General features: G+C 64.9%; 200 protein-coding genes, 4 tRNA genes and 25 pseudogenes (2 of these 229 running past the window's edge). 82 read left to right on the plus strand and 147 right to left on the minus strand.

The features are described from left to right. Window positions 1–354, plus strand: the 3' portion of a protein-coding gene (locus G4G31_RS20525; protein WP_182989165.1) for a DUF3619 family protein. It extends 51 nt beyond the left edge of the window; the window shows 354 of its 405 coding nt (coding positions 52–405); the start codon falls outside the window, past its left edge; the stop codon is at window positions 352–354. Beyond that, on the plus strand, window positions 351–1655 hold the full coding sequence (locus G4G31_RS20530) for a DUF3106 domain-containing protein (protein WP_182989166.1): 1305 nt from the start codon (window positions 351–353) through the stop codon (window positions 1653–1655). Before G4G31_RS20525 ends, G4G31_RS20530 begins: the two co-directional genes overlap by 4 nt. 197 nt (window positions 1656–1852) lie before the next feature. Here G4G31_RS20530 and G4G31_RS20535 read toward each other — a convergent pair whose 3' ends face one another. The 11 genes and pseudogenes from G4G31_RS20535 to G4G31_RS20585 all read right to left on the minus strand — a co-directional run bounded on the left by G4G31_RS20535 (window position 1853) and on the right by G4G31_RS20585 (window position 11407). Then, window positions 1853–2584 (minus strand): rRNA pseudouridine synthase, encoded by a 732-nt coding sequence (locus G4G31_RS20535; RefSeq protein WP_182989167.1) that lies wholly within the window; start codon window positions 2582–2584, stop codon window positions 1853–1855. Further along, window positions 2584–3614, minus strand: a pseudogene (gene ltaE, locus G4G31_RS20540) (low-specificity L-threonine aldolase). The gene G4G31_RS20535 and the pseudogene ltaE overlap by 1 nt, the downstream one beginning before the upstream one ends. A 5-nt stretch (window positions 3615–3619) precedes the next feature. After that, window positions 3620–4540, minus strand: a complete 921-nt coding sequence (locus G4G31_RS20545; protein WP_182989168.1) for an SAM-dependent methyltransferase — start codon at window positions 4538–4540, stop codon at window positions 3620–3622. Between the two features lie 13 nt (window positions 4541–4553). After that, entirely contained in the window at window positions 4554–4895 is a 342-nt protein-coding gene (fdx, locus tag G4G31_RS20550; RefSeq protein ID WP_182989169.1) for an ISC system 2Fe-2S type ferredoxin, read from the minus strand. 175 nt (window positions 4896–5070) lie between these two features. Continuing rightward, window positions 5071–6960, minus strand: coding sequence for a Fe-S protein assembly chaperone HscA (hscA, locus tag G4G31_RS20555; RefSeq protein ID WP_182989170.1), 1890 nt, complete (start codon window positions 6958–6960; stop codon window positions 5071–5073). A 163-nt stretch (window positions 6961–7123) separates the two neighbouring features. Further along, window positions 7124–7639, minus strand: coding sequence for a Fe-S protein assembly co-chaperone HscB (gene hscB, locus G4G31_RS20560; protein ID WP_182991863.1), 516 nt, complete (start codon window positions 7637–7639; stop codon window positions 7124–7126). Between the two features lie 21 nt (window positions 7640–7660). After that, complete coding sequence (gene iscA / locus G4G31_RS20565) at window positions 7661–7984, minus strand: iron-sulfur cluster assembly protein IscA (RefSeq protein ID WP_182989171.1); 324 nt, start codon at window positions 7982–7984, stop codon at window positions 7661–7663. Window positions 7985–8012: 28 nt separating this feature from the next. After that, complete coding sequence (iscU, locus tag G4G31_RS20570) at window positions 8013–8399, minus strand: Fe-S cluster assembly scaffold IscU (protein ID WP_182989172.1); 387 nt, start codon at window positions 8397–8399, stop codon at window positions 8013–8015. A gap of 148 nt (window positions 8400–8547) precedes the next feature. Beyond that, window positions 8548–9804 (minus strand): IscS subfamily cysteine desulfurase, encoded by a 1257-nt coding sequence (locus tag G4G31_RS20575; RefSeq protein WP_182989173.1) that lies wholly within the window; start codon window positions 9802–9804, stop codon window positions 8548–8550. A gap of 50 nt (window positions 9805–9854) precedes the next feature. Then, window positions 9855–10334: a Fe-S cluster assembly transcriptional regulator IscR gene (gene iscR, locus G4G31_RS20580; protein ID WP_182989174.1), complete on the minus strand. Its 480-nt coding sequence runs from the start codon at window positions 10332–10334 to the stop codon at window positions 9855–9857. A 290-nt stretch (window positions 10335–10624) separates the two neighbouring features. After that, on the minus strand, window positions 10625–11407 hold the full coding sequence (locus G4G31_RS20585) for a uracil-DNA glycosylase (protein WP_182991864.1): 783 nt from the start codon (window positions 11405–11407) through the stop codon (window positions 10625–10627). Window positions 11408–11600: 193 nt separating this feature from the next. On the opposite strand from G4G31_RS20585, the gene G4G31_RS20590 reads away from it, so the two are divergent. Then, window positions 11601–12044 (plus strand): CBS domain-containing protein, encoded by a 444-nt coding sequence (locus G4G31_RS20590; RefSeq protein ID WP_182989175.1) that lies wholly within the window; start codon window positions 11601–11603, stop codon window positions 12042–12044. A 39-nt stretch (window positions 12045–12083) separates the two neighbouring features. Here the strand turns inward: G4G31_RS20590 and maiA are convergent, their stop codons facing one another. Together maiA and G4G31_RS20600 are read right to left on the minus strand one after the other, a co-directional pair. Beyond that, window positions 12084–12728 (minus strand): maleylacetoacetate isomerase, encoded by a 645-nt coding sequence (gene maiA, locus G4G31_RS20595; protein ID WP_182989176.1) that lies wholly within the window; start codon window positions 12726–12728, stop codon window positions 12084–12086. Further along, entirely contained in the window at window positions 12725–13750 is a 1026-nt protein-coding gene (locus G4G31_RS20600) for a fumarylacetoacetate hydrolase family protein (RefSeq protein WP_182989177.1), read from the minus strand. Before G4G31_RS20600 ends, maiA begins: the two co-directional genes overlap by 4 nt. A 238-nt stretch (window positions 13751–13988) precedes the next feature. On the opposite strand from G4G31_RS20600, the gene G4G31_RS20605 reads away from it, so the two are divergent. The 3 genes from G4G31_RS20605 to G4G31_RS20615 all read left to right on the plus strand — a co-directional run bounded on the left by G4G31_RS20605 (window position 13989) and on the right by G4G31_RS20615 (window position 16175). Continuing rightward, window positions 13989–14906 (plus strand): LysR family transcriptional regulator, encoded by a 918-nt coding sequence (locus G4G31_RS20605; protein WP_182989178.1) that lies wholly within the window; start codon window positions 13989–13991, stop codon window positions 14904–14906. Between the two features lie 69 nt (window positions 14907–14975). Further along, window positions 14976–15563, plus strand: a complete 588-nt coding sequence (locus G4G31_RS20610) for a gamma-glutamylcyclotransferase (RefSeq protein ID WP_182989179.1) — start codon at window positions 14976–14978, stop codon at window positions 15561–15563. A 99-nt stretch (window positions 15564–15662) separates the two neighbouring features. Beyond that, window positions 15663–16175 (plus strand): hypothetical protein, encoded by a 513-nt coding sequence (locus G4G31_RS20615; RefSeq protein ID WP_182989180.1) that lies wholly within the window; start codon window positions 15663–15665, stop codon window positions 16173–16175. A 651-nt stretch (window positions 16176–16826) separates the two neighbouring features. Here G4G31_RS20615 and G4G31_RS20620 read toward each other — a convergent pair. The 6 genes and pseudogenes from G4G31_RS20620 to G4G31_RS20645 form a co-directional block, all read right to left on the minus strand. Then, window positions 16827–18005: a PA0069 family radical SAM protein gene (locus G4G31_RS20620; protein ID WP_182989181.1), complete on the minus strand. Its 1179-nt coding sequence runs from the start codon at window positions 18003–18005 to the stop codon at window positions 16827–16829. A 56-nt stretch (window positions 18006–18061) separates the two neighbouring features. Beyond that, a pseudogene (locus G4G31_RS20625) lies at window positions 18062–18654 on the minus strand (tRNA-uridine aminocarboxypropyltransferase). Between the two features lie 108 nt (window positions 18655–18762). Beyond that, on the minus strand, window positions 18763–19260 hold the full coding sequence (locus G4G31_RS20630; RefSeq protein WP_182989182.1) for a response regulator: 498 nt from the start codon (window positions 19258–19260) through the stop codon (window positions 18763–18765). Then, window positions 19232–19351 (minus strand): annotated as a pseudogene (locus G4G31_RS29470) (hypothetical protein); the annotation flags it as partial. The gene G4G31_RS20630 and the pseudogene G4G31_RS29470, both read right to left, overlap by 29 nt. 23 nt (window positions 19352–19374) lie before the next feature. Beyond that, window positions 19375–19761, minus strand: a complete 387-nt coding sequence (locus G4G31_RS20640; protein ID WP_182989183.1) for a hypothetical protein — start codon at window positions 19759–19761, stop codon at window positions 19375–19377. Between the two features lie 23 nt (window positions 19762–19784). Beyond that, on the minus strand, window positions 19785–20969 hold the full coding sequence (locus tag G4G31_RS20645) for a cache domain-containing protein (protein WP_182989184.1): 1185 nt from the start codon (window positions 20967–20969) through the stop codon (window positions 19785–19787). A gap of 330 nt (window positions 20970–21299) precedes the next feature. Between G4G31_RS20645 and G4G31_RS20650 the strand changes: the two genes are divergently transcribed. From G4G31_RS20650 to G4G31_RS20655, 3 genes are all read left to right on the plus strand, one after another. Continuing rightward, entirely contained in the window at window positions 21300–22169 is an 870-nt protein-coding gene (locus G4G31_RS20650; protein WP_229425153.1) for a dienelactone hydrolase family protein, read from the plus strand. Then, complete coding sequence (locus tag G4G31_RS27000; RefSeq protein WP_229425154.1) at window positions 22123–22473, plus strand: hypothetical protein; 351 nt, start codon at window positions 22123–22125, stop codon at window positions 22471–22473. Before G4G31_RS20650 ends, G4G31_RS27000 begins: the two co-directional genes overlap by 47 nt. A gap of 294 nt (window positions 22474–22767) precedes the next feature. Continuing rightward, window positions 22768–23955: a triacylglycerol lipase gene (locus G4G31_RS20655; RefSeq protein WP_182989185.1), complete on the plus strand. Its 1188-nt coding sequence runs from the start codon at window positions 22768–22770 to the stop codon at window positions 23953–23955. A 14-nt stretch (window positions 23956–23969) separates the two neighbouring features. Here the strand turns inward: G4G31_RS20655 and G4G31_RS20660 are convergent, their stop codons facing one another. Then, complete coding sequence (locus tag G4G31_RS20660) at window positions 23970–25877, minus strand: PAS domain-containing sensor histidine kinase (protein WP_182989186.1); 1908 nt, start codon at window positions 25875–25877, stop codon at window positions 23970–23972. Between the two features lie 249 nt (window positions 25878–26126). On the opposite strand from G4G31_RS20660, the gene G4G31_RS20665 reads away from it, so the two are divergent. Beyond that, window positions 26127–28379: an ATP-binding protein gene (locus G4G31_RS20665; RefSeq protein ID WP_182989187.1), complete on the plus strand. Its 2253-nt coding sequence runs from the start codon at window positions 26127–26129 to the stop codon at window positions 28377–28379. A gap of 18 nt (window positions 28380–28397) precedes the next feature. Beyond that, entirely contained in the window at window positions 28398–28853 is a 456-nt protein-coding gene (locus G4G31_RS20670) for a response regulator (RefSeq protein WP_182989188.1), read from the plus strand. Here G4G31_RS20670 and G4G31_RS20675 read toward each other — a convergent pair. Then, window positions 28835–30514 (minus strand): response regulator, encoded by a 1680-nt coding sequence (locus G4G31_RS20675; RefSeq protein WP_229425155.1) that lies wholly within the window; start codon window positions 30512–30514, stop codon window positions 28835–28837. The two genes, G4G31_RS20670 and G4G31_RS20675, sit on opposite strands and share 19 nt — an antisense overlap. A 180-nt stretch (window positions 30515–30694) precedes the next feature. On the opposite strand from G4G31_RS20675, the gene G4G31_RS20680 reads away from it, so the two are divergent. From G4G31_RS20680 to G4G31_RS27760, 3 genes and pseudogenes are all read left to right on the plus strand, one after another. Continuing rightward, the gene (locus G4G31_RS20680) at window positions 30695–30988 is read left to right on the plus strand and encodes a hypothetical protein (protein ID WP_182989189.1); all 294 of its coding nucleotides are present in this window, start codon (window positions 30695–30697) and stop codon (window positions 30986–30988) included. A gap of 72 nt (window positions 30989–31060) precedes the next feature. Further along, a pseudogene (locus G4G31_RS27005) lies at window positions 31061–32182 on the plus strand (amidase); the annotation flags it as partial. A gap of 175 nt (window positions 32183–32357) precedes the next feature. Then, window positions 32358–32588: an amidase family protein gene (locus G4G31_RS27760; RefSeq protein ID WP_267873679.1), complete on the plus strand. Its 231-nt coding sequence runs from the start codon at window positions 32358–32360 to the stop codon at window positions 32586–32588. 231 nt (window positions 32589–32819) lie between these two features. Here G4G31_RS27760 and G4G31_RS20690 read toward each other — a convergent pair. Continuing rightward, window positions 32820–32895: transfer RNA gene (locus tag G4G31_RS20690), tRNA-Asn, on the minus strand. A gap of 376 nt (window positions 32896–33271) precedes the next feature. Here G4G31_RS20690 and G4G31_RS29475 point away from each other — a divergent pair. Together G4G31_RS29475 and G4G31_RS27010 are read left to right on the plus strand one after the other, a co-directional pair. Next, a pseudogene (locus G4G31_RS29475) lies at window positions 33272–33583 on the plus strand (hypothetical protein); the annotation flags it as partial. Window positions 33584–33746: 163 nt separating this feature from the next. Beyond that, a complete protein-coding gene (locus G4G31_RS27010; RefSeq protein ID WP_229425156.1) occupies window positions 33747–34442 on the plus strand; it encodes a hypothetical protein in 696 nt (231 codons plus the stop codon). Between the two features lie 77 nt (window positions 34443–34519). Here G4G31_RS27010 and G4G31_RS20705 read toward each other — a convergent pair. From G4G31_RS20705 to G4G31_RS20715, 3 genes are all read right to left on the minus strand, one after another. Continuing rightward, window positions 34520–34595: transfer RNA gene (locus G4G31_RS20705), tRNA-Asn, on the minus strand. A gap of 146 nt (window positions 34596–34741) precedes the next feature. Next, window positions 34742–34817: transfer RNA gene (locus G4G31_RS20710), tRNA-Asn, on the minus strand. Between the two features lie 51 nt (window positions 34818–34868). Beyond that, window positions 34869–36080: an amino acid aminotransferase gene (locus G4G31_RS20715; RefSeq protein ID WP_182989192.1), complete on the minus strand. Its 1212-nt coding sequence runs from the start codon at window positions 36078–36080 to the stop codon at window positions 34869–34871. A 105-nt stretch (window positions 36081–36185) separates the two neighbouring features. On the opposite strand from G4G31_RS20715, the gene uvrB reads away from it, so the two are divergent. From uvrB to G4G31_RS20730, 3 genes are all read left to right on the plus strand, one after another. Further along, window positions 36186–38291, plus strand: coding sequence for an excinuclease ABC subunit UvrB (gene uvrB / locus G4G31_RS20720; protein WP_229425157.1), 2106 nt, complete (start codon window positions 36186–36188; stop codon window positions 38289–38291). A gap of 169 nt (window positions 38292–38460) precedes the next feature. Continuing rightward, window positions 38461–38751: a hypothetical protein gene (locus G4G31_RS20725; RefSeq protein ID WP_182989193.1), complete on the plus strand. Its 291-nt coding sequence runs from the start codon at window positions 38461–38463 to the stop codon at window positions 38749–38751. Between the two features lie 173 nt (window positions 38752–38924). Next, window positions 38925–40013: a DUF4268 domain-containing protein gene (locus tag G4G31_RS20730; RefSeq protein WP_182989194.1), complete on the plus strand. Its 1089-nt coding sequence runs from the start codon at window positions 38925–38927 to the stop codon at window positions 40011–40013. A gap of 45 nt (window positions 40014–40058) precedes the next feature. Here the strand turns inward: G4G31_RS20730 and G4G31_RS20735 are convergent, their stop codons facing one another. The 21 genes and pseudogenes from G4G31_RS20735 to ndk form a co-directional block, all read right to left on the minus strand. After that, window positions 40059–40520 carry an RES family NAD+ phosphorylase gene (locus tag G4G31_RS20735; RefSeq protein ID WP_182989195.1) on the minus strand — a complete coding sequence of 154 codons (462 nt, stop codon included), beginning with the start codon at window positions 40518–40520 and terminating at the stop codon, window positions 40059–40061. Window positions 40521–40715: 195 nt separating this feature from the next. Next, window positions 40716–41795 carry a serine protease gene (locus G4G31_RS20740; RefSeq protein WP_182989196.1) on the minus strand — a complete coding sequence of 360 codons (1080 nt, stop codon included), beginning with the start codon at window positions 41793–41795 and terminating at the stop codon, window positions 40716–40718. A 227-nt stretch (window positions 41796–42022) separates the two neighbouring features. Continuing rightward, window positions 42023–42478: an FKBP-type peptidyl-prolyl cis-trans isomerase gene (locus tag G4G31_RS20745; protein ID WP_182989197.1), complete on the minus strand. Its 456-nt coding sequence runs from the start codon at window positions 42476–42478 to the stop codon at window positions 42023–42025. Window positions 42479–42580: 102 nt separating this feature from the next. After that, window positions 42581–44632, minus strand: a complete 2052-nt coding sequence (locus tag G4G31_RS20750; protein WP_182989198.1) for an ATP-binding protein — start codon at window positions 44630–44632, stop codon at window positions 42581–42583. A gap of 1 nt (window position 44633) precedes the next feature. Beyond that, on the minus strand, window positions 44634–45230 hold the full coding sequence (locus tag G4G31_RS20755) for a MarC family protein (protein ID WP_182989199.1): 597 nt from the start codon (window positions 45228–45230) through the stop codon (window positions 44634–44636). Between the two features lie 293 nt (window positions 45231–45523). Continuing rightward, window positions 45524–46063 carry a phosphoribosyltransferase gene (locus G4G31_RS20760; protein ID WP_182989200.1) on the minus strand — a complete coding sequence of 180 codons (540 nt, stop codon included), beginning with the start codon at window positions 46061–46063 and terminating at the stop codon, window positions 45524–45526. 67 nt (window positions 46064–46130) lie between these two features. Continuing rightward, window positions 46131–47446: pseudogene (locus G4G31_RS20765) on the minus strand (adenylosuccinate synthase). A 3-nt stretch (window positions 47447–47449) separates the two neighbouring features. Next, window positions 47450–48604 carry an ATP phosphoribosyltransferase regulatory subunit gene (locus G4G31_RS20770; RefSeq protein WP_182989201.1) on the minus strand — a complete coding sequence of 385 codons (1155 nt, stop codon included), beginning with the start codon at window positions 48602–48604 and terminating at the stop codon, window positions 47450–47452. A gap of 922 nt (window positions 48605–49526) precedes the next feature. After that, entirely contained in the window at window positions 49527–50399 is an 873-nt protein-coding gene (gene hflC / locus G4G31_RS20775; RefSeq protein ID WP_182989202.1) for a protease modulator HflC, read from the minus strand. Continuing rightward, window positions 50399–51709, minus strand: a complete 1311-nt coding sequence (gene hflK, locus G4G31_RS20780) for an FtsH protease activity modulator HflK (RefSeq protein ID WP_182989203.1) — start codon at window positions 51707–51709, stop codon at window positions 50399–50401. The genes hflC and hflK overlap by 1 nt, the downstream gene beginning before the upstream one ends. 6 nt (window positions 51710–51715) lie before the next feature. Beyond that, on the minus strand, window positions 51716–52930 hold the full coding sequence (gene hflX, locus G4G31_RS20785) for a GTPase HflX (RefSeq protein ID WP_182989204.1): 1215 nt from the start codon (window positions 52928–52930) through the stop codon (window positions 51716–51718). Window positions 52931–52935: 5 nt separating this feature from the next. Next, entirely contained in the window at window positions 52936–53172 is a 237-nt protein-coding gene (gene hfq / locus G4G31_RS20790) for an RNA chaperone Hfq (RefSeq protein ID WP_026354376.1), read from the minus strand. Between the two features lie 214 nt (window positions 53173–53386). Then, on the minus strand, window positions 53387–54730 hold the full coding sequence (gene der, locus G4G31_RS20795; protein ID WP_182989205.1) for a ribosome biogenesis GTPase Der: 1344 nt from the start codon (window positions 54728–54730) through the stop codon (window positions 53387–53389). Window positions 54731–54738: 8 nt separating this feature from the next. Then, window positions 54739–55896: an outer membrane protein assembly factor BamB gene (gene bamB, locus G4G31_RS20800; RefSeq protein WP_182989206.1), complete on the minus strand. Its 1158-nt coding sequence runs from the start codon at window positions 55894–55896 to the stop codon at window positions 54739–54741. 128 nt (window positions 55897–56024) lie between these two features. Further along, a complete protein-coding gene (locus tag G4G31_RS20805) occupies window positions 56025–56690 on the minus strand; it encodes a tetratricopeptide repeat protein (protein ID WP_182989207.1) in 666 nt (221 codons plus the stop codon). A gap of 65 nt (window positions 56691–56755) precedes the next feature. After that, complete coding sequence (gene hisS / locus G4G31_RS20810; RefSeq protein WP_182989208.1) at window positions 56756–58093, minus strand: histidine--tRNA ligase; 1338 nt, start codon at window positions 58091–58093, stop codon at window positions 56756–56758. A gap of 152 nt (window positions 58094–58245) precedes the next feature. After that, window positions 58246–59520, minus strand: a complete 1275-nt coding sequence (ispG, locus tag G4G31_RS20815) for a flavodoxin-dependent (E)-4-hydroxy-3-methylbut-2-enyl-diphosphate synthase (RefSeq protein ID WP_374011266.1) — start codon at window positions 59518–59520, stop codon at window positions 58246–58248. Between the two features lie 73 nt (window positions 59521–59593). Continuing rightward, complete coding sequence (locus G4G31_RS20820) at window positions 59594–60619, minus strand: RodZ domain-containing protein (RefSeq protein ID WP_182989210.1); 1026 nt, start codon at window positions 60617–60619, stop codon at window positions 59594–59596. 7 nt (window positions 60620–60626) lie between these two features. After that, a complete protein-coding gene (gene pilW / locus G4G31_RS20825; RefSeq protein WP_229425158.1) occupies window positions 60627–61466 on the minus strand; it encodes a type IV pilus biogenesis/stability protein PilW in 840 nt (279 codons plus the stop codon). Further along, window positions 61463–62632: a 23S rRNA (adenine(2503)-C(2))-methyltransferase RlmN gene (gene rlmN, locus G4G31_RS20830; protein WP_182989212.1), complete on the minus strand. Its 1170-nt coding sequence runs from the start codon at window positions 62630–62632 to the stop codon at window positions 61463–61465. The genes pilW and rlmN overlap by 4 nt, the downstream gene beginning before the upstream one ends. Window positions 62633–62762: 130 nt before the next feature. After that, window positions 62763–63176: a nucleoside-diphosphate kinase gene (gene ndk, locus G4G31_RS20835; protein ID WP_182989213.1), complete on the minus strand. Its 414-nt coding sequence runs from the start codon at window positions 63174–63176 to the stop codon at window positions 62763–62765. Between the two features lie 439 nt (window positions 63177–63615). On the opposite strand from ndk, the gene G4G31_RS20840 reads away from it, so the two are divergent. Beyond that, the gene (locus G4G31_RS20840) at window positions 63616–64302 is read left to right on the plus strand and encodes a Bax inhibitor-1/YccA family protein (protein ID WP_182989214.1); all 687 of its coding nucleotides are present in this window, start codon (window positions 63616–63618) and stop codon (window positions 64300–64302) included. 208 nt (window positions 64303–64510) lie between these two features. Here the strand turns inward: G4G31_RS20840 and rlmD are convergent, their stop codons facing one another. From rlmD to G4G31_RS20875, 9 genes and pseudogenes are all read right to left on the minus strand, one after another. Further along, on the minus strand, window positions 64511–65869 hold the full coding sequence (gene rlmD / locus G4G31_RS20845; RefSeq protein ID WP_182989215.1) for a 23S rRNA (uracil(1939)-C(5))-methyltransferase RlmD: 1359 nt from the start codon (window positions 65867–65869) through the stop codon (window positions 64511–64513). 181 nt (window positions 65870–66050) lie between these two features. Continuing rightward, window positions 66051–67079, minus strand: a complete 1029-nt coding sequence (gene rpoS, locus G4G31_RS20850) for an RNA polymerase sigma factor RpoS (protein WP_182989216.1) — start codon at window positions 67077–67079, stop codon at window positions 66051–66053. A 9-nt stretch (window positions 67080–67088) separates the two neighbouring features. Further along, the gene (locus G4G31_RS28690) at window positions 67089–67352 is read right to left on the minus strand and encodes a peptidoglycan DD-metalloendopeptidase family protein (RefSeq protein ID WP_308600895.1); all 264 of its coding nucleotides are present in this window, start codon (window positions 67350–67352) and stop codon (window positions 67089–67091) included. Further along, window positions 67315–68004 carry a LysM peptidoglycan-binding domain-containing protein gene (locus G4G31_RS20855; RefSeq protein WP_308621810.1) on the minus strand — a complete coding sequence of 230 codons (690 nt, stop codon included), beginning with the start codon at window positions 68002–68004 and terminating at the stop codon, window positions 67315–67317. Before G4G31_RS20855 ends, G4G31_RS28690 begins: the two co-directional genes overlap by 38 nt. Window positions 68005–68038: 34 nt before the next feature. Further along, window positions 68039–68915: pseudogene (locus G4G31_RS20860) on the minus strand (protein-L-isoaspartate(D-aspartate) O-methyltransferase). Further along, a complete protein-coding gene (surE, locus tag G4G31_RS20865; RefSeq protein ID WP_182989217.1) occupies window positions 68912–69649 on the minus strand; it encodes a 5'/3'-nucleotidase SurE in 738 nt (245 codons plus the stop codon). Before surE ends, G4G31_RS20860 begins: the two are co-directional and overlap by 4 nt. A 345-nt stretch (window positions 69650–69994) precedes the next feature. Then, window positions 69995–71404, minus strand: a complete 1410-nt coding sequence (locus tag G4G31_RS20870; RefSeq protein WP_229425651.1) for a tetratricopeptide repeat protein — start codon at window positions 71402–71404, stop codon at window positions 69995–69997. Between the two features lie 56 nt (window positions 71405–71460). After that, window positions 71461–72675, minus strand: coding sequence for a hypothetical protein (locus tag G4G31_RS27015; RefSeq protein ID WP_229425159.1), 1215 nt, complete (start codon window positions 72673–72675; stop codon window positions 71461–71463). An 8-nt stretch (window positions 72676–72683) separates the two neighbouring features. After that, entirely contained in the window at window positions 72684–73292 is a 609-nt protein-coding gene (locus G4G31_RS20875) for a toll/interleukin-1 receptor domain-containing protein (RefSeq protein WP_182989219.1), read from the minus strand. 266 nt (window positions 73293–73558) lie between these two features. Here G4G31_RS20875 and G4G31_RS20880 point away from each other — a divergent pair. Next, window positions 73559–74534, plus strand: a pseudogene (locus tag G4G31_RS20880) (NADPH:quinone oxidoreductase family protein). Window positions 74535–74763: 229 nt separating this feature from the next. Here G4G31_RS20880 and G4G31_RS20885 read toward each other — a convergent pair. Continuing rightward, window positions 74764–76860, minus strand: a complete 2097-nt coding sequence (locus tag G4G31_RS20885; RefSeq protein ID WP_182989220.1) for an ATP-dependent DNA helicase — start codon at window positions 76858–76860, stop codon at window positions 74764–74766. Continuing rightward, window positions 76847–77047, minus strand: coding sequence for a YdcH family protein (locus G4G31_RS20890; RefSeq protein ID WP_182989221.1), 201 nt, complete (start codon window positions 77045–77047; stop codon window positions 76847–76849). Before G4G31_RS20890 ends, G4G31_RS20885 begins: the two co-directional genes overlap by 14 nt. A gap of 166 nt (window positions 77048–77213) precedes the next feature. On the opposite strand from G4G31_RS20890, the gene G4G31_RS20895 reads away from it, so the two are divergent. After that, the gene (locus tag G4G31_RS20895) at window positions 77214–77990 is read left to right on the plus strand and encodes a PP2C family serine/threonine-protein phosphatase (RefSeq protein WP_182989222.1); all 777 of its coding nucleotides are present in this window, start codon (window positions 77214–77216) and stop codon (window positions 77988–77990) included. A 58-nt stretch (window positions 77991–78048) separates the two neighbouring features. Here G4G31_RS20895 and G4G31_RS27020 read toward each other — a convergent pair whose 3' ends face one another. The 7 genes and pseudogenes from G4G31_RS27020 to G4G31_RS20925 all read right to left on the minus strand — a co-directional run bounded on the left by G4G31_RS27020 (window position 78049) and on the right by G4G31_RS20925 (window position 86197). Continuing rightward, window positions 78049–78396: a hypothetical protein gene (locus G4G31_RS27020; protein WP_229425160.1), complete on the minus strand. Its 348-nt coding sequence runs from the start codon at window positions 78394–78396 to the stop codon at window positions 78049–78051. Beyond that, complete coding sequence (locus G4G31_RS27025) at window positions 78365–78748, minus strand: hypothetical protein (protein WP_229425161.1); 384 nt, start codon at window positions 78746–78748, stop codon at window positions 78365–78367. Before G4G31_RS27025 ends, G4G31_RS27020 begins: the two co-directional genes overlap by 32 nt. 53 nt (window positions 78749–78801) lie before the next feature. Further along, the gene (gene zapE / locus G4G31_RS20905; RefSeq protein ID WP_182989223.1) at window positions 78802–79899 is read right to left on the minus strand and encodes a cell division protein ZapE; all 1098 of its coding nucleotides are present in this window, start codon (window positions 79897–79899) and stop codon (window positions 78802–78804) included. A gap of 168 nt (window positions 79900–80067) precedes the next feature. After that, window positions 80068–81501 carry a dihydrolipoyl dehydrogenase gene (gene lpdA, locus G4G31_RS20910; protein WP_182989224.1) on the minus strand — a complete coding sequence of 478 codons (1434 nt, stop codon included), beginning with the start codon at window positions 81499–81501 and terminating at the stop codon, window positions 80068–80070. A gap of 14 nt (window positions 81502–81515) precedes the next feature. Then, window positions 81516–81893 (minus strand): PspC domain-containing protein, encoded by a 378-nt coding sequence (locus G4G31_RS20915; protein WP_182989225.1) that lies wholly within the window; start codon window positions 81891–81893, stop codon window positions 81516–81518. Window positions 81894–81982: 89 nt separating this feature from the next. Beyond that, window positions 81983–83249 (minus strand): annotated as a pseudogene (odhB, locus tag G4G31_RS20920) (2-oxoglutarate dehydrogenase complex dihydrolipoyllysine-residue succinyltransferase). 86 nt (window positions 83250–83335) lie between these two features. Further along, on the minus strand, window positions 83336–86197 hold the full coding sequence (locus tag G4G31_RS20925; protein ID WP_182989226.1) for a 2-oxoglutarate dehydrogenase E1 component: 2862 nt from the start codon (window positions 86195–86197) through the stop codon (window positions 83336–83338). A 391-nt stretch (window positions 86198–86588) separates the two neighbouring features. On the opposite strand from G4G31_RS20925, the gene G4G31_RS20930 reads away from it, so the two are divergent. From G4G31_RS20930 to G4G31_RS20985, 14 genes and pseudogenes are all read left to right on the plus strand, one after another. Further along, complete coding sequence (locus G4G31_RS20930) at window positions 86589–87269, plus strand: PepSY-associated TM helix domain-containing protein (protein WP_182989227.1); 681 nt, start codon at window positions 86589–86591, stop codon at window positions 87267–87269. 24 nt (window positions 87270–87293) lie between these two features. Then, entirely contained in the window at window positions 87294–87809 is a 516-nt protein-coding gene (locus G4G31_RS20935; protein WP_182989228.1) for a DUF2271 domain-containing protein, read from the plus strand. 14 nt (window positions 87810–87823) lie between these two features. Beyond that, window positions 87824–88654, plus strand: coding sequence for a DUF4198 domain-containing protein (locus G4G31_RS20940; RefSeq protein WP_182989229.1), 831 nt, complete (start codon window positions 87824–87826; stop codon window positions 88652–88654). Between the two features lie 172 nt (window positions 88655–88826). Beyond that, window positions 88827–89468, plus strand: a pseudogene (locus G4G31_RS29480) (FAD:protein FMN transferase); the annotation flags it as partial. Between the two features lie 88 nt (window positions 89469–89556). Then, window positions 89557–89715 (plus strand): hypothetical protein, encoded by a 159-nt coding sequence (locus tag G4G31_RS29485; protein WP_374011328.1) that lies wholly within the window; start codon window positions 89557–89559, stop codon window positions 89713–89715. Window positions 89716–89805: 90 nt separating this feature from the next. After that, window positions 89806–90660, plus strand: a complete 855-nt coding sequence (locus G4G31_RS20950; RefSeq protein ID WP_229425162.1) for a flavodoxin domain-containing protein — start codon at window positions 89806–89808, stop codon at window positions 90658–90660. 56 nt (window positions 90661–90716) lie between these two features. Next, the gene (locus tag G4G31_RS27030; RefSeq protein WP_229425652.1) at window positions 90717–91061 is read left to right on the plus strand and encodes a hypothetical protein; all 345 of its coding nucleotides are present in this window, start codon (window positions 90717–90719) and stop codon (window positions 91059–91061) included. Window positions 91062–91217: 156 nt separating this feature from the next. After that, window positions 91218–91322: pseudogene (locus G4G31_RS20955) on the plus strand (IS3 family transposase); the annotation flags it as partial. Between the two features lie 67 nt (window positions 91323–91389). Next, window positions 91390–92151: a DUF6445 family protein gene (locus G4G31_RS20960; protein ID WP_182989230.1), complete on the plus strand. Its 762-nt coding sequence runs from the start codon at window positions 91390–91392 to the stop codon at window positions 92149–92151. 149 nt (window positions 92152–92300) lie between these two features. Then, window positions 92301–92921, plus strand: coding sequence for a dephospho-CoA kinase (gene coaE / locus G4G31_RS20965; RefSeq protein ID WP_182989231.1), 621 nt, complete (start codon window positions 92301–92303; stop codon window positions 92919–92921). Window position 92922: 1 nt separating this feature from the next. Continuing rightward, window positions 92923–94032 (plus strand): pantetheine-phosphate adenylyltransferase, encoded by a 1110-nt coding sequence (gene coaD / locus G4G31_RS20970; RefSeq protein WP_182989232.1) that lies wholly within the window; start codon window positions 92923–92925, stop codon window positions 94030–94032. 525 nt (window positions 94033–94557) lie between these two features. Continuing rightward, window positions 94558–95088, plus strand: a complete 531-nt coding sequence (locus G4G31_RS20975; RefSeq protein ID WP_182989233.1) for a hypothetical protein — start codon at window positions 94558–94560, stop codon at window positions 95086–95088. 232 nt (window positions 95089–95320) lie between these two features. Continuing rightward, window positions 95321–95695: a hypothetical protein gene (locus G4G31_RS20980; RefSeq protein ID WP_182989234.1), complete on the plus strand. Its 375-nt coding sequence runs from the start codon at window positions 95321–95323 to the stop codon at window positions 95693–95695. 1077 nt (window positions 95696–96772) lie between these two features. After that, on the plus strand, window positions 96773–97144 hold the full coding sequence (locus G4G31_RS20985; protein ID WP_182989235.1) for a DUF6404 family protein: 372 nt from the start codon (window positions 96773–96775) through the stop codon (window positions 97142–97144). 97 nt (window positions 97145–97241) lie between these two features. Here the strand turns inward: G4G31_RS20985 and G4G31_RS20990 are convergent, their stop codons facing one another. Next, entirely contained in the window at window positions 97242–98378 is a 1137-nt protein-coding gene (locus tag G4G31_RS20990) for a glycerophosphodiester phosphodiesterase (RefSeq protein ID WP_229425163.1), read from the minus strand. 469 nt (window positions 98379–98847) lie between these two features. Between G4G31_RS20990 and G4G31_RS20995 the strand changes: the two genes are divergently transcribed. The 4 genes from G4G31_RS20995 to G4G31_RS21010 all read left to right on the plus strand — a co-directional run bounded on the left by G4G31_RS20995 (window position 98848) and on the right by G4G31_RS21010 (window position 103486). After that, on the plus strand, window positions 98848–101118 hold the full coding sequence (locus G4G31_RS20995) for a catecholate siderophore receptor Fiu (RefSeq protein WP_182989237.1): 2271 nt from the start codon (window positions 98848–98850) through the stop codon (window positions 101116–101118). 134 nt (window positions 101119–101252) lie between these two features. Further along, window positions 101253–101636, plus strand: a complete 384-nt coding sequence (locus tag G4G31_RS21000) for a hypothetical protein (RefSeq protein ID WP_182989238.1) — start codon at window positions 101253–101255, stop codon at window positions 101634–101636. A 78-nt stretch (window positions 101637–101714) separates the two neighbouring features. Continuing rightward, complete coding sequence (locus G4G31_RS21005; RefSeq protein WP_182989239.1) at window positions 101715–102827, plus strand: ATP-binding protein; 1113 nt, start codon at window positions 101715–101717, stop codon at window positions 102825–102827. Continuing rightward, window positions 102824–103486, plus strand: coding sequence for a response regulator (locus G4G31_RS21010; RefSeq protein WP_182989240.1), 663 nt, complete (start codon window positions 102824–102826; stop codon window positions 103484–103486). Before G4G31_RS21005 ends, G4G31_RS21010 begins: the two co-directional genes overlap by 4 nt. A 284-nt stretch (window positions 103487–103770) precedes the next feature. Here G4G31_RS21010 and G4G31_RS21015 read toward each other — a convergent pair whose 3' ends face one another. Beyond that, on the minus strand, window positions 103771–104277 hold the full coding sequence (locus G4G31_RS21015) for a porin family protein (protein WP_182989241.1): 507 nt from the start codon (window positions 104275–104277) through the stop codon (window positions 103771–103773). A 252-nt stretch (window positions 104278–104529) separates the two neighbouring features. Between G4G31_RS21015 and G4G31_RS21020 the strand changes: the two genes are divergently transcribed. The 3 genes from G4G31_RS21020 (at window position 104530) to G4G31_RS21030 (ending at window position 106348) form a co-directional block, all read left to right on the plus strand. Next, window positions 104530–104961 carry a hypothetical protein gene (locus G4G31_RS21020; RefSeq protein ID WP_182989242.1) on the plus strand — a complete coding sequence of 144 codons (432 nt, stop codon included), beginning with the start codon at window positions 104530–104532 and terminating at the stop codon, window positions 104959–104961. A gap of 73 nt (window positions 104962–105034) precedes the next feature. After that, complete coding sequence (locus G4G31_RS21025; RefSeq protein WP_182989243.1) at window positions 105035–105496, plus strand: DUF421 domain-containing protein; 462 nt, start codon at window positions 105035–105037, stop codon at window positions 105494–105496. Window positions 105497–105769: 273 nt separating this feature from the next. Beyond that, on the plus strand, window positions 105770–106348 hold the full coding sequence (locus tag G4G31_RS21030; protein ID WP_182989244.1) for a CHRD domain-containing protein: 579 nt from the start codon (window positions 105770–105772) through the stop codon (window positions 106346–106348). Here the strand turns inward: G4G31_RS21030 and gluQRS are convergent. Both gluQRS and G4G31_RS21040 read right to left on the minus strand, forming a co-directional pair. Continuing rightward, window positions 106345–107332, minus strand: a pseudogene (gene gluQRS / locus G4G31_RS21035) (tRNA glutamyl-Q(34) synthetase GluQRS). The gene G4G31_RS21030 and the pseudogene gluQRS sit on opposite strands and share 4 nt — an antisense overlap. Window positions 107333–107539: 207 nt before the next feature. Then, the gene (locus tag G4G31_RS21040; protein WP_182989245.1) at window positions 107540–108034 is read right to left on the minus strand and encodes a nuclear transport factor 2 family protein; all 495 of its coding nucleotides are present in this window, start codon (window positions 108032–108034) and stop codon (window positions 107540–107542) included. 133 nt (window positions 108035–108167) lie between these two features. Between G4G31_RS21040 and G4G31_RS21045 the strand changes: the two genes are divergently transcribed. Continuing rightward, window positions 108168–108599, plus strand: a complete 432-nt coding sequence (locus G4G31_RS21045) for a hypothetical protein (protein ID WP_182989246.1) — start codon at window positions 108168–108170, stop codon at window positions 108597–108599. Between the two features lie 25 nt (window positions 108600–108624). After that, on the plus strand, window positions 108625–109035 hold the full coding sequence (locus G4G31_RS21050) for a hypothetical protein (protein ID WP_182989247.1): 411 nt from the start codon (window positions 108625–108627) through the stop codon (window positions 109033–109035). A 162-nt stretch (window positions 109036–109197) separates the two neighbouring features. Here the strand turns inward: G4G31_RS21050 and gltA are convergent, their stop codons facing one another. The 8 genes from gltA to G4G31_RS21085 form a co-directional block, all read right to left on the minus strand. Further along, window positions 109198–110499, minus strand: a complete 1302-nt coding sequence (gene gltA / locus G4G31_RS21055; protein WP_182989248.1) for a citrate synthase — start codon at window positions 110497–110499, stop codon at window positions 109198–109200. 86 nt (window positions 110500–110585) lie between these two features. Then, a complete protein-coding gene (locus tag G4G31_RS21060) occupies window positions 110586–110888 on the minus strand; it encodes a succinate dehydrogenase assembly factor 2 (protein WP_182989249.1) in 303 nt (100 codons plus the stop codon). 443 nt (window positions 110889–111331) lie between these two features. Then, complete coding sequence (locus G4G31_RS21065; RefSeq protein WP_182989250.1) at window positions 111332–112042, minus strand: succinate dehydrogenase iron-sulfur subunit; 711 nt, start codon at window positions 112040–112042, stop codon at window positions 111332–111334. Window positions 112043–112104: 62 nt separating this feature from the next. After that, window positions 112105–113883 carry a succinate dehydrogenase flavoprotein subunit gene (gene sdhA, locus G4G31_RS21070; RefSeq protein WP_182989251.1) on the minus strand — a complete coding sequence of 593 codons (1779 nt, stop codon included), beginning with the start codon at window positions 113881–113883 and terminating at the stop codon, window positions 112105–112107. A gap of 2 nt (window positions 113884–113885) precedes the next feature. Then, complete coding sequence (gene sdhD / locus G4G31_RS21075; protein WP_182989252.1) at window positions 113886–114254, minus strand: succinate dehydrogenase, hydrophobic membrane anchor protein; 369 nt, start codon at window positions 114252–114254, stop codon at window positions 113886–113888. 3 nt (window positions 114255–114257) lie between these two features. After that, window positions 114258–114680 (minus strand): succinate dehydrogenase, cytochrome b556 subunit, encoded by a 423-nt coding sequence (gene sdhC / locus G4G31_RS21080; protein ID WP_182989253.1) that lies wholly within the window; start codon window positions 114678–114680, stop codon window positions 114258–114260. A 37-nt stretch (window positions 114681–114717) separates the two neighbouring features. After that, complete coding sequence (locus G4G31_RS24720) at window positions 114718–114942, minus strand: hypothetical protein (RefSeq protein WP_183107647.1); 225 nt, start codon at window positions 114940–114942, stop codon at window positions 114718–114720. Window positions 114943–115032: 90 nt separating this feature from the next. After that, window positions 115033–115800, minus strand: a complete 768-nt coding sequence (locus G4G31_RS21085) for a GntR family transcriptional regulator (RefSeq protein WP_182989254.1) — start codon at window positions 115798–115800, stop codon at window positions 115033–115035. A gap of 284 nt (window positions 115801–116084) precedes the next feature. Here G4G31_RS21085 and G4G31_RS21090 point away from each other — a divergent pair, with 284 nt between their 5' ends. From G4G31_RS21090 to acnA, 4 genes are all read left to right on the plus strand, one after another. After that, entirely contained in the window at window positions 116085–117074 is a 990-nt protein-coding gene (locus G4G31_RS21090) for a malate dehydrogenase (protein WP_182989255.1), read from the plus strand. Between the two features lie 134 nt (window positions 117075–117208). After that, window positions 117209–118198 carry a CoA ester lyase gene (locus G4G31_RS21095; RefSeq protein WP_182989256.1) on the plus strand — a complete coding sequence of 330 codons (990 nt, stop codon included), beginning with the start codon at window positions 117209–117211 and terminating at the stop codon, window positions 118196–118198. Then, complete coding sequence (locus G4G31_RS21100; RefSeq protein ID WP_182989257.1) at window positions 118198–118737, plus strand: hypothetical protein; 540 nt, start codon at window positions 118198–118200, stop codon at window positions 118735–118737. The genes G4G31_RS21095 and G4G31_RS21100 overlap by 1 nt, the downstream gene beginning before the upstream one ends. Window positions 118738–118895: 158 nt before the next feature. Then, window positions 118896–121604, plus strand: coding sequence for an aconitate hydratase AcnA (gene acnA, locus G4G31_RS21105; RefSeq protein ID WP_182989258.1), 2709 nt, complete (start codon window positions 118896–118898; stop codon window positions 121602–121604). 90 nt (window positions 121605–121694) lie between these two features. Here acnA and G4G31_RS21110 read toward each other — a convergent pair whose 3' ends face one another. Continuing rightward, complete coding sequence (locus tag G4G31_RS21110; RefSeq protein WP_182989259.1) at window positions 121695–122741, minus strand: hypothetical protein; 1047 nt, start codon at window positions 122739–122741, stop codon at window positions 121695–121697. A 112-nt stretch (window positions 122742–122853) separates the two neighbouring features. Next, window positions 122854–123408, minus strand: coding sequence for a GNAT family N-acetyltransferase (locus tag G4G31_RS21115; protein ID WP_182989260.1), 555 nt, complete (start codon window positions 123406–123408; stop codon window positions 122854–122856). Window positions 123409–123612: 204 nt separating this feature from the next. Here G4G31_RS21115 and G4G31_RS21120 point away from each other — a divergent pair, with 204 nt between their 5' ends. Beyond that, window positions 123613–126063, plus strand: coding sequence for a TonB-dependent siderophore receptor (locus tag G4G31_RS21120; RefSeq protein ID WP_182989261.1), 2451 nt, complete (start codon window positions 123613–123615; stop codon window positions 126061–126063). 586 nt (window positions 126064–126649) lie between these two features. Here G4G31_RS21120 and G4G31_RS21125 read toward each other — a convergent pair. Both G4G31_RS21125 and G4G31_RS21130 read right to left on the minus strand, forming a co-directional pair. Beyond that, window positions 126650–127332 (minus strand): annotated as a pseudogene (locus tag G4G31_RS21125) (Fe2+-dependent dioxygenase). 74 nt (window positions 127333–127406) lie between these two features. Further along, the gene (locus G4G31_RS21130) at window positions 127407–129737 is read right to left on the minus strand and encodes a TonB-dependent siderophore receptor (protein ID WP_182989262.1); all 2331 of its coding nucleotides are present in this window, start codon (window positions 129735–129737) and stop codon (window positions 127407–127409) included. Window positions 129738–130044: 307 nt separating this feature from the next. Here G4G31_RS21130 and G4G31_RS21135 point away from each other — a divergent pair, with 307 nt between their 5' ends. The 3 genes from G4G31_RS21135 to G4G31_RS21145 all read left to right on the plus strand — a co-directional run bounded on the left by G4G31_RS21135 (window position 130045) and on the right by G4G31_RS21145 (window position 132453). Beyond that, window positions 130045–131301: a DUF2863 family protein gene (locus tag G4G31_RS21135; RefSeq protein ID WP_182989263.1), complete on the plus strand. Its 1257-nt coding sequence runs from the start codon at window positions 130045–130047 to the stop codon at window positions 131299–131301. Between the two features lie 95 nt (window positions 131302–131396). Beyond that, window positions 131397–131630 (plus strand): hypothetical protein, encoded by a 234-nt coding sequence (locus G4G31_RS21140; RefSeq protein WP_182989264.1) that lies wholly within the window; start codon window positions 131397–131399, stop codon window positions 131628–131630. A gap of 154 nt (window positions 131631–131784) precedes the next feature. Continuing rightward, window positions 131785–132453: a hypothetical protein gene (locus G4G31_RS21145; RefSeq protein ID WP_182989265.1), complete on the plus strand. Its 669-nt coding sequence runs from the start codon at window positions 131785–131787 to the stop codon at window positions 132451–132453. Here G4G31_RS21145 and G4G31_RS21150 read toward each other — a convergent pair. Next, window positions 132443–133285: a serine hydrolase gene (locus G4G31_RS21150; protein WP_229425164.1), complete on the minus strand. Its 843-nt coding sequence runs from the start codon at window positions 133283–133285 to the stop codon at window positions 132443–132445. The two genes, G4G31_RS21145 and G4G31_RS21150, sit on opposite strands and share 11 nt — an antisense overlap. 118 nt (window positions 133286–133403) lie before the next feature. Here G4G31_RS21150 and G4G31_RS27035 point away from each other — a divergent pair, with 118 nt between their 5' ends. Further along, window positions 133404–133607, plus strand: coding sequence for a hypothetical protein (locus G4G31_RS27035; RefSeq protein WP_229425165.1), 204 nt, complete (start codon window positions 133404–133406; stop codon window positions 133605–133607). A gap of 8 nt (window positions 133608–133615) precedes the next feature. Here the strand turns inward: G4G31_RS27035 and G4G31_RS21155 are convergent, their stop codons facing one another. From G4G31_RS21155 to G4G31_RS21170, 4 genes are all read right to left on the minus strand, one after another. Next, entirely contained in the window at window positions 133616–134092 is a 477-nt protein-coding gene (locus tag G4G31_RS21155; RefSeq protein ID WP_182989266.1) for a CYTH domain-containing protein, read from the minus strand. Continuing rightward, on the minus strand, window positions 134093–135217 hold the full coding sequence (locus tag G4G31_RS21160; RefSeq protein WP_182989267.1) for a carboxypeptidase family protein: 1125 nt from the start codon (window positions 135215–135217) through the stop codon (window positions 134093–134095). 123 nt (window positions 135218–135340) lie between these two features. Further along, entirely contained in the window at window positions 135341–135742 is a 402-nt protein-coding gene (locus G4G31_RS21165; protein ID WP_229425166.1) for a hypothetical protein, read from the minus strand. A 155-nt stretch (window positions 135743–135897) separates the two neighbouring features. After that, window positions 135898–136191, minus strand: a complete 294-nt coding sequence (locus tag G4G31_RS21170) for a KGG domain-containing protein (RefSeq protein ID WP_182989268.1) — start codon at window positions 136189–136191, stop codon at window positions 135898–135900. A gap of 353 nt (window positions 136192–136544) precedes the next feature. Here G4G31_RS21170 and G4G31_RS21175 point away from each other — a divergent pair, with 353 nt between their 5' ends. From G4G31_RS21175 to G4G31_RS29495, 13 genes and pseudogenes are all read left to right on the plus strand, one after another. Further along, a complete protein-coding gene (locus G4G31_RS21175) occupies window positions 136545–137603 on the plus strand; it encodes a hypothetical protein (RefSeq protein ID WP_182989269.1) in 1059 nt (352 codons plus the stop codon). A 300-nt stretch (window positions 137604–137903) separates the two neighbouring features. Further along, window positions 137904–138941 carry an ABC transporter transmembrane domain-containing protein gene (locus G4G31_RS27040; RefSeq protein WP_229425167.1) on the plus strand — a complete coding sequence of 346 codons (1038 nt, stop codon included), beginning with the start codon at window positions 137904–137906 and terminating at the stop codon, window positions 138939–138941. Beyond that, window positions 138901–139686 (plus strand): ATP-binding cassette domain-containing protein, encoded by a 786-nt coding sequence (locus G4G31_RS27045; protein ID WP_229425168.1) that lies wholly within the window; start codon window positions 138901–138903, stop codon window positions 139684–139686. Before G4G31_RS27040 ends, G4G31_RS27045 begins: the two co-directional genes overlap by 41 nt. A 191-nt stretch (window positions 139687–139877) precedes the next feature. Further along, window positions 139878–140015, plus strand: a pseudogene (locus G4G31_RS29490) (glycosyltransferase); the annotation flags it as partial. A 648-nt stretch (window positions 140016–140663) separates the two neighbouring features. Further along, window positions 140664–140816, plus strand: coding sequence for a hypothetical protein (locus tag G4G31_RS27050; protein ID WP_229425170.1), 153 nt, complete (start codon window positions 140664–140666; stop codon window positions 140814–140816). Window positions 140817–140823: 7 nt separating this feature from the next. Further along, window positions 140824–141807, plus strand: coding sequence for a glycosyltransferase family 4 protein (locus tag G4G31_RS21190; RefSeq protein ID WP_182989271.1), 984 nt, complete (start codon window positions 140824–140826; stop codon window positions 141805–141807). Continuing rightward, window positions 141804–142385: pseudogene (locus tag G4G31_RS27055) on the plus strand (glycosyltransferase); the annotation flags it as partial. The gene G4G31_RS21190 and the pseudogene G4G31_RS27055, both read left to right, overlap by 4 nt. Before the next feature lie 190 nt (window positions 142386–142575). Then, complete coding sequence (locus tag G4G31_RS27060) at window positions 142576–143115, plus strand: glycosyltransferase (protein WP_229425653.1); 540 nt, start codon at window positions 142576–142578, stop codon at window positions 143113–143115. Between the two features lie 8 nt (window positions 143116–143123). Continuing rightward, window positions 143124–143915, plus strand: coding sequence for an SDR family oxidoreductase (locus tag G4G31_RS21200; RefSeq protein ID WP_182989272.1), 792 nt, complete (start codon window positions 143124–143126; stop codon window positions 143913–143915). Window position 143916: 1 nt separating this feature from the next. Next, window positions 143917–144477, plus strand: a complete 561-nt coding sequence (locus G4G31_RS21205) for an HAD-IIIA family hydrolase (protein ID WP_182989273.1) — start codon at window positions 143917–143919, stop codon at window positions 144475–144477. A gap of 3 nt (window positions 144478–144480) precedes the next feature. Next, a complete protein-coding gene (locus G4G31_RS21210) occupies window positions 144481–144642 on the plus strand; it encodes a hypothetical protein (protein ID WP_182989274.1) in 162 nt (53 codons plus the stop codon). Then, the gene (locus G4G31_RS21215) at window positions 144639–145466 is read left to right on the plus strand and encodes a glycosyltransferase family 9 protein (protein WP_202033665.1); all 828 of its coding nucleotides are present in this window, start codon (window positions 144639–144641) and stop codon (window positions 145464–145466) included. Before G4G31_RS21210 ends, G4G31_RS21215 begins: the two co-directional genes overlap by 4 nt. Beyond that, entirely contained in the window at window positions 145421–145813 is a 393-nt protein-coding gene (locus G4G31_RS29495) for a glycosyltransferase family 9 protein (protein ID WP_374011329.1), read from the plus strand. The genes G4G31_RS21215 and G4G31_RS29495 overlap by 46 nt, the downstream gene beginning before the upstream one ends. 36 nt (window positions 145814–145849) lie before the next feature. On the opposite strand, the gene G4G31_RS24655 is transcribed toward G4G31_RS29495, so the two are convergent. From G4G31_RS24655 to G4G31_RS21230, 3 genes are all read right to left on the minus strand, one after another. After that, window positions 145850–146470: an SGNH/GDSL hydrolase family protein gene (locus tag G4G31_RS24655; RefSeq protein WP_202033666.1), complete on the minus strand. Its 621-nt coding sequence runs from the start codon at window positions 146468–146470 to the stop codon at window positions 145850–145852. Between the two features lie 1072 nt (window positions 146471–147542). Further along, window positions 147543–147619: transfer RNA gene (locus tag G4G31_RS21225), tRNA-Pro, on the minus strand. Window positions 147620–147772: 153 nt separating this feature from the next. Beyond that, window positions 147773–149659: an MFS transporter gene (locus G4G31_RS21230; RefSeq protein ID WP_182989275.1), complete on the minus strand. Its 1887-nt coding sequence runs from the start codon at window positions 149657–149659 to the stop codon at window positions 147773–147775. A 265-nt stretch (window positions 149660–149924) separates the two neighbouring features. Here G4G31_RS21230 and G4G31_RS21235 point away from each other — a divergent pair, with 265 nt between their 5' ends. Further along, window positions 149925–150119: a hypothetical protein gene (locus G4G31_RS21235; RefSeq protein ID WP_182989276.1), complete on the plus strand. Its 195-nt coding sequence runs from the start codon at window positions 149925–149927 to the stop codon at window positions 150117–150119. A 10-nt stretch (window positions 150120–150129) separates the two neighbouring features. Here G4G31_RS21235 and G4G31_RS21240 read toward each other — a convergent pair whose 3' ends face one another. Further along, entirely contained in the window at window positions 150130–151449 is a 1320-nt protein-coding gene (locus G4G31_RS21240; RefSeq protein WP_182989277.1) for a homoserine dehydrogenase, read from the minus strand. 17 nt (window positions 151450–151466) lie between these two features. Next, the gene (locus G4G31_RS21245; protein WP_182989278.1) at window positions 151467–152693 is read right to left on the minus strand and encodes a pyridoxal phosphate-dependent aminotransferase; all 1227 of its coding nucleotides are present in this window, start codon (window positions 152691–152693) and stop codon (window positions 151467–151469) included. A 202-nt stretch (window positions 152694–152895) separates the two neighbouring features. On the opposite strand from G4G31_RS21245, the gene G4G31_RS21250 reads away from it, so the two are divergent. From G4G31_RS21250 to G4G31_RS21265, 4 genes are all read left to right on the plus strand, one after another. Next, window positions 152896–153282: an Mth938-like domain-containing protein gene (locus G4G31_RS21250; RefSeq protein WP_182989279.1), complete on the plus strand. Its 387-nt coding sequence runs from the start codon at window positions 152896–152898 to the stop codon at window positions 153280–153282. A 252-nt stretch (window positions 153283–153534) separates the two neighbouring features. Continuing rightward, window positions 153535–153957, plus strand: coding sequence for a peroxiredoxin (locus tag G4G31_RS21255; RefSeq protein WP_229425654.1), 423 nt, complete (start codon window positions 153535–153537; stop codon window positions 153955–153957). Between the two features lie 217 nt (window positions 153958–154174). After that, a complete protein-coding gene (locus G4G31_RS21260; RefSeq protein WP_182989280.1) occupies window positions 154175–155968 on the plus strand; it encodes a PhoH family protein in 1794 nt (597 codons plus the stop codon). A gap of 595 nt (window positions 155969–156563) precedes the next feature. Next, window positions 156564–156719, plus strand: a complete 156-nt coding sequence (locus tag G4G31_RS21265; protein ID WP_182989281.1) for a hypothetical protein — start codon at window positions 156564–156566, stop codon at window positions 156717–156719. A 106-nt stretch (window positions 156720–156825) separates the two neighbouring features. On the opposite strand, the gene G4G31_RS21270 is transcribed toward G4G31_RS21265, so the two are convergent. The 7 genes from G4G31_RS21270 to rpsF all read right to left on the minus strand — a co-directional run bounded on the left by G4G31_RS21270 (window position 156826) and on the right by rpsF (window position 161619). Next, on the minus strand, window positions 156826–157836 hold the full coding sequence (locus G4G31_RS21270; RefSeq protein ID WP_182989282.1) for an inorganic phosphate transporter: 1011 nt from the start codon (window positions 157834–157836) through the stop codon (window positions 156826–156828). A 23-nt stretch (window positions 157837–157859) separates the two neighbouring features. Continuing rightward, the gene (locus G4G31_RS21275; protein WP_182989283.1) at window positions 157860–158486 is read right to left on the minus strand and encodes a DUF47 domain-containing protein; all 627 of its coding nucleotides are present in this window, start codon (window positions 158484–158486) and stop codon (window positions 157860–157862) included. Window positions 158487–158559: 73 nt separating this feature from the next. Next, window positions 158560–159945: a replicative DNA helicase gene (locus G4G31_RS21280; RefSeq protein WP_182989284.1), complete on the minus strand. Its 1386-nt coding sequence runs from the start codon at window positions 159943–159945 to the stop codon at window positions 158560–158562. A gap of 119 nt (window positions 159946–160064) precedes the next feature. Next, window positions 160065–160517 carry a 50S ribosomal protein L9 gene (rplI, locus tag G4G31_RS21285; RefSeq protein WP_182989285.1) on the minus strand — a complete coding sequence of 151 codons (453 nt, stop codon included), beginning with the start codon at window positions 160515–160517 and terminating at the stop codon, window positions 160065–160067. A 37-nt stretch (window positions 160518–160554) separates the two neighbouring features. Then, window positions 160555–160845 (minus strand): 30S ribosomal protein S18, encoded by a 291-nt coding sequence (rpsR, locus tag G4G31_RS21290; RefSeq protein ID WP_091874943.1) that lies wholly within the window; start codon window positions 160843–160845, stop codon window positions 160555–160557. 41 nt (window positions 160846–160886) lie between these two features. Next, window positions 160887–161180: a primosomal replication protein N gene (gene priB / locus G4G31_RS21295; protein ID WP_182989286.1), complete on the minus strand. Its 294-nt coding sequence runs from the start codon at window positions 161178–161180 to the stop codon at window positions 160887–160889. 46 nt (window positions 161181–161226) lie between these two features. After that, window positions 161227–161619: a 30S ribosomal protein S6 gene (gene rpsF, locus G4G31_RS21300; RefSeq protein WP_182989287.1), complete on the minus strand. Its 393-nt coding sequence runs from the start codon at window positions 161617–161619 to the stop codon at window positions 161227–161229. A gap of 231 nt (window positions 161620–161850) precedes the next feature. Here rpsF and lexA point away from each other — a divergent pair. Next, window positions 161851–162487: pseudogene (gene lexA, locus G4G31_RS21305) on the plus strand (transcriptional repressor LexA). Window positions 162488–162726: 239 nt separating this feature from the next. Here the strand turns inward: lexA and G4G31_RS21310 are convergent. The 5 genes and pseudogenes from G4G31_RS21310 to G4G31_RS27065 form a co-directional block, all read right to left on the minus strand. Continuing rightward, window positions 162727–163452 (minus strand): tetratricopeptide repeat protein, encoded by a 726-nt coding sequence (locus G4G31_RS21310; RefSeq protein ID WP_182989288.1) that lies wholly within the window; start codon window positions 163450–163452, stop codon window positions 162727–162729. A gap of 52 nt (window positions 163453–163504) precedes the next feature. Continuing rightward, window positions 163505–164745: pseudogene (locus G4G31_RS21315) on the minus strand (cystathionine gamma-synthase family protein). 8 nt (window positions 164746–164753) lie between these two features. Further along, window positions 164754–166277: an amidophosphoribosyltransferase gene (purF, locus tag G4G31_RS21320; RefSeq protein WP_182989289.1), complete on the minus strand. Its 1524-nt coding sequence runs from the start codon at window positions 166275–166277 to the stop codon at window positions 164754–164756. A gap of 65 nt (window positions 166278–166342) precedes the next feature. Further along, window positions 166343–166831: a CvpA family protein gene (locus G4G31_RS21325; protein ID WP_182989290.1), complete on the minus strand. Its 489-nt coding sequence runs from the start codon at window positions 166829–166831 to the stop codon at window positions 166343–166345. A gap of 16 nt (window positions 166832–166847) precedes the next feature. Beyond that, the gene (locus G4G31_RS27065; protein WP_308622181.1) at window positions 166848–167009 is read right to left on the minus strand and encodes an SPOR domain-containing protein; all 162 of its coding nucleotides are present in this window, start codon (window positions 167007–167009) and stop codon (window positions 166848–166850) included. Between the two features lie 65 nt (window positions 167010–167074). Between G4G31_RS27065 and G4G31_RS27070 the strand changes: the two genes are divergently transcribed. Then, entirely contained in the window at window positions 167075–167854 is a 780-nt protein-coding gene (locus tag G4G31_RS27070) for a hypothetical protein (RefSeq protein ID WP_229425171.1), read from the plus strand. Here the strand turns inward: G4G31_RS27070 and folC are convergent. After that, window positions 167848–169147: pseudogene (gene folC / locus G4G31_RS21335) on the minus strand (bifunctional tetrahydrofolate synthase/dihydrofolate synthase). The gene G4G31_RS27070 and the pseudogene folC overlap by 7 nt on opposite strands. A 100-nt stretch (window positions 169148–169247) precedes the next feature. Beyond that, window positions 169248–170120: an acetyl-CoA carboxylase, carboxyltransferase subunit beta gene (accD, locus tag G4G31_RS21340; protein ID WP_182989291.1), complete on the minus strand. Its 873-nt coding sequence runs from the start codon at window positions 170118–170120 to the stop codon at window positions 169248–169250. A 346-nt stretch (window positions 170121–170466) separates the two neighbouring features. On the opposite strand from accD, the gene G4G31_RS21345 reads away from it, so the two are divergent. Together G4G31_RS21345 and G4G31_RS21350 are read left to right on the plus strand one after the other, a co-directional pair. Further along, the gene (locus tag G4G31_RS21345; RefSeq protein ID WP_182989292.1) at window positions 170467–171414 is read left to right on the plus strand and encodes a hypothetical protein; all 948 of its coding nucleotides are present in this window, start codon (window positions 170467–170469) and stop codon (window positions 171412–171414) included. 25 nt (window positions 171415–171439) lie between these two features. Further along, a complete protein-coding gene (locus G4G31_RS21350) occupies window positions 171440–171727 on the plus strand; it encodes a hypothetical protein (protein WP_182989293.1) in 288 nt (95 codons plus the stop codon). A 163-nt stretch (window positions 171728–171890) separates the two neighbouring features. On the opposite strand, the pseudogene trpA reads toward G4G31_RS21350, so the two are convergent. The 15 genes and pseudogenes from trpA to G4G31_RS21415 form a co-directional block, all read right to left on the minus strand. Beyond that, window positions 171891–172690, minus strand: a pseudogene (trpA, locus tag G4G31_RS21355) (tryptophan synthase subunit alpha). Window positions 172691–172757: 67 nt separating this feature from the next. Then, the gene (trpB, locus tag G4G31_RS21360) at window positions 172758–174023 is read right to left on the minus strand and encodes a tryptophan synthase subunit beta (RefSeq protein ID WP_182989295.1); all 1266 of its coding nucleotides are present in this window, start codon (window positions 174021–174023) and stop codon (window positions 172758–172760) included. After that, the gene (locus G4G31_RS21365; RefSeq protein ID WP_182989296.1) at window positions 173983–174702 is read right to left on the minus strand and encodes a phosphoribosylanthranilate isomerase; all 720 of its coding nucleotides are present in this window, start codon (window positions 174700–174702) and stop codon (window positions 173983–173985) included. Before G4G31_RS21365 ends, trpB begins: the two co-directional genes overlap by 41 nt. 2 nt (window positions 174703–174704) lie before the next feature. Next, the gene (gene truA, locus G4G31_RS21370) at window positions 174705–175505 is read right to left on the minus strand and encodes a tRNA pseudouridine(38-40) synthase TruA (RefSeq protein ID WP_182989297.1); all 801 of its coding nucleotides are present in this window, start codon (window positions 175503–175505) and stop codon (window positions 174705–174707) included. 13 nt (window positions 175506–175518) lie between these two features. Beyond that, the gene (locus G4G31_RS28695; RefSeq protein ID WP_229425172.1) at window positions 175519–176664 is read right to left on the minus strand and encodes a FimV/HubP family polar landmark protein; all 1146 of its coding nucleotides are present in this window, start codon (window positions 176662–176664) and stop codon (window positions 175519–175521) included. Continuing rightward, complete coding sequence (locus G4G31_RS29500; RefSeq protein ID WP_374011267.1) at window positions 176630–177277, minus strand: FimV family protein; 648 nt, start codon at window positions 177275–177277, stop codon at window positions 176630–176632. Before G4G31_RS29500 ends, G4G31_RS28695 begins: the two co-directional genes overlap by 35 nt. After that, window positions 177264–177944, minus strand: coding sequence for a FimV/HubP family polar landmark protein (locus G4G31_RS27075; RefSeq protein ID WP_374011268.1), 681 nt, complete (start codon window positions 177942–177944; stop codon window positions 177264–177266). Before G4G31_RS27075 ends, G4G31_RS29500 begins: the two co-directional genes overlap by 14 nt. A 23-nt stretch (window positions 177945–177967) precedes the next feature. Further along, window positions 177968–178591: a FimV family protein gene (locus G4G31_RS27080; protein WP_229425173.1), complete on the minus strand. Its 624-nt coding sequence runs from the start codon at window positions 178589–178591 to the stop codon at window positions 177968–177970. A gap of 312 nt (window positions 178592–178903) precedes the next feature. Beyond that, entirely contained in the window at window positions 178904–180031 is a 1128-nt protein-coding gene (gene asd / locus G4G31_RS21385; protein WP_182989298.1) for an aspartate-semialdehyde dehydrogenase, read from the minus strand. A gap of 111 nt (window positions 180032–180142) precedes the next feature. Next, window positions 180143–181216 (minus strand): 3-isopropylmalate dehydrogenase, encoded by a 1074-nt coding sequence (leuB, locus tag G4G31_RS21390; protein WP_182989299.1) that lies wholly within the window; start codon window positions 181214–181216, stop codon window positions 180143–180145. 12 nt (window positions 181217–181228) lie between these two features. Continuing rightward, window positions 181229–181876, minus strand: coding sequence for a 3-isopropylmalate dehydratase small subunit (gene leuD / locus G4G31_RS21395; protein ID WP_182989300.1), 648 nt, complete (start codon window positions 181874–181876; stop codon window positions 181229–181231). Window positions 181877–181918: 42 nt separating this feature from the next. Beyond that, entirely contained in the window at window positions 181919–182041 is a 123-nt protein-coding gene (locus G4G31_RS21400) for an entericidin A/B family lipoprotein (RefSeq protein ID WP_182989301.1), read from the minus strand. Window positions 182042–182085: 44 nt separating this feature from the next. Further along, window positions 182086–183482: pseudogene (leuC, locus tag G4G31_RS21405) on the minus strand (3-isopropylmalate dehydratase large subunit). A gap of 231 nt (window positions 183483–183713) precedes the next feature. Continuing rightward, window positions 183714–185620: pseudogene (locus G4G31_RS21410) on the minus strand (chemotaxis protein CheA). After that, window positions 185620–186447, minus strand: a complete 828-nt coding sequence (locus tag G4G31_RS21415; RefSeq protein WP_182989302.1) for a protein phosphatase CheZ — start codon at window positions 186445–186447, stop codon at window positions 185620–185622. The pseudogene G4G31_RS21410 and the gene G4G31_RS21415 overlap by 1 nt, the downstream one beginning before the upstream one ends. A gap of 386 nt (window positions 186448–186833) precedes the next feature. On the opposite strand from G4G31_RS21415, the gene G4G31_RS21420 reads away from it, so the two are divergent. The 3 genes from G4G31_RS21420 (at window position 186834) to G4G31_RS21430 (ending at window position 189490) form a co-directional block, all read left to right on the plus strand. Further along, window positions 186834–187301: a universal stress protein gene (locus G4G31_RS21420; protein WP_182989303.1), complete on the plus strand. Its 468-nt coding sequence runs from the start codon at window positions 186834–186836 to the stop codon at window positions 187299–187301. An 84-nt stretch (window positions 187302–187385) separates the two neighbouring features. Beyond that, on the plus strand, window positions 187386–188030 hold the full coding sequence (locus G4G31_RS21425; RefSeq protein ID WP_182989304.1) for a response regulator transcription factor: 645 nt from the start codon (window positions 187386–187388) through the stop codon (window positions 188028–188030). A gap of 665 nt (window positions 188031–188695) precedes the next feature. After that, a complete protein-coding gene (locus G4G31_RS21430) occupies window positions 188696–189490 on the plus strand; it encodes a Crp/Fnr family transcriptional regulator (RefSeq protein ID WP_182991869.1) in 795 nt (264 codons plus the stop codon). 112 nt (window positions 189491–189602) lie between these two features. Here G4G31_RS21430 and G4G31_RS21435 read toward each other — a convergent pair whose 3' ends face one another. Together G4G31_RS21435 and G4G31_RS29505 are read right to left on the minus strand one after the other, a co-directional pair. After that, window positions 189603–190595, minus strand: a complete 993-nt coding sequence (locus G4G31_RS21435; protein WP_182989305.1) for a hypothetical protein — start codon at window positions 190593–190595, stop codon at window positions 189603–189605. 398 nt (window positions 190596–190993) lie between these two features. Continuing rightward, window positions 190994–191194, minus strand: a complete 201-nt coding sequence (locus tag G4G31_RS29505; RefSeq protein WP_374011330.1) for a glycine zipper 2TM domain-containing protein — start codon at window positions 191192–191194, stop codon at window positions 190994–190996. A gap of 291 nt (window positions 191195–191485) precedes the next feature. Between G4G31_RS29505 and G4G31_RS21445 the strand changes: the two genes are divergently transcribed. Next, entirely contained in the window at window positions 191486–191785 is a 300-nt protein-coding gene (locus tag G4G31_RS21445) for a hypothetical protein (protein ID WP_182989307.1), read from the plus strand. 78 nt (window positions 191786–191863) lie between these two features. On the opposite strand, the pseudogene G4G31_RS21450 reads toward G4G31_RS21445, so the two are convergent. From G4G31_RS21450 to G4G31_RS21465, 4 genes and pseudogenes are all read right to left on the minus strand, one after another. Further along, a pseudogene (locus tag G4G31_RS21450) lies at window positions 191864–192669 on the minus strand (LytR/AlgR family response regulator transcription factor). Then, complete coding sequence (locus tag G4G31_RS21455) at window positions 192651–193769, minus strand: sensor histidine kinase (protein ID WP_210283918.1); 1119 nt, start codon at window positions 193767–193769, stop codon at window positions 192651–192653. The pseudogene G4G31_RS21450 and the gene G4G31_RS21455 overlap by 19 nt, the downstream one beginning before the upstream one ends. Before the next feature lie 213 nt (window positions 193770–193982). Next, a complete protein-coding gene (pdeM, locus tag G4G31_RS21460; RefSeq protein ID WP_229425174.1) occupies window positions 193983–194600 on the minus strand; it encodes a ligase-associated DNA damage response endonuclease PdeM in 618 nt (205 codons plus the stop codon). Further along, window positions 194597–197095 carry a ligase-associated DNA damage response DEXH box helicase gene (locus G4G31_RS21465; protein WP_182989309.1) on the minus strand — a complete coding sequence of 833 codons (2499 nt, stop codon included), beginning with the start codon at window positions 197093–197095 and terminating at the stop codon, window positions 194597–194599. Before G4G31_RS21465 ends, pdeM begins: the two co-directional genes overlap by 4 nt. A 476-nt stretch (window positions 197096–197571) precedes the next feature. On the opposite strand from G4G31_RS21465, the gene G4G31_RS21470 reads away from it, so the two are divergent. After that, on the plus strand, window positions 197572–198639 hold the full coding sequence (locus tag G4G31_RS21470) for a GGDEF domain-containing protein (protein WP_182989310.1): 1068 nt from the start codon (window positions 197572–197574) through the stop codon (window positions 198637–198639). Window positions 198640–199149: 510 nt separating this feature from the next. Here the strand turns inward: G4G31_RS21470 and G4G31_RS21475 are convergent. The 22 genes and pseudogenes from G4G31_RS21475 to G4G31_RS21575 form a co-directional block, all read right to left on the minus strand. Beyond that, a complete protein-coding gene (locus G4G31_RS21475) occupies window positions 199150–199410 on the minus strand; it encodes a hypothetical protein (RefSeq protein WP_182989311.1) in 261 nt (86 codons plus the stop codon). A 188-nt stretch (window positions 199411–199598) separates the two neighbouring features. After that, on the minus strand, window positions 199599–201236 hold the full coding sequence (locus G4G31_RS21480; protein ID WP_182989312.1) for an ATP-dependent DNA ligase: 1638 nt from the start codon (window positions 201234–201236) through the stop codon (window positions 199599–199601). Further along, window positions 201229–202314 (minus strand): ligase-associated DNA damage response exonuclease, encoded by a 1086-nt coding sequence (locus G4G31_RS21485; protein WP_182989313.1) that lies wholly within the window; start codon window positions 202312–202314, stop codon window positions 201229–201231. Before G4G31_RS21485 ends, G4G31_RS21480 begins: the two co-directional genes overlap by 8 nt. A 16-nt stretch (window positions 202315–202330) precedes the next feature. Then, complete coding sequence (locus G4G31_RS21490; RefSeq protein WP_182989314.1) at window positions 202331–204037, minus strand: ATP-dependent DNA helicase RecQ; 1707 nt, start codon at window positions 204035–204037, stop codon at window positions 202331–202333. Between the two features lie 861 nt (window positions 204038–204898). Beyond that, entirely contained in the window at window positions 204899–206497 is a 1599-nt protein-coding gene (ahpF, locus tag G4G31_RS21495; RefSeq protein WP_182989315.1) for an alkyl hydroperoxide reductase subunit F, read from the minus strand. An 82-nt stretch (window positions 206498–206579) separates the two neighbouring features. Next, window positions 206580–207143, minus strand: a complete 564-nt coding sequence (gene ahpC, locus G4G31_RS21500; RefSeq protein ID WP_182989316.1) for an alkyl hydroperoxide reductase subunit C — start codon at window positions 207141–207143, stop codon at window positions 206580–206582. Window positions 207144–207531: 388 nt separating this feature from the next. Beyond that, window positions 207532–208746, minus strand: a complete 1215-nt coding sequence (locus G4G31_RS21505) for a hybrid sensor histidine kinase/response regulator (RefSeq protein ID WP_182989317.1) — start codon at window positions 208744–208746, stop codon at window positions 207532–207534. Further along, window positions 208743–209378: a chemotaxis protein CheB gene (locus G4G31_RS21510; protein WP_182989318.1), complete on the minus strand. Its 636-nt coding sequence runs from the start codon at window positions 209376–209378 to the stop codon at window positions 208743–208745. Before G4G31_RS21510 ends, G4G31_RS21505 begins: the two co-directional genes overlap by 4 nt. Then, complete coding sequence (locus G4G31_RS21515) at window positions 209375–210217, minus strand: protein-glutamate O-methyltransferase CheR (protein WP_229425175.1); 843 nt, start codon at window positions 210215–210217, stop codon at window positions 209375–209377. Before G4G31_RS21515 ends, G4G31_RS21510 begins: the two co-directional genes overlap by 4 nt. 8 nt (window positions 210218–210225) lie before the next feature. Further along, a complete protein-coding gene (locus tag G4G31_RS28700; RefSeq protein WP_308600949.1) occupies window positions 210226–211461 on the minus strand; it encodes a response regulator in 1236 nt (411 codons plus the stop codon). Then, a complete protein-coding gene (locus G4G31_RS27095; protein WP_229425176.1) occupies window positions 211392–213725 on the minus strand; it encodes a CHASE3 domain-containing protein in 2334 nt (777 codons plus the stop codon). Before G4G31_RS27095 ends, G4G31_RS28700 begins: the two co-directional genes overlap by 70 nt. A gap of 143 nt (window positions 213726–213868) precedes the next feature. Next, window positions 213869–216431: pseudogene (uvrA, locus tag G4G31_RS21525) on the minus strand (excinuclease ABC subunit UvrA). A 506-nt stretch (window positions 216432–216937) separates the two neighbouring features. Next, on the minus strand, window positions 216938–218215 hold the full coding sequence (locus tag G4G31_RS21530; RefSeq protein WP_182991870.1) for a glycosyltransferase: 1278 nt from the start codon (window positions 218213–218215) through the stop codon (window positions 216938–216940). A 21-nt stretch (window positions 218216–218236) separates the two neighbouring features. Next, window positions 218237–219300, minus strand: a pseudogene (locus G4G31_RS21535) (SDR family oxidoreductase); the annotation flags it as partial. 83 nt (window positions 219301–219383) lie between these two features. Then, on the minus strand, window positions 219384–219920 hold the full coding sequence (locus G4G31_RS21540; protein ID WP_182989320.1) for a pyridoxamine 5'-phosphate oxidase family protein: 537 nt from the start codon (window positions 219918–219920) through the stop codon (window positions 219384–219386). A gap of 155 nt (window positions 219921–220075) precedes the next feature. Next, a complete protein-coding gene (locus tag G4G31_RS21545; RefSeq protein ID WP_182989321.1) occupies window positions 220076–220411 on the minus strand; it encodes a DUF805 domain-containing protein in 336 nt (111 codons plus the stop codon). Between the two features lie 92 nt (window positions 220412–220503). Next, complete coding sequence (locus tag G4G31_RS21550; protein ID WP_182989322.1) at window positions 220504–220899, minus strand: VOC family protein; 396 nt, start codon at window positions 220897–220899, stop codon at window positions 220504–220506. A gap of 4 nt (window positions 220900–220903) precedes the next feature. Continuing rightward, window positions 220904–221329: a GFA family protein gene (locus tag G4G31_RS21555; protein WP_182989323.1), complete on the minus strand. Its 426-nt coding sequence runs from the start codon at window positions 221327–221329 to the stop codon at window positions 220904–220906. A 103-nt stretch (window positions 221330–221432) separates the two neighbouring features. Beyond that, window positions 221433–221882 carry a MarR family winged helix-turn-helix transcriptional regulator gene (locus tag G4G31_RS21560; RefSeq protein WP_182989324.1) on the minus strand — a complete coding sequence of 150 codons (450 nt, stop codon included), beginning with the start codon at window positions 221880–221882 and terminating at the stop codon, window positions 221433–221435. Between the two features lie 78 nt (window positions 221883–221960). After that, on the minus strand, window positions 221961–222779 hold the full coding sequence (locus tag G4G31_RS21565) for an alpha/beta fold hydrolase (protein ID WP_229425177.1): 819 nt from the start codon (window positions 222777–222779) through the stop codon (window positions 221961–221963). A gap of 275 nt (window positions 222780–223054) precedes the next feature. After that, entirely contained in the window at window positions 223055–223522 is a 468-nt protein-coding gene (locus G4G31_RS21570; RefSeq protein ID WP_182989325.1) for a DUF1854 domain-containing protein, read from the minus strand. A gap of 1 nt (window position 223523) precedes the next feature. Beyond that, window positions 223524–225812, minus strand: coding sequence for an ABC transporter ATP-binding protein (locus tag G4G31_RS21575; protein WP_182989326.1), 2289 nt, complete (start codon window positions 225810–225812; stop codon window positions 223524–223526). 349 nt (window positions 225813–226161) lie between these two features. On the opposite strand from G4G31_RS21575, the pseudogene cphA reads away from it, so the two are divergent. After that, window positions 226162–227632, plus strand: a pseudogene (cphA, locus tag G4G31_RS21580) (cyanophycin synthetase); it runs 705 nt beyond the window's last position.

A 227632-nucleotide genomic window follows, 5' to 3' on the forward strand; every position in this document is an offset into this window, starting at 1 on the left:
GAGAACCTCGAGGCGCTGCCGGCTTCCACGGCCGAGCGCCTGGCAAGCGCGCGCGCGCAGGCATTGGCACGCAAGAAAGCCGATGCGCCTGCCGCTGCCCGCAAGGAAACGCGCCGCCGCTGGTTCGATGTCGACTTCCATTTTTCAAACGGCGGCCTCGGCCGCCTGGGCGTGGCCATCCCGCTGCTGGCGCTGGCCGTCGGCCTTGGCGGGCTGTACCAGTATGAACAGCAGGAGCGTATCGCCGAGCTGGCCGAACTCGACGCGGCCGTGCTGGCCGACGAACTGCCGCTGACGGCTTACCTCGACCATGGCTTCAATGCCTATCTGGAGTCGCAACAGCGCCGCCAATGACGAGACCTCCTTCCAAGCCCCGCCGCTACGGCTGGTTGGCCGTAGCGGCGGTGGTGGCCGCCATCCTGGCCTGGGCGATCTTCTCGCGCGTACGCACCGACGACCCCGATGCCGCGGTCCCGCGCACGGCCAGCGTGGCCGGTACAAGCAAGGACATCGCCGGCAAACCGGGCGCACAGTTGCTCGATAAACCCCTGTGGCGCGAACTGACGCGCGCACAGCAACTCGCCCTTGAACCCCTGCACCCCGAATGGGACGCGATGGATGGCACGCGCAAGAAAAAATGGCTGGAAATGTCGCGCCGCTTCGCCTCGATGAACCCGGCAGAGCAGGCACGCGTGCACGAACGCATGCGCCAGTGGATCCGCCTGACGCCCGAGCAGCGCAACCTGGCGCGCGAGAACTACAACAAGGCGCGCAAACTCGCCCCCGGCGAAAAGGCCGCCACCTGGGAAAGCTACAAGCAGTTGACGCCGGGCGAAAGGCAGCGCCTGGCGCAGACGGCCGCGCGCAGGAACGCGGCCGGCGCCAAGACCCCGGCGACCGGCGGCATCGTCGCGCCCACCAGCTGCCCGGCCGGCACCACGCGCCGCGGCGCCTCCTGCATCGCGCTGCAGGCGCCGAACGCCATGCCGCCGGCACCGGCGCTCAGTCAGCCCGGCCTTCAGCCCGGCCTTCAGCCCGCCCCTCAGTCCGCCCCGCGGCACCCTCCTCGCCCGCCGCCCCGGCGGCACCGAACCTGTCCACGCCCGCTACTCCTGCCACCGCCGCTCCCGGCGCATCGAATGCAAACGGCTAATCCTCCCGTCGTCGCCACCCCGACCGTCAAGCGCCGCGTCATCGCGATGGTCTACGAAGCGTTCCTGCTGATCGCGGTCGAAGCGCTGGCCGTCTTCCTCTACCTGATCGCCACCGGCAACCGCCAGGGGCCTGCCTACCAGGCGGGTCTCAGCGCTTTCATGTTCCTGGTAGCGGCGGCGTATTTCGTGCATGCCTGGAGCGGCAGCGGCTTCACGCTGGCCATGAAAACCTGGCGCATCAAGCTCGTCAAAGTGGGGCATGCGAAGGTGCCCTTCAAGAACGCGGCGATCCGCTACCTGCTGGCCTGGGGCTGGTTCGCGCCGGCGCTGCTGGTTGGCGGCCTGCTCGACCTGCACCACGTGAAGGAGTGGAGCATTGCCTTCACGCTGGGGCTGGTGGCCTGGGGGCTGACGGCCTTCCTCGACAAGGACCGGCAGTTCCTGCATGACCGGATTGCAGGGACGCGGCTGATCGCCCTGCCCAAGCCTGCCAAGAAATAGACCTTACCGGTTCACCTGTCGGTCGCGGCTGCGTTCGCCGTCGCCGCTGCGCGGGTGCGCCAACGCGTGGAATCGGGACTCCACCCTACGAACGACCAGGGCCGGAGACCATTCGTGGCCACACGTAGGGTGGAGTCCTGACTCCACGGGGTACAAGGCATGCGAGCCCGGATCGCCAACCCTGCGCGGCCGTCATTTCAGAAGCGCTCGTACTCCGCCAGGTAGCGCCACTGCCCCTCGGGCAGCCCGGCCAGCGGGATGCGGCCGACGCGCAGGCGCTTGATGTCGCTGACGGACAAGCCCACCGCGGCGCACATGTGCTCGAGCTGGCCGGGACGCACGCCCTTGGCGGCGAAGCGCAGGCGCCCTTCGCTCTGCCAGCTGACCTTCATCGGGTTGATCGGCTTGCCGTTGAAGGTCAAGCCATGGTTCAGCAGCGCCAAGCCGCCTTCCTTGATGCCGCCCGAGACCTCGACCACATACTCGTGCTCGACGCGCTCGCCGTCGTCGACGAGCTTCCTCACGATGCGAAAGTCCTGGGTGAACACGAGCAGGCCGCTGGCATCGGTTTCCAGCGGCGTGCACAGGGTCAGGCGCGCCAGATGGCGTTTGAGGAAATGCGGGGCGCCGTGGGTCACGAACAAGCTTTCGGGCACCAGGCAGTCCAGCGCAGGACTGCCGCGCATGCCGACGCCGGCATTGCTGCCGGAGGGCTTGTGCAGCAGGATCGTCACCGGCGGCGCCTCCCGGGCGCTGGCGCCCGGCAGCAGCGTCACGGCCTGGCTTGGGGTCACGCGGCTGGCCGGGTCCTCGACCACCGCGCCATCGACGCTCACGCCGCCGTTGGCGATGTAGCGTTCGGCTTCGGCACGCGAACAGCCTGCCAGTTCGGCCACGCGTTTGGCCAGGCGAATTGCGTTGTCGCTCATCAGGCGCGCCAGTCTTTGAAGAATGCCTTGAAGGCGGCGACGACTTTGGCCACATCGTCCCTGGAGACGTCGAGGTGGGTCACCAGGCGCATGCGCGGGCCGACCGTGGCGCGGATGCCCGGCTGGCCAGCGCTGCGCGCAGCGGCTCGCAGGCCGCGACCGGGACGTCCAGCCAGAAGATGTTGGTCTGCGGCGTAGTCACGCGCAGCACTTCGATCTCCGCCAGCCCTTTTGCCAGCGCGAAGGCGTTGTCATGGTCTTCCGCGAGGCGCTCGACATTGTGCTGCAGCGCGTGCTGCGCGGCCGCGGCGATGACGCCGGCCTGGCGCATACCGCCACCCAGCATCTTGCGCCAGCGCTTGCCCTGCTCGATAAAGGCCTTCGGACCCAGCAGCACCGAGCCGACCGGCGCGCCCAGGCCCTTCGACAGGCAGACCGAAACGGTGTCAAAACCCTTTACGGCTTCGCGCAGGCTGATGCCCTGCTTCACGGCCGCATTGCAGACACGGGCGCCGTCCAGGTGCGTCGCCAGGCCTTTCGCATGCGCCAGCGTGGTGGCAGCGGCAATGTAATCCTGCCCCAGCACGCGGCCGCCGATCGTGTTTTCCAGCGCCAGCAGGCGGGTGCGGGCGAAGTGCATGTCGTCGGGCTTGATGTAGGCTTCGATGTCAGCAAGCGCAATCGAGCCGTCCGCCTGGTTGGCGATCGGCTGCGGCTGGATGGAACCCAGCACCGCGGCGCCGCCGCCTTCGTATTTGTAGGTGTGCGCTTCCTGGCCGACCAGGTACTCGTCGCCGCGCGCGCAGTGCGTCATCAGGGCGATCAGGTTGGTTTGCGTGCCGCTGGCGGCGAACATGCCGGCTTCATGACCGAACAGGTCGGCCGCGAAGTCCTGCAGGCGGTTCACGTCGGGGTCGTCGCCGTAGACGTCGTCGCCGACTTCGGCAGCGGCCATTGCCGCGCGCATGGCTTGCGATGGCTGGGTTACGGTGTCGCTGCGCAGGTCAATCCAGGTGGTGGTATCGCTCATGGTATTCAATCGTCGGTTGAAACGGTGTCGGCCCGGGCCGCGGCGTTTGCTTCCGCTTGCGAGGTATAGAAACGCTGGCCCATCTCTTCCAGTCCCAGCGTGGACAGCACTTCCTGCAGCCGCTCGCTCGGGCGGCGGCGCGGCAGGTTCTTGTAGGTCGCCACGATCAGTTCGTTCTTCATCGAGTGCTCCCAGCCGACCAGTTCCGTCACGGTGACCTGGTAGCCGTGGGCTTCGAGCTGCAGGCAGCGCAGCACATTGGTTACCTGGCTGCCGAATTCGCGCGTATGGATCGGGTGCCGCCAGATCTCGGTCAGCGCGCTCTTGCCCAGGTCCTTGCCCTTGTTCTTGCGCAGGAAGGACGCCACTTCCGCCTGGCAGCACGGCACCAGCACCATGTGCTTCGCCTTCTTCTTCAGCGCGAAGTCGATGGCGTCGTCGGTGGCCGTGTTACAGGCGTGCAGCGCGGTGACGATGTCGATCGATTCGGGCAGCAGGTTCGAGGTCGTCGATTCGGCCACCGACAGCGGCAGGAAGGACATGTGGTCAAAGCCCAGGCGTGCCGCCAGCTCGGTCGATTTGCTGACCAGTTCTTCGCGCGTTTCGATGCCGTAGATGTGGGAGGCGTCGCCCAGGCTTTTCACGAACAGGTCGTACAGGATGAAGCCGAGATAGGACTTGCCGGCGCCGTGGTCGACCAGCGACACGGCACCCTTCTCCGCACGGACGTCATTGAACAGCGGCTCGATGAAGTTGACCAGGTGGTAGACCTGCTTGAGCTTGCGCCGGCTGTCCTGGTTCAGCTTGCCGTCGCGCGTGAGGATGTGCAGCTCTTTCAGCAGCTCGATCGACTGGCCGGGACGGACTTCTGGTGGCAGTTCAAGGCTTGCCACCGGCTTCTTGACGGTGTTCTCGGCGCGCTTCATGGCAATCCTGGTTTCAGTGGTTCTTTTCAGCCGCGTGGTTGATCGTGTACTTCGGGATCTCGACCACGAGGTCTTCGGTGGCGACGATCGCCTGGCAGGACAGGCGCGAATGCGGCTCCAGGCCCCAGGCCTTGTCCAGCATGTCTTCTTCTTTTTCTTCCAGCTCGTTCAAGGATTCGAAGCCTTCGCGCACGATCACGTGGCAGGTGGTGCAGGCGCAGACACGGTCGCAGGCGTGTTCGATCTCGATGTCGTTTTCCAGCATGACGTCGCAGACCGACTTGCCGGCCGGGGCTTCGAGCACGGCGCCTTCGGGGCAGAAGAGCGGGTGGGGCAGGATGACGATTTGTGGCACGTTGTTTACCTCTTAATGATGATCTTGGCCGTAGGGTAGGCGGGTCTCCCGCCTACGCGTCCAACGATCGTATGATCGGTCGGGGCGGCGCTTGTTGTCGAGCGGTGGTACTGATCGCGTTATGTTGACGCTGGCACGGTTTGAACGCGTAGGCGGGAAACCCGCCTACCCTACGTCAAACCTCGTCGAGCGACTTGCCCGCCAGCGCGCTGCGCACGCTCTTGTCCATGCGGCGCGCGGCGAATTCCTCGGTGCCATGGGCCAGCGCCTGCACCGCGTCGTGCAGCGCGTTCTGGCGCGTGTCCGGCTCGAGCGACGTGTCGTTCGAATGGTGGATCGCATCGCGCACGCCGTGCACCAGCTTCGCCAGTGCGTCCTGTTCCTCACCGTTGAGCAGATCGGCATCGCTATCGAGCGCCGACTGCGTCGCCAGCAGGATGCGCTCGGCCTCGACCTGCTCTTCGCGCAGCGCACGCATCTGCATGTCGACCTGCGCGGCGCCATACGAATCCTGCAGCATGCGCGCGACCTCGTCGTCGCCCAGGCCGTAGGACGGCTTGACGGTGATCGAGGCTTCCACGCCCGAACGCGTCTCGCGCGCCGACACCGACAGCAGCCCGTCGGCGTCGACCTGGTAAGTCACGCGGATGCGCGCCGCGCCCGCGGCCATCGGCGGAATGCCGCGCAATTCAAAACGTGCCAGCGAACGGCAATCGGAAACCAGTTCGCGCTCGCCCTGCACCACGTGCACCGCCAGCGCGGTCTGGCCATCTTTAAACGTGGTGAACTCCTGCGCCCGTGCACATGGAATCGTGGAATTGCGCGGGATGATTTTTTCCACCAGCCCGCCCATCGTTTCGATACCGAGCGACAGCGGCGTCACGTCCAGCAGCAGCCAGTCGTCGCCGGCCGCGCGGTTACCGGCCAGCAGGTTCGCCTGGATGGCGGCGCCCAGCGCCACGACCTTGTCCGGGTCGATATTCGCGTGCGGGATGGTGTGGAAGAACTCCGACACGGCACGGCGCACGTGCGGCATGCGCGTCGCGCCGCCGACCATCACCACGCCATCGACGTCTTCCACCGACACGCTCGCGTCGCGCATGGCCTTGCGGATGGCGTTCATGGTCTTGCCGACCAGGTGCTTCGTGATCTCGGCGAACGTCGCGGCAGTGATTTTCACCTGGACGATCTCGCCGGACTTCAGGATGGCGTCGATCGTCGTTTCATCGTTGCTCGACAGCAGTTCCTTGGCCTGACGCGCCTTGACCATCAGCGTGGCCGTGTCTTCTTCCGACAGCGGCGACAGCCTGGCCTGCTCCGTGATCCAGCAGAACAGGCGGTGATCGAAGTCGTCGCCTCCCAGGGCGGAATCGCCGCCGGTGGACAGGACTTCGAACACGCCTTTCGAAAGCTTCAGGATCGAGATGTCGAAGGTGCCGCCGCCCAGGTCGTAGACGGCGTAGACGCCTTCGGAGCCATGATCGAGCCCGTAGGCGATCGCGGCGGCGGTGGGTTCGGACAGCAGGCGCAGCACGTTCAGGCCGGCCAGCTGGGCCGCGTCCTTGGTGGCCTGGCGCTGGGCATCGTCGAAGTATGCGGGAACGGTGATCACGGCGCCGACCAGTTCGTCGCCCAGCGAATCTTCCGCCAACTGGCGCAGCGTGGCCAGGATCTGGGCCGAGGTCTCGACCGGGCTTTTCACGCCGGCGACGGTCCTGATCTGCACCATGCCGGGCGAATCGACGAAGTCGTACGGGAGGTTCTCGGCGTGGGCGATGTCAGCCAAAGCCCGGCCCATGAAGCGCTTGACCGAGACGATCGTGTTCTTCGGGTCGGTGGTGCGGTGGGCCTGCGCCTTGTGGCCGATGTTGGCATTGCCGTTCGCGAGGTAACGCACGACCGATGGCAGCAGCGCGCGGCCGTCCTCGTCGCTCAGCACTTCTGGGATACCGCTGCGCACCGTGGCGACGAGCGAATTGGTGGTACCCAGGTCGATGCCCACCGCCAGCCGGTGCTGGTGCGGTGCGGTCGACATGCCGGGTTCGGAAATCTGCAAAAGTGCCATGTTCGTGTTACCTGGTTGTTATTGTGCTGTAGGGTGGGCGCCCTGTGCCCACGCGGAACGATGCGCCACGTTGACGCCTATATCCGCGTGGGCTCGGGGCGCCCACCCTACATATTCATCCGTCGGTTGAACGCGCGGACGGGAGACCCGTCCCCCCTACGATTTACCCCTCGACCGCCTCGTACGCGTACTGCACTTCGTCCCCGAATTTGTCGAGGAACATCAGCGCGCGCACGCCTTCGGCCGCTTTCTGGAAGTCGCCCGCATCCAACTGCTTGCCGACTTGCGCCAGCAGCGCCTTGCGTTCCATGCGCACCTGCTTGTCCAGCGCGTCGAGCGCGTCGGCATCCTTCGCCGCGCGCGCGTCACCGAGTTCTTCGCGCCACTCCATCTGCTGCATCAGGAAGGCCATCGGCATCGCCGTGTTCGACTCGGTCTGCAGGTCGACGCCGTTCAACTCGCACAGGTACTGCGCGCGTTTTTGCGGGTGCTTGAGGGTTTGATAGGCTTCGTTGGCGCGGGTCGCCCACTGCATCGCGACGCGCTTTTCGGCGTCGGTGGCGTTCACGAAACGGTCCGGGTGCACGCGGCCCTGGACCTCGCGGAAGGCCCTGTCCAGCGCGGCCATGTCGACATCAAACCGGGCCGGCAGGCCGAACAACTCGAAGTGGTTTTGCATCAAGGCTCAGCTCTACATGCGTCAGATACGGAAGCTCTCGCCGCAACCGCAATTGTCCTTGACGTTCGGGTTGTTGAAGCGGAAGCCTTCGTTGAGTCCCTCGCGGGCGAAATCGAGTTCGGTACCGTCGATGTAGGGCAGGCTTTTCGGGTCGACGAAGACCTTCACGCCGTGCGACTCGAAGACATTGTCCTCGCTTGCCGCCTCGTCGACGTACTCCAGCTTGTAGGCCAGGCCGGAGCAGCCGGTGGTGCGCACACCGAAGCGCAGACCGAGGCCCTTGCCGCGACGCTCGATGTAGCGGTTGATGTGCTTCGCCGCTTTTTCGGTCAGTGTGATTGCCATGCGTTCTTCTCCAGCTTGAGTCTAAAACTTACGCGGTTGCGTGCTTCGTCTTGTAGTCGGCGACAGCGGCCTTGATCGCGTCTTCGGCCAGGATCGAGCAGTGGATCTTCACTGGCGGCAGCGCCAGTTCTTCGGCGATCTGCGTGTTCTTGATGGCCAGCGCCTGGTCCAGGGTTTTACCCTTGACCCACTCGGTCACGAGCGAGCTCGAAGCGATGGCCGAACCGCAGCCATAGGTCTTGAACTTCGCGTCTTCGATCAGGCCCTGCTCGTTGACCTTGATCTGCAGCTTCATCACGTCGCCGCAGGCCGGCGCGCCGACCATGCCGGTGCCGACCGACTCGTCGCCCTTTTCAAAGGCGCCGACGTTGCGTGGGTTCTCGTAATGGTCGAGTACTTTGTCCGAATATGCCATGGTAGTGCTCCTTGAATTCTTTAGTTAAGTGAATCGCGAGAAACCGTAGCGAGCGGCAGCAATGTTGGCCGAGAAGCGCAGCTGTACGAGTAGTACAGCGAGCATCGCAGGCCGACAGTGCAACGCGCAGTAGGTTTATCGCGGTTCATTAATGGGCTGCCCACTGGATCGAATTGAGGTCAATCCCTTCCTTGAACATGTCCCAGAGCGGCGACAGTTCGCGCAGCTTGCCGACCTTCGACTTCAGCAGTTCGATCGTGAAGTCGATGTCTTCCTCGGTCGTGAAGCGGCCGATGGTGAAACGGATCGAGCTGTGCGCCAGTTCGTCGCTGCGGCCCAGGGCGCGCAGCACGTAGGACGGCTCCAGCGAGGCCGAGGTGCAGGCCGAGCCGGACGACACGGCGATGTCCTTGATCGCCATGATCAGCGACTCGCCCTCGACATAGTTGAACGAGACGTTCAGGTTGTGCGGCACGCGGTGTTCCATGTCGCCGTTGATGTAGACCTCTTCGATCTCCAGCAAGCCCTTGGCCAGGCGGTCGCGCAGCGCCTTGACTTTCACCAGCTCGGACTCCATCTCTTCCCTGGCGATGCGGAAGGCTTCGCCCATGCCGGCGATCTGGTGGGTCGGCAGCGTGCCCGAACGCAGGCCGCGCTCGTGGCCACCGCCGTGCATCTGCGCTTCCAGGCGGATACGCGGCTTGCGGCGCACGTACAGGGCGCCGACGCCTTTCGGGCCGTAGGTCTTGTGCGCGGTGAAGGTCATCAGGTCGCACTTGGTGGTCGACAGGTCGATATGCACCTTGCCCGTCGCCTGGGCGGCGTCGCAGTGGAAGACGATGCCTTTCGCGCGGCACAGTTCGCCGATCGCGTCGATCGGCTGGATCACGCCGATCTCGTTATTGACCAGCATGACCGAGACCAGGATGGTGTCCGGGCGGATCGCCGCTTCCAGCTGCGCGATCGTGATCAGGCCATTGTCCTGCGGCTCGAGATAGGTGGCCTCGAAGCCCTGGCGTTCCAGTTCGCGCACGGTGTCCAGTACCGCCTTGTGTTCGGTCTTGACCGTGATGATGTGCTTGCCCTTCGTTTTATAGAAGTGGGCGGCACCCTTGATGGCCAGGTTGTTCGATTCGGTCGCGCCCGAGGTCCAGATGATCTCGCGCGGATCGGCGCCGACGAGGGCGGCAACGTGGCCGCGCGCCTCTTCGATGGCGGCCTCGGCCGACCAGCCGTACATGTGCGAGCGCGAAGCCGGATTGCCGAACTGCTCGCGCAGGAACGGAATCATCTTGTCGGCCACGCGCGGATCGACCGGCGTCGTTGCCGAATAGTCCATGTAGATCGGAAAATGCGGCGCGGTCACGAAGCTCTGCTCGATTTGTTTGTCCAAAGGCGCGTTCATCAGTTCACTCCAGTTCTGCTTCAGTTGTGCTCGGTATTGTTCGGTGCGGCTCAGTTCTGTACCGCGACGGCGGCGGGCGTGCGGTGCACCACCACGACGCTCTGTTCCTTCTGCTTTTGCTGGTCGACCAGGTCTTGCAGCGAGACGGAATCGAGGTAATCGACCATCTTGGCGTTGAGCGTGGTCCACAGCTCGTGCGTCATGCAGCGGGTGCCGCTGGCGGCGTCGGCCCCGTGGCAGTTTTCCTTGCCGCCGCACTGGGTCGCGTCGAGCGGCTCGTCGACGGCAATGATGATGTCGGCCACGGTGACTTTTTCCGCCGGGCGGGCCAGGCTGTAGCCCCCGCCCGGGCCGCGCACGGAGTCGACGATGGCGTGGCGGCGCAGCTTGCCGAACAGCTGCTCCAGGTAGGACAGCGAAATGGCCTGGCGCTGGCTGATGCCCGACAGCGTGACCGGACCCGTGCCCTGGCGCAGGGCAAGATCGATCATCGCAGTAACAGCAAAACGGCCTTTGGTGGTCAGACGCATCACAACCCCGGTAATGTTAAAATATTGCTCTTGCTCACTTTTCCCGGTTGTTCTTGCGCTTTCGCAAGCATTTGCATGAAAACCGGATTAGTTGAACGAATTAGTCAAGTATAGCAAATTCCGGGATGCTTGTCTCGGGCGCCCCAAAAACGGCGGGAGCGTCTGCGCCAGGTTTCGTAGGGTGGACAGCTCCACCTCTACCGCGTGATCAATCGATACGCATGCGCTGCCCACGCGGTGATACGCGACCTCCGAAACACCGCGCCCGCGCCTCCACCCGTCTGCAACAATCACCCCGCTCGCAACAGCCGCATCGGCCCGAACAGCGCCTGCATCTGCGCATTGCCAATAAAGCTCAGGTTATACGGATGCTCCGCCGCCACCTGCGGCAACTTCTCCGTCTCCGGCAGCTTCCTCAATTCCTCGGCAATCTTTCCCCACAGCACCAGGGTCGGCGGCGCCGCACGCCCGGCCAGGGTCGCCAGCACCACCTGCAGGAAAGGCAGCCAGGCACGCGCATCGATGACCGGCTTGACGTGGGAACGGAATACGAGCGAGGCGTTCAGCAGCAGGAAGCCCTGCCCGGTCAGCCGCTCCTGCAACTGCGCCAGCGTCCGGATCGCCGCGCCATCCCGCGCCGCCGCCGCGACCGGTGCCAGCGCAGCGCCGCCGGTGTCGCCCGCCTGCAGCTGCCCATCGGCTACCAGCAGCATCTTCATGAAGTTGCGCAGCGAGGTGGCGCGGTTGACGGGTTTTGACAGCCCGGCCTCGCTCCAGAGTTCGCCCACGGCACCGTCCATGAAGCAGACGCCGGTTGCGCTTTCCGCGCGCGGATACGGCCCCTCCCCCACCAGCACGTAACGCACCCGGTCCAGGGGCTGGGCGAAGGCGGCGAACAAGCGGCCCTGGGTGGGCAGGTAATCGTCGTCGACAAGCGTCGGCAGGTAGCCAGGGTTGGCGCGGCTAACCGCTTCCAGCCCGCGCAGCAGGTGGGGACGCCATGAGAGGTCGGCAAGATCCAGCATGGACAGGATGGCGGCGGGGATGGCAACTGATGAAACGGTCTCGGTCATGGCGCGCAAGCTGGCGATAGGGGCAAAAGGAAGCGGATTGTACCCGCCCGGGGCCAGGACGAGCGCAACCGTTCCAGCAGTCAATCTGGCGAGCCCGATCGCGGAAACGCGGCATGATTCGGGCATCCGGAGGCGGCGCCAGGCATGTGCTGCCGGCCTCCACTTGCGCCAACCACACCACAAGGAGAATGCCATGCAAACGATCCAGGACGTGATGACCCGCGACGTACAAACCATTTCGCCGCAGGAAACCGTGCAGCGCGCCGCCCAGCTGATGGATGAACTGAACGTCGGCGCCATTCCCGTCACCGACGGCGACAAGCTGGTCGGCATGATCACCGACCGCGACATCACGGTGCGTTCGGTGGCGGCCGGCCAGAACCCCGTGTCGACCATGGTCACGGATGTGATGAGCACCGACGTGCGCACCTGCACCGCGCGCCAGACGATCGACGAGGTGCTGGGCCAGATGGGCGACGTGCAGATCCGGCGCGTGCCGGTGATCGACGAGGAGTCGCAGCAGATCGTCGGCATCGTGTCGCTGGGCGACATCGCGACCAAGCATGCGGGCGAGGTCGAGAGCACCCTGGACGAGATCTCGACGCCGTCGGAGCCGGACCGGTCGACCCAGCATTGAGGAGCGAGGGGCGGATGGCTTCCCATCCGCCCCGGCGGTTCATTCCGCGTCGGGCTGCTGCGACGGATGCGCTGCCGCGAAGGCGGGCAGCTCGGTGCACATCGCATTGATGCGGGCGATGTTCGGGTAGGCCGGGATGTCGATGTCGAAGCGCTGGGCGTTGAAGACCTGCGGCACCAGGAAGCAGTCGGCCATGGTCGGCGAATTGCCGTGGCAGAACGGGCCGGCGGCCGGGTCGCGCGCCAGGTGGGCTTCGAGCGAGGCCAGACCTTCGCGGATCCAGTGGCGGGTCCAGTCCATCTTGGCGTCTTCGCTCAGCTCCAGCGGGCCGACCAGGTATTTCAGCACGCGCAGGTTGTTGAGCGGATGGATGTCGCAGGCGACGATCTGCGCCAGTTCGCGCACGCGCGCGCGCCCCGCGCAGTCATGCGGCATCAGCGGCACGGCCGGGAACAGCTCATCGAGGTATTCGATGATCGCCATCGACTGCGTCAGCGTGATGCGGTCGTCCTGGAAGGCCGGCACCAGGCCGCTCGGATTGATCTTGCGGTACTCTTCCTGGCGCTGCTGGCCGCCATCCTTGAGCAGGTGCACGGGCACCGCGTCGTAGGTCAAGCCTTTCAGGTTCAGGGCGATCCGCACGCGGTAGGCGGCGGAGCTGCGGAAATAGGTATAGAGCTTCATTCCTTCCTCCCGTGGTAATGCGCGACCTCGTGGTCGATGGCGCCGAAGATGCTGGCGCCGGACGCGTCAAGCATCTCGATGCGCACGCTGTCGCCGAAGCGCAGGAACGGCGTTTTCGGGGCGCCGTGTTCGATGGTTTCGTACATGCGCAGCTCGGCCAGGCAGCAATAGCCGACGCCGCCGTTGGCGATGCTCGAGCCGTGCAGGCTGCCCTGCTTGTTCGACACCGTGCCCGAGCCGATGATGGTGCCGGCGCCCAGTTCGCGCGTCTTTGCCGCGTGCGCAACCAGTTGCGCAAAACTGAAGGTCATGTCGTCGCCCGCGTTCGGCTTGCCGAAGGCCTCGTCGTTGAGCGTCACCAGCAGCGGCAGGCGCAGCTTGCTGTCCTGCCAGGCGTCGCCGAGTTCGTCCGGCGTGACCGCCACCGGCGAAAAGGCGCTGGCCGGTTTCGACTGGAAGAAGCCGAAGCCCTTGGCCAGTTCGTTCGGAATCAGGTTGCGCAGGGAAACGTCATTGACCAGCATCACCAGGCGAATCGCCGCCGCGGCCTGTTCGACGCTGGCACCCATCGGCACGTCGCCGGTGACGACCGCCACTTCCGCTTCCAGGTCGACGCCCCAGTCCTCGCTCATCACGGCGATCGGGTCGCAGGGGCCGATGAAGCGGTCGGAGCCGCCCTGGTACATCAGCGGGTCGGTATAGAACGAGGCCGGCACCTCGGCGTTGCGCGCCTTGCGCACCAGCTCGACGTGGTTGATGTAGGCCGAGCCGTCGGCCCACTGGTAGGCGCGCGGCAGCGGCGAATGGCATTCCATCTCGATGAAGGACTCGGCCTTGTCGGCGGTGCCGGCGTTGAGTTTCTCGTAGACGGCCTGCAGGCGCGGCGCGACCGCATCCCAGTCGTCGAGGGCGCACTGCAGCGTACGCGCGATTTTCGGGACGGCCTGGCAGGTGACGAGGTCGCGGCTGACGACGACCAGGGTGCCGTCGCGGCCGCCGGTCTTGAGGGTGGCGAGTTTCATGGCGTACTCCTTCCGATGTTTTGATTGTTTTAGAACGCCTGACAAAATCGGCATAGCGGCGTTACAGCTCCTGGCCGTACAGTCGTACTGTCTTCGCGGTCCGCCGATGCGGCGCTGCGTCGGTCGGCCGCATCCCTTGCCCTGCCGTTTTTGTCAGACGTTCCTGGTTGCCGCCATTACAAATGAATTCGGACTATCATACAAACAATATTTTCCGCCTGATTTATCAGACTATCTTATGAATCCCACCCTGCGCCAGATGCGCGCCTTCGTGGCATTGGCCAAGACCGGCAACTTCACCTCGGCCGCCCAGGTCATGCACGTGACGCAATCGGCACTGTCCGGGCTGATCAAGGAACTCGAGCAGACGCTGGGCGCGCGCGTCGTCGACCGCTCGACAAGGCGCATCACGCTCACCGACATCGGGCGCGAGCTGTACCCGCTATTTAGCCAGATGATCGATGATCTGGACGGTGCGCTGGCGAACGTGGCGGACCATACGCAGTTGCGCAAGGGCGTGGTGCGCATCGCCGCGCCGCAACTGATGTGCTGCACCCTGGTGCCCGAGGCCATGGCGGCCTACCGCGCGCAGCAGCCCGACATCGATGTGCGCGTGGCCGACAGCGCCGTCGAAAACGTGATCGCGCGCGTGCTCTCGGGCGAGTCCGACATCGGCATCGGTCCCGAGCGCGAGCCGACGCCGCAACTGCAGGCCCAGGAACTGTTCGAACTACCCTTCGCGCTGGTGTTCCCGGAAGGCCATCCGCTCGAGCTGCTGCCGCGCGTCACCTGGCAAGACCTGGCGCGCTATCCCTTCATCGCGCTGCAGGGACAATTCACCGAGCGCCTGCTGGCCGACATGCATGCACTGCCGCGCGCGTTCCCGGTCGAGGTGCCCCTGAAACCGGCCAATGAGGTGACTTTCATGACCACCGCGCTGGCCATGGTCAGTGCCGGCCTGGGCGTGACGGTCTGCCTGCCGTATGCGGAGCCGCTGGTCAGCCTGTACAAGCTGCGCATGCGTCCGCTCGAGGAACCCGTATTGACGCGGCGCTTTTTCGTCTACACACGCGCCGGCCGCTCGCTGTCGCCGGCGGCCGAGAGCTTCATCGACTTCCTGTTTCCGTATGTGGCCGGCAAGCGCGGGCAAGGCTGACCTGCGCCCGCCACGCCACACGGAAGGGCTGCGCTACAATCGGCCATCGTCTTTCTTGATCGCCGCGCCATGTCTCTCAATACCATCGCCATCAACCAGCGCATGGACAAATTCGCCGGCCAGGACCGGGTCTGGCTGTTCGGCTACGGCTCGCTGATCTACAAGGCCGACTTCCCCTACCTGGAACGGCGCCCGGCCCACATTCGCGGCTGGACGCGGCGCTTCTGGCAGGGTTCGCACGACCACCGGGGCACGGAAACGGCGCCCGGCCGGGTGGTGACCCTGGTGCCCGACGAAGGCGCGCTCTGCCATGGCATGGCCTACCTCGTCACGCCCGAGGAATTCGCCCACCTCGACCACCGCGAAAAGAACGGCTACCTGCGCCTGGCGACCACCATCGTGTTCGAGGACGGCAGCGGCGTCGAGGGCCTGGTCTACATCGCCACGCAGGAGAACGCGGCTTTCCTGGGACCGGCCAGCGAGCACGACATTGCATTGCAGATCGCCCGCTCCTGCGGGCCAAGCGGACCGAACAGCGAATACCTGCTGGAACTGGCGCAGGCGCTACGGGAACTGGGCAAGAACGACCCGCATGTGTTCGAGATCGAGCGGCATTTGATGGCCATTGCTGCCGCTGGCGGGCGCCAGGACTCCTGACGTTCCTGGCAAGGAGACCCGCGCAGGTTTGCGCTATCTCATCGCTCCTCTAACGGCCGCGTTCGTACCCTGAGGTCAGCAATTCGGGGGAAACGCACGATGCTGTCCGCCTGGCTCCATTTCTTCGATTCCGTGCCCGCGGCGACGCGCGAGCGCATTGCGCAGGCGCTGGCAGGGGCGCGCGTCGCCACCGTGAGCGTCGCCGACCGTTCGGCGCCCTACGGCCTGGCGGTACTGACCGAGGTCGACGGCGCCGCGCTGGCGCAACTACGGCTGCTGTCGGCGCAGTCCACCGTGCTCGCCATTGCCGCCGGGCCTGACGCGCCGGCCACCAGCGACAGCTGGGCCCTGCTCGGGGCCGGCGCCGCCGACGTGCTTTGCTGGCCGGATGGCGCGATGCAGGTGGAGCAAGTCACGGCCCGGCTGACGCGTTGGGCGGCGGTGCGCAAGCTGGTCGACACGCCGCCGTGCGTTCCACCCTGGTCGGCACCAGCCCGGCATGGCGCACGCTGGTGCGCAATGTGGTCGAGATCGCCGCCTTCACCGATTCGCCGGTACTCATCACCGCTGATGATGGTGAACGACGTGCACAACAAAATCCAGAAGAATTAAACGGGCTGAGCGTGGCTCCGGCCACGCCAGGACAGCTTGCCGATCGCTGGCTGAAGGTCGCTGCGTATCCCCGATGCCACCGCCTCTCATTCTTTCCTTCGCCGTCACCAAATCTGTGAATACCATCCTGCAATTCTTGAGTCCTTACCTGCAGCTATGCTATCTGGCTGCATGGGCATCGCCCAAAATCTCGAAGGGCTAAGAGCCTATCCCGGTAGTCCGGAGTCGCTGCTGGCGCGCCTGACAAACGCGTGCTGCGTTGCTCGTCGTTGCATGGCCAGCCATGCGGCCTCCTCGCGCCTTGCCCGCGCTTGCCATGCATCGCCACCAGCTTTCCCCGGACTACCGGGATAGGCTCTAAGTACTCGACCGAAAATAAATGGGAATTTTGGCAAACAGAACCGGACGTGCCGGTTCGGATGCGGTGCAAGACGGCGAGAGCGCCACAGTGCGAGCACTGCCCCGCAAGCGGACGCGAGCCGACGCAGCAACGCGCCGGTTCTGGAAGCCGAAAACACATTTATTTTGGGGTGAGTACTTAGGTCGATTCGCCATGTCGATACAGCTGTCCAAACGAAAGGCCAAGTACCCGGATCAGGACAATCGTTCCGGCTCGTACGACTGAAAGCCAGCCGACCTAATGCGCTGCTGCTAGAACAGATCGAGCTGCGCGGTCGCCTTTGCCGTCGCCTTGCCCGTCCCCGCCGGCACCACCAGCGGACGCCGGAACTGCGAGGTGTCGAGCCCGGCGAAGCGGCCGCCGAAGCCGCCCAGGCCGAGCCGGTCGACCGTCTTGTTGAAACGCTGGCGGATCAGGTCTGCCCAGACGCCTTCGCCGTGCATGCGCTTGGAGAAGTCGCTGTCGTAGTCTTTTCCGCCGCGCATTTCGCGCACGCGGTTCATGACGCGCGCCGCGCGCTCGGGGAAATGCGCTTCGAGCCACTCACGGAACAGCGGGTTGACCTCGAAAGGCAGGCGCAGCACCACGTAATGGGCGCCGACGGCGCCGGCGTCGCGCGCGGCCTCGAGGATGCGTTCGATCTCGGGCTCGGTCACGAACGGAATGATGGGCGCGACGCTGACGCTGACCGGGATGCCGGCGTCGGTCAGCGTGCGAATGGTGCGTAGCCGGCGCGCGGGTGCGGCGGCGCGCGGTTCGAGCGTGCGCGAGATTTCCGAGTCGAGCGTGGTGAGCGTGATGGCCGCGCAGGCATGGCCAGCCGCCGCCATCGGGGCGATCAGGTCGATGTCGCGCTCGATCAGCGCCGACTTGGTGATCAGGCCGACCGGATGCCGGCACTCGCTCAATACTTCAAGCACCTCGCGCGTGAGGCGTTTCTCGCGCTCGCAGGGCTGGTAGGCGTCGGTATTGACACCGATGGCGATGTGCTCGGGCTTGTAGCCGGGCCGCGCCAGCTCGCGCCGCAACAGCTCGGCCGCGTTCACCTTGGCGAACAGGCGGCTCTCGAAATCGAGGCCGGGCGACAGGCCGAGGTAGCTGTGAGTGGGCCGCGCGAAGCAATAGATGCAGCCGTGCTCGCAGCCGCGGTAGGGGTTCAGCGAAACGTTGAAAGGCACGTCGGGCGAGGCATTGCGCGACAGGATGCTCTTGGCGATTTCGTCGGTCACCTGGGTCTTGAAGGGCGCGGCGCCGAATGCGGCCCCGGCCTCGGCCTCCCAGCCATCGTGGAAGGCCTCGCGGCCGTTCACTTCATAGCGGCCCTGCAGGTTGGTGACGGCGCCGCGGCCCTTCAGGGCGGCGAGCGGACGCACCTGTACCGGATGCTCGGCACTGTATTCGCGGTCGATAGTTCGTTGGCGCTGTTCCATGGCTCGGCCTTATACTGTATGTTTATACAGTATGGTACGCCGCTATGGTCGAGAATTCAAGCGCGCGGTACGTAGTCGAGTTGTTGTTGTACGAATCCATCGAAGGCGTCGAACAACGCAGCGAAACGCGCCGGGTCACCTTCCACTTGACCCAGCGCATGGGCACCCGCTTCCAGCGTCGACAGCTGGCCGGGAGCGTGCGCCTTGCGAATGCGGTAGCGTGTATCCACATCCTGCAAGCCCAGGCGCGGCAACGCCTGCAGGGCGGGATTGAGGTAAAGCATCTTGCGGCTCTTGCGCCAGGTGGCGTCGAGCAGCACCAGACGCAGATCGCGCGGCGGCGGCAAGGCGGGTCCCGGCGCGGCACCTCGCGCGTCCGGATACAGCAGCAGCGGCTGGCGGCCGCCGGCATGCAGCAGGGCGTGCAGTGCGGCGGCATCGAAGGCCTCCCCACCGCCAGCACGCTGTTCCCCACGCACAGGTGCAGCAGGCGCGCGCTGTTCTTCGCATTCGCCACCTCCAGCGGATGTTGCAGGATCAGCAGTGCGGCCTGTGCCTCCACGGGACACACCCAGCGGCAGATGCAGGCCGACTGCGCGCGCAGGCAGGTGGCGCAGCTGGGGCGACGGGAGGGAGAGGATTCAGGCATCGGGATTGGTAGCAGAGCCAAAGCCGGGAAACGCAAGCGGGCAATTTCCGCCGATTCTAGCAGCCCGGCGCTGCGGCCCGGCGGCAGCGCGGTGAATGCCCGGCCTGGCTAGCGCTCCCCGGCAAGACCGGCCAGCACGCGTACCAGCTGCTCGATGTCGTAGGGTTTGGCGAGGATCTGCACGCCGGGCAGCGCCACTTGCCGCTCGGTATAGCCCGTCGCCAGCAGCACCGGCAGGCCGGACCAGCGCCGCCTGACGATGCCGGCCAGGTCGATGCCGCTGACCTTGCCGGGCATGACGACGTCGGAAAAGACGATGTCGAACGTGGCCCCTCCTTCCAGCCGCGCCAGCGCTTCTTCGCCATTGACGGCGATCTGCACGTCGAACCCGGCCTGGCGCAGCCCCTCGGCTACCGCCTCGCGTACCGGGGCATCGTCCTCCACGAACAGCAGCCTGCCGCAGGCCTGCCCCAGCCCGGTGCCGGCTGCCGGCAGCTGGACAGGCGCGGCCGCCGCGGCGGCGCGGCAGGTAGATATGCACGCGCGTGCCCGCGCCGGGCGCGCTGTCGAGCAGCAGCAGGCCGCGCGCCTGGGCGGCAAAAGCATAGGCTTGCGGCAGGCCCAGGCCGGTCCCCTCGCCCGGCGCCTTGGTGGTGAAGAAGGGGTCGAGCGCGTGTGCCAGCACCTGCGCGTCCATGCCCCGCCCTTCGTCGCCCACCGTCAGGTGCAGGTAATCGCCGGGGCCAGGCCCTGCAGCGGCGCGTCCAGCCTGAGCTTGCGCGCCTCGATGCGCAGCACGCCACCGGCCGGCATGGCGTCGCGCGCATTGATGGCCAGGTTCAGCAGCGCCAGGTCGAACTGCAGCGGCTCCACCGTCACCGGCCACAGGTCCGGGTCGAAGGCGGTGTCGATGCGGACCGTTTCGCCCACGCCGCCCCGGATCAGCTGCAGCGCGCTTTCCAGTTGCGCCTGCGCATCCACCGTCACCAGGCGGCCTTCCTGCACCCGCCCGAAGGAGCCGAGCTGGCCGGTGAGCGTGGTGGCGCGGGCGACGGTGCGCTTGCAGGTGTCGATCAGCCCTTGCAGCTTCGTTTCCTTTGCCGTCATGCCGGCCAGCTGCAGCGCCGTGGTCAGGGGTTTGCAGCAGGTTGTTGAATTCGTGGGCGATGCCCGCCGTCAGGGCCCCAGCGATTCGAGCCGCTGGCTGCGCAGCAGCGCTCCCTGCGCCTGCTCGGTGGCATGGATCGCCTCGCGCACGCGCAGCTCGAGTTCGCGCTTCGACCGGCGGATCTGCTTGCTCGCCTCGGCCATGCGCCAGGCCACGTTGTCGACCTCGGACAAGCCGTGGGCGCGGTAGCTGATCTCTTCGCCATTGCCGAGGCGGTCGGCGCAGCGTCCCGGTATTCGATCGGCGCCACCGCGCGCCGGGCGAACCAGCTGCCGGCCGCCACCGCCATCACCAGCAGTACCGTCATGATGGCGGCCAGCAGCGCGGCCGCCTCCAGCGGCACGCGCCGGATCTCGGCTGTCGGCAGGCTGATCAGGACCTTCCAGCCGATGTCCGGCACGCTGTTGACGATCGCCCGCACCGGGATGCCCTCGAGCGTGCGGCTGGTGAAGACCAGTTCGCCATCAAGCTTGCCGATGCGCTCCCGGGTCTCCGCGCGCAGCAGGGTTCCGATGAACCTGTCCGCTTCGCGCGAGCGGGCCGCGACGCGGCCATTGCGGTCGACCACCGAAGCGATCCAGATCGACGGGAATTTCTGGCGCGCGAGCAGCTCCTGGAGGATGCCCACATGCAGGCCCAGCACCAGGTGATAGCGCAGTACGCCGTCCTGGCGCACGGGAACCTGCATGGTGAAATCGTAGCGCTTGAGCGGCGGCGCATAAAAGATATCGGATACCAGCGTGCGCTCGGCGCCGTAGCGCTGCATCAGCGCGGGCAGGTTCGACGGATCGCGTCCGGCCAGGGGCGCGCCGGGCGGGCGCAGGGTGTGCAGCATGAGCTTGCCCGTGCTGTCGTACAGGGCCACGACCGCATGCATGTTGTCGGCGGCGCGGCGGGCATGGTCGTAGAACTCGTCCAGGTCGCCCTCGGCCAGCGCCGGTGAGGCGGCAAGGGTGCGCAGGATGCCCTCCTGGTGCCGCATCTCGTTATCGACGAGTAAGGCAAAGGCCCGGCCTGTCTCGGCGATACCACGCTCCTGGTCCTTTTGTTGTTCAGTGTAGACATAGGCCACCGCCAGCGCGGCACCGATGAAAGACGGTACCAGGATGGCAAGGACCAGGATCAGCAGCCGGTTACGGAATCGCATCGCAGGTTATTCCCTCCAGTAACAAATCTTTTGCGAACAGCTGTCTCGCCCCATGCGCCCGGGCGGTGTCGAGCGCCACTGCACAGCCCAGCCACCCACGCCTTCCGACGGTCTCGCCAGGGCAATCTTGATGCCTTTGCCACGCTTGTTGTGTCTGTCGCACGACGCTTACCCGATCCGTTATTGATGTAGATAAGCATCTTCACCACACACAAAAATTTAGCTCTGGAATTGCCGATTCGGATATTGCCCTGAGCCATTGAGCTGCCTAGAATCAACTTATTCCTTCAAGCAATTCTGTCGCACCGGCAGGCACTTCCAGAGTCTCCCATGTTTAGAGTTCGCGTATCTGTTCGCAAGTTCACCACCGCCCTCCTCGCCAGCCTGGCGCTGCTGCCGGCGCTCGCCATCGAGCAGGAGCTGCAGCTCGACCACCGCATGAACGAGCACATCGTCCAGGTCCCGGCCGGCGACGACGGCCGTGCCATGCTCGAGACAACGGTGTTCCAGCCGAACGGCCCCGGCCCCTTCCCGCTGCTGATCATCAACCACGGCAAGGACCCGGGCCGCCCGAATGCCCAGCCGCGCGACCGCTTCTATTACATGGCGGCCGCCTTCGTGAAGCGCGGCTACGCCGTGATGGTGCCGATGCGCCAGGGCTTCGCCAACTCGACCGGCTATTACCGCGACCGCGGCTGCGACATGACCGCCAACGGCTACCTGCAGGCCGAGGACATCCGCTCGACGGTGGACTACGCGCGCGGCCAGCGCTGGATCGATGCCGGGCACATCGTCGTCGCCGGCCAGTCCTACGGCGGCCTGGCGACGATGGCTCTGGGTACCGAGGAGCTGCCGGGCGTGCGCGGCCTGATCAACTTCGCCGGCGGCCTGCGCGACGACAGCGACCGCTGCGCCTGGCGCTCGGCGCTGGTGGCGGCCTTCGGCGAATACGGCGCCAAGAGCAAGGTGCCGAGCCTGTGGATGTACGGCGAGAACGATTCGCTGTTCGGCCCGGACCTGGCGAACCGCCTGCACGCCGCCTATGAGGGGCGCCGGCGGCCGCGCGCGCCTGGTCGAATTCCCGTCGTTCAAGCGCGATGCCCACGGCATGCTGGCCAGCCGCGACGGCGAGAAGATCTGGCTGAACGACACCATGCGCTTCCTGAAGGGCGTCGGCATGCCGACCGAAGTGCTCTATAACGTGCCGCCGCCACCGCTGCCTGCGCGTACCGATTTCGCCCGCGTCGACGATGTCGAGGCCGTGCCCTTCCTGTCGGAAAACGGCCGCCGCGCCTATGCCGACTACCTGACCAAGATGACCCCGCGCGCTTTCGCCGTGTCCCCGAGCGGCGCCTGGACTGGGCCGAGGAGGGCGAGTCGCCGGAAGCGCGCGCGCTGGCCACCTGCTCGGCGAAAAGCACCGAGGCGTGCAAGCTGTATTCGGTCGACGATTATGTGGTGTGGAATGGCAACCGTGTCGATGCTGCGGAGAAGGCCTCGATGACGGCCTCGATCGCGCCGCCGCCGGACGCGAATGCGCCGGGTGCCGTGGGTAGCACGGTACCGGCGCCGGCGGCCAGGCCGACGGCGCCCTGAGCGCCACGCGCAGACCAGCCGCGGCCGGAGCACCATGGCGGTGCGCCCGCCGCGGCCTTTTTTTTAGCGATTCGTTTTGAAAAGCCGCGTCGAACGCCGCCGCTGTTGCTTTCCTCCCGCCTGTCCCATACGCTCGACATTGCGCAAACCGGGCAGGCGCACCCGCTCCGACAATGAGGCAGTCGACCTCCCGGAGCCCGCGATGCCGCCCCTGATTTGCCCCGTTTTCCGCGTTTTCCTTGCTGCGCTGGCATTCATCCTGGCACTGCCGCCGGCCGCGCACGCCGCCAATAACGATCCCATCGTGCTCGTGCATGGCTTCCTCGGCTTCGGCCCCGACCAGTTTCCGGCCAGCGGCTTCCTGTACTGGGGCGGCTATGGCGACATCGCCGACCACCTGCGCCTTTACAAGGGACCGCATACGGTGCTCACCGCCACCGTCGGCGCGATCGCCTCGAACCGCGACCGCGCGGCCGAACTCTATGCCCAGATCAAGGGCGGCTGCGTCGACTATGGCCGCCGCCATGTGCTGGCGGACGAGGCGGCAAAGCCGGGCGCCGCCTGCTGGGCCGCCGACCCGGCCGACAACCCGCTCGGGCTGCCGCTGGCGCTGTATCCTGCCTGGGACGCGCGCCACCCGCTGCACATGATCGGCCATAGCCAGGGCGGCACGACCATCCGCGCGTTGGTGGAACTCACGGAACATGGGGATGCCGAAGCGGGCGATGGCGAGCTCTATCGTGGCGGCAAGACCGGCTGGATTCGCAGCGTGACCACGCTGTCGGCGCCGCACAATGGCACCACGCTGCGCGACGCCGTGCTCGACATCCTGCCCGAGCTGCGCACGCCGCTGCGCGCCTTGTTCGAAGCCGACATGGCGAACTGGGAGCTGGCGCCGGACGGCGCCCGCAGCTTCAACGCCTGGGCGCGCACCTCGCCGCACGTGGTTTACTTTTCAGTGGGAACGCTGGCGACCGAAGCTGGCGCCTGGTGCTGCAACGGCACCGACCGCGCCATCGCGCCGGTCCAGACCTCGAACTACCAATATGCGCGCGCCGACATGATCCCCTACTTCAAGACCTATGCCGGCGAATGGATCGTGCCCTCGATGCGCCAGCACGGCATGGGAGGCTATACCCAGGGCGCGCCGGGCCGGGTACGGGTCGACAGCAGCTGGTTCGCCAACGACGGCGTCGTCAACACGGCAAGCATGCGCGCGCCGAACGGCCACCCGGTGCGCGACTACGACGGCACGGCCATCAAGGGCAGCTGGAATTTCCTCGGCAACTACCCCGGCTACGACCACTTCGACATCCTGAACTGGCCGAACAAGGGGCCGTCGGCCGATCCGGTCTACGAGCGCATCAGCGACATCCTGTTCGCGCTGTAGCCGGTGCCGGACAATCAGTTGGCGGTACGCAGCGCCCGTGCCAGGTCGGCCAGGCGGTAAGGCTTGCTGACGAAGACGTAATCTTTCAGGCAATCCTTGTCGAGCGCCAGTGCCGGCAGGGGATAGCCGGAAGCGAGAATGATCTTCACCTTCGGATAATGTTCGCGCGTGAAGCCCGCCAGCTCGATCCCATTCATACCGTTCGGCATGATGATGTCGGTGAACAGGATGTCGACGTCGCGGCTGGCCAGCAGGTCCATCGCCTCGGCGCCGTTCGACGCGGTGAGCACCTCGTAGCCCATGCTGATGTAGAGGGCGGCGGCCACGTCCATGAGGTCAGCCTCGTCCTCGACGATCAGTACCCGTTCGCTGCCATTGCGCTGCTCTTCCTCGTGGGAACTGGAGGGGGCGGGCAGGAAGATGCGCATCGTCGTGCCTTCGCCGGGCGCCGTGCCGATCACGATCTCGCCGCCCGACTGCTTGATGAAGCCGTAGACCTGGGACAGGCCCAGGCCCGTGCCCTTGCCTACTTCCTTCGTCGTGTAGAAAGGCTCGAAGGCACGCGCCGCCGTCTCAGCCGACATGCCGGTGCCGGTGTCGCTGACGATCACGCGTACATAGGCGCCCGGCGCCAGGCCGCGGACCTCGTTCTCCGCCAGCTCGACGTCGGCCGTTTCGATGCGCAGGTAGCCGCCTTCAGGCATGGCGTCGCGCGCGTTCACCACCAGGTTGAGCAGGGCCGACTCGAAGCGGGCGCTGTCGATGACTGTGGAGCGCACGTCGGGGTCGAGGCGCACCTCGAAGTCGATGTCGGCGTTGACGGCGCGCCGCAGCACCGATTCGAAGCCCGAGATCAGGCGGTTGACGTTGCGCGTTTCGGGCTGCAGCGGCTGCTGGCGCGCGAAGGCCAGCAGTTGCTGGGTAAGCGTGGCGCCGCGGTCGATCGCGCGGCGCATGCTGTCGAAGGTCTTGGCGTCGGCGCCCTGGCCGCGCCCGAGCGCCAGCACCTCGAGGCCGCTCGCCAGTACCGACAGCAGGTTGTTGAAGTCGTGCGCGATGCCGCCGGTGAGCTGGCCGATCGATTCCATCTTCTGCGCACGGAACAGGGCCGCGTTGGCCTCGGCCAGGGCATCGGCGGCGGCCTTTTTCTCGGTCAGGTCGCGCGTGATCTTGGCAAAGCCGATCAGTTCGCCCATGTCGTCGCGGATGGCGTCGATGATCACGTGGGCCCAGAAGCGCGTGCCGTCCTTGCGCAGGCGCCAGCCTTCGGCCTCGTAGCGGCCTTCGCGCTCGGCCGTGGCCAGGGCGTGGCCGGGCATGTTGATCTCGCGCTCTTCGGGCGTGTAGAACTGCGAAAAATGCGTGCCGACGATTTCCTGCTCGCGGTAGCCCTTGATCCGCTCGGCGCCCACGTTCCAGTTGCTCACCTCGCCCGTCGGCGAGAGCATGTAGATGGCGTAGTCGGTCACGCCTTGCACCAGCAGGCGGAAGCGCTCCTCGCTGGCGCGCAGTTCCTGCTCGGCGCGGCGCTTGTCGGTGATGTCGCGCGTGATCTTGGCGTAGCCGAGCAGCGTGCCCTCTTCGTCGTAGATCGGGTCGATGACGACACTGGCCCAGAAGCGCGTTCCGTCCTGGCGCATGCGCCAGCCTTCGGCTTCGTACTTGCCGTCCTTGAGCGCGGTGGACAGCGCGCGTGCCGGCAGGCCGGTTGCCTGGTCCTCGGGCGTGTAGAAGCGCGAGAAATGCTTGCCGAGGATTTCCGGCGCGAGGTAACCCTTGAATCGCTGCGCGCCAGTGTTCCAGCTGCTGACGTTCCCTTCCGGGTCGAGCATGTAGATCGCGTAATCGCTGATACCCGCGATCAGGTACTGGAAGCGCTGTGATTCGGTTAGTTTTTGCCTCCTGGCAATTTGCTTGGTCATGGGCGGCGAGCGCTATCGTCCGTGTCGTGAAGCGCACCATCATACCTCCATTTCGTTTCCTGCTGCCACGCACAGTTCACAATGTAGATAAAGTGTTTACACACTCGTCAAGCACCGATCCGCCCAAAAAATTAACGATTCGTCACATGGTGCTGTTGCCCCTGCCTGGCCTTGTCTCTTCGCCGCAAGCGCATGTCTTTCAGGCTAGAATAGCGGCTTTGTCACCCCCGCCGTGCCTGCTTGCGCCTCATGACCCCAGCCCCTCTCGCACCGCTCGACCTGTCCGCTTGCGGCAGTGAACCCATCCGCATTCCCGGCAGCATCCAGCCACATGGTTTCCTGCTGGCCTTATCCAGCGACTTGCGCATCGTGCAGGCCAGCGCCAACCTGGCGCACTGGACGGGTGTCGAAGCCGAAGCGGCGCTTGGCCGCGGCCTGGACAGCGCCATCGGCGCCACGGCAAGCGAGCGCCTGGCGAGCGAACTGGGCAAGGAACTGGGCAACCGCCCGCTCTACCTTGGTACGGTCACGGTATCGAACGGCAAGCACTTCGACGTGCTGGGCCATGCCTGGGACCGCCTGCTGCTCATCGAATTCGAAGCGGTCGACCGCGCCGGCCCGGCCGACTTCCGCCACCTGTATCCGCTGCTGGGCGACTTCCTGCTCAGGGTCAACGAGGCGCCGTCGGTCGAGTTGATGGCGGAACTCGCGGCGCAGCAGGTGCGCGCCGTGACCGGCTTCGGCCGTGTCATGGTCTACCAGTTCGACCGCGACGGCCATGGCCACGTGATGGCCGAATCGAAGCAGGACGACTACCACTCCTATCTTGGCCAACGCTTTCCGGGTTCCGACATCCCCGCCCAGGCACGCGAGCTGTATGCGCTGTCGCGCATCCGCCTGATCCAGGACGCCCACTACGTGCCGGCGCCGCTGCTGCCGGAACTGAACCCGCTGACGGGCGGGCGCACCGACCTGTCGTTCGCGGCGCTGCGCAGCGTCTCGCCGGTACACCTGCAGTACATGCGCAACATGGGCACCCTGGCCTCGATGTCGGTCTCGCTGATGGTCAAGGGCAAGCTGTGGGGACTGATTTCCTGCCATAACGAGGAGCCCTGCCCGCTGTCGTTCGAAAAGCGCACCGCCTGTGAACAGCTGGGCCAGGTGCTGGCGCTGTGCATCGAGTCGCGCGAGGATGCGAGCGAATTGCAGTTCCGCCTCGAGGTGCGGCGCATGATGGTGACCATGCTGGGCAACCTGACCAAGGGCGCCGACGTCGTCGAGAACATGAGCGGCGTCTTTCCCGAGCTGCTGCGCTTTGCGCGTGCGGGCGGCGTCGCCATCGTCGCCGACGAGCGCGTGCTGACCTATGGCGACACGCCCGAACCGCACGCGATCGACGCCCTGGTCGGCTGGCTCGAACAGCAGGGCCATGGCGACGAAGTCTTTCATACCGACCAGCTCTCAAGCCTGTATCCGGGCGCGGATGACATCAAGCGCAACGCCAGTGGCCTCCTGGCCATGCCGATCTCGCGCGTGCACAAGCACTATCTGCTGTGGTTCCGGCCGGAGCTGGTGCACACCATCGAATGGGCCGGCAATCCGCATGAGAAGGCCTCGCGCGGGGAAGCCGTCCGGGGCGCGCCAACGCAACTGAGCCCGCGTACCAGCTTCGCTACCTGGCGCGAGGAAATCCATGGCGTCAGCCTGCCCTGGCACGTTGGCGAAATCGAGCTGACCGCCGAATTTCGCAGCGCCCTGCTCGGCATCGCCCTCGAGCGCGCCGAGCAGATGGCGGAACTGGCCGAGGAACTCGGCCGCGCCAACAAGGAACTCGAGGCGTTTTCGTATTCCGTATCGCACGACCTGCGCGCGCCCCTGCGCCACATCGTCGGATTTTCCGACCTGCTGCTCGAGTCCGCGGGCAGCGAGGACAGCGCGATGCGCCAGCGCTTCCTCACCAACATCAAGGAATCGGCGCGCCTGGCCGGCAAGCTGGTGGACGACCTGCTGAGCTTTTCGCAGATGGGCCGCGCGGCCCTGCGTCCGGTCGACGTCGACATGAGCAGGCTGGTCGCGTCCTGCGTCGACAAGCTGGGCATGGATGTCCAGGGCCGCAACATCGAGTGGGAGCTCCCAAGCCTGCCGCGCGTCACCGCCGACCCGACCTTCCTGCACCTGGCCGTGTTCAACCTGTTGTCGAACGCGGTGAAGTTCACCGGCGGACGCGACCCGGCGCGCATCCGCGTCTGGGCCGAACAGGACGAACGCGAAACCGTGTTCCACGTGGCCGACAACGGCGCCGGCTTCAACATGGACTATGTGCACAAGCTGTTCGGCGTGTTCCAGCGCCTGCATCGCATGGAAGACTTCCAGGGCACGGGCATCGGCCTGGCCAACGTGCGCCGCATCATCGAACGCCATGGCGGTCGTGCGTGGGCCGAATCCACGCTCGGCCAGGGCGCCGTTTTTTCCTTCAGTATCCCGCGAAAACTCGCACTTTAACGGACAGCGAGACCAACCATGCTAAAACCCATCCTGCTCGTCGAGGACAATCCGCACGACCTCGAACTGACCCTGGTGGCCCTGGCCAGGAGCCAGCTCGCCAACGAAGTCGTGGTGGTGCGCGACGGTGCCGAGGCGCTCGATTACCTGCTGCGACGCGGCGAATTCGCCGGGCGCCCGGAAGGCAATCCGGCCGTCACCCTGCTCGACCTGAAACTGCCGAAAGTCGACGGCCTGGAAGTGCTGGCGAAGATCCGCGAGACGGCCAGCATGAAGAGCATGCCGGTAGTGATGCTGACTTCGTCGAAAGAGGAACAGGACCTGATCCGCAGCTACGAACTGGGCGTGAATGCCTATGTCGTCAAGCCGGTGGATTTCAAGGAGTTCGTACGCGCGATCGCCGATCTCGGCATCTTCTGGGCGGTGCTCAACGAACCGCCACCGGGTTCGCACCGCTACGTACCGCCGGCCTGAGCCGGCCGGCGATCACGACGTCTGCGCGGGCTGGGCTGTAGCGCCGCCCGCATCGACCTTGCGGTTGCGGCGCAGCAGGTGGCGGATGCGCGCGCTGAGCGCGTCCGGATGATGGGGCTTCTGCAGCAGGTGCACCGAGGCGTCGAGCTTGCCCTCGTGCGCCAGCACCCCTTCCGCGTAGCCCGAGGTACTCCCAGGATCTGCGCTGCCGGCAAATGCCGATGCAGCACGTCCGCCAGTTCAGTACTGCTCATCGGTCCGGGCATGATCACGTCGGTGAACACCAGGTCGATATGGCGCCCGCTCTCGATGATCGCCGCGGCGGCGGCGGCGTCGCCCGCCTGCAGCACGTCGTAGCCGAGCGCGGACAGGATCGCGCAGGTCGCGTTGCGCACGTCTTCCTCGTCTTCCACCACCGGGATCGTCTCCAGCCCGCCGTAGAGCGGCAGGTCGGCATGCACCTCGGGCTCGGCGGCCTCGGTTGCGCTGCGCGGCAGGTAGATGCGCACGCTGGTGCCGCGCCCGACCTCGCTGTCGAGCACGATCTCGCCCCCTGACTGCTTGACGAAACCATAGGCCATCGACAGGCCCAGGCCCGTGCCCTGTCCCACCGGCTTGGTGGTGAAAAAAGGTTCGAAGGCGCGCTGCAGCACTTCCGGCGCCATGCCGCGGCCGGTATCGGCCACTTCCAGCATGACATAGTCGCCCACTGGCAGTGTCCCGTGGCGGTCGGCGCAATGGGCGTCGACATTGCGGGCGCGGATCGTGAGGGTGCCTACGCCCGCCATGGCGTCGCGCGCGTTGATGGCCAGGTTCAGCAGCACGTTGTTGAGCTGGTTGGGGTCGGCCGTGGTGCTCCACAGGCTCGGGTCGATGTCGGTGAGGACGCGCGCGCTCGGGCCGATGACGCGGCGCATCATGTCGTCCATCTCGCGCAACAGGTGTCCCGGGTTGAGCACGATCGCCTGCAGCGGCTGGCGCCGCGCGAAGGCCAGCAGGTGCGAGGACAACTTGGCACCGCGCTCGACACCAGCGAGCGCCATCTCGACGCGGGTGCGCGCGGCATCGTTCAGGTTGCCGACCAGTTTCAGCAGTTGCAGGTTGCCGCCGATGATTTGCAGGACGTTGTTGAAATCGTGGGCGACGCCGCCGGTCAGCTGGCCGATCGCTTCCATCTTCTGGGCCTGGTGCAGCGCCGATTCGCTGGCGGCCAGCTGCTGCTGGCTCACGCGCAGCGAGGCAAACGCCGTGTCGCGCTCGCGCCGGGCCACGCAGGCATCGCTGTGGTACTGCACCCGGGCGACGAGTTCGCGCGGATCGGGCCACTTGACCATGTAGTCGTTGACGCCGGCCGCAAAGGCCATCGCCTTGATCTCCGGATCGTCTTCGGAGGACAGCATGATGACGGGGATGTGTTCGGTCTCGCGTACGGCGCGCAGGCGCCGCGTGAACTCGAAGCCGTCGAGGTCGGGCATGCGCAGGTCGACCAGCACCACCGTGACGTTGAGCTCGCGCGCCAGGTCGACCGCGCGTGCCGGGCTCGACTCGTAGCGCAAGACATGCTTCACGCAGGTCTTCAGCCCGTGCTCGATGATCTGCTGGGCAAACGGCTCGTCATCGATCAGCAGGATCGAACAGGGATGGGAAGCGTTTTCGATCATGGAAGTGGGAGTCTCATCCGTCGTTGCCGACGGCGCCTGCTTGCATTTTGTAAAAAATTTATTCTACACCAATGTTAACGGCTATTTCATCAATTTCACGATTTCGCTTGATAGTCCGGCCCGCGCCTCCATCTACGGCCCATCCGTATTGACAGGCCATCCGGCGAAGCGAGGCATTCCGTGCAGGATCCATTGTGCCCCTTGTGCGGGCGTGAACTGGGGAAGGTCAACATCGACCGCCACCACCTGGTTCCCAAGACCTTCAAGGGCAAGGAACAGTTCCCGATCCATAAGATCTGCCACCGCAAGATCCACTCGGCCTTCACCGAGCGCGAACTGCTGCGCACCTACCATACCTGGGAGGCGCTGCGCGGCCACGAGGACATCCGCGCCTTCATCGCCTGGGTGGCAAAGAAGCCGCCCGACTTCTATGCGCGTACCTGCACTTCCAACAGCAAGAAGAGCCGGAAATGACAGATTTGATTCCAGCTTGACAAGCCCGTACCGCAGTGCGCATGCTGGGCGCTTCGCCTTCCTGGACTGCGCATGAACTTTTCCGATTACCTGCAACACGACGCCACCGCCCTCGCCCAGCTGGTGGCGCGCGGCGAGACCAGCGCTACCGAACTGCTGGACCTGGCACTGGCGCAGCACGCGCGGGTGCACGGGCGCGTCAATGCCCTCGTACGCTCGCTCGAACCGCAGGCGCGCGCGCAGCTTGCCCGTCCTCTCTCCGGGCGTCTAGCCGGGGTCCCCTTCCTGATCAAGGATGGCGTCCAGGATTACGCGGGCGTGCCGACCAGTTTCGGCAGCCGCTCGATGCAGGGCTATGTGCCGGCCGAGCATGCCGCCGTCGTACGGCGCTACCTGGAGGCCGGCCTCGTCATCTTCGGCAAGACCAACCTGCCCGAATTCGCCCTGAAAGCCGTTACCGATCCGGCGCTGTACGGCCGCGCCAGCAATCCCCGGCACCTCGGCCATACGCCGGGCGGCTCCAGCGGCGGCGCGACCGCGGCGGTGGCGGCGGGCATCGTGCCCATGGCGGCCGGCAACGACGGCGGCGGCTCGATCCGCATCCCGGCGGCCTGCTGCGGCCTGTTTGGCCTGCGCCCTTCGCGTGGACGGGTGTCCTCCGGGCCTGCCATCGGCGAAGTCTGGTTCGGCGCGTCCAGCGAAGGCGTGTTGTCGCGCAGCGTGCGCGATTCGGCGCTGGCGCTGGACATCCTGGCAGGCCGCGAGCCGGGTGACCCTTTCGATATCGCCGCACCCTCTGCGCCGTATCGCGAGCTGATGTTGCGCGCCCCCGGCAAGCTGCGCATCGGCTTTTCCACCGTCTCGCCGATCGGCACCGAGGTCCATCCGGAGGCAGTCGCCGCGGTCGAGCGCACCGTGCTGCTGCTGCGCGGACTGGGCCATGAGGTCGAGGAGGCGGCGCCCGACGTCGACGGCGCGGCGCTGGCGCAGAGTTTCCTGCACGTGTATTTCGGCCAGGTGCCGGCGATGGTCGCGCGCGGCCGTGCACTGGGCGCGCGGCCGCGCGATATTGAACTGATGAGCCGGCTGCTGGCGACGCTCGGCGGCAGCGTCTCGGCGGGGCGGCTGACGATGGAGATGGCGCACTGGAACGGTTTTGCGCGGGCGCTGGCGCGCTTCCACGCGCGCTACGACCTGCTGCTCACGCCCACGCTGGCGCATCCGCCGATCCGCCACGGCCAGGGCGACCCGGGCAGGGCGAACAGTTCGTGCTCGACCTGCTCGAGCGCAGCGGCCTGTTCGGCATCCTGGCGCGCCGGGCCTGCTCGAAGGCACGGTCGACAAGATCGCGCGCGACAGCTTGCGCTATGTGCCCTTCACCCAGCTGGCGAACCTGACCGGCACGCCGGCGATGTCGGTGCCGCTGCATTGGACGGCCGACGGGCTGCCGCTGGGCGTGCAGTTCGTCGGGCGTTTCGGCAGCGAAGACACCCTCTTGCAGCTGGCGCACCAGCTGGAAGGCGCGGCGCCATGGTTCGACAGGCTGTCGCCGCTGGCGAGGGAAGGCGTGGAGGCTGCAAGCGGGTTGATGCCGGCTTGACGGCAACCGTAGGGTGGACTCCTGAGTCCACGCCGTTTCGCCGGGTAATCAGTGTTGGCTGAGGCAAAGAAGCAGCCCGCTCGACCAGTGCGACGGGGCGTAGGCCTGGCCCGAAACGCAACCGTACAAGCGCGTGGACTCAGGAGTCCACCCTACGTCAACCACGGTCTTGCTGGCGCTGAAAAAACAAAAGGCCACGTTTTCACGTGGCCTTCTGCTTACTACATATTCTGGCTCCCCGACCTGGACTCGAACCAGGGACCTGCGGATTAACAGTCCGTCGCTCTACCGACTGAGCTATCAGGGAATTGAGGCAACATTATAGCGGGTGGCGTGGCGTTTGGCGAGTCCTGTACGAAAATTCAACTTTTGCCCGTCATGCGGGGCTTTGTTAGAGTCGCAGTACGCGCAAGGCCGATAGAGCGCCGGGCTTCCTGACCGAGGAGACGACCATGAACGTTCACCCAGCGTCAAGCAGTGTCCTTGCCCTGTTGCCCCTGTTGTGTTGCCCGGGCCTTGCCAGCGCCGCGCCACCCGACGTCGACAATCCCGCCTGGGGTTGTTATGACGCCATGCCGAAGCACCCCAGCATGGGCGAGAAAGACGCATTCATTGCCGAGCTCGCTCCTGCCGCAGTCGCCGCCGAGGCAAAGGGCGGCCCACCGGCGGCCGGGCTGCTGGCGATGAGCGCGCTCGAGTCCGGCTTTGGCTGGACGCGGACAGCCGTCTTTGCCAATAACCTGTTCGGCTGGAAGTTCGTGTCCCCGGCTGCGGCCGGTGGCCGTGCCAGCTGGACACTGCAGTGTCAGCCGGCCTTCGACAAGAACAAGCGCTACATCGTCTTTCGCGACCGTACCGACGCACTGTCCTTCGTGGCGGAGCGCTTGAGGACGAACGACAGGTACCGCGGCATTACCGCCCGCTACCACGCCGACAAGGCGGCAGGCGTGGATGCGCCCGATGCCGTGGGCACGTGGGTGAAGGGCATCGCGGCGGCCGGCTACAACCCCTTTCCCGACTACCCCGCCAAGGTGCTGCGCCTGGCAGGCAATTACCGGCACCCCGGCTCGGCGCCCTCCCCGGACAGTTCCCTGCTGCGCTATTCCAGTGCCCGCGGCGAAGCCGCCGCAGCCGCGCCGCCGCCATCCTCCAGCGCACATGACGCGGCCCCTGGCCGTGCTGGCGAAACGGCTGCCCGCGGCGCGCTACCTGTCGGCCGCATGCGATCCGCGCCCGCTGAGGGATTGGCCCGGTTACGAAGGCCGCAATGTGACGCGCTGCCGGTACGGTGTCACGAGCGGCGGCAAGACGCTGGGGGCCCTCGTCTACCTGCTCAATCCTTCGGCGGACAATATCGCCTTGCGGGTGCGGGACGCGTGCAGCCACGTCAAGCTGGCGGGCCATGCCGGTTGTGGCCGCTACCTGGCGTCCATGATCGTCAAGCAGAATGGCGGCCAGTTTCCGGTCGCCGGTTTTGTCATCGAGCGCAAGCGCGACGCCGGCGGCACCGGCGAAGATCCGGTGTATCTCGAGTTTCGCGACGGCACCACGATCCAGAGCACGGACCGGCTCAACTTTACCGATCGGCAGCTGACCGTGGAAGCGATGGAACACGCGGCGCGCGCCCCGGTACGCGATAGCCGCCGGATCGCGCGGATTGCCAACGCGACCCGTGCCGACTACCGCAGCGCAGGAGGAACCGAGCCCGTTGGCAGCACTCCGGACGACGACCGGCTCAAGCGCTGGCCGGCGGCAATCCGGGCGAACGAACTGCATGCCCAGGACACCGGCGAGGACCTGCTCTTGCGCGGCGTTGCCGTGCGACTGCGGGCAAGCCTGGAAGGAGCGAAATGAGAAACCCTGCCCTGCGTGAAGCTCAACGAAAAAAGGGCCGCGTGATGAACGCGGCCCTTTTTTTCGACTTCGTATTCTGGCTCCCCGACCTGGACTCGAACCAGGGACCTGCGGATTAACAGTCCGTCGCTCTACCGACTGAGCTATCAGGGAATTGAGGTAGGCATTATAGCTGCTCAGCCGTATTGCGCAAGGGCTGCACGAAACTTTGTCGTGAAAGCAAGGGCAGCCCGATGAAACATGCACGCTGCACGGGGACGAAAAAAAAGCGCCGATTGCTCGACGCTTTTTTCGTATTCTGGCTCCCCGACCTGGACTCGAACCAGGGACCTGCGGATTAACAGTCCGTCGCTCTACCGACTGAGCTATCAGGGAATTGCTTGCTCTTCGATTCAAACTTGCGTTCAAGTTCGAAGAGCCAAGATTTTAGAGGACTTTGGCGATGGCGTCAACGACGAGATCGATGTTTTTCGAATTCAGCGCGGCCACGCAGATGCGGCCCGTGTCCACCGCATAGATCGACTCCTCGCGGAGTTGTCCGACCTGCTCTTTCGTCAGGCCCGAATACGAAAACATGCCGACCTGCTCGCGCACGAAGGCGAAGTCGCGGCCAGGGGCTTTCTCTGCCAGCTTCTGCACCAGCGCCTCGCGCATTTCCTTGATGCGCACGCGCATGCCGGCCAGTTCGTCTTCCCACAGCTGGCGCAGTTCCGGCGTTGACAGGACCGTTGCCACGACCTTGCCGCCGTGGATAGGCGGGTTCGAGTAATTGGTGCGCACCACGCGCTTCAGCTGCGACAGCAGGCGCCCCGCTTCTTCGCTGCTGGCCGCGACCACCGACAGCGCGCCGACGCGCTCGCCGTACAGCGAAAACGATTTCGAGAACGAGTTCGATACCAGCAGCGGCCCGCCCGCGTCGACGAAACGGCGCACGACGGCGCCGTCCTGCGCGATGCCGGCGCCGAAGCCCTGGTAAGCCATGTCGAGGAAGGGAACCAGGCCGCCCTGCTTGACCGCCTCGATTACCTGGCCCCACTGCTCTTGCGTGAGGTCGGCGCCGGTCGGGTTATGGCAGCAGGCGTGGAGAACGACGATGGAACCCGCATCCATCTTGCGCAGGGAGGCCAGCATGCCCTCGAAATCCACACCGTGGGTAGCCGGGTCGTAATAGGTATAGTTGTTGACGATGAAACCTGCCGACTCGAACAGCGCGCGGTGGTTTTCCCAGCTCGGGTCGCTGATGAACACTTCGGCGTCCGGCGCGAAACGCTTGAGGAAATCGGCGCCGATTTTCAGGGCGCCGGTGCCGCCGATGGCCTGCACGGTAATCGCACGCTTCTCTTGAATTACGGCGCTGTCGGCCCCAAATACGAGTTCTTGCACAGCCTTGTCATACGCAGCCAGGCCGTCGATCGGCAGATAGGTGCGCGGCGACAGCTGCTCCATCAATTTCGCTTCCGCCTTCTGCACGCACTGCAGCAGAGGCACCTTGCCATTATCGTCGTAGTACACGCCGACACCCAGGTTGATCTTGGCCGGATTGGTATCGGCGTTGAATGCTTCGGTGATGCCCAGGATCGGGTCGCGCGGGGCCATGTCGATGGCGCTGAAGAGGCTGGCGGAGGCTGTGGAAGTCATCGTGATAAACTGAATTGTCGGTGGGTTCGCAGCAGTTGTATAGAACAGCAGCAGAGATGTTGCAGTGCCGCAGGCGGACTCCCATTCTAGCAAAGGTCTGACAACATGGCTGATATATCCATCGCAACCGGTCCGGAACCGACTGTGATCACCTACCCGAATTCGCCCTTCAAGCTGCACCAGCCTTTCCCACCGGCGGGCGACCAGCCGACGGCAATCGAAGGCCTGGTCGAAGGCATCGAAGACGGCCTGATGTACCAGACCCTGCTGGGCGTGACCGGTTCCGGCAAGACGTACACGATGGCCAACGTGATTGCCCGTGCCGGCCGTCCGGCGATCGTGTTCGCGCCGAACAAGACCCTGGCGGCCCAGCTGTATTCGGAGTTCCGCGAATTCTTCCCGCAGAATGCGGTCGAGTATTTCGTGTCCTATTACGATTACTACCAGCCGGAAGCCTATGTGCCCCAGCGCGACCTGTTCATCGAAAAGGACTCGTCGATCAACGAGCACATCGAACAGATGCGCCTGTCGTGCACCAAATCCCTGATGGAACGGCGCGACGTGGTGATCGTCGCCACAGTCTCGGCCATCTACGGTATCGGTAATCCGAACGAATACCACAAGATGATCCTGACGCTGCGCCACAAGGATAAAGTGGCACAGCGCGACATCATCGCGCGCCTGATCCAGATGCAGTATTCGCGCAACGAGATGGACTTCGGCCGCGGCACCTTCCGCGTGCGCGGCGACACCATCGACATCTTCCCGGCCGAGCACGCGGAACTGGCGATTCGTGTCGAAATGTTCGACGACGAAATCGAATCGCTGCAGTTGTTCGACCCGCTGACGGGCCGCGTGCGCCAGAAGATCCCGCGCTTTACGGTGTATCCGGGTTCGCACTACGTGACGCCGCGCTCGACGGTCCTGCGCGCGATCGAATCGATCAAGGCCGAGCTGAAAGACCGGCTGGAAGAATTCCGCCAGCAGAACAAGCTGATCGAGGAGCAGCGCCTGGAACAGCGCACCCGCTTCGACCTCGAAATGATGGCCGAAATCGGCTTCACGAAAGGCATCGAGAACTATTCGCGCCACCTGTCGGGCGCGATGCCGGGCGAACCGCCGCCGACGCTGGTCGATTACCTGCCGAAGGATGCGCTGATGTTCATGGACGAGTCGCACGTGCTGGTCGGCCAGCTGTCGGCCATGTACAACGGCGACCGTTCGCGCAAGACCAACCTGGTCGACTACGGCTTCCGCCTGCCGTCGGCGCTGGACAACCGGCCGCTGAAATTCGAGGAATTCGAAGGCAAGATGCGCCAGACGATTTTCGTCTCGGCCACGCCGGCCGATTACGAGAACTCGCATGCGGACAACGTCGTCGAGCAGGTGGTGCGCCCGACCGGCCTGGTCGACCCGATCATCATCGTGCGCCCTGCCCTGTCGCAGGTGGACGACCTGATGAGCGAGATCAACGACCGCATCAAGAAGAACGAGCGCGTGCTGGTGACGACGCTGACCAAGCGCATGGCCGAGCAGTTGACCGAGTACCTGAGCGACCACGGCATCAAGGTGCGCTACCTGCACAGCGATATCGAGACAGTCGAGCGGGTGGAAATCCTGCGCGACCTGCGCCTCGGTACGTTTGATGTGCTGATCGGTATTAACCTGCTGCGCGAAGGCCTGGACTTGCCGGAAGTGTCGCTGGTGGCCATCCTCGACGCCGACAAGGAAGGCTTCCTGCGTTCGGAACGCTCGCTGATCCAGACCATCGGCCGCGCGGCGCGTAACCTGAACGGCGTGGCGATCCTGTATGCCGATCACGTGACCGATTCGATGCGTCGCGCCATTGACGAAACCGAACGCCGCCGCGCCAAGCAGATCGCCTTCAATGCGGCCAACGGCATCACGCCGGTGGGTGTGCAGAAGAAGATCAAGGAGCTGATCGACGGCGTCTACAGCAATGCCGCGCAGAAGGCCATGCTCGAGGGTGCGCAGAACCTGGAAGAAGCGGCGGCCGCGGCGAAGGTCGAATCGATGAGCGAGAAGCAGATCAGCAAGGAGATCAAGCGCCTCGAGAAGCTCATGGTCGACCATGCCAAGAACCTCGAGTTCGAAAAGGCGGCGCAGGTGCGCGACCAGCTGCATGTCCTCAAGCAGCAGGCTTTCGGGGCGCCGGGGGCGGACAACGTGGTGTCAATGCTGGGCAAGTAAGCCCGGTATTCCAGGACGGCGCTGCGGCGCCGTTTTTTTTCGCCAATGGGCCGTGACAGACCCCGCCAGTGCGCATACGATGAGACTGCGGGAACCGTCGACGTCGGCTGCGACACCTGACGAGATGAATAGGCCCGATCGGATGAATCGATGTGCACAGGAGTGATCGATGAGCGATCGCGAAAAGAAGCCGTATGCCCTCGATGCAATGGCCGTCGCCCTGACGGTTGCGCTGACCTCGGCTTTGATCCCGCTGATGTTTCCAAAAGAAATATCAGTCTCCCCATTTCTCCTATTCGGCATCATTTTCCTGACGAATCTCGTGCCGCTTTTCTTGCCGGAAGACGCTCCTCACAATGGGCAACAACGCCTCACGCGTTTGTTTTTCACCCGGTTACTGGTCTCCGTGGTCTTTGCTGCGCTACTCATCCTGGTGTGGAAAATTGCGCGTAGTTTCTAGATAGTGGCGCGCAGGATCTACCGAAACAGGTAGCGAGATGCAGGACGAAGCCGGCTGGGCGTATCTTTGGATAGCTGGATTGTTACTCGCCCGTTTTCCTTCGCGGCTTTCACTACTTGCCAGGGCGAATGCGTAGACCGACAATTGTCCGAAACCACCCTCACCCAATACGCATGGCCATTTTCGAACTCGACAATCAACGACTCGCACCACTCGCCGAAGCGGACTTCCACGCCGAAGGCATTTATGAACGGGAGCTGCAACACCATTTAAGGCACAGCATCGGTATCCTGTCGCCCGATCTCATGGTCGTGGCCGAGGAGTATGGCAACTGGGTGGACAGCCAGCGGCGTATCGACCTGCTTTGCCTGGACAAGGAAGCGAACCTGGTCGTGGTCGAAATCAAACGCACCCGGGACGGCGGGCATATGGATCTGCAGGCGATCCGTTACGCTGCCATGGTGTCGGCCATGACTTTCGAGCAACTCGTGGACGGGCATGCGCATTATCTCCGGGCCAATGGACACCCTGCGGATGCCGCCAGGGCGGCAATCCTGCAATTCCTGGACTGGACCGAAGCGGACGAAGAAGCATTTGCGCAGGACGTGCATATCGTTCTCGCGGGTCCCGATTTTTCCAGGGAAGTCACGTCGACTGCCTTATGGCTGAACGAACGCAAGCTCAACATTCGCTGCATTCGCATGAAGCCTTATCGGTCCGCCGACGGGCGCTTGTTCATCGACATTCAACAGATCATTCCATTGCCGGAATCGTCCGATTACCAAACGAAGATTCGCGCCAAGGAACAGGCCGAGCGAGAACAGCGCAGCGAACGCCTTGGCAACCGCGAGCACTTCTTCGCAGGCCTGCTCGACTACGTCAAGCCCCGAATGGGTCTCTTTGCGTCCAAGAGAGCCGCGCATGGCCGCGGATTCAACGCCAATGCCGGCAAACCAGGGCTGCTGTTCGGCTTCCTCGACAAGGGCGACCGCATCGTCATCGAACTCGAAATTTCGCACAGCGAAGAGCGGGTGCGCGCGCTTCGCACACTGTTCTGGAAGGATGCCGACGCTATCGAAACGGCTTTCGGAGAGTCCTTGCACTGGGACGAGGTCGATGGACGGCGCGCAGTCTTCATCCGCCATTATGTGGACGCTTCCTGGAAGGCAGCCGAGAGCGAGTGGCAGCAGATTTACGCGACGCTGACGGAGGACGCAATCAGGATGCAGCGGGCACTGCAGCAAACGATCGACGCGGCTTGAGGCATCGGCGCATCGTCGTGCCAGTGCGCGATCGGCGATGCGTCCTCAGCGCTTGAACATTCGCGGATCGAACCTGAAGCTGCGCGCAATGCTCAGCTTTACGTGCTCGTACGCATGGTGCGCCGGGTTGATCACGACGTTGACGCCCTCGCCCACGATCACCGATGGCACACGCATGTAAAGGTATTCGCGCTTCTTGAGAAAAGCGGTACCGAAGGCGGTGGCGCTGCCGCCGTCATCAAGACTGTCCCAGCCTTCGGGCAAGTCCTCGCGCGGCACGTCGAGGCAGAGTGCGGGATCGTCCGGCAAGTCGATGGCGACCAGCACCAGCGGTTCCTCGTCGACTTCCTCGGTGTGGACGAACTTTTCCAGTACGGCCAGCTCGACGGTCATGGCGGCGTACAGGGCCGGCTGCCCTTCGCTATGCCAGTGGCCGCCACTGGCGCGGGCGCCTTCGCAGTTGCGGTCGAGTGCCGCTTTTTCGATTGCAATTCTCCAGGTTCTCATGCGCTTGCTTGTCAGGTGGCCAATGTCCTTAGCATACAACGAGGCCCGCCCGCAGCTCCGCACGGCTTGCGGGCAGCTTGCGGGCAGCTTGCGGGCAGCTTGCGGGCAGCTTGCGGGCAGCTTGCGGGCAACCCAAAAACAAGAAACGGCCCTTAGGCCGTTTCTTGTCGTGCTATGCGCCGCAGCGCCGCAGGATTACTTCTGCTTGCGACGACGGCTGGCGCCGAACATCAGGCCGCCCAGGCCCAGCAGTGCGATGCTGGTTGGTTCCGGGACCATGGTGATGTTGCCGCCGGTGGCGTTGTACAGGAAGTCCTTGTACGAACCCATGATGATGCCGCCGAAGTAGGTGCCGAAGGTACCGGGGACCTGGTCGCCGAAGCGGCCGCTGAAGGTGTTGTTCGCCACCAGCATCAGTTCGCCGTACATTTCGACGAAGGATGGGCCGCCCGAATCGCCGCCGCCGATGCCGGCTTCGCGGTCGTTCGGCAGCACCGGGGTGCAAACGCCGAAGTCGTCGCAGAAGGTGTCGATGCCTGCGCCGTCGAAGTCGGCGTAGAAGACTTCGCGCTGGCCTGCGAAGCCTTGCTCGTCGTCCCCATCGAACAGGTCGACGTAGTTTTCGCCGCTGCGCTTGACGGTGAAGTCCGGGCCGATGTAGTAGCCGTTGACGCCGTCGCCCGAGGTGCCGTAGCCGGCCATGGTGATGTGGGTGCCGGCGTTGAGCGGGTTCACGGCGACCTTGTAGATTTTGGCGCTGGCCGGGGCGTCTTCACCCAGGGTCAGCACGGCGACGTCGTCGTTGACGCAGAAGCTGTCGACGCCGGCCGGGCAGTTGCCGAAGCCTTTGTATTCCTGGTGCACGTCCACCCTGGTGGCGTTGATCAGGGCGTTGACACTGCCGTTGCTGTTGAAGACGACGCGCACGTCGGTACCCGGCTTATTCAGGTCGACGAAGGTGCCGTTGCCATCGGTGTCGACGCAGTGGCCGGCCGAGACGACCTGGCGCTTGCCTACCAGGGCGCCCGAGCAGATGTAGGATTGGCCGTCGTAACGGATATTGATGCTGACGACGCCGGAGAACTTCGACGACGGCACGTTCGGATCGATGCGGTTGGTCGGGCTGTCTGGCAGTGCACCCGAGGTGATGGCCGGGGTGATGATCGCACCAGGCATGCCGGCGATCGACGCCTGCGCCGAACCCGTACCGAATGCCATACCGATGACGATGATGCTGCCTGCGACTTTTTTCAGCGACAATTTCCGATTCAACATTTCTTTTCCTTTTATGTGAGGTCTCTCTTCACGGGCATTTCCGTCTTCCGTGCAGGACCTTACAAAGCAGTAACTATGCCAGAGGGAAAATAATGCATAAATTCAATATGTTAGATAGCTAACACAGGGGGATCAGGTGTCGGATGTAAGGATTTTCGACACCCCGTTCGAGCCGGGATGTCGAAGTGCTTTGCAGGGCCAGGGCGGGCGCCCCGGCAGGCAGGCCTTTACTGTACGTCGAGGAGTTCGACGTCGAAGATGAGGTTGGAATTCGGCGGGATCGGACCGGCGCCACGCGCGCCGTAGCCCAGTTCCGCCGGGATGATCAGGGTGCGCTTGCCGCCGACCTTCATGCCGACGACGCCCTGGTCCCAGCCCTTGATGACGGTCCCCATGCCAAGCGGGAAGGTGAACGGCGCGTTGCCGACCGAGGTGTCGAATTGCGGACCGTGGCCTTTCGGCGATTTTGGCGCGTACAGGTAGCCGGTGTAGTTGACAGTGACGGTCTTGCCGGCGACGGCTTCCTTGCCCTTGCCGACGACGGTATCGATCTTCCGAAGACCCTGCGCGTTGGCGGCGGGTGCCTTGGTGGCGGTAGCGGTGGCGGGTTTGGTGACGGCGATTGCGCCGCCGGCGAGGCCAAGGCCGAGGATCAGGCCGAGCCCGAGGAATGCGTGTTTCATCGTTGTACCTTCATAGAGTAAAGCGGGGAGTCAGCCACCGGCTGCTGCCGGGCAATAATGGCTGTGCAGGCAGTATTCCCTACTCGGGCGGTTCGCACAAGCTCAGCGGCGGGAACGCTGGGCGGTGGCGAGGATCTCGCTCACCTGGGCCAGGTCGGCCGGCTTGACCAGGTGATGATTGAAACCCGCTTCCTCGGCCAGGCGGCGGTCCTCCTGCTGCCCGTAACCAGTCAGCGCCACCAGGGTCGCCGAGGCCAGTTCGGGAATGGCGCGCAACTGGCGCGCCAGCGCATAGCCGTCGGTATCGGGCAGGCCGATATCGAGCAGCATGACTTGCGGGCGCTCGATGCGCGCATGCCGCAGCGCGCTCTGGCCGTCGTAGGCGACCGACACCGCATGGCCCTGCACTTCGAGCAGGGTTGCCAGCATCTGCGCCGCGTCCTGGTTGTCGTCGACCACCATGACGCGCAGGGGCGCGATCCTGGGCGCATCGCTGCCGCCTTCGGCCAGCGGGAGCGCGAGCGGATCCCGGTCCAGGCGCCGCAGGCGGACCTCGAATTCGCTGCCCTGCCCCGGCGCCTCGCTGCGCACGCCCACGCTGCCGCCGTGCAGCGCCACCAGGCTCTTGACCAGTGCCAGGCCGATCCCCAGGCCGCCTTGCGAGCGGTCGGGCGTGCGCTCGGCCTGGGTGAACAGGTCGAAGATGTGGGGCAGCACGTCGGGCTCGATACCGATCCCGTTGTCGCGCACCGTGACGACCACCTCGGTATCGAGGGCGTCGACGCGCAGCGAAATCTGGCCGCCCACGGGCGTGTACTTGGCAGCATTGTTGAGCACGTTCGACAGCACCTGCACCAGGCGCGTGCGGTCGCCCAGCACGTGCACCGGCTCGCCCGACAGCTGGAGCGTCAGCGCATGGCGGCGCCCTTCGATCAGCGGGCGCGCCTGCTCCACGGCGCCGGAGACGACGGCGTTCACGTCCAGCTCTTCCTTTTCCAGCTCGACCAGGCCGCGGGTGACGCGCGAGACGTCCAGCAGGTCGTTGACGAGATCGGTCATGTGCTCGGCCTGGCGCGCGATGATTTCGCTGGCATTGCGCACGGCGCCCGGCTCGAGCGTGCCCATCTTGAGCAGGTGGGCGGCCGTCGTGATCGGCGCCAGCGGATTGCGCAGCTCGTGCGCCAGCATCGCCAGGAACTGGTCCTTCTGGCGGTTGGCGGCGCGCAGCTCGTCCTCGATCTGCTTGCGCGGGGTGACGTCGCTGCCTTCGACGAAGATGCCGACGACCTGGCCCTGCGGATCGCGGATCGGCTGGTAGATGAAATCGAGGTAGCGGCGTTCGAGCGGCCCGCCCGGTTCGCGCGCCAGGTCGAAAGGCACCGCATGGCCGACGAAAGGCTTGCCGGAACTGTAGACGTGGTCGAGCAGCTCGAAGAAGCCCTGCCCTTCGACGTAAGGCAGGGCCTCGCGCGCGGTCTTGCCGACCAGGTCGGTCCGCCCGATCAGCTGCATGTAACTTTTGTTGGTGATCTCGAACACATGTTCAGGGCCGCGCAGCACGGCGATGATGCCTGGCGCCTGCTCGAACAGGGTGACGAGCCGTTTGTTCTCTTCGTCGCGGTAGCGCTCCGCGTGCACCTGGCCGGTGACCTCGACGCAGGCGCAATACACGCCGGCGATGGCGCCATCGTCGTTGCGCACAGGGGAATAGGAAAACGTGAACCAGGTCTGCTCGTCATAGCCATGACGACGCATCAGCAGCGGGAGTTTTTCGAAATAGGTCGCCTCGCCGTCCAGTGCGCGTTGGCTCAACGGCTCGAGCTCGGCCCAGATTTCAGCCCAGATGTCCCCGAACGGCTCGCCCAGCGCGGCCGGGTGCTTGCCACCCAGTACATCGATGTAGGCGTCGTTGTAGAGGAAGGCCAGCTTTTCGCCCCAGGCGCAGAACATCGGAAACTTCGAGTTCAGCATCAGCGACACGACCGTACGCAGGGCCTGCGGCCAGCCGGAGGGTACGCCCAGGGGCGAGGCGGACCAGTCATGCGCACGCATCAGGGCGCCCATCTGCCCGCCGCCGCTGAGGAACATCGGCGACGCAGGAGAGGTATCGCCCTGTGTGCCAGGGCCGGCGCCGCCGCGGTGCGCTTCGTTCATCTCAAAGGGTCTTTACGAATTCGCGTATGCCACCGAGCAGCATCTCGACCGACATCGCCGTCAGGATCAGGCCCATCAGGCGCTCGAAGGCCGTCATCACCTGGGGCCCCAGCTTCTGCTGCAGGCGTTCGGCACTGAGGAACACGGCCAGCCAGACCACGCCCACGGCCGCCAGCGCCGCCACGTGCACGAGCGTTTCGGAGGTACTGCCGGAACTGAACAGCAGCACGGTCGCCAGCGCCGAGGGCCCCGCCAGCGCGGGAATGGCCAGCGGCACGATGAAGGGTTCGCCATGCTCGCTACGCCCGAGCACGCCATCAGGGTGGGGAAAGATCATGCGGATCGCGATGATCAGGAGAATGACGGCGCCGCCGATACGCAGCGCGATCGGCGTCAGGTGCAGCGCGGCCAGGAAGTGCTGGCCGAAGAACATGAAGACCAGCAGCAACAGGAAGGCGATCGCGCACTCGCGCACGACAATGCGCGGACGGCGGTGGACCGGAGTGTCCTTGAGAGCGGTAGCGAACAAGGGAACGTTGCCGAAAGGATCAGTGACGAGGATCAGGAGGATGAAGGTCTGGAAGAAGCTTTGGGTCATGGTTCTTATTGTTCTGAAATACTATCGATCAAGAGCGGCTGACAAAGCCTTCAGGGGCCTAGAGGCCGGGGGCCCCAAGGCGAGGCGCAGCGCCGCATCGGCGGACCGCGAAGACAGTACGCCGGTACGGCGAGACGCTGCAACGCGGCCATGAAGGTTTTGTCAGGCGCTCGAAAGCATTTTTGCAATCTTAACCGATCTGCATGGGTCGCGTTTTACATTTGAAAGAATGAAAAAAGCCGGGGCATGCCCCGGCTTTCTCGTTCATGCACGGCATGGACGGCCGCTGGCGATTACTTCTCGAACTTCTTCATCCAGGCCGACAACTGGTGCGGACGCAGGCCATCGTAGTCTTCGAACGGCTGGTGGATCCACGGGTTGTGCGGCAGGTCTTCCAGGTGGTAGTCCGGCTTGAATGCCGAGGTACCTTTCACCCAGATGACGGCCGAGCGCACTTCGCTCACTTCCGGATAATTCGTCTGCAGGTGCTCGCGTACGCGCTGCAGGGTCACGCCGGAGTCGGCCAGGTCGTCGACCAGCAGGATGCGGCCGGCCAGCGGACCCTTGGTCATCGTCATGTACTTGGCGATGTCCAGGTTGCCCTGCTTGGTGCCGGCTTCTTCGCGGTAGGAGCTGGTCGACAGGATCGCCAGCGGCACGTCGAAGATGCGCGAGATGACGTCGCCAGGACGCACGCCGCCGCGCGCCAGGCACAGGACCATGTCGAACTTCCAGTTTGACTCATAGACTTGCAGCGCCAGGCGCTCGACCAGGCGGTTGTACTCGTCCCAGGAAACCCAGAGGTCGTTGTCGGTCGATGCAGGGGTATTCATTTCAGGCTATTCCTATTATGGGAACCTCGACTGCCGCTCGCGACGGTTGATCGAGGTCCCTGTTGTATTAAGCTGCGAACGGATGACGCAGCACGATCGTTTCCACGCGGTCCGGGCCGGTCGAGACCATGTCGACCGGGATGCCGACCAGTTCTTCGATGCGCTTGATGTAGGCACGGGCGTTGGCCGGCAGCTCTTCCATCGTCTTGGCGCCGACGGTCGATTCGGTCCAGCCCGGCATTTCCTCGTAGACCGGCACGCAGGCGGCGGCTTCTTCGGCGCCGACCGGGAAGATATCGACATCGCGGCCGTCGATCTTGTAGCCGGTGCACAGCTTCAGCGACTCGATGCCGTCCAGCACGTCAAGCTTGGTCAGGCACATGCCCGACACGCCATTGATCTGGACCGAGCGGCGCAGCAGCGCGGCGTCGAACCAGCCGCAGCGGCGGGCGCGGCCGGTGACGGTGCCGAACTCGTGGCCCACGCGCGAGAGGTGCTCGCCACGCCGGCATCGGTTGGCAGTTCCGACGGGAACGGGCCCGAACCGACGCGCGTCGTATAGGCCTTGGTGATGCCCATGATGTAGTGCAGCATGCCAGGACCGACGCCGGCGCCGGCGGCGGCGTTGCCCGCCACGCAGTTCGACGAGGTGACGAACGGATAGGTGCCGTGGTCGACGTCGAGCAGCGAACCCTGCGCGCCTTCGAACAGCAGCTTGCCGCCGGCTTTATGCGCCGCGTACAGTGCGGACGACACGTCGCCGACCATCGGACGCAGGCGCGGCACGAGTGCCATCGCGTCGTCGAAGGTCTTCTGGAAGTCGATCGCTTCGCCGCCCAGGTAGTTGGTCAGCACGAAGTTGTGGTACTCGAGGTTTTCCTTGAGCTTCTCGGCAAATCGAGCTTCACTCAACAGGTCGGCGATGCGGATCGCACGGCGGGCGACCTTGTCTTCGTAGGCCGGGCCGATGCCCTTGCCGGTGGTGCCGATCTTGTTGACGCCGCGCTTGGCTTCACGTGCCTGGTCGATGGCGACGTGGTAGGGCAGGATCGCGGGGCAGGCTTCGGAAATCATCAGGCGCGACACGACTTCGACGCCCGCCAGGGCCAGCTTGTCGATCTCCTGCATCAGGTGGGGCACCGAGGCCACCACGCCGTTGCCGATGTAGCAGGCCACGCCTTCGCGCATGATGCCCGACGGGATCAGCTGCAGCGCGGTTTTGTGGCCGTTGATGACCAGCGTATGGCCGGCGTTATGGCCGCCCTGGAAACGGACGACGCCCGCTGCGTGATCGGTCAGCCAGTCGACGATCTTACCCTTGCCTTCATCGCCCCACTGGGTGCCGATGACAACGACGTTCTTTGCCACGTTTGTATTTGACATCACTTAACCTAAGTTTTTGAGAATCCAATTTCCATCTTCGAGGACGAGCACGCGGTCGCACTCGAACTCGTCCTGAACATTATCGTGACCCGGCATGGACTGGATCACGACTTCGCCTGCCTTGCGCAGGTCAGCGATTTTTTCGCGCAGCTCCGGCGCATTGCCCCAGGGGGCGCGGATCGAATGCTTGCGTTCGGCCGTCGGCAGGAGGCGCGCGAGCTCGCGCAAGTCCAGCGAGAAGCCGGTGGCCGGACGGGCGCGCCCGAAGGCTTCGCCCACGTGGTCGTAGCGGCCGCCACGCGCCACGGCGTTCGGCAGGCCCGGCACGTAGAGGGCGAACATGGCGCCGCTTTCGTACTGGTAGCCGCGCAGGTCGGCCAGGTCGATGGCCACTTGCGCGCGGCCAATGGCGCCGGCCGCCAGCGCCGCCAGTTCGGCCAGCGCGCGGGTAATGCCCGGCAGCGCAGGCAGCACCTCTTTCGCGCGGGCCAGCACGTCGACGTCGCCATACAGGTTCGGCAGCGCCAGCAGCGCGGCGCGGGTGGCCGGGGCATAGGCGCGGGTCAGTTCGTCCAGGCCGGGCGTGTCTTTCGCGCGCAGCAGCGCCGTGATCTGGGCTTCGTCTTTTTTCGCCAGCGGGTCTTCGTTCAGCAGTGCGCGCAGCACGCCGACGTGGGCCATGTCGAGGCGCACGTCGAGGAAGCCTGCCAGGGCGACGGACGCGAGGGCCAGTTCCTGGATCTCGGCATCGGCCTCGAGGCCGGCGTGGCCGTAGATCTCGGCGCCGATCTGGATCGGTTCGCGGGTGGCGTGCAAGCCCGACGGACGGGTATGCAGCACGCTGCCGGCGTAGCACAGGCGGGTGACGGAATCGCGGTTGAGCAGGTGGGCATCGATGCGCGCGACCTGGGTGGTCATGTCGGCGCGCAGGCCGAGCAGGCGTCCGGACAGCTGGTCGACCAGCTTGAAGGTGCGCAGGTCGGTATCTTCCCCGGCGCCGGCCAGCAGCGACTCGACGTATTCGAGCAGCGGCGGCATCACGAGCTCGTAGCCGTACAGGCGGAAGGCGTCGAGCATCAGGCGGCGCAGCTCTTCGATCTTGCGCGCTTCGGACGGCAGGACGTCGGCGATATTCTCAGGCAAAAGCCAGTTCGGCATGGGCAACAGCTAATGGATTGTTAAGAACGGAGCAACAGACAAAGCAAGGGCGCGTGCCTGTGCAGTACGAAGCGGGCGCCGAATCGGCAATTTTACCTGAAATTGGGCCGGGACAGGGGGTGGATGATGGCTGATCGGGCAATAGGTTGCCGGATTGCCACTCGAACTTGGTAGGGTGGGCACTCCGTGCCCACGCGGAACGATGACAATTGTTAGCGCGTCTGATGCGCAGAGTTAGCCTGTTCGTCGGGACAACACTGTGCCGAAACACCGCGAACACTGGTCAGACTTCCCCGTGGGGTAACTCGGGCTAAATGCCCGAGTTACGGTGCCCGCCCTGCCGTGCCCCTGCTTCTACCGTAGGGTAGGCGGCTGCGCCGCCTACGCGTTCAACAGCCGTATGCCAACTGCTCTGCGATTCTTCATCTGCTAACCGGTCTGCGATCCTTCAACTGTCCGTTGAACGCGTAGGCGGGAAACCCGCCTACCCTACGCGGCGCGGTGCACATAATCGATCGCGTTGCGGGCGCCTCTAGCGTAGGGTAGGCGGCCATGCCGCCTACGCGTTCAACAGCCGTATGCCAACCGCTCTGCGATTCTTCATCTGCTAACCGCTCTGCGATCCTTCATCTATCCGTTGAACGCGTAGGCGGGAAACCCGCCTACCCTACGCGGCGCGGTGCACATAATCGATCGCGTTGCGGGCGCTTCTACCGTAGGGTAGTCGGCTATGCCGCCTACGCGTTCAACAGCCGTATGCCAACCGGCCTGCGATTCTTCATCTGCCAACCGGTCTGCGATCCTTCATCTGTCCGTTGAACGCGCAGGCGGGAAACCCGCCTACCCTACGCGGCGCGGCGGCCATCGCTCGGTCGCAAAAAAAACGCCGCGGAGTACGCGGCGCTTTTTGCTCACTGGCGGCTTATTTGCTGCCCTGGTTCCTGAAGTACTTGAAGAACTCCGAATTCGAGTCGATCACCATCACGTCGCCGTGGGCCTTGAAGCTGGCGCGGTAGGCTTCGAGGGAGCGGTAGAAGCGGTAGAACTCGGGGTTCTTGCCGAAGGATTCGGCATAGATCGCGGACGCCCTGGCGTCGCCCTCGCCCTTGATCTTCTCGGCTTCGCGGAAGGCTTCGGCCAGGATCACGGTGCGCTGGCGGTCGGCGTCGGCGCGGATCTGCTCCGATTCGGCCGAACCGGTCGAGCGCAGTTCATTGGCCACGCGGGCGCGCTCGGCGCGCATGCGGTCGTAGACCGAGGCGTTGATCTGGTCGATGTAGTCCACGCGCTTGAGGCGCACGTCGACGATGCCGACACCGATCTGCCTGGCTTCGGCGATGACCTTGTTGCGCACCGCGTCCATCACCGCGCCACGCTCGCCGGAAATCACTTCGCGCACGGTGCGCTTGGTGATCTCGTCGTTCAGGGCAGCCTTGACGATCTGCGACATGCGGTTCACGGCAGCACGCTCGTCGCCGTTGAAGCTGACGTAGTACAGGCGCGGCTGTTCGATGCGCCACTTGACGAAGGCGTCGACCAGGATGTTCTTCTTCTCGGCCGTGATGAAGCGGTCGGCATCCGGCGTATCCAGCGTCAGGATGCGCTTGTCGAGATAGATCACGTTCTGGAACGGCGGCGGCAGCTTGAAGTGCAGGCCCGGCTCGGCAATCACCTCGCGCACTTCACCCAGGGCGAAAACGATGGCGAAGCGGCGCTGGTCGACCACGAAGACGGTCGAGGACAGCAGCATCAGGGCAATGAAGCCCGCCACGAAAATGGTTACGAGGCGGTTCATCAGCGGCTCTCCCGGTCACGTTGGGAATCGCGGCTGCGGCTGTCGCGCTGGCGCACCGATTCAATGGTTTGCATCACTTCCTGCGTCGGCGTGGCGGCGTTGGCCCCCTCCTGCGGCACAGCCACGGGACCGGAACGGGCGCTGCCGGTGGCGGCGTCGTTGGCGGCAACCTGGGCGATCAATTTATCGAGCGGCAGGTAGAGCAGGTTCGAACCCGACTTGGCATCGACCATGACCTTGCTGGTGCTGCTGAAGATCTGCTGCATCGTGTCGATGTACATGCGGTCGCGCGTCACGCCCGGTGCCTTGGCGTATTCCACCACCACCTGGTTGAAGCGCGCCGCGTTACCGGTGGCGTTTTCGACCACCATCGAACGGTAGGCTTCCGCATCCTGCAGCAGGCGGAAGGCGGCGCCGCGTGCGCGCGGGATCACGTCGTTGGCATAGGCTTCGCCTTCGTTGCGGGCGCGGGCACGGTCCTGGCCGGCCTTCACGGCGTCATCAAAGGCGCTTTGCACCTGCTCGGGCGGCTGCACCGCCTGCATCGTCACGTTCGTGATCAACACGCCAAGGTTGTAGCGGTCGACGATCTTCTGCATCATCGTGTGGACGTCGACGGCGACCTTCTCGCGGCCTTCATACAGCACGAAGTCCATCTTGCTTTTACCGACCACTTCGCGGATCGCCGTCTCGGCAACCTGGTGCACCGTCAGGTCCTGGTCGCGGTTGTTGAAGACCCAGGCGACCGGATCCTTCAGCGTGTACTGCACCGCGAACTGGATGTCGATGATGTTTTCGTCGTCGGTCAGCATCAGCGCCTCGGCGCCCTGCTTGTTGCGCACGTTGTCGCGGTAGCCGATTTCGGCGGTGCGCACCTGCGAGACGTTGACCGTTTCGTGCGACTGGATCGGCGCCGGCCAGCGCCAGTTGAAACCGGCCCCGGTGGTGTGGGACAGGCGGCCGAAGGTGGTGACCACGCCGACCTGCCCTTCCTGCACGATGAAGGCGCCGCTGGCGAGCCAGATCAGGAGCACGATGAAGCCGATGACGGACGCCGTGATGCCGACGCCCCGGCCTTCGTTGCGGTACGGTGCGCCGCCATCGCCATTGCCACGGCTGCCGAACAGGCGGTTCAGGCGCGCATTGAAATCACGCCACATTTGATCGAGGTCGGGCGGACCTTCGCCCGGGCGGCGGCCCTCCTGGGCCTTGGGGTCACCCTGGGGAGTTTTCCCCCAGCGCGATGGTGCGGCAGACCGCGCGTTCAGCGACAGTTTGACGCCGAACTTCTTGAATAAAGAAACGAGCATAGGCTTTTAGTGGGGCCCGACATGGGTGGAGGTTGGATTACTTTCGCCGGCATCGCTGGACAAGTCGTCCATCGAAAGGTCCGGCGCTGCATCGTCCTGCTCTTCGTTTTTAGGGGTCAGACCGCGGTCGGAGCTGGCCGCCTCGACAATCGCATCGCGCAGCAAATCGAGGCCGGCGCCGCTCCTGGCGCTGATAAAAACGCGGCTGATTTTATCATATTCATCACGCTCGACCCCAGGCTGAAGGTCGGCCGCATCAATCTTGTTCCATACGAGGATTTGCGGAATGTGGTCGGCGCCGATTTCGCGCAAGACCTCGTTGACCTGCTCGATCTGCTCCATGCGGGTCGGCGAGGAACCGTCGACCACGTGCAAGAGCAGGTCGGCGTGGATGGTTTCTTCCAGCGTCGCGCGGAAAGCGGCCACCAGCTGGTGGGGCAGTTCGCGCACGAAGCCGACGGTATCGGAGATGACGACGCTGCCGGTCTCGTCGCCGAGATACAGGCGGCGGCTGGTGGTGTCCAGCGTGGCGAACAGCTGGTTCGCGACATAGACGCCGGCCTTGGTCAGCGTGTTGAACAGGGTCGACTTGCCGGCATTGGTATAGCCGACCAGCGACACCGAGAAAGTGGCATTGCGGTTGCGCGCGCGGCGCTGGGTTTCGTGTTGCTTGCGGAGCTTGGTCAGGCGGGTGCGCAAGGCTTTCACGCGCTCGCCGATCAGGCGGCGGTCGGTCTCGAGCTGGGTTTCGCCAGGACCGCGCAGGCCGATACCGCCCTTCTGGCGTTCCAGGTGAGTCCAGCCGCGGATCAGGCGCGTGGCCAGGTGCTGCAGCTGGGCCAGCTCGACCTGGAGCTTGCCCTCGTGGCTCTTGGCGCGCTGCGCGAAGATGTCGAGGATCAGGCTGGTACGGTCGATGATGCGCAATTCCAGGCGGCGCTCGAGGTTACGCTGCTGCGCCGGGGATAGAGCGTGGTTGAAGATGACGAGTTCCGCGCCAAGCGCCTTGGCGGCAACGCCGATTTCGTCGGCCTTGCCGCTGCCGACGAAATAGGCCGGGTCGGGGGCGTTGCGCTTGGCGGTAATCGTGTCGATCGGTTCCGCGCCGGCAGAGCTGGCCAGCAAGCCCAGCTCTTCGAGGCTGGCCGTGAAATCGACGGCGCCGAAATCGACGCCGACGAGGACGGCGCGGGTGCTGTTGTTGCCGGGGGCGTCAGCCATCGGCCTTACTCGGCTTCGGAGTCGAGGTTGAGGTTGACGGCCCGGGCCGGGACAACGGTCGAAATGGCATGCTTGTACACCATCTGGGTCACAGTGTTGCGGAGCAGGACGACGTACTGATCGAACGACTCGATATGGCCTTGCAGCTTGATCCCGTTGACCAGGTAGATCGAGACTGGGACATGCTCCTTGCGCAAGGCATTGAGGAATGGGTCTTGTAACAGTTGCCCTTTGTTGCTCATAACAGCTCCGTAATGTTGTTGTAGTTTAAAAAATGGAGGCGAGCGCCCCCTTTTCAAGTGCACGGGGCAAGATTCAGCGGATGCGAACGATGGCCTTGAGGTACTTTAACCTGTTTTGCCGCTCCCTGTCGTACTGCTAGGCTTGCGTTTCCAGCAAAACCGCTGCGCTTAAGGATGGGATAAGTTTCCCGCGCAGCGGCTGGACAATCACGCCTTATGCCTTGTCCCTGGCGAACGGGTTCTTGCCGCTCTTCAATTCAATCCGCAGCGGAGTGCCGATCAGGTTGAAGGTGTCGCGGAAGTGCTTTTCCAGGTAGCGCTTGTAGGGCTCGGTGATGCCGTCGAGCGCATTGCCGTGGATGACGATGATCGGCGGGTTCTGGCCGCCCTGGTGGGCGTAGCGCATCTTCGGACGCGAGGTGCCCTTGCGCTTCGGCTCCTGCTTCTCGACCGCTTCCTGGAGTGCGCGCGTCAGGCGCGGCGTCGACAGGTTGGCCGTCGCCGCGGCATAGGCCGTGTCCACCGACGCCATGAGTTGCTTGATGCCGGTGCCCTTCAGCGCCGAGATGAAGCGCGTTTCAGCAAAGCCCAGGAAGTCGAGCTTGCGGTCCATCGTGTTCTTGACCTCGTCGCGCTGGTCGGAGGTCAAGCCATCCCACTTGTTGACCGCCACCACCAGGGCGCGGCCCGACTCAAGGATGAAGCCGGCGATGTGCGCATCCTGCTCGGAAATATCTTGCTGAGCGTCGAGCATCAGCACGACCACATTCGCCTCGGTGATCGACTGCAGGGTTTTGACGACCGAGAACTTCTCGATCGCTTCGAACACCTTGCCGCGGCGGCGGATACCGGCCGTGTCGATCAGCGTGTACTGCTTGCCGTCGCGTTCGAACGGCACCTCGATCGAGTCGCGGGTGGTACCCGGCATGTCGAAGGCGATCACGCGCTGCTCGCCGACCAGGGTGTTGATCAGGGTCGACTTGCCCACGTTCGGGCGGCCGACCAGGGCGATCTTGACGCCGCGGTCCTGGTTTTCCAGTTCTTCCTCATCGGCGGGACGCGCCGCGAAGGCCAGGTCGAGCGCCTCGTTGACGAGGTCGGTGACGCCGTCGCCGTGGGCGGCCGAGATGACGTACGGGTCGCCCATGCCCAGTTCATAGAACTCGGCGGTGACGGACGTGTACTTCATGCCCTCGCTCTTGTTAATGACGAGCATGACGCGGCGGCCGGACTTGCGCAGGAAGTCGGTGATGGTCTTGTCGTGCGGAGTCAGGCCCTGGCGGCCGTCGACGATGAAGACGACGATGTCGGCTTCTGCCACGGCCTGCTTCGTCTGCAGGGCCATCTCGTGCATGATGCCGTCCTTGGCGACCGGCTCGAAGCCGCCGGTGTCGATGACCAGGAACGGGCGCTCGCCGATACGCCCTTCACCGTAGTGGCGGTCGCGCGTCAGGCCAGGAAGATCGGCCACCAGCGCGTCGCGCGAACGGGTCAGGCGGTTGAATAGGGTCGACTTTCCGACGTTCGGGCGACCAACGAGTGCAATTACCGGCTTCATGTAGTGTGTTATTCGACCGCGATGGCGGTCACTGTTCCGTTTTGTGTTTGAAAAATCAGGTTCGATCCGGCGACGACCGGCGTGCCGGTGATGGCGCTGCCGTCGGTGGCGGCGCGCGCCAGGAAGCTGCCGTCCTCGCGCGACAGGAAGTGCACATAGCCCTCGTAATCGCCGACCGCGACCGCGCGGCCATACGAGACCGGGGTCGACAGGCTGCGGAAGGCCAGCTTGTCGTTCTTCCGGGCGCTGGCGCCGCCGTCGCGGACGAAGGCGTTCAGCGCGCCCTTGTCGTCGGCGGCGAAGACGAAGCGCTGGTCGACGGCGACGCCCACCAGCGCGAGGGAGATGTCGCGCGTCCAGCGCGGCGTGCCCGAGCTCAGCTCGTAGCAGGCGACACGCCCCTGGTAGCTGGCGGCGCAGACGTCGGTTTCGAAGATGGTCGGGGCGCCACCGATGTCGGTCACGCGTTCCAGTTCGGTGGCGCCGCGCGCCTGGCCGACTTCGACTTCCCAGCGCGGCGCGCCGGTGGCGAGTAGGAAGGCGCCGAGCTTGCCAGCCGGCTGGGCGATGATCACGTCCTTGTCGTAGACCACCATGCCCGGCGCGGTGCGCAGCGTGAGCGGCGGCGTTGCACGCTGCACGGTCCACTTCTTCTGGCCGGTGGCGGCGTCGATGCCGACGATGCGGTTGTCGATCGAACGTGCCACGACGATGCCCTGCCCCACTGCCGGGCTCGAGAGGATTTCGCTCGACAGCTGGGTTTTCCACAGTGTCTTGCCGTCCATGTCGAAGGCCATCAGGACGCCATCGGCACCGCCGACGGCGATCACGTTGCCGTCGGTGCCGACGCCGGCGGTCAGCTCGGAATCGGCCTTCACGCGCCAGAGCTGGCGGCCGTCGGCCGCTTCGACGCGGGCGATGGTGCCGTCGGTGCTTGCGACGATCACGGTGTTACCCGCCAGCGCAGGCGAGAACTGGTTGCCGTGCGCCTTGCCGATATCGAGCTTCCACGCGGTGCGCACCGCCATCGTGCCTTTCAGCTCGACGAGGGGCGCAGGCTCGTTGCCTTTCGACTTCGACGAAAACGGATTGAGCGAGCTCAGGGTCGAGCAGCCCGTCATCAGGGCCAGGACACCGGCACCAAGCAGCTTACGGGTAATACGCATTTTTCTTTTTACCTTGTTCTAAGTCTGTTGAGGACGTAAGGGAAACAAAAGATCCAGCAAAGGGCATGAAAGCCACAAAGCCCGCGCTCGCCAGAACGGCGGGCGCGGGCCGCTCCACCGGCAATCGCTCAGGCGGCGGCTTTCGCGGCATCCTTCGCTTCCGGCGCGGTTCCGCCGATGGCTTCGAGCTTGATACGCACCAGCTGGCTGCCCGGATGCTTCGGACCCATCGCGGCCAGCGCCTGGACGTAGGCGGCGCGTGCTTCCGTGATCTTGTTCTGCGCGACCAGCACGTCGCCCTTGCGGTCGGCCACTTCGGCGCTGAACTGTGGCAGGTATTGCGCGTCGAGCAGTTTCATGGCGCCCGCGTAATCCTTTTCGTCCAGCAGCACGCCGGCCAGGCGCAGCTGGGCCACCGATTTGTACTCGTCGTTGCCGTTGTCGATCACCCACTGCAGCTGGGCGCGCGCGGCTTTCAGGTCGTTCGCCTCGAAAGCGGTCTTGGCGGCGGCCAGCGCGCTCATCTGCGCGTAGGCGGTGCGCTTGAATTTCGACTGGATATCGCCGGCGATGCGCTGGGCCTTGGCATTGTCCTTCGCGCCAGCGGCGTCGGTCATGCTTTCGTACAGAGCCGATGCCTCGACCGACTGGTCGCGCTGCATCTTCTTCCAGTAGTTATAAACGGCGAAGGAGCCCAGCGCCAGGATCAGTACCCACATGATCAGGTTGCCGTACTTGGACCAGAATGCCTTGAAAGTTGCAATCTGTTCTTGTTCTTCGAGGTCGTATGCCATGAGTCGCTTCTTCTAATAATGATGGAATGGTGAGTCGGTGGTTCGAATGCCGTCGGCCGCCTGGCTTACGGGTGGTAATGCACGTGATCGTGGTCGTGATCGTGATCGCCGACGATGGCATCGACGACGTGGTCGACCACTTCCAGGAAGGGCACGCTGGCCTGCTGCTGTTCGCCAGCCTCGCCACGCAGCGACTTCACCGCCGCCACGCCCTGCGCCACTTCGTCTTCGCCCAGGATCACGGCAAAGGCCGCGCCACTGGCGTCGGCCTTCTTCATCTGGCTCTTGAAGCTGCCCGCGCCTGTTGGCGTTGCGCAATGTAACACAACGTCCAGGCCTGCATCGCGCAGGCGCTCGGCCAGGATGAAGGCCTGCACCTGCGCTTCCTCGCCCGCGTGCACCATGTAGACGTCGCACTGGCTCGGCTGTGCCGGTTCGCCCAGGCCTTTCATCAGCTCGATGATGCGCTCGATGCCCATCGCGAAACCGACGCCCGGCGTGGCCTTGCCGCCGAAGGTTTCGATCAGCGGATCGTAGCGGCCGCCGGCGCAGATCGTGCCCTGCGAGCCGAGTTCCTCGGTGACCCATTCGAACACGGTGCGGTTGTAGTAGTCGAGGCCGCGCACCAGGCGCGGATTCACCGTGTATTGCACGTTGTTGCGGTCCAGCAGGCGCTTGACGCCTTCGAAGTGCGCGAGCGATTCCTCGCCGAGATAAGACAGCAGCTGCGGCGCGCCGTTCACCATTTCCTGCATGGCGGGGTTCTTGGTGTCCAGGATGCGCAGCGGGTTGGCATGCAGGCGGCGCTTGGCCTCGGCGTCGAGCACGTCCGTGTGCTGTTCGAAATAGGCGATCAGGTCGGCGCGGTGGCGGTTGCGCTCTTCCGCGTTACCGATCGAGTTCAATTCCAGGCGCACGTTCTGCAAGCCCAGGTCGTCCCACAGGCGACGGCACAGCATGATCAGTTCGGCGTCGATGTCCGGGCCGGTAAAGCCGACGGCTTCTGCGCCGAACTGGAAGAACTGCCGATAGCGGCCGCGCTGCGGACGCTCGTGGCGGAACATCGGGCCCTTGTACCAGAGGCGTTTCGGGCCGTCGTACACGAGGTTATGCTCGAGCACCGCGCGCACCACGCCGGCCGTGCCTTCCGGACGCAGCGTCAGCTGGTCGCCGTTCATCGAATCGGTGAAGGAATACATTTCCTTCTCGACGATGTCGGTGACGGCGCCGATGGCGCGCGCGAACAGGCCGGTTTCCTCGACGATGGGCGTGACGATCTTCTGGTAGCCGTAGCTTTTGAGGATGGTCTCGGCGGTGTTCTCGAACAGCTCCCACAGCGGCGCGTCAGCCGGGAGGATGTCGTTCATGCCTTTGATGGCAACGATTTTTTCTGGTTTGGACATATGTTCTTCTACTTTCCGCTTATAGGCGGGGTTGCTTTTCGTAGGGTGGGCATTCATGCCCACGCGGTACGGTATGCGAGCTGTCGGGCTGTCTGAGACATTGCGGCATGCACAAGCACGACCGCGTGGGCTCGAGAGCCCACCCTACAAGATCAAATCGCGACTTCGTTTTGCGTTCCGTAATTCTTCTTCACATATTCCAGCACGATGTTCTGGAACTCATCGACGATCCGCTCGCCGCGCAGCGTCGCCACCTTCTGCCCATCGACGAACACCGGCGCCGCCGGCGATTCGCCCGTACCGGGCAGGCTGATGCCGATGTTGGCATGCTTCGATTCGCCGGGACCATTGACGATGCAGCCCATCACGGCCACGTTCATCGCTTCCACGCCGGGATAGGACTTCTTCCACTCCGGCATCGAATCGCGCAGGAAGGTCTGGATGTTGTCGGCCAATTCCTGGAACACGGTCGACGTGGTGCGGCCGCAGCCCGGGCAGGCGATCACCATCGGGGTGAACTTGCGCAGGCCCATGGTCTGCAGGATTTCCTGCGACACGATGACTTCCTTCGTGCGGTCGCCGCCCGGTTCCGGGGTGAGCGACACGCGGATGGTGTCGCCGATGCCTTCCTGCAGTAGCACCGACAGCGCGGCGGTCGAGGCGACGATGCCCTTGCTGCCCATGCCCGCCTCGGTGAGACCGAGGTGCAGCGGGTAGTCGCAGCGGCGCGCCAGCTCGCGGTAGACGGCGATCAGGTCCTGCACGGCCGAGACCTTGCACGACAGGATGATCTTGTCCTTCGCCAGGCCGATCTCTGCGGCGCGCACGGCGTTCTCGATCGCCGAGGTGATCAAGGCTTCGTACATGACGGCCTGGGCACTGAACGGGTTCGCGCGTGCCGCGTTCTCGTCCATGATGCGCGCCAGCAGGCTCTGGTCGAGGCTGCCCCAGTTGACGCCGATGCGCACCGGCTTGTCGTACTGGATCGCCACTTCGATCATCTGGGCGAACTGGGCGTCGCGCTTGGCGCCCTGCCCCACGTTGCCCGGGTTGATGCGGTACTTCGACAGCGTGCGCGCGCACTCCGGGAAGTCACGCAGCAGGATGTGGCCGTTGTAATGGAAGTCGCCCACCAGCGGCACATCGACCTCCATCCTGTCGAGCTGCTCGCGGATGGCGGGCACGGCGGCGGCCGCTTCCGGGTTGTTGACGGTGATGCGCACCATCTCGGAGCCGGCACGGGCCAGCTCCTTGACCTGGATCGCGGTACCGATGACGTCGGCGGTGTCGGTGTTGGTCATCGACTGCACGACCACCGGGGCGTCGCCGCCGATCCAGACCTTGCGCTCGCCGTGCTGGACCAGCACGCGGCGGCTGGGCGCGGCGCGCCGGGGGCCGGACGGAATTGGCAGGTTCATAGCATTCATTGCATTCATCGTTAAACGTTGGCGTGGGAGCCGCCGGCACACAGGCCAGCCAGCTCCGCGGCTTGTCCGATCCTTACTTGATCGTAATGCGGGAGATCGTCTTGCCCGGCACCGGCGGCAGCGCCACCGCCGCGCCGCGCAGGGTGGCCGTCACGCCTGTCGGATTGCCGACGACCAGGGTCGCCGTGCCCGGAATCTCGACCGTCTCGGTGCTGCCTGCACGTACCGGGCGCGAGATCAGCGCCTTGCCGCCCTGCGGACGCACTTCGATCCAGGAATCGGCGTTCACCTTCAGCACCGGGGTGTTGGCGCCCGTGGGAGCGGCAGCCGGCGCCGCCGGTGCGGTCGCCGCCGGTGCGGTCGCCGCCTGTGCCGTCGCGGCCGGCGTGGCGGTGGCCGGGGTGGTCGTGGTCACGGTGCCGGTGGCGCCCGGCGTGGCAGCCGGCGCCGCGCCAGTGCCGGCGGCCGGGGCGGCAGGCGTGCCAGCACCGGCAGCAGCGCCGTCGGCAGGCGCCGGCACCGAGATCAGCGGCACCGAGGTATCGTGTTCGGGCACGGCGACCGGCGCGGCCACGGTGCCGTTCTCGGCCGGCGTGCCCATGCCCGCTTCGTTACCGGCAGGCGTACTCGCGCTGCCCGGCAGCGAGACCAGGCCGAAATGCCGGGCGGCGCCTGCGGCGGCAGCGAGGACGATGACGCCGGCGATCCAGCCCAGCGGCAGGCTCGAGCGCTTGCCGTGGGTCGGATAGCGCGAATGCGAGAACGAGGTCGGACGCGAGGAGGCCCGATCGCGGCGCAGCGCGGCGCCGTCGTCGCTGACGACAGGATTATCCATCGGGATCATCGCCACCAGCGGAGCCGGGTCGAGGCGCAGGATCTTGGCGTAGGCGCGCACGAAGCCGCGCGTCACGGCCGGACCGGGCAGCGAAGCATAATCGGCTGCTTCGATCGCCACCACCTGGCGCACGGTCAGCTTGAGCTGCTCGGCCACCTGCTCGACGCTCCAGCCCATGGCTTCGCGTTGGGCTGCCAGCGTCGCGCCCGGATGGCTGTGGTGGTTGCCTGGCGTGGCGCTCTGGTCTGTGCGCTCAGAAGTCATTCTCGTCTCACTCATCAAAAGCCCCGCGCTCGTACGCCAGGTATTCGGGCGAGCCGGGGAAGCGCCGCCGCAGCTGCGCGACCAGGCTGGCTTCCATCGAGCGTTCGCCCAGTTTACGCTGGACCCGCAGGGCGAGCCACAACGCATCGGCGGGCAGGTTGTCGAGTGTCGACAACTCTGTCAGGCGGTGTATGAAAAAACCGGCGCGCTGGTAGTCGCGCCGCTCGTAGTAGACCCGGGCCAGGCCAGCGTTCACTGCCGGCAGGTCCGGGTTGATGCGTACCGCATTGAGCAGGTAGCGCTCGGCGGCATCGACATTGCGGGTCTTGAAGCTGCACTGGGCGGCGTTGACCTGGGCGCTGACGGGCGTTGCATAGCTGCGGTTGTTCAGGGCCTGCTCGAAGTAGCGCATGGCATCAAGCGGGCGGTTCGCCGACTGGCACAAGAAGGAGCCGTAGTTGTTGGCCAGCTCGGGATTATTCGGCGCCAGGCGCAGCGCCTGTTCGTAGTTGCTTTCGGCCAGGCGCAGCTCGTTCATGGCGGTATAGATCAGCGCGCGCATGCCGTAGGCCTCGGCATAGTTCGGGTCCGCCTTGAGGGCCTGCTTGATCTCGTCCAGGGCGATCTCGTACTTGCCCTGCTGGTAGTAGCCGACGGCCAGCTGCACGCGGATGAAGGCGCGCTTCTCGGCCGTGGTCTGGTCGGACGCGGTCTTGAGCTCGCCGCCGCCGGTGCCGGTGCCGGCACAGGCCGTCAACAGGGCCAGCACGGATGCGGCCACCAGGCGTGCGGCCAGGGCCTTGCCCTTCACGCGCTTCGCCCTTGCGCCAGCTGCCGCGCCGTTCAAGAATCAATCTCCACGATGCGGCCGAAATCGGCGCCGAACTTCTTCTGGTACTCAGCCATTTTTTCCATGCGTTGGGCAACCCGGGTACGGTCCTGCACTTCGCCTGCCAGCTGGCCGCAGGCGGCATCGATGTCGTCGCCGCGCGTCTTGCGCACGGTGGTGACGATGCCGGCATCCATCAGCACCTGGGCAAAGGCCTTGATGCGCGGATTCTTCGAGCGGAACAGGCCCGACTCCGGGAAGGGATTGAACGGAATCAGGTTGAACTTGCAGTTGATGCCGATAGCCGGGTCGTTCACCAGGGCGATCAGTTCGCGCGCATGTTCGTCGCTGTCGTTGAAGCCGTCGAGCATGCAGTACTCGAAGGTGATGAAATCGCGCGGGGCGAATTCGAGGTAGCGCTTGCACGATGCCAGCAGTTCGCGCAGCGGGTATTTCTTGTTCAGCGGCACCAGAATGTCGCGCAGCTTGTCGTTCGAGGCGTGCAGCGACACCGCCAGCGCGACCGGGCAATCCTGGCTCAGCTTGTCGATGTTCGGCACCACGCCCGAGGTCGACAGGGTCACGCGGCGGCGCGACAGGCCGTAGGCGTTGTCGTCGAGCATGAGCTTCAGCGCGGTGACGGTCGGCTCGTAGTTCAGCAGCGGCTCGCCCATGCCCATCATCACCACGTTGGTGATCTGGCGCTCGCCCTTCGGACCCGGTTCGATGCCCTTGGTACGGCGCAGTTCGAACTCGGCCATCCACAGCTGGCCGATGATCTCGGCCACGGTGAGGTTGCGGTTGAAGCCCTGCTTGCCGGTCGAGCAGAAGCGGCAGTTGACGGCGCAGCCGGCTTGCGTGGAAATGCACAGCGTGCCGCGGTTTTCTTCCGGGATGAACACGGTTTCCACGGCATTGCCGTCGCCGACGTCGACCAGCCACTTGCGCGTGCCGTCGGTCGAGGTGTGGTCGCTGATGATGCCCGGCGCGCGCACTTCGGCGCGGGTTTTCAGTTTTTCGCGCAGCGACTTGGCCAGATCGGTCATGTCGTCGAAGCTGCTTGCTCCGAACTGGTGGATCCAGCGCTGCAGCTGCTTGGCGCGGAACGGCTTCTCACCCAATTCGGCGCAATAAGCGACGAGCTGCGCGGGATCGAAGTCCAGCAGGTTGGTGAGAGTCGTCATGATGTTCTTGAAACCTTAAAAATAATGCAGGAAACGTGGTACCGACCCGCTCGCCGGGCCCGGGGCACTGGGCGAGCGGTTCTTGATGCGAAAGTCATGCTTCGGCCGACGTCGTCGACCGGTTACTGCATTACTTCAGTTCTGGGAAGAAGAAAGCGATTTCCACTTTTGCAGCTTCGACAGCGTCCGAACCGTGGACGGCGTTGGCATCGATCGAATCGGCGAAATCGGCGCGGATGGTGCCTTTTTCAGCTTTCTTCGGATCGGTCGCGCCCATCAGGTCGCGGTGCTTCAGGACGGCGTTCTCGCCTTCCAGGGCCTGGATCATGACAGGGCCCGACACCATGAAGTCGACCAGGTCCTTGAAGAAGCCGCGCTCTTTGTGAGCAGCGTAGAAACCTTCAGCCTGTTCGCGCGACAGCTGGGTCATGCGAGCGGCGACGATCTTCAGGCCAGCGCCTTCGAAGCGGCTGTAGATTTGGCCGATCACGTTTTTTGCAACTGCGTCTGGTTTGATGATCGACAGGGTGCGTTCGATTGCCATGAAAAAACTCCAATAAAAAGAAAGGTTTAAATCGAGAAGTTGAAAACTCAATCAACCTTTGATTTTACCATACCTCGCCCCATATAGCCGATATTGCGACGGGGCCCGCCCAGGTGGTAGAGTGGCGGCGAAAAACCGCCTTGTCAATCTGGCGTGCGCTTGTTTGCCACGTGGTGCAAGATCTGGAAACCCCGGAAAACCGTAGCGAGCGGAAGGAGTGTTGCCCGAGAAGCGCAGCTGTACGACGGTACAGCGAGCATCGCAGGGCGACAATCCGACGCGCAGCAGGTTTGCCGGGGTTTCCTGCAGTGTCCGCCGGGAGTTGCCTTATGCATTGCTTAAGGACGTGCTCCCGGTGGGGCCAGCATGCTATGCTGGACGCATGGCTGCATCGACATCGCAGCATGCAAGGCGATCAATCAATCGAACCGGAGGCATCATGAACCCTATCCTGCAAAAGCAACCTGCCTATGACGTGGCCGTCGGCCAGGTCGCGCGCAACAAGGTATTGCGCAACACATTCTGGCTGCTGGCGCTGTCGATGATCCCGACCGTGCTCGGCGCCTTCGTCGGCGTATCGATGAACCTGCCCATGTTCAGCGGCTTCATGGGCTTCATCGTCTTCATGCTGATCGCCTTTGGCTTCATGTTCGCCATCGAAAAGACGAAGGAATCGACGCTCGGCGTGTTCGTCCTGCTCGGCTTCACCTTCTTCATGGGCCTGATGCTCACGCCGCTGCTGCGCCACACGCTCGGCTACTCGAACGGCGCCAGCCTGATCATGACGGCCTTCGGCGGCACGGCCTGCGTGTTCGCCGTCATGGCAAGCATCGCCACCACCACCAAGCGCGATTTCTCGGGCATGGGCAGCTGGCTGATCGCCGGCACGGTCGTGATCCTGCTCGCGGCCGTGGCGAACATTTTCCTGAACATGCCGCTGCTGACCATCGTGATCTCGGTGCTGGCCATTGCCATCTTCTCGGCCTTCATCCTGTACGACGTGCAGCGCGTCGTCAACGGCGGCGAAACCAACTACATCACCGCCACGCTGGCGATCTACCTGGACGTGTTCAACGTCTTCACCAGCCTGCTGCGCCTGCTGGGCATCTTCGGCGGCGACGACTGATTCGGGTTCCTGAACGAAAAAGCCGACCCGCGGGTCGGCTTTTTTTCGTTCGTCATTCGTAGGGTAGGCACTCCGCGCCCACGCGGTGCGATGCATGGGCAATCGAGAGGCATCCCTTGGCTGCACGATTCGGCCGACGAGATGCTCTACAGCGTGGGCACAGGGCGCCCACCCTACGTGGCGCGAATGCCAGCGCAGTGAATCAGGCCTATGCCAGCTCGAACACTCCGATCGACTCGACGTGCGAGGTATGCGGGAACATGTTCACCACGCCCGCCTTCTGCATCACATAGCCGGCGCGGTGTACCAGGATGCCGGCATCGCGTGCCAGCGTCGACGGGCTGCACGACACGTAGACGAGGCGCTGCGGCAGGAATTCGGTCTTGCCGCTTTCGCGCAATTCGGCCAGGGCCAGCGCCAGCGCAATCGCACCGTCGCGTGGCGGGTCGATCAGCATGCGGTCGAAACGGCCCAGCGCGACGAGGTCATCGGCCGTGACTTCGAACAGGTTGCGCGTGTAAAAGGTCGTCTTTTCCGATAGCCCATTCGCCTTGGCATTGTCGAGCGCGCGCGCGCTGAGCACGGTGCTGCCCTCGATGCCGACGACTTCGCGCGCCTGCGTCGCCAGCGGCAGCGTGAAGTTGCCCAGGCCGCAGAAGAGATCGGCCACGCGGTCCTGCGGCTGCACCTCCAGCAGGGTCAGCGCCTTGTGCACCAGGGCGCGGTTGATCTGGTGGTTCACCTGGGTGAAGTCGGTCGGCTTGAAGGGCATGCGCACGCCGAACTCGGGCAGCGTGTAGTACAGCTCACGGTAGTTCGGATCCCCTTTGAGCGGGTAGAACTCGTGGACCGTGTCCGGCCCCTTCGGCTGCAGCCACCAGTGGATGCCCCACTCGTCGGCAAAGGCCTTGACCAGTTCCTCGTCCTTGGCCGACAGCGGCGCCATGATGCGCAGCACCAGCGCCGTGCTTTCCTCGCCGACGGCCACTTCGATCTGCGGCATCTGGTTGTAGATCGACAGCGAACCGACCAGTTCGCGCAGCGGCATCAGCATGCCACCCAGGTGGGGCGGCAGGATGTGGCAATAACGGATGTCGGCGACATACGAGGACGCGCGCTCGTGGAAGCCCACCAGCACGGTGCCCTTTTTCTCGACGTGGCGCACCGACAGGCGCGCGCGGTAGCGGTAGCCCCAGGTCGGTCCGTACATCGGCCGCATGATGTTCTCGGCCTTCACCTTGGACAGGTGCCAGAGGTTGTCTTCCAGCGTGCGCTGCTTGATCGCCACCTGGGCGGTCGGCTCCAGGTGCTGCATCGAGCAGCCGCCGCAATAGCCGAAGTGCTCGCAGCGCGGCTCGACGCGCATCGACGAAGCGCGCTGCAGCGTGACCATGCGGCCGGCTTCCCAGTTCTTCTTCTTGCGCTTGACCTCGTAGCTGACGCGCTCGCCCGGCAGCGCATCTTCGACGAAGATCACCTTGCCCGGGGTGCCGTCTTCGTTCTCGAGGTGGCCGACGCCGCGCGCATCCGCGTCGAGTGACTTAATTTCGATAAAGGTTTCTTGCATAGGTAGCGTGGAGCGGAGACGTATAGGTAGGGTGGGCGCGGCCGGCAAGGCACGCTGTGCCCACGCGGAAGGGTAAACAATGGAAAGCGGATCAGACGATAGACTCGATGGCCCGACCCTGGTCAGCTGCCGCGGCGCGGGACCGCACCACGGCAATATTCAGCTCACAAGACCGGCCGCATCATAGCAAGGAATCGCGCACGACGCCACGTGCCGCCATGGCCCGCTTGAGCTTGACTAGGGCTTCCTGCTGGATCTGGCGCACCCGTTCGCGCGTGACGCCCATCTGCTCGGCCAGGGTTTCCAGCGTGGCCGGATCGTCGTTGTCGAGCCCGAAGCGGCGCATCACGACCAGGCGCTGCTTTTCCGGCAAGCGCGTGAGCCAGTCGCGCACCAGTTGCGTCATCTCGTGCTGCTCGGCACGCGCATCGGGACTATCGTCCATTTCCCCTGGCAACATGTCCATGAGGCTGGAACCGGGATCGTTGTCGAGCGGCGCATCGAGCGAGGCGGCATGCTCGGACAGCGCCAGGATGTCCTGTACCTCCTCCACCGGGCGGCCGACCAGGCTGGCGATATCCTCGCTACTTGCTTCCTTGCCGTCGTGGTGCTGGGCTTCCAGGTGGTATTTGGCGCGCAGCACGGCGTTCAGCTCGCGCACCATGTGCACCGGCAGGCGCACCGTGCGCGCCTGGTTCATGATGGCGCGTTCGATGCTCTGGCGGATCCACCAGGTGGCGTAGGTCGAGAAACGGAAGCCGCGCTCGGGCTCGAACTTGTCGATGGCACGCATCAGGCCGATGTTGCCTTCCTCGATCAGGTCGAGCAGGACGACGCCGCGGTTGATGTAGTGCTTGGCGATCGAGACGACGAGCCGCAAGTTGTGCTCGATCATCTTCTGGCGCGCGTCGAAATCGCCCGCCTTGGCCAGGGTGGCGTAATGCGCCTCTTGCTGGGCCGATAACAGCGGCCGGGTGCCGATCTGGTTCAGGTAGTGCTGGGTGGTATCGGTCGAGAGTTCGGCCGCGAGGACCGTCTTGAGTTCGTCGACACTGTCGGTCTCGCTCGCCGCGCCGGGCGCCAGCGTTTCGGCACCCGCGCCATCGGCCGGCGTGTCGGCTCCGAAGCCGGCGGACGCGCCCTCGCCGTCCAGTTCCTCAGGCAGCTCGTCGGAAGCGTCTTGATGTCCTGAATGCGGCGGCAGCGTCATTTGCCCTCTCTAACGGCTGGGCAAGAACCTCGACGGATCGACTGGCTTGCCCTGCTGGCGAATCTCGAAATGCAGCTTCACCGTCTCGGCATCGGAATCGCCCATTTCGGCGATCACCTGGCCCTTGGCGACGTTATCGCCTTCCTTGACGATAATGGCGCGATTGTGGGCGTAAGCCGACAGCAAGCTGTTGCTGTGTTTGACGATGACGAGGTTACCATAACCCCGGATGCCGCTACCAGCGTACATTACTTTGCCGGCACCTGCCGCCATCACCTGCTGGCCGGCGCGGCCCGCGATGTCGATCCCCTTGCTCTTGCCTTCGTCGAACGTAGCGATGATACGCCCGTCGGACGGCCACATCCAGCTCAGCTTCTCGTCGTCGGTGGCGCTCACGGTGGCACCGACGCGGGCGCCGGTCGCCAGGCTGGCCGGCGCCGGCACCGCGGCCACGACATTTTCCGCCCGCTCCCCCTGCCTTGTCGCGCGGTGCCTCGGCAACCGACTCTTCATAAGGCTTCTTGTCGGCACGCGGGGTGGTCTTGCGCGGTACCGAAGGCCGGTTTTCCGGCGGCATCGGCACCGGCTGGGTCACGACTGCCTTGCTCTCGCGCTCGTTCGGCAGCACGCGCAGCACCTGGCCGACCTTGATGTCGTCAGGATCGGCCAGGTTGTTCCAGGTAACCAGGTCGCGGTAGTTCTGGCCATGGTCGAGCGCGATGCGCACCAGCGTGTCGCCACGGCGCACGGTGTAGGTGCCGCGCGCGTCCTTGCGTTCTTCGGTGCGTACCGGTGCCGGACGGGACTGGCTGCTGGAAGTGGACATCGGCCGCTCGACGATGGGCGCCTGGCGGGTGGTACTGGTACAGCCGGCAACCAGGCCGAAAGTGAGGGTCAGCAGGGCTAAACGGGTTCGTTGTTTCATTCTCATCTATTATCTGTGGCGCCCCTGGCAAGATTCATACAATACCAGGGCGCAAAGGTACGAAATGGCAGGCTTCCAGCGTCTCGCTGGTCCACTCGGCCTTGCCAATGCGGGTTATCCGCTGCAGGTGTTGCACCTGGCCGCCGACCGGGGCCACCAGGCGGGCACCGATAGCCAGCTGCTCGAGCAGGGCGCGCGGCACTTCCAGGCCGGCTGCGGCGAGGATGATACCGTCGAAAGGCGCAACCTGCGCGAGCCCGAGCATACCATCTCCGTAGTGCAAGCGCAGGTTGGACAGGCGCAGGGGCCGCAAATTGGCCTTGGCAAGCTCGTGGAGAGGCTTGATGCGCTCGATGGAATAGACCTCTTTGGCCACGCGTGCGAGCACGGCAGCCTGGTAGCCGCAACCGGTGCCGATCTCGAGCACGCGGTTCATGGTTTTGCCGTCACGCATGGCCTCGATCATGCGGGCGACGATGTACGGCTGGGAAATCGTCTGATGATGGCCGATCGGCAGCGAGGCGTCGATGTAGGCCTGGCCCGACAGGGCCGGTTCGATGAACAGGTGGCGCGGCACCGCCTCCAGGGCGCCCAGCACGAGGCTGTCCTGCACGCCTTGCGCCGCGACCCGCGTGACCATGGCGCGCCGGATCGCCTCGGTGGCCATCATGTCCGAGCGCTGCGCGGCCGGCGCCGGCTGCGCGGCCGGCAAGGCGTAGCCCGGCAGCTTCGGACCGGGCGCCGGCGCTTTCGTCGGCGCGGCGGTTCCGGCCGCGCGCGCGGCATTCCGGGTTGCCGTCTGCGGCGTGGCGACCGGCGCCGGCGCCACCGTCTTGCGCCCCGGGGCTCGTTACCGAAGACAGGGGCAAGGGGAAGGTACTGCGCTCCGGGGTCTTGGTCGGGTCTTTCATGCGAGCCCCCGCGCCAGCAGCTCGAGCTGCGATTTGTGTGTCAGGTCGACCTGCAACGGCGTGATCGACACCATGCCCTGGCTGGTGGCGTGGAAATCCGTGCCCTCGCCGGCATCGCGGCAGGCCCCGGGCGCGCCAATCCAGAAGATCTCGCGGCCACGCGGATCCTGTGCACGGATCACCGGTTCGGCCTGGTGGCGGCGACCGAGCCGGGTCGGCGTCAGGGCGCCCATGGCCTCGACGGGCAGGTTGGGAATATTCACGTTCAGCAAATACGGCGAGGCCAGCACGTCGAAACCGCGCAGCACCACGTCGCGGGCGACCTTCGCGGCGGCGTCGAGATGGGCCCAGCCGTGCTGGACCTGCGAGAAGGCGATGGCCGGAATACCGAACAGGAAGGCTTCGGTTGCCGCCGCCACCGTGCCCGAGTACAGGGTGTCGTCACCCATGTTCTGGCCATTATTGATGCCGGAAACAACAAGGTCGGGCGGCGCGTCGAGCAGCGCCGTCAAGGCAATATGGACGCAATCGGTCGGTGTTCCATTGACAAAATAGAAACCGTTAGCAGCCTTGGTGACCGACAGCGGACGGTCCAGGGTGAGCGAATTCGACGCGCCCGAGCGGTTGCTGTCGGGTGCGACCACGGTAATATCGGCTACCCCGGCAAGGGCATCGGCCAGGGCCTTGATACCAGGGGCGAGGTAGCCGTCGTCGTTACTGATAAGAATTCGCATCACGCGATTTTACCTGAAGCAACGCTTTGATCGCGCGTCCGGGGGAGATAATTTATGGGCTGCGGGGCGTGGCGCCGTTGCCCGAAAACGACGCCACCGCGTTGGCGCTTCCTGTTTTCCTACTGTGGGCGCCTGTTCCAAAGCATGGCCGGCAACGCAAACCTGTCACCTGTTTTCGTGTCCTGACACCGCAGCCGTGTCAATAAAATATGGCGCGCTGCATATGGGGCCGGCAGCAGCGACAGGACGATGGCGCCCTCGGCTGCTGCCCTGGAGCGCCCATCTCCGGCCCCTCCTCCCCGCGAACCGGTCCCGGCGCCTTCCTTGCCGCATCGGCAACAGACACTAGCGCATGGCCAGCGGCCTGCCCCCGGCGGCTTCGATCAGCGCGCCCTCGAGCGCGGCCACCTCGTCCTCGGCGAAGGCCAGCAGCGCGTCCTTGTCGCCATCGTCGAGGTAAACCTGCTTGATCAGGGCTACCCCGCGCCGCCGCAGGGGCCGTGCAACGGTCGGACGCAGGATACTTTCGCGCAAGCTGTCGGCCAGCACACGCGCTTCGCGTGCGCGTCCGCCTTCGACCAGCTTGTGCAGTTGGCCGAGCTTGTGCTCGAGCGGGTCGGTGCCGCCTGGCACAGATGTGGAAGGCGCCCCACCGGGCTCGCGGGTGCCGCGCGGCGCCGGCGGCCGCCCGCCGGCCAGGGGCGCTGCGAAGCCGGCGCCGGCCATGTCGTGCAGGCCGGACGACATGGCACGCAATTGCCGCAAGCGGCTGCCGCCCTCCTCCACGCTCTGCTCGAGACGGCGGGCGGCCAGGCTGTGCCCCTGGCTCGACAGGGTCTGGGCCAGCATCTGCTTGCTGCGCAGGGTTTCATGGTCGTCCATGCCGCGCAGGCGTTCGTGCAGGTTGACGACATGCTGCTGCAGACGCCGCGCCTCTTCGAGTTCGCCCTGCTGGCTGAGGGTGGAAGCGAGCCGCAGCAGGATGCCCGGGGTGTCCGGATGATCCGAGCCAAGACGGCGCGCGCGCGCCGTCGCCAGCGACTGCTGCATGTCGCGCACGGCGCCGAGATCGCCCCGGGCGGCAAAGATTTCGGCAAGCGCCTCGCGCGCCTGCAGGGTGACGGTGGCCTCGATCCCGGCCTGGCGCTCGCGCACCCGCACCACGTTTTCCTGCAGCTTGCGCGCATTGCCGAGGTCGCCCATGTCGCGCAGCAGGGTCGCCAGCTGCTGGGTGCAGCGCAGCGTGTCCTCGTGCTCGGTGCCGAGCACGCGCTGGCGTCCCTCGAGCACGCGCTCGTAGAGCATGCGCGCACGCGAATATTCGCCCCGGTGCGCCAGCGTGCGCGCCTGCCCCGCGAGCGCATCGAGCGTGACGATATGCCCGGGTCCGTACTGGCGCTCGCACAGGGCAATCACCTCGTCGTGCAGCGCCAGCGCGGGCGCGAACTCGTCGAGACGGGCCAGCGTTGCGGCCAGGCCGGAGCGGGCCGCCAGCGTTTCCGGATGCGCCGGGCCGACGCCCGCAAGGCAATGCTCGAGCAGGAGCTCGTATTGCTGGCGCGCCTCGTGCAACTGGCCGGCATCGCGCAGGGCAGCGGCCAGCGCCGCGCGGCCGGCGCGGGTGTCGGGATGGCGCTCGCCGAGCAGTTGCTGGCGCAGCAGGCAACTCTCCCGGAAACACTCCTGCCCTTGCAGCGCACGCCCGCCCTGGCGGTACAGTTCGCCCAGCCGCAGCAGTTCGCGCGCGAGCAGCACGCCGTTCGGGCCGGCGCCGCCGGGCGCATCGGCGGCCAGCGCGGCACGCGCCGCGGCTACCGCATCCGGGAGGCCCAGCTCGGTACGCGACTGCCGGGGGAAGCGGCTGTCGGCCGCCCAGGCGAGCAGGCCCTCGATCCCGCGCGTGAGCGACAGGCGGTCGGCATCGCGCTCCGCCGTGAAGGGGGGTGCTCGACCATGCACGCTCCCGCTTGCAGCTGGACCTCGTCGAGATAGCTGTCGAGCGACACCTGCGACAAGCCGTAGCAGTTGCGCAGCAATTGTTCGAGCACGGGCTGGTAGCCCGCCAGGGCCCGCTGCGGATCGCCACGGCGCCACAGCAGGCGGCGTTCGGCGTCCATGCCGTCGCCGCCGTACGGCACCGGATACACCAGCAAGGGACGCTGTGCTTCCTCATGGCTGCAGCGGTATTCGATGGCGCGCGCGACCACGCCGGCCAGGCCATCGAGGCTGCGGGCCCTGGGGCCGAAGATGCCCACGAGCTTGTCGGGCAGGAGGGTCGTGCAGACGCTGACGGCGGCGGAACGGCCGCTGCGGCAGTCGATGAGGATGTGGCGGAACTGGCGCGCCAGGTGGGCGGCGAAGGCGCGAAACAGCGCCGGGCAGGCGGCGAACAGGCCGTCCCAATCCATGCGGTCGGCGCGTTCGCCATAGCTGTCGTCGAAGCGCCCGGCACGCATCAGGTACAGCGTGCGGCTCTGGTCGACGCGTTCGACATAGGCTTCCCAGTCGATGGCTTCGAGCGTCAGGCGCGCGCGTTCGTCGTCGTCGGCATGGGCGCAGGTGCGCGAGAGCGTCTCGAGCTGCTCGCGGCAGGCCTCGAAGTATTCGAGCAGGCCGGGACGCATGGCGGGCGGGCGCATTCCCGGACGGCTCGCCTCGGGGCGGGCGCTGTCGGGCCGGACCACGTCAGGCCGGGCCACGTCAGGCCGAACCACGTCAGGCCGGGCCACGTCAGGCCGGGCCACGTCGGCCCGGGGCGTGTCGGGCCGCAGCCCCTCGGGCCGCGCGGTATCGGGGTGCTCGTTTTCGAAGCGCTCGTCACGTGTGGGAAACAGCAAGTGCAGGCCTGGCGCTTCGAGATCCCAGTCGATCATCAGCACCGGCAAGGTGGCATTCTGGCGGCCCGCCAGCAGCACGGCCGTGTTCGCGAGAGCGGCGCTGCGCGCGGCCCCGCTCTCGAACGAATAGAAGGCCGTCACTTCGCCGGGTCCGGTGATGGGCGGAAGCGTTATACGGTTGATTTCCATGTAGCTCCTCATTTTTTTGGGAAGGTGAGATCCGGGACGGCACGCCACTCGGGTGGGACATCGGGGAGCACGAATTGGTTGCAATCATGACCAGCCGGCATATACATTTTCTGGTACTGGTAATGGGTGGCGATGCGCTTGACCATCTTGTTTATGTCAGGCAGGAAGTCGGGGTTCGACTTCAGGTCGGCGGTGGCCATGGTGAAATGCGAAAAATCGACATAGAAGGTGGACGACGCGATCTGCGGCGGCAAGCGGTCGGGGTGCTGGGTCATGATGACCGGGATGATCAGGTGGCTGGGCAAGGTGTACCACTGGCTGCGCTCGGTTTCGAGCTGGCGCATGGCCGCGTATTCCCGGCGCGTGTACGCGTGCGCCTCGTACTTCGGGGTGTAGATGAGGATCATGCAGACGCTCTCGCACATCGCCTTGGCGATCTTGCGGTCGAGGTCGTCGCCGCCGCCGAGCTGTTCGGTATCGACGAAGAGTTCGTCCTCGTTGTCGAAATACGGCTCGAGGTAGCAGCGCAAGGCGTCGGCCAGTGCGGTCTTGAAGCGGTTCATCAACTCGTGTCGCCCATGGGCATAGCTGAAGAAACAGCCGTACCGAATCGTCATTGCCATTCCCCCAGTCAATACGCTCGCTGGCGCGTGCGCATCCATCACTCTAGCGCCGCGTTACCTCGTCATTTTGCGTGCGCACAAACGGGTCCGGGTCGAGGCGGGGTGGCGGCACCCTGGAGAGCCCGACACAGTCTGCAAGGCAAGTAGTGGCGGCCCAGGATCAAACGGCAAGCCTGGAAACTGTCCCCCCTGCGGGCCTGGTCTGGTGCTGTAGGGCATAATCCTGCCTATTCGACAAGCAAAACCACACAGGAGAAGTCATGAAAGCGATCGTATGCAAGGACTGGGGACCACCGGACAGCCTCGAACTGCAAGACCTGCCTGATCCCGCACCTGGCGCCGGCGAAGTCGTGGTGGAGGTGCGCGCGGCCGGCGTCAACTTCCCCGACGTGCTGACCGTGCAGGGCAAGTACCAGGTGCGCCCGCCGCTCCCCTTCACGCCCGGGAATGAATTCGCCGGCGTCGTGCGCGCCCTCGGCGAAGGCGTACGCGGCTTTGCCGTGGGCGACCGCGTGATCGGCTTCACCCGCACCGGCGCTTTTGCCGAACAGGTCGTGGCCCCGGACCGACGCGCTCATGCCCATGCCACCCGGCATGGACTTCGATACCGCCGCCGCCATTACCCTCACCTACGGCACCTCGCACCACGCCGTGGTCGACCGCGGCGCCCTGAAGGCCGGGGAGACGATGCTGGTGCTGGGCGCGGCCGGCGGCGTCGGACTGGCCGCCATCGAGATCGGCAAGGCACTCGGCGCGCGCGTGATCGCGGCGGCCTCCAGCGCTGAGAAGCTCGACGTCTGCCGCGCACACGGGGCCGACGTGCTGATCGACTACACGCGCGACGACCTGCGCGAAGCCTTGAAGGCGGCAACCGAAGGGCGCGGTCCGGACGTGATCTACGATCCGGTCGGTGGCCCCTACAGCGAACCGGCGCTGCGTTCGATCGCCTGGCGCGGCCGCCACCTGGTGGTGGGTTTTGCCGCGGGCGATATCCCGAAACTGCCCTGGAACCTGATGCTGCTCAAGGGGGCATCGGTGGTGGGCGTGTTCTGGGGAGAGTTCGTCAAGCGCGAACCGAAGGCGAACCTGGCGGCGATGCGCGAGATGCTGGGATGGATGGCAGAGGGCAAATTGAAGCCGCTGGTATCGAAGCGCTACCCGCTGGCGGATACCGCCGAAGCGCTCAACGACATGGCGGCGCGCAAGGTGACCGGGAAGGTGGTGATCGTGCCGTGATGGGACGTAGGGTGGAGTCCTGACTCCACGCGGTTGTGCCGATGCGTACCCGGCACTTTCCGTGGATTGCAACACTAGCAATCAGAGTCAAGCGTTGCTGCGGCTCCAGCGCCGTACCGCGTGGAGTCGGGACTCCACCCTACAACGACGCGTGCGGCAACGGCGGGATATGCCGCGTTGTATCAAGAATCCGTTGGACGCGTAGGCGGGGAACCCGCCTACGCTACCTTCAAGCCTCTGGCTTGAAAAACCGGATCACGTCTTCCTGCACGCGCGTACGCTTGAACGGCGGCAGGCTCTGCCAGATGCGGCGGCCGTAGGGTTTACTGATCAGGCGCGGGTCGCAGATCATCAGCACGCCGCGGTCGTCGACATCGCGGATCAGGCGGCCGGCGCCCTGCTTCAGCGTGATGATCGCCTCCGGCAGCTGGTGGTGCATGAAGCCGTTCAAGCCCTGCTTTTCCATCACTTCGATGCGTGCGGCCAGCACCGGGTCGTCCGGCGGCGCGAATGGCAGCTTGTCGATGATTACCAGCGACAGCGCCTCGCCGCGCACGTCCACGCCTTCCCAGAAGCTCTGGCTGCCCACGAGCACCGCGTTGCCGGCATTGCGGAAGGAGTCGAGCAATTCGGTGCGGCCGCGCTCGCCCTGCACGAACAGCGGGAAGTCCAGCCCCCGGTCGGCGAATTCCGCGCGCAGGCGTTCGGCCACCCGGTTGACGGCGCGAATCGTCGTGCACAGGAAAAAGGTGCGCCCGCCGGCCGCTTCGATCACCGGCAAGGCGGCATCGACGACGGCATCGGTGTACTGGAAGGAATTTGGTTCCGGCATGCCAGTGGGTACGTACAGGATGCCCTGCTCTTCGTAGTTGAACGGGCTCGGCCAGGTCAGCGCGGGCTCGCCGCTCAAGCCCATCTGGTCGGAGAAATGCTTGAAATCGTTTTTTACGGCCAGCGTGGCCGAGGTAAAGATCCAGCTGCGCGGCGTGCCCTCGCGCTGGTTCTGGAAGATTGGCGCGATCGACAGCGGCGTCTTGTGAAGCTGCAGCGAGGAATTGAAGGCCTCGACCCAGAGCACGGCCTGGTCGCCTTCGACGAGCTTGCCCTTGGGCGCGGCCTTCCAGGCGTCGTAGGCGGCTTTCAGTTCGACCGCGCGCACGCGGCAGGCTTCCAGCGTCTCGGCACGCGCCGCCTGCTCTTCCAGCACCTCGATCATGCCGTCGAGCTCTTCCTTCAGCTTGTCCAGCGCCGGGAAAAAGGCCGAATTCGGCAAGATCTGCGGCAGCGACATGCGCGTACCGCCCTCGGGGAAGGTCAGGCGCAGGTCGCGCGCGGCCTTTTCGACCACGGTGACGACTTTCGCCCAGTCCACGCCCGCGCGCGCATGCGCCAGACCCTCGGCCAGCACGTCGCGGCACAGTTCCAGCACCTGCGAGGTCGAGACCGACTGGCCGAAGAACAGGGTCGCGGTATCGGGCAGCTGGTGCGCCTCGTCGAAGATGATGGTATTCGCCGACGGCAGCAATTCGGCCACGCCGGTGTCCTTCAGCGCCACGTCGGCAAAGAACAGGTGGTGGTTCACCACCACCACGTCGGCCTGCTGGGCTTCCCTTCTCGCCTTCATCACGAAGCAATCCTGGTAATACTGGCACTCGGCACCCATGCAGGTGTCGCGCGTGGACGTGACCAGGTTCCAGACCGAGGCCGTTTCCGGCACCTTGGCCAGTTCCGCCTTGTCGCCCGAATTGCTCATCTTGATGAAGCGGGAGATCTCGCGCAGGTGGCCGACGTCGTCGCGCGAGGTCAGGCGCCCGTTCTGCAAGGTACGTTCGAGATGGAAATGGCAGACGTAGTTCGAGCGGCCCTTGAGCAGGGCCACCGACACCGGGGCCTTCAGGGCTTGGCGGATGGTCGGGATATCGCGCAGGAACAACTGGTCCTGCAAGTTCTTGGTCCCGGTCGAGACGATGGTCTTGCCGCCCCACAAGAGCGCCGGCACCAGGTAGGCGAAAGTCTTGCCGGTGCCGGTGCCGGCTTCGGCCATGAGCACTTTCTGGCCGTCGATGGCGCTGGCGATGGCTTTCGCCATCTCGGTTTGCGAGGTGCGCGGCTTGAAGGTGCCGACGGCCGGCGCAAGCGGGCCGCCGGTGCCGAACAGTCGATCGAGCTCGGCATCGTACTTGCCTGCGGGCGCAGCCGCAGGGGCGTCGACACCGGAGGCCTCGGCTGCGGCGACAGGCGGGTCGGCGCGCGAGGCGCCGGGCACGGGAAGTTGGTCGGTCAAAATGGGCGGACAGGAAAGCGAAGACTGTTCAGGCCGGGACATCCGGCACGAGTTGCATTTTCAGCAGGGTGATATGGTCTTTCAGTTGCAGCTTGCGCTTCTTGAGGCGGCGCAGCTGCAACTGGTCGGCATGGCCATCGGCCGTCAGTACTGCGATGACCGCGTCGAGGTCCCGGTGTTCCACGTCAAGTTCAATAATGCGGCGCTGGATGTCTTGGACATCGGTCATGATGGCGGTTCCGGACAAGTATTTCGACAAGGTGGGGCGGTGGCGCGCGGCGGTGAGAAGAAGCTTATAACTTGCAACACGGAGGCTTCTCAGTGCATAGTTTAATCTACCCCGACGTTGCCGCCAACAAAGATTGGCCCCTGAGCCACGGAAAGCATCAAAGTTTATGAATCTCTTCAAGATCGAAGCGGGTACCGCGCAACACATCGGTAACCGCCCGCGGCAGAACGATCGCGTCGCCCTGCTGACCGGCGCACGCGCGCCCGGCTACCTGCTGGCGGTGCTGTCGGACGGCCTGAACGGCCCATCTGCCGCCGACCAGGTATTGCATACGGCTAAGCTCATCTTCGATGAGTTCAAGCCGAGCGATACCGCCAATCCCGAACGCCTGGCGCAACTGCTGCGCGACATCGTCCACGAAACCCATCTCGTGGTCCAGATCAATGCCGTGACCGCCGGCGAGGAAACCCATGCCAGCTTTGTCGGGCTGGTGATCTCGCCCCACGGCGAGGCGGTCTGGGCCCACGTGGGCGACTCGCGCCTTTACCGCTTCGAGAACGGCGAACCGAAGCTGCGCACCAACGACCAGGCCTATATCGAGCACCTGGTCGCCCTCGACAAGCTGCCGCTGGAGGCGGCGCGCAACCATCGCCGCTCCAAGCTGCTGGTCAACGCTGTGGGCAATAGCCGCAAGGAGCCTTACGTGACGGTCGGCTGGCAGATGGGCATGGCGCCGGGCGACCAGTTCCTGCTCTGTTCGGACGGGCTGTGGCACTTCTTTACCGACGCCGAACTCGGTGCCGCGCTGGCACGATCGACGCCGCGCCTGGCCGCGGAAAAGCTGATCAACAAGGCTGCCGAGCGCTCCCAGGGCAAGGGTGGCAATTGCTCGATGGCGATCGTGAAGCTGGTCAAGCCGGTGCAGGAGTTCGCGCCGATCTAGCCGGGCCGCGCTGCCTGCCTTGCGGCAGGCCGGCGTGCCCTTCCACCTTATCGACGTTTCAGCGCGCCGGCACCGCCGCCTTTTGCTCGGCCTGCGTCTTCTCGCGTTCGGCCTGCTGGGCCGTGCGCTTGGCGGCGCGCTCGGCCTTGCGCTGCGCCACGGCGCGCTGGCGTTCTTCCGACTTGCGCCGCCGCTCCTCGTAGGCGGCCGCACTGGCCGCGCGCCTGGCGGCGTTCGCCGGCTCCTGCGCGGCTTCCTCGGCCATGCGCGCGTTGCGGCTGGCAACGCGCTTCGCCGCCGGCGAAGGCCGGGGCGGCGGCAGCGGCGTGGTCGCCTTGGGAGTGGGCGGCGCCGTGGTCGCGGTGCGCGCTTCCTCAGCCTCGGAACTTGGCCTCGGCTTCGGCAATCGCGCGGTCGCGCTCCTCGACCTTGTTCTTGCGTTTGAAATACTCCGCTTCGATCTCGATTGCGCGCTGGGGGGCGAGCGCCGCGCGGCGGCCTTCTTTTGCCTCGTCGAGACAATGATTGACAAAGAATTTCTTGTAGCACCCGGCTTCGCGCTCGGCGTAACGCGCTTCGATCGCGGCGCGTTCGGCGGCCACGCTTGCCAGGCGCTCGTCAGCCTGGACCACCGACGTGGTCGGCGCGAGCGGGGTCGCGACCTGGGTCGGGCCGTCTGCGGCGCAGGAAGCCAGCAGGGCCGCCAGCAGGCCGGCAATGCCCGCGCGCCGGATGGACCGGGCCATGGTCAGGTTCATGGTGTTCCCTTCTTCATCTTGTTTCCTTCTTCTTGTTCTGTCCGGTCAGCTTGTTATGCGATGGCGGCGGCGGCACCGCGCCGTTCGGCAAGCATGTATTCGCGCGACTGCATCTCAATGATACGCGAGACGGTGCGATGAAATTCGTTTGCGAGCATGCCCTGGGTGTAGAGCGCTTCCGGTTCGACGGCGGCCGACATCAGCAGTTTCACCTTGTGGTCGTAGAAGACGTCGATCAGCCAGGTGAAGCGGCGCGCCTCCGACGACTGCCCTGCCGACATCGCCGGGATGCCGGACAGGACCACGGTGTGGAAGCGCGTCGCCAGTTCCAGGTAATCGTTCTGCGAGCGCGGGCCGCCGCAGAGGGTCGCGAAATCGAACCAGATCACGCCGCCAGCGCGGCGCAGCGCGCGGATCTCGCGGTTCTCGATGTGCACGATCGGGCTTTCGTCGGCGGTATCGGCCACCTTCGCATAGGCTTCGCGCAACTGGCGGTCGGCGGCCGCGTTCAGGGGCGTGTAATAGGCCTGCACCTGCTCGAGGGCGCGCTTGCGGTAATCGTTGCCGGCGTCGACATTCAGGACGTCGAGCTTGTCCTTCAGCAGGGCAATGGTAGGCAGCATGCGGTCGCGGTGCAGCCCGTCCGGATACAGCGTGGACGGCTCGTAGTTCGAGGTCATCACGAAGCTGACGCCGTTATCGAACAGGGCCGTGAGCAGGTTGTACAGGATCATCGCGTCGGCGATGTCCGAGACGTGGAATTCGTCGAAGCAGATCAGGCGGTATTTGCGGGCGATGCGTTTCGCGACCTCGTCGAGCGGATCGGCGACGCCCTTGAGCTCATCGAGTTGGCCATGCACGGCGCGCATGAACTCGTGGAAGTGCAGGCGCGTCTTGCGCACCACCGGCACCACGGAATAGAAGGAATCCATCAGGAAGGACTTGCCGCGCCCCACCCCGCCCCACATGTAGACGCCCTTCGGCACGTCCGGACGGTTGATGAGGCGCTTGAAAGCGGACGACCGCTGGGCCTTGTACTGGACCCAGTCGTCGTACGCCTGCTGCAGGCGGTCGACCGCGGCCTGCTGGGCGGGGTCGGACTGGAAGCCGCGCTCGTTGAGGGCGTGCTGGTAATACTCTTGGACGTTCATGGATGCGATTGCGTTAGCGCTACGGGTGTTAACGTAGGGTGGGCGCCCCGAGCCCACGCGGTGGTCGGCATGCGCACCAGACCGCGTGGGCACAGGGCGCCCACCCTACAAGACCGCCCATTTCGCTGCGCAAGCTTCGCGCACGAACGAGCGGTCTCGATAAAGCAATTAGAAATTCAGCGAACGCTTGTCCACCGCCAGCGCCGCTTCCTTCACGGCTTCCGATAGCGACGGGTGCGCGTGGCAGATGCGGGCGATGTCTTCCGACGAGGCCTTGAATTCCATCGCGACGACGGCTTCCGAAATCAGCTCGGAAGCGACCGGGCCGACGATGTGCACGCCCAGGATTTCGTCGGTCGTGGCATCGGCCAGGAATTTCACCATGCCCGAGGTGTCGCCCAGCGCGCGCGCACGGCCGTTGGCCATGAACGGGAAGGTGCCGGCCTTATAGGCCACGCCTTCGGCTTTCAGCTGCTGCTCGGTCTTGCCGACCCAGGCGATTTCCGGCGAGGTGTAGATCACCCATGGAATCGTGTTGAAGTTGACGTGGCCATGCTGGCCGGCGATGCGCTCGGCAACTGCCACGCCCTCTTCCTCGGCCTTGTGCGCCAGCATCGGGCCGCGCACGACGTCGCCCACCGCCCACACGCCCGGCAGGCTGGTACGGCATTCGTCGTCGACGACGACAAAACCACGCTCGTCCAGCTGCAGGCCAACGGACTCGCCATTCAGGCCGGTCGTGTTCGGCACGCGGCCGATCGAGATGATCAGGCGGTCAAACGTGGCGCTCTGCTCGGCGCCGGTCGAATCGGCGTAGGCCACCGTGACGTTGTTCTCGCCCTTGGTGATCGCGCCGATCTTGCAGCCCAGGTTGATTTTGAGGCCCTGCTTGGTGAACAGCTTGTGCGCTTCCTTGGCGATCTGCTCGTCGACGGCGCCGAGGAAAGTCGGCAGGCCTTCGAGCACGGTCACGTCCGCACCCACACGGCGCCACACCGAACCCATTTCCAGGCCGATGACGCCGGCGCCGATCACGCCCAGCTTCGAAGGCACGGCGTCGATCGCCAGTGCGCCGGTGTTCGACAGGATCAGCTTCTCGTCGAATTCCGCGCCCGGCAGCTGGCGTGCGTTCGAACCGGTGGCAACGACCACGTTCTTCGCCGTCAGGGTGTCGGTCGTCGGACCGGTCACGTTGATGGTGTAGCCGCCTTCCGCCTTGCCGGCGAAGGAGCCGCGGCCGTGGAAGAACGAGACCTTGTTCTTCTTGAACAGGAACAGGATGCCGTCGTTGTTCGCCTTGACGACCGAATCCTTACGCTTGAGCATCTGCGGCAGGTTCAGTTCCAGGCCGCTGACGTTGATGCCGTGCTCGGCAAACGCGTGGCCGGCGTGCTCGAAGTGTTCCGACGACTGCAGCAGTGCCTTCGACGGGATGCAACCGACATTGGTGCAGGTGCCGCCCGGGGCAGGTTTGCCGGCGGCGTTGCTCCATTCGTCGATGCAGGCGGTCTTGAAGCCCAGCTGGGCTGCGCGGATGGCCGCGATGTAGCCGCCGGGACCGCCGCCGATGACGACGACGTCGAATTGTTTTTCGTTACTCATGAATTAATCCTTAGTTATTCTTCGGGCACGAATATCCACATCAGCAGATAGACGAGCAACCCGAACCCTGAAGTAATGAGGGCAAACACGCAGAAGACAAGGCGCCAGACCCAGGCCTCGATGCCCATGACGCCATGCAGGCCGCCGCACACGCCACCGAGCCAGCGGTCGCGGCGCGAACGGCGCAGCGCGCGCAACTGGGTCTCGACATTGCGGCTGGCGGACTCGAAGCCGCTGCCGCTGCCGCTGTAGGCCGTGCCCTTGCCCAGGTTGACGCGCTCGTTCGGCGCCGCGCCGGCAAGGACCTTGGCCTTGGCCTGTTCGAATTCGGCGTCGCTGAGCGCGCCGGCCTGGTGCAGTTCGTGCAAACGCCGGATTTCATCGGAGATCATGGCTGTCCTCACTACGCTTGGGTATTTCTTGACCGTTCGAAAAGGACATGCCCGCACGCGCAGGCATGTCCCCGGTACCGCCGGACCGCTTACAGGTCGAGCAGCAGGCGTGCCGGATCTTCCAGCGCGTCCTTCATCGCCACCAGGCCGAGGACGGCTTCGCGGCCGTCGATGATGCGGTGGTCGTACGACATCGCCAGGTAGTTCATCGGACGGACGACGATCTGGCCGTTTTCGACGACGGCGCGGTCTTTCGTTGCGTGCACGCCCAGGATGGCCGACTGCGGCGGGTTGATGATCGGGGTCGACAGCATCGAGCCGAACACGCCGCCGTTCGAGATCGAGAACGTACCGCCCGACAGGTCTTCCAGGGTCAGCTTGCCGTCCTTGGCTTTCTGGCCGAATTCGCCGATCTTCTTCTCGATCTCGGCGATCGACATCTGGTCGGCGTTGCGCAGGATCGGCACCACCAGGCCGCGCGGCGAACCGACGGCGATACCGATGTCGAAGTAGCCGTGGTAGACGATGTCGTTACCGTCGACCGAGGCGTTCAGGATCGGGTACTTCTTCAGCGCGGCAACGGCGGCCTTGACGAAGAAGGACATGAAGCCCAGCTTGACGCCGTGCTCTTTCTCGAATTTGTCCTTGTACTTGTTGCGCAGGTCCATGACCGGTGCCATGTTCACTTCGTTGAACGTGGTCAGGATCGCGTTGGTCTGCTGCGACTGCAGCAGGCGCTCGGCGATACGGGCGCGCAGGCGGCTCATCGGCACGCGCTCTTCCGGACGGTCGCCGAGTTGTGCGACCGGTGCGGCCACCTGTTGAAGCGCTGGCTTGGCCGCCGCTGGAGCGGCAGCCTGCGCCTGCGCAGGCTTGTTCGCCACGGCGTTCAGGGCGTCGCCCTTGGTGACACGGCCGTCGCGGACCCGAGCCGTCGATGCCGGCGGCAGTCATGCTGTTGTCGGCCAGGATCTTGGCGGCGGCCGGCATGGCCACGCCAGAGTGCGATCCGCCAGCAGCGGCAGGCGCTGCGGCAGTCGCCGGCGAAGCGATCGGCGCGTTCGGCGCAGCCGACGGGATGGCTTTCACTTCCAGCGGGCTGGTCTGTGCCGAAGCTTCGGTGTCGATCACGGCGATGACTTCGCCGGCGACGACGGTCGCGCCGTCGGCCTTGAGCAGTTGCACGATCACGCCAGCCGATGGCGCCGGCAGTTCAAGGACCACCTTGTCGGTTTCGATGTCGATCATGTTCTCGTCGCGCGAGACCGGCTCGCCGACCTTCTTGTGCCAGGACAGCAGGGTCGCTTCGGCGACGGATTCCGACAGTTGCGGGACCTTGACTTCGATTTGTGCCATGTAAAACTCCGTTAAATTGTTCTGTAGTCTTGAAAGACGAAGGCGCTAAAACCGGGCGTCTTGCGACGACCGGTTTGCGCTGACATTTATTTCGTCAGGATGAAGCCCTTGAGCTTCGAGAACGCCGTGTCGAGCAGTTCCTTCATCTGCGCCACGTGCTTGTCGGAGTAACCGACGGCAGGGGCGGCCGATGCCGGACGGCCGGCATAGGCCAGGCGCTGACCTTCTTCCATGTTTTCGAAGATGTTGTGCTGGATCTGGAACCAGGGACCCTGGTTTTGCGGCTCGTCCTGTGCCCAGACGATCTCGACCGCGTTGCTGAACTTCTTCAGCTCGGCCGCGAACGACTTGTGCGGGAACGGGTACATCTGCTCGACGCGGATGATGGCCACGTCCGAGACGCCGCGGGTCTTGCGTGCGCCGACCAGGTCGTAGTACACCTTGCCCGAGCAGGCGATGACGCGCTTGACCTTCGAGGCTTCGATCTTGTCGTCGGTCTCGCCGATGACAGTCTGGAAGCCGCCCTTGGCCAGGTCGGTCAGCGGCGAGCCGGCGTCCTTGTTACGCAGCAGCGACTTCGGCGTGAAGATCACCAGGGGCTTCCTGAACTGGCGCACCATCTGGCGGCGCAGCAGGTGGAAGATCTGGGCGGCCGTGGTCGGCTGCACGACTTGCATGTTGTTGTCCGCGCACAGCTGCAGGAAGCGCTCGATACGGCCCGACGAGTGTTCCGGACCCTGGCCTTCGTAGCCGTGCGGCAGCATCATGGTCAGGCCCGAAGCGCGGCCCCACTTCACTTCGCCCGAGGCGATGAACTGGTCGATGACGACCTGGGCGCCGTTGGCGAAGTCGCCGAACTGGGCTTCCCAGATGGTCAGCGTGTTCGGTTCGGCGGTCGAGTAGCCGTACTCGAAGCCGAGCACCGCTTCTTCCGACAGCACCGAGTCGATGACGGTGAACTGTGCCTGGGTTTCCGACACGTTGGCCAACGGCAGGTAGATGCCCTGGTCCCAGCGCTCGCGGTTCTGGTCGTGCAGCACGGCGTGGCGGTGGACAAACGTACCGCGGCCGGCATCCTGGCCCGACAGGCGGATCGCATAGCCCGAGGACAGCAGCGAAGCGAATGCCAGGTGCTCGCCCATGCCCCAGTCGAGGTTCATCTCGCCGCGGCCCATGGTGGCGCGGTCGGCCAGCACTTTTTCGACCAGCGAGTGCGGCTTGAAGCCTTCCGGCACCTTGGTGATGCGTTCGGCCAGGCGCTTCAGTTCGGTCAGCGGCACGGCGGTGTCGGCCGCATCGGTCCACTTCTTGTTCAGGAACGGCGCCCAGTCGACGGCGTACTTGTTCTTGAAGTTGGTCAGGATCGGGTCGACCGTGTGCTTGCCGGCGTCCATCGCGTCGCGGTAGGCGGCAACGAGCTTGTCGCCTTCGTCGGCCGGGATCGTGTTCTGGGTGGCCAGCTTCTCCGCGTACAGCTTGCGCGTACCCGGGTGCTTGGCGATCTTCTTGTACATCAGCGGCTGGGTCAGCGCCGGGGTGTCCTGCTCGTTGTGGCCCAGTTTGCGGTAGCAGACGATGTCGACGACGACGTCCTTGCCGAACTCGGTGCGGTAGTCCATCGCGATCTGCGAGGCCAGCACGACCGCTTCAGGGTCGTCCGCGTTCACGTGCAGCACCGGTGCCTCGATCATCTTGACGACGTCCGAGCAGTAGATGGTCGAACGGGCGTCGCGCGGGTCGGACGTGGTGAAGCCGATCTGGTTGTTGATGACGATGTGGATGGTGCCGCCGGTACCGTAGCCGCGGGTCTGCGCCAGGTTCAGGGTTTCCATGACCACGCCCTGGCCGGCGAAGGCTGCGTCGCCGTGCACCAGGATCGGCAGCACTTCCTTGCCCTTGCGGTCGCCGCGGCGTTCCATGCGCGCCTTGACCGAACCTTCGACGACCGGGTTGACGATCTCGAGGTGGGACGGGTTGAAAGCCAGCGACAGGTGGACCGGGCCGCCCGGGGTCGAGATGTCGCTCGAGAAGCCCTGGTGGTATTTCACGTCGCCCGACGGCAGGTCGTCGGCGTGCTTGCCTTCGAATTCCTCGAACAGTTCCGATGGCGCCTTGCCCAGGGTGTTGACCAGGACGTTCAGGCGGCCGCGGTGAGCCATGCCGATGACGATTTCCTGGACGCCCTTTTCACCGGCGCGCTGGATGGTTTCGTCCATCGAGGCGATGAAGGATTCGCCGCCTTCGAGCGAGAAGCGCTTGGCGCCGACGTACTTGGTGTGGAGGTAGCGTTCCAGGCCTTCGGCAGCGGTGAGGCGCTCGAGGATGTGGCGCTTCTTCTCGGCCGAGAAGGTCGGGGTCGAACGGATCGACTCGAGGCGCTCCTGGATCCAGCGCTTTTCGGTCGGGTCGCTGACGTACATGAACTCCGCACCGATGGAGCGGCAGTAGGTGTCGCGCAGCATGTTCAGCAGGTCGCGCAGCGAAGCGCTTTCCTGGCCGAAGTAGGTATTCGAGATGTTGAACTTGGTGTCGAGGTCGGCGTCGGTGAAACCGTAGAACGACGGATCGAGTTCCGGGATCGGCGCTCGCTCCTGGCGCTGCAGCGGATCGAGGTTGGCCCAGCGCGAGCCGAGGTAGCGGTAAGCCGCGATCAGCTGGGTGACGGCGACGCGCTTGCGTGCCAGTTCCGGATCGGCTTCGGCAGCGGCGCTGACGGTGCGGATGGCACCCTGCTTGGCGCGCTCGGCGAACGAGGCGATGACGGACGAGTGCACGACGTCCGGACGGGTGCTGCCGTCGACCGCAGGCACGTGCTGCATGTTGTCGAAGTAGGCGCGCCAGTTCTCCGGCACCGAACCTGGGTTGTTCAGGTAGGCTTCGTACAACTCTTCCACATACGGCGCATTACCGCCGAACAGGTACGAGTTGGCGTTATATTGCTGCATCATTGTTGCTCACCTTTCTTCGCGCTTCGCGAGTTTGGCGGGTTGGTTTAACCTTCCGCGACACGGCCTGACCGGTTAGCGGATTGCACACTTCAAGACATCAAGTTGTGAGGGAAGGCCTCTCGGGGTGGCAATAAAGCTACTGCGCGTCGAATTTCCAGCCTGCGGTGCTCGCCGTACTCAAGTACGGCTGCGCGCCTCGGCCGGAACTTCTTCCGCTCGCTACGCTTTCTTGCCATCCCGTGTTGTGTTACCAGGAAGGATCTCTCGATTCTTCGCAAAGTGGCGGGTATTGTAACGCAACATCCGGCGCGCATAGGGGGTGGGGTAAATTTTGTTGACCGGCTAAATGATAATAGTTATCATTTGCGTTGTGTACTCAACAGGAAATTGCATGTCTGCCCAGAACCCGCCGGGTTTACCGTCCAACCCGTCCCAGGGCGGTGCCGCCGCCCTTCCCGGTGCGCGGCGGTCGCTATGGCTCAAGACGCTGCACCAGTGGCATTGGATCAGCTCGGCGATCTGTCTGATGGCGATGCTGCTGTTCAGTATTACCGGGTTCACGCTGAACCATGCGGCGCAGATCGAGTCGAAACCGCAGGTCACGCGCCTCAAGGCGACGGTGCCGGCGGCGCTGCTGCCGGAACTGCGGGCCTATGCCGAAGCGCATGTCGATGGCGAGGCGGCCGTGCCGCCGGCGCTGGTGGCATGGGCGAATGGCGCCTTGCCGGTCGACCTGCGCGGACGCACGGCGGAATGGAGCGAGGAAGACGCGTATATCGCCCTGCCCCGTCCGGGTGGCGATGCCTGGCTGCGAGTCGGGCTCGACGGCAAGGCCGAATACGAACTCACCAGCCGCGGTACGATCTCCTGGCTGAACGACCTGCACAAGGGCCGCAATACCGGGCCGGTCTGGAGCTGGTTTATCGACATCTTCGCCCTGGCCTGCCTGGTGTTCTGCATTACCGGCTTCCTGATATTGAAAATCCACGCGGCCAACCGGCCGTCGACCTGGCCCGTGATCGGTTTCGGCATCGTCCTGCCGGCCGTGCTCGCGCTGCTGTTCATCCATTAATCGTCTCTATATAGAAGGCTCTGCATGAAACTGTCTCCCTCGCTCGCCGCCCTGACCCTGCCGCTGCTGTCCGGCGGCGCCGTGGCCGCGGACTTGTCCGTGAAGTTCGAATTGCCGCAGCTGAACGTGGCCGAGTACCACAAGCCGTATGTCGCGATGTGGATCGAAAAGGCCGACGGCTCCGTCGCCTCGACCCTGGCCGTGCTCTACGACGTCAAGAAAAAGGACAACGCCGGCGAGAAGTGGGTGAAGGACATGCGTACCTGGTGGCGCAAAGTGGGCCGCGAGACCACCCTGCCGATCGACGGCGTTTCCGGTGCCACCCGCGCCGCCGGCACCCATACGTTGAGCTTCGGCCCGGCACGCACCGGCATCGACAAGCTGCCGGCCGGCGATTACAAGCTGGTCGTGGAAGCGGCGCGCGAAGCGGGCGGACGCGAACTGGTGCGCGTGCCCTTCGCCCTGCCCGCCAAGGGCAAGGTGGCGGCCAACGCCGTCGGCAAGGAAGAACTCGGCGCCGTGTCCATCAACATCCAATAATAAAGAGGCAGATCATGCAAAACTCCTTCATCAAGCACGGCGTACTGGGTCTGGTCCTGCTGGCCGCGGCCGGCGCCGCCAGCGCCCACCGTCCCTGGATGTTGCCGACCTCGACGATCGTCGAGAGCAAGGACGCCTGGGTCACGATCGACGGTGCCATCTCCGAAGGCCTGTTCGACGTCGACCACATGCCGCTGCGCATGGATGGCGCGCTTGTTACCGGCCCGGATGGCAATACCGCCCCGGCCCCCGCCGCCGTGATGGGCAAGATGCGCGCCTCGATCGACCTGCCCCTGCCCAAGGAAGGCACCTACCGCATTGCCCTGGTCAGCACCAACGTCATGGGCAGCTACAAGGTCGGTGAAGAGGTGAAACGCTTCCGCGCCAGCGAGGCCGATTTCGCCAGGCAGGTGCCCGCCGGTGCCCAGGACCTGCGCAAGACCATCACCCACCAGCGCATCGAGACCTTTGTCAGCGCCCACAAGACGAATGACGCGGCCCTGAAACCGACGGGCAAGGGCCTGGAGATGGTGCCCCTGACCCACCCGAACGACCTGCGCGCCAACGAGACCATGCGCGTGCGCTTCCTGCTCGACGGCAAACCGCTGCCGAACCTGCCGTTCAGTCTGGTACCAGGTGGCGTGCGCTACCGCGGCGTGGCCGGCGAAATCCGCCTGACCACCGACGCCAAGGGCGAAGCCAGCTTCAAACTACCGGCCGCGAACATGTACTGGATGAACGCGGCCTACCCGCCGAATCCCGGCAAGGGCCCGGCGCCGGACAACGGTCCGGCGGAGACCCGCCGTTATGCCTACACGGCCACTCTCGAAGCGCTGCCGGAGTAAGAAAGCTTGTACCCGGGCGCGCCACATTCGGCGCGCCCGTTTGCTCCCCCCTTTGGCACCCATGCGCGACGTCCTCGTCCCTCTCACCATCGATCCTGCCCCGCCGCCGGCCGGCAGCGCGCTGTTCGACGCCGCTGGTTCCACCATGGGCACGCGCTGGTCGGCACGCCTGATGCTGCCGTCCGGCGTGCGCAGCGAATTGGGCAGCCAGATGCAGCGCGAGCTCGACGGGATCAATGCCGAGATGAGCCACTGGCAAGCCGATTCCGATCTTGGCCGCTACAACCGCGCCGCGCCCGGCAGCTGGCATGCCCTGCCGCCGCGCTTCCTGGAAGTCGTCGACTTTGCGATAGGTGTGATGGGTGAAAGCGGCGGCGCTTACGACCCGTTTGCCGGCGCACTCGTCAACCTGTGGGGTTTCGGCCCCGAGCGTCGTTTTGACCAGCCGGGCTTTTATGCCCCGGCACCGGACGCGGTACAGGCAGTGCTCGCCCGACGCGCGGCGCTGCGGCCCGTCCGTGATGATGAGAACCGCCTGCTGCAGCCGGGCGGCGCCCTGCTCGACCTGTCCTCGATTGCCAAGGGCTATGCCGTCGACCGCCTGGCCTGGTGCACGGAACAGCACGGCGTCGGCCACTACCTCGTCGAGATCGGCGGAGAACTGCGCGGCGCCGGCATGAAGCCGGACGGGCAGCCCCGGTGGGTGACGCTCGAAGGCGTGCCCGGCGCCGACGACATTCCGGCGGTCGTCGCCCTGCATGGCCTGGCCGTGGCCACCTCGGGCGACTACCGGCGCTTCTTTCATCACGGCGCCCGCCGTGCCTCGCACACGCTCGATCCCCGCAGCGGCTACCCGGTGGCGAACGACATCGCCTCGGACCACCGTGGTGGATGCGCGCTGCATGCCGGCCGACGCGCATTCGACGGCGATTACCGTCCTCGGTCCCGAGGCGGGCCTGGCCTATGCCGAAGAGCGCGACATCGCCGCACGCCTGCTGCTGCGCCGGGCCGGGCGCCTCGAAGAACGCGTGAGCAGCGCCTGGCGCGCGCTCCTGCAATGACCCTGCCGCCACCATGATGACCATCGACCCTGTCCGCTGGACGGCCGCCGCCGCCACCCGGTCCTGGCCTGGGGCGGCCTGTGCGGGGCCATGCTGGGCCGCCGGCGCCAGCCCGCGCAGCCGCAGGACGCCGACTGGCTGGTGGTGCATGCCAGCCAGACCGGCAATGCCGACTACCTGGCCCGGCAGACCGCCGCCACGCTCGCAACCGGCGGCCTGTCTGCACGCACCATCGACATCGCCGACCTCGACGCCGCCATCCTGCAGGGCGCCACCCGGGTGCTGTTCGTCGCCAGCACCTACGGCGAAGGCGACGCGCCCGATGCCGCCGCGCGCTTTGCCGCCGTGACGATGGCAGGGGATGTCGACCTGGCGCAACTGCACTACGGCGTACTGGCACTGGGCGACAGCAGCTACACGCACTATTGCGGCTTCGGCCGCGCCCTCGACGCCTGGCTGCGAGCGCGCGGGGCCACGCCACTGTTCGAACGCATCGATGTCGACCGCGGGAATGCCGACGCCATCGCCGCCTGGCAGCATCAACTGAGTCACCTGGCCGGTACCAGCGACCTGCCCGACTGGGAAGGCCCGGCCTATGGCGAGTGGCGCATCCTCGAGCGTACCCTGCTGAACCCCGGCAGCGCTGGTGCCCCGCTCTACCGCATCGTCCTGATTCCTGCGGCGGGCGGCTTGCCCGACTGGGAAGCAGGCGACCTGGTGCAGGTAAGCGCCCCCGGCGACCCCGACCTGCCGCGCGAATACTCGATCGCCTCGGTGCCGGGTGAAGGACGCATCGAACTACTGGTGCGCCTGCAGCGCCACGAGGACGGCAGCCTTGGTGCAGCCTCCGGCTATGCCTGCAGGCGACCGGGCACGACATCATCGCCCTGCGCATTCGCACCCATCCGCGCTTCCGCCTGGGCGAGAACGCCGCGCGGCCGCTGATCCTGGTCGGCAATGGCACCGGCCTGGCGGACCTGCGCGCCCACCTGAAGGCGCGCATCGACGCCGGCATGGATGAGAACTGGCTCGTTTTCGGGGAGCGCAATGCCAATGTCGACTTCCTGCTGCGCGAGGAGCTCGAAAGCTGGCACGCGGCCGGCAAGCTGGCGCGCCTGGACGCCGTGTTCTCGCGCGACACCGCCGAGACGCGTTATGTGCAGCATGCGCTGCTCGAGCAGGCTGACACGGTGCGGGCATGGGTCGCACGCGGCGCCGCGATCTATGTCTGCGGCAGCCTGCAGGGCATGGCGACCGGGGTGCATGAAGCCTTGTGCGCCGTGCTCGGCAGTCAGGCCGTCGACGATTTGGCCGCCGACGGACGCTACCGGCGCGACGTCTACTAAGCGCCCGACAACAGCCCTTGCTTGTTCAGACAGCAACATCGTACACTGAGCCGTTCTGGGCGTCTGCTTTCGGCCACAACCGGGCATTCGAAGGCTTGCAACGTTTGGGCATGGGCCGCTCTTCACACTGGATAGCAAACCATGAAACGAAGTTTGAAGGCTGCCAGGGACGTCTTTGACTACATCGAGATGTTCTACAATCCAAAGCGCCGGCACGGCTTCAAGGAAAAGCTGTCGCCAATCGATTTTGAAAAACGATAAGGTGAACGGCGCGCGAGTGTCCAGGGAACCGTAGTCGATTCAAAGCTTACTTGCGCACGCCATTTTTTTGACCACGAAAATGTTCAATCCGCGGCCCCTCATCCGGTCCATTTCACTGCCTGGCTTCAAGCCATGCGTGGTAATCGACGACTTTCTGCTGGACCCAGAAAAAATGCTGGCATTTGCGGCTGCACGACGTGCTGCTTTCGCTGTCGATGCCGGAAACTACTTCCCTGGGCCCGAGGTGGCCATGCCATCAGACTTTACTGCACTCCTCAGTGAGTTTTTCACGCTACATATACGGCCTCTGCTGGGCGGGCGGCGTACATTGCAAGCTACAAGCCGACTTTCCATGGTCACCAAACCCCCAGGCACATTGCAGCCGCTCCAGCGCATTTGCCACAGCGATACGATGGTGGGTACCCGACGTGTCGACTCACAGGCCGGCGAAGCCATGGCCGCCTCGGTTCTTTACTTGTTCCGTGATCCCGACCTTGGCGGTACGAGTTTTTACAAGCCACGCAGGCCGCCGGAAGAGATCGCCGCCCTTAACTGGGAGGCACGTGCGTTGACCGGAGAGGCGTTCAGTCGGCTCCTGGGTGGGCCACCCGGCTACCTTACGTCAAGCAATGGCTATTTTGAACAGATTGGCACAGTCCCGGCCGCCTACAACCGGGCTATTTTTTACGATGGGGCTATTCTGCATTCGGGGCAGATTGACCGCCCGGAACGCTTATCCAATGACCCGGAAGAAGGCCGCCTTACGCTAAACGGTTTCTTCCTGCATCGTCTTACTGCCTCTGAGGCCGCACGACACCTCTTCAGGTAATTGTGACTGTTTGCGTAAATCCCAGCAGCGTGACACGTTCGTACAAACGGGTGGCCAATGGTGGCAGGCGCTAGCCTTCCACCTGCCACTCATCCGACCGCGAGGGGCCGATTTCGGCCAGACGCGGCTGTCGATAATTTTCATTAACTATGACCCTGTCTGCCTTCACCAGGACCAACCCGCGCATTGTCGGCCTCACCGGCGGCATTGCCAGCGGCAAGTCGCTGGCGTGTACGATGTTTTCATCCTTGGGCGTGCCGACGCTATGCATCGATCTCGTCGCGCGGTCCATGCATCAGGACCCGTCCCATCCCGCCACACGTGCGCTCGCGACCGCAGTTCCTCAGGCGATGACAGCCGATGGTGCACTACGGCGCGGTTCCCTGCGTACACTGTTTGCCCGCGACGAGACCGCCAACACGGCTTTGAAAGAGATTTTCCGCCCCTACGTCCAGCAGGCCGTCAGACAATGGACTGACGCGCAGAGCGCCCTTTACGTGGTGTGGGAGGCAGCTCTCCTGGCTGACCTCGGTCTCTCGGTCGACCGAATCCTGGTCATCGAGGCGCCACCAGAGCTCCGCACAAGTCGCATGCTTACCCGTAGCCCCGGCTGGTCTCGCGACGATGCCGAACACCTCATCGCGGTGCAGGCCGCAACCCCGCTCCCCTTCGCTTCGCCCACCGACATTCTCATGAATACCGGTACGCGGGATGACCTCAGCCAGCGCGTGCGCGCCCAACACGCCTGTTACCTTGCCCGTTGGAGCTGACATGAAAGCAATTGCCTTCTCGGGTACGCTTGACCCCATCACCAACGGTCACATGTGGGTCATCGGCGAAGCCCGCGCCCTGGCGGACGAAGTGATTGTTTTTCTGTCCGAAAATCCGTTCAAGAAACCTCTGTTCCCCGCTGAAGATCGGCAACGGATCGTGGAACGCAGCGTGGCAGAGCGAGGCTGGACGAACGTCCGGGTAATCGTCGTGCGCGGCGACTACACAGCACGCGCGGCCAAGCGGCACGGCATTGACTACCTGATCCGCGGGATTCGCAACACGGCCGACTTCGACTACGAAAACCTGATCCAGCAGGCGAACGTCGACGTTTTACATGGAGCCAAGACGATTTTCGTGATGCCGCCGCGTGACCTCGGCTCGGTCAGTTCCAGTTTCGTTCGCGGCCTGCAGGGCCCAGTCGGCTGGCACTGGATGACGCGACAGTTCATCCCCGGTCCCGCCTACCAGGAGTGGGTTCTGGCGTGGCTGCGCACGGAATGGCGGGCGCTATGGCCTGGCGAGGACCAATGGTTTGAGCGCCTTACCGGCCCCACAGCTTATGGTGGGCCGGACCGGCCCTACCACAACCTCGATCACCTCGTGCACGGCCTGACGGAAATCCGAATCTGGGCTGAGAATACAGGTAGCACTCCGGAAGACATGGCAGTGTTGAAGAAAGCGTTCTGGTTCCACGACGCCGTCTACATCCACGGCCCTCAGGAGGTCAGCAACGAGGAAGCGAGCGCGCGGCTCTGGCTCGGCAGCGGGCTGCCCGACGCGCGGGCGGACGAGGTGGCGGCACTGATCCGCGCGACTGACCATTTCCAGACCGAAGCTATCAACCATCCGCTCAAGCCGGCGATGCTCGGCGCCGATCTGGCGATCCTGGGACAGGACCCGCAACAGTACGACTCCTACGCCGCGGCCATCCGCCAGGAATACGCGGTGGTGCCCGACCCAGTCTACCGAGAGCACCGGACGCGAGCGCTTCGTACGCTGCGAGACAAGGCTGCGCGCGCCGAACTCTTCACGGATGCCTGGTTTGCCAGCCTGTACTCTGAACGGGCACGCGAGAATCTGGAGCGCGAGCTGCACAGCCTGGAGTGACAGATCCCACACGGTAGCTTCCACTTGGCAAGCTGGTATCATCGCTTGACAGGCCGGTTTCGGCCACAAGCGGTCTTTCGCAACTCGAAACGTCTTAAGCGCACCATGACGCGAAAACTAGGTTTCTTATTAGTCGTTGTCGGTTTTGGATGGATGGTTTTATTGCAAGGGGGGCAGTCCCTGCGCGGTGGAATCAGACCAATTCTCGAAGTCGCATACGCTCAGGTAGATTACGGCGGACGCTCGGCCATTCCTTCCAAAGAGGTCATAGAACTGCTAAGCGAAACGGCACGTAGATGCTACGATGCTCAGCCGCTATTTCTGCTACCTGGTGTAACCATGTTAATCGGCGCCATTTTGATTGGGCGACGAAGCGTCGGCATCTCAGATGACAAGCGAACCCATTTTTAAAACCGTCCGCTCAGGGTCGATTCCGGCCGGTCGTCATAGCACAGAGATGTTTTCCATTGGCAAGCTGCTATCATCGACCGACAGGCCGATATCGGCCAGAAGCTGCCCTTCAACATGCATATGAAAATATACCGCTACGTTCTGCTGTGTTCCTACCTTTTGCTAACTCTCCCACAAGCCCTCGCGCAAGATATTGGAGTCCTACATCTCTCTCCGCTTCATTTGGAGTTGCCAGCAACCTGGAGCTTCGACCAGTCAAAGCAGCCAATCGAAGGTCACGGTCTAAATGGTGAAAAGCTTCTTATCTCGGTCATGCGCAAGCGTGCAGGCCCTGCAACCGAGGCTGTGCCGAGCGTAAAAGAAATAGCTCAAAAGTTTGCTCACGGACAGATGAGCAAGCTCGCATCGAAAGGTGGTGCAACGATTGTGCGGCCTCTCAGCGAGTTCCCAGTCCCGGAAGGAAAGGCCGCTTATTCAGTCGCGTCTGAAAAATCAAGCCCGTTCGGCGGGAAAAAATATTTCATCCAGTACATTTTTGCTACTCCGGAAGTGATTATCTTTCTAACGTTCGAGGGAAATGGCGAAGCGCTGAGTGCTATGCGTCAATCAGATACGCTTCTTAATACGCAACGCTGGGATGACTAGACTTGGCTCGCCAGTCGGACCGACAGTCATAGTTGCGACTGTTGGGATAGCGATGATTATGATGCTGATATTGCCGATCATCTTAAAGCGCCGCACCAGCCACAGGTATGACTGCTTTGGGTCGTAAGCGGACGCTACCATAGGTCCGCTAACGACCAGAAACGGACCGACACCAAATGATGTCTGTAAATCTATGATGGTTACTCGAACTGCAAAGGTTTTCGTGCCTTTCGTGCTTTCCACTGTCGCCCTTTGGACGTGGACAGCTTTCGCTATTCAATGGCTGCTTCCGGACTACACCGCATTTGAAATTGTGATTGCCGACGTTTTTGTCACGATTGCTGCAATCGTCGCGTGGTCTGAGCCGGATTTTGCCGACATTACTGAGGCTGGATGGTTGGGTGTCTCTTTGGGTGGGCTGCTCGCCTCGCTTCTCTTCGTGGAGATTAGCTGCTCTGGTGGCTTGCAACTTCGCGCGTCCGGGCCGTACTGCGAGTCTTACAAGCCAGGTGGGATTGGGATGATTTTCGATATCGCGGCTATCGCGCTTACATTGGCCGCGCCGGCATGCGCTGTACGTAAGGCGCTGGAACGAATGGCTTTATAAGGTCCATTCGATACCCAGAGGTTCGTCCACTGAAGGTCTGCAATGGGTCTATTGTGTTGAAAAAGTCGCCAAGCAACTTTTTTGACCTGTTTTCGGCCGGTTAAGAGTCCAACCAGCTGGCGTTCGTTGAACAGGCGCGGTTTTGTGTAGTCGAGGTAACGCTCTTTCGTGGACGGAAGGCAAGCGCTCCGAGTTTTTCAACACAATAGGTCCAGAAGCAATGGGATGGACTCCCCTCCCCCTGAGGGCACGTAAGTGCCAAACTGGAGTTTCCACACAACCAGTTCAGAAAGAAGGAGTCCACCATGAAGATTATCCGTGTTGGGGTCGTTCGACAAGAGTCTGCACTTAACGCACCAAATATTTCGTTAGGCATCTATGCGTCAACTCCGGGGTCCTACCGCTATCTTGCTCTGCGTCGTAGCTGCGCTATTGTTGGCATCCCCACTTGGGCTGTATTGGCTGGGCTTGAGCGGCATAGATGGCTTCCCGCAAAAGCCATTGCAGCTTGCCTCCAAAGAGCAGCAGGTACTTGTTTGGAGAGACGCTCGTGGCGATGGTGCGCCCCGTATCGAAGCAATGAACCCTTACTCGTTCGCCATTACGCTACTAGTTGACAGAAACCCGAGCGCACCTCCTGATCAGCAGATTGTCTGGCGGGTTGCCTCCAGCTATCTCGCAGGCCATCAGCGAAACAAGGGGATGGGCTGGTGGCATCTGTCAGGTGCCGCGCTCACCATTTGGCTGTCACGCAACTGGACTAGCGAGGAAATCTTGTCTGCCGCTGCTCTGTCTCGATAGTCTGCTTCGGGGTCGGTAGGAGACGTTCATTAAGCGCAGCGTGCTCCCCGCAATAATTTCCTTGTCGAAAACCGATCCTGTACACTGACCGCTTACGAACGTGTGCAATCAGCCGGAACGGAGCTTGTCCGTCTATCGATCCGTTGGATGCGGTCTGGAGCTCGGCCTGTGCGATCTGGCTAGCGACTTAATTACGTCAAGGCGGACTGGCCGGGAACGGCGCGGTTCATTGTTCATGTTTCGGGCAGCCGCCGCTTACCTCAACATTAGGTGCGCATGACAAATTCCATCAAACTCCAAAGCTACAAGCAGCACATGGCGGCGAAGGGCGTGGGTGAGTCCACGGCTTTCCCGCCTGCCTGGAGCATGCTCTGGTCCATCGGCTTCAAAGTCCCACCACCTCCTTTCCTCGGTTTCGTTTCGCTCGTCCTGATCTGTGGCGGCTTTTTCGGGCCGGTGTTCGGGATTGGCGTTTGGTTGCTGGGTAATCGCGGTATGCGGGAAATGCCGGCTAATAAGGCTATGTGGGTGGCGCTCATCACTGGCGCCGCGTTCGGCATAATCATGGCCGCGTACTATCGCCACATTGCACGCAGGCATCGGCTGGGCTCTTGGGCTGCGTTTTCGCTTGGAGCGGTGCGCAGCTGACGATAACGAGCGCTTACAAAGCCCTTTGCTTGCCCTCGCAGTAACACCGTACAGTGAACAATTCTGACCGGCCTTCCACCATCGCCTCGACGACGGCCTACTTCTTCACCCACCCATCCACCGCCGCGCGCCCCACCGCCGGATCATCGGTAAAGAACCCATCGATCCCCGCATCGAGATAGGCACGGATCTCGGCCACGGCATTGCCGCGCTGGCTGGCCGAGGCTACCGGCTCGGCGCGCAGGCCGGTCGGCAGGAAGGGGTTCTCTGGCCGCAGGGTCCAGGTGTGCACCAACAGGCCGGCCGCGTGCGCGTTGGCGACGAACCCCGTCGGCGCGGCGAGCTCGTTGGCGCTCGTGCGCGGGATGATGATTTCCTTGTAGGGCGAGACCACGTTGGCATATGCCGCCACTTCCTTCAGGCCCGCCGCCGTGATCATGCTGGCATAGGTGCGGCCGTTCCCGGCCGCGACAAAATCGTAGGGGGCATTGCTCGGGCTGTCGATCAGCTGCACTAGGCGGATATCCGTCATGCTGCGCAGTTCCTTCAGGTTCTCGGTTTCGAAGGACTGGATGAACACCGCCGCCTCCTTGCCGCGGTAGCCGTTGGCGGCCAATACATCGACCAGGCGCTTTTCCAGCGGCAGGCCGATCGACTTGAAATAGCTCGGGTGCTTCGTTTCCGGGTAGAGGCCGATCACCTTGCTGCGGGCGCGGCTCTCCTCGCGTACCAGGTCGATCACTTCCTGCAGGGTCGGGATCTCGAACTGGTCGTTGTAGGCGACATTGGCGGGCCGGTTGGCGGGAATGCGTTCGCGCGCGCGCAGGGTCTTCAGTTCGGCCAAGGTGAAGTCTTCCGTGAACCAGCCGGTGATGGGCACGCCATCGATGGTCTTGATCGCCTTGCGCGCGGCGAACTGCGGCAGTGTCGCCACATTCGTGGTGCCGGAGATCTCGTTCTCGTGACGCGCCACCAGCACGCCATCCTTCGTCGCCACCAGGTCCGGCTCGACGATATCGGCCCCGTCCTCGATCGCCTTGCGGTAGGACGCCAGCGTGTGCTCCGGACGCAGCGCCGAAGCGCCGCGGTGCGCCGTCACCGTCGACCGCGGCGGCCAGGATGCGCCGGGATTGGCGAGATCGGTGTCGCTGCCGCCGCAGCCGGACAGCAGCGCGATGGCGGCGGCAAGGGAAGCGACAGCACAACGGAAACGCGATGGGACGGGTTGCTGCACGGTAGGCTCCTGTTGAGTAATCGTGCAAAAAATATAAGTCCTGAATGTGACACCGCCGTGACGAACGGTGTCGAATCGGTGGCATCGCCTGTGAGCGTCCATCCGGGAGCCCGCCACAGTCGAAGGCTTGGGCCTTTCAAACCACCGTTTTCTTGCGATTGCTCAATCCTGAAGCAGCAACAAAATTACGCTCAAAATCAATGACTTGAGCGATACGGTTCACAGTGCCTCACAGAATTATCCACAGTTTCTGTGTAGAACTTGGGGCGCGCGTCGGCGCTTACCCCTGCGCCGGACACCGGATGAGCTCGAGCCTCGCTGACTCCTACCCGCATTAAATAATGAATACGAATGATAACGATTCTCGTTTACATATTCGAAAACGCTCTCTAGAATGCTGGTCAGTTCAACAACACGGCGCCCCAAGCTTCCTGGGTGAGCGCCATCAACGAGAGAAGAACCGAAGACCATGCAAGCCATCAAAAGCCGCAAGCACGCCCGCTCCCGATCCCACCATGCCGTGAGCGCTGCGCTCGCCGCCATGCTCCTGCCCCTGTCCGCGCAGGCCGCCGAGACCACCCCGCCGGCACTCGACGACACGGCCAGCGGCGCCATCTCGAAAGTCGAAGTTGTCGGCCGCACCGAGAACGATTTCCTGGCCGAGCGTGCGGCCTCGCCGAAGTACACGGAAAAGCTGGTCGACACGGCGCAGTCGGTGCAGGTCATCAAGAAGGAACTGATCGAGCAGCAAGGCGCCCTCACCCTGACCGAGGCGCTGCGCAACACCCCGGGCGTGGGCGCCTTCTTCCTCGGCGAGAACGGCAATACCAATACCGGCGACGCCATCTTCATGCGCGGCTTCGACACCTCCGGCAGCATTTTTGTCGACGGTGTGCGCGACATCGGTTCGATCTCGCGCGACGTCTTCAACCTCGAGCAGATCGACGTCGTCAAGGGTCCGGCCGGCACCGACAACGGCCGCGGCGCGCCCACCGGGTCGGTCAACCTCGTTACCAAGCGCGCGGCGCTGACCGACGCGATGAGCGGCTCGCTCACGGGCGGTAGCGCGAAGCAGAAACGGGCAACGGCCGACCTGAACCGGGTGCTCAGCGACGAACAAGGCATCGCCCTGCGCCTGAACGTGATGGCCCAGGATGCCGGCCGGCCCGCACGCGACGTCGTCAAGGACAAGCGCTGGGCCGTGGCGCCCAGCCTGGCTTTTGGCCTGAAGGGTCCGACCCGGGTTTACCTGGACTTCCTGCACGTCGACCAGGACAACGTGCCGGACGGCGGCGTACCAACGGTCGGCCTGCCGGGCTATTCCAGCCCGGATGCGCGCAGCTTCCTCAACGGCGCGGCGCCTGTCGATCCGCAGAATTTCTATGGCTCGCTGAGCGACTATGACCGCGTGGAAGCCGACATGGCGACCGTGCGCGTCGAGCATGCGTTTTCGCCCAGCCTGAAGCTGAACAACATCAGCCGCTACGGCCGCACGCGCCAGGACTACCTGCTCACCGCCTTCATGAGCAACAGGGCCAATCTGCTGACCCCGAACGAAGCCGATCCGTCGACCTGGACGCTTGCCCGCAGCACCCGTACCTCGAAAGACCAGACCAATAAAATCCTCACCAACCAGACCGTGCTCACCGCGCAGTTCGGCAGCGGCGCGCTCCAGCACACCCTGGTCACGGGTCTCGAACTCACCCAGGAAAGCCAGCTTGCCTACGGACGCACCGGCCTGGGCGCCCCGCCCGCCGCCAACCTCTACCGCCCGAACCCGGCCGAGCCGATTCCTGCGCTCGATGTGCGCCGCAGCGGTGCCTATAACGATGGCGCCGTCGACACGCAAAGCCTGTATGCCTTCGACACCATCAAGCTGGGCGAGCGCTGGATCTTCAACGGCGGCCTGCGCGCGGACCACTACAGCGGCGACTACACCGCCGTGGCGCTGACCAGCAATGTGCTGGTACCGACCCACTTCACGATCAAGGACACCATCGTCAACGGCAAGCTCTCGGCGCTCTACAAGCCGAGCGCGAACAGCAGCGTCTACGCGATGGTGGCCAGCTCGAAGCTGCCGCCGGGGTCGAGCTTCAGCGTCTCCGCCAGCGCCGGCAGCGCGCAGAATCCGAAATACGATCCGCAGTCGACGGTCACGACGGAACTGGGCGGCAAGCTCGATTTACTGAAGCAAAAGCTGGCCCTGAGCGCGGCGCTGTTTCGCACTACGGTGAAAAACGAACTGGAACAGGATCCGGTCGACCTGCAGTGGTACCAGAACGGCGAAAAGCGCGTGCAGGGCGTGGAACTGGGCGCCACCGGCGAGCTCGCGCGCGGCTGGCTGGTCAGCGCGGGCTACCTGTACATGGACACGAGCGTCGAGAAGGGCAAGGTGCTGACCACCCTCGGCGAGAACAACCTCACGTACACGCCGAAGCAGTCGTTCACGCTGTGGACGTCCTACCAGCTGCCGATGGGCCTGAAGCTGGGCGGCGGCGCGCGCTACGCCGACCGCCTGCTGCGCGGCCTGGACGGCGCCATCGGCACCCCGGCCTATACCGAGGCCCACTGGGTGTTCGACGCGATGGCGTCTTGGGAGCTCAACCGCAACTTCGATATCCGCCTGAACGTCTACAACCTGGGCGACAAGGCCTATGTCGCCAGCATCAACAAGAGCGGTTATCGCTACACGCCGGGCACCCCGCGCTCGGCCAGCCTGACGGCGAACCTGCGCTTCTGAGCGGCGTGTTTCATGGTCCCGCCGTTGGCGCGGCCGTGCACCCGCATGCCGGCACCCCGGCCGATGCGGCGCATGGATGACCTGCGCCCCGGCTTGGCCTAGAATGGGCGGCTTTCACCCTTTCCCGGCACACCTTGAAGATATCGATCGGCCTGCGCCTGTTTGCCTCGGTCTTGCTGGCCATCCTGGCGGTGGCCGCCAGCGCCGTCTTCCTGCTGCGCCAGGACGTGCTCGAACGTTTTGGCGACTACGCCGCGCAGGTCGAACTGGACCGCCTGGAAGAACTGTCGGCGACGCTGGCCCGGCGCTATGCGCGCAGCGGCAGCTGGGACTTCATCCCGGCCGCGCACAAGCGCGCGTGGCTGGCCGACGAACTGGCGCGCCGGAACAGGAACGCGCGATGCGGGTCATGGCGGCGCCCGCACCGCCTGCACCGCCTGCACCACCGGCGGCACCGGCGGCACCGGCGCCGCGCGCGCCGGTGTCCGTGGCGCCGCCTCGCTCGGCCCTGCCGGTAGTGCCGGTCGCGCCGGCGGCGCCGGCGGCTCCCTCAGCCCCGCCGCTGCCACCCCCTGCCGCCACCTCCCTCATTCGCGATGCCCCATCCAGACGACCTGGCGCCGCGCCTGCAGGCGCGCGCCAGCCTGCTCGGCCCCGACGGGCGCTGGCTGGCCGGACGCGAGCCGGGCACGCTGCCGCTGGTGCGCCGCGCCATCCTCGTTGACGGGAAAACGGTCGGCTACCTGGCGGTGGCGCGCAGCGCACGCCCGACCGATGCCCTCGCCTACGCCTTCCTGCAGCAGCTCGGCGCCAGCCTGTGGCCGATCGCCGCGGCCGGCGTGCTGCTCAGCGCCCCGGTGGCCACCGCGCTGGCAATCCACTTCCGCCGTCCGATCGGGCGCCTGGCCGCTGGCGCGCGCCTGCTGGCCGAGGGTCGCTTCGACACCCGCCTGCCGCTTGGCCGCAGCGACGAACTGGGCGAACTGGCGGGCCACTTCAATGCGCTCGCGGCGCGGCTGGAAGCAGCCGAGGCCACACGCCGCCAGTGGGTGGCCGACACCTCGCATGAGCTGCGCACCCCGCTGGCGGTGCTGCGCGCGCAGATCGAAGCCATCGGGACGGCGTGCGTAATAGCGACCCGGAGCACGTCGCCGCGATGCTGCGCCGGTGCTCGCCTTGAACCGCCTGATCGACGAGCTCTACGCGCTGGCGCGGGCCGATGTCGGCGCGCTCGACTGCCGGCGTGCGCCGCTCGACCTGTGGGCGCTGGCGCTGCAGGAAGCCGATGCCTGGCGCGACCGCTTCGAGGCAGCCGGGCTGACCTTCGAGACCGGCGCGGCGCCCGTGCGTGCGCGCGCGTGCTGGCCGACGGTGAACGCATGCGCCAGGTGCTGGGTAACCTGTTCGAAAACTGCCTGCGCTATACCGCTCCCGGCGGGCGCGTTCGGCTCGATGCAAGCGAAGACGACGGCCGCCTGTGCCTGGTCGTGGATGACAGTGCTCCCGGCGTGCCGGATGCCGCGCTGGCGCGCCTGGGCGAACGCTTCTACCGCGTCGACGCCTCGCGCAGCCGGGCCAGCGGCGGCGCCGGCCTTGGCCTGGCGCTGTGCCTGCGGCTGGTCGAGGCGCAGGGCGGCAGCATCGCCTTTGCCCACTCGCCCCCGGGCGGACTGCGCGCCACGATCGCATTCGACCTGGAGGGAGCATGAACACGGACATCGCCATCGTCGAGGACGAACCGGAACTGGCGGCACTGGTGGCCGACTATGCGCGCGCCGCCGGCTACACGCCGGCCGTGTTCGCCGACGGCGCCGTGGCCCTGGCCGCGCTGCGTGAACACATGCCGGCGCTGGTCGTGCTCGACCTGATGCTGCCCGGGATGGATGGCCTGGCGCTGTGCCGCGCCCTGCGCGCGTTCTCGAACGTCCCGGTCATCATGGTGACGGCGCGGGTGGAAGAGATCGACCGCCTGCTGGGCCTTGATGCCGGCGCCGACGACTACCTCTGCAAGCCCTTCAGCCCGCGCGAACTGGTGGCGCGCATCAAGGCGGTCCTGCGCCGTAGCTGCCCTCCTGTGGAGGCGCCGGTACTGGCAATCGACAAGCAAGCGCACCGCGCCAGCGTGCACGGGCGCCCGCTCGACCTGACGCCCAGCGAATTCGCCTTGCTTGCCGCCCTGGCGCGCCGTCCCGGCCAGGTGTTCTCGCGCGCCCAGCTGCTGGAACTGGCGCACCAGGACCACCTGGACGTGACCGACCGCGCCATCGACAGCCACATCAAGAACCTGCGGCGCAAGATCGATGCGATCGCCCCTGGAGTCGATCCGATCCGCTCGATTTACGGGGTGGGCTACCGGTTCGAGCTGTAGAACGCCTGACTCCCCCGGGAAAGGAGCTTTGCATCGTCTGCCCAGCCTTCCATCAGCGCTGCCGCACGCTCGACGACCCGGGGCAATCTTTCCGTTGCCACCAGGCCAACGCCCGTTTTACACTGGACCAGAGGAAGAGTCCAGCATCGCGGCCCGGGTCTTGACCGCGATCGGCAACACCGCCTACCTCAGTGGCGACTTCAAGACGGCGAGAAAAGCGCTTGCAGCTGGAATGCGTTGTCCCGATGCACCTGGAAATCCGTTCATGCTTCGCACGATACGTGTCAGAAGGAGAACACGAGCGCCGCCGCGGTTTTCGTCCCGTCCGACGTCGGCTTCTGGACCTCGACGCGTCCCGACAGCGCCGGCGTGAACGCGTAGGCCAGGCCGATGCCGTAGACAGCGCCGGTATCGGTCGTGCTGTCGCTGAAGCCATTGCCCTTGCCCTCGGAGGTGATGCTGCTGATGCCCGCGCGGCCGAAAGCGCTCAGCGAGGCGCTCAGCGGCAGGCTGCCGATGACCGACAGCTCGGCCTGGTCGACCGTCAGGTCGACCGGCAGGCTGCCGACATTCGTGTAGGCGCGGGCATCGAGCAGGCGGTGGTAACCCGCTTCGATGGCGACATGGGCGTTGAAGCGGTATCCGGCGAAAGCGCCGAACCCGGTATCGCGGTCCAGGTTGTCGAATTTGGTCGAAGCGGCATCGACGCCGGCATAGAAATGCGAGGACTCGGCGGCGAACGCCTGGCTGGAGACGAGCAGGAGTGCGGTTGCTGCAATGTGCTTGAACATGTAAGGGCCTTGAAGTGACAGCATCAGGAGGACACGGAATTTCCGCAACTCATGATTATTGCATAACAAGATTGCATGAAATGAAGTAGCTTTGCGTTTTCGGCAAAACGCGCGCAGCTGCATCGGCTTGCATTCGTGGCGCGCGATCACCCACCGGCGCGCTGCCACGTCTCCATTTTTCCTCCACATTCGGGGCCTAGCATGCCTTTGCTCGCGCACGGGTCCGTGCGCGCCACACCGAAAGGAAAATCCATGCTTTTACGTTACGTCATCCTGGCCGGCCTGCTGTGCGGGGCCGCCACCGCGCAGGCCGCCGTCCACATCGAGTGCAAGGGCGCCAAGGGCGGCAACTGCGCACTGTCGCCACCGGCCCCACCGCCCGCGCCACCTGCACCGCCTGCGCCACCGGTACCCCATGTCAGCGCGCCTGGAGAGGTCGCACCGCCCGCCTTGCCAGCCGTCCCTGCCCTGCCCGCCATGCCCGCCATGCCGGCCATTCCCGCGCCGCCGCCACCGCCGGCACTGCCCCATGTTCCTGCCGCGGCCCACGCCGCCTGCGCCGGCAAAACCGCCGGCAGCACGGTGTCGTTGCAACCCGGGCCGAAGGAATCGATGAGCGGCGTGTGCGAAAAGGCACATGGACGCATGGTGTTCCACCTGCGCAGCTACCACCGCGAGGACTGAGCACCTATCGGACGGCCGTTTGTTAGCAAAATGATTAGAATGACTCATCAGCTAGCGAGCGGCCGGAGGAATCATGTTCGATATGGATTTGCCGTGGTGGGAGTTCATCGTGCGCGGGGTGGTGGTCTATCTCGTGCTGCTGGTGATGGTGCGCCTGTCGGGCCGGCGCACGGTCGGCCAGTTCACGCCCTTCGACCTGCTGGTCATGCTGCTGCTGTCGGAAGCGGTGTCGAACTCGCTGTCGGGCGGCGACGATTCGCTTGGAGGCGGCCTGATCCTGGCGGCCACGCTGATCGGCCTGAACACGGTGGTCGCCTTGATCTCCGCCCATAGCCGGAGCATGGCAACGGTGCTCGACGGTACCGCCATCCTGATCGGGCGCGACGGACAGTTCTTCGACAAGGTCGTGCGGCGCTGCCGCATTACCGAGGGCGATCTCGAGCAGGCCCTGCGCGCCAACGATTGCGCGCGCCAGGACATGCAGTGCGCCTTCCTCGAGGCAGATGGCGAGATCACGATCCAGAAGAAGAAATAAGCCCGCGCAAGCGTGTTACTACGCTTCTGCGCAACAAGGCGGGCTTCAGCAGCGCCGCCGCCGCCGGGCCCCGGCGGTATGCGGACGTTTGCCCATGCCGTACCCGCACTGCCAGCGGTCCTTCTTGCCCCCGTTCAGTTTCCTTATGAGCGCTTTTGCTCAGCGGCTCCTGCCCAGCCGTATGGTGTGCGCACCTGATGGCCAACATGCTAGTTTTTTGGGCAGCGTCACTCCCGTGGCGCGTTGGATTCTTTCCTGATCAGGAGGTATGCCATGAAACGCAGCTTGACCATACTGGCGCTGGCCGCCGCCGCCGCCTGCGCGCCGGCACTCGCGCAGGATGACCTCATCCGCGCCGTCGCCAGCGGACCGGGCGAAAGCCCGCCGAACGGCTCGCCCGGCTCGAGTGTCGCGACATTCGAAATCGACGGCAACATCATGCGGGCCGAAGTGCCCTTCCGCGACCTGCTGGCCGACACCGTCGCCGGCCACATCCACTGCTGCACGACCGCCGCCTTTACCGGCGTGGCGCCGATCGCGATTCCCTTCGTCGACTTTCCGACCGGCGTCACGGCCGGCGTCTACACCCACGCCTTCGACCTGACCGACGCGGCGATCTACGATCCGGCCTTCCTCGCCGCGTTCGGCGGCACACCGGCCTCGGCCAGTACCGCACTGATCGAGGCCATCAATGCCAACGAGGCTTACCTGAACATCCACACCACGCGCTATCCGCAAGGGGAGATCCGCGGCTTCCTGGTGGCGGCGCCGATTCCGGAACCGGCGACCTGGGGCATGCTCGGGCTGGGCCTGGCGGGGCTCGGACTGAGCGCACGCCGGCGCCGGGCCTAGACGGCGTGCGCTTGCGACCGCCCTTCCCGCTCGGCCAGCATGGCTGACCAGGCGGGGATGGCCGCCCGCCAGAAGCTGGCGAGCGAGCCGGGGCGTTCGAGCTGCAGGCCGAGAAACTGCGCGGCCTGCAGCAAGGCCTCGACCGACGCCGGTTCATCCCCGGGCAGTACCGCCAGCGCACCGGTCTGCTTCGAGAGTTTCTCGCCGTTCGCGTTACGCACTACCGGCACATGCAGGTAGCGCGGCGTCGGCACGCCGAGCAGGCGCTGCAGGTAGATCTGGCGCGCGGTCGAGTCGATGAGGTCGGCGCCGCGCACGATGTCGGTCACGCCCCCGGTCGGCATCGTCGACCACCACCGCCAGCTGGTAGGCCCAGTAGCCGTCGGCGCGCTTCAGGACGAAGTCGCCGGATTCGAAGGCAAGCTGCTGGCTGACCGTGCCGGCGAAGCGGTCGTGGAAGGACATCGTGTCCGCGCCGGCGTCGGGCACGCGCAGGCGCAGGCTGCGCATGCTGCGACCGGGCGCGAGGCCGTGGCGGCAGGTGCCCGGATAGATCGCAGCCCCGTCCGGCCCCACGCCCGGGCGCGAGTCGATGATTTCGCGGCGATTGCAGCCGCAGGGATAGGCGTGCGCGTCCAGTTGCCGCGCGGCCGCCTCGTACAGCGGTTTGCGCCGGCTCTGCCAGACCACCTCGCGGTCCGATTCCATGCCGAGCGAAGCCAGCAGCGACAGGATGGCTTCGTCGGCGCCAGGCACGCTGCGGCCTTCGTCGATGTCCTCGATGCGCACCAGCCACTCGCCGCCATGGGCGCGTGCGTCCAGGTAGCTGGCCACGGCCGCCACCAGCGAGCCGGCATGCAGCCGGCCGGTGGGCGACGGCGCGAAGCGGCCGACATAGGGTTTGCCGCCGGCAGGCGGGCTCGTTTCAGTCGTGCCAGGAGCGGTATTGCCAGGATCGGTGTTGCTGCTTGCGGGCGCGTTCATTGCGATACGTCGGTACCAGAAGGGGCATCACGATACCACAGGCCCAGGGAAGCCCTGATCTATTCACGGCGGCGTCTCGGCCACGAGAAAATGCGCCCTGCGGCGTTGCAAATCCTCGCGATACCACGCGGTATCGCTGCGGTTTGCGCCTTGCAAGGCACATTTTTCGTGACCAAGTCCGTCCAGCCGGAATAAATCAGCGCTTCCCTAGCGCGGACCGCCCTTCCAGCCATCCTTCTCTTCGAAGTCGCGGATCAGCTTGGTCACCTGGCTGCCGACCTCGTTCGGCACCGCCATCGACAACTGGTAATGGACGATCTCGAAACTATCGCCCTTGCGCCGCAGGACGCCGCTGGCCTGGCAAATGCCCATGCGGGTGTCGAGCAGCTCGTCGAACCAGACGATGGCGCCGTCCTCGGAGGCGTAGACATGGCGCCGCATCGGCTTGAGGACCCAGGCTGACTTGCGCTTGAAATGGGGCTGTGCCCAGGCCTTGAATTCGTCGCGGCGCCAGCGCTCGCCCTTGTCGGTGCCGATATAAATGCCATCCCTGGCGATCTTGTCGAAATAGACGGGGCGGGAGTGGGCGGCATCGTCGTGCCAGCGGTCGACGAAGGCGTCGACGTGCTTCGTCAGGGTGGAATCGGCGTGCGCGGCCCAGGCGCACAGCAGCATGCAACAGGCAAGGAGCAATCGCTTCATGGTCTGGCTGACTGTTGACTTAAAAGCCGGATTGTACACAGATGTATGTACATCCTTGTAACTAATCGTATGAAGCGGAGAAAACTCCTCCGTTATCGTGTACATTTGGCAACGAGTCATTTCCTTGCCCACTATGCGCACTCTTTCGACCCTGCTGCTCTGTGTTGCCCTCGGCGCCCGCGCCGAGCCGCTCCCTCCTTCCACGTCGCCAGCGCCCGCGCCAAAAGGGCGCACGGCACAGGCCAGCGCGCAGGACGGCCGCCTGCAGCCGCAGGACGAGAACCACGCCGGCGAGGCTGCCTCGCTGCGGGCCCGCATCGACAAGGAGGCGATCCGCGCCGCCATCGCAGGCCTTCCGACGGAGGCCGACGCCTATCCCCGCCGCCACGAGGCCGACACGCTCAGTGCGACGCCTGCCCAATCCTTCGCGCGCGACTTCGCCGCCTCACGGCTGCCGGACTGCCTGCACTCCGAGGGCTTGCGCAACCAGCCGACCTTCTTCCTCACCGGCTTCCTCGCCCTGCCCTTCATCGCCGTGGCGAAGGTACGCGGCGTGTGCCGCTGACGCCCCTGCCCGAGACGCGACCGCCATGCCGGCACACTTCTTCGCCATCCTGCCAATGATGTTCATTGTCCTGGCGGGCGTGCTGCCGCCCCGTGCCGCCGCGGCGCCGGCCCCGATGGCACCGGCCTCGCCGGAGGCACCCCTGCCGCTGCGCGCGCGCCTGGACGACGAGGCGATCAGGCAGGCGGTACGCGAGACGCTGGCCCAGTCCCCGGACCAGTCGGCATCCCCGGCCTCCGGCGACGTCCTCAGCGGTGACAGGTACCAGGCCTTCTCGCGCGACTTCAAGGAAGCGAAGAAGCCCTCGTGCCTGGGCCCGGACGCACTCAAGTTCCAGCCGTCGAGCATCGGCACCAGGAACTGGAATATCGGCCTCGGTGGCCTGTTCGCGCTGCCGTTCTGGGCCGCGGCGATCGCGCGCGGCAAGTGTCAGTAACCGCGTCCCGCCGCGAGGCGCCGGAGCCGTCGTATGGCAGCTCCGATGTGGTCGCGGATCGCCGTGCCCTGGTGCCGCGTCGTGCTGCGTGACGGTCCCCACCGCGCTGGACGAAAAAAAAGCGGGCCGCAGCCCGCTCTTCTCGAAACGATCTACACCGTATTAACGCTTGTCGATCGATGCCACGTCGCGCACCGGCGAGCCGACGAACAGCTGGCGTGGACGGCCAATCTTCTGCTCCGGATCGGCGATCATTTCGTTCCACTGGGCGATCCAGCCGATGGTGCGGGCCATCGCGAAGATACCGGTGAACAGCGAGACCGGGATGCCCAGGGCCGACTGCACGATGCCCGAGTAGAAGTCGACGTTCGGGTAGAGCTTGCGCGAGACGAAGTATTCGTCTTCCAGGGCGATGCGTTCCAGTTCCATGGCCAGCTTGAACAGCGGGTCGTCCTGCAGGCCCAGTTCGTTCAGCACTTCGTGGCAGGTTTCGCGCATCAGCTTGGCACGCGGGTCGAAGTTCTTGTAGACGCGGTGACCGAAGCCCATCAGCTTCACGCCCGAGTTCTTGTCCTTGACCTTGGCGATGAAGGCCGGGATGTTCTCGACCGAGCCGATTTCCTTCAGCATCGTCAGTGCCGCTTCGTTGGCGCCGCCGTGGGCAGGGCCCCACAGGCAGGCGATACCGGCAGCGATACAGGCGAACGGATTCGCGCCCGACGAACCGGCCAGGCGGACGGTCGAGGTCGATGCGTTCTGCTCGTGGTCGGCGTGCAGGATCAGGATGCGGTCCAGGGCGCGCACCAGCACGTCGTTGACCTTGTACTCTTCGCACGGGTTGGCGAACATCATGTGCATGAAGTTGGCGCTGTACGACAGGTCGTTGCGTGGGTACATGAACGGCTGGCCGATCGAGTACTTGTAGGCCATCGCGACCAGGGTCGGCAGCTTGGCGATCAGGCGGATCGCCGAGATTTCGCGCTGCTTCGGATCGTTGATGTCGAGCGAGTCGTGGTAGAACGAGGCCAGCGCGCCGACGGTGCCGACCAGGACCGACATCGGGTGCGCGTCGCGGCGGAAGCCACGGAAGAAGAAGTTCATCTGCTCGTGGACCATCGTGTGACGGGTCACGGTGGTTTCGAACTCGGCCTTCTGGGCCGCGTTCGGCAGTTCGCCGTTCAGCAGCAGGTAGCAGGTTTCGAGGAAATCGCAGTTCACTGCCAGCTGCTCGATCGGGTAACCGCGGTACAGCAGCTCGCCCTTGTCGCCGTCGATGTAGGTGATGCTCGAGTTGCACGCGGCAGTCGACATGAAGCCTGGATCGTAGGTGAATTTGCCAGTCTGGCCATACAGCTTGCGGATGTCGATGACGTCCGGGCCGATCGTGCCCTTGTAGATTGGCATGTCGACCGATGGGCTGCCATCCGAGAACGACAGAGTTGCTTTGGTATCAGAAATATTCATGGCACTTCCTTCTTGGGAGTGGATCTACAAAATATAAAACGAAAATGTGTCGCTTCGGCTTTCGGCTTGCCGTTCGGCTCCAGCGCTTATGCTTGCCGCAGGCGCGCCAGCAGCGCGCGCACATGCGGCAGGTCGACGTCGCCTTCGGGCTCGGCGCGTCCCAGCAGCAGGTCCATCAGCGGGTTGTCCGCCAGGTCCAGCAAGCGGGTCAGCGCATCGACCTCGTCGTCGCTCAGTTCCTGTTCATGCGCATCGAGGAAGCGCGTGAGGATCAGGTCGTTTTCGAGCAGGCCCCGGCGCGCGCGCCAGCGCAGGCGGGCACGGTTGGCGGGGTCGGCTTGATGTGCACCTGGATGCGCACCTTGTTGCGCGGTGTTACGTGGTTCCACACTAGAGTCCGTTGTTCGGTCAACACTATACTCCGGCTGCCATCATTCGGCAGTACCGTACTTTTACTGTATTTATGGCAATACTCGGGACGCAATGAGGCGGAGGATATCCGATTTTTGCGACCGAAGACGGACGTCTGGCTGGTGTCCGTGGTCCTTGTTGCTTCGCGGGCGACGGGTTCAGGCGTCGCCGGATTTCATGCCGTGTACCGCGGAGTCATCCAGGCCAGTGGCCTGAATGACGCGTCCGCCATGCTGGCTGCGGACAGCGTGGGCACGGAGTGCCCACCCTACGGTTGACGTGCCGACTTCGGCGCAGACAAGAGAGCATCGAAGTCCTAACCTCAGCAAACGCATTCAGTAACCGAAGGGCGTAGGGTGGGCACTTGTGCCCACGCTGTCTCACGGCCGGCAAATACGGCGCCGGCCGCAAACAGTTAACCTTAAATCGCCCGGCGAACCAGCAATTCCTTGATCTTGCCAATCGCCTTGTTCGGATTCAGGCCCTTCGGGCAGACTTCCGTGCAATTCATGATCGAGTGGCAGCGGAACAGGCGGTACGGGTCTTCCAGGTTGTCCAGGCGCTCGTTGGTGGCTTCGTCGCGCGAGTCGGCGATGAAGCGGTAGGCCTGCAAGAGGCCGGCCGGACCGACGAACTTGTCCGGATTCCACCAGAACGACGGGCACGAGGTCGAGCAGCAGGCGCACAGGATGCACTCGTACAGGCCGTCGAGCTCTTCGCGCTCTTCCGGGGTCTGCAGGCGCTCCTTCTCCGGCTTGATCGAGTCGTTGATCAGGAACGGCTTGATCGAGTGGTACTGCTTGAAGAAGTTGGTCATGTCGACGATCAGGTCGCGCACCACCGGCAGGCCCGGCAGAGGACGCAGCACGATCGGCTGGGTCAGCTCGTTCAGGTTGGTGGTGCAGGCCAGGCCGTTCTTGCCGTTGATGTTCATCGCGTCCGAACCGCAGACGCCTTCGCGGCACGAGCGGCGCAGGGCCAGCGAGTCGTCGACGTCCGACTTGATGCGCTGCAGTGCGTCGAGCAGCATCTTGTCGGTGTCCTGCAGTTCGACGGTGACGTCTTGCATGTAAGGCTTCGTATCCTTGTCCGGATCGTAGCGGTAGATCTTGAGGTGGACTGTGCGTGCCATGTTTTACCTATGGGTTTTTAAAGCCTGGGAGGAGGTTGAAGCCCTCCTCCCGGCAAAAATCTTTAGAAAGTACGTGCCTTCGGCTTGAAGGTCTCGACGGTCAGCGGCTTCTGGTTCACGGCCTTGTACTCGAGGCGGTTGCCTTCCGAGTAGAACAACGTGTGCTTCATCCAGTTGGCGTCGTCGCGCTGTTCGTAGTCGCTGTGCGCGTGGGCGCCGCGCGACTCTTTACGGGCTTGTGCCGACACGATGGTCGCTTTCGCCGTCTCGATCAGGTTGTCCAGTTCCAGGGCTTCGACGCGCGCGGTGTTGAAGACGCGCGACTTGTCCTTGAACGAGACGTGCTTGCGACGCTCATCGAGCACCATGATTTCCTTGACGCCTTGCGTCAGCAGCGCATCGGTACGGAACACGCCGCAGTACTTCTGCATTGTGGCGCGGATGTCGTTGGCGACGCCCTGCACTTTTTCCGAGCCGGTCGAGGTTTCGAGGCGGTTCAGGCGGTCGAGCGCGAAGTCGGCGGCGTCTTTCGGCAGCGCCTTGTTCGAACGTTCCTTCAGCTTCGAGGCGACGACGTGGTTGCCGGCGGCGCGGCCGAACACGACCAGGTCGAGCAGCGAGTTGGTACCCAGGCGGTTGGCGCCGTGCACCGAAACGCAGGCGCATTCGCCAATCGCGTACAGGCCGTTGACCACTTTCTGGCCGCCGGTACCGTCAGGCGTGACCACCTGGCCGTGGATGTTGGTCGGGATGCCGCCCATCTGGTAGTGGATGGTCGGGACGACCGGAATCGCTTCCTTGGTCGCGTCGACGTTGGCGAACTTGTGGCCGATTTCCAGGATCGAAGGCAGGCGCTTCTTGATGGTGTCGGCGCCGATGTGGCGCAGGTCCAGCAGCACGTGGTCCTTGTTCGGACCGCAGCCGCGGCCTTCCTTGATTTCCTGGTCCATCGAACGCGAGACGAAGTCGCGCGGCGCCAGGTCTTTCAGGGTCGGCGCGTAGCGCTCCATGAAGCGTTCGCCGTTCGAGTTGATCAGGATACCGCCCTCGCCGCGGACACCTTCCGTGATCAGCACGCCCGCGCCGGCCACGCCGGTCGGGTGGAACTGCCAGAATTCCATGTCCTGCAGCGGCAGGCCGGCGCGTGCCGCCATGCCCATGCCGTCGCCGGTGTTGATGAAGGCGTTGGTCGATGCGGCGAAGATACGGCCGGCACCGCCGGTGGCGAAGATGGTGGTCTTCGCTTCCAGGATCATGACGTCGCCGGTTTCCATTTCCAGGGCGACCACGCCGATGACGTCGCCCTCAAGGTCGCGCACCAGGTCCAAAGCCATCCACTCGACAAAGAAGTGGGTACGGGCGCGGACGTTACGCTGGTACAGCGTGTGCAGCAGTGCGTGGCCGGTACGGTCGGCCGCGGCGCAGGCGCGCTGGACCGGCTTTTCGCCGAAGTTGGCGGTGTGGCCGCCGAACGGACGCTGGTAGATCGTGCCATCCGGGTTACGGTCGAACGGCATGCCGAAGTGTTCGAGTTCGTACACGACCTTTGGTGCCTCGCGGCACATGAATTCGATTGCATCCTGGTCGCCCAGGTAGTCGCCACCCTTGACGGTGTCGAACATGTGCCAGTACCAGTCGTCTTCGCTCATGTTGCCGAGCGAAGCGCCGATGCCGCCCTGCGCCGCCACGGTGTGCGAACGGGTCGGGAAGACCTTCGACAGCACGGCGACGTTCAGGCCGGCTTCAGCCAGCTGCAGCGATGCGCGCATGCCGGAACCGCCGGCGCCAACGATGACCGCGTCGAAGCGGCGGGAAGGGATTGCAGTTTTGATTGCTGCCACGATTACACGCTCCAGAGAATTTGCACAGTCCAGGCGGCGCAGGCGAGCAGCCAGAGCACCGTAGCAAACTGCAAGACCAGCTTGATGCCGGCCGGTTTGACATAGTCCATCCAGATATCACGAATGCCGACCCACACGTGGTAGTACAGGCCGAGGAAGGTGACGAGGGCGAACAGCTTGAACCACTGGCGCGCGAACAGCGACGCCCAGCCTTCATAGCTGAAATTCTGTGCGCTCAGGAAGGTGCCGAGCAGGACGAGGGTGAAGACCGCCATCAGGATTGCGGTCACGCGCTGGGCCAGCCAGTCGCGCACGCCATAGTGGGCGCCGACGACGAGGCGGCGCGGGCCGATGTTGTTCTTGGTTGCCATTTTTCAGAATACTCCAAACAGTTTCAGGCCGACGATGACGGTCAGCGCCAGGCTGATCACCAGCACCCAGCGGGCGGTGCGCTGTGCGGCGTCCTTGTCCAGGGCCAGGTGGTTGTCCATGAACAGGTGGCGGATACCGGCGACGAAGTGGTGCAGGTAAGCCCACGACAGGCCCAGCAGCAGGATGCGGACGAAGAGGTTGTTGACGATGTCCTTGAAGTGATAGAAAGACGTCTCCGAAAGCAGGCTCTGCTGCAGCAGGTACAACAGGAACGGCAGCATGAGGAACAGCCCGAAACCGCTGATGCGGTGCAGGATCGACACGATCGCCGATGGCGGCTGGCGATAATTCATCGTAATGTCGGTGATGCTGACATTACGGATCGGCTGTCCTCTCTTTTGCTGCTCTCTTATGGCTTCGGACATACAACACCTCCCTTAACTGACAAAATGTGATTAACCCTTAATTTTCGCCGATTTTTTGAGACACACCAAGATCTCGACCCGCAATATCGGCATATCTTGCACGGAACCGGGTTTTGTTCGGTGCTTTCTGGCAAACAACATATTTTAAACGCATAAGCACGATCGTGCAGAAACCCTGTTCGTTCTGCCGTTGTATCGTAGGGTGGGCACTCGTGCCCACGCGGTCGTACTGGTGCAGGCCGCAAAGCGAGCCGGCTTCCACCTCATTCCCGCTGATGCGATCCGCCCGACGTTTCGATATTCGAATGCTGTTTCGCGTGGGCACCAGTGCCCACCCTACGAAACCCGGACGTCACGACAAATCGTTCTGGTAATGATGCTTCGCCGTCAGATACAGCCCGCGCCGCAACTCCACCGCCTTGTCGCCATAGGTGAACGAGACCCGGTCCGCGCACAGCAGCGGCGTCCCTTCCTCCACGCCCAGGTACTGCGCCGCCGCCGCGTCCGCCGCGACTGCACGGATCTTCTCGGTGGCGCGGATCATGCGCGTCCCGAACTCGGATTCGAACAGCCCATACATAGGACCCTTGTACTCGACCAGGCGTTCCGCGGTCAGGCCCTTGAACAGCTGCCCGGGCAGCCAGAGCTCTTCCAGGATCGTGGGCGCGCCGTCGAAGGACTGCAGGCGCTTGATGTAGACGACCGCGTCGCCCGACTTCAGCTCGAGCAGGCGCGCGACCTCGGCCGGCGCACGGATGCGCTTGACTTCGATGAGGCGGTTGTCGGGATGGTGGGGAACGCCCTCGTCGGGCATCAGCTTGAGGAAACGGAAGTGCGCGCGTTCTTCGTGGTGGGTGGCGACAAACGTGCCCTTGCCCTGGCGGCGCACGACCAGGTTCTCGGCCGCGAGTTCGTCGATGGCTTTGCGCACCGTGCCCTGGCTGACCTTGAAGCGCGCGGCCAGCTCCACTTCGCTGGGCATCAGCTCGCCCGGCTTCCACTCGCCCGACTGCAGGCTTTGCGTGATCAACGCCTTGATCTGCTGGTACAGCGGCCGGAACGATGGCGAGGCATTGTTGCCTGTGCCTTCGCTGGACGGGTTGGTTGGCGCGGGATTCATAGACCACGATTTCACCACAAAACGCCCCTGCCCGTCCAGTGTACGCACGGCAACATATCTGTCTTATATAAGACATATGATATCAATTGACAGGGCCGTTGGCCGAGGACTACACTCGCGGTCGACCGGGCATCCGCTCCCCTGTGCGACTCACGCCACAACACGCTGGATACCCCTCTGGACATGGCGGTTTTGGTATCATTGCGGTTTTCTTCGGCCCACGCCGGGGAAACAGGCGTATCCTCGGCTTCGACCGTTTTCATTCCCACTTTTGGAGATTCATCATGGCTAAAACCCCAATGCGTGTTGCCGTTACCGGCGCCGCCGGCCAGATCGGCTACTCGCTGCTGTTCCGCATCGCTAACGGCGACATGCTGGGCAAGGACCAGCCGGTCATCCTGCAGCTGCTCGAAATCGACAACGAAAAAGCACAGAAGGCGCTCAAGGGCGTCATGATGGAAATCGACGATTGCGCATTCCCGCTGCTGGCCGGCATGACCGCCCACTCGGACCCGATGACCGCCTTCAAGGATGTCGACGTCGCCCTGCTGGTTGGCGCACGTCCACGCGGCCCTGGCATGGAACGCAAGGACCTGCTGGAAGCGAACGCACAGATCTTCACCGTGCAGGGCAAGGCGCTCGACGCCGTCGCTTCGCGCAACGTGAAAGTGCTGGTCGTCGGCAACCCTGCCAACACCAACGCCTACATCGCCATGAAATCGGCGCCTAACCTGCCGGCGAAAAACTTCACCGCCATGCTGCGCCTGGACCACAACCGCGCCCTGTCGCAAGTTGCCGCCAAGCTGGGCAAGCCAGTCGGTTCGATCGAGAAGATGGCCGTCTGGGGCAACCACTCGCCAACGATGTACGCGGACTACCGTTTCGCGACGGTGGATGGCCAGTCGGTCAAGGAGCTTATTGCTGATGACGTCTGGAACCGCGACACCTTCCTGCCGACCGTCGGCAAGCGCGGCGCCGCCATCATCGAGGCACGCGGTGCATCGTCGGCTGCATCGGCCGCCAACGCCGCCATCGACCACGTGCGCGACTGGGTGCTGGGCACCAACGGCAAGTGGACCACGATGGGCATTCCGTCGGACGGTTCGTACGGCATCCCTGAAGGCGTGATGTTCGGCTTCCCGGTTACGACCGAGAACGGCGAGTACACCATCGTCCAGGGCCTGGAAATCGATGAATTCTCGCAAGAGCGCATCAACCTGACGCTGAAAGAGCTGACGGAAGAGCGTGAAGGCGTGGCGCACCTGCTGGCTTAAGCTGCAGATCAGAACCCGAAGGCGCGCATGACCGGCAAAGCCGGGCGCGCGCACCTTCCCTGTGCCGCCGCGTCCCGGCGGCACGGTCGTTTCCAAAGTTCACTTCAACTTCACGCGTTTCGGTAGAAACACCCATGCATCCTTCCGAGGTTTTATTCCAGGGCAAACGCCAGCCGCTCCTGCTTCCCGCCTGCGACCACTACGCCGGCTCGGAGAAGCTGATGCGCAAGTCGATGGCCCTGCAACAAGAGCTTGGTCCCGTCTTCGACATCACCTTCGACTGCGAGGACGGTGCCGCCGCCGGCAACGAAGAGGCGCACGCGCAACTGGTCGCCAGCCTCGTCGATTCAAGCGACAACCGCTTCAACCGCATCGGCGTGCGCCTGCACGACATCGACAGCCCCCATTTCGTGCAGGACGTCGTCACCATCGTTGGCGCAGCGCCGCGCCGCCTGGCCTATGTCGTGCTGCCGAAACCGAACGGCGTCGAGGACGTGCGCCGTGCGCTCGAGATCATCAACCGCGTCGCCATGCCCAACGGGCGCCTGGTGCTGCCGGTGCATGTGCTGATCGAAACCCACGGCGCCCTGCGCGAGGCCTGGCAGATCGCCGCCCTGCCCCAGGTCGAATGCCTGTCCTTCGGCATCATGGATTTCGTCTCCTCCCACTTCGGCGCAATTCCCGCGAGCGCGATGCGCACGCCAGGACAATTCACGCATCCGTTGGTTGCACGCGCCAAGCTGGAGATGGTTGCGGCATGTCATGCGCACGGCAAGGTGGCCTCGCATAATGTGACGACCGATATCAAGGATAGTGCGATTGTGGCAAACGATGCACAGCGCGCTGCCGCCGAATTCGGTTTCACGCGCATGTGGAGCATCCACCCGGACCAGGTCAAGCCGATCATCAAGGCGTTTACGCCACGTTTGTCGGAAGTGAACGAGGCCGCCACCATCCTGCACGAGGCCATGGCGGCGAACTGGGGACCGATCGCCCAGCATGGGCGCTTGCACGACCGCGCCAGCTACCGATATTATTGGACCGTTTTGCAGCGCGCGAAGCTGGCCGGCCTGGCGCTGCCTGAATCCGCGGCGGCAATCGTCAACCAAACGGACTCTCACTGATGGCCATCTCCACCCCAAAACTGCTCTCCGCCGGCGCATTCGTGCTCGCGGCCCTCGGCCTGTGCGCCGCCACCGCATCGGCTGCTCCCGAAAAGAACCATCCGCGCGCCGAAGACGTGCTGAAGGCGAAGGCGAAAAAGCCGGCCTCCTCTTCCGCTGCGAAATCGAAGAAGGCGAAAGCCGCCGCGCCGGCCGCGGCCGCTGCCTTTGTCGACGAACCGGAGCCGGACATCACCGACACCAAGGTGACCGAATACGCTTGCGAGCTCAACAACAAGGTCACGATCTATACCAACGACACCGACGACGCGCACATCGCGCTGCGCTGGAAGAAACGCCTGCACCGCCTGACCCGCGTCGGCACCACCACCGGTGCGCTGCGTTTCGAAAATCCGAATTACGGTCTCATCTGGATCGGCATCCCCTCGAAGGGCATCCTGCTCGACTCGAAGCTGAACCGCCAGCTGGCCAACGAATGCAAGAACGCCGAGCAAAGCAAGCCGATCGTGGCTGCCACGCCGGAAACGAAGAAATCCTAACGCCTACGTTAGCACCCGTAGAGCGTGTGAAAAAAGCCTTCAGGGCAAGGCGCATCGTCGAGACAGTACGTTAGTACGGCGAGACGATGCAACGCAGCCATGGAGGATTTTTTCACACGCTCGAAGCAATAACAAGAGACCCTACTGAAGGAGAGCTTATGTCTCGCAACACCCTGAACACGCTGAAGGACTTCCCGCTTGCTGGCGGTCAGTCCGGCCAGTTCTATTCGCTGCCGGCGCTGGGCGAAAGCCTGGGCGTGAACCTGTCGCGCCTGCCGGTGTCGATCCGTATCGTCCTCGAATCCGTGCTGCGTAACTGCGACGGCAAGAAGGTCACCGAAGAACACGTGCGCCAGCTGGCCACCTGGGGCGCGACCGCCGAGCGCACCGACGAGATTCCTTTCGTCGTTGCCCGCGTCGTGCTGCAGGATTTCACCGGCGTGCCGCTGCTGGCCGACCTGGCCGCGATGCGCAACGTCGCCGCCAAGACCGGTGCCGACCCGAAGAAGATCGAGCCGCTGGTGCCGGTCGACCTGGTCGTCGACCACTCGGTCACCATCGACCACTTCCGCGAGCCGAACGCCCTGGACCTGAACATGAAACTGGAATTCCAGCGCAACAACGAGCGCTACCAGTTCATGAAATGGGGCATGCAGGCCTTCGACACCTTCGGCGTCGTGCCACCGGGCTTCGGCATCGTCCACCAGGTCAACCTGGAATACCTGGCGCGCGGCGTCATGAAGCAGGGCGACACCTACTACCCTGACACCCTGGTCGGCACCGACTCGCACACCACCATGATCAACGGCGTCGGCGTCGTCGGCTGGGGCGTGGGCGGCATCGAAGCGGAAGCCGGCATGCTGGGCCAGCCAGTGTACTTCCTGACCCCGGACGTCATCGGCGTGAACCTCACCGGCAAGCTGCGCGAAGGCTGCACCGCGACCGACCTGGTGCTGACCATCACGGAAATGCTGCGCAAAGAGAAAGTCGTCGGCAAGTTCGTCGAGTTCTTCGGCGCGGGCACCCGTTCGCTGTCGACCACCGACCGCGCGACGATCGCCAACATGGCACCGGAATACGGCGCGACCATGGGCTTCTTCCCTGTGGACGAAGCCACCGTCGACTACTTCCGCGGCACCGGCCGTACCGAAGAAGAACTGGCTGCCTTCGAGAATTACTACAAGGCGCAGGGCATGTTCGGCATCCCGCAAGCCGGCGAGATCGACTACACCCGCGTGCTGGAACTGGACCTGTCGACCGTCACCCCGTCGCTGGCCGGCCCGAAGCGTCCGCAAGACCGTATCGAACTGGGCAACGTCAAGAACAACTTCACCGAGCTGTTCAGCAAGCCGACCACCCAGAACGGCTTCAACAAGGCGCCTGAAGACCTGTCGAAAGTCTACGAGACGACCAACGGCGTGCGCGTGAAGAACGGCGACGTCCTGATCGCGGCGATCACCTCGTGCACCAACACCTCGAACCCGAGCGTGCTGCTGGCGGCAGGCCTGCTGGCCAAGAAAGCCGTCGAACGCGGCCTGACCGTCGCCCCGCACATCAAGTCCTCGCTGGCCCCTGGCTCGCGCGTGGTCACCGAGTACCTGACCGCTGCAGGCCTGCTGCCTTACCTGGAAAAGCTGGGCTTCGGCGTGACCGCCTACGGCTGCACCACCTGCATCGGCAATGCCGGCGACCTGACCCCGGAACTGAACGCCGCGATCGTCCAGAACGACATCGTCGCCTCGGCCGTCCTGTCGGGCAACCGTAACTTCGAAGCACGCATCCACCCGAACATCCGTTCGAACTTCCTGGCCTCGCCTCCGCTGGTCGTCGCCTACGCGATCGCCGGCAACATGACGCGCGACCTGATGACGGAACCGGTCGGCAAGGACACCAACGGTGTCGACGTCTACCTGGGCGACATCTGGCCGACCTCGCAGGAAGTGGGCGAACTGATGCGCTTCGCGATGAACTCGGAAGTGTTCAAGAAGAACTACGCGGACGTCAAGGGCAACCCGGGCGAACTGTGGGAGCGCGTCTCCACCACCGAAGGCCAGGTGTACAACTGGCCCGAGTCGACCTACATCGCCGAGCCGCCGTTCTTCGCCGACTTCGAGATGACCCCGAAAGCGGCCGCCACCGGCATCCAGGGCGCGCGCGCACTGGGCGTGTTCGGCGATTCGATCACCACCGACCACATCTCCCCGGCCGGTTCGATCAAGGAAGACGGTCCTGCAGGCAAGTGGCTGAAGGATCACGGCGTGCTGAAAGCCGACTTCAACTCCTACGGCTCGCGCCGCGGCAACCACGAGATCATGATGCGCGGCACCTTCGCCAACGTGCGTATCAAGAACAAGATGATCCCGGCCAAGCCTGACGGTTCGGCAGTCGAAGGCGGCATCACGATCCACCAGCCGACCGGCGAACAGATGTCGATCTACGACGCGGCGATGAAGTACGTGGCGGAAGGCACCCCGACCATGATCTTCGGCGGCGAAGAGTACGGCACCGGCTCCTCGCGCGACTGGGCAGCCAAGGGCACCCAGCTGCTGGGCGTGAAGGCCGTCATCACCCGTTCGTTCGAGCGTATCCACCGTTCGAACCTGGTGGGCATGGGCGTGCTGCCGCTGCAGTTCATCGGCAACGACAGCGTCGAGACCCTGGGCATCACCGGCAAGGAGACCTACGACCTGAAGGGCCTGGAAGGCGAGATCAAGCCGCAACAACTGGCGACCCTGGTGATCCACCGCGAAAACGGCCAGACGCAGGAAGTCCAGGTACTGCTGCGTATCGACACCCCGATCGAAGTCGACTACTACAAGCATGGCGGCATCCTGCCGTTCGTGCTGCGCCAGCTGCTGGCTGCGTAATCGATGGTCCGTCCGCCGCGCACGCGGCGGATGCAAAAAAAGCCGGATGCCGCACACGCGGATCCGGCTTTTTTTTCACCTGCCACCTTGCTACTTCGGTGCGAGCAAGTGGTTCTGGATATCGACCAATGCCTTGTCCGCTTCGACACAGGTCTTCGGCGCCGTGGACAAGCGCATGAATTTCTCGCGCGTATGCTTGTCGTTCGTACGCGCCAGCCGGGCCAGCAGCCTGGAGAGGATATCCGGGTTCACCTTCTCCTTCTTGAGATAGAGGCACGCGGCGTTCGGCTTGACCGATTCCGGATCGAATCCTCCGGTGCCGAGCATGGAGGCGTACAGCACCTTTCCCAAAGGCGCTGCGGCGTCGAACCGTTCGAGTTCCGTAATATTCCCGCTCGGAACTTCGAGAACCTCGATCTGCCGGAACAATTCGCGTTCGGCGGCACGGCTTTGCAGTGCCAGCGTCACCTCCTCCACGCCGGAAATCAGCCCCTGCTGGGATTTACGTTGGGACAGCTCAGCCACGAAACGCTCGTACGTGAACGCATCCTGGATCCGTCCCGCATCGGCACCGGCATTCTTGACCAGCGAGATCACGACGTAATTCAGTTTTGGGGGCAGCTCGTCGATGATCGTCTTGTCCTGTTCCTTGGGTATCCGCTCATACAGTTCGGCAGTATGCGGCCTGTAGCAGAGGGTATCCCAGGGAATGGCCCTGGCACGGTCGGATTGCCTGATGAAGACGATGTCGCCGGTGCGCAAGGGGGAAGTCGGTTCGTTGTTGGCGCCGGTGCGGTCGTCGAGGACAAAGGTGATCTGCCCAAACAAATCGTCCTTGCTGCGCGCGCCCTGCAGCGCCGACTGGAACAGGGAAGTCAGCGGTTCCTGCAGGTAGCCGGGAACACCGGACGATGCCCGCGTGCCGAGCTCGGCAATGCTCTTGAGCAGGGTATCGGCGAGTTTGTCGCCCTTTTCCTGGTCGAACTCGAGCAGGGACAGTTTCACGCCCAGGCCGCCCCCGCTGTAGAGCACGGGCCCGTAGATGTTCGTGTTGACATCGGGGAGGCGGCGCTGGTTGAGCTGGTGATCGTCGCTGAAGAAAACGCGGCGGCCGGGAATACCAGCGCCGTCGGCCACCGTTACTTTTTGTTTCACCTCGATAATAACCGAGGGGAGTCCAGGAGTTAGCTTTTTTGCATGAACAGTCGACAGGGTCCTGTCGGGCAGCTCTTGAAGGACGGGGAACCCGTTACGGCGGCGCCGATTCCGCGGCAGGGCGATGCCGCTCGAAATGCAGCCGGTCGTGCCAGGCGCCGCCGTGCTCGAAACTGCGGCGCGAATGTCCGTACTGGACGAAACCGTTGCGGGTGAGTACACGTATCGAGGCAGCGTTGTCGATCCGGGCATCGGCCTCGATGCGCATCAGGCCGAGCTCGCCGAAAGCGCGCTCCAGCATCTGGCGCACGGCCACGCTCGCATAGCCCTTGCCGCAGGCAGACTCGGCAATACGGTAGCCCAGCGTCGCCGATTGAAAATGCGCGCGGCGCACGCCGCTCAGGTTGAACCGTCCGACGATCTCCCCGCCCTCTTCCTTCAGCAGGTATTGGTAGCCACGGTCGGCGCGTGCATCGGCGAGGGCCTGCGCCACCGCCGCCTCTACACCGCCAGGCGCGTAGAAGGCCGGCGGACGCGCATTGATGCTCGCTTCGAAGAAAGCGCGGTTGCGGGTTTCGAATATGCCCAGGGCGGCGGCGTCAGCCAGGGCGAGCGGCACGAGGGAGGGCGGCAAGAGAGGCGGGGTCATCTGGCAGGACGGAACGGGACAGCCTTATCCTCGCACGATTCAAGGTGTCAACACAACAATTCTGGAGTGTATCGCCTAATCCACGACTCCCTATGCCGGGTAACTATTGCTTGCCAATGCATAACGAATGGATATGATGAGTTGTCGGTACAAGTGACACATCGGCAATCCGACACCGTGACATTCATTCAGGGGATAACAACAATGACGAAACAGAAGCATCAGCGCACGCTGTTGGCAACCGCCATCATCGCCGCATTCGCGTCGGCACCGGTGGCCGCGCAGCAGACGCAGGACACCCAGAACGCAGAGCAGCCGGCCCAGGTGGTCGTGCTCGGTTCCCGCACTCAGCCCAAGAGCGCGCTCGACACGACGGTACCGGTCGGCCTGGTCAACCTGAAGGACATGCAGTCCACCGGGATGCAGGAGCTGGGCAAGGTGCTGCAAGACCTCGACCCCTCGTTCAACTTCAGCAGCACCTTCATCAGCGACGGCACCGACATCATCCGTCCGGCCACGCTGCGCGGCCTCGGTCCGGACCAGCTGCTGGTGCTCGTCAACGGCAAGCGCCGCCACCAGCAGGCGCTCGTCAACGTGCAGCAGACCATCGGCCGCGGCTCGGCCGGTACCGACATCAACGCCATTCCCCTGTCGGCGATCCAGAGCATCGAGGTGCTGCGCGACGGCGCCGCTGCCCAGTACGGCTCCGACGCGATTGCCGGTGTCATCAACATCATCCTGAAGAAAGGCGCGAACCTCGGCCAGGTCAGCGCCAACGTCGGCACGACCAGCGAAGGCGACGGCGACACCTATTCGACCAGCGTGCACAAGGGCTTCGCGCTCGGCAGCGATGGTTCGCTCAACCTGACGGCCGAATGGCGCAAGCGCAACGAGACCAACCGCGCCGGCCCGGACAGCGCGCGCGTGGATCCGCCGCGCGTCACCCAGCGTATCGGCGACAGCAACGCAACCGACAAATACCTGTGGGCGAATGCCGCGCTGCCGCTGTCGGACAAGGGCGAGTTCTACGTCTTCGGCGGTGCCTCCAAGCGCAAGGGCGATGCCGCCGGCTTCTTCCGTTCGGCCGGCGACGCGCGCAACGTGCCCGAGGTGTACCCGAACGGCTACCTGCCGAACATTGTCACCACCGTCAAGGACGCCTCGCTGGCCGTCGGCTACCGCCACGAACTGGGCAAGGACTGGAGCGCCGACCTGAGCGTGAACCACGGCCGCAGCCAGCTGGGCTTCCACGAGCGCAATTCGATCAACGTCAGCTACTGGTACGAGAACAACGTCCATGAGTCGCCGCGCGAAGCCGACACGGGCACCCTGAAATTCAACCAGACCACCGTCAACCTCGACTTCAAGGGTCCGGTCGACCTGTGGGGCGGCCCGCTGTTCGTGGCCACCGGCTTCGAGTGGCGCCGCGACGCCTACCAGATCGTGGCGGGTGACCCGGTCTCCTACCAGTATGGCCGTACCAATAATCCGGCCATCGTGATCCGCGACGCCACCGGTGGCATCGCCGCCTCCGGTATCCAGGGCTTCCCGGGCTACACGCCATCGACCGAAGTCGACGATGGCCGTCATAACATCGCCCTCTACCTCGACCTGGAACGCAAGTTCGGCGACAAGTTCACGGTCGGCGCCGCCGCGCGCCACGAGCGCTATTCCGACTTCGGCGCCACCACTACCTTCAAGCTGAGCTCCCGCTTCGACCCGTCGCCGATGGTCGGTATCCGCGGCAGCCTGTCGACGGGCTTCCGCGCACCAGGCGTGCAGCAGAAGTTCTACAGCTCGGTGTCGACCAACCTGAACGGCGCCGGCGTGCTGACCGAAACCCTGACCGCGCGCGAGAACAGCGCCGTGACCCAGGCCTTCGGCATCGCCCCGCTGAAGGAAGAAACCTCCGCCAACGCCAGCATCGGCCTGGTGCTGCGCCCGACGAAGAACCTCAACGTCACGGCCGACCTGTACCGCACCGACATCGACGACCGCATCGTCTTCTCGAGCAATATCGCACCGGAAGCCCAGTCCGCCTGCTTGACCCCGGCCGGTTGCCCGATCCGCGGCATTCTCGATCCGCTGCGCGTCGGCCAGGCCCAGTTCTTCACCAACGCGATCGACACCGAGACCGACGGCTTCGACCTGGCGGTCCAGCACACCACGCGCGGCCAGGGCACGACCCTGGTGCTGTCCGGCCAGCTCGGCTTCAACCGCACGAAAGTGAAGGACCGCAAATCGCAGTCGCCGGTCTTGAGCGGCGAGCAGCTCTTCGACGACACCCAGGTGACGCTGATCGAACGCGGCCAGCCACGCCAGCACCACGTGCTGGCAGCCGACTACACGACCGGCCCATGGAACGTGACGGCACGCGCCAATTACTACGGCAAGGTGCAGGGCCAGGGCTTCACCCCGGGCTTCGTCCAGACCTGGGAAGCGAAGTGGATCGTCGACCTGACCTCGCGCTATTCGTTCAGCAAGGCACTGAGCGTGTCGGCCGGCGTCAATAATCTGTTCGACACCTACCCGACCCGCTGGGATACCGAGCGGGCAGCGCCCTTCCCGCAGCTGGGCTTCACCCACTGTTGGGAAACCTGCCCGTTCGGCGTGAACGGCCGCTCGTTCTACGCGCGGGTGGATTACTCGTTCTAAGTAACGGGGGTGGAGATCCGCCTGGTAGGTAGGCGGGTTTCCCGCCTACGCGTTCAAGCGGAAGATGAGAAGACGCGACATTTCATACGGCGCTTGAACTAAGCGCCTAGGGTGGAGGTCCGCCAGGTAGGGTAGGCGGGTTTCCCGCCTACGCGTTCAAGCGGAAGATGAAAAGACCCGACATTTCATACGACGCTTGAACGCATAGGCGGCGCGCACGGCACGTCTGCTCCCCTGTATGGGTGTAGCCGCCTACCCTACGGGAACTACGCGTTCAAGCGCCCGATGAAAAGCCGCGTTTTCTCATGCATGATTTGAACGCGCAGGCGGGAGACCCGCCTACCCTACACCTCCGCCCACATCGCGTAGGGTAGGCGGCTATGCCGCCTACGCGTTCAAGCGCCCGATGAAAAGCCGCGTTTTCTCATGCATGATTTGAACGCGCAGGCGGGAGACCCGCCTACCCTACACCTCCGCCCACATCGCGTAGGGTAGGCGGCTATGCCGCCTACGCGTTCAAGCGCCCGATGAAAAGCCGCGTTTTCTCATGCATGAATGGAACGCGCAGGCGGGAGACCCGCCTACCCTACACCTCCGCCCACATCCTCAGCAGGTTATGGTAGTGCCCGGTCAAGCCGACCGTCGCCTCGGATTCGCCGTGCGCGGCGCGCAGGGCCTGGATGTGGGTATCGAGCTCGTACAGCATCGCCCGCTTGCCATCGTCGCGCACCATGCTCTGGGTCCACAGGAAGGAGGCGACACGCTCGCCGCGCGTCACCGGCAGCACCTGGTGCACGCTGCCGGCCGGGTAGACGATGGCGTCGCCCGCAGGCAATTTCACTTCGTGGGTACCGTAGGCATCCACCACGACCAGCTCGCCTCCTTCGTATTCGTCCGGCTCGCTCAGGAACACGGTCGTCGAGACGTCGGCGCGTAGCGGCGGCAGGCCGGCGCGCTGGGCGCGGATGGCGCCGTCCACGTGCAGCCCGTAATGCTCGCCACCGCCATAGCTGTTGAAGTACGGCGCCGGGATGCGCAGCGGCAGCACGCTGGAAAAAAGAACAGCGGGTGGGCCATCAGCGCGGCGCTGACGATCTGTCCCAGCTCGAGCGCCAGCGGCGACCCCTCGGCCAGCTGGCGGTTGCGCTTGACCTGGGCACCCTGCGGCCCGACGCTGGCGCGGCCGTCGACCCAGTCCGTCTCGGCAAGGCGCCGCCGCGCTGCGGCCACTTGTTCCGGATTCAGGACGCCAGGGATGTGCAGCATCATGGTGTGTTTCCCTCCAAACGTGACACGACCCTCCCCGCTTCAAGCAGGGAGGGCCGCTGTAACTTTGATTGCGCTTAGAACTTCAGGTTTGCCGTCAGGCTCGCCGAACGGCCCGGGCCCACGCCCGCATAGTGCGGCGAGGACACGCGGTCGAAATACAGCTTGTCGGTCAGGTTCTGGACGTTCAGCTGGAAGGACACGCTCTTGTTCAGGTTATAGCTGGCCATGGCGTCGAAGCGGGTGTAGCCGGGCGCATGCTTCGTGTTGTTGACGTTGGCGTAGACCTTGTCCACATAGTTCATGCCGATGCCGAAGCTGAAGTCCTTGTTCACGGCATACGAGCTCCACAGCGAGGCGCTGTGCTTCGGTGTGCTCGGGAACACGTTGCCGCTGTAGGGCGAGGCCACGTATACCGGCGCGGCCGTGGTGCCGACGTTCAGGTAGCCGTTGTCGACCAGGACCGCGTCCAGCCAGGTGTAGCCGCCAAAGACTTGCCAGGCATTGGTCAGCTTGCCGGAGAAGCCCAGTTCCACGCCCTTCAGTTCCTTCTTGCCGACATTCTGGGTGGTGCCGTCGGGTGCGGTGACGCGGGCGTTGTTCATCTTGCTCTGGAACAGGGCAGCGTTGAGCGACAGGCGTCCACGCAGCACTTCCCACTTCGTGCCCAGCTCCCAGTTCTTGCTCTCCTGCGGCTGCAGGTTCTGCACGGCGACGCTGAGCGCGTCCAGGCCGTCGCCGCCATCGTTGCCCGGCGGCGTGGCCGAAGTTGCATACGACACGTAGATGCTGCCGTTGCTGGAAGGCTTGAACACCAGGCCGGCCTGGTAGGTGTCGAAGCTGGTATCGACCCGGGCGTGCGTGGCGGCTGCCGTGGCGGTGGCGTTGACGTCGAGCGCCGTCTTGAAATCGTCCCAGCGCGCGCCCAGGTTCAGCAGCCACTGCGGATTGAATTCAATGGTGTCGAAGCCGTACACGGCGCGGGTATCGGTCTTTACCTTGGTGAGTGCCGGCGATACGCTGCGGGTGTAGACCCACGGATCGTAAGGGTTCGGGTTGTGCAGCGGGGCGCAGTTGTAGAGCGTGTTCGCACCCGAGGTCGGGCAGGTGAAGGTGCCGGTCAGCGGGTTGTTGGTGCCCGGCGTAAACAGGTAGGAGCTGCGCTCGACTTCTTCGCGGCTGAACTCGACGCCGATGTTGTAGCTGTGCTTGATGCCGGCGGTAGTCAGCTTGCCGGACAGGGCCGTCGTATTGGCTGCCGTTTCCGTCTCGGTGACGCGGGTGTTGGCGCGGCGCCAGACCGTGCCGTACAGGACCGTGTTGCCTTTCGAATCGTCCGGTTGGGTCCAGACGAAATCGTTTTTCGTCTTGCCGTAGCGGGTGACGTTGCGCAAGACCAGGTTCGGGCTGAACTCATGACGCAGGTCGACCGTGCCGATGTCGCTGCGGGTGTCGCGGAAGTCGCGGTTCGCCAGGCCGTAGAAGGTCTCGCGGTCGACGTTCAGGGGCGTGCCGTTGCCGTTCAAGGGAAGGTTCGGGCCGCTGGCGAAAGGGTTGTTGAACGGGATGCCGGTGTCCGGGATCTCGCTCGATTCCATGTGGTAGTAGCTGAGGGTCGCTTTCGTCGGTCCGTTCAGGCCGAAGCTGACGGTGGGCGCGATGCCCCAGCGTTCGCCGCCGACGACGTCGCGTCCCGCCACGTCGTTCTCGTGCGTCATCAGGTTCAGGCGGAAGGCGGCGTTGTCGCCCAGCGAGCGGTTGATGTCGGTGGTGATGCGGCGGTACTGGTCGGTGCCCAGGCCGACGGTCGCGTTGCTGAAGTTTTCCAGCTTGGCCGACTTGCTCACCAGGTTGATGCCGCCGCCGGCCGAGGAACGGCCGCCGTAGGCCGAGTTCGGCCCCTTCACCACTTCCACCTGCTCGAGGTTGAAGATCTCGCGCGACTGCGAGCCGGCGTCGCGGATGCCGTCGACATAGGTGTCGGTCTGGGCGTTGTAGCCGCGGATGAAGACGTTGTCGCCGACCGGATTGCCGCCTTCGCCCGCGCCGATGGTGATGCCCGGCACCGTGCGCAGGGCGTCGGTAAGCGTCACCGCGGCCGTTTGCGAAATCACTTCCTGGCCGATGACGGTGACCGACTTGGGCGTATCGAGCAGCGGCGCCGTGAATTTATCCGAACTCGACATGACCGGCGCCTGGACGTCGCGGCGGTTCGCACCCGACACTTCGACGACGGGGATCGTCGGATCAATGTCCTTGGCGCCGTCGGCATGCGCCAGCGGCGCGGCCAGCGAGGCCAGCACCGCGAGCGCCGAACCGCCCAGGCAAGGCGCCGCGAGGCGGACGTGCTTGCGGCTGCGGATGAAGGAGTTGGCGCGCGGGACTGCTGGGCTTGCTGTCTTGGTCATGGTGTCGGTCGGAAGGGTTTGCCTGTCCGGTAGCGCTTGTACAAGCGCACGCCCGGAGAAGAAATGAGAACGATTCGCATTATGATTTCTATTGGCGGATTTGGCAAGTATTGTTCAGCCGACGTGCCGGGCTACCACGCTTCTGCTGCCTGCGCGAACGCCCGGCGCCGCTCCTTGCGCCCTCCCCTTGCCCTTCCCGCGTGTTCATGGCATGTAGCCGAATCAACTACAATACCGGGGATATAGGTTTATCATTGACCCCTTGGACTTACGATCCTCACCTTTACAAAGAGACTCTTTCAGCGCCATGCGTCGTCCCTCCAAAGATTCATCCAACAAACTTTCCGCAGAAAGCCAGCGCCTTTCCAGCATTGCCCAGGCCATCGTGCAGTCTGCCAGCCGCGTTGAAGAACGGACCTGGGAGCGCCACCTGGACACGCAGCTGCAAAAACTGCTCAAGACCAATCACCAGGAAAGCATCGACGCCGCACTCAACGCCCTGTTCAAGGACGACCTGGCCGCCTACGACGTGCTGATGGACGGCGTCGAGGCCGTCAGCGAATCGTCGACCATGGTCGAGCAGCAGGACGGCGCCGACGTCGCCTGGCAAGCCCTGCTGGTGGCCGCGCCCATCCTCGCCTGGACCCGTTTCTCCATCGGCTCGGGCACGATCCCCGCGGACTTGCTCACCACCCTGTCGGCGCATTTCTCGGCTCACCTGCTGGCCGAAGGCGTGCAGATGTCGATGGCGCCGACGCTGTACGCGATCGACCAGCTGCCGCGCAGCCATGCCGAGACCTATGCGCTGACCCACAAGCTGGCCCAGGCTGCGCACAAGGGCGGCGGCGTCAAGCCGGCGGTGCGCACGCCGGAAACGGCGCCCTTCCTGGCCGATACCCGCTACCTGCTGGTCGCCGTCGTCGCGCCCGCGGGCGCACCGCTGTTCCGCTGGCAGGAGCCTCAGCACCATATGCACGTCGAAACCGAGCGCGCCAATGCACTGGCCGCCTGGCGCGAGCAGGCCACCAGCAACGTGGCACGCCTGCTGCCGGGCTGCGGCGTCGAACTGCTGCTGCCGGAAGCGTATTACGTGGCCTGCCGCGAAGCGGACAAGGCCATCCGTCCGGTGTCGATCCGCGCCGCCGTGCACTACCTGACCAACACGCTCGACCTGGAAGCGTCGGACCTGCGCGCCGTGATCGCCGGTTTCGGCGAAGAGCCGGCCGACGGCCAGATCGACGAGTACCGCGTCGGCTTCACGCTGCGCCAGAGTTCCGAGGTGGTGTATGGCATCGTCTGGCCCTTGTATGGCCAGGAAGACGAGGAAGGCACGCCGGCCGACGGGCTTGAAGCCGGCCTGCTGCCAGCACCCTTGAGCCCGATCGACGAGATTGTCGCCCTGCTGAACGAGGCCGGTGTCACCCACATCAAACGCATCAACGAGCGCTACGTTGCCGAGTATTGCGACGACTGCGGCGCGCCCCTGTTCGCCGATCCGGTCGGCGACCTGGTGCATGCGGAAATGCCGGAAGACACCCCGGCCGGTACCGAGCACTTCCATTGATCGGCGGGCGGTGCCTTGCCGGGCGCCGTGGAGTCCTGCGCGCGTGAGTACCAGCTTTCTCGGGTTCGCCCCCGGTCCTGCTACTTGCAATCGCAGTGCTTTACAGTCACTTTTCAGGCAACGACAAGGCAGCCTTCCTCGTGTTGTTCGTGCTCGCACTCGATGCCGTTTGGGTGCTGATATTGCTGGCCAGGGCGCTGGGCGGGCGGGCGCCCGGTGCGCTGCGCCATCTGAGGCTCGCGATCCTCCCTGTCCTGTATGGCATGGTTGTTCTGACGCTGGCGCGCCTCGGCCTGGTGGACCAGGCCTTGTTCCTCGGTTTTCGGTGACCTGTCGCGTCGGGAGACACCATGTCTCGACCGGCTGGGCAACGCGGCCAGCATAGGGCCTGTCGCGGCCGGCCGGGCATTGTCCCGTCCAAGAAATTCCCACGAGCAATCATCGCAGTGCATAATCGGCAGGTTTTCAATACCGACCTTGCCCATGATGAAGTCCTGTTTCCTTGCCGCGCTCACCGCCGCAGCCTTCTGCTGCAGCCCGCTCATGGCCGCCGAAGGCACGCCCTTCCAGATCGATCAGTCGCAGCAACGCCTGTCAAACGAGGCCATGGCTTCGCTGCAGGAACAGTTGAAGGTGATCGAATCCGTCGGGCTGCCGCCACAGGTGCTGGCGGCGATGAAACGCACGGTGGTCGTGGTCGATCCGGACCTGCGCGACGGGCAACTTGGCGCCTTTGCCGTCCGCCGCGGCGTCGGCGCCGTGCGCGTTCGTCCGATGGTGTTCGAAGCGGACCGGCCGGTCCTGCTGCATGAATTCCTGCACGCCTACCACGTCAACGTCCTGGGCCGCGACCGGCCGGAGATCAGGCAGGCTTATACCCAGGTGATGGCGTCGAACGTCTTCCCGCCCCTTTTCCGCTCGGCGCACTTCCTCGAGAACGAGAAGGAATTCTTCGCCGTCACGGCCGTCATCTACCTGTTCGGCGATATCCGCCAGCCGCCTTTCCGCTGCGCGGCCCTGGCCAGGCTCGATGCGGCCTACCTGGCCTTCCTGGGCGCCCAGTTTGGACCCGGCGTGTGTGGCATGGGGCGTGCGCAGGTGCCTGGTAGCGCCGATGCCGGCGATCCGGGCGCAGGCGCGCTCAGCGAATAGCCGCGATCACCCGCCTGGTGAACTCGGCGGCATTGCCGCCATGCCAGCGCCAGACCACCACCAGGTCGTGGTCGGGCGAGACGACGATCGTGTTGCTGCCGGCACCGAGTGCCGCGAAGGCGTTGGCCGGCAGGCCCGGCAAGGTCTTGCCCCCGGTGTTGAGCCACCACAGGTAGCCATAGTCCGGACCATGCGCGCTCGGCGTCAAGGCTTCCTTCACATAGCTTGACGGCAGCACGGTACGGCCGTTCCATTGACCGCCGCGCAGCCACAGGTAGCCGAAACGCGCCATGTCCCAGGAATCGATCCACATGCCGCCACCCCAGCGCGTGCCGCCACTGACCGATGGCACCTGCTTGCCGTGCAGGTCCACATAGCTGTTGTGGTAAGGCACCCACTTCCAGCTGTTCGAGGCGCCGATCACGTCCATCACCTGTTCCTGGAACACTTCCGGCAAGGGCTTGTCGAACACGCGCAGCAGCGACAGGGCGAAACGGTTGATGCGCACGTCGTTGTACTCGTAGTGGCTGCCCGGCGCCCCGAGCGTGCGCGGCTTGCGTTCGCCCGCACCGAACGCCGCTTTGCCGACGAAATCGGCATCCTTGCCCCACATGCTGCCTTCCCACTCGCTTTCCTGTTGCAGGTGCTGCTTCCAGGTGACGGAGGCATTGTGGGCGGACGCGTAGCCGCCGTCCTGCACGCGCGCGGCCACCGGTTCGTCGAGCTTGCCGATGCGTCCGTCGCGCTGGGCAACGCCCGCCAGCGTCGAGAGCATGCTCTTGGCCACCGAATAGGTCGGGTCGACGAAGCTGGTATCGCCGAACTCGGCCACCACATAGCCCCTTGTAGATCACCAGGCCATTCGTGCGGGCGCGCCGCGTCGGCATGGAACCGAGACGGGTGCCAAAGGTCGCTTCCTGGTCGGAAAAATCAAGCGCGCGTTCGGTTTCGTGCGCCTGCGCGTAGGCGACGGCCGCGACCAGGGCGGCCGGATCCATGCCGAGCGCGGCGGGCTGCTTGCGTGCCCAGTCCCCGGCCGGCGGGAAGTAGCCCGGCCTGGCGACGGCACGCTTGATGACGCCGGCGGGCGCGGCAGCGGCAGTACCCACAGCGAGGACCAGGGCAAGGCTGGAGACGAGCGCGGTGCGCCTTGAAACGAGGGTCATGCGTGGTCCTTCCAGGTGGAATACGGCTGGCGTATCAGGTTCGAATTGAAGTAGCGGGCGTCGCTTGTCACTTCGCGGCCGACCCAGTCGGGCTGCTCGAAGGCCTCGTTCTCCGAAGCGAGTTCGATCTCGGCCACCACCAAGCCCGCGTTCACGCCAAGAAACTCGTCGACTTCCCAGGTATGGGCACCAACGCGGAGGCGGCGGCGGTATTTTTCGACCAGAGGCTGCTGGCACAGGCCATCGAGCAGTTCAGCCGCTTCCGGCACGGGAATCGGATATTCCCACTCGCCCCGCGTTGCGCCCCGGCTCTTGCCCTTGATCGTGAGGAAAGCCCGCTCGCCGTCGATGCGCACGCGCACCACGCGTTCGGGATCGGCGCTGAGGTAGCCCTGGCGCAGCAGCACGGGCTCGGCCAGGTCGCGCCAGGCTTCGCCCCGCACCAGGAACTTGCGTTCGATCTCGACGCCCATTTACTGGTCCAGCGATTGCAGGATCGGCTGCAGCATGGCCGCACCCAGCGCCGCGCTGCGCGCACCGTTCCAGCCCGTGTAGGGATTGGGCAAATCGGCGTTGTCCTTGAACGGCATTTCCAGCGTCAGCGACAGGCACTTGAAGGTGTGGCCGATGTATTTCGATGCCAGGGTCAGCAGTTCTTCGTTGTACTTGCTGGCAGCATAACCATGGACGTTCTGGAAGTCGGGACTGGCCGCCATGTACTGCGCGACAAAGGCTTTCTGGCGCGCCTCGCGTTCCGGCGTGAAATCGGCCAGCATCTCGTTGCCGGCCACGAAGTTGTAGGGCAGCGCCTCGTCGCCATGGATGTCGAAGAACATGTCGACCCCTAGCTCGTGGATCTTGTTCTTCACGCACAGCACTTCCGGGCTGCGCTCCGGCGTCGGGTTCATCCACTCACGGTTCAGGTTGGCACCGGCGGCATTCGTGCGCAGGTTGCCGCGCACGGAGCCGTCCGGATTCATGTTCGGCACGATGTAGAAGACGGCGCGTTGCAGGAGCTTGTTGGCGATCGGATTGGCGTCGTCGAGCAGCGCATCCATCATGCCTTCGACGAACCATTCGGCCATCGTTTCGCCCGGGTGCTGGCGCGCGATGACCCAGATCTTCTTCTCCGCCTGCGGGTTGCCGATCACGACCAGGTTCATGTCGCGGCCGTCGAGCGTGGTGCCGATGTCATGCACGCGCGCGATCGGATTTTCGGCCACTTCGCCCAGCAGGCGCAGGTGGCGCTCCCAGGTGTAGGGCTCGAAATAGGCGTAATAGATGCTGTCGAGTTCAGGCGTGTGCCTGACCGTCATGACCTGGCCGTCAAAGCTGGTCGGTACCCGGAACCAGTTCTCGGTGTCGTAGCTGGCCGCGACCTGGTAGCCTTCGAAACCCTTGGGATAGGTGGCCTGGCCGGCATTCAGAAAACGGATCGTGCATGCCTGGCCACGCGCGCCCTGCAGGCGGAAGTGAAACCACTGGTGGATATCGGCGTTGTTGTCGCGGCGCAGGTTCAGATCGATCTGCTGCGCGCTCTGTGCGGACACGACCTCGATGGCACCCGAGTCGAAATGCTGGCTGATTTTGATAGGCATGCTGATCCTCTTGTTGGCCTGGTCACAAAGAAGAGAATCATAACGGATTTGCCGTGCCCGACGAAACTGCACGGCAGCACCGCACGGTCGCCGGCGCCACCCTGCGGCCAGGCCTGCGCGGTATCAGGCGTCGAGGTCGATCAGCTCGCGGCTGTACAGCACCAGGATCTGGCGCATCAGTTCGACGTTGCTGCGGTCGAGGATCACGACCACGTCGGGGCCCTGCTCCATCGTGAAGGCCATGCGCAGCTTGCCCGGCAGTTCACGGCAATTCAGGTAGAGCGCGCGTCGGTTCGCCGGATTGCGCCAGTCCTGCTCGGCGATGACGGGCGGTGCCGGCGGCGGTTGCAGGGTCGGGTCCTGGTTGACCGGCAGGTGCTTGAGCAGCCAGAACACGATACTTGCCGGAATATGCAGGCCAATGTCGGCGGCGCCCTGGTTGGAGAACTTGACGAGCAGCGAGTTGCCGACCTTGTCGCACGACATGGCCAGGCTTTTCACTTGACGAATGACCTCTTGTTTCACGACGATAATCCTTGCGGGTTGGTTGAAAAGGCGCAGCGATTCTACCCCATCCCCTGCACGATTTGTGTACGTTCGGAAATAAAACAGGGAGCTCGCGGCTCCCCGTTTCTTTCCTGCCGCACCGTCACGCGGACGGTGCACAAGCGCGTGGTCGCTTACTCTTTCGAGCCGCGGCTGCCGCCTTTCGACGAGCTGCGCGAGCTGCTGCCCGAGCCTGCGTTTGCCGACTGGCGGTTGCCATGGCTCATGCTGCCGGCGCGGCGCGCTTCTTCGGAAGTGAATTCGTGTGCAGTGCCTTTCTGGTGAGCGGCCTTGCCGCCCTGGCTGGCGATTTCGCGCTGGCGCTGCGGATCCATCGATGCGAAACCACGGTTGCGGGTGCCGCCACCAGCGCTCTGGCTGTTGGACTGGTTGCCGCCTTGTTTGTTGCCTTGATTACTCGAAGCCATGATCGTGTTCTCCCTGTTCACTTGTAGAACCGCCGCGTCGTGCGGCAGGCTTTCCCTCCACTCACCCGCTCTCATGCCGATGAGCGATCGGATGAATTCATCTTAGGCATGCGAATTAGATGAGGGTATAGGACGTTTTCAGATGACTTTGTAGGACTTTAGGCGAAAGAAAATGCATGAGTGAAATAGCGCTTCCCCTGATCAATATACCCATCAGTTTTAGTCCTACACACTACCGCTGCGTCTTCCTATACTGAACCCACACGTGCGCGCGCATCATGGTGGAATCATGGGGCAAAGATCAGGCTTCAAGCAATAGCCCGCCCGCGAAATCGTTTTTGAAAGGAACAGACATGGACGCGAACCAACGCAGCGAAATGAATAACCAGACGAATAACGGCGCCAACGAAAAGTGGAACAAGAACGCCAAGGGCAAGACCGCACCGGACGCCCCGCTCGACCACACCTATCCCCAAGGCGCATCGCAGCAGCAGGGCCACCAGGGCGTCGACCAGATGGGCACCCAGCAGAGCGGCATGGGGCCGGACGCGGCGGGCCGGGGCGAGCATTGGGAAATACCCGGCGGCTCGATGCAGTCGCAGCAGAACGGCGGCAGCGGCCCGGTCCAGGGGATTACCGACAGCCACCAGCGCCAGATGGAACAGCATTCGTCTGCCTATGGCCAGCTGGAGCAGCCGGTAGGCCGCCGTCCCGCCGGCACCGGCACCTCGCTCCTCGATCTGCAAGGCGAACGCGCAGGCCATACCGATGCCACCAACCGCATGAATCCCCAGGACGCGCGCCAGCCTGAACTGCAGGGCGGCTCGCTCGGCCACCATCATGGCGTGGGCATGTCGATGCAGTCCGATACCAGCGGCCAGTCGCAGCAGCGCGGCGGGTACAGCAGCGGCACGGGCAGCGCCGGCATGACGGGAGGTCCGGGCGCCGCGGGTGCCACATCGAGCACCGACCGCGGCGGCTCGCAGACAGGTGCCGGCGGACGCGAGACCGGTACCACGGGACGCCAGCCGCACGATCCGGGCACCAGCCTGCAGCAGGAACCGAATGCCGTGCGCGAATCGAACGAGGGACGCGGCATGCCGGCCAGCCCCGGCAACAACGACCCGCAGAACGCGAACGGCGGCTGGCGCGATGCGTCCGCTGCGCGCGCAGACGAAGACATCGTGCACGAATCGAACGACATGGCCGGCGGCCTGCCGCGCAGCCCGGGCAACACCGGTTCGCGCGGCGATGATCCGGGCTGGCGCGCCGGTGCCGGCGCCCAGCAGGACCAGCCCGGCGTGCACGATTCGAACGACGCCGCTGGTGGCTATCCGAAGAGCCCGGCCGGTGCCAACCGCCTGGCTGGCGACCGCAAGATGGACGACGACACCGGTTTTTCGCGCGGCTGACCAGGGCGTGGCGGGCGCGCACGGCACATGTTGCCGGCGCGCCAGTGCGCCCTGCCGGGCTGCGGCCGGTGCATCCCGTGCGTACCGGCTGCAGCAATTCCGCGCGCTCCGCCGTAGGACTGATCCTTCTCATTCAATGCAATGTCCCGTCGCGATACCGGCGACGGCGCGCGCGCTTGTCGTGGCACTGCCTGGCGGGTTCCCGAAAAAAACTGAGCCGTACTTGACCCAGCACAGCTAGGGGATGTAACCCAGGCGTTCCATACCTGTCCAACGACCATCGTCTTCGAGGATCGGTCAATGGCGGGCGCTACCGGCAACAATGGGCAAACACGCATCAGCACCGAACTCTGGCAGGTGCTGGCCCGGCACCGTCCACGCATTGCCGCCGCCGTCGGCCTGCTGTTGCTGGCGAAACTCGCCACCGTGGCGGTGCCGCTGCTGCTCAAGCGCATCATCGATGCCTTTCCCGCTGGCGCCATGCCGCTGCATTTGCCCGTTTACCTGCTTGCGGGCTATGCCGTACTGCGCTTTTCGGCAACGCTGTTCAACGAGTGGCGCGACCTGCTGTTCGTACGCGTCACGCTCGGCGCCGTCTCCGCCTACGCCCAGAAGACCTTCCGCCACCTGCATGCGCTCGGCCCGCGCTTCCATGCGCGGCGCAAGCTCGGCAGCTTGCTGCCCGACATCGACCGCGGCACGGGCGGCATCGCCTTCCTGCTCGGCGTCGGACTGTTCACGATCGTCCCCACCCTGGTCGAGATCATCCTCGTGCTGGCCATCATGCTCAGCCGCTACGAGGCCGGCTTCGCCGCCATCATCCTCGTCACCTTCCTCGTCTACACCGGCTTCACGCTGGTCTTCACCGCGCGCCGCGTCGTCTACCAGCGCCGCGTCAACAAGCTCGATTCGCGCGCCAAGGGGCAGCTGGCCGATAGCCTGATCAACTACGAAACCGTCAGGAATTTCGGCAACGAAGCCTTCGAGGCGGGCCGCTTCGCTGCCATCATGGACGACTGGCGCGGCGCCGGCATCGGCAACCAGCGCGCCCTGTTCACGCTGCACGTGGGCCAGAGCGCGATCATCGCCGTGGGCGTCGCCGCCATCATGCTGCTGGCCGGCCAGGCCGTGCTGGCGGGCCGCATGAGCGTGGGCGACCTCGTCCTGATCAATGCCTATGCGCTGCAGGTCTGCCTGCCCCTGAATGCCCTCGGCTTCGTCTACCGCGAGGCGCGCGACGCCTGGGTCAACGCCGAGCGCCTGTTCGAACTGCTGCGCGAGCGGCCGGAAATCCGGGATGCGCCACAGGGCGCCGCCGCTACGCGCCGGCCCCGGTGAAGTCGTGTTCGACCACCTGAGCTTTCACTACGAACCCGAGCGCCCGGTTCTGGTCGATCTCAACCTGCGCATTCCGGCCGGCACCACGCTGGCCGTGGTCGGGCGCAGCGGCTCGGGCAAGTCGACCCTGGCGCGCCTGCTGCTGCGCTATTACGAACCGTCCAGCGGGCGCATCCTCATCGACGGCCAGGACATCCGCGGCGTCACGGCGGCCAGCCTGCGCGCAGCGATCGGCGTGGTGCCGCAGGACACCGCCCTGTTCAACGACACGCTCGGCAACAACATCGCCTACGGGCGCATCGGCAGCACGCGCGAGGAAGTCGTCTTGGCCTGCCGCGCCGCCCAGCTGCACGAGCTGATCGCCGCCCTGCCGCAGGAGTACGACACCCCCGTGGGCGAGCGCGGCGTGAACATCTCGGGCGGTGAGAAGCAGCGCATTGCGATTGCCCGCGCCATCCTGAAAAATCCGCCCATCCTGATTTTCGACGAAGCGACGTCTGCACTTGATTCAGATTCAGAGCACGCGATCACGCAGGAACTCGACCGTTTGTCGCGCAATCGAACCACTCTCATCATCGCGCACCGGCTCTCGACGATCGTCAACGCCCACCTCATCGTCGTCATGGAGCGCGGCCGCATCGTCGAAACCGGCAACCACACCGAGCTGCTGCGCCGCAAGGGCTTGTACGCGAGGTTGTGGCTGCTGCAGCAGCGGATGGACGAGGACATGGTTCCAGGGGAGTAATTCAAAGCGTCTGGCAAAACCGCTATGGCAAGGCGGCGACGAAGACAGTACGACGGGTACGGCAAGGAGCTGCAACGCGGCGATGGCGGTTTTGCCGGCCGCTCTTAGTGGAGAGGAGCATGACCAGAACGACTTCTGCGACAACCAGCGGCACCATCCGCGTCTCGGTCGTGGTGCCCACCTGCGGCCGCATGGACCTGCTCGACCGCTGCCTCGATGCGCTCACCCGCCAGACGCTCGCGCCCGGCGCTTACGAGGTCATCGTCGTCGACGACGAGCCGAACCACAACACCCTGCACCTCGTGGCTGGCTGGCGCGCACGCACGCTCGAGCGCGGCCCGCGCCTGGTCTATCTGGCCAACGCCGGGACCCACGGGCTTGCCGCCGCCCCCGCAACCTCGGCTGGCGCGCGGCCCAGGCGCCGGTCGTCGCCTTTACCGGCGACGACGCCGTTCCCTCGGGTGCCTGGCTGGCCGAAGCGCTCGACCTGTTCAGCGACGACGTCGACGTCCTGTGCGGCGGCGTCGACGCGCCCCAGTCGGCGGCGCGTCATGGAGCGGCTCCGGCGCAGCCGTCCGTCACCCCGCCCACGCTGTGCCCGGCGAACTGTTTCTGCCGCAAGAGCGTGCTCGAAGCACTTGACGGATTCGACGAGCGCTTCTCGGAAGCCTGCCACGACGATGCCGACCTGCACTTCCGCCTGCTGGACGTCCATGCCCGCATCGTACACGCGCCGCAGGCACGGGTGGTACAGCCCGTGCTGCCCCCGCGCTGGGGCGAAAGCCTGGGGCAGGCACGGCGCGCGGTGTTCGACGCGCTGCTCTACAAGAAGCATCCACACCTGTACCGTGCCCACATCGGCGCGGCCCCGCCATGGGACGACTACCTCGCCACCGCCGCCCCTGCTCGTCACACTTGGCGCCTTTCTGTTCCGGCATGACGCCATCGCGATCCTCGCCGGCCTGGCCTGGCTGGGGTTGACGGCGCGCCTGTGCCGGCGCCGCCTGCACGGCCATACCCGCGGCGCCACCCATGTCGCCGAGATCGTCGTCACCTCGGCGCTGCTTCCCCCACTGGCGGTGTTCTGGCGCCTTGCCGGCGCCATCCGCTACCGCGTCCGTTTCACCTGAGGCTCCCATGCGCCGACTCAATGTCCTGACCTGGCACACCCACGGCAGCTACCTGTACTACCTGTCGCAGACGCCGCACGAATTCTTCGTCCTGTCCAAGCCCGGCCGTCCCCCAGGCTACGGCGGACGCTGCGGGCATATTCCCTGGGGCGACAACGTGCATGACCTGCCCGTCGACGCTGCGCGCGACATGGAATTCGACTGCATCCTGTTCCAGGACGACCATCAATGGGAGCACGACCAGTACGCCTGGCTGACGCCGGCCCAGCGCGCGCTGCCGCGCATCTATCTCGAGCACGATCCGCCACGCGCGCATCCGACCGACACGCCCCACCTGGTCGACGACCCGAACGTGCTGCTGGTGCACGTCACGCCATTCAATTGCCTGATGTGGGACAACCGGCGCACGCCGACGCGCGTCATCGAACACGGGGTCCTGATTCCCGATGGCGTGCGCTACCTCGGTGGGCTCGATCGCGGCCTCGTCATCAGTAACCATCTCGGGCGCCGCGGCCGGCGCATGGGTCCGGATCTCTTCCTCGCTGCGCGCGAGCAGGTACCGCTCGACCTGATCGGCATGACCGCCGAGGAGCTGGGCGGCATCGGCGAAGTGCAGCATGCGCAGCTGCCCGCCTTCGCCGCGCGCTACCGTTTCCTGTTCAGCCCCATCCGCTATTCCAGCCTGGGCCTGGCCGTGATCGAGGCGATGATGGTGGGCATGCCCGTGGTCGCGCTGGCGACGGCCGAAATGGCCACCGTCATCGACGACGGCGCCAACGGCTTTGCCGATACCCGCGTCGAACGGCTGGTCGACTGCATGCGCGAATTGCTGCGCAGTCCGTCGCTGGCGCGCGACCTCGGCCAGGCCGCGCGACGCCGTGCCCGGGAGCGATTCTCGATCGACCGCTTCAGCGCCGACTGGGATGCCGCGCTGCGCCATGTCACAGGCCACATGGCGCCTGCCATGGTGGCCAGCCGGGAGCGCCCATGAAACTGAACGAACACCCCGTTCACCCGGTCGGCGGCGTCCTGCGCCGCATTGCCCTCGTCAGCGACCACGCCTCGCCACTGGCGGCGCCCGGCAGCGTCGATTGCGGCGGCCAGAACGTCTACGTGGCCAACCTGGCGCGCGAACTGGCGCTGGCCGGCTATCTCGTCGACGTCTTCACCCGGCGCGACGCGCCGGCGCAAAAACGGCTGGTTGCGCTGTCCGACAACATTCGCGTCATCCATGTACCTGCCGGACCGCCACAGCATGTGCCGAAGGAGCAGATGCTGCCCTACATTCCGCAGTTCGCCCGCTTTGTCGCCCGCTTCGCGCGCCGCCAGCAAGCCCCCTACGACATCGTGCATGCGAACTTTTTCATGTCAGGCATGGTGGCCCAGCACCTGAAGCAGGAGCTCGGGATTCCCTTCGTGATCACTTTCCATGCGCTCGGCCAGGTCAGGCGCCTGGCACAAGGCGCGGCCGACGCCTTTCCTCCGGCGCGTGCACGCATCGAAAGCGCCCTGATGCGCCAGGCGGACCGCATCATCGCCGAGTGCACCCAGGACCGCCTCGACATGGAGCAGCTCTACGGCGCAACGCCGGCACGCATCACCATCGCACCCTGCGGATTCGACCCCGAAGAATTGTGGCCGGTGCCCCAGGCCCAGGCCCGTGGGCGTCTCGGCCTGCCGCCCGATCGTTTCATCGTCCTGCAGCTCGGCCGCATGGTGCCGCGCAAGGGTGTCGACACCGTGATCCGAGGGACTGGCAATGCTGCGCGAGCGCCACCATGTCGACGCCGAGCTGCTCGTGGTCGGCGGCGAACATGGCCAGCCGGGCGCCGCGAGCGACCCCGAACTGGCGCGCCTGCGCGCGCTGGCGCAGCAGCTCGGCGTGGAGGAGCAGGTGCGCTTTGTCGGACAGCAGCCGCGCGACGCCCTGCGCTACTACTACAGCGCCGCCAACGCCTTCGTCACCACGCCACGGTACGAGCCTTTCGGCATCACCCCGGTCGAGGCGATGGCCTGCGCCCGCCCCGTGATCGGTTCCGAAGTAGGCGGCATCAAGAGCACCGTGGTCGACGGCGTGACCGGCTTCCTGATCCCGTCGCGCGACCCGCGCGCCCTGGCCGAACGGCTTGCCCTGCTCGCCGCCGATCCGCCGCTCGCCAACCGGATGGGCGAAGAAGGCCTGCGCCGCGCCTACCGGCACTACACCTGGCGCTCGGTCGCCCAGCAGGCCGCCGCCATCTACGCGGCGGTACTCGCCGAATACCGCGCAGCTACCCCAACCAGCCTTCCCACCCTCTAGGAGCCACCATGGGATCGACGCAAGACCTTCGCCAAACGCAGCCGACGCAGCCGACGCAGGACGCCGTCGCCGCCGGTCACACGCTGCAAGGCAAGACCGCCTTCATCACCGGGGCCGCCAGCGGACTCGGCGCAGCGCTGGCCACCGTGCTGGCCGCGGCCGGCGCCGCCGTCGTCGCCACCGACATCCGCCCGGCGCAACTCGACGCCAGCACCGAGCGCCTGCGCCAGGCCGGAGCGCGCGTACACACGATCGGCTTCGACGTCGCCGACCCTGAAGCGGCGCGGCGTGCCATCACGGAAGCGGTCGACACCATGGGCCGCCTCGACATCCTCGTCAACAATGCCGGCACCGATGTCACCCTGCCGATCGCCGAGCTGTCCGAGGAAGACTGGCTGCGCGTCATCGACACCAACCTGAACGGCCCCTTCCTGCTGGCCAAGCATGCCAGCGCCCACATGCGCGCACAGGGTGGCGGCCACATCGTCAATGTCGCCTCGACCGCCGCCAAGCGCGCCTGGCCGAATGCCTCTGCCTACCATGCCAGCAAGTGGGGCCTGCTCGGGCTGTCGCATGCGCTGCATGCCGAACTGCGTCCCCACAACATTAAGGTCACCGCCGTCATCGCCGGCGGCATGCGCACGCCTTTCCTGCTCGAGCGCTTTCCCGAACTCGATCCGTCGGCGCTGCAGGACCCCGTTCATGTCGCCCAGGCCATCCTGGCAGTGCTCGCCATGCCGCCCGAGACCGTGATCCCGGAACTGACCGTGCTGCCGATGCGCGAAACTTCCTGGCCCTGACATGAAGGCCATCTTTCTCGACAAGGACGGCACGCTCGTCGACAACCTGCCCTATAACGTCGAGCCGCGCCGCATTCGCCTGAGCAGCGGAGCCGGCCCGGCCCTGCGCCTGCTGGCACGGCTCGACTATCGTTTCTTTGTCGTCAGCAACCAGTCCGGCATTGCCGAGGGCCGCTTTCCGGAAGAGGCGATGGTGGCCGTCGGCGACCGCCTGACGGACCTGCTGTTCCGGGAAAACCTGACGCTCGACGGTTTCTATTACTGTCCCCACCATCCGGGCGGCACCGTGGCGCCGTATGCGGTCGAGTGCCATTGCCGCAAGCCCTTGCCGGGCCTGTTGCTGAAGGCAGCCGCCCTGCATGACATCGACCTGCGCGCATCCTGGATGATCGGCGACATCCTCCATGACGTCGAGGCCGGCAACCGCGCCGGCTGCCGCACGGTCCTGCTCGACAACGGCAACGAAACCGAATGGCGGCTGGGACCGCGCCGCGTCCCGACCCGGATGGCGCCCGACCTGTACGCCGCGGCTGTCCTGATCGCCAGCCACCATGGAGCCTGACTGATGGCCGACAGCGCAGTACTCGCCAGCATCGGGACCGGCTGCATGGCACTCGACAGCACGGCAATCCACGTCATCGGGCCCGATGCCCCGGGGTTCGATGGCGTGGCGCCCGACGACATCGCGTTCGATAGCGTCAGGCTCGACGGCGCGAGGACAAGATGACGACGCCATGGCACACCGCGCGGCACCTGCTGTGCGTCCGGCTCGACTCGCTTGGCGATGTGCTGATGTGCACGCCGGCACTGCGCGCCCTGCGCGCGCAATATCCAGGACGCAGGCTTACCCTGCTGACCTCGCCATCGGGAGCGGCGCTGGCCCCCTATCTGGCCGACGTCGACACCGTCCTTGCCTACGAGGCGCCGTGGATGAAGAGCAGCGCGCCGGAGACTCGGGAGCATCACCTCGCGCTTGTCGAGGCACTGGCGGCACAGCGTTTCGACGGCGCCGTGATCTTCACCTGCTACAGCCAGAACGCCCTCCCCGCGGCACTGCTGTGCCAGCTGGCCGGCATTCCCCTGCGCGCGGCCTACTACCGCGAAAAACCCTACCAGCTGCTGACCGATGGGATCAGCGACCCGGAACCGGGTACGCTGGTGCGCCACGAAGTGCAGCGCCAGCTCGACCTGGTACGCCACCTCGGTGCCGAGACCGCCGACGAACGGCTGGCATTCACGCCGAAGCGCGAGGATGTGGCTAAGGTGCATGCGCAACTGCGCGCAGCCGGCATCGACCCGGCCGGACGCTGGTTCGCTTTGCACCCGGGCGCCAGCGCGCCGGCGCGGCGCTATCCGCAGCGCCACTGGAGCACGCTGCTGCACGAGCTGCAGGAACGCATCGGCTGCCCACTGGTACTGACCGGTGGCGCGCACGAACTGGAACTCATCGAAGGCATCGCGCGCCCGGCCGGCGCACGTGTCTACTCCTTTGCTGGCCGCCTGCACTGGGCGAACTCGGTGCCCTGCTGGCGCAGGCCTCGCTGGTCGTGAGCAACAACACGGGGCCGGCCCACATCGCCGCCGCCGTGGGCACCCCGGTGGTCGACTTGTACGCGCTGACCAATCCCCAGCACACGCCCTGGCGGGTGCCGAACCGGGTGCTCAACCACGACGTCGACTGCCGCTACTGCCACCGCAGCGTCTGCCCCGGGGCCACCACGACTGCATGGAAAAGCTGGCGCCCGCCCCGGTGGCCGAGGCCGTGTGCAGCCTGCTGGAACAGACGGAGCCTTATCGTATCCGGGAACCAGCCCTCGGCTGAGCCCGGCATGGAGACGCGACGGCAAATCACGGCGAAGCCGCCGGGGCACGGCTACCGGGACCAGCGCCCCCGGTAGCCGACCTGCTTCACGCGGCCTGTCGCCGTGGCCCGCTTACTTGCCCTGCTTCGCCGCAGCGGGTGCGCTTGACGCGACAGCGCCGCGGAACAAGTCGAGCGGAATCGCATTCGCCATTGCCTGCATGCCGAGGTCGTTCGGATGCAGGTGGTCGCCGCTGTCGTAGGCCGGCAGCATCCGCGTCGGGTGGGCCGGATCGCGCACCACGCGCTCGAAATCGATGACGGCATCGAATTCGTCGCTGCTCCGGATCCAGTTGTTCACCGCCTGGCGCACCGTTTCCTTCTCGGGTGTGTAATACCCCGGGAACACAGTGCCTTCAAAGGGCGTCAAGGTCGCGCCGTAGACAGGAATGCCCTTGGCATGGGCACGCGCGATCAACTGGCGATAGCCGGCGATCAGGTCTTGCGCGCTGACCGCTTCGCTCGCCGGAATGGTACCGGTGCCCGGGTGGCCGATGTCGTTGATGCCGATCAGGACGATCAGGTAGCGCAAGCCGGCAGTCGCCAGGACGTCGCGGTCGAAGCGTGCCAGTGCAGCGCGGCCGAACAACGGCTGCTCGCCCGGATCGCGCAGCAGGCGGTTGCCGCCGATGCCGCGGTTGACGATGCCGAGACGGCCGTTCAGGGGCGCGCAGCGCGGCGACAGCCCGGGCACCGGCCTGGTCGCGCGTTGTCTGCAGGCGCAGCGCCAGCAGGTCGGGCCAGCGGCGGTTGGCGTCGACGGTGGTGACGGCGCCGTCGGTAATCGAGTCGCCGAGCGCGACGATGGCACCGGCCCCGGGCGCGCTGACGTCCACTTCCGTCAGGAAGGGCCAGGACGTGGTGGTCCGCTGGGTCGGCAGCGTTTCGGCGTCGGTGAAGTTACCCGGCAGCGAAACATAATTGGTCTGGAAGGCGGAACCGTGGATGGTGGTGGCCTGCACCTGTCCAGGCAGGTACAGGCTCACGGCCAGGTCGGACAAGGCCGGCACGTCCAGGTCGACCGGGTCGGATAGCACCGGTGCCCCGGCGGGAATCGTGATCGATGGCGAGCCGCTGAAGGTCAGCACGCGGTCGGTGCCGGCAACGATCTGCGCACCGGCCCCGGCGCCGGTACTGCGGCGCGCGATATGGGACCGCACCGATCCGCAGCGGCGTCGCGCCGTGTTCGTTCGACACGCGGATGCGCACCTGGCTGCCGCCAATGCTGGTGTGGACGATCAGGCGCAGGGTCTGGTCGTTGAAGGTCTGCGTCTGCGCCGGCAGCGGCGGGCCTGCCGGGGCGGTCCCCCGGTGCCGACCCACTGCTGGCTGGGGTCCCGGGACTCGGCCCGCACCACGTTCGGCGCCGTGGCAAGGCTCGACAGGGCAATTGCGCCCGCCGCCAGTAGCGCACGGCGCGTCCGCCGCAGTGCCGCCAGCGATTCGCTGCGCGGGCGTAGCAGTTCGGACAAGGACAGCAACATCGTCTTCATCTTGAGGCTCCTCGAGTTGGATGCCGCCAGCGCCGCGGGCGCGGTCTGCGACAGCAGGCACCAATCTAGCGAGCCCGGCTGTGCCAAACAAGCCGGCCGCGGCACCGATCCTTGCGCTGGATCGCACTCAGGAGGGAAAACTGATGAGTATCGGGAACTTTCTTTAACAAGCGCAATAAAGGACGGTCCGCGGACCTGGCGGCAGACTGGGCGGGCGCCGCGCGCCCAAACGAAAAAGGCCAGCTCGAGAGCTGGCCTATCCGATGATTCTGTTGGTCGGGGCGAGAGGATTCGAACCTCCGACCCCTTGCACCCCATGCAAGTACGCTACCAGGCTGCGCTACGCCCCGACTAGCCAGCAATTATACCTGAGGCAGAAATTTTTTCTCAGGTTTTTATGGTCCCTCAGGCAAGTTTCCCTCATGCCCGCGATCAAAATCAAGCCAGAACCGTTCCCCGCGTAGAGGAAGGCGGGCTCGGCGGCCTGCCTTCCCCAATCTCGCCTATTTCCACTCGCCCCGCAACACCTTTACCTGCTCGTACAGGTATTCCGGCGTTGCCTGCTGCGGCGGCACCGGCAGACCCACCGCCAGTGCCAGCTTCGAGCGCAGGCCGCGCGAGAATGAGCGCTCGAACAGGTTGCCCGGATCGCGGGTGAACACGCTGCCCCACAGGCCGCGCAGCGCCATCGGGATCACGGGCACCTTGTTGCGCTCGACGATCTTGGCGATGCCGCCGCGGAACTCGCTCATCTCGCCCGTGGAGGTCAGCTTGCCTTCCGGGAAAATGCAGACCAGGTCACCCTGGTGCAGCGCCTCGGCGATATCGATGAAGGCACGCTCCATCATGAACGGATCTTCCTTGGCCGGTGCGATTGGGATCGCCTTGGCGGTGCGGAAAATCCAGCCGAGCAGCGGCATCTTGAAGATGCGGTGGTCCATCACGAAACGGATAGGCCGGGGGCTGGCCGCGCCGATCACGATGGCGTCGACGTAGCTGACGTGGTTGCACACCAGCACCGCCGGGCCCTCGTCGGGAATGTGCTCGACATCGACGGTATGCACGCGGTGAATCGTGTGGATCAGCAGCCAGGCCAGGAAGCGCATCAGGAATTCCGGTACCAGCGAGAAGATGTAGACGGCCACCACCGCGTTCAGCAGGGCGGTGACCAGGAACATTTGCGGAATCGTGAAGCCCTGCCCCAGCAGCAGGATGGCGACGCCTGCGGCAGCCACCATGAACAAGGCGTTGAGGATATTCATGCCGGCGATCGTGCGCGAGACGTGCTTCGGGTCGCAGCGGGTCTGGATCAACGCGAACAGCGGCACGATGAAGAAGCCGCCGAAGACGCCGATCAGCACCAGGTCGGCAACGATGCGCAGCGTGCCCGGCAAGGCCAGCAGCGCGAAGGCGTCGACAGTTGCCGTGTTGGCGTAGGCCTGGCTCGCGAAATACAGGTCGATGCCGAACACCGACAGGCCGATCGAGCCAAAGGGCACCAGCCCGATCTCGACCTTGCGGCCCGAGAGCTTCTCGCACAGCAGCGAGCCCACGCCGATGCCGAGCGAGAACACCGTCAGCAGCATGACGAAGACGCTGTGGTCGCCGTGCAGGTAATCCTTGGCATACACCGGAAATTGCGACAGCATCAGGGCGCCGTAGAACCAGAACCAGGAATTGCCCAGCATCGACAGGAAGACCGTGCGGTTCTTGCTCGAGAAACGCAGGTTGCGCACCGATTCGGCCGCAAAATTCGGGGCAACGCGCAGTTCCGGCGCTGGTGCCGGCGAAGCCGGGATGCGCCAGCTTGCCGCCAGGCCCAACAGCGCCATGAACAGACTGGCCGCTGCCACCAGTTCGATGCCGAATGGCTTGTGCGCCACCAGCACGGCGCCGGCCACCTCGCCCAGCAGGATGCCGACAAAGGTGCCCATCTCGATGACGCCATTGCCGCCGACCAGTTCTTCCTGCTTCAGGTGCTGGGGCAGGTAGGCGTACTTCACGGGACCGAACAGGGTCGAATGGACGCCCATGCCGACCACAGCCGCGATCAAGAGCCACAAGGTATGGGTCAGCCAGCCGATGCCGGCAACGAGCATGATCGCCACTTCCAGCAGCTTGACGAAGCGCGCCAGCCTGCCCTTCTCGACCTTGTCGGCGATCTGGCCGGCCGTGGCGGAAAACAGCACATAAGGCAGGATGAACAGGCCCGGGATCAGGTTGTTGAGTAAACCCGGATCGAGCGTGGTCCAGGACAGCGCGTCATAGGTGAGCGCCACCAGCAGGGCCGTCTTGAACAGGTTGTCGTTGAAGGCGCCGAGGAACTGGGTCCAGAAAAACGGCGCGAATCGACGCTGGGACAGCAGGGAAAACTGGCTCGACTGGCTCATGCGATGGGCTGGAAATGAAGAGATGGATAATCTACAACAGCACCCGGGGTGGCACAATCGATATTGCCAACAAACATCATCGGCGCGCAACACTGCACCCGAAGTACCGCCCCTTGGCCCCTTCAAGGGCACCTCGGGCCAGGGAAGGCGCGTGCAGGATCGGCAGAACCGGACTGTTGATTCGCTTTGGAAACCCGTTTGACCACGCACAAAGGAGACGGCCGGCGCCGTTTATTGTGCACTGCAGCGTGAGTAGAATGCTCGGATGAATTCGCCCATCCTCCACACTATCCAGCTCGGCGCGCCTGACGCGCTGTACGACGACATCGAACACGCGCTGCTCGATCTCACCACCGCTTCGCTCGACGACGGCGCCTTGACTGGCGCCATCGTCGACGAGTTCGAAATCGACTTCCTGATCGGCGGTAGTCCCCCGCCGGGCTCGGGCTATTCCTGCTGAGCGCCCTGCCTTAGCTCAGCGTTTCCAGCCTGATCCGGGTTACCTTGCCGACGACGGACGCCAGCGCCTCGATCCGTTCGATGGCGGCGATGACGTTCTTCTCGCGCGTCTCGTGCGTGATCATGATGATGTCGGTGCGGGCGTCGCCACGCGTGCCTTTTTGCAGCACGGCGTCGATCGAAATACCGGCATCGGCCAGGATCCGGGTCAGGTCGGCCATAACGCCGAGCTGGTCGTTGACGTACACGCGCAGGTAGTAGCTGGTCGTGATGTCCGACATCGGCAGGATCGCCACGTCGGTCATCTCGTTCGGCTGGAAGGCCAGGTGCGGCACGCGGCAATACGGGTCGACCGTGGCCAGGCGCGTCACGTCCACCAGGTCGGCGATCACGCTTGATGCGGTCGGTTCGGAACCCGCACCCTTGCCATAGTAGAGGGTGGAACCGACGGCATCGGCCTCGACCAGCACCGCGTTCATCGCGCCTTCGACGTTGGCGATCAGGCGCTTGGCCGGGATCAGGGTCGGGTGCACGCGCAGCTCGATGCCCTCGACGCCGTCGACCTTCGCCCGGCGCGTGATGCCGAGCAGCTTGATGCGGTAGCCGAGCTCTTCCGCGTAGCGAATGTCGTCCGCCTGCAGCTGGCTGATGCCCTCGACGTGGGCCTTGTCGAACTGCACCGGAATGCCGAAGGCGATCGCCGACATGATGGTCAGCTTGTGGGCCGCGTCCACGCCCTCGATGTCGAAGGTCGGGTCGAGTTCGGCGTAGCCCAGGTCCTGGGCCTGCTTCAATACCGTATCGAAGTCCAGGCCCTTGTCGCGCATCTCGGACAGGATGAAGTTGGTCGTGCCGTTGATGATGCCGGCCACCGATTCGATGCGGTTCGCGCTCAAGCCTTCGCGCAGCGCCTTGATGATCGGTACGCCGCCGGCCACGGCCGCCTCGAAGGCCACCATCACGCCCTTCTCCTGAGCGGCGGCGAAAATCTCGTTGCCGTGCAAGGCCAGCAGCGCCTTGTTGGCGGTCACCACGTGCTTGCCGTTGGCGATGGCGCGCAGCACCAGCTCGCGCGGCAGCTCGTAGCCGCCGATCAGCTCGACGACGATGTCGATGTCGGGGCTATCGACGACGAGATAGGGGTCGTCCACGACCTGGCAGCTGCCGCCGGTGATGCGCGCGGCGCGCTCGACGTTGCGGGCGGCAACCATGCGGATCTCGATGCCGCGGCCGGCACGGCGGCGGATGTCTTCGCCGTTGCGCTGCAGGACGTTGAAGGTGCCCGCACCGACGGTGCCGATGCCGAGGAGGCCAACTCTGATGGGTTTCATGGTCATTCGCATAAGTGCTAGCGTGCGTGGCGCCGGCGGTAGCCGTCGAGGAAGCGGGCAATGCGGCCGCAGGCGTCGCCCAGGTCGTCCGAATTGGGCAGGAAGACGAGGCGGAAGTGGTCGGGCGAGGTCCAGTTGAAACCCGTACCCTGCACCAGCAGCACCTTCTCGTCGCGCAGCAGTTCGCAAATGAACTGCTGGTCGTCGGCGATCGGGTAGAGTTTCGGATCGAGGCGCGGGAACATGTACAGCGCCGCCTTCGGCTTGACGACCGAGACCCCGGGGATGTCGGTCAACAACTGGTAAGCGAGGTCGCGCTGTTTCAGCAGCCGTCCGCCAGGGCCGACCAGGTCGTTGATGCTCTGGTAGCCGCCCAGCGCGGTCTGGATCGCGAACTGGCCCGGCGCGTTCGCGCACAGGCGCATCGAGGCCAGCATGTTCAGGCCATCGATGTAATCTTTCGCGTGGCGCTTCTCGCCCGAGACCACCATCCAGCCGGCACGGTAGCCGCAGGAACGGTAGTTCTTCGACAGGCCGTTCAGGGTGACGAACAGCACGTCGTCGGCGAGCGAGGCGATCGACTCGTGCTGATGGCCGTCGTACAGCACCTTGTCGTAAATTTCGTCGGCATAGACGATGAGGCTATGCTGGCGCGCCAGTTCGATGATGTCGAGCAGCACTTCGCGCGGATAGAGCGCGCCGGTCGGGTTGTTCGGGTTGATGACGACGATGGCGCGCGTGTTCGGGGTGATCTTGCGGCGCATGTCGGCGATGTCCGGCATCCAGTCGGCGCCCTCGTCGCAGATGTAGTGCACGGGCGAGCCGCCGGCCAGGCTGACGGCCGCCGTCCACAGCGGATAATCGGGCGCCGGCACCAGCACCTCGTCGCCATTGTTGAGCAGGCCCTGCATCGCCATCACGATCAGTTCCGAGGCGCCATTGCCCAGGTAGATGTCGTCGATGCCGACACCGGCAATCTTCTTTTGCTGGGTGTAGTGCATCACCGCCTTGCGCGGTGCAAACATCCCCTTCGAATCGGTATAGCCGGCCGCGCCGTGCATGTTGCGGATCATGTCCTGCATGATCTCGTCGGGCGGATCGAAACCGAACACGGCCAGGTTGCCGATGTTGAGCTTGATGATCTTGTGACCGTCATCCTCCATCTGGCGCGCCTGCTCCAGCGCCGGCCCGCGGATCTCGTAGCACACGTCGTCGAGCTTGTTCGATTTCAGGATCGGTCGCAAATTGTCACCCCTCGGTTGCCCGCGTTTTGTACGCGCTGGTTGCCTGCATTGTTGCAGTGCGAAAAATACCATTCTGCCGAAAGCGCAGGATTTAAGCAACCTTGCGGCGGGCGAGCACGCCCACAGGGCCGCGCTACTGGAATCTTGGCGAAAAGCTTACAATGGCAGCCCATCTTGCCACCCTGCCCGACTGCGAGCCACGATGAAGCTTCACTCCGACAACACCCAACAATACCAGACCATCACCGGCTACGATGCCTCCGGCGTCGAGGTCAATGCCCAGCGGTTCAACCACAGCCTGCTCGTGATGCCGGAAACGCCGCCGCGTGCCTGGGACGTGCGCCGTTTCGAAGACCTCGAAGCGCGCCACTTCGAACAGATCGCCGCCGACAACCCGGATGTCGTCATCCTCGGCACCGGCGAGCGCCAGCGCTTCGTGCATCCGCGCCTGACGGCCAGCCTGTCGGCGCGCCACGTCGGCGTCGAATCGATGGACAGCCAGGCTGCCTGCCGTACCTATAACGTGCTGATGGGCGAAGGCCGCAAGGTGACGCTGGCCCTGATCCTCGAAGGCAGCGCAGCCGGCTGAACCGATATGCTGCCTCCGCTGATGGTTCCCTATTGAAACTTTCGCGCTTCGTCCTCATATCGGAACAGCCATTGACAAGTTGACATGCTAGACTGGCAGCGTCGTCGATGGCCGATTATGATGACGGGCATGCGGGATGGTACGAGGCCGATCCCGCTCCCCGAATCTGTTCAATCCAGCCCCGATACCAGTCAGGAGAACCCCGTGGCCGTCAGCCCCAGCGCAGCAACCGTAGAGAACTTTTCCGCCGCCATGACCGGCGACCAGACCTTCCAGCTCGGCGGGCGACCGGCCAAGTACACGGTGCTGTATTTCTATCCCAAGGACAATACCCCGGGCTGCACCACCGAGAGCATCGCCTTCCGCGAGAAGCACGAGGAATTCAAGGCGGCCGGGGCCGAGGTCTATGGCATCAGCCGCGACTCGCTGCGTTCGCACGAAAACTTCAAGTCCAAGCTGGGCCTGCCTTTCGAGTTGATCTCCGACCCCGACGAACTGGTCTGCAACCAGTTCAATGTCATGAAGATGAAGAGCATGTACGGCAAGCAAGTACGCGGGGTCGAGCGCAGTACGTTTGTCGTTGACGCTCAAGGCAGATTGGTGAAAGAATGGCGTGGGGTGAAAGTCCCCGACCACGTCGACGAAGTGCTGGAATTCGTGAAGCGCCAGCCCTGAATGCTGGCCCCAGACGCACAACTTGCTGGTCCATACCTTCATTTTGAGTCAACCCGTTTTATCTCAGCATCCATCAATCTGGGAGCCTGCCAGGCCGGCCCCACCGGCCCTGGCCCGCGCCCCGCAATCTGTACCCAGTTGCATCGAACCCGCCCGGCAGCGTGTCCCGCGACCCGCTGGCGCGAGGCGTCCTCCACTTTTTTAGATTGAGAACCTGATGCCACTACCAAAAATGCCAACCCAGCCGGCCACGCTGCTGCCGGTGAACGATTACCCGAAAGCCGAAGCCGGCAAGTCTCCCGTGCGCGCCGTTGCCGCAGCGGCGGTCGAGGCTGATCCGGTCGAAGACCTCATCAGCGGCAAGGCCGTGCCTGCCGCCAAATCCAGCCGCGCCCGCAAGGGCAAGGCCGCGCCGCTCGCCGCCGTGCCCGCCACCACCCCGGCACCGAACGCCCGGCAAGCCGCTCCCGAACGCCCGGGTGGCCGCCAGGACACCCTTGCCAAGCTCAAGGAAAGCGACATGGGCGAGCCGCATCCGGTCAAGCACAAGCCGGTCGAGGTCAACGTCAAGTCCTCGGCCAGCCGCAAGGCCGACCGCGCCGGCGGGACCAAGGTCTTCGTGCTCGACACCAATGTCCTGATGCATGACCCGACCTGCCTGTTCCGCTTCGAGGAGCACGACGTCTACCTGCCGATGATGACGCTCGAGGAACTCGACGACCACAAGAAAGGCATGTCGGAAGTGGCGCGCAATGCCCGCCAGGTCTCGCGCACGCTCGACGCCCTGATCGCCGACATCGACGACGACGCCATCGAGGCCGGCATCGAGCTGGCCAAGCTGGGCAACAAGGATGCCAAGGGCCGCTTGTACTTCCAGACCAGCCTGCTGAATGGCCCCACCCTGCCTGAAGGCCTGCCGGTCGGCAAGGCCGACAACCAGATCCTCGGTGTCGTAAAAGCCCTGGCCGCCGAGCGCGCGAACCGTGCCATCGTGCTGGTGACGAAAGACATCAACATGCGCATCAAGGCGCGTGCGCTTGGCCTGGCCGCGGAAGACTATTTCAACGACCACGTACTGGAAGACACCGACCTGCTGTACTCGGGCATCGTCCAGCTGCCGGACGACTTCTGGGACAAGCACGGCAAGGACATGGAGTCCTGGCAGGAAAACAAGAACGGCAACAGCGCCACTTTCTACCGTGTGACCGGCCCGTTCATCCCGAGCCTGCTGGTGAACCAGTTCGTGTTCCTCGAGCCGTCCGGCGGCGAAGCACCGCTGCAGGCGCAGGTGCGCGAGATCAACGGCAAGACCGCCGTGCTGCAGGTGCTGCGCGACTACAGCCACACCAAGAACAGCGTCTGGGGCATCACCGCGCGCAACCGCGAGCAGAATTTCGCCCTGAACCTCCTGATGAATCCGGAATGCGACTTCGTCACCCTGCTCGGCCAGGCCGGTACGGGTAAAACCCTGCTGGCCCTGGCCGCGGGCTTGGCGCAAGTGCTGGAAACGAAGCTGTATAACGAGATCATCGTCACCCGCGTGACGGTGCCGGTCGGCGAAGACATCGGCTTCCTGCCGGGTACCGAGGAAGAAAAGATGTCGCCGTGGATGGGTGCTTTCGACGACAACCTGGAAGTGCTGAACAAGTCCGACACCGACGCCGGCGACTGGGGCCGCGCAGCGACGCAGGACCTGATCCGCTCGCGCATCAAGATCAAGTCGCTCAACTTCATGCGCGGCCGTACTTTTGTGAACAAGTTCCTGATCATCGACGAGGCGCAGAACCTGACGCCGAAGCAGATGAAGACCCTGGTCACCCGTGCCGGTCCCGGCACCAAGATCCTGTGCCTGGGTAACATTGCGCAGATCGACACGCCTTACCTCACCGAGGGGTCGAGCGGCCTGACCTATGTGGTCGACCGCTTCAAGGGCTGGGCCCACAGCGGCCACGTGACCCTGGCACGCGGCGAGCGTTCGCGCCTGGCAGACCACGCGAGCGACGTGCTGTAAGCCGTTTCGCGTCCGCGAAAACCTGCGCGCCGCAAGGCCCGCAGGTTTTTTTACGCCCGCAGCAGATGCGTAACGTAGGGTGGGCACTTGTGCCCACGCGTTATGTCGGCTGAGCAGTAACGTAGGGTGGGCACCCGTGCCCACGCGGTACGCCGGCTGAGCAGTAACGTAGGGTGGGCACTCGTGCCCACGCGGTATGTCGGCTGAGCAGTAACGTAGGGTGGGCACCCGTGCCCACGCGGTACGCCGGCTGAGCAGTAACGTAGGGTGGGCACTCGTGCCCACGCGGTATGTCGGCTGAGCAGTAACGTAGGGTGGGCACTTGTGCCCACGCGGTACGTCGGCTGAGCAGTGTTTCGGTCCAGTCAAATCCGGATTCGCCAGCGTCCCGGCTTGCGCTCCAGGACCTCACCCGTCATCGGCCGAGACCGCGTGGGCACGAGTGCCCACGCTACGGCACTGCTGTCGACCGTCTCGCCTATGCATGGCATTTGATGCAGATGGTTGCATGCAGGCAACTAGTCGACGAAACTTTGTGTCTTCCGGGTCCGCATGTGCGCCCGGCCTTTCCACCGTTCTCGACCGAGGAAATCGCATGGACACCTTCATTCAAGAGGTCACGCACAGCTTCAAACGCCTCGCGCAGCCTTACCGGCTGCTCGTCTGGTGCACCTTTGGCATCCTGCTTGCGAACCAGGCACTCAACCTCGGCCGTGAGATCGGCCAGATGGCCTACTGCCTGACCCACTAACAGGGGCGATCAGTACTGCAGGGTGGGCACGGGTGCCCACCCTACGGAACAGCAAACAAAAACGCCCGGCACATGGCCGGGCGTTTCCACGTTCAAACGAACGCAATTACATGATCTGCTTGCCGATCCACCAGGCCACGGCCGCCATGAAGGCCGAGGCCGGAATGGTGAAGACCCATGCCCAGACGATGCTGCCGGCCACGCCCCAGCGCACGGCCGAGGCCTTCTGCGAGGCGCCGACGCCGACGATCGCGCCGGTAATCGTGTGGGTGGTCGAGACCGGGATGCCCCAGAAGCTCGACATCAGCAGCGTCATCGCGCCGCCGGTTTCGGCGCAGAAGCCGCCCACCGGCTTGAGCTTGGTGATCTTCTGGCCCATGGTCTTGACGATGCGCCAGCCGCCGAACAGCGTACCGAAGCTGATCGCCGCATAGCACGAGATGATGACCCAGGCCGGGGGATGCGCGTCGGCCGCATTGACATAGCCGGCCGCGATCAGCAGCATCCAGATGATGCCCATGGTCTTTTGCGCGTCGTTGCCGCCGTGGCCCAGCGAATAACCAGCGGCCGAGATCAGCTGCAGGCGCCGGAACCAGACGTCAACCTTGCGCGGTGTCGACTTCACGAAGATCCATGCGACCAGCAGCATGATGATCGATCCGAGCACGAAGCCCAGCAGCGGTGCGATGACGATGAACAGCACGGTCTTGGAGAGGCCGCCCGACACGAGGGCGCCGGTGCCGGACTTCGCCACTGCCGCGCCCACCAGGCCGCCGATCAGCGCGTGCGAGGACGAGGACGGGATGCCGTAGTACCAGGTGATGATGTTCCAGACGATGGCCCCGACCAGGGCCCCGAAAATCACGTACTGGTCGACGATGTGCGGGTCGATGGTGCCCTTGCCGATCGTCTGCGCCACCTTCATGTTGACGACGAAAATCGCCACGAAGTTGAAGAAGGCAGCCATGGCGACCGCGCTCTGCGGCTTCAGCACGCCCGTCGAGACGACGGTCGCGATCGCGTTCGCCGAATCGTGGAAGCCGTTCATGAAGTCGAAGATGAGCGCCAGGACCACCAGCGTACCCAGCACCCACAGGCTGATGTGTAAAGTTTCCATGTTTATTTTTGTTATGCGGAAGCTTACGCGTTCTCGACGATGATGCCTTCGATGATGTTCGCCACGTCTTCGCAGCGGTCGGTGACGGTCTCGAGGATCTCGTAGATCGCCTTCATCTTGATCAGGTTGCGCACGTCCGGTTCGTCACGGAAGAGTTTGCTCATGGCGGCGCGCATGACATGGTCGGCGTCCGATTCCAGGCGGTCGATCTCTTCGCAGATGGCAATGATCTTCTGGGCGTTGCCCATGTCGTGCAGCATGGCGACGGCCGCCTGCACGCGTTCGCAGCAGGCCAGGCACAGTTCGGCCAGGCGCTTCGCTTCCGGAGTCACAGCGTGCAGGTCGTACAGCGAGATGGTCTGGGCCGCGTCTTCCATCATGTCGAGGATGTCATCCATGCGGGTGATCAGCTTGTGGATGTCGTCGCGGTCGATCGGGGTGATGAAGGTCTTGTGCAGCAGGTCGACGCAGGCGTAGGTGATCTTGTCCGCCTGTTTTTCGATGCTTTCCACCGCATGCGTGCGGTTTTCCAGGTCGTCGAAGTTGGTCATCAGGCCAACCATCTCGTGCGCACCTTTCACGCACAGCGCGGCGTGCTGGTTGAACAAATCAAAAAACTTGCCCTCGGTGGGCATCAGGCGTCCAAACATGTATTTCTCCGTTGTAAAACTCTTGGGACTGCGGGGGCCGTGGACCAGTCGGTCCCGGCGACGCAATATCGGCTTAGTCGCCCTGGTAGACGGCGAGGTTACCGCTGTAGTTACCGAACTTGGTGTACTGGCCGATCCAGGTCAGGCGAATCGCGCCGATCGGACCGTTACGCTGCTTGCCGATGATGATCTCGGCGGTTCCCTTGTCCGGCGAATCGGGGTTGTACACCTCGTCGCGGTACAGGAAGATGATCACGTCCGCATCCTGTTCGATAGCGCCCGATTCGCGCAAGTCGGACATCACGGGCCGTTTGTTGGGGCGTTGTTCCAGCGAGCGGTTCAGCTGCGACAACGCGATCACCGGGCAATGCAGCTCCTTCGCCAGGCCCTTCAGCGAACGCGAGATTTCGGAGATCTCGGCGGCGCGGTTGTCGCCCGGCTGGCTGCCCTGCATCAGCTGCAGGTAGTCGACGATGATAAGGCCGAGCTTGCCACACTGGCGGGCCAGGCGGCGCGCGCGTGCGCGCATCTCGATCGGGTTCAGTGCCGGCGTCTCGTCGATGTAGAGCTGGGCATCGTTCATCTTCTGGATGGCGTGCGTCAGGCGCGGCCAGTCCTCGTCGTTCAGGCGGCCGGTGCGCAGGCGGTGCTGGTCGAGCTGGCCGACCGAGCCGAGCATACGCATGGCCAGCTGGGTGCCGCCCATCTCCATCGAGAACACGGCCACCGGCAGGCCCGCCTCGATCGCGACGTTCTCGCCGATGTTGACCGAAAACGCGGTCTTGCCCATCGACGGACGGCCGGCGACGATCACCAGGTCGCCCGGCTGCAGGCCGGAGGTCATGCGGTCGAGGTCGATGAAGCCGGTAGGCACGCCGGTGATCTCGCCCTGGTTCTCGCGCGAATACAGTTCGTCGATGCGTTCGACAACTTGCGTGAGCAGCGGCTGGATCGGATTCCAGCCTTGGGCGCCACGCGCGCCCTGCTCGGCGATGGCGAAGATCTTCGATTCGGCTTCGTCAAGCATCTGCTTGACTTCCTTGCCTTGCGGATTGAACGCGTTACCGGAAATTTCGTCGGCGACGGTGATCAGTTTGCGCAGCACGCCGCGGTCGCGCACGATTTCCGCGTAGCGGCGGATGTTGGCGGCGGACGGCGTGTTCTGCGCCATGGCATTCAGGTATTGCAGGCCGCCGACATCGTCGGCTTTGCCGAGCGACACCATGGCCTCGTAGACCGTGATCACGTCGGCCGGCTTGCCGCTGTTAATCAGACGCACCATCTGTTCGAAGATGATGCGGTGGTCGTAGCGGTAAAAGTCGTCCGCGTGCATGAAGTCGGCAATACGGTCCCATGCCGCATTGTCGCGCAGGAGACCGCCAATGACGGACTGCTCTGCTTCGATGGAATGCGGGGGGATGCGCAGCGATTCGATTTGCGGATCTGCGGGGGTATTCATGGCGGGCATTATACCTGCTCCGGTCATCCGGCTGAAATAATTGGCGAGTTTCCGGGCATAAAAAAAGCCGGGCGAACCCGGCTTTTTCCATATTACAACAGATGCAACTTGTTTGTTACTTAGGCAGCTTCACCCACGACAGCGATCGTGATTTCCACGACGACGTCGGTGTGCAGTGCGACGGCAACAGGGTGCTCGCCGGTGGTCTTCAGCGGGCCGGTCGGCAGGCGCACTTGTGCCTTTTCGACTGCGAAACCTTGCTTGGTCAGCGCTTCGGCGATGTCGAAGTTGGTGACCGAACCGAACAGACGACCGTCAACGCCGGCTTTCTGGGCGATGGTGATGGTCATGCCGCTCAGCTTGTCGCCTTGGGCTTGCGAAGCGCCCAGCTTTTCAGCAGCGGCTTTTTCCAGCTCGGCGCGCTTGACTTCGAACTCGGCCACAGCGGCCTGGGTTGCGCGGCGGGCCATCTTTTGCGGGATCAGGAAGTTACGTGCGTAACCGTCCTTGACCTTGACGACGTCGCCCAGGTTGCCGACGTTAACAACTTTTTCCAAAAGGATAACTTGCATATTTTTCTCCAGGAGTTTCTGATCTGTACGACGGGGATTAACCGTGGTGCAGGTCGGTGTACGGCAGCAGCGCGAGGTAACGTGCGCGCTTGATCGCGGTGTCGACCTGGCGCTGGTAGTGCGCCTTGGTACCGGTCAGGCGTGCCGGCATGATCTTGCCGTTTTCCTGGACGAAGTCCTTCAGGGTGTCGACGTCTTTGTAGTCAACCTGTTCCACGTTTGCAGCGGTGAAGCGGCAGAACTTCTTGCGCTTGAACAGCGGGTTCTGCTGTTTGCGCTTGAGTTTTTCTTTAGCTTTGTTTTTGTCGAACTTTTTACCGAATGCCATTTTGAGGCTCCTGTATATCTAAATGGTGGGCCGCTGTGAAATTAAGCGGCGGCACTGAAATCAATGATGTGAAACACCAGGGCTTTGCTGTTGCGATTCTTCCTGGCCAAAAATCCCGTGAACTGGTGGGCGGAGCCCAGCTCGGCGCCGGCGAAGCGTCCGGAGATTTCGCCCGCGGCAAACGCGGCAATCTCGAACTCGACCAGCCGCTCTTTCCCCGCTTCGACCTGCTGCGAACTGTGCATCAGGATGGCCGAAACAATCGGCACGCCGGCCGGGGTAAAGCGCAGTACGTCGCGTTCAGCGATGGTAGCGACGACTTGTAACTGGTTCACTTCTTTGGGCGCTCTTGCGAGCGTTCACGATTCCTGGCGAAAGAAATTAGGCAGCAGCTGGGGCCGGGGCTGCAGCAGCCGGGGCTTCTGCGCGGTGGCTCTTGGCTGCGTCTTCGCGCTGGACCGACTTCATCATTGGCGATGGAGCGGTTTCAGCTTTCTTCATCTTCACGGTCAGGTGACGCAGCACGGCATCATTGAACTTGAATGCGGTTTCCAGCTCGACCAGGGTCTCGTTGTCGCACTCGATGTTCATGCAGATGTAGTGTGCCTTCGGCAGCTTCTGGATCTGGTAAGCCATCTGGCGACGGCCCCAGTCTTCCACGCGATGGATGTTACCGCCGCGTGCGCTGACGCTGGCCTTGTAACGCTCGATCATCGCCGGGACTTGCTCGCTTTGGTCCGGGTGGACGATAAAAACGATTTCATAATGACGCATGCAACACTCCTTGAGGACGTTTAAACAAATGCCCACCTCGGCGTCAAGACGAGTGTGGGAAGGGAAAGCCGGCAATTATAACGTGAATACGCTGCCCGCGCAATCGCCGGGCAGCGTCGCCTCCCCGCGACATCCTGCCGGGCAGAAATAAGAAAAAAGCGTAGGTTTCCCTTGCATTTGGCCGAGTACTGTACAAAAATACAGGTTGAATCGATAACCCGTGGTACATCCATGCTCAAGCTCACTGCAAGGCAAGAACAGATCCTTAACCTGATCAAGGAAGCGATCGACAACACCGGCTTCCCGCCGACCCGCGCCGAAATCGCGAAGGAATTGGGCTTCAAGTCGGCCAACGCGGCCGAGGAACACCTGCAGGCGCTGGCCCGCAAAGGGGCGATCGAGATCGTCTCCGGCACCTCGCGCGGCATCCGCCTGATCGGCGCTTCGCTGCCGGCCGCGCTGCCGCCCATCCCGCCTGCCCTCCTGATGCCGCTGCCGCTGGTCGGACCGTGTCGCCGCCGGCTCGCCCATCCTGGCCCAGGAACACGTCGAAGCCACCTACAACGTCGACCCGGCCATGTTCGGCGCCCGTCCCGATTTCCTGCTGAAGGTGCGCGGCTGGTCGATGCGCGACGCCGGCATCATGGACGGCGACTTCCTTGCGGTCAAGAAGGTCGACAGCGCCAAGAACGGCCAGATCGTCGTGGCCCGCCTGGGCGACGACGTCACCGTCAAGCGCTACCGCAAGACGGGCGAGCTGATCGAATTGCTGCCGGAGAATCCGGACTTCAAGGTCATTCGTGTCGAACCGGACGACGAGTTCGCGCTCGAAGGGCTGGCTGTGGGCTTGATGCGCAGCTGGCATTGAGCCGCAAAACGTAAAAAAGGCCGCAGATGCGGCCTTTTTCGTAGGGTGGGCTCTTGAGCCCACGCGGTGGGGCCTCTGCGAAGCCACCAACTCTACTGCCCAGCTGCTTCTGCACAGTGGGCCGCGAACATGTGGTCAAACGGCCAACATCGTAGACCGCAAACGCTTTACCGCGTGGGCACAAGTGCCCACCCTACAACAAACAAAGGCCGCGGATGCGGCCTTTTTCATGCATCGTGCTACCGCCCCGCCCCATCCTTCGGCGCCTTGTTCACGATCGCGTTGTGTTCGGCAATATACGCCTCGGTCGCGGTGCGCCAGACGGCGATATCGGCCAGCACCATCTTCGAGCCCACCTTCGCCTCTTCCGACATGTTCTCCTGCAAGGCGGCCAGACGCGTTTTGGCACGCGCCATCTCGGCCGCGTTCATCAGCTTGGCCACATCCGCCGGAATCTTGTCGGCAAGCGGCGAATGCGCGTTCAGGTTCTGGACGAAAGCGTTGTAGCAGTCCTGCCACTTGTTGATCGCATTCGTGACGCGCTCGATCTCTTCCGTCTGCTTCGAGATCGGCGGAATGCGGGGCGCCGGACAGGCGAACTTGCCGCTCCTGAGGTCGGCGCCATCGTAATCCTTCAGCCAGTAGTCGATGTCGGCGCGGCGCGTCACCCGCTGCTCCATGATCGCGAGCGACTCGACAGCGACCTTGTTGCCCTTGGCCGCGGCCTTGCGGAACCAGGCTTGCGCCTTGGCCTCATCCACCGCGCCGGCCTCGCCATACCAGTACATCTGGCCCAGGTTCTGCTGCGCCTCGACATTGCCCGCATTCGCCAGCTTGGTGTACAGCTTGAGCGCTTCCGGATATTTCTTTTGCTCGAACAGGGATTTGGCGTCTTCCAGTTCGCCGCCGTGGGCGGCGCCCGCCAGCATCAGTCCCAGGCCCAGTGTGATCAACAGTCTCTTCATGCTTGTTCGTTGTTTTGTCGATAAAAAAGCGCGGACGGCGCCGCGCTTGTGACTAAGCTTCCAGTGCCGCCCTGAAGTCGGCCAGCAAGTCCTCGGTTTCCTCGATGCCCACCGACACCCGGATCAGCGACTCGGCGATGCCCATGCTGGCGCGGCGCTCGGCGCCCATCTCGAAGAAGATCGTGTGCGCAACCGGGATGACCAGGGTACGGTTGTCGCCAAGATTACTCGCAGGAATTGCCAGCTGCAAGCGGTTCAGGTAATCGAAGGGATCGATGTCGTCCTTCAGCTCGAAGCTCAGCAGCGAACCGCCGGCCCGGAACAGTTCGCTCACGATGCCGTGCTGCGGGTGCGAAGCCAGGCCGGGATAGTGAACCGCAGCGACCCGGTCGTCGCTTTCCAGCATCCGCGCCAGCGCCAGCGCATTCGCGCAGGTGCGCTCCATGCGTAGCGCCGGGTCTCGGCGCCGACCGCGATATGGTGGGCCGCTTCCGGCCCCAGCGCCGCGCCGAAGTCGCGCAGGGCTTTCGCACGCAGCTGCGCCATGCCCTGGGCGGCGGGTGCCTGCTTGCGGAAGTTGGCGGCGATGTTCGGGTAGGCGCTCCAGTCGAACAAGCCGGTGTCGGTCAGTGCACCACCCAGCGCGATGCCATGACCGCCGATCGATTTGGTGAGCGAATTGACCACCAGGCCGGCACCCACCGCCTTCGGACGGAACAAATACGGCGTGGTCATGGTGTTGTCGACCACGTACAGGATGCCGCGCGCGCGGCACAGCTCGCCGATGCGCGCGAGATCGGCCACCTGGGTACGCGGATTGGCAATCGTCTCGACGAAGACCATGCGCGTGTTCGGCGTCAAGGCCGCTTCGACGTTCGCGGCATCCGTGGCATCGACGAAGTCGACACCGACACCCTGCCCCGCCACCGTCTGCCACAGGCTGTTGGTGTTCCCGAACAGGAAGGAGGACGACACGATGTGGTCGCCTTCGCGCAGCAGCGCCTGGAACAGGGCGCCGATCGCCGCCATGCCGGTGCCGAAGCACAGGCTGGCGACCCCGCCTTCCATCCTGCTGATCTTGTCTTCCAGCGCCGCCACCGTCGGGTTGCCCTGGCGGCCGTAACGAAAGCCCGGCTCCTTGCCCTGGAACACCGAGGCCAGCTGGCGCGCGTCGCCGTAACCGAAGGCGACGGAGGTGTGGATCGGCTTGTGCAGCGAGCCCTGCTCGATCGCCTTGCGGCGGTCGTTGTGCAGGATGGTCGTCGTGAAGCCGTATGCTTTCTTCTCGCTCATGGCCGGACTTACTCCGCCGCGACGGGCGGGTTCAGGTTGAGCTGGGTACGCACCACGTCCTCCGAGGACTTGCCCGAACTCTTGTGGCGCGTCGTTTCCAGCTTGTCGAGATAGGCCGGGGTGACGTCGCCCGTCACGTAGACGCCGTCGAAGCACGAAGCCTCGAAGTTGGTCAGCGCCGGATTGACGTCGGAAATCGAGCGCTTCAGGGCGTCGATATCCTGGTAGACCAGGCGGTCGGCCGTGATTTCGCGGCAGACTTCGTCGACGGTGCGGCCGTAGGCGATCAGCTCGTCACGGGTGGGCATGTCGATGCCGTAGACGTTCGGGAACAGCACCGGCGGCGCGGCCGAGGCGAAGAACACCTTGCGGGCACCGGCGTCGCGCGCCATCTGCACGATCTCGCGGCTGGTCGTGCCGCGCACGATGGAATCGTCGACCAGCAACACGTTCTTGTCCTTGAACTCGGAACCGATGGCGTTGAGTTTCTGGCGCACCGATTTCTTGCGCATGCCTTGCCCAGGCATGATGAAGGTGCGGCCGATGTAGCGGTTCTTGATGAAGCCTTCGCGGTATTCGATACCGAGTTTCAGCGCCAGCTGGATCGCCGCCGGACGCGAGGAATCGGGAATCGGCATGACGACGTCGATTTCCTCGACCGGAATTTCCTTGCGGATCTTGTCGGCCAGGTATTCACCCATCTTCAGGCGCGTGGCATACACCGAGGCGCCATCGATGACCGAATCGGGACGGGCCAGGTAGACGTATTCGAAGGCGCAGGGATTGAGCGACGGATTCTCGGCGCACTGGCGCTCGTGGAAGCTACCGTCCTCGCCGATCCAGACCGCCTCGCCCGGCGCGATGTCGCGCACGAAGCGGAAACCAATGCCTTCCAGGGCCACCGATTCGCTGGCCACCATGTATTCGACGCCGTTCTCGCCCTCGTTCATGCCGAGGCACAGCGGACGGATGCCGTAGGGGTCGCGGAAGGCCAGCATGCCGTGGCCGGCGATCTGGGCGACCACCGCGTAGGCACCGCGCACGCGGCGGTGCACGATGCCGACCGCCTTGAACACGGCTTCGGCGTCGAGCGAATAGCCATTCGCCGCTTCCTGGATCTCGTGCGCCAGCACGTTGAGCAGCACTTCCGAGTCGGAATTGGTGTTGATGTGGCGGCGGTCGTTGCGGAACAGGGCTTCCTTCAGCTCGGCCTGGTTCGTCAGGTTGCCGTTGTGCGCCAGTGTGATGCCGAAAGGCGCATTGACGTAGAAGGGCTGCGCCTCTTCCTCGCTCGAGGAACCGGCGGTCGGATAGCGGCAGTGGCCGATACCGGTATTGCCTTGCAGCGAGCGCATGTTACGGGTGCGGAACACGTCGCGCACCAGGCCATTGGCCTTGTACATCGAAAACATGCTGCTGTGATTGGTTGCGATACCTGCCGCGTCCTGGCCGCGGTGCTGCAGCAGCAGCAACGCGTCATACAGCAACTGGTTAACGGGAGTTTGCGAGACGACGCCGACGATGCCACACATGGTGTGCTCCTAAGAACAGATGACTGTTACGGACAATTTCAAAACGAGGGATTCAAACCGGGAATTCAAAATTTCACGTGCTGCGCCAGGGCAGCAGGGAGAAAGGGCTTGACGGTGCGGGCGCCGGCTTCGGCCAGCGGGGACAGCAGCGCGTCTTGCCAGAATGCTTGACGGGGGATGGCGGTCATTCCACACAAGATGACGACGGCGAGCACGATGACAAGCCCACGCGCCAGGCCGAACAGGCCGCCGAGGCCGCGGTCGGCCAGCGAGAGGCCGGAAGCCTCGATCAGGGCGCCGAGCGCCAGTGCCAGCAGCGCCATCAGGATGCGTACGCCAAGGAAGAGCACGACATAGGCGACGATCAGCCTGGTCGCCTCACCCGGTATCATATCCGGTAACAGCGGCCCGAGGCGCGCGCCATACGCATTGGCAACCACGAAGGCCACGATCCAGCCCAGCAGCGACAGGATTTCCTTGACCAGGCCGCGCATGGTGCTGATCACGACCGACGCCACCAACACGAAGAGCACCAGGTAATCGAAGATCGTCACGCCTGGACCACGTGCATCACATTGGCACCAGGAAGCCGCCGAAGCCCTGGGCGACGAGTTTCGCACGGGCCTTCTCGGCTTCCTCGCGGCTGGCGAACGGGCCGACCTGCACCTTGATCAGCTCGCCCGACTTGCGGGTGCTGGCGCTGACGCCGGCCGCGCGCAGGCGCGATTGCAGGTCCGCGACCTTGTCCGGCTGGCGAGCGCGGCAACCTGGACCACAAAGCGTCGGCCCGCGTCCGGGTGGACTGCGTCGGCGCCCTTGTCGGCCTTGGCGACCGTTTCAGCCTTTTCGTGTTTTTCCGGCTTGGGCGCGCTCTTGCCTTCGAGCAGGGCCAGCGCACGGGCGGCGTCGTCGTCGCGCGCGCGCGGCGCCGGTTTGTCTTCGGTTTTCCGGGAGCGGGCTTGTCGGCCTTGCGTTCGGCCGGCTTTGGCTCGGGTTTCGTTTCCGGCTTGCGTTCCGGCGCCTTCGGCTCCGGGCGCGCCATCTTGATCTCGGGTTCGGTGCGCAATCCATCCGGCGACTTCTCCGGCGCGATCTCGATGCGCGGCGCGGGCGTTGCCGGGCGCGTGGGCGGGGTCGCTGCCGAATTCGTGGCGGCAGGCGTCACGATTTCCTCGTCCTGGTCGACGCTGTCGCCGATCGGCACGGGATTGGACGGCACCGGCAGCGGCGGCGCCTTTTTCCTTCGACGGGATCTGGATCGACATGTCGGCCACCAGCGGGCGCGGCTCGGAGTCGAGCAGCATCGGCAAGCCTACCGCGGCGCCCAGTGCCAGTGCGATCGCGCCGACCAGGCGCCGGCGTGCCCGCTTCTTTTCCGGCAACATCGGGTCGCCGCCGCTGCGGCTGCGGCTCGAGCCGCCCCGCCCGGCTTCATTGGCATGCGAGGCGCGCTTGGCACGCGCCTGCTTCGAGAAGTCGTCGTCGTCGCGGGAGAAACGGCCACTGTCCTGGGCGGTGCTTTCTTGCTTGTTTTTACTGAAGATCGAGAACAAGCCCATGCGTCTGTATGTCAGTGAAGAGAGTTTTTTCGGGCCGCCATCACGCCGGCGACGGTATAGAACGAGCCAAAGACCACAATTCTATCATTCTCCTCGGCACGGCTCATCGCATTTGCGAATGCCGCTGCCGGATCGGGGAAGCTGGTGACGGAAAAATCGCTCTCTTTCGCCCCTGCCGGACGCAGGGCCCCCAGTTGCTGGACCAACGCATCGCCAGGAGCGGCCCGCGGCGAGTCCAGGTCGGCCACGCACCAGTGGTCGATGTACTGGGCCATCGGTGCCACTACGCCGGCGATGTCCTTGTCGGCCATGATGCCGAACACGGCATAGGTGTAGCGATGAAAGCCCATGTTGCCCAGGTTCTGGGCAAGCGTGGCCGCCGCATGCGGATTGTGCGCCACGTCGAGGACGACGGTCGGGCGGCCTGGCAGCACCTGGAAGCGCCCCGGCAACTCCACCGGGGCCAGGCCCGTGCGCACTTCCTGTGCACCGGCCGGCAACTGCATGCGCAGGGGCTTCCAGCGCGGCCAGCGCGGCCGAGGCGTTGAGCAGCTGGTTGGCGCCGCGCAGGGCCGGATAGGCCAGCGAATTGCGGCGCTGGGTGCGTCCGCCATAGCTCCACTGCTGCTGGTCGCCCTGGTAGTTGAAGTCGCGTCCGATCAGCCAGAGGTCGGCGCCGATGTCGGCCGCATGTTTGACGAGCGTGCTGGGCGCCAGCGGATCGCTGCAGATCGCCGTCTTGCCCGGCCGGAAGATACCCGCCTTCTCGAAGCCGATTTCCTCGCGCGTGTCGCCCAGGTAGTCGGCGTGGTCGATGTCGATGCTGGTGACGATAGCCACATCGGCATCGACCACGTTGACCGCGTCCAGGCGCCCGCCCAGGCCCACCTCGAGGATGGCGACGTCGACGCCGGCTTTCGAGATCAGGTGCATGATCGCCAGCGTGGTGAATTCGAAATAGGTCAGCGCTATGTCGCCGCGCTGCGCCTCGACGACATTGAAGGCCTCGACCAGCATGGCGTCGCTCGCCATTTCGCCATTGATGCGGGCGCGCTCGTTGAAGTCGAGGAAATGCGGCTTGATGTAGAGGCCGACGCGGTAGCCGGCATGCAGCAGGATCGATTCGAGCATCGCGCAGGTCGAGCCCTTGCCGTTGGTACCGGCAACCATGATGACGGGGCAACTAAATTGCAGATCCATGCGCTCCTTGACGGCGCGCACACGGTCCAGGCCCATGTCGATATGGGTTTCGGCATGGCGCGACTCGATCAGCGCGAGCCAGTCGGGCAAGGTGGTGGGAAGGCTGGACATGGGATGACTTTGGTGAGGGACAAAAGGGAACGGCCCGCAGTGCGGGCCGTCGGCCGAAGGGGCTTCATGGAGCGCAGCCTGAGACGGGGCTGCGCGCGAATTACGCTACGGCTTCAGCGGCCTGGTTCTGCAGCAGCGCCAGCAGGCGGGCGATTTCTTCGCGCATCTTGCGGCGGTCGACGATCATGTCGACGGCGCCCTTTTGCACCAGGAACTCGGCGCGCTGGAAGCCTTCCGGCAGTTTTTCGCGCACGGTGTTCTCGATCACGCGCGGGCCGGCAAAGCCGATCAGGGCCTTCGGCTCGGCGATCACGACGTCGCCCATGAAGGCGAAGGAGGCGGAGACGCCGCCCATGGTCGGGTCGGTCAGCACACTGATGAACGGCAGTTTCTTCTCCGACAGCTTGGTCAGCATGGCCGTGGTCTTTGCCATCTGCATCAGCGACAGCAGGCCTTCCTGCATGCGCGCGCCGCCGGTGGCGGTGATGCAGATGAAGGGCACCTTCTGCTCGAGCGCAATCTGGGCGCCGCGGGCGAAACGCTCGCCGACGACCGAGCCCATCGAGCCGCCCATGAATTCGAATTCGAAACAGGCCACCACGACCGGCATGCTCATGATCGAGCCGCCCTGGACGATGAGGGCATCGGTTTCGCCGGTGGCTTCCATGGCTTGCTTGAGCCGGTCCGGATACTTCTTGCTGTCCTTGAACTTGAGCGTGTCGACCGGCAGGGTTTCCTGGCCGATCTCGTAGCGGCCGCCTTCGTCGAGCAGGCCGTCGAGGCGCTCGCGGGCACGGATGCGCATGTGGTGGTCGCACTTCGGGCACACATGCAGGTTCGACTCGAGGTCGGCGCGGTAGAGCACCGCTTCGCACGACGGGCACTTGACCCACAGGCCTTCGGGCATGGTCTTGCGGTTGGCGGCATCGGAGCGCTGGATTCTAGGGGGCAGCAGTTTTTCCAACCAACTCATGTTCTCTCCTTTGCGGCATGTCTTAAGTTGCGCGTAGTGTATCTGCTAGCGCCCGGCTTGTCACCGCTTGCCAGTCTGGCAATCAATGGGGCCGATGTCCGCGGCCGTGCACGCCAGGCCGTCGGGACGGCCCCCAACAGGTTATACACCCATCGCCGAAGAGGGTGAGCACGAATCCGAACGTGGTGCAGAGCAAGCGCCAGCGGGAAGGATCGGCATCCTACCCCGTCCGGCATTTTTCTCGCACGGCGGTCAGCGAACGGAATTCTCGGGCGGCGACCATGTCCAAACAGGAGAGCCCCGCTCCGCCCCCGATCGGTGCGGCCGGCCATACAAGGCGAGTGACATGTCACCATCGAAGCAGGCGCTGCTCGGGTGCATGTGCGTGCTCCTGCTGTCGGGGTGCCGCACCGTGCGCGAAGGCGGCGCGCCCGAACCTTCCTTCGACCTGGAAGCCGACCTGCGCATGCTCGACCAGGAGTTTCGCTCGACGGCCAGCATCAAGGACTACTACAGCATCGGCGACCCGGCCCAGAAAGTGACCGCACGCAACCGCTTCGTCATGGGCCGCATTGCCCAGATCGACCTGCGCTATATCGCCTTCATCCGCGGCCTGACTGCCGACAGGCAGAAGCTCGATGCGGCAACCGACCTCGCTTCGCTGTCGATCAACCTGGCCGGCACGCTCGTCGGCGGCGTACGCTCGGGGAAAAACCTCGCTGCGGCCGCCGCGGCGATCGGCGGCGCGAAACAGACGATCGTCAAGGACTTCTATTACGACAAGAGCCTTGATGCGCTGGTGGGCACGATGAATGCCCAGCGCAAGGCGGTGCTCGTCGGCATCCTGCAAGGCCTGAAGACGCCCAGCGTGGAACAGTATCCCTTCGAACTGGCGCTGACGCAGCTGCACGACTACTACATGGCAGGGACGATCAACGGGGCCCTGCGCTTCATTAACAGCGCCTCGGCCGAGCAGGAAAAGAGCAGCGACGCGGCCATCGAGCGCCTTGCCGTGTTGCCGGCCTCGAGTCAGAAGATCTACGAATCGGTCACGCGTCTCGGCGGAGCAGTCAGGGCTGCGGGAGCAAAGGACGCGGCCGCGCTCGACGGGGCCCTGCTGTCTTTCGGCATTCCCTCCAGGGAACTGGAGGGCCTGGACCTGGAGGCGAAGAAGCTGCGCCTGCTGGGCAGGCTCGACGCGATCATTTCCGACCCGAAGACCGCAACCGGGGCCAAGGAAGCCGCGCTCGGCCAGCTCATCGACAAATTCACGGAAAGCGGCCTGTTGAAATAGAGGCGAAGGTGCTGGGAGGCATGACATGGACTTCGATATAGAGTGCAACCATGACCTGCGCGGTTTCGCGCTGATCGTCGGCGGCAAGGAGCAGGTCGGCTTCAGGTTCGTCGACTGCAAGGTGCTGACCTTACCGGGCGGCGGACACATCAACCGGGTGCACTTCGAAGGGCCGACGCTGGATCCACCTTCCTTGCCGCTCGTGTTCGGACCGAGGCCGCCGCATTTCAGCGGGAACAAGCCGGACTGGACGGGGGAAATCTGCGTTTCCGGGCAAGCGCTCGCCGCCGTCGCCTACCGACAAAAGTTCTAAACGATTGATGGCTTTCCAGACGCGCTACAGTCCGCGCCGTTGGACATGGACGTGAAAAACCGGCCCGGGAACAGGTCCGGGGCCGGCTTGGACACGGTTTGGCACATACCGGCCACGACCGACCCGGCCTTGCCGGAGGTCAGCGGGGCACGAGTGCCGGCACCTACTGGCCGTCGAGCGCCGCGCGGATGCCTGCGCAGAAAGCGCGCACCGCCTCCGGCCCCTGCTCCTTCGGCGTATTTTCCAGCTCCGGATGATGCGGCTGCCGATGACGACGGCGTCGACCACCGAGGCCACCGCCTTCGCCGTCTGGGCATCGCGGATGCCGAAGCCGACGCCGATCGGCAGGCTGACGTGTTCGCGAATCGCCGCCACGCGCTGGGCAACGTCCTGCGTATCGATGGTGCCGGCGCCGGTGACGCCTTTCAGCGACACATAGTAGGAGAAGCCGCTGCCGTAGCGCGCCACCTGCTTCACGCGCTCGACCGTCGAGGTTGGCGCCAGCAGGAAGATCATGTCGAGGCCGTTGTCGCGCATGGCGTCGGCAAAGGCTTCGCACTCTTCCGGCGGATAGTCGACGACGATGGCGCCGTCGGCACCGGCTTCTTTCGCGCAGCGGATGAATGCGTCGGGGCCGATGCGTTCGATGGGATTGGCGTAGCCCATCAGGACGACCGGGGTATCGGCATTCGTCTGGCGAAATTCGCGGACGTAGTTGAACACGTCGGGCAGGCCGATGCCGAATTTCAATGCGCGCTCGCAGGCACGCTGGATGACCGGGCCTTCGGCCATCGGGTCGGAAAACGGCACGCCGAGTTCCAGCACGTCGGCGCCGCCCGCGACGAGCGCGTGCATCAGCGGGACGGTCATGTCGGGACCGGGGTCGCCGGCGGTGATGAAGGTGACGAGGCCGGTTTTGTTGTGCGCGCGCAGGGCGGCGAAGGTTTGTTCGATGCGGGACATGGTGAGTTCTCTATTCTTGGATGACGGTGGGTACGCAGGGAATCGTTGGATCCGCCTGCGCTACGACTCAGCTGAAGTCCAGCCCCATCCTCTGCGCCACCGTGTGCATGTCCTTGTCCCCGCGCCCTGACAAATTGACCAGAATGTTCTGGTCCGCCGGCAGCGTCGCCGCCAGCTTCACCGCGTAGGCAATCGCGTGCGAGGATTCCAGCGCCGGAATGATGCCCTCGATGCGGCAGCAGTCGTGGAACGCGGCCAGCGCCTCCTCGTCCGTGATCGACACGTACTCGGCGCGCTGCGAGTCCTTCAGCCAGGCGTGCTCGGGACCCACGCCCGGATAGTCCAGGCCTGCCGACACCGAATGGGTCTCGATGATCTGGCCGTTCGCGTCCTGCAGCAGGTAAGTGCGGTTGCCGTGCAACACCCCCGGGAAGCCGGCCGTCAGCGAAGCGGCATGCTTGCCCGAATCGATGCCCTCGCCCGCCGCCTCGACGCCGACCAGCTTCACGCCCGCCTCGTCGATATAGGGATAGAAAATGCCCATCGCGTTCGAGCCGCCGCCGATGCAGGCCACCACATAATCGGGCTGGCGACCGGTCATGGCCGGCATCTGCACCCGGCATTCCTCGCCGATCACCGACTGGAAGTCGCGCACCATCATCGGATACGGGTGCGGTCCGGCGACGGTGCCGATGATGTAGAAGGTGTTTTCGATGTTGGTGACCCAGTCGCGCATCGCTTCGTTGAGCGCGTCCTTCAGGGTCTTGCTGCCGGATTCGACCGGTACCACGGTCGCGCCCAGCAGTTTCATGCGGTAGACGTTCTGGGCCTGGCGCTTGACGTCCTCGCTGCCCATGTAGACCACGCATTCCATGCCGAAGCGGGCGCAGATGGTGGCGGTGGCCACGCCGTGCTGGCCGGCGCCGGTCTCGGCGATGATGCGAGGTTTACCCATGCGCCGCGCCAGCAGGGCCTGGCCGATCACGTTGTTGATCTTGTGGGCGCCGGTATGGTTCAGGTCTTCACGCTTGAAGTAGATCTGCGCGCCGCCGGCCAGCTCCGACCAGCGCTTGGCGTGGTAGACCGGCGACGGGCGGCCGACGAAGTGCGCCAGCTCGTAGCGGAATTCTTCCAGGAATTCCGGATCGGCCGCATAGCGCGCGTAGGCCTCGTTCAGTTCGGCCAGCGCATGCGAAAGCGTCTCGGCGACAAAGCTGCCGCCGTAGGGTCCGAAGTGGCCGCGCGTGTCCGGCAGCTGGTAGTCAGGAGTCTGGAACAGGGGTGCGGCGGCGTCAGGCGCCTGGCCGCGGATGGGAGAACGGTCGTGTGTCATGTGGGTGCTCGCTGTCGATGGTGGCATCGCCCGCCCGCACCGCCGCCACGAAAGCGGCGATCTTGCGGGCGTCCTTGATCCCCTTGCCGGCTTCGACACCACTGCTGATGTCGACGGCATAGGGGCGTACCGAGGTCACCGCCTCAGTCGCGTTTTGCACGCTCAAGCCACCACTCAAAACGACCCGAGGCGCGAGCTCTTTTGGAATGACAGACCAATCGAAGACCTTTCCTGCACCGCCGTAGGACGCCACATGGGTGTCGAGCAGGAGGCTCGAGAACCAGGGGCTGGCGGCGCGGTATGCGAGTTCGCATTCTAGCAGTTCAAGCGGCGTCGTGTCCGGCTCGACGCGGAAGGCCCGCACGAACGGGCGCTTCACGGCCGCGGCAATCGTCGCGCATTCCGCTATCGTTTCGTCGCCATGGAACTGCAGCAGCGCCACCGGTGCGGCGTCGACCACCGCCCTCACCTCTTCCAGCGTGGCGTTGACGAACAGCGCGACCGCACTGACGTAAGGGGGCAGGTGCGCACCGAGCACGGCGAACGCGGCGGGGTCAAGGTAGCGCGGGCTCTGCGGATAAAAGACGAAGCCGAGCGCGTCGGCGCCGCAGGCCACGGCGGCGCGCAGGTCTTCTTCTCGGGTGATGCCGCAGATCTTGATGCGGGTGCGTTGGAGCATTGTTATAACCAGGGCAGTGGCGAGACCGCCTCCTGCGGCAGTCCCCACTTCGGATCGTAATCGATTTTCGCGAAGTACAGGCCGTCCGGCATGAAGGTGGGCGCGGCGGCGTCGCGGTCGCGCGCCGTCAGCACCTCGGCCATCCAGTCGGGCTCGTTGCGCCCCGTGCCCACGTAGACGAGCGCGCCGACGATGTTGCGCACCATGTGATGCAGGAAAGCGCTGGCACGCACTGTAAACACGATGATGTCGCCGCGGCGCTCGATGCTGATCTCCTGCATGTCCTTGATGGGCGTGTTGGCCTGGCAGCCGGACGCGCGGAAGGACGTAAAGTCGTGCAGGCCGATCAGGTGGCGGGCGGCCGCCCGCATGCGCTCCACATCGAGCGGGCGGAACACCCAGCCGGCGCGGCCGGCCAGCAGCGCCGACGGGTTCGGATTGTTGTACAGGACGTAGTGGTAGGTGCGGGCGCGGGCTGAGAAGCGCGCATGGAACTCCTGGCCGTCGGCGTCGGGCGGCACCGCGGCCGCCCAGCGCACCGAGACCGAATCGGGCAGGAAGGTATTCGTGCCGCGTACCCAGCTCTGCATCGAGCGATCGAGTTCGGTGTCGAAATGGACGACCTGCTCGACCGCATGCACGCCCGCATCGGTGCGGCCGGCGCAGGTGGTGGCAAGCCTGGTGCAGGCAAACTTCTCGAGGGCGATCTCGAGGGCGTCCTGCACGGTGTCACGGCTGGGCTGCTTCTGGTATCCGTTCCAGCCGGTGCCGACGTACTGGAGTCCTAAGGCAATACGGGTCACGCGGCCTGCAACCTCACGCGAGCTGGGCGCGCATGGCGCTGGCACGGCTGGACTGTTCGACGTTGCCACCCTTGATGACTTCGTCGAGCAGCTCGCGCGCACCTTCCTTGTCGCCGATTTCCTGGTAAGCGATCGCCAGGTCCAGCTTGGTTTCCATTTCCATCTGGGCCGGGGTCAGCTCGGCGCGCTCGCTGCTTTCCGCGGCGATGCTGTCGGTGCCGGCGTCAGGCAGCGGCTGGGCGGTGATCTCGCTGTCGCCAGATGGCAGCTCGAGGTCGAGGCCGCTCATGTCGAAGCGCGGCACCGGGGTGCCGGGGTTCGGGATGGCTGGCACCTCGTCCAGCGCGAACGGCTCGTCCTGGGGCGCGGCCGGTGCTGCAGGCTGGCCGAAGTCCAGGTTGTCGAGGTCGAACATCGCGTCCTTGCCGGCCGCGGCAGGCGCGTCGGCTAGCGGAGCCTCGTGGGCCGGCGCGGTGAGTTCGAGATCGGTGGAGCCGAAGTCGAACACCGGCTCTTCGGCCTGGCCGACCGGGGTCACCGGCGTGGTATCGGCCAGGCCGAAGTCCATCGCGTCGAGGTCGAACAGCGCGTCCTTGTTGTCAATGGCGGCCGGGGTCGCGGTGTCGCTTGCCAGGTCGAATCCGGTCGACGCCGCGTTCGTGTCGACGCCGCCCTGCTGCGCATCTTTCGACAGGTCGAGCACGAAGCCGTCGTCGGCCGCTGCGGTGTCTTGCGCCGCGGCAGGCGCGCTGGCCGGCGCGTCGAAGTTCATGTCGAAGGCCAGGTCGTCCAGGCTGCCGGCGGCTGGATCGACGACCGGCGTACCGGATGCCGGTTCGAGCGGCGCGAATGGCTCCATCTCGAATTGCAGGTCCGGCACCGCGGTCGCGTCGGTGTGGAGGACGGCGGCGCTGTCGGTGGCGGCAACCGGCTCGAAGCTCAGGCCACCCAGGTCGAAGTCGAGCAGGCTGTCGCCCGCTTCGGCGTTGGCGTCCAGGGACGCCGGCAAAGCGGTGGCATCCTGGCCGAGACCCATGCTCTCGAGGTCGAAACGGCTGTTGAGCGGCGCACCGGTCACGGCGTCGACCGTCGACGAAGGCATCAGGAGTTCCGAGTCGCCGCGGTTACGGAAAGCCTGTTCGAGCTGCTGCGACAGCACGGTCTGCGGACCGCCGTCGAGTATCGTTGCCGGGCCGGTCGTCGTTGCGGCAGCAGCAGCGGCGCCGGCGATGGCGGCGGCGCCGGCACCCCCGGGCGTACAGCGGGTTGGCAGGATCGAGCGTGTGGCCGAGTGCCGCGGCTTGCGCCCATTCCTCGCCCTGGCCGGCGCTCAAGCTGTAGAGCTCGGTAGCCTGCGCTTCGAACGCGCGCACATCCTTGCGGTTGGCGTAGATCTCGAGCAGCTTCAGGCGCACCGGATGGCGCGTCGGATCGTTGCGCAGGGCTTCCTTGAGGATGTCCTCGGCCTGGGTGTCGAAGTTATAGGCCAGGTACAGTTCGGCCTCGGCCAGCGGATCGACCTCGTTGGTGTCGAGCTGGCTGGCCGAAGGCGCGAAGCTGGAATTGAACACGCTGTCGTGGGTGTCGACCTTCTGGCCGCCGGTCTTGGCGAACAGCGAATTCGACGGCTGCGCGGCGCTGCCGAGGATAGTGGTCGTGGCGGGAGCCGACTTCGGCACCGGCTTTTGCTTGCGGCGCTGCGCCACGCCGAGCGCGGCCAGCAGCAGCACGCCGGCACCGGCGGCGAGATAGGCGATGTTATCCATCAGCATGTCGCCAAGGCCAGGCTCGGCCGGAGCAGCCTTCGGCGCGGTCTTGATTTTCGGGGCAACCGCGGGCGCGGCAGGTGCGGCCGTATCGGCCGCCGGCGCTTGCGCAGCCGGCGTTCCGGCGGCCGGCGCCCCGGCCGCCGTTGCCGGCGCCTTCGCCGCTTCGGCCGCGCGCTGGGCGGCGTCGGCACCGGCACCGTTCTTCACGGTGACGATCTTCTCCAGAGCGTTGACGTTGTTCTCGAGTTCCTTGACGCGCTGCTGGGCGTCGGCCAGTTCCTTTTCCTTCGCTACCGTGTCCTCGGCGGTCGTGGTCGCACCGCTGCCGCTGGCCTTCGTCGGCGGTGCCTTCGACAGGCGCAGCCGGTCGGCCGCTTCGTTGGCGGCGGTCGGGCGTTCCTCGACCTTGGCGGTGATGCGGCCGGTCGCACTCTGGCCGGCGGCGGCTCTCGCGCGCCGGGGCGCTGGTGGCCACCTGGCCGGCCAGCTTCGAGCGGTAGGCGTTGAAGTCGGCCGCGTGGGCGACCACGGTACCGTGCGCTTCGCCGGCATCGAGGCCACGCATCGTGTCGGCATCGGGTACCGACAGGATCTGGCCCGACTTCAGGCGGTTCATGTTGTTGCCGATGAAGGCGTCCGGGTTGGCGCGGTACAGGGCGACGAGCATCATGTCGAGCGAGACATCGACAGGCTTCAGGCGCCCCGCGATACGGCCGAGCGTATCGCCGGCGCGGACGCGGTAGCGCGACGGCGTGCCGCCGGCAGCGCTGGCAGTTGGTGCACCAGCCGGGGCGGCAGCGCCCTCGTCGGCACGGGCGGCGCGCGGTGCGCGTGCGGCCGGGGCACCACCGGCGGCCGGCGACGCGGCTGCACCCGGCGGGTGGTCGCAGCGCCCGCGGCCGCTGCGACCTGGGCCGACTGGGTCGTGCGCAGCTCGGCCGGGTCGAGGAGGAAGGTGTATTCGCGTACCAGGCGGCCGTTATTCCACGACAGCTCGAGCAGCAGGTCGACGAAGGGCTCGTTCAGCGGCTGCGGCGAGCTGATGCGCACGAACTGGCGGCCATTGCGCTGCTCGACCACGAAACGCAGCGACAGCAGGGCTGGATTGAATTCGATGTTGGCGGCGCGGTAGGCTTCAGGGCTGGCGAGTTTGGCGCCGAGACCGGCTGCTTCGTCGTTCGACACCGAGGTCAGTTCGATCTCGGCGCGCAGCGGCTGGCCGAGCGCGGACAGGACGGTCAGCTTTCCCAGTCCCGCAGCCGATGCCGCCGACGACAACAGCACTGCACTGGCGACCGCGGCGGTAATGGTTTTCAACGCGGACGACATGATCTGAGGGCGGCGATTCAATGGCATAGTGAAGTGCGAGATGGTTAGCTGGAGGAAACTACGGTTTCCGGGAGGTCTCAACATATCATCATGCACTGGAGCATGCAAGCTCTGCGGGGCGTAGGAGTCTGAAACTGTCGGTTAAGCGCGCAACCGCTGTTGTTTAGACAACAGCGGCGCGCTCCAAGCTTACTTCGGTGATAACAGATGTGATCAAAATTTTATTAGTCATTTACTCCGCTCAGCCTGTGAAAACGCCGCGAAACATCGCGGCGTCGGGAGGCTGGGCGGCGCCCTGTTTTACTTGTCCAGCACGATGCGCAGCATGCGGCGCAGCGGCTCGGCGGCGCCCCACAGCAACTGGTCGCCAACGGTAAAGGCCGACAGGTAGCTCGGTCCCATCGACATCTTGCGCAGGCGGCCGACCGGAATCGTCAAGCTGCCGGTCACGGCGGCCGGCGACAGGTCCCGCATCGAGGCTTCACGCGTGTTCGGCACCACCTTCACCCAGTCGTTGTGGGAGGCGATGATGTCGTTGATTTCGTCGAGCGGCACGTCCTTCGTCATCTTGATGGTCAGCGCCTGCGAATGGCAGCGCATCGCGCCGATGCGCACGCACAGGCCGTCGACGGGAATCGCTTTGGTGCCGAAACCGTCGCCGCGGCCGAGGATCTTGTTGGTCTCGGCGCCGGCCTTCCACTCTTCCTTCGACTGGCCGTTGCCCAGGTCCTTGTCGATCCAGGGAATCAGGTTGCCGGCCAGCGGCACGCCGAACTGCTTGGTTTCCTCAGGCGACAGGCCATGCTGGGTCGCCAGCACGGTGCGGTCGATTTCGAGGATGGCCGAGGCCGGGTCGTCCAGCAGCGGTTTCACCGCGCCGTTGATGGTGCCGAACTGGGTCAGCAGTTCGCGCATGTGCTGGGCGCCACCGCCGGAGGCTGCCTGGTAGGTCATGGAGGTCATCCACTCGACCAGGCCCTGCTCGAACAGGCCGCCCAGGCCCATCAGCATGCACGACACCGTGCAGTTGCCGCCGATGTAGTTCTTCACGCCGCGCGACATGGCGTTCTTGATGACGTCCTTGTTGACCGGGTCGAGCACGATGACGGCGTCGTCGTTCATGCGCAGGGTCGAGGCGGCATCGATCCAGTAGCCGTTCCAGCCGGCCGCGCGCAGCTTCGGGAAGACCTCGCTCGTGTAGTCGCCGCCCTGGCAGGAGATGATGATCTCGCATTTCGACAGCTCGGCGATGTCGCTGGCGCTCTTCAACCTGGTTTCGTTCTTCGCCATCTTCGGGGCGTCGCCGCCCGGATTCGACGTCGTGAAGAACACCGGCTCGATGAAGGCGAAATCGCCCTCGTCCTGCATGCGCTGCATCAGGACCGAACCGACCATACCGCGCCAACCTACCAGGCCTACTAATTTCATTTTTCGGAATTCCTATAACTATGATCGTCGTTTACTACATCATCGTTCACGCGTGGGGTCATCGAGGCCGGCGGCCTCGATGACGGTGCCCATCCTACGCGAGCACCGGCTTTACCTTAGTGCCTGCACCACCGCGTCGCCCATCTGTTCGGTGCCAACGCGCTGCGTGCCATCCTCAAATATATCCGGAGTCCGCAATCCTTGCTGGAGGACGCGCTTTACCGCCGCCTCGATGCGGTCAGCCTGCTCGGGCTTGCCGAGCGAATAGCGCAGCATCATCGCGCTTGACAAAATCGTCGCCAGTGGATTGGCAACGCCCTTGCCGGCAATGTCCGGTGCCGAGCCGTGCGAGGGTTCATATAGCCCCTTGTTGTCCGCGTCGAGCGAAGCGGAGGGCAACATGCCGATCGAGCCGGTCAGCATCGCGGCCGCGTCCGACAGGATGTCGCCGAACATGTTGCCGGTGACGATGACGTCGAATTTCTTCGGCGCGCGCACCAGCTGCATCGCCGCGTTATCGACATACATGTGTTCCAGCTGGACGTCCGGATAGTCCTTGTGCACGTCGGTGACGATGTCGCGCCAGAACTGGAAGGTCTCCAGCACATTGGCCTTGTCGACGCTGGTGACACGCTTGTCCCGCTTCCGCGCGGCCTGGAAGGCGACGTGGGCGATGCGGCGGATTTCGCCTTCGGCATAGCGCATCGTGTCGTAGCCTTCGCGCTGGCCCTTGAAGGGGCCGTCGGGGCATTCGCGCACGCCGCGCGGCTTGCCGAAATAGATGTCGCCGGTCAGTTCGCGGATGATGAGGATATCCAGCCCGGCCACGATCTCGGGTTTCAGGCTGGAGGCGCCGGCCAGCTCCGGATACAGGATGGCCGGACGCAGGTTGGCGAACAGGCCGAGCTCGCGGCGCAGTCCCAGGATGGCCTGCTCGGGGCGCAGCGCGCGCTCGAGCGTGTCGTATTTGAAATCGCCCACCGCACCGAACAGCACGGCGTCGGCCTCTTTCGCCAGCTTCAGCGTGGCTTCCGGCAGCGGATGGCCGTGCGCGGCATAGCCGGCGCCGCCCACTTCCGCACGCTCCATCTCGAACGATTCGCCCAGCGCATCGAGCACGCGCACGGCTTGCGCCATGATTTCGGGACCGATGCCGTCGCCCGGCAGGATGGCGATCTTGGTCATACGTGTAGCTTCCTAAATGGTGTTGACCAGCCAGGGCTGGCGTGCCAGGTGGCGTTCTTCGAAAGCGCGGATCTCGTCGGCGTGGCGCAGGGTCAGGCCGATGTCGTCCAGCCCATTGGTGAGGCAGTATTTGCGGAAGTCGTCGATGGCGAATTCGCACTTGACGCGCCCATCCGGCGTGCGCAGGACCTGTTGCGGCAGGTCGACGATCAGCCTGAAACCGATGGCGGCCTTGACCTCGTCGAAGAGGTGGTCGATCTGGGTATCAGGCAGCACGATCGGCAGCAGGCCGCTCTTGTAGCAGTTGTTGAAGAAGATGTCGGCAAAGCTCGGCGCGACAATCGCACGGAAGCCATACTGCTGCAGGGCCCAGGGCGCGTGCTCGCGCGAGGAGCCGCAGCCGAAGTTCTTGCGGGTCAGCAGGATCGAGGCGCCGGCATAGCGCGGCTGGTTCAGCACGAAGTCCGGGTTGAGCGGGCGATTGCTGCAATCCTGGCCCGGCTCGCCGTGGTCGAGATAGCGCCACTCATCGAACAGGTTCGGGCCGAAACCGGTGCGCCGGATCGACTTCAGGAACTGCTTCGGGATGATGGCGTCGGTGTCGACATTGGCGCGGTCGAGCGGCGCCACCAGGCCTTCGTGTACGGTGAATGTGTCCATGTTTGCGCGCGCCCGTCGTGTGGGTGGATTGGTGTGGGTGGATTATTTGCCGCCGGCGCCGGTGACGACCTTGCCGACCTTTTGCACGTCGCGGCCGAAACCGGAGACGGTGTTGCAGCCGGCGAGAACGAGGGCGATCAGCGAGAGAGCGAATACTTTTTTCATGGTGGTCCTGTATTACTTGTTCAGTGTGTGAAAATCGGCGGCACTCACAGTGCGCGCACGTCGACGAAATGGCCGGCGATGCCGGCGGCGGCGGCCATGGCCGGCGATACCAGGTGGGTGCGTCCGCCCTGCCCTTGCCGCCCTTCGAAATTGCGGTTCGAGGTCGAGGCGCAACGCTCGCCCGGCTCCAGGCGGTCGGCATTCATCGCCAGGCACATCGAGCAGCCCGGCTCGCGCCATTCGAAACCGGCGGCCTTGAAGATCTGGTCGAGGCCTTCGCGCTCGGCCTGCTCCTTCACCAGGCCGGAACCCGGCACGACCAGCGCCAGCTTGACGTTCGCGGCGCGCTGGCGCCCGCGCACGACGCTCGCCGCCGCGCGCAGGTCCTCGATGCGCGAATTCGTGCACGAGCCGATGAAGACCTTGTCGATGCGGATGTCTTCGATCGCCGTGTTCGGTTTGAGGTCCATGTAGAGCAGCGCTTTTTCGATGGCGTCGCGGCGTACGGCATCCTGTTCGCGGTCGGGGTCGGGCACGTGGCCGTCGATCGCCGTCACCATCTCGGGCGAGGTGCCCCAGGTGACCTGCGGGCGGATCTGCGTGGCGTCGAGCGTGACGACCAGGTCGAAGCGGGCGCCGGGGTCGGTGTGCAGCGTGCGCCAGTAGGCACAGGCCTGCTCCCACTGCTCGCCCTTCGGCGAGAACGGCCGGTCCTTGACGTAGTCGATGGTGGTCTGGTCGACGGCGACCATGCCGGCGCGCGCGCCCGCCTCGATCGCCATGTTACAGACCGTCATGCGCCCTTCCATCGACAGCGAACGGATGGTCGAGCCACCGAATTCGATGGCATACCCGGTGCCGCCGGCGGTGCCGATCCTGCCGATCACGGCCAGCACGATGTCCTTGGCCGTGACGCCTTTCGGCAGCGCGCCGTCGACCTGCACCAGCATCGCTTTCGATTTCTTTGCCAGCAGGGTTTGCGTGGCCAGCACGTGCTCGACTTCCGAGGTGCCGATGCCGTGGGCCAGGCAGCCGAAAGCGCCGTGGGTGGAGGTGTGCGAGTCGCCGCAGACGACCGTCATGCCCGGCAGCGTCGCCCCCTGCTCGGGCCCGATCACGTGGACGATGCCCGGCGGCGGTCGTTCATGTCGAAATAGGTGAGACCGAAGCGCTTCGCGTTGGCATCGAGCGTTTCGACCTGCAGGCGCGAGGTGGGGTCAAGGATGCCGGCGCGGCGGTCGGTGGTGGGCACGTTGTGGTCGGCCACGGCCAGGTTGGCACTCGTGCGCCAGAGCGGGCGGCCCGCCTCGCGCAGGCCCTCGAAGGCCTGCGGGCTGGTCACTTCATGGACCAGGTGGCGGTCGATGTAGAGCACCGTGGTGCCGTCCGCGTCGGCACGGACGACGTGCGATTCCCAGAGTTTGTCGTAGAGCGTCTTCATGCTGTGGTCCCTTGCGCCAGCCCCCTGTTTTGAAGGCGAAATTGATTATGCCATATTTGTGCAGTGCGGCAGTAATCGGGCCATTTTGCATCTTCCTGCTTATTTTTACCACTCCTTGCAAACAAAATTTGCATATAGCTCGCGTAATGCAAATAAAAAAAGCCTGCACAGAAGCTGTGCAGGCTTTTATTGCCAAGGCGCCGGAGCACCTTTTTTTACGCGGTTACCAGGTCAAGCGGCCATGCGCACGTTGCTGCGGCAGCCGTCCATCAGGAAGGACAGGCCCACCACCAGCACCAGTTCGCCTTCGGCCGAACGCGCGGTACCGGTGATGCCTTCGACGGTCAGCGCCGTCATCGGCTTGATCACCAGGTCGGCCGTGCCATCGACCGCTTCCACCGCCAGGATGTAGGGCTGCGGCGCATTGATGACGATGCCGACGCGTTCGACAGCTTCCTCGTAGCCGAGCGAACCGGCCAGCGAACGCACCGGCAGCGGACGGCCCTGGTCCTTCAGCACCGGGGCGCCGCCGACCATCGAGAAGGTTTCCGGCAGCTCGACCACGCGCTCGACCACGGCCATCGGCAGCGCCAGCGAAGCGCCGGACGTGGAGACCAGCATGGTCGGCACGATCGACAGTTCGATCGGCAGGCGGATCGCGAACTTGGTGCCGTGGCCGAGCGAGGAATCGATGCGGATCGCGCCGCGGTTCTTTTCCACCGCGGTCTTCACCACGTCCATGCCGACGCCGCGGCCCGAGACCGAGGAAGCGACTTCCTTGGTCGAGAAGCCCGGCAGGAACACCAGCTGGTAGGCGTCGTCGTCGTTCGGGGCGCCGTTCTCGCCGATCAGGCCCTTGTCGATGGCCTTGCGACGCAGCTTGACCGGGTCCATGCCCTTGCCGTCATCCTGCAGCACGATCATGACGCTGTTCGCTTCCTGCCAGGCTTTGAGCAGGATGAAGGCCTTGGCCGGCTTGCCCGCGGCGACACGTTCTTCCGGCGACTCGACACCGTGGTCGAGCGCGTTACGCAGCATGTGCACCAGCGGGTCGTACAGGCTGTCCACGACGACGCGGTCGACTTCCGTCTCGGCGCCTTCGATGGTCAGCTCGACGTCCTTGCCGAGGTCCTTCGCCAGTTCGCGCACGAGGCGCGGGAACTTCTGGAACAGGCGGCCCACCGGCTGCATGCGCGTTGCCAGCGTGGCACGCTGCAGTTCGGCCGAATAGCGTGAAGCACGTTCCAGCGTTTCGGTCAGCGTCGCCATCAGCGTGGCGGCCTGGCCTTCGAACTTGAACTGCGACAGGCGTTCGAGCAGCACGGCAGCCTGGTTGGCGGCCTGCACCGATTCGCCGGCCACTTCCAGCAGCGCGTCGAGCTTGACGGCATCGATACGGATGCTTTCGTCCTTGGCCGGCGCCGCCGCGGCACGCGCTTCGGCGACCTTGGCGTCGCTACGACGCTCGGTGCCGTCCCAGCCCGGCCGGGCACCGGCAGGGGCCGATGCGGTAACCGACACGGCAGCGGGGCGGCAGCGGCGGGGGCATCGGCCGGCGTGCTGGCCGGTGCAGGGGCCGCTGGCGCGGCGCCAGTCGGGATCGCGGCGCTGGCCGGCACGACGGCGTTGAACATCGCCGTCCAGTCAAGGCCATCGGCGCCAGGGGCAGGCACGGCGGCAGGTGCGGCCACTACGGGAGCAGCGGCAACCGGGGCCGGCGCAGGCGCTGCCACCGGTGCAGGCGCGGCTTGCGCCTTGCCTTCGATCGCCTCTTTCAGGATGCGTTCCGGGGCTTCCGGCATCGGTGCCAGCGCTTCCGGCGCGGTGCCGTTGTTCAGGTCGTTCAGCTGGTCGGCAACGAAGCCCGATGCCTCCAGCGCCGCTTCGATCGACAGCGGCGTGACCGGCGCGGCGCCGGTGCGCAGCGCGTCGAACAGGTTCTCGGTCAGGTGGCAGGCTGCGACCAGCGCAGGCAAGCCCATGAAGCCGGCACCGCCCTTGATCGTGTGGAAGGACCGGAACACCGCGTTCAGCGTTTCCTTGTTCTCCGGATCGCGTTCGAGGCGCAGCAGGTGCTCTTCAACATTGACCGCCAGATCCATCGCCTCGACGACGAAATCCTTGAGCATATCGTCCATTAGAATCCCAGATCGGCAAGAAGATCGTCGACGTTATCCTGGTCCAGCGCCGCTTCCGGCACCGACGGTCCTTGCATCAGTTGCACGGGCGCGGCTTCTTTTTCGGCCAGCTTGGCGCGGGTTTCTGGCGGCGCGTTGTCGCGCAGCAGCTGGGCCAGCTCGTTCTCGACCGTCTTGGTGATGGTCACGACTTTCTTGATCAGCTGGCCGGTGATGTCCTGGAAGTCCTGCGCCATCATGATTTCCAGCAGGCGCGACTTCTCCAGTTCGGTCGCTTCCGCGACGGCGGCGGCAAACTGGCGCGAATCGCCGGCCAGGGCCTTGAACTCGTCCAGGCTGAGCTTGCCGGAGAACAGGTCGGCCCAGCGGGTCTCCATGTCGGCGGCCTGCTTCGACAGCTTGTCCTGTGCCGGCATGCCTTCGTCCAGGGTGTTGAGCACCTTGTTGGCGGCCTGCTCGGTCAGGGTGGCGACGTATTCCAGGCGGTCCTGGGCATCGTTGATCTGGCTCGACGCCTCGGTCAGCGCGCGGTCGTAGCCGAGCTCGCGCAGCGAGTCGTGCAGCAGACGCACGATGCCGCCGAGGCGCTCGTACATGTTCTTGTCGCCCTCGCCGCCTTCGGTGGCGGCAGGCGCGGCGGCCTGCGCTGCCGGGGCAGCGGCGGCGGGTGCGCTGGTCATTGCCACCTGGTCGAACAGGGCTTCCAGGTCGTCCTCGTCGGCTGCGGGCGCAGCCGCGGCAGGCGCCGGCGCAACCGCAGGCGCACTATCGCGCTGGGCTGCCACTTCCTCGAATAAGGCGTCGAAATCGTCGGCGGCGTCGGTCATAATCCCTGCTTCTCCATAATAAATAAGTGTCGCGTTCAGCGGCTTCGGTCCGGTGGATGCGGACTTCCGTGCGCGTCATGCGTATCGCTGGAAGCCCCAAAATTCAGTAAGCGAGTGTAGCAGCGTAGTTGCCGTAGGTAAATCTCCTAAAACGCACTACACCAAAATGGACAAGGAATCTTAATTCCGGGACAATAAAACCGCGCAGTTCCTGAATATTTTCGCAAGCAAGGTGTTGTTTTGTGGTCGCACCGATTGTGCATGCTTTTTCGGCGTGGCCAGAAGTAGCGGACTCATGTTTGAGCGAAGTCAACTGCTTGCGCCATCACAATCGCCGCGCTGCATAGGACGGGCCACAATATCGTGGCGTTTTCGGAGGGCTCATCATGTACCGGAAGATCCTGATCACCACCGACGGTTCCACCGTGTCGCAGCACACGGCCTGCGCCGGCGTCAAGTTCGCGCACCAGATGGGGGCCGAAGTGCTGGCCCTGTTCGTGGCGCCCGAATACCAATATCCCGTGTATGTCGAAATCATTCCCCCCTCCTACCCCAGCGAGGAGGAATACATCGCCCAGATGCGCCGCACCGGCGAGGAATACATGGGCCGCATCATGCGTTCCTGCGCCCAGGCCGAGCTGCAGCACAGCTGCATGACCGCCTTTTCCGACGCCACCGCCCTCAAGATCGTCGACGTCGCCGAGCAGGAAGGCTGCGACCTGATCTTCATGGGCTCGCACGGGCGCAGCGGCTGGGGCCAGATCCTGCTGGGCAGCGTCACCAACAAGGTGCTGTCGCATACGACCAGGCCGGTCCTGGTGCACCGCCTGATCAACGAACCGGTCGCAAGCTGACCGCCGCTGTTAGCCCATGATTTGCACGCCACCCCGGCGTGCTTGCCATATCGAGCGCGGCCGTCCCGCGCGGGAGAGTAACTCATGATAAGAATCGTCATTGCGGATGACCACACCATCATGCGCGAAGGCCTCAAGCGCATCCTCGACGGCGCGCTCGACGTCGAAATTGTCGGCGAAGCAACCAATGGATTCGAGGTGCTGACCCTGGTGCGCCAGGGCGGCTTCGACCTGTTGCTGCTCGACTTGTCGATGCCAGGCCGCAGCGGCGTCGACCTGATCCGCCAGGTGCGCAGCGAAGCGCCGAAACTGGCGGTCCTGATCCTGACCATGCACGAGGAAGAGCAATACGCGGTACGGGCAATCCGCGCTGGCGCCCAGGGCTATCTCACCAAGGAAAGCGCGGGCACCCAGCTGGTCGGCGCCATCCGCAAGGTCGCCTCCGGCCGCCCGTATATCAGTACCGAAGTGGCCGAGCAGCTGGCGCTGAACATCATGGCGCCAAACGAGCAATTGCTGCACAAACAACTGTCGGACCGCGAGTTCGAGGTCTTTTCGCTACTGGTCGGCGGCAAGTCGATCACCGAAATCGCGAACAACCTGCACCTGTCCGTGAAAACGGTCAGCACCCACAAGACCCGGATCATGCAGAAGATGGGCATGACCTCCTTGTCGGAAATGGTGCAATACGCCGTGGCGCATCGCCTGCTGTCGCCGATGAAGGCCTGACGCGGGGCACGCCGCCGCTGCGGGCGGTCGGGGCACGGTAGGGGGACGCCCCGCGCCCTGCCCCGTACTGCGCCGCCGGACGACGCCTGCGCCGCTGCCAGGCTGCTGGTATCCTTGCTGCCGGTAAACGCGCTGCCCGTGTGCCCTGCCGGTGTCGCCGCTGCCGCGCTTCCGACCCTGCTCCTGCCCGCCGCTGCAGGGTGCCCCGCGTAGGAGTACGCCGTTGAGCGCCCGCCCCACCCGGAAGTCGGGCACGCGCTAACAGTATTGGACACCGCTGCGTGGCATTTTGTGCCATGCCAGCCACGCACTCCTCGGCGCCATGGCCCGCCCAGGGCAACAGGATGCAGCCTCGGGCACCCGGCGACGCCCCGCACCGGTCAGACGATTCCTACAGTCCTACCTACTCTCCTACCTACACATTCAGGCATTGCTGATACCAATGCCGAACTCGTGTTGGCATACTGAATTCAGCGTATCGACTTGCTTGCGATCTAATTTCTCTCCGTAAGCCAAGCCTGCCGCTTGATGAATCCTATTGAAGCACCCGGTAGCGGCTCCCATCCGAGGGTTGCACCAGACAGATTTCTTCACTGGAGAAGAGCATGCAGTCCCAGCAAACGCCAGAACAACGCAACGCCTCGTCGACCATGCATTCCACTCCGATGGAAGCCGGCCGCCAACGCCAGGGCCGCCTGTGGTCCAACCTGAAAGAAGTCTGCGACCTGCTCCATATTCCGGCCGCCGTTTCGATCAATTCCGAAGAGCTCCTGTTCCAGCACGTGCAGTTCAAGACGGGCCAGCGCGTGCACACCATCGGCCAGGCCTTCGACACCCTGTACATCGTCAACTCCGGCTTCCTGAAAACGGTGCTGATCGACGAATTCGGCAACGAACAGGTGCTGAGCTTCCCCATGAAGGGCGACATGCTCGGCGTCGACGGCATCCACACCCGCCACTATGCTTCCGAGGCCGTGGCCCTGTCCGACTGCGACCTGATCCTGCTGCCGTTCAAGAAGCTGACCGCCCTCGGTCGCGTCCACATGGAGCTGGAAAACCTGATGTACGGCGTCATGAGCCGCGAACTGGTGCGGGAACAGGCCATGATCGGCATGCTCGGCGCCCTGTCGGCCGAGGCACGCGTGGCACGCTTCCTGGTCTCGCTGGCGGACCGCTTCGCCGCGATGGGTTACTCGAGCAAGCTGTTCAACCTGCGCATGACGCGCCACGAGATCGGCAGCTACCTGGGCCTGACCCTGGAAACCGTCAGCCGTACCTTGTCGGCCTTCAACGAAATCGGGCTGATCACGGTCGACCAGCGCACCATCGGCATCAAGGATGCGGAAGCACTGAAAACCCTGCGCCGCCTGCCACCTTCGCGCTCGCGCACCAAGGCGGCCAATGCCAAGAAGGCCGAGATGGACGCGGCCGGCGGCGACCAGGTACTGGCCACGGCCTGACCGGGGCAGCGCCGGGTTCGCCCGGCAGGCCGGAACGGCTCCGGCATGGCGGTTTCAATCGAAGCCGCCCTGCCGGAGCCGTCGTTTTTGTCCGTGCCGCGTGGGAGCGGTTTTACCGCGGCTGCGCCGGCGCGCGCCCCGCCGTGGCCGCAGTGGCTGCGGGCGCGCCTGGCGGCAGACCGGCCAGGTGTTTCTGGACCGCCGTGCTGAACGCAGGCATGTCGAAGTGCTGCGGGTCGTCGTGCCCGTCAGCATAGGCTTGGTCGATCACCGCATGGAAGGCAGGAATAAGCCACACCCCGCTACGCGCGCTTGCCACCACATAGAGCAGCGCGAGCCGTTCATATTGCCGCGGCGTGAAGCCGGGCGTGGGCGCGTCGAGGTCGTTCGGCTCCTTGCCGGGCGCAGGGATCCTCGGCCTGCCGATCCGTGGCTGGATGTTTTCCACGCCGACGAACACACCTGCTTTCGCCGGCACATCGACGCAGGTTTCGAATTTCGTTGTCGCAATCGGGTCGGCAAAGTCGACCTCGGTGATCGAGTCCCCGACGCGGTTGGTGAAGGCATGCGCGATGCGATCGGGAGCCCGCTTTGGATGACCGAGAAAATCCTTGTTGGAAATCCAGCTGGCCTCGTCCCGGTTCGGCGGAAATTCGCCCTGGGTCGGACAGGCAGCCGAGCGCTTTTTCTTCGAACAATTCGGCGCGCTGGTATCGTGAATGATGAAGTAGTTCGCCTGTATCCGCCTGCCAAGGGGCCCGCCGAGGATGCCCGCCCCGGTGCCTTGCGCATCGAGCAGGGTTTGTACCGCACGGATATCCGGCGCGGGCGTGCCGGCCAGTTCCTTCAGGAAGGGCGTGATGGTCTCGCCGCCGATGCTGGCGCCGCGCTTCACCTCGCGCGTCAGGCAGGCGGCCTGCTGCGCCGGCGTTCCCGCGAAGCGTTTCGTGGCGGGGTCGAACTTGCACAAGCCGGCCCTTGCCTGCTGTGCATTGATGCCGGCCTTGAGATCGCATTTTTTTGCGGTCGACGCCGTGGCGTCGATTGCCAGCGCCAGTAGCGCCGCCGCGCCTGCGAGCCGCCCTATTCCCAGGATGCCTGCCATGTCGCCTCCCTGTGTCCGATCGGTGGAATTCCTCTCCGCTCGGCTAGCCAGTGGATCGCGCGCCCGGCGGAACCTGCCAACGCTTGCTCGACTTCCATGGGCGAATACGGCTGCGTCTGCCCACCCGAGCAGTATAGCAGCGAGGCTTATCGAAAAGACCAGAGAACGAGCCCTGCCTGGCCCGAAAAAAGACAGATGGGCAGGCGCATGCATGCGCAGGCACCCTGCTGCGCCACGCCTGGCCGGCGAACCCGGGAACGGCTATCGCCACAGGGCAGCGTGCCGTGCCATGATTTTCCCGCCCGGCGGCGCTCCGCGCTTTTATTGATCGCGCGACAGCACCCCGTTGTTCACCCGCACCGCATCGCCCACGCGGAAGCCGGGATCGTTGTCGTATTTCAGGGTTTGCGTGGCATTGTTCCCGCCGTAGCGCACGACCACCTCGTAGCGCTGGCTGCGGTGCGCATTGCGTTCGATGTTGCGGCCGACGATGCCGCCCCGACCGCGCCGGCCACCGTCGCCGCCGTACGGCCGCTGCCGCTGCCGACCTGGTTGCCCAGCAGGGCACCGACCACAGCGCCGCCCGCCGTTCCCATCATGCCGGCCTCGCCTTGCACCTGGACGACGTTGACCGCCTCCACGGTTGCGCAATTGGTACAGTAACGCGCCGTCTGCGGCGTTGCGGTCGCGCGTTGCGCCGCCAGCTCGCGTCGCGTCGGCGGGGTCGCACCCCGCGTACCAACGGCTCGCGCAGGGTGGCGCTGACGAAACGCGGCCCCAGACGCAGGTCGGCACTGGCCGTGCCGCCATTCCTGATCCGGTCGTGCGCGCCGACCGTGTAGCTGCCGACGTAATGGCCGGGATCGAGCTCGGAGAGGCGCAGGTTGCGCGTGGCACCCTCGATTTTCACCGTCGCCTCGGCGCCGGACGTGCCCACCAGATCGAAACGCAGCTCGACTCCGGGGGGCGATGCGCCCGACCTCGTCGACGCCGAAACCGCGGATCTCGGGCACCGGCAGCTGGTCGCGCGCGTGCTGCTGGGCCAGGGCCGGCAGCGGCGCCAGCGCCATCGGGCCGAGCGGAAGCAGCGCGCACAGCAGGCTGGACAGGATTGCACGACTTTTCATTATTTCCTCCAACACATAAGCCAGGTCCGGGAGGACCCCAATGAGAGGAAATTACGCCTGTAGGGTTGCGCTCACCGTGCGGGAACGTACCCTGCATGACCGGCAGCGCCATGGCAGGCCGCTTCGCCCGCGTCCGCAACGCTACATCTGCCGGAACAGGTGGGCATAGACCGGGCTCACGCGCAGCTTCTCCGGCCGGTTGCGCACATTCAGCACCACCTTGCCCATGCTGTCGCGCGAGGCGGCAAGGACGTGGCGCAGGTTCACCACCGCGCTGCGGCTGATCTGGCAGAAGCATGCCGGATCGAGCTGGGGCAGCAGCTCTTTCAGCGGCAGGCGGATCAGCGCCTCGCCGTCGGCGGTGACGACGTTCACGTACTTGTCGAGCGCCTGGAAGAACACGACCTCGTCCACCGGAATCATGCGCACCAGGTTGCCGACGGCGGCGCGGATCGTCGTCAGCCGTGCCATTGCCGCCGGCGCCGGCAGCAGGGCCTGGATCTGGGCGACCAGGCTGTCCAGCCCGCCAGCGTCCTGGCGCGCCGCCGGAGCCACCCGGCGCCCACCTCCAGGCGCGCACGCAGGCGCTCGACGGTGCGGGCCAGGCGCGCATCGTTGACGGGTTTCAGGATATAGTCCGCAGCGGCCTGCTCGAAGGCCTGCAGCGCGAATTCGTCATAGGCGGTGACGAACACCACCTGGGGGAACGGTGCCGGACCATCCCAGCGCTCGGCCAGCTCTTCGGCCGCCTCCAGCCCGCTCTGCCCGGGCATCTTGATGTCAAGGAAGAGCACATCGGGGCGCAGGGCCAGGGCCTGCTCGACCGCGGCCACACCGTTCGCGATCGTGGCGACGATCTCGAGTTCCGGCCAGAGCCGCTCGAGGCTGCGTGCGAGGATGGTGGCCAGGATGGGTTCGTCTTCGGCAATCAGGGCGCGGACATGCATGAAGCCTCCAGTGGAAAACGCAGTTGGACAACCGTGCCCTGCCGGGCCGGCGTCAGCTCGACGCTCGCGCGCTCGCCATACAGCACTTGCAGGCGTTCGCGTGTGGTGTGGATGCCCACTCCGCCGCCACGATGGCTGCCGGCCTGCGCCGACTGTTGCAGGCCGAGCCCGTTGTCGGAGACCGTCAAGGTCAGCAGGCCGTCCTGCGCCTCGGCCTGGATGCACACTTCGCCGCCGTCGATGCTGGGCTCCAGGCCATGCACGATGGCATTCTCGACCAGCGGCTGGAGCAGCAGCGGCGGCACCCGCACCGTGCGCAAGTCCGGGGGCAGCTCCGGGCGATAGGCCAGGCGCTCGCCCATGCGCACCCCCATCAACCCGAGATAGGCCTGCATCGCCGTGAATTCCGCTTCGAGCGTGGTGCTGTCGAGGCGCGACGCGCCCAGCGTGGCACGCAGGAACTGGATCAACCCGTCGAGCATCACGCCGGCCCGCTCCGGGTCGAGCGCAATCAGGCCCTGCAGGTTGGCCAGCGTATTGAACAGCATGTGCGGCTCGATCTGGGCTTGCAGCAGGCGCAACTGGGCCTGTACCGCCTGGCGTTCGACGACCTCCGCGCGCAGGCGCGCTTCCTCGTGCTCGCGCCGGATGCGCACACTGCGATCGCGGTATTCGACGATCAGGACCATCGTGCACATGCCCAGGAAAGTGAACAGGATCATGCTGACGCGTCCGATCGACGGATACTCGGCCAGGGTCGGCAAACGGTCGTGCAGCACCGCGGCGCCGATGTGCATCCCGCTGAAATGGCCCAAGGCGGCCGCCGCCAGCATCACACCGAGGAAGGCGAGCCACTGGTGCGCCCGCCGCTCGGAGGCCGGCCACACCAGCAGGCGGGCGAGGTCGACAATGGAAAAGGCGATCAGGCCGATACAGACCGAATAGACCAGCTGTCCATGCAGCATCTGCGGTTGGCCATTCGCCAGCGTGATCATGACGCCGGCGACCAGGCTGACCACCAGGCCGACGCGCAGGTCCGCCAGGAAGCGGCGCAGGAAGGACGGCGCCGGCAAGGCGCGCGCAGCGGGAAGGATGGTCATGGACATCGAATGCGTTTCCTGATTGGCAACGCAGCGATTGTGCCGCGCCCGGCAGGCGCCGGCAAGCCGGCTGCGACGAAACCGGTTTCGCGGGGTGCGAAACGGCTGGCACGCGGCGCGAGTCTGGTATGAAACCGGTGCGCAGCCAGCGCGCATCCGGGGCAAATGCGGCGCGGACGGCTCAGCGCACGCCGTGCACGGCTTCGCCCGAGGTCACGAAGATGGCGTCGCCCGGCTCGCGCGAAACCACATGCCCCCGGTGAACGAACCGAAGGACGGCAGGATCATGCGCCCCCTGCCGACCACGAAGCACGGCAGGCGCAGGGCGTCGAAGCGGGTCGCCAGCACCCAGGCCGGGTGCACGTGGCCGGTCAGCGCATAGCCGCCGCCATCGAGGTCGGGGTGGTGGCAGAAGTCGAAGGGGCCAATGCGGTGCGGCTCGTCCACGAGCTCGATGCCGAGCGCGGCGGCCGGGTCGCCCGCATGCTTGTCGTGGTTGCCGCGCACGAGCGTCAAGAGCAGCTCCGGGCGCGAGTGGCGCCAGGCCAGCATCGCCTGCTGGGTGCTCGACGCATGGGCCGCGCGCGCATGCAGGAAGTCGCCGAGGAACACGACGTGGCGGGCGCCATGCCGGTCGATCAATGCGCCAAGCCCGGCCAGGTTCTCTGTCGTCGTCCCGCGCGGCACGGGAATGCCCTGTGCACGGAAGGAGGCCGCCTTGCCGAAGTGGATGTCGGCAATGATCAGCATCGCCTGCGCCGGCCAGTACACGGCCTTTTCCGGCAACAGCAGCAGCGTTTCGCCTGCGACCTCGACAGCGTGAACACTCATACCGCGGCAGCTTTCTCCAGTTCCCTCACCATGCGGGCGACACGGTCGTTGAGCTTTTCGGTACTCACCTTTTCGCGGAAGCGCTCGACCATCAGCGCGAAACCGAAAGGCGTGGCGCGTTTCACCTCGCGGTAGGCCACTTTACGCGCATGCAGTTCCGATAGCGTGTCGCGCAGGCGCGTCAGTTCCAGTTCCTGCTCGAGCACTTCGCGCTGGGCTTGCGTGAGCAGCAGGTTGCCGGCGTCGTGCTTGCGGAAGACTTCGAAGAACAGCGAGGACGAGGCCTGCACTTGCCGGTTCGATTTCGGCTGGCCCGGATAACCCTGGAATACCAGCCCGGCAATGCGCGCCACTTCGCGAAAGCGCTGCTGCGACAGCTGGGTCGCATTCAGGCTCTCGAGCACGTCTTCCAGCAGGCGCTCGGTCTCGAACAGCGGCACATCGACGCCAGTGGCGCCGGCAAATTCAGCCGCCCAATCCACCGGTTCCGCCGACATCAGCTCGAAACCATAATCGTTGATCGCAATCGAAAACGTGATCGGCTGGCGCCGCCCGACCCGGTAGGCGAACAGCGAGGCCAGGCCCATGTGCACCGAGCGCCCGGCGAACGGGTACACGAACAGGTGCCAGCCCTCGCGGCTTTTCATCGATTCCAGCACCAGGGTGTCGATCGTCGGTAGCGCCGACCATTTTTCCTGGATCTCCAGAAGCGGCCGGATCGCCTGCATCTCCGGGCCCTCGAAGCGTCCTTCCGCGGCTTGCCGCAGCTGCTCGAGCGCGGCGTGGGCCAGCTCCGAAGACATCGGCATCCTGGCGCCCTGCCAGCGCGCAATCGCGCCGCGCGAACCGGTGGCACGTTTCACGAAGGCCGTCATCTCGTGCACGCGGATGAATTCCAGGATGCGCCCGCCGAACAGGAAGTGGTCGCCCTGCTTCAGGCGCGAGATGAAGGACTCCTCCATGCTGCCGATGCGCCCGCCGCCCATGTACTTGATCTGGATCGTCGCGTCCGAGACGATGGTGCCGATGCCCATGCGGTGGCGGCGCCCAATCGCGGTATCGGGCACCCGGTACACGCCCTCCTCGTCGGGCAAGACGCGCCGGTATTCCGGATACACCGTCAGGCTCTGGCCGCCGCGCGCAACGAAGTCCAGCGCCCACTGCCATTCCTCTTCGCTCAGGTGGCGGTAGGACCAGGCGGTGCGCACCTCCTGGTAGAGCTCTTCGGAGCGGAAACCGCCCCCCAGCGCCACCGTCACCAGGTGCTGCACCAGCACGTCGAAGGGCTTGTTCGGCACGTAGCGACCCTCGATGCGGCGCTGCGCGACCGCCACCTTGGCGCCGGCCGCTTCCAGGATCTCCAGGCTGTTGGTGGGAACGAGGGTCACGCGCGAAACCCGCCCCGGCGCATGGCCGCTGCGCCCGGCCCGTTGCAAGAGGCGCGCGATGCCCTTCGCGCTGCCGACCTGCAGCACGCGCTCGACCGGCAGGAAGTCCACGCCCAGGTCGAGGCTGGCGGTACAGATCACCGCTTTTAGTTCTCCCTTTTTCAGGCCCATCTCGACCCAGTCGCGCACCTCGCGCGCGAGCGAACCGTGGTGCAGCGCGATCACGCCGGCCCAGTCGGGACGGGCATCGAGGATGTTCTGGTACCAGATCTCCGACTGCGAGCGGGTATTGGTAAACACCAGTGTCGCGTCGTAGTGCTCGATCTCGTCGATGACGGGTTTGAGCATCTGCATGCCCAGGTGGCCGCCCCAGGGGAAGCGCGCCACGTCCTTCGGGATCAGCGAATCGACGACGATCTGCTTGCGGGTGTCGCCTTCGACCAGCACGCCGCGCTCCTCGCCATTCTCCTCGCCCACGCCCAGCAGCACCTGGCGCGCCAGGTCGAGGTCGCCCATCGTCGCCGACACGCCCCAGACCACCAGTTCCGGGCGCCAGGCCCGCAGCCGCGCCAGCGCCAGCTGCACCTGCACGCCGCGCTTGCTGCCCATCAGTTCATGCCACTCGTCGATGACGATCGTGTCCAGGTGCCTGAACTGCTCCTGGCTTGCGGCGTGGCTGAGCAGCAGCGACAGGCTCTCGGGTGTGGTGATCAGCGCCGTGGGCCAGCTGCGCGACTGGCGCGCGCGCTCGGCCGAACCGGTGTCGCCGGTGCGCGCGCCGACCGTCCAGCCGGGCGCGAGTTCGGCGGCGGATTCTTCCAGCGCGCGCTGGGTGTCGGCCGCCAGCGCGCGCATCGGCGTGATCCACAACACGCGCATGCCGGAGAGGCGCCCTTTCGCCAGCGACCCGCGCTGCAATGCCGCGAACCAGACGGCAAAGGTCTTGCCGGCGCCGGTATTCGCATGCAGCAGGCCAGACTTGCCGGCCAGCGCCGCCTTCCACACTTCTTTCTGGAACGGAAAGGCCTTCCAGCCGCGCGCGGCGAACCAGTCCTTCACGACCGTTGGCGTGGGGCCGCTCGCCAGTTTGCTCGCTGGCGCCTTCATGCACCCGTGGCGGCCGGGATGGCACCTGCGTCGCGGCCGCCACGCCGCGGATTGACCGTGGCACCGGCCTGGTGGCCCGGTTTCGCCATACTGGAACGATCGCGCTTCAAGATTCAGGCCTCATGTTCAACTTCCCCTCGAAAAAGTGCACTGCCGTCCACTTGCGTGCCGTCGTGGCGGTTCGCGCTGCGATGCACGGCCTGCCTGTCCAGTTTAGCAAATGCCTTGCAGGCGAAGCGCCCCCCACCCTGCCCATGCCGCCGCGCCCCCGTTTGTTCCGCCAAAAGGGTTAGGTGATGCGGGACGATGGGTGTATTGTCGTTTTGAAGCCAGGGGTGAATGGGTTGTCGTTCTGGTTTTTCTCGAAAGCCGGTATGCGTGCATGTGCGCGGGCATCGGCGGGCAGGACTCCGTCCCGTGCAGCGTCGAGGCGGGTTTGTCTCGCCATGCAGCCCATCAACCAGGAGCCCAGCAAAATGAACAAGCACACCTCGCCACTGCCGCAAAACGGTAGCAATCAGCTGCGTCAGTTACTGACACTGTCGCGCGAGCTGCTCCAGACCGACGACTACAGCGGCTCACTGTCCCTGATTGGCCGCACCCTGGTCCGGACGGTCGAATGCGACTCCGCCTTGCTCCTCGTACGCGACGGCAGCCTGGATCTCTGCGGCTTCGACTGCAATGGCAATGCCTATCTGGCCCGGACCGAGCATCCCTTGTATTCCGCCGGCGCCGCCCTGTTACCCCATCGGGCAAGAAGGATGGGCCAGGATGACGATGGCGGGCCGCCCGAACCGAGTGAGCGCATACTCGCGCTCGCGGTGCCTGCGCCTGCCGCGATTGCCATCCTCGTCGCCGCCTGGGACAATGACCTGCCCCCTGCCGCCGCCCGTGCCTGCCGGCGCACCATGTCAGCCGTCCTCGAACTGGCCGCGGCGGCCTTGGGCAAGATCAAGGCGCGTGGTGCGCTCGAGCAGCTCGTCAAGGACCTGCGCGAGGAGCTTGCGAACAACGCGATGGTGCATGCCGCCGAACTGAGCCAACGCGATGGAGCCGTCGGCGAAATGCACGTCCTGGCGCTGACCGACGTGTTAACGGGCTTGTACAACCGGCGTGGTTTTTTCCTGCAAGCCGAGCAGATCTTCCGGATTTCGCGGCGCCAGCGCACACACAGCGCCGTCATCTTCGCCGACATCGACGGCCTGAAGCGTGTGAACGACGAACTCGGTCACGACGCCGGCGACGCCTTGCTGAGGGATGCGGCGCACGTGTTTCGTCAGTCGTTCCGCCAGGCCGACGTCGTGTCGCGCCTCGGGGGCGACGAATTCGTGGCCTATACGCTGGACGACGAACAGCCGCAGGTCATCCTTGAGCGTCTGGATGCCAACCTGCGCGCCCACAACCTGATGCAGGAACGGCCCTACATGGTGTCGATGAGTGCCGGGGTCGTGCAGTGCGATCCCGCCAGCGAGCAACCCTTGTCCGACTACGTCCAACTGGCGGATGAGCATATGTATACACACAAGCGCAACCGCCTGCACTGAGCACGTCTGACAAAACCATCCGATTCGGTGCGGACGCTCAGGGACAGCGACTCAAAGAATATGTCGAATCGAGTGGACATCAATCCATTGACGGGCGAAAGAGAACGCTCGCGTCGTCGCTTCAAGCTCAGTAGAAAAATCCTGGTCATCTGCCCCGTGGTGATGAGCCAGAGGACAGCTGACATCGTGCCCGTGGTAGATCGCGAACGTGGACAAGTAGCGCCTTCGAAAAGTCTGAACCGGATTTGCTGCAATCGTGTAACCCTTGTATTGCTCGGTAGGTGTGCTTTGCATGAGGTCTCCGATAGTCAAGCAAGGACCTTAACACGGACGCAGCAGATTCGGTCGCCTCACCGGAAGGTAGTAAGGAACCTGACAACACCCTGGTTTGCACCCTGAATGAGCAAGTGTCCTTGGGCACGAAAGGATCCGATATGGCGCCGGAAGGCGCTGTGGGGGAATGGCTGCGAAGGCTCATCGTGCCCATCCCGGCGTCGCGTCCAGCAGTCGCTATCCGTTGCGCTCCTGCGGCTGGCCGGTATCACTGCTTCTTTCGACTGTTGCGCACTCCGCGCTGTCGCGCCGGCTCTGCATGTCGTCGTCGACGACTTCCGGGGGGTCCAGCATGTCAGTGAGCATGCCCTGCAGCTCGGGTGTATCCCATTCCTTGCCACAGCGCTGTTTTGCATGGATGTAATGCCTGACTTCGCTTTCCTGCGCATCGGTCAACGGAAGACCGCGGAATGTCGATCCGGGATTGCCAATATTCATGGTGTCCACGCTTTCGATAACGCCATGCAATGGATGATCAGGGCCGAGGGAATGGCATGGCGCCGGCGGCAACGAAACGGTGCTGATGCACCATATATAATCAATTTATACCCTATCCACAGGCGCCGGCGCACGCTAGGCTGCGGTGACCGCACTGGCAACTCCCCCGCGCTCGAAGAGGACGATGCTCAGACGCCGGCGGCCAGCAGGCCCTTCAGGGTGTCGAGGGTGTCGGCATCATCGACTGTCTTGTCGTCGCGGCGGCGCAGGATGCGTGGGAAGCGCACGGCAATGCCGGCCTTGTGGCGCGAGGACAGCGCGATGCCCTCGAAGCCGATCTCGAACACCATCGTCGGCTTCACGGCGCGCACCGGGCCGAATTTTTCGATCGTGGTCTTGCGGATCGCGTTGTCGACCTGGGCGATCTCGGCATCGGTCAGGCCCGAATAGGCTTTCGCGAAGGGCACCAGGCGGCGCTCGCCATGGCCTTCATCGTCGTCCCAGACGGCGAAGGTATAGTCGGTGTAGAGCGAGGCGCGGCGCCCGTGGCCCGCCTGGGCATAAATCAGCACCGCGTCGATCGAATACGGATCGACCTTCCACTTCCACCAGGTACCGACATCCTTGGTGCGGCCCACGCCGTACTGCGCGCTTTTCGCCTTCACCATCATGCCCTCGACACCGCGGTTGCGCGACTCGGTACGCAAGGCTGCCAGGGCTTCCCAGCTCTCGGCCTGGACGACTGGCGAGATCTTCAACTGCGCCTGGTTGACGGCAGCGACTTGCGTTTCCAGCAGCGCGCGCCGTTCGTGCTGGGGCAGCTGGCGCAGGTCGACGCCATCGAGTTCGAGCAGGTCGTAGCAGACCAGCACCGCCGGCAGCTCGGCCAGCAGCTTGGCGGACAAGCTCTTGCGGCCGATACGGCGCTGCAGTTCGGCGAAAGGCGCGGGTGCGTCGTTGGCGTGATCCCAGACCAGCACCTCGCCGTCGACCACCGTGCCCTCTGGCAGGCGCACGCTGCAGAGTTCCGGGAAGCGCTCGGAGATCAGATCCTCGCCGCGCGACCACAGGTAGTTTTGCCCGCCGCGCCGCACCAGCTGGGCGCGGATGCCGTCGTACTTCCACTCCACTTGCCAGTCATGCAGTTCTCCGAGCGCAGCCGGGTCGCCTTGCAGCTGGTGCGCGAGGAAGAAGGGATAGGGCTGGCCGCCGCGCAGCTTGTGTTCTTCATCGGACTGGGCGGCGATCAGCTGCAGGAACTTGGTCGCAGTCGGGCGCACGCTGCCGTCGGTCCAGCCCATCAGGCGCTGGGCGATCAGCTTGCTGTCCACCGCGGCGATGTTGGCCAGTGCGCGCGTGACCAGCAGTTTCGACACGCCGACGCGGAAACCGCCGCCGATCAGTTTGCAGAACAGAAAGCGCTCGGGCGTGGTCAGCTCGTCCCAGTAGGTGAACAGGGCTTCACGGATGACTTCAGGGGCGGCTCCTCGGAGCGGCCCGATCCTTTCCATCATCCATTCGGCCAGGCCGACGTCGCTGCGTCTGGTCGGCGGCGGAAGGATGTGGGCGATGGTTTCGGCCATGTCGCCCACCGCATGATAGGACTCGTCGAACAGCCATTCGTCGAGCACCGCGTATTCGATCGCATACTGGCGCAGCAGCTTGGTCGGCACCGCCTGGCGCGGCTTGCCGCCGGCGAGGAAGTACACGGCCCAGGCGGCGTTCTCCGGCGCGGCGGTCGAGAAGTAGCCCTGCAGGGCTTCGAGCTTGCGGTTGGTGGCGGTGGTTTCGTCGAGCTCGGCAAAGAGGCGGGCAAACTCACGCATCGCGCGCCCCCTGCACCTCCGGCTGTTCCCCGGCTGTCTCGGCCGCCTGCGCCGCTTCCTTCACCTCGGCCGGCTGCGGCGCAATGCCGACGTCGTCATCGTCATCGCCGTATTCGGTATCGAAGCCGGCCGCGTCCAGCCCCTGCTGGCACAGCCACTTGACCATCACGGGGATCGAGCCATGGGTGACGATGATGCGCTCGGCCCCGGTGGCGGCAATGGCGCTCATCAAACCCGGCCAGTCGGCATGGTCGGACAGCACGAAGCCGCGGTCGACACCCCTGCGCCGGCGCGCCCCGCGCAGCTGCATCCAGCCGCTGGCAAAGGCGTCGGAGTAATCGCCGAAGCGCTTCATCCAGGCCGAACCCGAGGCGGACGGTGGCGCCACCACGATGGCCTGCTTTAACGCGGCCTTGTCGAGGTCGCTCACCATCAGGGTGGGCGGGAGAATGACGCCGCCCTCGCGGTAGACGCGGTTCAAAGGTTCCACCGCACCATGGCAGACGATCGGCCCGATGGACGGATCCAGGCCGGACAGGATGCGCTGCGCCTTGCCGAAGGAGTAGCCGAAGATGACGCTGCAGCGGCCCTCGGCGGCGTTCTTGCGCCACCAACTGTTGATGTCGTCGAAAATGCGCTGCTCGGGCTCCCAGCGGTAGATGGGCAGCCCGAAGGTCGATTCGGTAATGAAGGTGTGGCAGCGCACCGGCTCGAAGGGCGCGCAGGTTTTATCGGGCTCGATCTTGTAGTCGCCCGAGGCCACCCAGACTTCGCCCCCGTATTCCATGCGCACCTGAGCGGAACCGAGCACATGCCCGGCCGGATGCAGCGAGATGGTGACGCCGTTGTGGGTCGTCGTCTCGCCATACTCCAGGCCATCGACGGAGATCTCGCCCAGGCGCGAGCGCAGCACGTGCACGCCGCTGGCGGCAGTCAGATAGCGGCCGTGGCCGTAGCGCGCGTGGTCGCCGTGGGCGTGCGTGATGACGGCACGCTCCACCGGCCGCCATGGATCGATGTAGAACCCGCCCGGGACGCAGTACAGTCCTTCCTTGCGCACTACCACCATATCTGCCATGCGGGCCTTTCAGCGTTCAGACGAGTTCTACAAAGTCTGCCATAAAGCTCCGCTGTTCGCCGTCCGGGAAGTCGATGGCAACCTGGTCACCCGCTACTGACACGACAACGCCCTCCCCGTACTTCGGCACCTTGACGTGCATGCCCGCTTCGAAATGCGGGCCGCTCGGCTCGGGTTCAGGCGTATGGTCGAATTCATCGTCGCGAATCTCGATGTCTTCCAGCAGCGCCGCCGGCGGGTTCAGGCAGTTATCGCAGCGGCAGCATTTTTCGAAGCCCTCGACCTCGTCGCCAAAGTAATCGAGCATCAGCTTCCAGCGGCAGAAGCCGCTGACGGCATAACCGACCATCTGCTCCAGCGAGGCGCGGTCGTGGTCCTGCTTCTGCACATAGACTTCAGCCAGGCCTTCGAAGGTGGCCGCCTTCGGCTCGGCATTGGTCACGACGAATTCGAGCTTGCGGTTCTGGCGCACCAGCTTGCCGTCTTTCAGCAGCTTGAGGCAGACCTTGATCTTCGCTTCGTTCAGGTCGACCAGCTTTTCCTCGATGCGCTCGGTCGTCACGGCGCCGCTTTCGGCCAGTTCGCAGGCTGCCTCGTACACCGAACGGATCTCGGCTGCGTCCGGGTAGTGCTTCACCAGGAAGAACTGCTGCAGGCGCTTGTCGTCCTGCAGGAACAGCAGCGTGCACTGCGCATCCTTGCCGTCGCGCCCCGCCCTGCCCGACTCCTGGTAATACGATTCGAGATTGGCGGGAATCTGCAGGTGAATGACGAAGCGGGTGTCGCTCTTGTCGATGCCCATGCCGAAGGCGTTCGTCGCGACCATGATGCGCCGCTCGTCGTTCATGAACAGGTCCTGGTTGGCGCGCCGCTCGGCGGCCGGCAATTTGCCGTGGTAAATCGTGACCGACTCGCCCGCCTCTTCGAGCATGCGGTGCATTTCCTCGGCCGCCTTGACAGTGGCCGCATAGACGATGCCCACGCCCGGGGTCTCGGCCACCAGGCGGCGCGCTTCCAGGAATTTGTCCTGCACGTTCGTCACCTGGCGCACGCTGTAATGCAGATTCGGCCGGTAGATGCCGGTGTTGATGACCTTCATGCGCGGGCGGTTGAGCTGACGCCCGATGTCTTCCATCACCTCGTCGGTGGCGGTGGCCGTCAGCGCCAGCACCGGCGGCTGGCCGAGCGCGGCGATCGCTGCCGCCATCTCGATATAGGCCGGGCGGAAGTCGTGGCCCCACTGCGAGATGCAGTGCGCCTCGTCGATGGCGACCAGCACGATCTTCGCTTGCTTGAGTACGGCGAGGAAGTCGGGCGAGGCCAGTCGCTCGGGGGTGCAGAAGACGATTTCGCACTCCCCTGCCGCAATGCTTTCTAACGCCGCGTGCTCTTCCTCGGCATTCAGGCTGCTGTTGACCTGGCAGGCACGGATGCCCAATTCCTCCAGTTTTTCCAGCTGATCCTTCATCAGGGAGATCAGCGGCGAGACGACCACTGTCGTGCCCTTCAGGATGTGGGCCGGAATCTGGTAGCACAGCGACTTGCCGCCGCCAGTGGGCATGATCGCCAGCGTGTCCTTGCCGTCCAGGACACTGTCGATCACGCGTTGCTGGCCTTCGCGCAGGCGTTCGATGCCGAACACGGAGCGCAGCAGCTTGCGGATGGTATTGCGGCGCACCGCGAGGAGGCCGTTATGGAGGAGTTGGGGGTCATGTCGGGTCATGAGGAAACTGTAAGGCGCGCGCGCAAGCCGGACTATAGGACGCCAGCCAAGACCGCCGTAGGAGCCCCACTTTAGAGCACCTAAAAAACCTCCATAGCCGCGTTGCATCGTCTCGCCGTGCAAGCGCACTGTCTTCGCCGACGCGCCTTGCCATCAAGGTCTTGTAGCGTGCCTGACAAAAACCCCATGGCTGCGTTGCGGCGTCTCGCCGTACAGGCCTACTGTCATCGACGCTGCGCCTCGCCCTGAAGGTTTTGTCAGGCACTCTTTAGGCGCTCGCGAGGTGCCTTCCAGCCGTTGAGACAGCTCCGCAAGGTGTTTTCCTACAGAACGGCGGAGTCCTCGCCGATGTCGCAAAAGCGACAGCAGGCCTAAGATGGCACCATACACGAACGAAAAGACAAACAGACGACAGCCCCGGAGAACCATCATGATGCGCTCGATCCCCACTACCCTGACCGCCCTCCAGCTTGCCCTCGCCAGCGTCGCTGCCTGGCTGGTCTATGAAACGAACGCGCTGCAGGGTGCGGCGGTGTTGATGTTTCACTGATCGAAGCACGCATTTGCCGCACGATGCGGCCCTGATGCCGGCATGTAGCCGATATTCGCATTCTACTCAGCCGCGGTAAAAAGCCGCGCACGATAACAAAAGCGCCGTACCACAGCAGTGGCACGGCGCTTTTTCTTTGCTTGCGTGGGGTGGACGGGTTTCCCGTCCACGCTCCCAGCATTGTGCTGGCACCGACGGCATACGGCCGTGAACGCGATCGTTCAAGGCGTGGACGGCAAGCCGTACACCCCATGAAAAACGCCACCCGATTTGCATCGGATGGCGCTTTGTTCATGCATGCTCCGTCAAGCTCAGGCTGCCTTGGCTTCCGCCTCGGCAATTGCCTCGGTCTCGGCCGTCGGCAAACGCATCAGGTAGTCGAAGGCTGCCAGCGACGCCTTGGCGCCCTCGCCTACCGCGATCACGATCTGCTTGAACGGTACCGTCGTCACGTCGCCGGCGGCGAATACGCCCGGCAGCGAGGTTTCGCCGCGCACATCGACTTCGATCTCGCCGTAGGGCGACAGCTCCAGCGTGCCCTTGAGCCATTCGGCGTTCGGGACCAGGCCGATCTGGACGAACACGCCGGCCAGTTCGATGGTCTTCGTTTCGCCGCTGATGCGGTCCTTGTACGAAATGCCGGTCACCTTCTTGCCGTCGCCATGGATTTCCGTGGTCTGGGCACTCTTGATGACGTCGACGTTCTTCAGGCTGTAGAGCTTGCGCTGCAGGACCGCGTCGGCGCGCAGTTCGGCGCCATATTCGATCAGGGTGACGTGCTCCACGATGCCGGCCAGGTCGATCGCCGCTTCGACGCCCGAGTTACCGCCGCCGATCACCGACACGCGCTTGCCCTTGAACAGCGGACCGTCGCAGTGCGGGCAATAGGCCACGCCGTGGTTCTTGTATTCCTTTTCGCCTGGCACGTTGATTTCGCGCCAGCGGGCGCCGGTCGAGAGGATCACCGTTTTCGACTTCAATACCGCGCCGTCGGCGGTCGTGACTTCGAACAGGTTCTCCGCATTGCGCTCGAGCTTGGCGGCGCGCTGCAGGTTCATGATGTCGACGTCGTAGTGCTTGACGTGCTCTTCCAGCGAGATGGCGAACTTCGGCCCTTCGGTCTCCTTGACCGACACAAAGTTCTCGATCGCCAGGGTGTCGAGCACCTGGCCGCCGAAGCGGTCGGCGACAACGCCGGTACGGATGCCTTTGCGGGCGGCATAAATTGCCGCGGCCGCGCCGGCAGGACCACCGCCGACGATCAGCACGTCGAAGGCTTCTTTCTTCGACAGCTCGGCGGCCTTGCGCTTGCTCGCACCGGTATCGAGCTTGGCGAGGATTTCCTCGGCGCTCATGCGGCCCTGGCCGAAGTGCTCGCCGTTGAGGAACATCATCGGCACGGCCAGGATCTGGCGCGCTTCGACTTCCTCCTTGAACAGGCCGCCGTCGATGGTGGTGACCTTGATGCGCGGGTTGATGATGGACATCGAGTTCAGCGCCTGCACGACTTCCGGGCAGTTATGGCAGGACAGCGAAATGAAGGCTTCGAAGACGTAATCGCCGTCGAGGTTCTTAATTTGTTCGATGACGGCGTCGTCGAACTTGATCGGGTGGCCGCCCACCTGCAGCAGGGCCAGCACGAGCGAGGTGAATTCGTGGCCGAGCGGGATGCCGGCGAAGCGCACGCCGATATCGGTGCCGACGCGGTTGATCGCAAACGAGGGCTTGCGCACATTGTCGTCGCTCGCTTCGACGTACGAAATCTTGGCGCTCAACGAGGTGATTTCCCGGAGCAGCTCTTCCATTTCGCGCGCCTTCGGCGACGCATCCAGGGATGCAACGATCTCAATCGGCTGCACCACTTTTTCCAGATAGGCCTGCAACTGCTTCTTGAGATTTGCTTCCAGCATGATGTTTTCCTTGTATTCGGTGAAGAATGGATGCCGGCGGTCTTCCCTGCCAGGCATCCGGGTACTACTGACTACTGACTACTTAGATCTTGCCGACCAGGTCCAGGGAAGGCGTGAGCGTTTCAGCGCCTTCGGTCCACTTGGCTGGGCAGACTTCGCCCGGGTGCGAAGCGACGTACTGGGCAGCCTTGACTTTGCGCATCAGTTCCGACGCGTCGCGGCCGATGCCGTTGTCGTGAACTTCCATGACCTTGATCTGGCCTTCAGGATTGATGACGAAGGTACCGCGCAGTGCCATGCCTTCTTCTTCGATCATGACTTCGAAGTTGCGGGCCAGGGTGCCGGTCGGGTCGCCGATCAGCGGGTAATTGACCTTCTTGATCGCGTCCGAGGTGTCGTGCCATGCCTTGTGGGCGAAGTGGCTGTCGGTCGACACGCCGTAGACCTTCACACCCATCTTTTCGAATTCCGGCTGGAATGCGGCCAGGTCTTCTAGTTCGGTCGGGCACACGAAGGTGAAGTCGGCCGGGTAGAACATCAGCACCGACCAGGTGCCACGGAACTGCTCGTCGGTCAGGTCGATGAACTTGCCTGCGTGGTAAGCGGTTGCCTTGAACGGTTTGATCTGGGTATTGATAAGGGACATGGAAGCTCCTGTTGTGTTGTGTATCAAAGTTGATAAATGCAAGTGTAAAGCGCTTGCTGTCGCTTGTAAAATTAATTGATCGGATAGGATCGATTGATTTCTACTATCGAGAGGATGAGACAAATCCTGCCAGGCAGGGATGTCAGTCTCGCAAGAGACCTGTCAGTGTGCGGGAAACGCACGCGCTTTGCAACCGCGCGCCGTGTAAGGTTTTACATCCAAAACCGCAACCTCCGAAGTGCTGGGGTCAGGTCTGACATTCGGACACAGCCTCGACAGTTCCGAAGTGCTGGGGTCAGGTCTGACATTCGGACACAGCCTCGACAGTAAACCGCTAAAACAGCCGAGCTCGTGTCCAAATGTCAGACCTGACCCCAGCTTTTTTCGTTCAGGCCGGTAAGGCCGCGCAGGTGACGACTTCGTCGCAGGGCAGTGCCAGGCAGAAGGTCGAGCCCTGTCCCGGGGTGCTGGTGACCGACAATTCGCCGCCGTGGGCCGTCGCCAGCTGGCGCGAGATGTACAGGCCCAGGCCCAGGCCCTTCGGTTCGCCGTTGCGGGCGCCGCGTTCGAAGGGCTGGAAGATGCGCTCGACATCGTCCGGCGAAATCCCCTTCCCCTTGTCCGCCACCTTGATGCTGGCCTGACGGCCTTCCACCTCGACGCTGACCTCGACGTCGCAGCCGCCGCCATAGCGCAGCGCATTCGTGAGCAGGTTGACCACGACCTGCTCGATGCGGAACTCGTCCCAGCAGCCGGTGACCGGCGGGTGCGGCGCGAGGGTAATCGCGCAGCCGCTGGCGGCAGCCTGCAGCGACAGGTCGCTCACCACCCGCTCGAGCATGCCCATCAGTTCCACCGGCGCCGGGCGCACCGACAGGGTGCCGTTCCGCATGCGGGTGACGTCGAGCATGTCGTCGATCAGGCGGATCATGGCCTTGATCTGGCGCTCGTCGCGCTTGATCATCGCGCCCATCTGTTCGCCGGAAAAGGCGGCCAGGTTGCCGCGTTTCAGGTGCAGCGTGCGCATCTGGGTTTCCAGGAACAGCGTGTTCAGGGGCGTACGCAGCTCGTGGGCGACGAGCGACATGAATTCGTCGCGCATCTTCAGGGAGCGCTGCAGCTCCGCCTGGGTAGCATTCAGCTCGGCCAGCAGGATTTCCTGTTCGCGCCGGCTCTTTTCCAGCGCTTCCATCTGGCGCCGCGTCTCGCGCCGCTGCTGGTCGAGGGCGACGAACACATTCACCTTGCCGCGCACCGCGTCCGGGTCGAGCGGTTTATACAGGAAGTCGACCGCGCCCGTCTCGTAGCCCTTGAAGGCATAGTTCAGCTCGCGCCCGGCGGCGGAGACGAACACGATCGGGATGTGGCGGGTGCGTTCCGTTCCGCGCATGAGCTCGGCCAGCTCGAAGCCGTCCATGCCCGGCATCTGCACGTCGAGGATGGCGAGCGCGAACTCGTGTTCCAGCAGCAGCGCCAGGGCCTCCTCGCCCGAATGGGCATGGAAGACGAGCCGCTGTGGATCCCGGATCAGGGCATCGAGGGCGCGCAGGTTGTCCGGCAGGTCGTCGACGATCAGTAACTTGCTTGGTTCATTGGTGCTCATGGTGTCTCCAACAGGGGCAGCAGTGCGCGAATGCCGGCCAGCGGCAGGACCAGGTGCGGCTCGCACCGCCGGATCGCCTCAAACGGCATCGTGGCCGCCTGCGCTTCGCCCGGGTCCTGCACGACGGTCAGGCCACCGCGCTGCCTGATCCTTTGCATGCCTTCGGCGCCGTCATGGTTGGCGCCGGTCAGCAGGATGCCGGCCAGGGCCGCGCCATAGGCATCGGCGGCCGACTCCATCAGCACGTCGATGGCCGGGCGCGCATAGTGCACGGGCGGCTCGCAGCTGAGTGAAAATACGCGATCGTGTTCGATCGACAGATGATAGCCGGCGCCGGCGAAGTACACCGTGCCGGGCTCGACGGATTGCTTGTCCCGGGCTTCCACGACGGGCAGTCCCAAGCGCGCATCGAACAGTTCCGCCAGGCGGCTTTCGCGGTCGGCCGGGACGTGCAGGATGCAGACGGTGGCCGGCGCGCCCTCGCGCGGCAGCGCCGGCAACAGCTCGACCAGGGCGTCGACGCCGCCGGCCGAGGCACCGATCACCAATGCCTCGATGCGCCGGCCCGCGAGCGCGCGCGCGACCGGGTCCGGTGCATCGCCAGGGACGTCGAGGTGCGCGGCGACCTTCATTCGACCGCCTTGCGGAAGATGCGCTCGCGCCGCGCCAGGCTTTCGAAGCGCTGGGCGTAGGTGGAAAAGTCGATGCTTTCCTTGCTGCCCAGCGCCAGGAAGCCGCGGTGGCAGAGCGACTCGTGGAAAAGGCCGAGCACGCGGTTCTGCAGGCGCCGGTTAAAGTAAATCATCACATTGCGGCAGCTGATGAAATGGGTTTCCGAGAACACGCTATCGGTGGCCAGGCTGTGGTCCGCAAAGGTCACGTTCTCGACCAGCCAGCGCTCGAACAGGGCGCCGCCGTAGGCCGCCGTGTAGTAATCGGAAAAGGCGCGCTTGCCGCCGGCCTTCTGGTAGTTCTCGGTGTACAGGCGCATGCGGTCGAGCGGAAACACGCCGCGGCGCGCGTTTTCCAGCGACTCGGGATTGATGTCGGTCGCGTAGATGATGCTGCGTTCGAGCAGCCCTTCCTCGTGCAGCAAAATGGCCAGCGAATAGACTTCCTCGCCGGTGCTGCAGCCGGCCACCCAGAGTTTCAGCGACGGATAGGTCCCCAGGTGCGGGATGACCTGGCTGCGCAGCGCCGCATGGTAGTCGGGATCGCGGAACATTTCGGTGACGGGGATGGTCAGGTATTGCAGCAGCTGGGCAAAGCTTTCCGGCTTGTGCAGCACCCTGGCCTGGAGCTCGGACACGGTGGCGCATTCCATCTCGCGCATGGCCACCAGCACCCGGCGCTTTTGCGATGCGCCAGTGTAATCGCGGAAGTCGTAGTTGTACTTGAGGTACACGGCCTCGATCAGCATCCGCAATTCGATATCGATGTTGTCCGGGGGATGCTTCATGGGCTCGCTCATCGGCTGTCTTAAACGCGTTCCATGGTGGGCATCCAGACCCGCAGCAGCGAGTACAGGCGCGCCAGGTCGATCGGCTTGGCAAGGTAGTCGTTGGCGCCGGCGGCCAGGCATTGCTCCTGGTCGTCCTTCATCGCCTTGGCGGTGATGGCGATGATCGGCAGGCGGTTGAAGCGGCCGTCGGCGCGGATGCGGCGCGTCGCTTCCAGGCCGTCCATGCCCGGCATCATGATGTCCATCAGCACCAGGTCGATGGCCGGCACCTCGTCGAGTTTCGCGATCGCTTCGAAGCCGTTCCGGCCGACCTCGACGTTGGCGCCGCGCTGCTCCAGCGCGGACGTCAGGGCGAACACGTTGCGCACGTCGTCGTCGACGAGCAGGATGGTGCGGCCTTCGAACACGCGGTCGCGTCCGCGCACGGTTTTGAGCATGTGCTGGCGCTCGGTCGACAGCTGCGACTCGACCTTGTGCAGGAACAGCGTCACCTCATCGAGCAGGCGCTCGGGCGAGCGCGCCCCCTTGATGATGATCGAGCGCGAGTACTTCATGAGCTCGGCTTCCTCGTCGCGCGTCAGGTTCCGTCCAGTGTAGACGATCACCGGCGGGAAGGACACCAGCTCTTCCTGCGACATGTGTTCCAGCAATTGTTTGCCCTGCATGTCGGGCAATTTGAGATCGATGATCATGCAGTCGAAAATCTGGCTGCGCAAGAGCGCCAGCGCTTCCCCGCCCGAGCCGACCGCGTCGATGTGCACGTCTTCGTCGGCGATCAGTTGCACCACGCTGTCGCGCTGGCGTTCGTCGTCCTCGACCAGCAGCACGCGCTTGATCTGCTGGGAGGATTTTTCCTGCAGCTTGCGGAAGACTTCTTCGAGCTGTTCGCGCGAGGTGGGTTTCAGGGCGTAGCCGATCGCGCCCAGGTGCAGCGCCTCGCCGCCGTTTTCCATCGAGGACACCACATGCACCGGAATGTGGCGCGTGGCCGGGTTGTCCTTCAACTGCTGCAGCACCGACAGGCCCGAGCTGTCCGGCAGGCGGATGTCGAGCAGGATCGCGTCCGGATTCTCGCTGGCAGCCAGTTGCAGGCCTTCGCCGGCAGTGAGCGCCACCAGGCAGCGGTATTCGAGATCGTGTGCCAGGTCGAACAGGATGCGCGCGAAGTCGGGCTCGTCCTCGATCACCAGCACGGTGCGGGCGCCCTCCGCTTTTTGGCCGCGGTCGTCCGGGAAGCTGGCCTTCGGCGCCACTTCCTCCGGCGCTGGCTCGGGTGCGGACTCCGGTGGCGGCAGCGCGCGCGCCAGGCGCGGCGACAGCGGCGCACCGGCCGCGCTGGCGCGGGGCGCGGCAGCCCGCGGCGCCGGCGGCGTGGCCGCCACGGTGCCGTTCCTCGGCATGCTGAGGGTGAAGGTACTGCCCTCGCCGGGGTGCTCGACACCACCAGCGTGCCGCCCAGCAGGCCGGTCAGGTCGCGCGAGATCGACAGGCCGAGTCCCGTACCGCCGAAGCGGCGGTTGGTGGTGCCGTCGGCCTGGTGGAAGGCCTCGAAGATGCGCTCGTGCTGTTCAGGCGGAATGCCGATGCCGGTGTCGGTCACGGTGAACTGGATCCAGCCTTCCTGGGTGGCGCTGACCGTCATGTTCACTTCGCCCTGTTCCGTGAACTTGACGGCGTTCGACAGCAGGTTCTTCAGCACCTGCTCGAGGCGCTGGCGGTCGGTGTGCAGGGTCGGCGGCACGTTCGGCTCGACCGCCACGGTGAAGCGCAAGTCCTTCTGCTTGGCCAGCGGCTCGAAAGTGCGGCCCAGGCCCTCGACGGTGCGGCGGATCGGCAGGTCTTCCGGCAGCAGCTCGAGTTTACCGGCCTCGACCTTCGAGATGTCGAGGATGTCGTTGATGAGGTGCAGCAGGTCGTTGCCGGCCGAATAAATCGTCTGGGCGAAGCGCACCTGCTCTTCATTCAGGTTGCCCGGCACGTTATCGGCCAGGAGTTTCGCCAGGATCAGCGAGCTGTTGAGCGGCGTGCGCAGTTCGTGCGACATGTTCGCCAGGAATTCCGACTTGTAGCGGCTGGCGCGTTCCAGGTCCAGTGCGCGGGCGCGCAGCTGTTCCTGGGCCTCGACCAGGGCCGCATTCTTCATGTCCAGGTTCATGGCCTGCTCGGCCAGCTGGTCGTTGGTCTGCTCCAGTTCCGCCTGCTGGTTTTCGAGGCTGGACTGGGATTCCTCCAGCGCGCGCGACTGTTCTTCGAGTTCCTCGTTGGCCGTGCGCAGTTCTTCCTGCTGCACCTGCAGTTCCTCGTTCAGGGCCTGGCTTTCGGAGAGGGCGTCCTGCAGGCGGCTGCGGTAGACGATGGCCGCCACCGAGGCGCCGACGGCGTCGCCCACCAGCCGCAGGAATTCGAGGTCGCGCTCGCGCACAGGCTGCAGGAAGCCAACTTCCATGACGCCCTTGACCTTGCCGAAGTTGGAGAACGGCGCGATGACGATCTCGCGCGGCGCCGTCTCGCCCAGGCTGGATGACACCTTGATGTAATCGCCCGGCAGTTCCTTGACCCGCAGCAGGCGGTTCTCGTTGGCGGCCTGGCTGGCGAGCGAGCTGCCCGATTCGATGGTTTTCGCGTGCTCGTCCTCGTTCGAGAAGCCGAAGGCGCCGATGCGGCGCAGCGTGCCATCCTCGTTGCGCACGTACATGGCGGCGACCGCGCCGCCGAGGTAGCGCACCACGTGGTCGAGCACGGCCTGGGCCAGCAGTTCGAGGCTGTTCAGTCCCAGGCTCTTGGCGGCCAGCTCGGCCTGGCCGGTACGCAGCCAGCTCAGGTGGCGCAGTTCGGCATTGTGTTCGCTCTCGTGCTTGAGCACCTCGTCGTAGGAAGTGGACAGGCGCAGCAGTTCACGCCGGCCAAAGGCAGCCAGCAGGCCGCCCCCGATCAGCGTGAACAGCAGGAATGCGCCCACCGACCAGGTGATGACGGTGCGCGCCGACTGGCTGCGTTGCTGCAACAGGCTGCGTTCGCTGGCAATGAAGCTGCTGAACTGGCTGCGCATCTCGTCGGTGAGGACCTTGCCGCGGCCACCGCGGATCGATTCGACCACATCCCGCCCGGTGCGGCGGCGCTCGATCATCTCGGTGGCAAAACCCAGCCACTCGCGGTGCGCGGAACGTACCTGGTTGAGCCGGTTGGCCTGGTCCGGATTGTCGTTAATGAGGCGCTGCAGGTTATCGAGTTCGATCTCGACCTTCGGCCTGGCCACCGTGTACGGACCCAGGAAACTTTCGTCGCCCGAGATCAGATAGCCGCGCATGCCCGCTTCCATGTCGGAGACGAGTTTGCTCACTTCGTTGGCGTTGCCGATCACCTGCTGGGAGTGCTCGACCCAGTTGAGCACATTGATCATGAACGCGACAATCGCGACGAAGACACCGGCACTCAGTACGCTCATGCCGAGCGGCAGCGCGACGTTACGCTTGAGGATGCGGTGGAACTGCCTGTTATCGAGCGAGGAGCCGGTCATGTGTTGCGTTTATTTTAAGGAAAAATATCCTAAGTGTAACGCAAACGACACTTTCCGGCGCGCGCAAGCGTGCGCCACAATTGTCTGTACAAAGGCGTCAATACACCAATGGTGGCTGGCATGCCGCGTCGCGCGCCGCCTTGCTAGGCCCCGAGCACAGGCCTCAGATAGGGAGCCGTGCGGCTGCCCTTCGCCGCGGCGACCAGTTCCGGCGGCCCGGCCGCAACCACGGTACCGCCCTCGTCGCCCGCGCCCGGGCCGATGTCGATCACCCAGTCGCAGGTGGCGATCACGCGCATCGTGTGCTCGACCACGACGACCGTGTTGCCGGCGTCGACCAGGCGCTGCAGCTGGGCCACCAGGCGGTCGGCGTCGAGCGGGTGCAGGCCGGTGGTCGGTTCGTCGAGGACGTACAGGGTGTTGCCGCGCCCCGCACGCTGCAGTTCGGTCGCCAGCTTGATGCGCTGGGCCTCGCCTCCCGACAGTTCCGTGGCCGGCTGGCCCAGGCGCAGATAGCCCAGGCCCACTTCGCGCAAGACTTCCAGCGAGCGCTCGACAAGCGGCTCTCCGGCGAAGAATTCGGCCGCCCCGTCCACCGTCATGCCCAGCACCTCGGCGATGTTCCTGTCCTTGTAGGTCACTTCCAGCGTCTTCGCGTTGTAGCGGGCGCCGGCGCAGACCGGGCATGGCGCGTAGACGCTGGGCAGGAACAGCAGCTCGACCATGACGGAGCCTTCGCCGGCGCAGTTTTCGCAGCGGCCCTTGGCGACGTTGAAGGAAAAGCGGCCGGCGTCATAGCGGCGCGACTTCGCCATTTTTGTCGCCGCGAAGAGTTTGCGTACCTGGTCGAACAGGCCCGTGTAGGTGGCCAGGTTCGAACGCGGCGTGCGCCCGATCGGCTTCTGGTCGACCCGCACCATGCGCCGGATCGATTCCATGCCGGCGACGATGCGTCCTTCCAGCGGCAGCGCCGTCTCCTGTTCCAGTTCGTCCGGTTCCTCCTCCGGTACGGGCGCGCCCTGCCCCAGCTCTCTGGCCACCAGCTCGACCAGCACCTGGCTGACCAGGCTCGACTTGCCCGAGCCCGAGACGCCACAGACGCCGGTGAGCACGCCCAGCGGGAAGGCGACGGAGAGATTGTCCAGGTTGTTGCGGGTGACGCCTTCGAGCTTCAGCCAGCCGTTCGGTTGGCGCCGTGGGCGGGCTTCGGTGCCCGTTTCGCCTACGCGCATGTCGTCGAACAGGTAGCGCCGCGTCTGCGACGCTTCCACTTTCCTGAGCCCTTCGGGTGGGCCGCTGTAGAGCACTTCGCCGCCGCGCTCGCCCGCGGCCGGGCCGACGTCGACGATCCAGTCGGCGCGGCGGATCACGTCCAGCGCATGCTCGACCACGAAGAGGGAATTGCCCGAGGCTTTCAACTGGTCGAGTGCCGTCAGTAGTGCCTCGGTATCGGCCGGGTGCAGGCCCGCCGAAGGTTCGTCGAGCACGTAGACGACGCCGAACAGGTTCGAGCGCACCTGGGTAGCCAGGCGCAGGCGCTGCAATTCGCCGGGCGACAGCGTCGGCGTGCTGCGTTCCAGCGCCAGGTAGCCCAAACCCAGCGCCAGCAGCACGTCCAGGCGCGCGACCAGGTCTTCGGCGATGCGCTGGGTGACGATCAGCTGCTCGGGATGCAGCCTGGCCTGCTTCGCATTTTTTCGGCGCGGCGCCGCTGGCATGAGGCAGCAGCAGTTGGTGCAGGCGCGCCAGCGGCATGCGCGCGATGTCGGCGATGTCGACGCCGGCAAACGTCACCGACAGTGCCTCCTGGCGCAGGCGCTTGCCGCGGCAGACCGGGCATTCGGTACTGACCATGTAGCGTGCCACGCGCTTCTTCATCGAGGCGCTCTCGGTGGTGGCGAAGGTCTGCAGCACATAGCGGCGCGCGCCGGTAAAGGTGCCCTGGTAGCTGGGCGTGTCCTTGCGTTTGAGGGCCGCTTTCGTTTCCTCGGGCGTGAGGCCGGCGTACACCGGGACAGTGGGCGTCTCGTCGGTGTAGAGGATCCAGTCGCGGTCCTTCTTCGGCAGGTCGCGCCAGGGTGTGTCGACGTCATAGCCCATCGTCACCAGGATGTCGCGCAGGTTCTGGCCGTGCCAGGCCGGCGGCCAGGCGGCCACCGCGCGCTCGCGGATGGTGAGCGAGTCGTCCGGCACCAGCGATTTTTCGGTCACCTCGTAGACGCGGCCAAGGCCCGAGCACTGCTGGCAGGCGCCTTCGGGCGTATTCGGCGAGAACGACTCGGCATACAGCAGCTCCTGCCCCGGCGGATACTCGCCGGCGCGCGAATACAGCATGCGCAGGGAGTTCGACAGCGTGCTGACGCTGCCGACCGACGAGCGCGTGGTGGGCGAGCCGCGCTGCTGCTGCAGGGCGACCGCCGGCGGCAGGCCGTCGATCTCGTCGACTTCCGGCACCGGCATCTGGTGGAACAGGCGGCGCGCGTAGGGCGAGACCGATTCCAGGTAGCGCCGCTGGGCTTCCGCGTACAGGGTGCCGAAGGCAAGGGAGGATTTACCGGAGCCGGACACGCCGGTGAAGACGACGAGCGCGTCGCGCGGGATGTCGAGGTCGACGTTCTTCAGGTTGTGTTCGCGCGCGCCGCGTACGCGCACATAGCCGGGCCGACCGGCTCCGCCCGGAACCGTATCGGCCTCCCTGCCCCCCACCCGCCTCGCCTTTCCTGCGCATACATCCTTCCCACTCTTTCGCCGTCGATGCCCTCATTGAAACGCACCCGGCTGAACGAGACGGTGCGCTGACACACGTAGGTTGCGGCTCCACCCGACGCCATGCGCCGCGCCTTCGCGTGCGCCTGCTTCGCGTAACCCGGGCATTCAGCCCGGGGCAGCCCACGCGTTCAACGCACGGGTGATGGTCGAAGCGCGGGCTTGCATCGGCTTGTTGAACGCGTGGGCGGCAGCAAAGCCACGGGTTCGCGCGCACCCGGGTGGAGCCGCACACCCTACGTCGCTGTAGGGTGGACGGCTCCACCCGAGGACATGCGCCGCGCCTGCGCGTGCGCCTGCTTCGCGTAACCCGGGCACTCAGTCCGGGTCACTCCACGCGTTCAACGCACGGGTGATGGACGAAACGCGAGTTTGCACCCGCCTGTTGAACGCGTGGGCGGCGGACAAGCCGCGGGGGGGCACGTACCCGGGTGGAGCCGCCCACCCTACGAGCGCAGCCTGTCCCCCGCCAGCTCCTCCAGCGCATGCACCACCGCCTCCATCCCTGCATCGGCGCCGAAATGGCGCGCCACGGCGTGGCACCGGCCGGGCAAGGCCTCGTCGTCCAGCAGGGCTTCCAGACAGGACAGCAGGCGCGGCGTCGTCAGGCGCGCAGCCGGCAGCGAGCGCCCCACGCCCAGCGCCTGCACCCGTGCGCCATTGTCGAACTGGTCGTGCGCCAGCGGCACCACCAGCTGCGCCGTGCCGGCATGCAGGGCCTCGGCCGTGGTGCCGATGCCGCCGTGGTGCACCAGGACCGCAACCTGCGGCAGCAGCGCGCGCAGCGGCACGTACTCTTGCCAGAGCACGTGGTGCGGCAGTTCGGCCGGCAGCTGGTCGCGGTGCGGGGTCAGGAAGACGGCGCGTTCGCCCAGCAGGCGCGTCGCTTCGATCGCATGCTCGAAATACGCGCGCGCCTGGCGGTTGCCGGTGCCGGGCGTGAAGACGAGCGGCCGCCCGCCCTGCCCCGGGAACTGCTGCAAGGCCGGCGAGAGCGCGGCCTGCGGGTCGGGATCGAACAGGGGAAAACCGCTGCGCACCATGGGGCGCGGCCAGTCCGGCTGGGTCGACGCGAACCAGTCGGGAAACAGCGCGACCGACAAGTCGGCAATCGAGAACATGGTGTCGATCAGCGCCCGCACGGGCGCCAGCCCGGCCGCCGCGCGCGCCGCGTTCACGTCCGGCAGCGCAACCGGGTCGACAAAGCGGGCAGCGAGAAAGCGCCAGAGGCGGCGGCGCACGCCATGCGGCACCCAGCGCGGCACGCGCCAGGGCCCCAACAGCAGCGGGTCATGCACGGTCGGCAAATTCGATGGCGCGAGAAACGCGCCGGCGATGCGCAGACCCGGACGCGCGGCACGGCACAGGTCCGCCTCCGGCAGCGCCAGCGGATGCACCAGCATGGTGCAGGGCTCGTCGGGCGGCAGCGCCGCCATGAAGGCCGGCACCGCCGCCATGGCCGGCCGCGTCGCCTGCCAGACCACGCCGAAGCCGCGCGTCGGGTGCCACAGGTCGGGATGGTCCAGCACCGCCGGGTCGGCCGGCAAGCCATGGAACGGCAGGCCCGCCGCCTTGACAAAAGGTTCGTGCTGGACCGGGCCGAGAAAGCTCACCCGGTGGCCGGCTGCAAGGAGGGCGAGCGCAATGCGCAGGAAAGGAAACAGGTCGCCCGCCGACCCGATCGTGACGAGCACGAAGCGATGCGGCTTGCGGGCGGCGTCCATGATCGTGCCCGGCACCCTCAGGGGAATGAGGCGCTCGGCGCGCAGGCGCGCGAACAGGTCGAAGAAGGAATCGTCCGTCGCCTGCCAGGCAGCGAAGCCGAGGCGGCGGCTGTTGGCCATGTCGCTCATCACTTCGAGCGGGCGGCCGAGATCGAGGTCCGTGTGCCAGCTTGACGCCAACCGGTCCAGGTCAGGCTCGACCAGGCCATGACGCGTCGCGATCTCGCGCCAGAGCGGCGCGTCATTCGCCATCGCGGCTTCCAGGGGCTGCACCTTCCCGCTGTAGCCGGCCGCCTGCACGCCGAACCAGTCCGCCAGCCGTGGCCACAGCCAGCTCCAGCGGAAGACGTCGCCGTTGGCGATGTTGAAGGCCTCGTTCTTGGCTGCGTCAGTATCGGCTGCCCACACCAGCTGCCTGGCCAGCATGCGGGCGTCCGTCACGTCCGACAGCCCCTTCCACTGTGCCTCGGAACCGGGGAACTGGAAGGGCCGTCCGGTTTCCTTGCAGAGGGTGGCATACACAGCCAGCGTGGTACCCATGTTCATGGCGTTGCCCACTGCCAGCCCGATGATCGAGTGCGGCCGGTGCACGCTCCAGGTGAAGCGGTCGCGCGCGGCGGCGGCATACACCTCGTCTTCCTGGGCGTAATAAAAGTTTTCCAGCGGCAGGCGCGGCTGGCTTTCGCGCAGCGGCGTATCGGGCAGCGTGCCCGAACTGGCATAGGCCTCGAAGGGTCCCAGGTAATGCTTCAGGCCGGTGACCAGGGCGACATGGCGCACGCTGCGCCCCGGCGCCAGGGCGTCCAGCAGGTTGCGTACCAGGGCGGCGTTGACGCGGATGTTCTCGCTTTCCGTGTCCTGGCGCATCCGGTGGTGATGAAGACGTGGGTGGGCGCCAGGCCGACCAGTGCCGCCGCCAGTCCCGCCGGGTCGAGCAGGTCGGCTGCAATATGCTGCACGTCCGGCAGGTCGCGTGGTGCGCGCCGCGACAGGCCCGCCACCTTCCATCCCCGAGCCAGCAGTTCGCGCGCCGTGTAGTTGCCGCCGATGCCGGTAACGCCGACGACCAGAGCCGTTCGTTGCATGTGTTTCCCCTGTCTGCTTTCAATGCAGCCGATTCTAACCGTGCCGGGGAAATGGGGCGCGCCGGTGGGGAAACGGCGCGAACTTACGGCAGCAGGCGGCCCTCGATCGAATCGTCGAGCGTGCGCCCGATGGCGGCGCCGACGAGCATCCTGGCGCCGGCGACGGCCTCGCCGTGCTTCGTATCCCAGTAGTAGCCGGCGCGTGGCGTGACGTCGATGAGGGTGATGCGCGGATCGTCCTTGCCTTCGGTGAACCAGGTTTTCAGGGTCAAATCCCAGAGCTCGTCGATCTTGGCGGGGTCGCGCGACACCCTGGCAACCCCGTCGAGTTCCAGGAAGCCGGAGTGCGTCCCGACCTGGAAGTAGAGCTTGACCTCGCTGTCGTCCGCGAGCTCGGCGTTCTTGTAGCTATCGGCGGCACTCATGAACCACAGGTGGCCGGCCTCGTCGGCCTGCAGTACGCTCATCGGCCGCACGCCGCGGCTGGGGCCCCCGCCGCCGCGGGTGGCGAAAAAGCAGGTCTTGGCCGCTTGCGCCATGGCGCGGATGCGGGCGATGGCGTCCATGCCGCGCAGGTCGCGGCGGTTCTCTTCAGGCTGGTTCTTGTTGATCGAATCCATGGTCTCTCCTCGAGGCAATGGACCGACTGTAGATGAGGGCTGGCGTACCGTCCGTGCGGGCCCTCACGCAGGACGGGAAGCGGGGATGAAAGCTTGGACCAAAGAAAAACGGCGCCGTGGGCGCCGTTGGTTCCGATGCGGGTGTTCGGTTGCCCTCAGACGACCGCGCCGGCTGGCACGCCGTAGCGGTTCGGACGGCTTTCCTGGGCCAGGAAGACGATCAGGATGATCCAGCCGACCAGTGGAATCAGCCAGATCAGCTGCATCCAGCCGCTGCGGTCGGTATCGTGCAGGCGGCGGCAAGCGACGGCGATCGACGGTACCAGGGTGGCGATGGCGAAGGCAAAGGACAGGAAACTGCTCATCTGGCCCAGCACGAAGTTGCCGACGATGACGAACAGGAAGAACCACCAGTATTCGGAACGCGAAGCGGTACCGTCAAAGGTGGCGTATTTCTTGAAACACAGCGAAACTGCTTCGATAAAGTTCATGTATGGCTCGCAATGGAAAAATGGTGGGACAAGTGCTGGGCGCCCTGGCACAAAGTTGCCAACGAGAGTATGTCATTGCGCAATATTTTTCGCTACGAAAAGTTTTTATTCATCTGTCGCGCATAACTGACAGTCAGGAGTTCCCATTGGTGCCCTTCGGGAAGGTTCCAATAGATCCCGCGTCCGCCGTAATCGGTATTGACCTGCTGGTTGACCGGGCCGCGCACATGGCTGCGGTAGGAAATGCCCGCTTCCACGATGCGCTTGAAGATGGCATCGAACTCGTCGTCGCTGACGCGAAAGCAGAAATGCTCGACGGGAAAGGGTTCGCTCGTCTGGATAAAATCGAGCGTCAGGCCGGCGTTGATGTAGACCGGCGAGAAGACGCCGAATGCGCTCTCTTCCCAGGGCACGCCCAGCAAATGCGCAAGCTGCCGGGCCGCGGCGACGCGGTCGCGCGCCGGCACGATGGCATGGTCGAGTTCCATGGGATCAAATCGAAGGATCCGCTTCGGCGCCGCCTTCGCTGCGCGTGCGCGGGTAGGCAGGCAGGCCGTCTTCGATACGCATCCAGCCCAGGCGGTCCTTGGTGAAAGTATGGTCTTGCGGCGGCGCGGCTTCGGGATCGTCCAGGCTGGCCGTGGCGACGTCGATTTCCTCGGGATAGCGGTCGTCCTGGAAAGTCAGCGTGGTGCCGCACCTTGCGCAAAAGCCGCGCAGTACGTGCTCGCTCGAGCGGAAGGTGGCGGGATTGCCCTGTGAGAAGCGCAGCGCGTCCATGCGCGCGCTGAACCAGGCCACGGCCGGCGCCCCGGCGATGCGCCGGCAGTCGCTGCAATGGCACAGGGTTTGGTGGAAGAGTTCGCCCTCGACGACATAGCGCACCGCGCCGCAGTAACAGCCACCTTGCAATAGCATGAACGCCTCCGTTCGAAATCGGGTTGGTAAGAAGAGCATAAACGCGGCGACGCGGCGCTTCAAGCGGAGCACGGCTGCCGTGTGTACCACTTGCGTCGGCTCCTCAGCCCAGGTCCTCCTGCTCGGACAGCACCAGCGCCACATGGTTCAGCCAGCGCGCAACGACGGCCGTCTCGTCCGCCGAAAAGCCGTCCAGCAGGCGCGCATTGAGCGCGTCGAGCACCTCGTGCGCCCGCGCACTGGCCTGCCGCCCATCCTTTGACAGGCGCAGGCGCGTCAGGCGGCCATCCTGGGCGTCGCCGACACGCTCGACCAGCGCGGCCGCCTGCATCCGCTTCGACAGGTTCGTCACGGCCGCCGGCGCCACCTCCAGCGCCGCGGCGATCTCGCCGACCGAGGCGTCGTCGCGCTTGTCCAGCAGGAACAGCAAACCCACCTGCGCCGAGCTGATGCCCTCCCAGGCTTGCGGACGCCGCTCGATCCAGCGCGCCACCGCCCGCTGCGCGCGGTTGAGCAGGAAGACGAAACGCGGCGGTTTTACGGCCGCCGTCATGCCTGCCCCTGCCCGGCCGCCTGGGTCGCTGCCACCCCGGGTGCTGCGCCGGCCTGCGCCAGCAGCCATTGGCCGACCTCAGGCCAAAGCGCCTGCGAACGCTTGCGGAAAAAAGCCCATGTGGCCGATGCCGGGTAACCCGGCGTCACGCGGCGCGATCTGGCGGCGCGCGATCGGGGCGGCGCTGGCGCCGGCCAGCAGGATGTCCATCGCATGCGGATTGGCCCGGGGATCGTCGTCGAAGCCGAGCGCCAGCAGCGGCGTGCGCAAGGCGGCCGTCCGGCGCGCCGCATCGAGCGTGGGATCGTCGTAGAAATAGCGCGGCAAGGTGGTCCAGCGGCTCCATTCGAGCATCACCCCGCGCGGCAGGTCTTCGCCCAGGCCGATCCGCGCGCCCGGCATGTAGCCAAAGACGCGGCACAGCAGGGGCGCGAGCACGCGCATCACCAGCCACACCCGCATGCGCTCGGCGCGGCCGCGGATGGTGCGCGTGATGCCGGCATGGCAGGCAACCAGCACCGCGGCGCGCACAGGCGTGTCGGCCCCGGTCAGCAGCAGCGCATGGCCGCCGACGCTGTGGCCGACGGCCAGCAGCGGCACATTCGGCCAGCGCGCCGCGGCCCAGCGCGTCACGGCCGGGACGTCGCCCGTCATCCAGCCGGTCATCGTGACGGTTTCAATCTGCAGGCGTGCGCCGCGCGAGCGGCCGGTGCCGCGGTAATCGTAGGTCAGCACGGCAAAGCCGAGGTTTGACAGGTAGCGCGCGAAGTGCTCGTAGAAGGCTTGGGTGACGGCGGTGGCCGGGTGGATCAGGACGATCCCTTGCGGGTTGGCGACGGGCCAAAGGCTTGCCGCGAGCTCGCCATTGGCCGAGGGGATGGTGATGGATTCGGGCATCGCAGCCTCCATATCGTTAACGTGTTAACGACATTAGCACCGAATTGCGTGGATGGGCCAAAAAGGGGCATGCTTTAGAGGAAACGCTCGAAGGTCGGTCTTCCGTAGGGTGGGCTCTTGAGCCCACGCGGTACAGCGGTCGTACAGCTGAAAATGCACTGCATGTCGCAGCGCGCGCGTCCTCGGTGTCATGGAAGATGCAATGTGCAAGCTGGACCCCGCGTGGGCTCGAGAGCCCACCCTACGGTTCTACCCTGGACTTCGCCGCCAGCCCGTTACAAGAACCGGTCCAGGATCTTCCTGCTGTGCTTATCGATCCTGAACATGTCCCGCACCAGGAAGTTGATCCCGTGGCTGTCGGAAATGAGCAGCGAGGCCTCGCCCACGCGGCGGATGTCCTCGTCCACCTTGAGTACGAATTCGGTGTCGCCACGGTCCGTTTTCACAGTCCAGGTGCAGGGCGTGGCGAAGCTCGACACGCTGGCGATGTGGGCGATTTCGGGGATGAACTCGCGCCCTTCCAGCTCCTCCGTCACCAGGGCGCGGATCGTGTCCGGCGCGCTGGCCAGGTCGTCGATCCAGGCCACTTCCTTGCCGCCGTCGCGCACCAGCGAGATGCCGCGCGTGGGCGCCTGGATCGGGAAAGCGCGCACGGGAATCACGCCGACATGCTCGATTCCATCCTCGCCCGTAAGCACCAGTTTGCCGAAATTGTCGCGGCGCAGTTGAAAAGTCGTGCTCATGTCAGTCGTCCTTGTCGGCGTCGTCGTCCATGTCCTGGTCGACGTTGCGTGCCTGTGCTTCGTACAGGCGGTGGTAGGCGCCTTCGCGCGCCATCAGTTCGTCGTGGCTGCCCTCTTCCACGACCACGCCGCGGTCCAGCACGACCAGGCGGTCGGCCCGGTGCAGCGTGGACAGACGGTGGGCAATCGCAATCGTGGTGCGGCCCTGCACCAGGTTGTCGAGCGCCTTCTGGATTTCCTTCTCGGTTTCCGAGTCCACCGAGGACGTCGCTTCGTCCATGATCAGGATCGGCGGGTCGATCAGGAGGGCGCGCGCAATCGAGATGCGCTGGCGCTCGCCGCCCGACAGGCCCTGGCCGCGCTCGCCCACCATCGAATCGTAGCCCTGCGGCAGGCGCAGGATGAATTCGTGGGCGTGGGCGGCCCTGGCCGCGGCGATGATTTCCTCGCGCGTCGCGCCTGGCTTACCGTAGGCGATGTTCTCGGCAATCGTGCCGAAGAACAGGAAGGGTTCCTGCAGCACCAGGCCGATGTTGCGGCGATAGTCGGCCACGGCGAACGAGCGGATATCGACGCCATCGAGCAAAATCGCGCCTTCGGCCACGTCGTAGAAGCGGCAGATCAAATTCACCAGCGTGCTCTTGCCGGAACCGCTGTGGCCGACCAGTCCGACCATCTCGCCGGCGCGGATATTGAGCGAAATGCCGCGGTTGACGGCCCGGTTGCCGTAGCGGAAACCGACTTCGCGCAGCTCGATATTGCCCTCGACTTTCGGCACCTGCACCGGGTTGACCGGGTCCGGCACGCTCGAGACGTGATCGAGGATGTCGAAGATGCGCTTGGCCGCCGAGGCCGATTTTTGCGTGACCGAGACGATGCGGCTCATCGAATCGAGGCGAACATAAAAACGGCCCGAATAGGCGATGAATGCCGACAGGGTACCGACCGTGATCTCGCCGCGCGAGACCTGCCAGATGCCGAAGCACCAGATCACCAGCAGCCCGAGTTCGGTGAGGAAGGACACCGTCGGCGAGAACAGCGACCACACCTTGTTCAATTTATCGTTCACCGCCAGGTTGTGCTTGTTCGCCTCGCGGAAGCGTACGGCTTCGCGCTTTTCCTGGGCAAAGGCTTTCACCACGCGGATGCCGGGGATGGTATCGGCCAGCACGTTGGTGACCTCGCCCCAGACGCGGTCGATCTTCTCGAAGCCGGTGCGGAGTTTATCGCGCACGACGTGGATCATCCAGGCGATGAAGGGCAGCGGCACCAGGGTGATGAAGGCCAACCAGGGATTGATGGAAAACAGGATCACGCCCGTCATGATGATCATCAGGACGTCCGACAGGAAGTCGAGCAGGTGCAGCGACAGGAACACGCAGATACGGTCCGACCCGCTGCCGATGCGGCTCATCAGGTCGCCGGTGCGCTTGCCGCCGAAAAATTCCAGCGACAGCTTGAGCAGGTGTTCGTAGGTGGTCGAGCGCAGGTCGGCGCCCATGCGCTCGGATACCAGCGCCAGCACATAGGTCTTGCCCCAGCCGAGCGCCCAGGCCAGCACGGCCGAGGCCAGCAGGCCGCCCATGTACAGGTAGACCAAATCGTTGTCGATCTTCTGCCCGTTCTGGTAAGGAATCAGGACATTGTCCATCAGCGGCATCGTCAGGTAGGGCGGGATCATGTGCGCGGCGGTACTGGCCAGCATCAGCAGGAAGCCGAGCAGCAGCTGGCCCTGGTAGGGCACGGCAAAGCGCCACAGGCGCAAGAGCGTCCAGGTGGACGGCGGCGTATGCAGCACCTTGGTGCAGATTGGGCAGTCTTCCTGGTCGGGTTCCAAGGGCGCCTTGCAGCTCGGGCAGGTGTGCTGCTCGGGCGGTAGCACCGGCAGGCCCGTCTCGGCGGACTTCACCTGGTCGGCAAAAGCGTCGACCACGCGGATCGCGTGCAGGTTCTGGCCGAGGGTGAAGCGCCAGCTGGCCAGCAGGCCGCCCGCGTCCACCAGTTCGAGGTGACCGACGCCGGCATGGTCGTGGTGGCGCAACTGCAGACCAGGAATGATCGGCCAGGCGCGCCAGGCGGTTTCGCCGGGCGCGCGCGACAGCAGGCGGCGGCTTGTTACCACCACCACACCCTTGATGAAACGTAATTTTGCGTCGAGGTCAACCTCCACGCCGGTCAGCGCGTTTTCCCCTGGTGCAAGCTGTTTCCGAACATCATCCTGCCAGGCGTCGGGCAAGAAACCGGCGGCGGCCGCCAATGATGTCGGAGAAACAAGTTGTTGAGTCGTCATTATGTTGAGGCTGCCCGTGACGGGCGTGTTCTGGATACAGGGGTAACGCGGAAACCGGCTCAGCGGTTTACATGTACGAGAGGAAAAAGTCCGATGTGGTGCACGCTATGCGACGCGCTACGCGACGCGCCAGGCGACCCGCCCGGCGAAGCGCGGCAGGTGCGGAAGCGCCATTTGGCAGAAATCGGCACGGCGCTGTAAGCTTCGGTCCGGCAAGTATATAACAATGTGCGCTGCATAATTACGCCGATGCGCGGTAGGTATGCGCGTGGGTGCGGTAGCGCACAGGCAGGCAAACATAGGCAACGCCATCATGGTGCACCAGACCTTGGCGGCAAGACATCATTACATGACAAAGAAGAAAGACATCAAGTTCCTCCGTGTAGCGCACCTGCGCGGCCCGAACATCTGGACCTACCGTCCCGTGATCGAGGCCTGGATCGACATCGGCGAACTGGAAGACTTCCCCTCGAATAAATTGCCGGGCTTTAACGAGCGCCTGACCGCCCTATTGCCGGGTCTGGTCGAGCACCGTTGCGGCGTCGGCGAGCGCGGCGGCTTCATCGAACGCCTCGAAGGCGGCACCTGGGCCGGCCACATCCTCGAGCACGTCGTGCTCGAACTGCAGAACATGGCCGGCATGAAGACCGGCTTCGGCAAGACCCGTTCGACCGGCGAGCACGCCGTCTACAAGATGGCTTTCCGTACGCGCGACGCGGTCGTCGGCCGCGCGGCCCTCGAAGCCGGCCACCGCCTCCTGATGGCCGCGATCAACGACGAAGCCTTTGACATGGCCGCCACCGTGGCGCAGCTGACCGAGCTGGTCGACCGCTACTGCCACGGGCCCGTCCACCGCCCACATCGTCGACGCCGCCACCGACCGCCGCATCCCTTCCATCCGCCTGACCGAAGGCAACCTGGTGCAGCTGGGCCATGGCGCCGCGCAGCGCCGCATCTGGACCGCCGAGACCGACCGCACCAGCGCCATCGGCGAATCGATCGCCAGCGACAAGGACCTGACCAAGGAACTGCTCGCGTCATGCGGCGTGCCGGTGCCGGAAGGCGCCCCGGTGCGCAGCGCCGACGCCGCCCGGGAAGAAGCGCAGGACATCGGCTTGCCGGTGGTGCTGAAACCCGTCGACGGCAACCACGGCCGCGGCGTGACGCTGAACCTCATGACGGAAGGGGAAGTACGGACGGCCTATGCCATCGCCTCGGAAGCGGGCGACAGCACTGCCGTGCTGGTCGAGCGCTTCATCCCCGGTAACGAACACCGCCTGCTGGTGGTCGGCCGCCAGGTCGTGGCCGCCGCCAAGGGCGAGTCGCTGTGGGTGACGGGCGACGGCAAGGCCAGCGTGACCGATCTCGTCGCTTCGCAGATCAACACCGACCCGCGCCGCGGCGAGAGCGAAGAGCATCCGCTGGGGCGCGTGAACGTGCAGGACAGCGAGATCCTGCTCGACCTGCGGCGCCAGGGCCTCACGCCCGAATCGATTCCGCAGGACGGCCAGAAGGTACTGATCCAGGTGAACGGCAACGTCGCCGATGATGTCACCGACCGCATCCACCCGGAAGTCGCGCACGCAGCAAGCCTGGCCGCGCGCGTGGTGGGCCTCGATATCGCCGGCATCGACCTCGTGTGCGAAGACATCTCGCGCCCCCTGTCGGAACAGCGCGGCGCCATCATCGAAGTCAATTCCAGCCCAGGCCTGCTGGCCCACATCAAGCCGGCTTCGGGCGAGCCGCGCAACGTCGGCCGTGCGATCGTCGACCACCTGTTCGGCGATGGCGAGAATGGCCGCATCCCGATCGTCGGCGTC

It is taken from the genome of Massilia sp. Se16.2.3, from assembly GCF_014171595.1.
Classification (GTDB): Bacteria; Pseudomonadota; Gammaproteobacteria; order Burkholderiales; family Burkholderiaceae_D; genus Telluria.

Excerpts from the sequence above, each read along its gene's own strand:
- G4G31_RS29485 (WP_374011328.1), top strand. The coding sequence starts at position 89,557 with ATGCCGGCCGACGCGCATTCGACGGCGATTACCGTCCTCGGTCCCGAG.
- leuB (WP_182989299.1), bottom strand. The coding sequence starts at position 181,216 with ATGACCAAGATCGCCATCCTGCCGGGCGACGGCATCGGTCCCGAAATC.
- coaE (WP_182989231.1), top strand. The coding sequence starts at position 92,301 with ATGACCCTGTCTGCCTTCACCAGGACCAACCCGCGCATTGTCGGCCTC.
- pdeM (WP_229425174.1), bottom strand. The coding sequence starts at position 194,600 with ATGAGTGTTCACGCTGTCGAGGTCGCAGGCGAAACGCTGCTGCTGTTG.
- G4G31_RS21005 (WP_182989239.1), top strand. The coding sequence starts at position 101,715 with ATGCCCCATCCAGACGACCTGGCGCCGCGCCTGCAGGCGCGCGCCAGC.
- G4G31_RS20675 (WP_229425155.1), bottom strand. The coding sequence starts at position 30,514 with ATGATCGAAAACGCTTCCCATCCCTGTTCGATCCTGCTGATCGATGAC.
- G4G31_RS27060 (WP_229425653.1), top strand. The coding sequence starts at position 142,576 with ATGCTGCGCGAGCGCCACCATGTCGACGCCGAGCTGCTCGTGGTCGGC.
- G4G31_RS21235 (WP_182989276.1), top strand. The coding sequence starts at position 149,925 with ATGAATTCGCCCATCCTCCACACTATCCAGCTCGGCGCGCCTGACGCG.
- rlmN (WP_182989212.1), bottom strand. The coding sequence starts at position 62,632 with ATGACGACTCTCACCAACCTGCTGGACTTCGATCCCGCGCAGCTCGTC.
- G4G31_RS27095 (WP_229425176.1), bottom strand. The coding sequence starts at position 213,725 with ATGACCGGCTCCTCGCTCGATAACAGGCAGTTCCACCGCATCCTCAAG.
- rpsR (WP_091874943.1), bottom strand. The coding sequence starts at position 160,845 with ATGGCATTCGGTAAAAAGTTCGACAAAAACAAAGCTAAAGAAAAACTC.
- G4G31_RS20575 (WP_182989173.1), bottom strand. The coding sequence starts at position 9,804 with ATGAACGCGCCTTTGGACAAACAAATCGAGCAGAGCTTCGTGACCGCG.
- G4G31_RS20855 (WP_308621810.1), bottom strand. The coding sequence starts at position 68,004 with ATGAAACAACGAACCCGTTTAGCCCTGCTGACCCTCACTTTCGGCCTG.
- G4G31_RS20925 (WP_182989226.1), bottom strand. The coding sequence starts at position 86,197 with ATGATGCAGCAATATAACGCCAACTCGTACCTGTTCGGCGGTAATGCG.
- surE (WP_182989217.1), bottom strand. The coding sequence starts at position 69,649 with ATGCGAATTCTTATCAGTAACGACGACGGCTACCTCGCCCCTGGTATC.
- G4G31_RS21095 (WP_182989256.1), top strand. The coding sequence starts at position 117,209 with ATGCATCCTTCCGAGGTTTTATTCCAGGGCAAACGCCAGCCGCTCCTG.
- G4G31_RS20640 (WP_182989183.1), bottom strand. The coding sequence starts at position 19,761 with ATGACGGCAAAGGAAACGAAGCTGCAAGGGCTGATCGACACCTGCAAG.
- der (WP_182989205.1), bottom strand. The coding sequence starts at position 54,730 with ATGAAGCCGGTAATTGCACTCGTTGGTCGCCCGAACGTCGGAAAGTCG.
- hscA (WP_182989170.1), bottom strand. The coding sequence starts at position 6,960 with ATGGCACTTTTGCAGATTTCCGAACCCGGCATGTCGACCGCACCGCAC.
- iscR (WP_182989174.1), bottom strand. The coding sequence starts at position 10,334 with ATGCGTCTGACCACCAAAGGCCGTTTTGCTGTTACTGCGATGATCGAT.
- G4G31_RS21045 (WP_182989246.1), top strand. The coding sequence starts at position 108,168 with ATGCGCACTCTTTCGACCCTGCTGCTCTGTGTTGCCCTCGGCGCCCGC.
- G4G31_RS21030 (WP_182989244.1), top strand. The coding sequence starts at position 105,770 with ATGAAACGCAGCTTGACCATACTGGCGCTGGCCGCCGCCGCCGCCTGC.
- ahpF (WP_182989315.1), bottom strand. The coding sequence starts at position 206,497 with ATGCTGGAAGCAAATCTCAAGAAGCAGTTGCAGGCCTATCTGGAAAAA.
- G4G31_RS21255 (WP_229425654.1), top strand. The coding sequence starts at position 153,535 with ATGACCGGCGACCAGACCTTCCAGCTCGGCGGGCGACCGGCCAAGTAC.
- rpsF (WP_182989287.1), bottom strand. The coding sequence starts at position 161,619 with ATGCGTCATTATGAAATCGTTTTTATCGTCCACCCGGACCAAAGCGAG.
- G4G31_RS20645 (WP_182989184.1), bottom strand. The coding sequence starts at position 20,969 with ATGCGATTCCGTAACCGGCTGCTGATCCTGGTCCTTGCCATCCTGGTA.
- G4G31_RS21160 (WP_182989267.1), bottom strand. The coding sequence starts at position 135,217 with ATGCCTATCAAAATCAGCCAGCATTTCGACTCGGGTGCCATCGAGGTC.
- G4G31_RS21435 (WP_182989305.1), bottom strand. The coding sequence starts at position 190,595 with ATGGCAGGCATCCTGGGAATAGGGCGGCTCGCAGGCGCGGCGGCGCTA.
- G4G31_RS20975 (WP_182989233.1), top strand. The coding sequence starts at position 94,558 with ATGCATATGAAAATATACCGCTACGTTCTGCTGTGTTCCTACCTTTTG.
- G4G31_RS21265 (WP_182989281.1), top strand. The coding sequence starts at position 156,564 with ATGGACACCTTCATTCAAGAGGTCACGCACAGCTTCAAACGCCTCGCG.
- G4G31_RS21065 (WP_182989250.1), bottom strand. The coding sequence starts at position 112,042 with ATGGCACGCACAGTCCACCTCAAGATCTACCGCTACGATCCGGACAAG.
- G4G31_RS21280 (WP_182989284.1), bottom strand. The coding sequence starts at position 159,945 with ATGAATACCCCCGCAGATCCGCAAATCGAATCGCTGCGCATCCCCCCG.
- G4G31_RS21550 (WP_182989322.1), bottom strand. The coding sequence starts at position 220,899 with ATGGAACTCGACCATGCCATCGTGCCGGCGCGCGACCGCGTCGCCGCG.
- G4G31_RS20805 (WP_182989207.1), bottom strand. The coding sequence starts at position 56,690 with ATGGCATACGACCTCGAAGAACAAGAACAGATTGCAACTTTCAAGGCA.
- G4G31_RS21490 (WP_182989314.1), bottom strand. The coding sequence starts at position 204,037 with ATGACCCGACATGACCCCCAACTCCTCCATAACGGCCTCCTCGCGGTG.
- lpdA (WP_182989224.1), bottom strand. The coding sequence starts at position 81,501 with ATGAGTAACGAAAAACAATTCGACGTCGTCGTCATCGGCGGCGGTCCC.
- G4G31_RS21470 (WP_182989310.1), top strand. The coding sequence starts at position 197,572 with ATGAACAAGCACACCTCGCCACTGCCGCAAAACGGTAGCAATCAGCTG.
- G4G31_RS20940 (WP_182989229.1), top strand. The coding sequence starts at position 87,824 with ATGCAAAACTCCTTCATCAAGCACGGCGTACTGGGTCTGGTCCTGCTG.
- G4G31_RS21250 (WP_182989279.1), top strand. The coding sequence starts at position 152,896 with ATGAAGCTTCACTCCGACAACACCCAACAATACCAGACCATCACCGGC.
- hflK (WP_182989203.1), bottom strand. The coding sequence starts at position 51,709 with ATGCTCGTTTCTTTATTCAAGAAGTTCGGCGTCAAACTGTCGCTGAAC.
- G4G31_RS21120 (WP_182989261.1), top strand. The coding sequence starts at position 123,613 with ATGACGAAACAGAAGCATCAGCGCACGCTGTTGGCAACCGCCATCATC.
- G4G31_RS27000 (WP_229425154.1), top strand. The coding sequence starts at position 22,123 with ATGCGCTTCCTGAAGGGCGTCGGCATGCCGACCGAAGTGCTCTATAAC.
- G4G31_RS21010 (WP_182989240.1), top strand. The coding sequence starts at position 102,824 with ATGAACACGGACATCGCCATCGTCGAGGACGAACCGGAACTGGCGGCA.
- G4G31_RS21040 (WP_182989245.1), bottom strand. The coding sequence starts at position 108,034 with ATGAAGCGATTGCTCCTTGCCTGTTGCATGCTGCTGTGCGCCTGGGCC.
- G4G31_RS27040 (WP_229425167.1), top strand. The coding sequence starts at position 137,904 with ATGGCGGGCGCTACCGGCAACAATGGGCAAACACGCATCAGCACCGAA.
- G4G31_RS20545 (WP_182989168.1), bottom strand. The coding sequence starts at position 4,540 with ATGAAGCGCGCCGAGAACACCGTCAAGAAGCCGGTGGCAAGCCTTGAA.
- G4G31_RS21115 (WP_182989260.1), bottom strand. The coding sequence starts at position 123,408 with ATGACCCCGCCTCTCTTGCCGCCCTCCCTCGTGCCGCTCGCCCTGGCT.
- G4G31_RS20660 (WP_182989186.1), bottom strand. The coding sequence starts at position 25,877 with ATGACCAAGCAAATTGCCAGGAGGCAAAAACTAACCGAATCACAGCGC.
- G4G31_RS21350 (WP_182989293.1), top strand. The coding sequence starts at position 171,440 with ATGGACTTCGATATAGAGTGCAACCATGACCTGCGCGGTTTCGCGCTG.
- hisS (WP_182989208.1), bottom strand. The coding sequence starts at position 58,093 with ATGTCCAAACCAGAAAAAATCGTTGCCATCAAAGGCATGAACGACATC.
- G4G31_RS21430 (WP_182991869.1), top strand. The coding sequence starts at position 188,696 with ATGGAAGCCGGCCGCCAACGCCAGGGCCGCCTGTGGTCCAACCTGAAA.
- G4G31_RS20615 (WP_182989180.1), top strand. The coding sequence starts at position 15,663 with ATGCTGTCCGCCTGGCTCCATTTCTTCGATTCCGTGCCCGCGGCGACG.
- ndk (WP_182989213.1), bottom strand. The coding sequence starts at position 63,176 with ATGGCAATCGAACGCACCCTGTCGATCATCAAACCAGACGCAGTTGCA.
- G4G31_RS20985 (WP_182989235.1), top strand. The coding sequence starts at position 96,773 with ATGACAAATTCCATCAAACTCCAAAGCTACAAGCAGCACATGGCGGCG.
- G4G31_RS21145 (WP_182989265.1), top strand. The coding sequence starts at position 131,785 with ATGATGAAGTCCTGTTTCCTTGCCGCGCTCACCGCCGCAGCCTTCTGC.
- G4G31_RS21230 (WP_182989275.1), bottom strand. The coding sequence starts at position 149,659 with ATGAGCCAGTCGAGCCAGTTTTCCCTGCTGTCCCAGCGTCGATTCGCG.
- G4G31_RS21090 (WP_182989255.1), top strand. The coding sequence starts at position 116,085 with ATGGCTAAAACCCCAATGCGTGTTGCCGTTACCGGCGCCGCCGGCCAG.
- G4G31_RS21170 (WP_182989268.1), bottom strand. The coding sequence starts at position 136,191 with ATGGCTTCGAGTAATCAAGGCAACAAACAAGGCGGCAACCAGTCCAAC.
- G4G31_RS21560 (WP_182989324.1), bottom strand. The coding sequence starts at position 221,882 with ATGACGGCGGCCGTAAAACCGCCGCGTTTCGTCTTCCTGCTCAACCGC.
- G4G31_RS21530 (WP_182991870.1), bottom strand. The coding sequence starts at position 218,215 with ATGGACGCCGCCCGCAAGCCGCATCGCTTCGTGCTCGTCACGATCGGG.
- G4G31_RS20655 (WP_182989185.1), top strand. The coding sequence starts at position 22,768 with ATGCCGCCCCTGATTTGCCCCGTTTTCCGCGTTTTCCTTGCTGCGCTG.
- ahpC (WP_182989316.1), bottom strand. The coding sequence starts at position 207,143 with ATGTCCCTTATCAATACCCAGATCAAACCGTTCAAGGCAACCGCTTAC.
- G4G31_RS20770 (WP_182989201.1), bottom strand. The coding sequence starts at position 48,604 with ATGCCGAACTGGCTTTTGCCTGAGAATATCGCCGACGTCCTGCCGTCC.
- G4G31_RS21275 (WP_182989283.1), bottom strand. The coding sequence starts at position 158,486 with ATGTTTGGACGCCTGATGCCCACCGAGGGCAAGTTTTTTGATTTGTTC.
- G4G31_RS20585 (WP_182991864.1), bottom strand. The coding sequence starts at position 11,407 with ATGACCGAGACCGTTTCATCAGTTGCCATCCCCGCCGCCATCCTGTCC.
- accD (WP_182989291.1), bottom strand. The coding sequence starts at position 170,120 with ATGAGTTGGTTGGAAAAACTGCTGCCCCCTAGAATCCAGCGCTCCGAT.
- G4G31_RS20670 (WP_182989188.1), top strand. The coding sequence starts at position 28,398 with ATGCTAAAACCCATCCTGCTCGTCGAGGACAATCCGCACGACCTCGAA.
- G4G31_RS20600 (WP_182989177.1), bottom strand. The coding sequence starts at position 13,750 with ATGAAACTCGCCACCCTCAAGACCGGCGGCCGCGACGGCACCCTGGTC.
- G4G31_RS20995 (WP_182989237.1), top strand. The coding sequence starts at position 98,848 with ATGCAAGCCATCAAAAGCCGCAAGCACGCCCGCTCCCGATCCCACCAT.
- iscA (WP_182989171.1), bottom strand. The coding sequence starts at position 7,984 with ATGGCAATCACACTGACCGAAAAAGCGGCGAAGCACATCAACCGCTAC.
- G4G31_RS20915 (WP_182989225.1), bottom strand. The coding sequence starts at position 81,893 with ATGATCTCCGATGAAATCCGGCGTTTGCACGAACTGCACCAGGCCGGC.
- G4G31_RS20610 (WP_182989179.1), top strand. The coding sequence starts at position 14,976 with ATGTCTCTCAATACCATCGCCATCAACCAGCGCATGGACAAATTCGCC.
- G4G31_RS29500 (WP_374011267.1), bottom strand. The coding sequence starts at position 177,277 with ATGCTGATGGATAACATCGCCTATCTCGCCGCCGGTGCCGGCGTGCTG.
- G4G31_RS21420 (WP_182989303.1), top strand. The coding sequence starts at position 186,834 with ATGTACCGGAAGATCCTGATCACCACCGACGGTTCCACCGTGTCGCAG.
- G4G31_RS21085 (WP_182989254.1), bottom strand. The coding sequence starts at position 115,800 with ATGAATCCCGCGCCAACCAACCCGTCCAGCGAAGGCACAGGCAACAAT.
- G4G31_RS20730 (WP_182989194.1), top strand. The coding sequence starts at position 38,925 with ATGGCCATTTTCGAACTCGACAATCAACGACTCGCACCACTCGCCGAA.
- G4G31_RS27010 (WP_229425156.1), top strand. The coding sequence starts at position 33,747 with ATGACGCGGCCCCTGGCCGTGCTGGCGAAACGGCTGCCCGCGGCGCGC.
- iscU (WP_182989172.1), bottom strand. The coding sequence starts at position 8,399 with ATGGCATATTCGGACAAAGTACTCGACCATTACGAGAACCCACGCAAC.
- G4G31_RS21155 (WP_182989266.1), bottom strand. The coding sequence starts at position 134,092 with ATGGGCGTCGAGATCGAACGCAAGTTCCTGGTGCGGGGCGAAGCCTGG.
- G4G31_RS21205 (WP_182989273.1), top strand. The coding sequence starts at position 143,917 with ATGAAGGCCATCTTTCTCGACAAGGACGGCACGCTCGTCGACAACCTG.
- G4G31_RS20740 (WP_182989196.1), bottom strand. The coding sequence starts at position 41,795 with ATGTTGAATCGGAAATTGTCGCTGAAAAAAGTCGCAGGCAGCATCATC.
- G4G31_RS21100 (WP_182989257.1), top strand. The coding sequence starts at position 118,198 with ATGGCCATCTCCACCCCAAAACTGCTCTCCGCCGGCGCATTCGTGCTC.
- G4G31_RS21575 (WP_182989326.1), bottom strand. The coding sequence starts at position 225,812 with ATGACGACTCAACAACTTGTTTCTCCGACATCATTGGCGGCCGCCGCC.
- G4G31_RS20885 (WP_182989220.1), bottom strand. The coding sequence starts at position 76,860 with ATGTCCCGGCCTGAACAGTCTTCGCTTTCCTGTCCGCCCATTTTGACC.
- G4G31_RS20745 (WP_182989197.1), bottom strand. The coding sequence starts at position 42,478 with ATGAAACACGCATTCCTCGGGCTCGGCCTGATCCTCGGCCTTGGCCTC.
- G4G31_RS20630 (WP_182989182.1), bottom strand. The coding sequence starts at position 19,260 with ATGCTTTTGCCGCCCAGGCGCGCGGCCTGCTGCTGCTCGACAGCGCGC.
- G4G31_RS20935 (WP_182989228.1), top strand. The coding sequence starts at position 87,294 with ATGAAACTGTCTCCCTCGCTCGCCGCCCTGACCCTGCCGCTGCTGTCC.
- rlmD (WP_182989215.1), bottom strand. The coding sequence starts at position 65,869 with ATGCAAGAAACCTTTATCGAAATTAAGTCACTCGACGCGGATGCGCGC.
- G4G31_RS20530 (WP_182989166.1), top strand. The coding sequence starts at position 351 with ATGACGAGACCTCCTTCCAAGCCCCGCCGCTACGGCTGGTTGGCCGTA.
- G4G31_RS28690 (WP_308600895.1), bottom strand. The coding sequence starts at position 67,352 with ATGGCGGCAGGTGCCGGCAAAGTAATGTACGCTGGTAGCGGCATCCGG.
- G4G31_RS21210 (WP_182989274.1), top strand. The coding sequence starts at position 144,481 with ATGGCCGACAGCGCAGTACTCGCCAGCATCGGGACCGGCTGCATGGCA.
- rplI (WP_182989285.1), bottom strand. The coding sequence starts at position 160,517 with ATGCAAGTTATCCTTTTGGAAAAAGTTGTTAACGTCGGCAACCTGGGC.
- G4G31_RS20605 (WP_182989178.1), top strand. The coding sequence starts at position 13,989 with ATGAATCCCACCCTGCGCCAGATGCGCGCCTTCGTGGCATTGGCCAAG.
- coaD (WP_182989232.1), top strand. The coding sequence starts at position 92,923 with ATGAAAGCAATTGCCTTCTCGGGTACGCTTGACCCCATCACCAACGGT.
- G4G31_RS20755 (WP_182989199.1), bottom strand. The coding sequence starts at position 45,230 with ATGACCCAAAGCTTCTTCCAGACCTTCATCCTCCTGATCCTCGTCACT.
- G4G31_RS21415 (WP_182989302.1), bottom strand. The coding sequence starts at position 186,447 with ATGACCGACGCCGCCGACGATTTCGACGCCTTATTCGAGGAAGTGGCA.
- G4G31_RS21015 (WP_182989241.1), bottom strand. The coding sequence starts at position 104,277 with ATGTTCAAGCACATTGCAGCAACCGCACTCCTGCTCGTCTCCAGCCAG.
- G4G31_RS21485 (WP_182989313.1), bottom strand. The coding sequence starts at position 202,314 with ATGGCAGATATGGTGGTAGTGCGCAAGGAAGGACTGTACTGCGTCCCG.
- maiA (WP_182989176.1), bottom strand. The coding sequence starts at position 12,728 with ATGAAGCTCTATACCTATTTCCGCAGCTCCGCCGCCTACCGCGTGCGG.
- trpB (WP_182989295.1), bottom strand. The coding sequence starts at position 174,023 with ATGACACACGACCGTTCTCCCATCCGCGGCCAGGCGCCTGACGCCGCC.
- hflC (WP_182989202.1), bottom strand. The coding sequence starts at position 50,399 with ATGAACCGCCTCGTAACCATTTTCGTGGCGGGCTTCATTGCCCTGATG.
- G4G31_RS27075 (WP_374011268.1), bottom strand. The coding sequence starts at position 177,944 with ATGATGCTCGTCGCCCTGTACCGCGCCAACCCGGACGCCTTCATCGGC.
- G4G31_RS21025 (WP_182989243.1), top strand. The coding sequence starts at position 105,035 with ATGTTCGATATGGATTTGCCGTGGTGGGAGTTCATCGTGCGCGGGGTG.
- purF (WP_182989289.1), bottom strand. The coding sequence starts at position 166,277 with ATGTGTGGCATCGTCGGCGTCGTCTCGCAAACTCCCGTTAACCAGTTG.
- G4G31_RS27025 (WP_229425161.1), bottom strand. The coding sequence starts at position 78,748 with ATGAACCTGACCATGGCCCGGTCCATCCGGCGCGCGGGCATTGCCGGC.
- gltA (WP_182989248.1), bottom strand. The coding sequence starts at position 110,499 with ATGAATATTTCTGATACCAAAGCAACTCTGTCGTTCTCGGATGGCAGC.
- bamB (WP_182989206.1), bottom strand. The coding sequence starts at position 55,896 with ATGCGTATTACCCGTAAGCTGCTTGGTGCCGGTGTCCTGGCCCTGATG.
- G4G31_RS20895 (WP_182989222.1), top strand. The coding sequence starts at position 77,214 with ATGAATCTCTTCAAGATCGAAGCGGGTACCGCGCAACACATCGGTAAC.
- leuD (WP_182989300.1), bottom strand. The coding sequence starts at position 181,876 with ATGGACACATTCACCGTACACGAAGGCCTGGTGGCGCCGCTCGACCGC.
- G4G31_RS20890 (WP_182989221.1), bottom strand. The coding sequence starts at position 77,047 with ATGACCGATGTCCAAGACATCCAGCGCCGCATTATTGAACTTGACGTG.
- G4G31_RS21240 (WP_182989277.1), bottom strand. The coding sequence starts at position 151,449 with ATGAAACCCATCAGAGTTGGCCTCCTCGGCATCGGCACCGTCGGTGCG.
- zapE (WP_182989223.1), bottom strand. The coding sequence starts at position 79,899 with ATGAACGTCCAAGAGTATTACCAGCACGCCCTCAACGAGCGCGGCTTC.
- G4G31_RS21475 (WP_182989311.1), bottom strand. The coding sequence starts at position 199,410 with ATGAATATTGGCAATCCCGGATCGACATTCCGCGGTCTTCCGTTGACC.
- G4G31_RS21135 (WP_182989263.1), top strand. The coding sequence starts at position 130,045 with ATGCGTCGTCCCTCCAAAGATTCATCCAACAAACTTTCCGCAGAAAGC.
- G4G31_RS21515 (WP_229425175.1), bottom strand. The coding sequence starts at position 210,217 with ATGAGCGAGCCCATGAAGCATCCCCCGGACAACATCGATATCGAATTG.
- G4G31_RS20620 (WP_182989181.1), bottom strand. The coding sequence starts at position 18,005 with ATGGAACAGCGCCAACGAACTATCGACCGCGAATACAGTGCCGAGCAT.
- G4G31_RS21465 (WP_182989309.1), bottom strand. The coding sequence starts at position 197,095 with ATGAAGGCGCCAGCGAGCAAACTGGCGAGCGGCCCCACGCCAACGGTC.
- G4G31_RS21510 (WP_182989318.1), bottom strand. The coding sequence starts at position 209,378 with ATGAAGGTCGCCGCGCACCTCGACGTCCCTGGCGATGCACCGGACCCG.
- G4G31_RS20665 (WP_182989187.1), top strand. The coding sequence starts at position 26,127 with ATGACCCCAGCCCCTCTCGCACCGCTCGACCTGTCCGCTTGCGGCAGT.
- G4G31_RS21540 (WP_182989320.1), bottom strand. The coding sequence starts at position 219,920 with ATGGATTCGATCAACAAGAACCAGCCTGAAGAGAACCGCCGCGACCTG.
- G4G31_RS21365 (WP_182989296.1), bottom strand. The coding sequence starts at position 174,702 with ATGCTCCAACGCACCCGCATCAAGATCTGCGGCATCACCCGAGAAGAA.
- G4G31_RS21200 (WP_182989272.1), top strand. The coding sequence starts at position 143,124 with ATGGGATCGACGCAAGACCTTCGCCAAACGCAGCCGACGCAGCCGACG.
- sdhD (WP_182989252.1), bottom strand. The coding sequence starts at position 114,254 with ATGGCAACCAAGAACAACATCGGCCCGCGCCGCCTCGTCGTCGGCGCC.
- G4G31_RS21260 (WP_182989280.1), top strand. The coding sequence starts at position 154,175 with ATGCCACTACCAAAAATGCCAACCCAGCCGGCCACGCTGCTGCCGGTG.
- G4G31_RS21270 (WP_182989282.1), bottom strand. The coding sequence starts at position 157,836 with ATGGAAACTTTACACATCAGCCTGTGGGTGCTGGGTACGCTGGTGGTC.
- G4G31_RS21215 (WP_202033665.1), top strand. The coding sequence starts at position 144,639 with ATGACGACGCCATGGCACACCGCGCGGCACCTGCTGTGCGTCCGGCTC.
- G4G31_RS20590 (WP_182989175.1), top strand. The coding sequence starts at position 11,601 with ATGCAAACGATCCAGGACGTGATGACCCGCGACGTACAAACCATTTCG.
- uvrB (WP_229425157.1), top strand. The coding sequence starts at position 36,186 with ATGGCTGATATATCCATCGCAACCGGTCCGGAACCGACTGTGATCACC.
- G4G31_RS21175 (WP_182989269.1), top strand. The coding sequence starts at position 136,545 with ATGGACGCGAACCAACGCAGCGAAATGAATAACCAGACGAATAACGGC.
- G4G31_RS27015 (WP_229425159.1), bottom strand. The coding sequence starts at position 72,675 with ATGGAAATCAACCGTATAACGCTTCCGCCCATCACCGGACCCGGCGAA.
- rpoS (WP_182989216.1), bottom strand. The coding sequence starts at position 67,079 with ATGACGCTGCCGCCGCATTCAGGACATCAAGACGCTTCCGACGAGCTG.
- hfq (WP_026354376.1), bottom strand. The coding sequence starts at position 53,172 with ATGAGCAACAAAGGGCAACTGTTACAAGACCCATTCCTCAATGCCTTG.
- hscB (WP_182991863.1), bottom strand. The coding sequence starts at position 7,639 with ATGCAAAACCACTTCGAGTTGTTCGGCCTGCCGGCCCGGTTTGATGTC.
- G4G31_RS20735 (WP_182989195.1), bottom strand. The coding sequence starts at position 40,520 with ATGAGAACCTGGAGAATTGCAATCGAAAAAGCGGCACTCGACCGCAAC.
- G4G31_RS21400 (WP_182989301.1), bottom strand. The coding sequence starts at position 182,041 with ATGAAAAAAGTATTCGCTCTCTCGCTGATCGCCCTCGTTCTCGCCGGC.
- G4G31_RS21570 (WP_182989325.1), bottom strand. The coding sequence starts at position 223,522 with ATGAGCACGACTTTTCAACTGCGCCGCGACAATTTCGGCAAACTGGTG.
- G4G31_RS20930 (WP_182989227.1), top strand. The coding sequence starts at position 86,589 with ATGTCTGCCCAGAACCCGCCGGGTTTACCGTCCAACCCGTCCCAGGGC.
- G4G31_RS20650 (WP_229425153.1), top strand. The coding sequence starts at position 21,300 with ATGTTTAGAGTTCGCGTATCTGTTCGCAAGTTCACCACCGCCCTCCTC.
- G4G31_RS29505 (WP_374011330.1), bottom strand. The coding sequence starts at position 191,194 with ATGATGGGAACGGCGGGCGGCGCTGTGGTCGGTGCCCTGCTGGGCAAC.
- G4G31_RS20760 (WP_182989200.1), bottom strand. The coding sequence starts at position 46,063 with ATGAATACCCCTGCATCGACCGACAACGACCTCTGGGTTTCCTGGGAC.
- G4G31_RS20725 (WP_182989193.1), top strand. The coding sequence starts at position 38,461 with ATGAGCGATCGCGAAAAGAAGCCGTATGCCCTCGATGCAATGGCCGTC.
- G4G31_RS27045 (WP_229425168.1), top strand. The coding sequence starts at position 138,901 with ATGCGCCACAGGGCGCCGCCGCTACGCGCCGGCCCCGGTGAAGTCGTG.
- G4G31_RS21020 (WP_182989242.1), top strand. The coding sequence starts at position 104,530 with ATGCTTTTACGTTACGTCATCCTGGCCGGCCTGCTGTGCGGGGCCGCC.
- asd (WP_182989298.1), bottom strand. The coding sequence starts at position 180,031 with ATGAAATTAGTAGGCCTGGTAGGTTGGCGCGGTATGGTCGGTTCGGTC.
- G4G31_RS21310 (WP_182989288.1), bottom strand. The coding sequence starts at position 163,452 with ATGAAGAGACTGTTGATCACACTGGGCCTGGGACTGATGCTGGCGGGC.
- G4G31_RS20840 (WP_182989214.1), top strand. The coding sequence starts at position 63,616 with ATGAACCCTATCCTGCAAAAGCAACCTGCCTATGACGTGGCCGTCGGC.
- G4G31_RS21190 (WP_182989271.1), top strand. The coding sequence starts at position 140,824 with ATGCGCCGACTCAATGTCCTGACCTGGCACACCCACGGCAGCTACCTG.
- G4G31_RS21345 (WP_182989292.1), top strand. The coding sequence starts at position 170,467 with ATGTCACCATCGAAGCAGGCGCTGCTCGGGTGCATGTGCGTGCTCCTG.
- G4G31_RS21480 (WP_182989312.1), bottom strand. The coding sequence starts at position 201,236 with ATGCGTGAGTTTGCCCGCCTCTTTGCCGAGCTCGACGAAACCACCGCC.
- G4G31_RS20715 (WP_182989192.1), bottom strand. The coding sequence starts at position 36,080 with ATGACTTCCACAGCCTCCGCCAGCCTCTTCAGCGCCATCGACATGGCC.
- G4G31_RS20875 (WP_182989219.1), bottom strand. The coding sequence starts at position 73,292 with ATGACGATTCGGTACGGCTGTTTCTTCAGCTATGCCCATGGGCGACAC.
- G4G31_RS20535 (WP_182989167.1), bottom strand. The coding sequence starts at position 2,584 with ATGAGCGACAACGCAATTCGCCTGGCCAAACGCGTGGCCGAACTGGCA.
- hflX (WP_182989204.1), bottom strand. The coding sequence starts at position 52,930 with ATGGCTGACGCCCCCGGCAACAACAGCACCCGCGCCGTCCTCGTCGGC.
- G4G31_RS21565 (WP_229425177.1), bottom strand. The coding sequence starts at position 222,779 with ATGCCCGAATCCATCACCATCCCCTCGGCCAATGGCGAGCTCGCGGCA.
- acnA (WP_182989258.1), top strand. The coding sequence starts at position 118,896 with ATGTCTCGCAACACCCTGAACACGCTGAAGGACTTCCCGCTTGCTGGC.
- G4G31_RS21425 (WP_182989304.1), top strand. The coding sequence starts at position 187,386 with ATGATAAGAATCGTCATTGCGGATGACCACACCATCATGCGCGAAGGC.
- ispG (WP_374011266.1), bottom strand. The coding sequence starts at position 59,520 with ATGAATGCTATGAACCTGCCAATTCCGTCCGGCCCCCGGCGCGCCGCG.
- G4G31_RS20750 (WP_182989198.1), bottom strand. The coding sequence starts at position 44,632 with ATGAACGAAGCGCACCGCGGCGGCGCCGGCCCTGGCACACAGGGCGAT.
- G4G31_RS21505 (WP_182989317.1), bottom strand. The coding sequence starts at position 208,746 with ATGAGCACCAATGAACCAAGCAAGTTACTGATCGTCGACGACCTGCCG.
- G4G31_RS21050 (WP_182989247.1), top strand. The coding sequence starts at position 108,625 with ATGCCGGCACACTTCTTCGCCATCCTGCCAATGATGTTCATTGTCCTG.
- G4G31_RS20820 (WP_182989210.1), bottom strand. The coding sequence starts at position 60,619 with ATGACTTCTGAGCGCACAGACCAGAGCGCCACGCCAGGCAACCACCAC.
- G4G31_RS21555 (WP_182989323.1), bottom strand. The coding sequence starts at position 221,329 with ATGCTATTGCAAGGTGGCTGTTACTGCGGCGCGGTGCGCTATGTCGTC.
- G4G31_RS20950 (WP_229425162.1), top strand. The coding sequence starts at position 89,806 with ATGCTGGGCCGCCGGCGCCAGCCCGCGCAGCCGCAGGACGCCGACTGG.
- G4G31_RS21130 (WP_182989262.1), bottom strand. The coding sequence starts at position 129,737 with ATGACCAAGACAGCAAGCCCAGCAGTCCCGCGCGCCAACTCCTTCATC.
- G4G31_RS21455 (WP_210283918.1), bottom strand. The coding sequence starts at position 193,769 with ATGACCATCCTTCCCGCTGCGCGCGCCTTGCCGGCGCCGTCCTTCCTG.
- G4G31_RS21545 (WP_182989321.1), bottom strand. The coding sequence starts at position 220,411 with ATGAACTTTATCGAAGCAGTTTCGCTGTGTTTCAAGAAATACGCCACC.
- sdhC (WP_182989253.1), bottom strand. The coding sequence starts at position 114,680 with ATGTCCGAAGCCATAAGAGAGCAGCAAAAGAGAGGACAGCCGATCCGT.